This window comes from Pseudomonas sp. CAM1A (assembly GCF_047501685.1).
Classification (GTDB): Bacteria; Pseudomonadota; Gammaproteobacteria; order Pseudomonadales; family Pseudomonadaceae; genus Aquipseudomonas.
In genome coordinates this window covers 339,737-568,810 of sequence record NZ_JBFNXP010000003.1, presented here as the reverse complement: position 1 = coordinate 568,810, position 229,074 = coordinate 339,737, and the positions used below count along the sequence as shown (strand labels likewise).

At 63.8% G+C, this 229,074-nt stretch carries 203 protein-coding genes, 3 tRNA genes and 4 pseudogenes (2 of these 210 only partly in view); 100 read left to right on the top strand and 110 right to left on the bottom strand.

Translation table 11 applies throughout. The features are described 5' to 3' along the window. The 6 genes from ABZO33_RS11035 to ABZO33_RS11010 form a co-directional block, all read left to right on the top strand. Nucleotides 1-1,741: the final stretch of a molybdopterin-dependent oxidoreductase gene (locus ABZO33_RS11035; protein ID WP_414536053.1), read on the top strand. 2,237 nt of this gene lie to the left of the window's left edge; the window shows 1,741 of its 3,978 coding nt (coding positions 2,238-3,978); its start codon lies off the left edge, out of view; its stop codon occupies nt 1,739-1,741. Between the two features lie 272 nt (nt 1,742-2,013). After that, nucleotides 2,014-4,566 carry a nitrite reductase large subunit NirB gene (nirB, locus tag ABZO33_RS11030; RefSeq protein WP_414536052.1) on the top strand — a complete coding sequence of 851 codons (2,553 nt, stop codon included), beginning with the start codon at nt 2,014-2,016 and terminating at the stop codon, nt 4,564-4,566. Next, the gene (nirD, locus tag ABZO33_RS11025; RefSeq protein WP_414536051.1) at nt 4,566-4,928 is read left to right on the top strand and encodes a nitrite reductase small subunit NirD; all 363 of its coding nucleotides are present in this window, start codon (nt 4,566-4,568) and stop codon (nt 4,926-4,928) included. Before nirB ends, nirD begins: the two co-directional genes overlap by 1 nt. 58 nt (nt 4,929-4,986) lie before the next feature. Beyond that, complete coding sequence (gene pcaQ, locus ABZO33_RS11020; RefSeq protein WP_414536050.1) at nt 4,987-5,919, top strand: pca operon transcription factor PcaQ; 933 nt, start codon at nt 4,987-4,989, stop codon at nt 5,917-5,919. A gap of 63 nt (nt 5,920-5,982) precedes the next feature. Next, nucleotides 5,983-6,675 (top strand): DUF1266 domain-containing protein, encoded by a 693-nt coding sequence (locus ABZO33_RS11015; protein ID WP_038705546.1) that lies wholly within the window; start codon nt 5,983-5,985, stop codon nt 6,673-6,675. Beyond that, the gene (locus tag ABZO33_RS11010) at nt 6,672-9,317 is read left to right on the top strand and encodes a molecular chaperone DnaJ (RefSeq protein WP_414536049.1); all 2,646 of its coding nucleotides are present in this window, start codon (nt 6,672-6,674) and stop codon (nt 9,315-9,317) included. Before ABZO33_RS11015 ends, ABZO33_RS11010 begins: the two co-directional genes overlap by 4 nt. On the opposite strand, the gene ABZO33_RS11005 is transcribed toward ABZO33_RS11010, so the two are convergent. From ABZO33_RS11005 to ABZO33_RS10995, 3 genes are all read right to left on the bottom strand, one after another. After that, nucleotides 9,311-11,017 (bottom strand): molecular chaperone HscC, encoded by a 1,707-nt coding sequence (locus tag ABZO33_RS11005; protein WP_414536048.1) that lies wholly within the window; start codon nt 11,015-11,017, stop codon nt 9,311-9,313. The genes ABZO33_RS11010 and ABZO33_RS11005 overlap by 7 nt on opposite strands. A gap of 156 nt (nt 11,018-11,173) precedes the next feature. After that, a tRNA-Asp gene (locus ABZO33_RS11000) sits at nt 11,174-11,250 on the bottom strand. Nucleotides 11,251-11,263: 13 nt separating this feature from the next. After that, nucleotides 11,264-11,339: transfer RNA gene (locus ABZO33_RS10995), tRNA-Val, on the bottom strand. A gap of 216 nt (nt 11,340-11,555) precedes the next feature. Here ABZO33_RS10995 and rdgC point away from each other — a divergent pair. After that, nucleotides 11,556-12,476, top strand: coding sequence for a recombination-associated protein RdgC (gene rdgC / locus ABZO33_RS10990; protein WP_414536047.1), 921 nt, complete (start codon nt 11,556-11,558; stop codon nt 12,474-12,476). 4 nt (nt 12,477-12,480) lie between these two features. Here the strand turns inward: rdgC and ABZO33_RS10985 are convergent, their stop codons facing one another. Together ABZO33_RS10985 and ABZO33_RS10980 are read right to left on the bottom strand one after the other, a co-directional pair. Further along, nucleotides 12,481-12,933 (bottom strand): protein YgfX, encoded by a 453-nt coding sequence (locus ABZO33_RS10985; RefSeq protein ID WP_414536046.1) that lies wholly within the window; start codon nt 12,931-12,933, stop codon nt 12,481-12,483. Next, entirely contained in the window at nt 12,917-13,171 is a 255-nt protein-coding gene (locus tag ABZO33_RS10980; RefSeq protein WP_414536045.1) for a succinate dehydrogenase assembly factor 2, read from the bottom strand. The genes ABZO33_RS10985 and ABZO33_RS10980 overlap by 17 nt, the downstream gene beginning before the upstream one ends. Nucleotides 13,172-13,304: 133 nt before the next feature. Between ABZO33_RS10980 and ABZO33_RS10975 the strand changes: the two genes are divergently transcribed. Together ABZO33_RS10975 and ABZO33_RS10970 are read left to right on the top strand one after the other, a co-directional pair. Further along, nucleotides 13,305-14,246, top strand: coding sequence for a YgfZ/GcvT domain-containing protein (locus ABZO33_RS10975; protein WP_414536044.1), 942 nt, complete (start codon nt 13,305-13,307; stop codon nt 14,244-14,246). Nucleotides 14,247-14,301: 55 nt separating this feature from the next. Beyond that, nucleotides 14,302-15,108 (top strand): HDOD domain-containing protein, encoded by an 807-nt coding sequence (locus tag ABZO33_RS10970; protein WP_023632685.1) that lies wholly within the window; start codon nt 14,302-14,304, stop codon nt 15,106-15,108. 43 nt (nt 15,109-15,151) lie between these two features. Here the strand turns inward: ABZO33_RS10970 and ABZO33_RS10965 are convergent, their stop codons facing one another. Then, the gene (locus ABZO33_RS10965; protein WP_414536043.1) at nt 15,152-16,531 is read right to left on the bottom strand and encodes a sensor histidine kinase; all 1,380 of its coding nucleotides are present in this window, start codon (nt 16,529-16,531) and stop codon (nt 15,152-15,154) included. Further along, nucleotides 16,524-17,195, bottom strand: a complete 672-nt coding sequence (locus tag ABZO33_RS10960) for a response regulator (protein ID WP_038705540.1) — start codon at nt 17,193-17,195, stop codon at nt 16,524-16,526. The genes ABZO33_RS10965 and ABZO33_RS10960 overlap by 8 nt, the downstream gene beginning before the upstream one ends. Before the next feature lie 200 nt (nt 17,196-17,395). Here ABZO33_RS10960 and ABZO33_RS10955 point away from each other — a divergent pair, with 200 nt between their 5' ends. The 5 genes from ABZO33_RS10955 (at nt 17,396) to ABZO33_RS10935 (ending at nt 22,797) form a co-directional block, all read left to right on the top strand. Then, nucleotides 17,396-18,685: an OprD family porin gene (locus ABZO33_RS10955; RefSeq protein ID WP_414536042.1), complete on the top strand. Its 1,290-nt coding sequence runs from the start codon at nt 17,396-17,398 to the stop codon at nt 18,683-18,685. Between the two features lie 31 nt (nt 18,686-18,716). Then, nucleotides 18,717-19,697 carry a Bug family tripartite tricarboxylate transporter substrate binding protein gene (locus ABZO33_RS10950; RefSeq protein ID WP_414536041.1) on the top strand — a complete coding sequence of 327 codons (981 nt, stop codon included), beginning with the start codon at nt 18,717-18,719 and terminating at the stop codon, nt 19,695-19,697. Nucleotides 19,698-19,802: 105 nt separating this feature from the next. Beyond that, nucleotides 19,803-20,261, top strand: a complete 459-nt coding sequence (locus ABZO33_RS10945; RefSeq protein ID WP_414536040.1) for a tripartite tricarboxylate transporter TctB family protein — start codon at nt 19,803-19,805, stop codon at nt 20,259-20,261. A gap of 3 nt (nt 20,262-20,264) precedes the next feature. After that, nucleotides 20,265-21,779 (top strand): tripartite tricarboxylate transporter permease, encoded by a 1,515-nt coding sequence (locus tag ABZO33_RS10940; RefSeq protein ID WP_414536039.1) that lies wholly within the window; start codon nt 20,265-20,267, stop codon nt 21,777-21,779. Next, entirely contained in the window at nt 21,772-22,797 is a 1,026-nt protein-coding gene (locus tag ABZO33_RS10935; RefSeq protein WP_414536038.1) for an AbrB family transcriptional regulator, read from the top strand. Before ABZO33_RS10940 ends, ABZO33_RS10935 begins: the two co-directional genes overlap by 8 nt. A 35-nt stretch (nt 22,798-22,832) precedes the next feature. On the opposite strand, the gene ung is transcribed toward ABZO33_RS10935, so the two are convergent. Continuing rightward, on the bottom strand, nt 22,833-23,525 hold the full coding sequence (ung, locus tag ABZO33_RS10930; RefSeq protein ID WP_414536037.1) for a uracil-DNA glycosylase: 693 nt from the start codon (nt 23,523-23,525) through the stop codon (nt 22,833-22,835). 128 nt (nt 23,526-23,653) lie between these two features. Here ung and ABZO33_RS10925 point away from each other — a divergent pair, with 128 nt between their 5' ends. Further along, on the top strand, nt 23,654-24,760 hold the full coding sequence (locus tag ABZO33_RS10925; protein ID WP_414536036.1) for an enoyl-CoA hydratase/isomerase family protein: 1,107 nt from the start codon (nt 23,654-23,656) through the stop codon (nt 24,758-24,760). A gap of 27 nt (nt 24,761-24,787) precedes the next feature. On the opposite strand, the gene ABZO33_RS10920 is transcribed toward ABZO33_RS10925, so the two are convergent. Continuing rightward, nucleotides 24,788-25,225 carry a hypothetical protein gene (locus ABZO33_RS10920; RefSeq protein ID WP_414536035.1) on the bottom strand — a complete coding sequence of 146 codons (438 nt, stop codon included), beginning with the start codon at nt 25,223-25,225 and terminating at the stop codon, nt 24,788-24,790. Between the two features lie 212 nt (nt 25,226-25,437). Between ABZO33_RS10920 and ABZO33_RS10915 the strand changes: the two genes are divergently transcribed. The 7 genes from ABZO33_RS10915 to ABZO33_RS10885 all read left to right on the top strand — a co-directional run bounded on the left by ABZO33_RS10915 (nt 25,438) and on the right by ABZO33_RS10885 (nt 31,543). Continuing rightward, on the top strand, nt 25,438-26,928 hold the full coding sequence (locus tag ABZO33_RS10915; protein WP_414536034.1) for a diguanylate cyclase: 1,491 nt from the start codon (nt 25,438-25,440) through the stop codon (nt 26,926-26,928). Next, nucleotides 26,921-27,142 (top strand): cysteine-rich CWC family protein, encoded by a 222-nt coding sequence (locus tag ABZO33_RS10910; RefSeq protein ID WP_414536033.1) that lies wholly within the window; start codon nt 26,921-26,923, stop codon nt 27,140-27,142. The genes ABZO33_RS10915 and ABZO33_RS10910 overlap by 8 nt, the downstream gene beginning before the upstream one ends. A gap of 32 nt (nt 27,143-27,174) precedes the next feature. After that, a complete protein-coding gene (locus tag ABZO33_RS10905; protein WP_414536032.1) occupies nt 27,175-27,867 on the top strand; it encodes a pseudouridine synthase in 693 nt (230 codons plus the stop codon). 378 nt (nt 27,868-28,245) lie between these two features. Then, nucleotides 28,246-29,130, top strand: coding sequence for an alpha/beta fold hydrolase (locus tag ABZO33_RS10900; RefSeq protein ID WP_414536031.1), 885 nt, complete (start codon nt 28,246-28,248; stop codon nt 29,128-29,130). A 115-nt stretch (nt 29,131-29,245) separates the two neighbouring features. Beyond that, nucleotides 29,246-29,319, top strand: a tRNA-Gly gene (locus ABZO33_RS10895). A 670-nt stretch (nt 29,320-29,989) separates the two neighbouring features. Further along, nucleotides 29,990-30,808 carry a hypothetical protein gene (locus ABZO33_RS10890; protein ID WP_414536030.1) on the top strand — a complete coding sequence of 273 codons (819 nt, stop codon included), beginning with the start codon at nt 29,990-29,992 and terminating at the stop codon, nt 30,806-30,808. Nucleotides 30,809-30,916: 108 nt separating this feature from the next. Continuing rightward, nucleotides 30,917-31,543: a hypothetical protein gene (locus ABZO33_RS10885; protein ID WP_414536029.1), complete on the top strand. Its 627-nt coding sequence runs from the start codon at nt 30,917-30,919 to the stop codon at nt 31,541-31,543. A gap of 166 nt (nt 31,544-31,709) precedes the next feature. Here ABZO33_RS10885 and ABZO33_RS10880 read toward each other — a convergent pair whose 3' ends face one another. The 3 genes and pseudogenes from ABZO33_RS10880 to ABZO33_RS10870 form a co-directional block, all read right to left on the bottom strand. Next, a complete protein-coding gene (locus ABZO33_RS10880; RefSeq protein WP_414536028.1) occupies nt 31,710-32,381 on the bottom strand; it encodes a hypothetical protein in 672 nt (223 codons plus the stop codon). A gap of 917 nt (nt 32,382-33,298) precedes the next feature. Further along, nucleotides 33,299-35,503, bottom strand: coding sequence for an AAA family ATPase (locus tag ABZO33_RS10875; RefSeq protein WP_414536027.1), 2,205 nt, complete (start codon nt 35,501-35,503; stop codon nt 33,299-33,301). Nucleotides 35,504-35,824: 321 nt separating this feature from the next. Then, nucleotides 35,825-36,094, bottom strand: a pseudogene (locus ABZO33_RS10870) (cell filamentation protein Fic); the annotation flags it as partial. 659 nt (nt 36,095-36,753) lie between these two features. On the opposite strand from ABZO33_RS10870, the gene ABZO33_RS10865 reads away from it, so the two are divergent. Continuing rightward, the gene (locus ABZO33_RS10865) at nt 36,754-38,454 is read left to right on the top strand and encodes a SulP family inorganic anion transporter (protein ID WP_414536026.1); all 1,701 of its coding nucleotides are present in this window, start codon (nt 36,754-36,756) and stop codon (nt 38,452-38,454) included. Nucleotides 38,455-38,589: 135 nt separating this feature from the next. Here the strand turns inward: ABZO33_RS10865 and ABZO33_RS10860 are convergent, their stop codons facing one another. The 5 genes from ABZO33_RS10860 to ABZO33_RS10840 form a co-directional block, all read right to left on the bottom strand. Further along, the gene (locus ABZO33_RS10860) at nt 38,590-40,017 is read right to left on the bottom strand and encodes an alpha/beta hydrolase-fold protein (RefSeq protein WP_414536025.1); all 1,428 of its coding nucleotides are present in this window, start codon (nt 40,015-40,017) and stop codon (nt 38,590-38,592) included. 172 nt (nt 40,018-40,189) lie between these two features. Further along, nucleotides 40,190-42,553 (bottom strand): TonB-dependent siderophore receptor, encoded by a 2,364-nt coding sequence (locus tag ABZO33_RS10855; RefSeq protein ID WP_414536024.1) that lies wholly within the window; start codon nt 42,551-42,553, stop codon nt 40,190-40,192. 78 nt (nt 42,554-42,631) lie between these two features. Beyond that, nucleotides 42,632-43,594, bottom strand: a complete 963-nt coding sequence (locus tag ABZO33_RS10850) for a FecR family protein (RefSeq protein WP_414536023.1) — start codon at nt 43,592-43,594, stop codon at nt 42,632-42,634. After that, nucleotides 43,587-44,120 (bottom strand): RNA polymerase sigma factor, encoded by a 534-nt coding sequence (locus ABZO33_RS10845; RefSeq protein WP_414536022.1) that lies wholly within the window; start codon nt 44,118-44,120, stop codon nt 43,587-43,589. Before ABZO33_RS10845 ends, ABZO33_RS10850 begins: the two co-directional genes overlap by 8 nt. An 83-nt stretch (nt 44,121-44,203) precedes the next feature. Next, nucleotides 44,204-45,262, bottom strand: coding sequence for a glycerophosphodiester phosphodiesterase family protein (locus ABZO33_RS10840; RefSeq protein WP_414536021.1), 1,059 nt, complete (start codon nt 45,260-45,262; stop codon nt 44,204-44,206). 142 nt (nt 45,263-45,404) lie between these two features. Between ABZO33_RS10840 and ABZO33_RS10835 the strand changes: the two genes are divergently transcribed. The 4 genes from ABZO33_RS10835 (at nt 45,405) to ABZO33_RS10820 (ending at nt 50,780) form a co-directional block, all read left to right on the top strand. Next, a complete protein-coding gene (locus tag ABZO33_RS10835) occupies nt 45,405-46,421 on the top strand; it encodes a DUF4917 family protein (RefSeq protein WP_414536020.1) in 1,017 nt (338 codons plus the stop codon). A 77-nt stretch (nt 46,422-46,498) separates the two neighbouring features. Beyond that, entirely contained in the window at nt 46,499-47,020 is a 522-nt protein-coding gene (locus ABZO33_RS10830; protein ID WP_414536019.1) for an RNA polymerase sigma factor, read from the top strand. Then, nucleotides 47,017-47,964, top strand: coding sequence for a FecR family protein (locus ABZO33_RS10825; protein ID WP_414536018.1), 948 nt, complete (start codon nt 47,017-47,019; stop codon nt 47,962-47,964). Before ABZO33_RS10830 ends, ABZO33_RS10825 begins: the two co-directional genes overlap by 4 nt. A gap of 263 nt (nt 47,965-48,227) precedes the next feature. Beyond that, complete coding sequence (locus tag ABZO33_RS10820) at nt 48,228-50,780, top strand: TonB-dependent hemoglobin/transferrin/lactoferrin family receptor (protein WP_414536017.1); 2,553 nt, start codon at nt 48,228-48,230, stop codon at nt 50,778-50,780. Nucleotides 50,781-50,813: 33 nt separating this feature from the next. On the opposite strand, the gene ABZO33_RS10815 is transcribed toward ABZO33_RS10820, so the two are convergent. From ABZO33_RS10815 to ABZO33_RS10800, 4 genes and pseudogenes are all read right to left on the bottom strand, one after another. Continuing rightward, nucleotides 50,814-51,308, bottom strand: a complete 495-nt coding sequence (locus ABZO33_RS10815) for a helix-turn-helix transcriptional regulator (protein ID WP_414536016.1) — start codon at nt 51,306-51,308, stop codon at nt 50,814-50,816. Further along, nucleotides 51,308-51,580, bottom strand: a pseudogene (locus tag ABZO33_RS10810) (hypothetical protein). Before ABZO33_RS10810 ends, ABZO33_RS10815 begins: the two are co-directional and overlap by 1 nt. A gap of 177 nt (nt 51,581-51,757) precedes the next feature. Further along, on the bottom strand, nt 51,758-52,978 hold the full coding sequence (locus tag ABZO33_RS10805) for a class I SAM-dependent methyltransferase (protein WP_414536015.1): 1,221 nt from the start codon (nt 52,976-52,978) through the stop codon (nt 51,758-51,760). A gap of 98 nt (nt 52,979-53,076) precedes the next feature. Beyond that, the gene (locus ABZO33_RS10800) at nt 53,077-53,685 is read right to left on the bottom strand and encodes a TPM domain-containing protein (protein WP_046856900.1); all 609 of its coding nucleotides are present in this window, start codon (nt 53,683-53,685) and stop codon (nt 53,077-53,079) included. A gap of 202 nt (nt 53,686-53,887) precedes the next feature. On the opposite strand from ABZO33_RS10800, the gene bglX reads away from it, so the two are divergent. The 7 genes from bglX to ABZO33_RS10765 all read left to right on the top strand — a co-directional run bounded on the left by bglX (nt 53,888) and on the right by ABZO33_RS10765 (nt 63,648). After that, nucleotides 53,888-56,179, top strand: coding sequence for a beta-glucosidase BglX (bglX, locus tag ABZO33_RS10795; protein WP_414536014.1), 2,292 nt, complete (start codon nt 53,888-53,890; stop codon nt 56,177-56,179). A 111-nt stretch (nt 56,180-56,290) separates the two neighbouring features. Then, nucleotides 56,291-58,048 (top strand): ATP-binding protein, encoded by a 1,758-nt coding sequence (locus tag ABZO33_RS10790; RefSeq protein WP_414536013.1) that lies wholly within the window; start codon nt 56,291-56,293, stop codon nt 58,046-58,048. Next, nucleotides 58,042-59,376, top strand: coding sequence for a sigma-54-dependent transcriptional regulator (locus ABZO33_RS10785; protein ID WP_414536012.1), 1,335 nt, complete (start codon nt 58,042-58,044; stop codon nt 59,374-59,376). Before ABZO33_RS10790 ends, ABZO33_RS10785 begins: the two co-directional genes overlap by 7 nt. A gap of 279 nt (nt 59,377-59,655) precedes the next feature. Further along, the gene (locus ABZO33_RS10780; RefSeq protein ID WP_110697667.1) at nt 59,656-60,975 is read left to right on the top strand and encodes an MFS transporter; all 1,320 of its coding nucleotides are present in this window, start codon (nt 59,656-59,658) and stop codon (nt 60,973-60,975) included. A gap of 143 nt (nt 60,976-61,118) precedes the next feature. After that, nucleotides 61,119-62,252, top strand: coding sequence for a Fic family protein (locus tag ABZO33_RS10775; protein ID WP_414536011.1), 1,134 nt, complete (start codon nt 61,119-61,121; stop codon nt 62,250-62,252). 345 nt (nt 62,253-62,597) lie between these two features. After that, nucleotides 62,598-62,924 carry a hypothetical protein gene (locus tag ABZO33_RS10770; protein WP_414536010.1) on the top strand — a complete coding sequence of 109 codons (327 nt, stop codon included), beginning with the start codon at nt 62,598-62,600 and terminating at the stop codon, nt 62,922-62,924. A gap of 118 nt (nt 62,925-63,042) precedes the next feature. After that, the gene (locus ABZO33_RS10765; protein ID WP_414536009.1) at nt 63,043-63,648 is read left to right on the top strand and encodes a flavin reductase family protein; all 606 of its coding nucleotides are present in this window, start codon (nt 63,043-63,045) and stop codon (nt 63,646-63,648) included. On the opposite strand, the gene ABZO33_RS10760 is transcribed toward ABZO33_RS10765, so the two are convergent. Both ABZO33_RS10760 and ABZO33_RS10755 read right to left on the bottom strand, forming a co-directional pair. Beyond that, nucleotides 63,649-63,882 (bottom strand): hypothetical protein, encoded by a 234-nt coding sequence (locus tag ABZO33_RS10760; RefSeq protein ID WP_414536008.1) that lies wholly within the window; start codon nt 63,880-63,882, stop codon nt 63,649-63,651. 42 nt (nt 63,883-63,924) lie between these two features. Further along, entirely contained in the window at nt 63,925-64,218 is a 294-nt protein-coding gene (locus ABZO33_RS10755; protein ID WP_023630181.1) for a putative quinol monooxygenase, read from the bottom strand. Between the two features lie 201 nt (nt 64,219-64,419). On the opposite strand from ABZO33_RS10755, the gene ABZO33_RS10750 reads away from it, so the two are divergent. Beyond that, complete coding sequence (locus ABZO33_RS10750; RefSeq protein ID WP_414536007.1) at nt 64,420-65,340, top strand: AraC family transcriptional regulator; 921 nt, start codon at nt 64,420-64,422, stop codon at nt 65,338-65,340. A 58-nt stretch (nt 65,341-65,398) separates the two neighbouring features. On the opposite strand, the gene ABZO33_RS10745 is transcribed toward ABZO33_RS10750, so the two are convergent. Next, nucleotides 65,399-67,036: a 5-guanidino-2-oxopentanoate decarboxylase gene (locus ABZO33_RS10745; protein ID WP_414536340.1), complete on the bottom strand. Its 1,638-nt coding sequence runs from the start codon at nt 67,034-67,036 to the stop codon at nt 65,399-65,401. Between the two features lie 112 nt (nt 67,037-67,148). Between ABZO33_RS10745 and ABZO33_RS10740 the strand changes: the two genes are divergently transcribed. Next, nucleotides 67,149-68,015: a LysR substrate-binding domain-containing protein gene (locus ABZO33_RS10740; protein WP_414536006.1), complete on the top strand. Its 867-nt coding sequence runs from the start codon at nt 67,149-67,151 to the stop codon at nt 68,013-68,015. 5 nt (nt 68,016-68,020) lie between these two features. Here the strand turns inward: ABZO33_RS10740 and ABZO33_RS10735 are convergent, their stop codons facing one another. Together ABZO33_RS10735 and ABZO33_RS10730 are read right to left on the bottom strand one after the other, a co-directional pair. Then, complete coding sequence (locus ABZO33_RS10735; protein ID WP_414536005.1) at nt 68,021-68,635, bottom strand: NAD(P)-dependent oxidoreductase; 615 nt, start codon at nt 68,633-68,635, stop codon at nt 68,021-68,023. 28 nt (nt 68,636-68,663) lie between these two features. Further along, nucleotides 68,664-69,539: an MBL fold metallo-hydrolase gene (locus tag ABZO33_RS10730; protein ID WP_414536004.1), complete on the bottom strand. Its 876-nt coding sequence runs from the start codon at nt 69,537-69,539 to the stop codon at nt 68,664-68,666. Between the two features lie 103 nt (nt 69,540-69,642). Here ABZO33_RS10730 and ABZO33_RS10725 point away from each other — a divergent pair, with 103 nt between their 5' ends. Beyond that, the gene (locus tag ABZO33_RS10725) at nt 69,643-70,551 is read left to right on the top strand and encodes a LysR family transcriptional regulator (RefSeq protein WP_414536003.1); all 909 of its coding nucleotides are present in this window, start codon (nt 69,643-69,645) and stop codon (nt 70,549-70,551) included. 76 nt (nt 70,552-70,627) lie between these two features. Continuing rightward, on the top strand, nt 70,628-70,801 hold the full coding sequence (locus tag ABZO33_RS10720; RefSeq protein WP_414536002.1) for a hypothetical protein: 174 nt from the start codon (nt 70,628-70,630) through the stop codon (nt 70,799-70,801). 6 nt (nt 70,802-70,807) lie between these two features. On the opposite strand, the gene ABZO33_RS10715 is transcribed toward ABZO33_RS10720, so the two are convergent. Beyond that, nucleotides 70,808-71,677 (bottom strand): isocitrate lyase/PEP mutase family protein, encoded by an 870-nt coding sequence (locus ABZO33_RS10715; protein WP_414536001.1) that lies wholly within the window; start codon nt 71,675-71,677, stop codon nt 70,808-70,810. Between the two features lie 409 nt (nt 71,678-72,086). Here ABZO33_RS10715 and ABZO33_RS10710 point away from each other — a divergent pair, with 409 nt between their 5' ends. After that, nucleotides 72,087-73,538, top strand: coding sequence for an MDR family MFS transporter (locus ABZO33_RS10710; protein WP_414536000.1), 1,452 nt, complete (start codon nt 72,087-72,089; stop codon nt 73,536-73,538). Between the two features lie 151 nt (nt 73,539-73,689). On the opposite strand, the gene ttgR is transcribed toward ABZO33_RS10710, so the two are convergent. Next, nucleotides 73,690-74,322: an efflux transport transcriptional regulator TtgR gene (gene ttgR / locus ABZO33_RS10705; protein WP_023630222.1), complete on the bottom strand. Its 633-nt coding sequence runs from the start codon at nt 74,320-74,322 to the stop codon at nt 73,690-73,692. Between the two features lie 258 nt (nt 74,323-74,580). Between ttgR and ttgA the strand changes: the two genes are divergently transcribed. The 5 genes and pseudogenes from ttgA to ABZO33_RS10680 all read left to right on the top strand — a co-directional run bounded on the left by ttgA (nt 74,581) and on the right by ABZO33_RS10680 (nt 82,972). Then, nucleotides 74,581-75,735, top strand: a complete 1,155-nt coding sequence (ttgA, locus tag ABZO33_RS10700; RefSeq protein ID WP_414535999.1) for a toluene efflux RND transporter periplasmic adaptor subunit TtgA — start codon at nt 74,581-74,583, stop codon at nt 75,733-75,735. Nucleotides 75,736-75,738: 3 nt separating this feature from the next. After that, nucleotides 75,739-78,891: a multidrug efflux RND transporter permease subunit TtgB gene (ttgB, locus tag ABZO33_RS10695; RefSeq protein WP_414535998.1), complete on the top strand. Its 3,153-nt coding sequence runs from the start codon at nt 75,739-75,741 to the stop codon at nt 78,889-78,891. Continuing rightward, nucleotides 78,888-80,333 carry an AdeC/AdeK/OprM family multidrug efflux complex outer membrane factor gene (locus ABZO33_RS10690; protein WP_414535997.1) on the top strand — a complete coding sequence of 482 codons (1,446 nt, stop codon included), beginning with the start codon at nt 78,888-78,890 and terminating at the stop codon, nt 80,331-80,333. Before ttgB ends, ABZO33_RS10690 begins: the two co-directional genes overlap by 4 nt. Nucleotides 80,334-80,561: 228 nt before the next feature. Further along, a pseudogene (locus ABZO33_RS10685) lies at nt 80,562-81,785 on the top strand (OprD family porin); the annotation flags it as partial. A gap of 203 nt (nt 81,786-81,988) precedes the next feature. Beyond that, on the top strand, nt 81,989-82,972 hold the full coding sequence (locus tag ABZO33_RS10680) for a LysR family transcriptional regulator (protein ID WP_414535996.1): 984 nt from the start codon (nt 81,989-81,991) through the stop codon (nt 82,970-82,972). Here ABZO33_RS10680 and ABZO33_RS10675 read toward each other — a convergent pair. Further along, a complete protein-coding gene (locus tag ABZO33_RS10675) occupies nt 82,872-83,558 on the bottom strand; it encodes a Crp/Fnr family transcriptional regulator (RefSeq protein ID WP_414535995.1) in 687 nt (228 codons plus the stop codon). The two genes, ABZO33_RS10680 and ABZO33_RS10675, sit on opposite strands and share 101 nt — an antisense overlap. A 92-nt stretch (nt 83,559-83,650) precedes the next feature. On the opposite strand from ABZO33_RS10675, the gene ABZO33_RS10670 reads away from it, so the two are divergent. After that, a complete protein-coding gene (locus tag ABZO33_RS10670; RefSeq protein WP_414535994.1) occupies nt 83,651-84,175 on the top strand; it encodes a DUF962 domain-containing protein in 525 nt (174 codons plus the stop codon). A 110-nt stretch (nt 84,176-84,285) separates the two neighbouring features. Here the strand turns inward: ABZO33_RS10670 and pcaC are convergent, their stop codons facing one another. From pcaC to pcaR, 9 genes are all read right to left on the bottom strand, one after another. Continuing rightward, entirely contained in the window at nt 84,286-84,678 is a 393-nt protein-coding gene (pcaC, locus tag ABZO33_RS10665) for a 4-carboxymuconolactone decarboxylase (protein WP_070093782.1), read from the bottom strand. Between the two features lie 10 nt (nt 84,679-84,688). Continuing rightward, a complete protein-coding gene (gene pcaD / locus ABZO33_RS10660) occupies nt 84,689-85,480 on the bottom strand; it encodes a 3-oxoadipate enol-lactonase (protein ID WP_414535993.1) in 792 nt (263 codons plus the stop codon). Nucleotides 85,481-85,492: 12 nt separating this feature from the next. Further along, entirely contained in the window at nt 85,493-86,845 is a 1,353-nt protein-coding gene (locus tag ABZO33_RS10655; protein ID WP_414535992.1) for a 3-carboxy-cis,cis-muconate cycloisomerase, read from the bottom strand. Between the two features lie 9 nt (nt 86,846-86,854). Next, entirely contained in the window at nt 86,855-88,144 is a 1,290-nt protein-coding gene (locus ABZO33_RS10650; RefSeq protein WP_414535991.1) for an MFS family transporter, read from the bottom strand. Between the two features lie 161 nt (nt 88,145-88,305). Then, a complete protein-coding gene (pcaF, locus tag ABZO33_RS10645; protein ID WP_414536339.1) occupies nt 88,306-89,511 on the bottom strand; it encodes a 3-oxoadipyl-CoA thiolase in 1,206 nt (401 codons plus the stop codon). Further along, nucleotides 89,508-90,287, bottom strand: coding sequence for a CoA-transferase subunit beta (locus ABZO33_RS10640; protein ID WP_367856971.1), 780 nt, complete (start codon nt 90,285-90,287; stop codon nt 89,508-89,510). The genes pcaF and ABZO33_RS10640 overlap by 4 nt, the downstream gene beginning before the upstream one ends. Further along, entirely contained in the window at nt 90,284-91,144 is an 861-nt protein-coding gene (locus tag ABZO33_RS10635; protein ID WP_094010170.1) for a CoA transferase subunit A, read from the bottom strand. Before ABZO33_RS10635 ends, ABZO33_RS10640 begins: the two co-directional genes overlap by 4 nt. A 182-nt stretch (nt 91,145-91,326) precedes the next feature. Continuing rightward, nucleotides 91,327-92,673 carry an MFS transporter gene (locus tag ABZO33_RS10630; RefSeq protein ID WP_414535990.1) on the bottom strand — a complete coding sequence of 449 codons (1,347 nt, stop codon included), beginning with the start codon at nt 92,671-92,673 and terminating at the stop codon, nt 91,327-91,329. 319 nt (nt 92,674-92,992) lie between these two features. Beyond that, entirely contained in the window at nt 92,993-93,862 is an 870-nt protein-coding gene (gene pcaR / locus ABZO33_RS10625) for a pca regulon transcriptional regulator PcaR (RefSeq protein WP_414535989.1), read from the bottom strand. 568 nt (nt 93,863-94,430) lie between these two features. Between pcaR and ABZO33_RS10620 the strand changes: the two genes are divergently transcribed. Further along, entirely contained in the window at nt 94,431-94,631 is a 201-nt protein-coding gene (locus tag ABZO33_RS10620) for a hypothetical protein (protein WP_023629966.1), read from the top strand. Nucleotides 94,632-94,942: 311 nt separating this feature from the next. Then, nucleotides 94,943-96,415, top strand: coding sequence for an inorganic phosphate transporter (locus ABZO33_RS10615; protein ID WP_414535988.1), 1,473 nt, complete (start codon nt 94,943-94,945; stop codon nt 96,413-96,415). A gap of 91 nt (nt 96,416-96,506) precedes the next feature. Here ABZO33_RS10615 and ABZO33_RS10610 read toward each other — a convergent pair whose 3' ends face one another. Beyond that, entirely contained in the window at nt 96,507-97,982 is a 1,476-nt protein-coding gene (locus ABZO33_RS10610; protein WP_414535987.1) for a helicase HerA-like domain-containing protein, read from the bottom strand. A 172-nt stretch (nt 97,983-98,154) separates the two neighbouring features. Between ABZO33_RS10610 and ABZO33_RS10605 the strand changes: the two are divergent. The 5 genes and pseudogenes from ABZO33_RS10605 to ABZO33_RS10585 all read left to right on the top strand — a co-directional run. Further along, nucleotides 98,155-99,171, top strand: a pseudogene (locus ABZO33_RS10605) (cache domain-containing protein); the annotation flags it as partial. 93 nt (nt 99,172-99,264) lie between these two features. After that, the gene (locus ABZO33_RS10600; RefSeq protein WP_371041571.1) at nt 99,265-100,029 is read left to right on the top strand and encodes a methyl-accepting chemotaxis protein; all 765 of its coding nucleotides are present in this window, start codon (nt 99,265-99,267) and stop codon (nt 100,027-100,029) included. 153 nt (nt 100,030-100,182) lie between these two features. Next, nucleotides 100,183-101,295: a glycosyltransferase family 4 protein gene (locus ABZO33_RS10595; protein ID WP_414536338.1), complete on the top strand. Its 1,113-nt coding sequence runs from the start codon at nt 100,183-100,185 to the stop codon at nt 101,293-101,295. Then, the gene (locus tag ABZO33_RS10590) at nt 101,288-102,052 is read left to right on the top strand and encodes a DUF2334 domain-containing protein (RefSeq protein ID WP_414535986.1); all 765 of its coding nucleotides are present in this window, start codon (nt 101,288-101,290) and stop codon (nt 102,050-102,052) included. Before ABZO33_RS10595 ends, ABZO33_RS10590 begins: the two co-directional genes overlap by 8 nt. Continuing rightward, on the top strand, nt 102,049-103,041 hold the full coding sequence (locus ABZO33_RS10585) for a lysylphosphatidylglycerol synthase transmembrane domain-containing protein (protein ID WP_414535985.1): 993 nt from the start codon (nt 102,049-102,051) through the stop codon (nt 103,039-103,041). The genes ABZO33_RS10590 and ABZO33_RS10585 overlap by 4 nt, the downstream gene beginning before the upstream one ends. A 154-nt stretch (nt 103,042-103,195) precedes the next feature. Here the strand turns inward: ABZO33_RS10585 and purU are convergent, their stop codons facing one another. After that, nucleotides 103,196-104,047 (bottom strand): formyltetrahydrofolate deformylase, encoded by an 852-nt coding sequence (gene purU / locus ABZO33_RS10580; RefSeq protein WP_046856933.1) that lies wholly within the window; start codon nt 104,045-104,047, stop codon nt 103,196-103,198. A 299-nt stretch (nt 104,048-104,346) separates the two neighbouring features. On the opposite strand from purU, the gene mvaT reads away from it, so the two are divergent. Further along, entirely contained in the window at nt 104,347-104,724 is a 378-nt protein-coding gene (gene mvaT, locus ABZO33_RS10575) for a histone-like nucleoid-structuring protein MvaT (RefSeq protein WP_414535984.1), read from the top strand. 72 nt (nt 104,725-104,796) lie between these two features. Here the strand turns inward: mvaT and sbcB are convergent, their stop codons facing one another. The 3 genes from sbcB to ABZO33_RS10560 all read right to left on the bottom strand — a co-directional run bounded on the left by sbcB (nt 104,797) and on the right by ABZO33_RS10560 (nt 107,158). Beyond that, a complete protein-coding gene (gene sbcB, locus ABZO33_RS10570; protein WP_414535983.1) occupies nt 104,797-106,227 on the bottom strand; it encodes an exodeoxyribonuclease I in 1,431 nt (476 codons plus the stop codon). Nucleotides 106,228-106,288: 61 nt separating this feature from the next. Then, nucleotides 106,289-106,648: a PilZ domain-containing protein gene (locus ABZO33_RS10565; protein ID WP_046856935.1), complete on the bottom strand. Its 360-nt coding sequence runs from the start codon at nt 106,646-106,648 to the stop codon at nt 106,289-106,291. 123 nt (nt 106,649-106,771) lie between these two features. Beyond that, nucleotides 106,772-107,158 (bottom strand): tetratricopeptide repeat protein, encoded by a 387-nt coding sequence (locus ABZO33_RS10560; RefSeq protein WP_414535982.1) that lies wholly within the window; start codon nt 107,156-107,158, stop codon nt 106,772-106,774. A gap of 181 nt (nt 107,159-107,339) precedes the next feature. On the opposite strand from ABZO33_RS10560, the gene pyk reads away from it, so the two are divergent. Next, nucleotides 107,340-108,794, top strand: coding sequence for a pyruvate kinase (gene pyk / locus ABZO33_RS10555; protein ID WP_023631128.1), 1,455 nt, complete (start codon nt 107,340-107,342; stop codon nt 108,792-108,794). A gap of 93 nt (nt 108,795-108,887) precedes the next feature. Here pyk and ABZO33_RS10550 read toward each other — a convergent pair whose 3' ends face one another. Then, complete coding sequence (locus ABZO33_RS10550) at nt 108,888-109,808, bottom strand: iron-sulfur-binding ferredoxin reductase (protein WP_414535981.1); 921 nt, start codon at nt 109,806-109,808, stop codon at nt 108,888-108,890. Nucleotides 109,809-110,144: 336 nt separating this feature from the next. On the opposite strand from ABZO33_RS10550, the gene ABZO33_RS10545 reads away from it, so the two are divergent. Then, entirely contained in the window at nt 110,145-111,668 is a 1,524-nt protein-coding gene (locus tag ABZO33_RS10545) for a fumarate hydratase (RefSeq protein WP_186713142.1), read from the top strand. A 113-nt stretch (nt 111,669-111,781) separates the two neighbouring features. On the opposite strand, the gene ABZO33_RS10540 is transcribed toward ABZO33_RS10545, so the two are convergent. The 7 genes from ABZO33_RS10540 to ABZO33_RS10510 all read right to left on the bottom strand — a co-directional run bounded on the left by ABZO33_RS10540 (nt 111,782) and on the right by ABZO33_RS10510 (nt 117,360). After that, the gene (locus ABZO33_RS10540) at nt 111,782-112,372 is read right to left on the bottom strand and encodes a GNAT family acetyltransferase (protein WP_414535980.1); all 591 of its coding nucleotides are present in this window, start codon (nt 112,370-112,372) and stop codon (nt 111,782-111,784) included. A gap of 147 nt (nt 112,373-112,519) precedes the next feature. Beyond that, nucleotides 112,520-113,098, bottom strand: a complete 579-nt coding sequence (locus ABZO33_RS10535; RefSeq protein WP_414535979.1) for a DJ-1/PfpI family protein — start codon at nt 113,096-113,098, stop codon at nt 112,520-112,522. A gap of 74 nt (nt 113,099-113,172) precedes the next feature. Continuing rightward, nucleotides 113,173-114,330, bottom strand: coding sequence for a phospholipase D-like domain-containing protein (locus tag ABZO33_RS10530; protein ID WP_414535978.1), 1,158 nt, complete (start codon nt 114,328-114,330; stop codon nt 113,173-113,175). A gap of 1 nt (nt 114,331) precedes the next feature. Next, nucleotides 114,332-114,913, bottom strand: a complete 582-nt coding sequence (locus ABZO33_RS10525; RefSeq protein ID WP_023632820.1) for a YceI family protein — start codon at nt 114,911-114,913, stop codon at nt 114,332-114,334. A gap of 44 nt (nt 114,914-114,957) precedes the next feature. After that, nucleotides 114,958-115,254 (bottom strand): amidase, encoded by a 297-nt coding sequence (locus ABZO33_RS10520; protein WP_414535977.1) that lies wholly within the window; start codon nt 115,252-115,254, stop codon nt 114,958-114,960. Then, the gene (locus ABZO33_RS10515; RefSeq protein ID WP_414535976.1) at nt 115,251-116,327 is read right to left on the bottom strand and encodes a serine hydrolase domain-containing protein; all 1,077 of its coding nucleotides are present in this window, start codon (nt 116,325-116,327) and stop codon (nt 115,251-115,253) included. The genes ABZO33_RS10520 and ABZO33_RS10515 overlap by 4 nt, the downstream gene beginning before the upstream one ends. A gap of 145 nt (nt 116,328-116,472) precedes the next feature. Then, nucleotides 116,473-117,360, bottom strand: a complete 888-nt coding sequence (locus ABZO33_RS10510; protein ID WP_414535975.1) for an acyl-CoA dehydrogenase — start codon at nt 117,358-117,360, stop codon at nt 116,473-116,475. A gap of 133 nt (nt 117,361-117,493) precedes the next feature. On the opposite strand from ABZO33_RS10510, the gene olsB reads away from it, so the two are divergent. Further along, entirely contained in the window at nt 117,494-118,249 is a 756-nt protein-coding gene (olsB, locus tag ABZO33_RS10505) for an L-ornithine N(alpha)-acyltransferase (RefSeq protein WP_038705508.1), read from the top strand. Continuing rightward, nucleotides 118,249-119,037 (top strand): lysophospholipid acyltransferase family protein, encoded by a 789-nt coding sequence (locus ABZO33_RS10500; RefSeq protein ID WP_414535974.1) that lies wholly within the window; start codon nt 118,249-118,251, stop codon nt 119,035-119,037. The genes olsB and ABZO33_RS10500 overlap by 1 nt, the downstream gene beginning before the upstream one ends. Before the next feature lie 16 nt (nt 119,038-119,053). On the opposite strand, the gene ABZO33_RS10495 is transcribed toward ABZO33_RS10500, so the two are convergent. Continuing rightward, on the bottom strand, nt 119,054-119,632 hold the full coding sequence (locus ABZO33_RS10495) for an ACP phosphodiesterase (protein WP_414535973.1): 579 nt from the start codon (nt 119,630-119,632) through the stop codon (nt 119,054-119,056). A 151-nt stretch (nt 119,633-119,783) separates the two neighbouring features. On the opposite strand from ABZO33_RS10495, the gene ABZO33_RS10490 reads away from it, so the two are divergent. Together ABZO33_RS10490 and ABZO33_RS10485 are read left to right on the top strand one after the other, a co-directional pair. Then, nucleotides 119,784-120,086, top strand: a complete 303-nt coding sequence (locus ABZO33_RS10490) for an ArsR/SmtB family transcription factor (protein WP_414535972.1) — start codon at nt 119,784-119,786, stop codon at nt 120,084-120,086. A 24-nt stretch (nt 120,087-120,110) separates the two neighbouring features. Continuing rightward, nucleotides 120,111-121,160, top strand: coding sequence for an alkene reductase (locus ABZO33_RS10485; RefSeq protein WP_414535971.1), 1,050 nt, complete (start codon nt 120,111-120,113; stop codon nt 121,158-121,160). Between the two features lie 38 nt (nt 121,161-121,198). Here the strand turns inward: ABZO33_RS10485 and ABZO33_RS10480 are convergent, their stop codons facing one another. From ABZO33_RS10480 to ABZO33_RS10455, 6 genes are all read right to left on the bottom strand, one after another. Continuing rightward, nucleotides 121,199-123,388, bottom strand: a complete 2,190-nt coding sequence (locus ABZO33_RS10480; protein WP_414535970.1) for an autotransporter outer membrane beta-barrel domain-containing protein — start codon at nt 123,386-123,388, stop codon at nt 121,199-121,201. 197 nt (nt 123,389-123,585) lie between these two features. Beyond that, the gene (locus ABZO33_RS10475; protein WP_414535968.1) at nt 123,586-125,682 is read right to left on the bottom strand and encodes a hypothetical protein; all 2,097 of its coding nucleotides are present in this window, start codon (nt 125,680-125,682) and stop codon (nt 123,586-123,588) included. Nucleotides 125,683-125,739: 57 nt separating this feature from the next. Next, a complete protein-coding gene (locus ABZO33_RS10470) occupies nt 125,740-127,743 on the bottom strand; it encodes a hypothetical protein (RefSeq protein WP_414535967.1) in 2,004 nt (667 codons plus the stop codon). 400 nt (nt 127,744-128,143) lie between these two features. Continuing rightward, complete coding sequence (locus ABZO33_RS10465; RefSeq protein WP_414535966.1) at nt 128,144-128,965, bottom strand: ATPase; 822 nt, start codon at nt 128,963-128,965, stop codon at nt 128,144-128,146. 87 nt (nt 128,966-129,052) lie between these two features. Further along, complete coding sequence (locus ABZO33_RS10460) at nt 129,053-130,048, bottom strand: NAD-dependent epimerase/dehydratase family protein (RefSeq protein WP_414535965.1); 996 nt, start codon at nt 130,046-130,048, stop codon at nt 129,053-129,055. Nucleotides 130,049-130,097: 49 nt separating this feature from the next. Then, nucleotides 130,098-130,988 (bottom strand): LysR family transcriptional regulator ArgP, encoded by an 891-nt coding sequence (locus ABZO33_RS10455; protein ID WP_414535964.1) that lies wholly within the window; start codon nt 130,986-130,988, stop codon nt 130,098-130,100. A 124-nt stretch (nt 130,989-131,112) separates the two neighbouring features. Here ABZO33_RS10455 and ABZO33_RS10450 point away from each other — a divergent pair, with 124 nt between their 5' ends. The 9 genes from ABZO33_RS10450 to ABZO33_RS10410 all read left to right on the top strand — a co-directional run bounded on the left by ABZO33_RS10450 (nt 131,113) and on the right by ABZO33_RS10410 (nt 144,645). Then, entirely contained in the window at nt 131,113-131,712 is a 600-nt protein-coding gene (locus ABZO33_RS10450; RefSeq protein WP_038705505.1) for a LysE/ArgO family amino acid transporter, read from the top strand. 238 nt (nt 131,713-131,950) lie between these two features. Beyond that, nucleotides 131,951-132,547, top strand: a complete 597-nt coding sequence (locus ABZO33_RS10445; protein ID WP_046856954.1) for a superoxide dismutase — start codon at nt 131,951-131,953, stop codon at nt 132,545-132,547. A 334-nt stretch (nt 132,548-132,881) separates the two neighbouring features. Continuing rightward, nucleotides 132,882-134,933 carry a putative bifunctional diguanylate cyclase/phosphodiesterase gene (locus ABZO33_RS10440; RefSeq protein ID WP_046856955.1) on the top strand — a complete coding sequence of 684 codons (2,052 nt, stop codon included), beginning with the start codon at nt 132,882-132,884 and terminating at the stop codon, nt 134,931-134,933. Nucleotides 134,934-135,092: 159 nt separating this feature from the next. Beyond that, nucleotides 135,093-136,430: an imelysin family protein gene (locus tag ABZO33_RS10435; protein ID WP_414535963.1), complete on the top strand. Its 1,338-nt coding sequence runs from the start codon at nt 135,093-135,095 to the stop codon at nt 136,428-136,430. Nucleotides 136,431-136,628: 198 nt separating this feature from the next. After that, nucleotides 136,629-138,050, top strand: coding sequence for a di-heme oxidoredictase family protein (locus tag ABZO33_RS10430; RefSeq protein WP_414535962.1), 1,422 nt, complete (start codon nt 136,629-136,631; stop codon nt 138,048-138,050). An 18-nt stretch (nt 138,051-138,068) separates the two neighbouring features. Beyond that, nucleotides 138,069-139,133 (top strand): imelysin family protein, encoded by a 1,065-nt coding sequence (locus ABZO33_RS10425; RefSeq protein ID WP_198755793.1) that lies wholly within the window; start codon nt 138,069-138,071, stop codon nt 139,131-139,133. Between the two features lie 2 nt (nt 139,134-139,135). Next, on the top strand, nt 139,136-140,233 hold the full coding sequence (locus tag ABZO33_RS10420) for a DUF1513 domain-containing protein (RefSeq protein WP_414535961.1): 1,098 nt from the start codon (nt 139,136-139,138) through the stop codon (nt 140,231-140,233). A gap of 217 nt (nt 140,234-140,450) precedes the next feature. Then, nucleotides 140,451-141,593 (top strand): efflux RND transporter periplasmic adaptor subunit, encoded by a 1,143-nt coding sequence (locus tag ABZO33_RS10415; RefSeq protein ID WP_414535960.1) that lies wholly within the window; start codon nt 140,451-140,453, stop codon nt 141,591-141,593. A 13-nt stretch (nt 141,594-141,606) separates the two neighbouring features. Continuing rightward, nucleotides 141,607-144,645 (top strand): multidrug efflux RND transporter permease subunit, encoded by a 3,039-nt coding sequence (locus tag ABZO33_RS10410; RefSeq protein WP_414535959.1) that lies wholly within the window; start codon nt 141,607-141,609, stop codon nt 144,643-144,645. Between the two features lie 902 nt (nt 144,646-145,547). On the opposite strand, the gene hisC is transcribed toward ABZO33_RS10410, so the two are convergent. The 10 genes from hisC to ABZO33_RS10360 all read right to left on the bottom strand — a co-directional run bounded on the left by hisC (nt 145,548) and on the right by ABZO33_RS10360 (nt 153,478). Continuing rightward, entirely contained in the window at nt 145,548-146,597 is a 1,050-nt protein-coding gene (gene hisC, locus ABZO33_RS10405) for a histidinol-phosphate transaminase (protein ID WP_414535958.1), read from the bottom strand. Between the two features lie 2 nt (nt 146,598-146,599). Next, nucleotides 146,600-147,922: a histidinol dehydrogenase gene (gene hisD, locus ABZO33_RS10400; RefSeq protein ID WP_414535957.1), complete on the bottom strand. Its 1,323-nt coding sequence runs from the start codon at nt 147,920-147,922 to the stop codon at nt 146,600-146,602. Nucleotides 147,923-148,048: 126 nt separating this feature from the next. Then, the gene (gene hisG / locus ABZO33_RS10395; protein WP_023630427.1) at nt 148,049-148,684 is read right to left on the bottom strand and encodes an ATP phosphoribosyltransferase; all 636 of its coding nucleotides are present in this window, start codon (nt 148,682-148,684) and stop codon (nt 148,049-148,051) included. A 93-nt stretch (nt 148,685-148,777) separates the two neighbouring features. After that, nucleotides 148,778-150,043, bottom strand: a complete 1,266-nt coding sequence (gene murA, locus ABZO33_RS10390; protein WP_414535956.1) for a UDP-N-acetylglucosamine 1-carboxyvinyltransferase — start codon at nt 150,041-150,043, stop codon at nt 148,778-148,780. A gap of 23 nt (nt 150,044-150,066) precedes the next feature. Next, nucleotides 150,067-150,306, bottom strand: a complete 240-nt coding sequence (locus ABZO33_RS10385; protein WP_023630425.1) for a BolA family protein — start codon at nt 150,304-150,306, stop codon at nt 150,067-150,069. 118 nt (nt 150,307-150,424) lie between these two features. Further along, nucleotides 150,425-150,727: a lipid asymmetry maintenance protein MlaB gene (locus tag ABZO33_RS10380; RefSeq protein ID WP_414535955.1), complete on the bottom strand. Its 303-nt coding sequence runs from the start codon at nt 150,725-150,727 to the stop codon at nt 150,425-150,427. Then, nucleotides 150,724-151,377 (bottom strand): phospholipid-binding protein MlaC, encoded by a 654-nt coding sequence (locus tag ABZO33_RS10375; protein WP_046856965.1) that lies wholly within the window; start codon nt 151,375-151,377, stop codon nt 150,724-150,726. Before ABZO33_RS10375 ends, ABZO33_RS10380 begins: the two co-directional genes overlap by 4 nt. A gap of 9 nt (nt 151,378-151,386) precedes the next feature. Continuing rightward, nucleotides 151,387-151,872: an outer membrane lipid asymmetry maintenance protein MlaD gene (mlaD, locus tag ABZO33_RS10370; protein ID WP_023630422.1), complete on the bottom strand. Its 486-nt coding sequence runs from the start codon at nt 151,870-151,872 to the stop codon at nt 151,387-151,389. Further along, nucleotides 151,872-152,669, bottom strand: a complete 798-nt coding sequence (gene mlaE / locus ABZO33_RS10365) for a lipid asymmetry maintenance ABC transporter permease subunit MlaE (RefSeq protein WP_414535954.1) — start codon at nt 152,667-152,669, stop codon at nt 151,872-151,874. Before mlaE ends, mlaD begins: the two co-directional genes overlap by 1 nt. Beyond that, complete coding sequence (locus ABZO33_RS10360) at nt 152,669-153,478, bottom strand: ATP-binding cassette domain-containing protein (RefSeq protein WP_023630420.1); 810 nt, start codon at nt 153,476-153,478, stop codon at nt 152,669-152,671. Before ABZO33_RS10360 ends, mlaE begins: the two co-directional genes overlap by 1 nt. Before the next feature lie 245 nt (nt 153,479-153,723). Between ABZO33_RS10360 and ABZO33_RS10355 the strand changes: the two genes are divergently transcribed. The 10 genes from ABZO33_RS10355 (at nt 153,724) to ABZO33_RS10310 (ending at nt 160,725) form a co-directional block, all read left to right on the top strand. Then, nucleotides 153,724-154,698, top strand: coding sequence for a KpsF/GutQ family sugar-phosphate isomerase (locus ABZO33_RS10355; RefSeq protein ID WP_217868486.1), 975 nt, complete (start codon nt 153,724-153,726; stop codon nt 154,696-154,698). Further along, complete coding sequence (locus ABZO33_RS10350; RefSeq protein ID WP_414535953.1) at nt 154,699-155,223, top strand: KdsC family phosphatase; 525 nt, start codon at nt 154,699-154,701, stop codon at nt 155,221-155,223. 8 nt (nt 155,224-155,231) lie between these two features. Then, a complete protein-coding gene (gene lptC, locus ABZO33_RS10345) occupies nt 155,232-155,804 on the top strand; it encodes an LPS export ABC transporter periplasmic protein LptC (RefSeq protein WP_046856968.1) in 573 nt (190 codons plus the stop codon). After that, a complete protein-coding gene (lptA, locus tag ABZO33_RS10340) occupies nt 155,791-156,315 on the top strand; it encodes a lipopolysaccharide transport periplasmic protein LptA (RefSeq protein ID WP_023629083.1) in 525 nt (174 codons plus the stop codon). The genes lptC and lptA overlap by 14 nt, the downstream gene beginning before the upstream one ends. Further along, a complete protein-coding gene (gene lptB / locus ABZO33_RS10335; RefSeq protein WP_023629084.1) occupies nt 156,316-157,041 on the top strand; it encodes an LPS export ABC transporter ATP-binding protein in 726 nt (241 codons plus the stop codon). It begins immediately after the preceding gene. Nucleotides 157,042-157,215: 174 nt separating this feature from the next. Continuing rightward, nucleotides 157,216-158,712, top strand: coding sequence for an RNA polymerase factor sigma-54 (locus ABZO33_RS10330; RefSeq protein ID WP_414535952.1), 1,497 nt, complete (start codon nt 157,216-157,218; stop codon nt 158,710-158,712). 78 nt (nt 158,713-158,790) lie between these two features. Next, nucleotides 158,791-159,099, top strand: coding sequence for a ribosome hibernation-promoting factor, HPF/YfiA family (gene hpf / locus ABZO33_RS10325; protein WP_023629086.1), 309 nt, complete (start codon nt 158,791-158,793; stop codon nt 159,097-159,099). Between the two features lie 12 nt (nt 159,100-159,111). Further along, nucleotides 159,112-159,576, top strand: a complete 465-nt coding sequence (gene ptsN / locus ABZO33_RS10320; RefSeq protein ID WP_046856969.1) for a PTS IIA-like nitrogen regulatory protein PtsN — start codon at nt 159,112-159,114, stop codon at nt 159,574-159,576. A gap of 2 nt (nt 159,577-159,578) precedes the next feature. Continuing rightward, nucleotides 159,579-160,433, top strand: coding sequence for an RNase adapter RapZ (gene rapZ / locus ABZO33_RS10315; protein ID WP_023629088.1), 855 nt, complete (start codon nt 159,579-159,581; stop codon nt 160,431-160,433). 19 nt (nt 160,434-160,452) lie between these two features. Continuing rightward, a complete protein-coding gene (locus tag ABZO33_RS10310; RefSeq protein ID WP_414535951.1) occupies nt 160,453-160,725 on the top strand; it encodes an HPr family phosphocarrier protein in 273 nt (90 codons plus the stop codon). A 46-nt stretch (nt 160,726-160,771) separates the two neighbouring features. Here the strand turns inward: ABZO33_RS10310 and ABZO33_RS10305 are convergent, their stop codons facing one another. From ABZO33_RS10305 to pmbA, 6 genes are all read right to left on the bottom strand, one after another. After that, nucleotides 160,772-161,665, bottom strand: a complete 894-nt coding sequence (locus ABZO33_RS10305) for a ZIP family metal transporter (RefSeq protein ID WP_046857899.1) — start codon at nt 161,663-161,665, stop codon at nt 160,772-160,774. Nucleotides 161,666-161,676: 11 nt separating this feature from the next. Continuing rightward, entirely contained in the window at nt 161,677-162,288 is a 612-nt protein-coding gene (locus tag ABZO33_RS10300) for a superoxide dismutase (RefSeq protein WP_414535950.1), read from the bottom strand. Between the two features lies 1 nt (nt 162,289). Next, nucleotides 162,290-162,751, bottom strand: coding sequence for a hypothetical protein (locus ABZO33_RS10295; RefSeq protein WP_414535949.1), 462 nt, complete (start codon nt 162,749-162,751; stop codon nt 162,290-162,292). Nucleotides 162,752-162,775: 24 nt separating this feature from the next. Beyond that, nucleotides 162,776-164,152: a class II fumarate hydratase gene (locus tag ABZO33_RS10290; RefSeq protein ID WP_414535948.1), complete on the bottom strand. Its 1,377-nt coding sequence runs from the start codon at nt 164,150-164,152 to the stop codon at nt 162,776-162,778. After that, nucleotides 164,145-164,546 carry a hypothetical protein gene (locus ABZO33_RS10285; RefSeq protein WP_046856974.1) on the bottom strand — a complete coding sequence of 134 codons (402 nt, stop codon included), beginning with the start codon at nt 164,544-164,546 and terminating at the stop codon, nt 164,145-164,147. The genes ABZO33_RS10290 and ABZO33_RS10285 overlap by 8 nt, the downstream gene beginning before the upstream one ends. 207 nt (nt 164,547-164,753) lie before the next feature. Beyond that, a complete protein-coding gene (gene pmbA, locus ABZO33_RS10280; protein WP_414535947.1) occupies nt 164,754-166,100 on the bottom strand; it encodes a metalloprotease PmbA in 1,347 nt (448 codons plus the stop codon). A 109-nt stretch (nt 166,101-166,209) separates the two neighbouring features. On the opposite strand from pmbA, the gene yjgA reads away from it, so the two are divergent. Continuing rightward, nucleotides 166,210-166,731: a ribosome biogenesis factor YjgA gene (yjgA, locus tag ABZO33_RS10275; protein ID WP_023632090.1), complete on the top strand. Its 522-nt coding sequence runs from the start codon at nt 166,210-166,212 to the stop codon at nt 166,729-166,731. A gap of 99 nt (nt 166,732-166,830) precedes the next feature. Here the strand turns inward: yjgA and tldD are convergent, their stop codons facing one another. The 8 genes from tldD to mreB form a co-directional block, all read right to left on the bottom strand. Next, nucleotides 166,831-168,270, bottom strand: a complete 1,440-nt coding sequence (gene tldD / locus ABZO33_RS10270; RefSeq protein ID WP_414535946.1) for a metalloprotease TldD — start codon at nt 168,268-168,270, stop codon at nt 166,831-166,833. 2 nt (nt 168,271-168,272) lie between these two features. Further along, entirely contained in the window at nt 168,273-169,124 is an 852-nt protein-coding gene (locus tag ABZO33_RS10265) for a carbon-nitrogen hydrolase family protein (RefSeq protein ID WP_414535945.1), read from the bottom strand. Between the two features lie 13 nt (nt 169,125-169,137). Further along, complete coding sequence (locus tag ABZO33_RS10260) at nt 169,138-172,947, bottom strand: YhdP family protein (protein ID WP_414535944.1); 3,810 nt, start codon at nt 172,945-172,947, stop codon at nt 169,138-169,140. A gap of 88 nt (nt 172,948-173,035) precedes the next feature. Continuing rightward, entirely contained in the window at nt 173,036-174,493 is a 1,458-nt protein-coding gene (gene rng, locus ABZO33_RS10255) for a ribonuclease G (RefSeq protein ID WP_046856978.1), read from the bottom strand. A gap of 54 nt (nt 174,494-174,547) precedes the next feature. Beyond that, entirely contained in the window at nt 174,548-175,147 is a 600-nt protein-coding gene (locus ABZO33_RS10250; RefSeq protein WP_414535943.1) for a Maf family protein, read from the bottom strand. A 29-nt stretch (nt 175,148-175,176) separates the two neighbouring features. Further along, nucleotides 175,177-175,665, bottom strand: coding sequence for a rod shape-determining protein MreD (gene mreD / locus ABZO33_RS10245; protein ID WP_046856980.1), 489 nt, complete (start codon nt 175,663-175,665; stop codon nt 175,177-175,179). Further along, nucleotides 175,665-176,657, bottom strand: coding sequence for a rod shape-determining protein MreC (gene mreC / locus ABZO33_RS10240; RefSeq protein WP_414536337.1), 993 nt, complete (start codon nt 176,655-176,657; stop codon nt 175,665-175,667). Before mreC ends, mreD begins: the two co-directional genes overlap by 1 nt. 194 nt (nt 176,658-176,851) lie before the next feature. Continuing rightward, nucleotides 176,852-177,889, bottom strand: coding sequence for a rod shape-determining protein MreB (gene mreB / locus ABZO33_RS10235; RefSeq protein WP_003255163.1), 1,038 nt, complete (start codon nt 177,887-177,889; stop codon nt 176,852-176,854). 203 nt (nt 177,890-178,092) lie between these two features. Here mreB and gatC point away from each other — a divergent pair, with 203 nt between their 5' ends. From gatC to ABZO33_RS10205, 6 genes are all read left to right on the top strand, one after another. Further along, nucleotides 178,093-178,380, top strand: coding sequence for an Asp-tRNA(Asn)/Glu-tRNA(Gln) amidotransferase subunit GatC (gene gatC / locus ABZO33_RS10230; protein ID WP_023631156.1), 288 nt, complete (start codon nt 178,093-178,095; stop codon nt 178,378-178,380). Between the two features lie 15 nt (nt 178,381-178,395). Beyond that, the gene (gatA, locus tag ABZO33_RS10225) at nt 178,396-179,847 is read left to right on the top strand and encodes an Asp-tRNA(Asn)/Glu-tRNA(Gln) amidotransferase subunit GatA (protein WP_414535942.1); all 1,452 of its coding nucleotides are present in this window, start codon (nt 178,396-178,398) and stop codon (nt 179,845-179,847) included. A gap of 11 nt (nt 179,848-179,858) precedes the next feature. After that, the gene (gene gatB, locus ABZO33_RS10220; protein ID WP_414535941.1) at nt 179,859-181,304 is read left to right on the top strand and encodes an Asp-tRNA(Asn)/Glu-tRNA(Gln) amidotransferase subunit GatB; all 1,446 of its coding nucleotides are present in this window, start codon (nt 179,859-179,861) and stop codon (nt 181,302-181,304) included. A 120-nt stretch (nt 181,305-181,424) separates the two neighbouring features. Further along, a complete protein-coding gene (locus ABZO33_RS10215) occupies nt 181,425-181,799 on the top strand; it encodes a septal ring lytic transglycosylase RlpA family protein (RefSeq protein ID WP_214501035.1) in 375 nt (124 codons plus the stop codon). Between the two features lie 61 nt (nt 181,800-181,860). Then, on the top strand, nt 181,861-182,904 hold the full coding sequence (locus ABZO33_RS10210) for a calcium/sodium antiporter (RefSeq protein WP_414536336.1): 1,044 nt from the start codon (nt 181,861-181,863) through the stop codon (nt 182,902-182,904). 10 nt (nt 182,905-182,914) lie between these two features. Further along, complete coding sequence (locus ABZO33_RS10205) at nt 182,915-183,301, top strand: carboxymuconolactone decarboxylase family protein (protein WP_414535940.1); 387 nt, start codon at nt 182,915-182,917, stop codon at nt 183,299-183,301. 57 nt (nt 183,302-183,358) lie between these two features. Here ABZO33_RS10205 and ABZO33_RS10200 read toward each other — a convergent pair whose 3' ends face one another. The 5 genes from ABZO33_RS10200 to colR all read right to left on the bottom strand — a co-directional run bounded on the left by ABZO33_RS10200 (nt 183,359) and on the right by colR (nt 187,083). Then, nucleotides 183,359-183,589 carry a hypothetical protein gene (locus ABZO33_RS10200; RefSeq protein ID WP_102682697.1) on the bottom strand — a complete coding sequence of 77 codons (231 nt, stop codon included), beginning with the start codon at nt 183,587-183,589 and terminating at the stop codon, nt 183,359-183,361. Further along, the gene (locus ABZO33_RS10195; RefSeq protein ID WP_414535939.1) at nt 183,586-184,287 is read right to left on the bottom strand and encodes a lipopolysaccharide kinase InaA family protein; all 702 of its coding nucleotides are present in this window, start codon (nt 184,285-184,287) and stop codon (nt 183,586-183,588) included. Before ABZO33_RS10195 ends, ABZO33_RS10200 begins: the two co-directional genes overlap by 4 nt. A gap of 6 nt (nt 184,288-184,293) precedes the next feature. Continuing rightward, on the bottom strand, nt 184,294-184,974 hold the full coding sequence (locus tag ABZO33_RS10190) for a class I SAM-dependent methyltransferase (RefSeq protein WP_414535938.1): 681 nt from the start codon (nt 184,972-184,974) through the stop codon (nt 184,294-184,296). 107 nt (nt 184,975-185,081) lie between these two features. Further along, complete coding sequence (locus ABZO33_RS10185; protein WP_414535937.1) at nt 185,082-186,410, bottom strand: sensor histidine kinase; 1,329 nt, start codon at nt 186,408-186,410, stop codon at nt 185,082-185,084. Next, complete coding sequence (gene colR, locus ABZO33_RS10180; protein WP_046856987.1) at nt 186,400-187,083, bottom strand: two-component system response regulator ColR; 684 nt, start codon at nt 187,081-187,083, stop codon at nt 186,400-186,402. Before colR ends, ABZO33_RS10185 begins: the two co-directional genes overlap by 11 nt. Nucleotides 187,084-187,263: 180 nt before the next feature. Between colR and ABZO33_RS10175 the strand changes: the two genes are divergently transcribed. Next, on the top strand, nt 187,264-187,992 hold the full coding sequence (locus ABZO33_RS10175; protein ID WP_414535936.1) for a phosphatase PAP2 family protein: 729 nt from the start codon (nt 187,264-187,266) through the stop codon (nt 187,990-187,992). 82 nt (nt 187,993-188,074) lie between these two features. Here ABZO33_RS10175 and groL read toward each other — a convergent pair whose 3' ends face one another. The 5 genes from groL to ABZO33_RS10150 form a co-directional block, all read right to left on the bottom strand. After that, on the bottom strand, nt 188,075-189,715 hold the full coding sequence (gene groL, locus ABZO33_RS10170; RefSeq protein WP_110739827.1) for a chaperonin GroEL: 1,641 nt from the start codon (nt 189,713-189,715) through the stop codon (nt 188,075-188,077). Between the two features lie 50 nt (nt 189,716-189,765). Continuing rightward, on the bottom strand, nt 189,766-190,059 hold the full coding sequence (locus ABZO33_RS10165; RefSeq protein WP_003260750.1) for a co-chaperone GroES: 294 nt from the start codon (nt 190,057-190,059) through the stop codon (nt 189,766-189,768). 294 nt (nt 190,060-190,353) lie between these two features. Continuing rightward, nucleotides 190,354-190,815, bottom strand: coding sequence for an FxsA family protein (locus tag ABZO33_RS10160; protein ID WP_414535935.1), 462 nt, complete (start codon nt 190,813-190,815; stop codon nt 190,354-190,356). 66 nt (nt 190,816-190,881) lie between these two features. After that, nucleotides 190,882-191,613: a HugZ family protein gene (locus ABZO33_RS10155; protein ID WP_414535934.1), complete on the bottom strand. Its 732-nt coding sequence runs from the start codon at nt 191,611-191,613 to the stop codon at nt 190,882-190,884. A 133-nt stretch (nt 191,614-191,746) separates the two neighbouring features. Beyond that, a complete protein-coding gene (locus ABZO33_RS10150) occupies nt 191,747-192,754 on the bottom strand; it encodes a DUF481 domain-containing protein (protein ID WP_414535933.1) in 1,008 nt (335 codons plus the stop codon). Between the two features lie 154 nt (nt 192,755-192,908). Here ABZO33_RS10150 and ABZO33_RS10145 point away from each other — a divergent pair, with 154 nt between their 5' ends. Further along, nucleotides 192,909-193,262, top strand: coding sequence for an MGMT family protein (locus tag ABZO33_RS10145; protein ID WP_414535932.1), 354 nt, complete (start codon nt 192,909-192,911; stop codon nt 193,260-193,262). Nucleotides 193,263-193,306: 44 nt separating this feature from the next. Then, nucleotides 193,307-194,854 (top strand): AmpG family muropeptide MFS transporter, encoded by a 1,548-nt coding sequence (locus tag ABZO33_RS10140; RefSeq protein ID WP_414535931.1) that lies wholly within the window; start codon nt 193,307-193,309, stop codon nt 194,852-194,854. A gap of 92 nt (nt 194,855-194,946) precedes the next feature. Here ABZO33_RS10140 and ABZO33_RS10135 read toward each other — a convergent pair whose 3' ends face one another. The 3 genes from ABZO33_RS10135 to ABZO33_RS10125 form a co-directional block, all read right to left on the bottom strand. Then, the gene (locus tag ABZO33_RS10135) at nt 194,947-196,191 is read right to left on the bottom strand and encodes an MFS transporter (protein ID WP_414535930.1); all 1,245 of its coding nucleotides are present in this window, start codon (nt 196,189-196,191) and stop codon (nt 194,947-194,949) included. Between the two features lie 174 nt (nt 196,192-196,365). Beyond that, nucleotides 196,366-197,205 carry a mechanosensitive ion channel family protein gene (locus ABZO33_RS10130; RefSeq protein ID WP_414535929.1) on the bottom strand — a complete coding sequence of 280 codons (840 nt, stop codon included), beginning with the start codon at nt 197,203-197,205 and terminating at the stop codon, nt 196,366-196,368. Between the two features lie 111 nt (nt 197,206-197,316). Then, nucleotides 197,317-197,802 (bottom strand): YajQ family cyclic di-GMP-binding protein, encoded by a 486-nt coding sequence (locus ABZO33_RS10125; RefSeq protein ID WP_414535928.1) that lies wholly within the window; start codon nt 197,800-197,802, stop codon nt 197,317-197,319. 100 nt (nt 197,803-197,902) lie between these two features. On the opposite strand from ABZO33_RS10125, the gene ABZO33_RS10120 reads away from it, so the two are divergent. The 3 genes from ABZO33_RS10120 to ABZO33_RS10110 are packed head-to-tail and all read left to right on the top strand — an operon-like array spanning nt 197,903 to nt 201,450. Continuing rightward, nucleotides 197,903-198,820 (top strand): putative 2-dehydropantoate 2-reductase, encoded by a 918-nt coding sequence (locus ABZO33_RS10120; protein ID WP_414535927.1) that lies wholly within the window; start codon nt 197,903-197,905, stop codon nt 198,818-198,820. Between the two features lie 37 nt (nt 198,821-198,857). Then, nucleotides 198,858-200,885, top strand: a complete 2,028-nt coding sequence (locus ABZO33_RS10115; protein ID WP_414535926.1) for an ATP-binding protein — start codon at nt 198,858-198,860, stop codon at nt 200,883-200,885. Between the two features lies 1 nt (nt 200,886). Next, nucleotides 200,887-201,450, top strand: coding sequence for a cob(I)yrinic acid a,c-diamide adenosyltransferase (locus ABZO33_RS10110; RefSeq protein WP_414535925.1), 564 nt, complete (start codon nt 200,887-200,889; stop codon nt 201,448-201,450). A gap of 68 nt (nt 201,451-201,518) precedes the next feature. Here the strand turns inward: ABZO33_RS10110 and ABZO33_RS10105 are convergent, their stop codons facing one another. The 4 genes from ABZO33_RS10105 to secA form a co-directional block, all read right to left on the bottom strand. After that, the gene (locus ABZO33_RS10105) at nt 201,519-202,463 is read right to left on the bottom strand and encodes a Nudix family hydrolase (RefSeq protein WP_414535924.1); all 945 of its coding nucleotides are present in this window, start codon (nt 202,461-202,463) and stop codon (nt 201,519-201,521) included. Continuing rightward, nucleotides 202,460-203,092: a glutathione S-transferase family protein gene (locus ABZO33_RS10100; RefSeq protein WP_414535923.1), complete on the bottom strand. Its 633-nt coding sequence runs from the start codon at nt 203,090-203,092 to the stop codon at nt 202,460-202,462. Before ABZO33_RS10100 ends, ABZO33_RS10105 begins: the two co-directional genes overlap by 4 nt. A 54-nt stretch (nt 203,093-203,146) precedes the next feature. Further along, nucleotides 203,147-204,364, bottom strand: a complete 1,218-nt coding sequence (gene argJ / locus ABZO33_RS10095) for a bifunctional glutamate N-acetyltransferase/amino-acid acetyltransferase ArgJ (RefSeq protein WP_414535922.1) — start codon at nt 204,362-204,364, stop codon at nt 203,147-203,149. A gap of 88 nt (nt 204,365-204,452) precedes the next feature. After that, nucleotides 204,453-207,188: a preprotein translocase subunit SecA gene (gene secA / locus ABZO33_RS10090; RefSeq protein ID WP_414535921.1), complete on the bottom strand. Its 2,736-nt coding sequence runs from the start codon at nt 207,186-207,188 to the stop codon at nt 204,453-204,455. Nucleotides 207,189-207,522: 334 nt separating this feature from the next. On the opposite strand from secA, the gene ABZO33_RS10085 reads away from it, so the two are divergent. The 9 genes from ABZO33_RS10085 to ABZO33_RS10045 all read left to right on the top strand — a co-directional run bounded on the left by ABZO33_RS10085 (nt 207,523) and on the right by ABZO33_RS10045 (nt 217,140). Continuing rightward, on the top strand, nt 207,523-207,987 hold the full coding sequence (locus tag ABZO33_RS10085; protein WP_414535920.1) for a DUF721 domain-containing protein: 465 nt from the start codon (nt 207,523-207,525) through the stop codon (nt 207,985-207,987). Between the two features lie 685 nt (nt 207,988-208,672). Then, entirely contained in the window at nt 208,673-209,419 is a 747-nt protein-coding gene (locus ABZO33_RS10080) for a methyltransferase domain-containing protein (RefSeq protein WP_414535919.1), read from the top strand. A gap of 13 nt (nt 209,420-209,432) precedes the next feature. Next, nucleotides 209,433-210,350 carry a class I SAM-dependent methyltransferase gene (locus ABZO33_RS10075; RefSeq protein ID WP_414535918.1) on the top strand — a complete coding sequence of 306 codons (918 nt, stop codon included), beginning with the start codon at nt 209,433-209,435 and terminating at the stop codon, nt 210,348-210,350. Next, nucleotides 210,347-211,486 carry a M50 family metallopeptidase gene (locus ABZO33_RS10070; RefSeq protein WP_414535917.1) on the top strand — a complete coding sequence of 380 codons (1,140 nt, stop codon included), beginning with the start codon at nt 210,347-210,349 and terminating at the stop codon, nt 211,484-211,486. Before ABZO33_RS10075 ends, ABZO33_RS10070 begins: the two co-directional genes overlap by 4 nt. 10 nt (nt 211,487-211,496) lie before the next feature. Then, nucleotides 211,497-211,652, top strand: coding sequence for a TglA family RiPP precursor (locus ABZO33_RS10065; RefSeq protein WP_414535916.1), 156 nt, complete (start codon nt 211,497-211,499; stop codon nt 211,650-211,652). A gap of 58 nt (nt 211,653-211,710) precedes the next feature. Then, nucleotides 211,711-212,625: a DUF692 domain-containing protein gene (locus tag ABZO33_RS10060; RefSeq protein ID WP_414535915.1), complete on the top strand. Its 915-nt coding sequence runs from the start codon at nt 211,711-211,713 to the stop codon at nt 212,623-212,625. Then, complete coding sequence (locus ABZO33_RS10055; RefSeq protein ID WP_414535914.1) at nt 212,615-213,421, top strand: hypothetical protein; 807 nt, start codon at nt 212,615-212,617, stop codon at nt 213,419-213,421. Before ABZO33_RS10060 ends, ABZO33_RS10055 begins: the two co-directional genes overlap by 11 nt. Nucleotides 213,422-213,424: 3 nt before the next feature. Beyond that, nucleotides 213,425-215,869 carry a lantibiotic dehydratase gene (locus ABZO33_RS10050; RefSeq protein WP_414535913.1) on the top strand — a complete coding sequence of 815 codons (2,445 nt, stop codon included), beginning with the start codon at nt 213,425-213,427 and terminating at the stop codon, nt 215,867-215,869. After that, entirely contained in the window at nt 215,866-217,140 is a 1,275-nt protein-coding gene (locus ABZO33_RS10045; RefSeq protein WP_414535912.1) for an MFS transporter, read from the top strand. Before ABZO33_RS10050 ends, ABZO33_RS10045 begins: the two co-directional genes overlap by 4 nt. 84 nt (nt 217,141-217,224) lie before the next feature. Here the strand turns inward: ABZO33_RS10045 and lpxC are convergent, their stop codons facing one another. The 11 genes from lpxC to ABZO33_RS09990 all read right to left on the bottom strand — a co-directional run. Continuing rightward, nucleotides 217,225-218,136, bottom strand: coding sequence for a UDP-3-O-acyl-N-acetylglucosamine deacetylase (lpxC, locus tag ABZO33_RS10040; protein ID WP_046857004.1), 912 nt, complete (start codon nt 218,134-218,136; stop codon nt 217,225-217,227). A 112-nt stretch (nt 218,137-218,248) separates the two neighbouring features. Then, nucleotides 218,249-219,445, bottom strand: a complete 1,197-nt coding sequence (gene ftsZ, locus ABZO33_RS10035; protein WP_414535911.1) for a cell division protein FtsZ — start codon at nt 219,443-219,445, stop codon at nt 218,249-218,251. 55 nt (nt 219,446-219,500) lie between these two features. Further along, a complete protein-coding gene (gene ftsA / locus ABZO33_RS10030) occupies nt 219,501-220,769 on the bottom strand; it encodes a cell division protein FtsA (RefSeq protein ID WP_414535910.1) in 1,269 nt (422 codons plus the stop codon). A 14-nt stretch (nt 220,770-220,783) separates the two neighbouring features. Then, a complete protein-coding gene (locus ABZO33_RS10025) occupies nt 220,784-221,653 on the bottom strand; it encodes a cell division protein FtsQ/DivIB (protein ID WP_217867138.1) in 870 nt (289 codons plus the stop codon). A 5-nt stretch (nt 221,654-221,658) separates the two neighbouring features. Further along, entirely contained in the window at nt 221,659-222,615 is a 957-nt protein-coding gene (locus ABZO33_RS10020) for a D-alanine--D-alanine ligase (protein WP_046857006.1), read from the bottom strand. Continuing rightward, nucleotides 222,612-224,060 carry a UDP-N-acetylmuramate--L-alanine ligase gene (murC, locus tag ABZO33_RS10015; RefSeq protein WP_414535909.1) on the bottom strand — a complete coding sequence of 483 codons (1,449 nt, stop codon included), beginning with the start codon at nt 224,058-224,060 and terminating at the stop codon, nt 222,612-222,614. The genes ABZO33_RS10020 and murC overlap by 4 nt, the downstream gene beginning before the upstream one ends. Beyond that, nucleotides 224,053-225,132, bottom strand: coding sequence for an undecaprenyldiphospho-muramoylpentapeptide beta-N-acetylglucosaminyltransferase (murG, locus tag ABZO33_RS10010; RefSeq protein ID WP_414535908.1), 1,080 nt, complete (start codon nt 225,130-225,132; stop codon nt 224,053-224,055). The genes murC and murG overlap by 8 nt, the downstream gene beginning before the upstream one ends. Further along, nucleotides 225,122-226,336, bottom strand: a complete 1,215-nt coding sequence (gene ftsW / locus ABZO33_RS10005) for a putative lipid II flippase FtsW (RefSeq protein WP_414535907.1) — start codon at nt 226,334-226,336, stop codon at nt 225,122-225,124. Before ftsW ends, murG begins: the two co-directional genes overlap by 11 nt. Beyond that, entirely contained in the window at nt 226,333-227,679 is a 1,347-nt protein-coding gene (murD, locus tag ABZO33_RS10000) for a UDP-N-acetylmuramoyl-L-alanine--D-glutamate ligase (RefSeq protein ID WP_414535906.1), read from the bottom strand. Before murD ends, ftsW begins: the two co-directional genes overlap by 4 nt. A gap of 6 nt (nt 227,680-227,685) precedes the next feature. After that, entirely contained in the window at nt 227,686-228,768 is a 1,083-nt protein-coding gene (mraY, locus tag ABZO33_RS09995; protein WP_414535905.1) for a phospho-N-acetylmuramoyl-pentapeptide-transferase, read from the bottom strand. Beyond that, nucleotides 228,768-229,074, bottom strand: partial view of a UDP-N-acetylmuramoyl-tripeptide--D-alanyl-D-alanine ligase gene (locus tag ABZO33_RS09990; protein WP_414535904.1) — the final stretch only. 1,061 nt of this gene lie beyond the right edge of the window; only the last 307 of its 1,368 coding nucleotides appear in the window; its start codon lies beyond the right edge, outside the window; it ends in the stop codon at nt 228,768-228,770. Before ABZO33_RS09990 ends, mraY begins: the two co-directional genes overlap by 1 nt.

The window sequence follows — 229,074 nt, the reverse complement described above, 5'->3', positions numbered from 1 at the left end:
GCGCCATTACCTGCAAGGTTTCCTGCTCGGCCTGAGCCAGGCCAGCACCGATAACGTGCCTTGCCTGCCGCCCGCTGCGCCCCTGGCGCCGGAGCGACGCCTGTTCGTCGACGGCCTGCTGGCCGGCCTGTTCGCCCGGCCCGCGCCGGCACCGCAAGCAGCGCTGGAAAGCCCTCGCCACCATGTGCTGTGGGCCTCACAGACCGGCAATGGCGAGCACCTCGCCGAACGCTGCGCCCAACGCCTGCGCGACGCGGGGCTGGTAGTCGCGCTCAGTTGCATGGAGGCGGTCCGCCCATCCCAACTGCGAGGCGCCGCCAGCCTGCTGCTGATCGCCAGCACCTTCGGCGACGGCGATGCGCCGGACAGCGGCACCGCGTTCTGGCGGGCGCTGCAGGACGACGAAGGCGCCAGTTGCGCCACCCTGCCCTACGCCGTGCTGGCCCTGGGCGATTCAAGCTACGACCAGTTCTGCGGCTTCGGCCGCAAGCTCGATCAACGCCTGGCCGACCTGGGCGCCCGGCGCCTGCTGGCCAGGGTCGACTGCGAGCCGGATTGCGAAGCGGCCTTCGGCGCCTGGCTCGAGGCCCTGCTGCCCGAGCTTGGCAGTGCCCCGGCGGCCACCGCCGCAGCACCAGTCACCGTCCGTGGCAAACACCAGCCCTGGCCCGCCACCTTGCGGGAAAACCGCCTGCTCAGCGGCCCGGGTTCCACCAAGGAGACTCGCCAACTGGTCTTCGACCTGTCCGGCAACGGCCTGTGCTATCAACCTGGCGATGCCCTGGGCGTATGGCCACGCAATTGCCCGGACCTGGTCGACGAGCTGCTGGCGCTGATGCAGCTGGAAGGCCAAGCCGAGATCGAACTCAAGGGCCATGCCCCAATGTCCCTGCAAACCGCGCTGGAGCGGCACCTGGACATCACCCAGGTCAGCCGCCAGCAGCTCGAAACCTTCAGCCAGCACGCTCCCGACCTGCAACGCCTGCTGTTGCCGGCATGCAAGGACGAACTCAAGGAATGGCTGTGGGGCCGCCAGCTGGCCGATGTGCTGCGCGAACACCCACAGGCCTTGCCGCTGGGCACCTGGTTGTCGCTGCTCAAACCCTTGCAGCCGCGCCTGTACTCGATCAGCTCCAGCCCCCGGGCTCATCCCGGCCAGGTGCACCTGACCGTGTCCATCGTGCGCCATGGCGAGCGCAAGGGCGTTTGTTCGAGCTTCCTCGCGGACCGGGCAGCGGCGCTGGAGGTGGGGATATTTGCGCAGCCATCGAAGCATTTCCGCCTGCCCGAGGACGACGGGGTGCCCATCGTCATGATCGGCCCCGGTACCGGTATCGCCCCCTTCCGCGCCTTCCTTGAAGAGCGTGAGGTACGCGAGGCAAAGGGGCGCAACTGGCTGTTCTTCGGCGAACAGCATGCCGCCTGCGACTTCTATTACCGCGAACAATTGCAGGCCTGGGAGGCCAGCGGGCATGTGCGCCTGAGCACCGCGTTCTCCCGTGACCAGGCGGAAAAGGTCTATGTGCAGCACCGCCTGCTGGAGCACGGCGCCGAGCTGTGGCACTGGTTGCAGGACGGCGCGCATGTGTATGTCTGTGGCGATGCCCGGCATATGGCCCGGGATGTGGACGCGGCCTTGCGCCAGCTCGTGGCGGAGCACGGTGGCCTGGACGAGACCATGGCAGCGGCATTCGTCGAGAGGTTGGCGCAGGACAAGCGCTACCGGCGGGATGTGTATTGATGCACCACGGTGGTGAGGCTGCACCCTACTTGTGCGACCGCATCACCTGGCCAACTCATGCCCAAAGGTGTCGTGGCATGCTGCAACCCTCGTGGGAGCGGGCTTGCCCCGCGATGGCCGCGAGCCTGGCACATTCCCTGCTTCAACCGATGCACAACAGCCCCAACGACCAACGGCGGTCGACAGGGGCCTCACACTGATGAGTACAGGCAAAGGCGCCTGGAGCTTCGGCTCCAGGCGCCTTTTTCGTTTTCCGTGATCGAGGATCGGCTATGCAGGCAACAGCGAACGAAGCACAACGAGCGCGACTGGTCATCGTCGGCAACGGCATGGTCGGCCATCACTGCGTCGAGCAGTTGATCGAACGCGGCGCCACGGCACACTTCGAGCTGCACGTGTTCGCAGAGGAGCGCCAGCGCGCCTACGACCGGGTGCACCTCTCGGAATACTTCACCGGCAGTTGCGCCGAAACCCTGGCCCTGTGCGACCGCAACTACTATGCGAGCAACGGCGTGCAGCTGCACCTGGGCGAGGCGGTACTGAACATCGATCGCGAACGCCAGGAAGTCATCACCGCCGAAGGCCGCCTCGGCTACGACCAGTTGATCCTGGCCACCGGTTCCTATCCGTTCGTGCCGCCTATCGAAGGCTCCAGCGACAATGCGCGCCTGGTCTATCGCACCCTCGAAGACCTCGACGCGATCCGCGCCGCTGCCGGCAACGCCCGTCGTGGCGTGGTGGTCGGCGGCGGCCTGCTCGGCCTCGAAGCCGCCAACGCCCTCAAGTCGCTAGGCCTGCAAGCGCATGTGGTGGAGTTCGCGCCGCGGCTGATGCCGGTCCAGCTGGATGGCGAGGGCGGCGCGGCGCTCAAGGCGCGCATCGAGGCGCTGGGCGTGGGCGTGCACCTGGCCCGCGCCACCCAATCAATCAGCGCGGGCGAACACTACCGCTACCGCATGAACTTCGATGGCGGCGAACACCTGGAAACCGACCTGATCGTATTCTCCGCCGGCATTCGCCCGCAGGATATCCTGGGCCGCGCCTGCGGCCTGGAGATCGCCCCGCGCGGCGGCGTGGTGATCGACGGTCAATGCCGCTCCAGCGACCCACGCATCTTCGCCATTGGCGAATGCGCTTCGTGGAACGGCAGTGTGTTCGGCCTGGTCGCCCCGGGCTACGCCATGGCGCGTAATCTGGCGGCCCTGGTGATGGGCGAGTCAGCGAGCGAATTCAGCGGCGCCGACATGTCGACCAAGCTCAAGCTGCTGGGTGTGGACGTCGGCTCCATCGGCGATGCCCAGGGCGTCACGCCGGGCGCGCGCAGCTACCGCTTCATCGACGAAGCCACCGCCTCGTACCGGCGCCTGGTGGTCGATGCCAGCGGCAAGCGCGTGCTTGGCGCGGTGCTGGTGGGCGACAACAGCTACTACGACACCCTGCTGCAATACGCCCAGAACGGCATCAAGCTACCGGCCGACCCGGCCGCGCTGATTCTGCCCCAGGGCAGCGGCGCACCGACGCTGGGCGCCGATGCCTTGCCCGACAGCGCGACCATCTGCTCGTGCCACAACGTCAGCAAGGGCGCGGTATGCGCCGCCATCGACAGTGGCTGCAGCGACCTCGCCGCCGTCAAGTCCTGTACCAGGGCGGCCAGCGGTTGCGGCGGTTGCGCGGCGCTGCTCAAGCAAGTGTTCGAGCACGAACTGACTGCCCGCGGCGTGACCGTCGACAAGAGCCTGTGCGAACACTTCGCCTACACCCGCCAGGAGCTCTATGGGCTGGTGCGGGTGGAGGGCATCCGCACCTTCAGCGAGCTGCTCGAACGCCATGGCAAAGGCCACGTGGGTTGCGCCATCTGCAAGCCGGCGGTGGGCAACATCCTCGCCTCGTGCTGGAACCAGCCGATCATGGACCCGGCGCTGGTGCCGCTGCAGGACACCAACGACACCTTCATGGCCAATATGCAGAAGAATGGCACCTACTCGGTGGTGCCGCGCATTCCCGGCGGCGAGATCACCCCGGAAAAACTGATCGTGATCGGCCAGGTGGCAAAGAAGTACGACCTCTATACCAAGATCACCGGCGGCCAGCGCATCGACCTGTTCGGTGCCCAGTTGCACGAGCTGCCGCAGATCTGGGGCGAGCTGATCGCCGCCGGCTTCGAGACCGGGCATGCCTATGGCAAGTCGACGCGCACGGTGAAGTCCTGCGTCGGCAGCACCTGGTGCCGCTATGGCGTGCAGGACAGCGTGGCCATGGCGCTGCGCCTGGAGGACCGCTACAAGGGCCTGCGCGCGCCGCACAAGCTCAAGTTCGCGGTGTCTGGCTGCACCCGCGAATGCGCCGAGGCGCAAAGCAAGGACATCGGTGTGATCGCCACCGACAAGGGCTGGAACCTGTACGTGTGCGGCAACGGCGGCATGCGCCCGCGCCACGCCGAACTGTTCGCCACCGACCTGGACGACGAGACCCTGGTGCGCCTGATCGACCGCGTGCTGATGTTCTACATCCGCACCGCCGACAAACTGCAGCGCACCTCGGTGTGGCGCGAGGGCCTCGAAGGCGGGCTCGACTACCTCAAGCAGGTGGTGATCGACGACAGCCTGGGCCTGGCCCGCGAACTCGAGACGCAGATGCAGCAGGTGGTCGACCGTTACGAATGCGAATGGGCCAACGCCTTGGGCGATCCGGAAAAGCTCAAGCGCTTCCGTACCTTCGTCAATGACCAACGCGCCGATCCGGATGTGCACTTCGTGCGCGAACGTGGCCAACGCCGGCCGGCGGCGCCCCTGCAGCTGATTCCCACCCATGAGGAGGCAATGTGATGAACCTGTCCAACACGGCTGTAGCAACTGAAACCCGCTGGCAGGCGGTGTGCCGGGCCAGCGACCTGGTCGCCGACTCCGGCGTGGTGGTGTGGCATGAGGGCGAGCAGGTCGCGCTGTTCTACCTGCCGGGGCGGGATCGACAGGTCTACGCGCTGGAAAACCGCGATCCGCGCTCCGGCGCCAATATCATCGGACGCGGGCTGGTGGCCAGCCTGCAGGGCGAACTGGTAGTTGCGGCGCCACTCTACAAGCAGCATTTTTGCCTGCACGACGGGCGCTGCCTGGAGGACCCGACACAGGCTTTGCGAGTGTGGACCGCGCGCCTGAGCGGCGCCGAAGTCGAACTGGCCCGTAGCTGATGCTGGAACGGAGCAACCAGACGTTGCAGGTCTGGCCCGCACGGATACACTGCCGGGCATGAACCTCGATACCCGCATCAAGTTCCGGCACCTGCTGTGCTTCCTGGAGATTGCCCGACAAGGCAGCCTGGCCAGGGCCGCCGATGTGCTGGCGATCAGCCAGCCAGCGATCTCCAAGACGCTCAAGGAGCTGGAGGATCTGCTGGAAGCTCGCCTGTTCGAGCGCAGCCACCAGGGCGTCGCCCTGACCCCGGCCGGTACCCGTTTCATGCGCTATGCCGGCCCCAGCGTCCAAGCGCTGCGTGACGGGGTCGGCAGCGTCCGGGGCGAGGCGCGGGCGCCTTCCCAGGTACGCATCGGCGTGCTGTCGACAGTCGAAGGGCTGCTGATGCCCGAGGTGCTGTGCCGCCTGCACCAGCAGCACGAGGCATTGGTAATCAGCGTGGTGACCGGGGCCAGCGCCCAGCTGCTTGGGCAGTTGCACCTTGGCGAACTGGAACTGGTGATCGGTCGCATGACCGACAGCCCGCAGATCCAGGGATTGTCGTTCGAGCACCTGTACAGCGAGTCGATGACCCTGGTGGTGCGGCCTGGGCATCCGCTGCTGGCGGCCCAGCCCATTGACCACAGGCAGGTCGGTGCCTATCCATTGGTGCTGCCACCGCCCGGCACGACCATTCGCCAGCACGCTGACAGCTTGTTCGTGCAATGCGCCATCCCGCTGCCGGCACAACGCCTTGAAACCCTGTCGCTAGCCCTGAGCAGGCGCTACGTGCTGGGCAGCGAGGCGGTCTGGGTGGCCCCGCGCGACGCCGTGCTGATCGACCTGGGGCGGGGAGAACTGGCCGAACTCGACCTGGGCGTGCGCGAACCGGGCGGCTCGGTGGGGATCTGCCGCAATGCCGCCTTGGCACAGAGCCTGCCGGCGCAGTGGGTGTGCGAGGTACTCCGGGAGGTGGCCGAAGCTTACCGGCTTGGGACATACCCCTGACAACCCAGCCCGCGGATTCCTATACAATCCACGCCAGTTCCCAGCGCCCCCAGGACCCCTTTCATGGACGAAACCGCGCAGCACTGGCTGCATGCCCTCTCCGCCCCCATGGCCGCCCTCAACGGCGCCAGCTACACCGCCCCCGACTATTTCGAAGGGGAAGACCAGACCGATCTGGAACGCTGGTGGGGGATCAGCGACCGCGCCCAGTTGCTGGACATGCTGAACATGGCCGACAACGGCCACGCCACCGAAATGAGCGAAGCCTACTGGCAGTACCAGCGCTGCCTGCCCAGCCAGTGGCAGGCCCTGCTCGACACCCTGCCGCCACGCGAACGCATCCGCCACGAATACGCCGCCCGCACCTTCCCCGACTGTGGCCCGGGCGGCACCCGGGCCTGGGACCTGGGGCGCATGAGCTTCCTGCTGCGCGCCGGGGTCAAGAAAGGCCTGATCGATCGTGACGAAAGCCTCTACCTGCACTACCGCCTGGCGCTGCGCGCCCGCCACTACTACAACCGCTGGGACTGCTACCTGGCCGGCTACCTGTTCGGCAAGGCGCTGTGGAATGTCAGCGACAGCAGTGACGAGACCCTGGCCGCCGATCTCGAGCGCCAGGGCAGCGAGCACTGGAACCGCTGCATCTTGCTTAACCTGCGTCTCGGCGCCCATGAGTTGCTGGCCGGGCTGCCCTGGGACATGGACCTGCCGGAGCCGGCGCGCCCCGCCACCCTGGAAGAGGACTGCTGGTCATGAGTTGCTGGATTCGCCTGGGGATCGAACCGACCCAGGACCTGGACGCCATCCGCCTGGCCTACCGCGGCCGCCTGCCCGCGCACCACCCGGAAACCGACCCGGAAGGTTTCCAGGCCCTGCGTGCAGCCTACGAAGAAGCGCTGCGCCTGGCCCGCGAGGAGGAAACCCGCGAGGCCGAGCCAAGGAGCGCCGAGGACACTCCCCATCCGGCGCTGCAGCACTTCCATCGCCTGCTCGAGGAGCCGTCCCTGCGCTTCGACCCGCAAGCCTGGCAGGGCTACATCGCCGAGCTGGACGAACTGCCACTGGACGAACTGGACGACCTCGGCTGGCAGCTGCTGCACACCCTGCGCGACTGCGGGCCGCTGTCCCATCACTGCGCGGGCCTGCTGGCCCGGCGCCTGGGCTGGGCCGAGCAGTTGCTGCGCCGGGACAACCCCCACGAGCTGGAAGCCTTCCTCGACCGTCTCGCGCAGCCGGATCCCTTCGATACCGCCTGCATGCGCGACTGGCCAGCCCCGGCGCAGATGGAGAGCCTGTGGTATTTCCGCAGCCTCGAATATTGCTACCAGCACCGCCCATTGTTCGAGTACGAGCAGTTCGCCAGCGTGCATACCTGCCTGGCGATCCCGGACGATCCGGCGCTGATTCAGCGCCTGCTGGTGCAGTTCAGCCAGGCCGGCATCGCCAGCCGCACCTTCCATGGTCTCCTCCAGGCACAACAGGGGCAAACCCCGGACGATGCCGACCTGCTCTACCTGCTGGCCCGCCAGGCCGATGCCCTGGGGGCCGAGCAACAAGCCCTGGACTGCTGGTTGCGGCTGTACCGCCAACACCAGCATCCACAGGCCGAGCGCTGGCTGATCGACCTCTGTGCCCGCCATCAGCCCCAGCGCCTGCCCTTGCTGATCCAGGCCTTCGACCGCCTGCACACGCCAGCCGGCTGGCCTCAAGACCTTGGCGACCCGGCCCAGGCATGGGGTAGCCCGGGGCAGTCCCCACAGACCTTGGCGCGCTGGTCCGAAGCCTCGCGCCTGGGGCTGGACGGCATCGCCAGCACCTTCGTCGACTGGCAACTGGACGGCGACGACGAACTGCCGCTGCTGGCCTGGCTGCTGCAGGAGCAGCCGGAGCAAAATCTGCACCGCTTGTATTGGCATGCCTGGGCCCTGCAGCGCGGCGAGGCCGGTTTGCTGCGCCTGGTCCTCGCCCAGCCACCGGCCGAGGACGCCCTCGACGCGCTGATCCTCGAGGGCTTCCAGCGCCAGGCGAGCCAGCAGCTGCATTGGCTCGATCAGGCTCCTGTGGTCCAGGCGCTGACACAGCTCAGCGCCAGCGATGATCCGGCGGCTACCTTGCCCGAGGTGTTGACCGAGGATGCCATTCGCCCGGTCTGCCGCGAATGGCTGCGGCGCATGCGGGTCTACCCGGCCCATGCCCTGCACACGCTCAACCGGCAGTTCGACATGCGCCGCCTGTTCACCACGCCGTTCGGCCTGCAACTGCAGGACCGCCTGGCCGAGGCCGGAATACTCCTGCCCCCAATGCCCGAGGGCGAGGCACTGTGGCAGTGGCACCGCCAGCAGCTGTTCATGCTGGCCATGCTGGAGCAACCTTCACGTTGGCTGGCACTGATCGAGCCGGCCTTGCCCGGGCAGTTGCACTACCCGACCGAACACCCGTTCGCTCCGACACACGTCCTGCTCTGTCAACTGCTGACCAGCCCCGAAGGCGCCAGTGGGCTGCTCGGCAGCCTGGATATCCGCGACCCGGTACAAGCCCTGATCTCGGCACGCCTGCTGACCTTGCAGCAGGCGCTCAACAGCACGCGCCTGCCCAACGCCGCGCAACTGCTGGCTTGCCTGGACAACGACGACGGCGGGCTGCGTACCGATTATCCGCTGGGCTACCTGCTGTTCTGCGCAGTGCTGCACCACGATCCGTCGCTGGACGAGCCACAGCGCTGCGCGTTGCGCGACCGCATGCAGGCGCTGGACCTGCACGACGACTGGTTCGAGGCACTGCGCCGTGGGCTACTGGACGGCCAGGCCAAGCACCCGCCGGCTGCCGCGGTACGCGCGCAAGGCCTCGACAGTCGCACGGTCGACGAAGTGCTGGATGCGCTGCACAGCCTGCTGAACACTTGCACCCCGCCCAAGACCCGGGTGCTGCGCGCCCTGCAAAAGGTCAAGGACGACCCGGAACAGGACCCCGGCCTGCGCTGCGCGATCATGGCCGTGCTGGTATGGAGCGAACGCCTGCTGCTGGACATGATCGAGGAGCCGCCGGCGCCGATGTGGGCGTTCTGGAAGCTCAAGAGTCGACTGAACCGCACGGGCCTGGCCGTGCACGTGGCAATCATCGCCTTGGGCGCCAGCCTGATGCTGCATATTCCGGCGATGATGGTGGCGATCAGCGTCCTGTCGATCAGCGGCTTCCTGCGTCGCCTGCGCGACCTCGGCCACGGCGTGCCGGCACTGCTGCTGGTGATGGTGCTGACCCGCGTGCTGCCGTTCTCGTCACTGGTGCTGCTGGGCCTGCCCGGCGACAAGCTGCCAAACCGTTACGGCCCGGTACCGGGCAAAGGGCAGCCGCTGGAGGGTGGCCTGCAGGCCACCCTGCGCCGGCTCAACGCTCAGTAACGCAGCTCGTCGAGCGCCTGGCTCAATGCCTGGCGCTCACGGCTGATCTCGCCGGCCTGCTGCCCGGCCAGCACGGCATTGAAGGCGTCCAGCCAGCTGCCGATCAGCTCGCGCTCATCGCCCAGGCTCTGCATCCAGGCTCGCTCCAGGCGGGCGAGCAAGGTGCGGTTGGGCAGCGTGTCACGTGGGTGGATCTTCAATTTTGCCAGGCGCTCCTCACTGGCCTGGCGTGCCTGCGCATCCAGCCCGGTGGGGCTGCGGTCGATACTGTGGCTGTGCTTCTGGCCGCTCTCGAGGAAGGTCACGTCCACTTCCAGCAGGCCATTGATGTCGTAGCTGAAGCGCACGTCCAGCGACTGGATCTCGCCGGTCGGCTGCAACGGAATTTCGAAACTGTCCACCAGGATGTTGTCCCGCACCCAGGGCCGCTCGCCCTGGTACACGGCGATACGCACGAACTTCTGTTCCGGGTGGCTGCTGTAGAAACGCTGCACCTTGGACGTGGGGATGATCGTATTGCGCTCGATGATCGGCGAGAAGGCGCCGGTGACATCCTCGCCACGGGACGAGGCCACGCCGAGGGTGTAGGGGCAGACATCGGTCAGGATCAGTTCGTCGATGGCCGCGTCGCGGGCCTTGCACGCCGCCTGGCTGGCGGCGCCGAGGGCGACGATGGTATCCGGGTCCAGGTGCCGGTACGGCAGGCGGCCAAACAGCTTGGCCACCAGTTGCTGCACCTGCGGCATGCGCGTGGCGCCGCCGACCAGCACCAGGCTGTCCAGCTCGCGCGGGCTCAAGCGGGCATCGCGCAGGGCCTGTTCGATGGGAGTGCGTACCCGGGCCAGCAAGGGTGCCCAGATCGCCTGCAGCTTCTGGTCGTCCAACTGCCACTCGCGGGGCTGGCCATCCATGCTCCAGGCAAAGGTGCGACTGCCCTCGCCCACTTCGCACTTGAGCTGCTCGATGGCGTCGTGCAGGCTGGCCAGGGCCTGGGGTTCCAGATCTTCGGCCTTGAGGTTCCAGTCACGCAGGCAGGCCTGCAGCAGCGCCTCGGTGAAATCCTCACCGCCCAGGTAGTTGTCTCCGGTAGAGGCATGCACCTCGATCAACGGCAGGGCGTACTCCAGCACCGTAACGTCGAAAGTGCCGCCGCCCAGGTCGAACACCAGGGTGCGCTCGAACTTCTGCTCATGCAGGCCGTAGGCCATCGCGGCGGCGGTGGGTTCGTTGATCAGCCGCTGGACCTTGAGCCCGGCCAGTTCGGCCGCGAATACCGTGCGTTTGCGCTGCTCGTCGCTGAAATAGGCCGGCACCGAGATCACCGCCTCGCTCACCGGGCAGCCCAGATAGGCCTCTGCATCCTGCTTGAGCGAACCCAGCACCAGCGCCGACAGCTCTTCAGGGGTGAAACGGTGTTCGCCCAAGGCGTAACGCTTGTCGCTGCCCATGAAACGCTTGAACGCCGCGGCGCTACGTTGCGGGTGCGTGGTCAGGCGCGCCCGGGCGGCCTGGCCGACGAGGATGCTGCCATCGTCATCGACGCTGACCACCGATGGCGTCAGCACCTCGCCCAGGGCATTGGCGATCAGCCGCGCTTCGCCATCCTGCCAGACGGCGATCAGGCTGTTGGTGGTACCCAGGTCGATTCCCAGCAAGGGAGTGGCGTGTGTCGGAGCGGGAGAGAGGCTGGCATCCTGCATGGTCGGTCTCTTGCTTGCGGTAGGAACCGACGCAAGGCCTGCTGGCCACTTGCGGCGGACAGGGGATTCTGACGCAATGCCAGAAACAAAAAAAGCGACCCTAAGGTCGCTTTCTCTGTTGCTTCCGGGTGTTCAGTGGGCCCTGGAAGCTTAATATGGCGCGGCGGACGGGACTCGAACCCGCGACCCCCGGCGTGACAGGCCGGTATTCTAACCGACTGAACTACCGCCGCGCTATACATCGAGTGGTGGGTGATGACGGGATCGAACCGCCGACCCTCTGCTTGTAAGGCAGATGCTCTCCCGGCTGAGCTAATCACCCTTCGTCTCGGTGTGGCGCGCATTCTACGGAGGACCTCCTACCCTGGCAAGCACTTTTTTCAAAAAATTTGAAAAAAATTTCCAGGCCTTTCAAAGACCTAGCCGCGCCGCGATTTTCTTCCTCTATATAGGACTGCTGGCCCTCTGACAGGGTTGGCCTGGAACCGCTGCTCGGAGAATAATGCCCGCCTTATGTATTAAGGAGAGATTCCCCCTCATGTGGTTCAAGAACCTGCTGTCCTATCGCCTGACCCAGGAAGTACCGTTCGAGGCCGAGGCCCTGGAGGCCGCCCTGGCCAGCAAGCCGGCCCGCCCCTGCGCCAGCCAGGAACTGACCACCTACGGTTTCGTCGCACCGTTCGGCAAGGGCGAGGATGCCCCCCTGGTTCACGTCAGTGGCGAATTCATGCTGATCGCCGCACGTAAAGAAGAGCGCATCCTGCCCAGCAGCGTGGTCAACGACGCGGTCAAGGAGAAAGTCGAAGAGATCGAGGCCGAGCAGATGCGCAAGGTCTACAAGAAGGAACGCGACCAGATCAAGGACGAGATCATCCAGGCCTTCCTGCCGCGCGCGTTCATTCGTCGCTCGATGATCTTCGCCGCCATCGCCCCGCGCCTGGGCATGATCCTGGTCAACTCGGCCAGCGCCAAGCGCGCCGAAGACCTGCTGTCGACCCTGCGTGAAGTGATCGGCTCGCTGCCGGTACGCCCGGCCACCGTGAAAATCGCGCCAAGCGCGACCATGACCGACTGGGTCAAGTCGCAACAGGCCGCCGAAGGCTTCTATGTGCTCGACGAGTGCGAACTGCGCGACACCGCCGAAGACGGCGGCATCGTGCGCTGCAAGCGTCAGGACCTGACCGGCGAGGAAATCCAGCTGCACCTGAGTACCGGCAAGGTGGTCACCCAGCTGGCCCTGGCCTGGCAGGACAAACTGTCGTTCGTGCTCGACGACAAGATGGTGATCAAGCGCCTGAAGTTCGAGGAGCTGCTGCAAGAGCAGGCCGAGCAGGATGGTGGCGACGAAGCCCAGCAACAGTTCGACGCCAGCTTCCTGCTGATGATGATGACCTTCAGCGAGTTCCTGCCGGTGCTGTTCGAAGCACTCGGCGGCGAAGAGATCCCGCAGGGGGTCTGACCCTTCAGGCCGGCGCGGCCCAGCGGCGCCGGCTGAACTTCAGCCGCACCCGCAGCCTTCGATGCTGTTCCTGCGCCAGGGCGTCCTTGGGGATGCACTGGCTCTGGCTGAACCATTGCCCCTTGCGCACGAAGCGCAGCACTACCACCGCAGGCAAGGCAACGCTGTCACGGCACAGGCGCGCCGGCTGCCAGCCCCGGGCACGACTGTATATATGCCAGCCACGCGGCTCACGACGCAGGCCGGTGACGGCACCAGGGTGGGACAGCAGAATCCGGCGGGGGATGGCCCAGCAGGCGTGGGCAAGGCAGGCAATGACCAGCAGGCCCTTTAGCCAACCGGGCAACGCGACCACAACGCCAGCGATGAGCGCCAGCGTCAGGCAGGCGAGGTAGGCCGCCAGCAGCAGGCGTGAGCCCTGCCAACGGCACTCGAAACAATCACTTGGGCTGGACACGGTCCAGGATGATGCGGACCATGCGCTGCAGCTCCGGATCTTCGGACTCGTTGCGCTCCATGAACCAGCCGAACATGTCCTGGTCCTCGCAGGTCAGCAGGCGACGGTACAGCTCGCGGTCCGCTTCGCTCAGGCTCGGGTAGACTTCCTGGGTGAACGGTACCAGCAGCACGTCCAGTTCCAGCATGCCGCGACGGCTGTGCCAGAAAAGCCGATTGAGTTCAGTTTGTTCGACCATGGGGCCCTCCTCGAATGGTCGCGCAGTATACCGCGCAGCGAATGAAGCGGCACAAGGCGTTGGTCTACTCACCTACCTATTTTGTTACCGGCGTTCTATGATGGCCGCCAGTCTTTAGCTACCGCGATGACCCATGGCCGATTCCGCTTTCTTCTGTTCCCTCTCCCATGAGGGCATCCTCGCCGTCCGCGGCTCCGACGCCGGCAAGTTCCTGCAGGGTCAACTGACCTGCAACATCAGCTACCTCAGCGAAGCCCATGCGAGCCTTGGTGCTCGCTGCATGGTCAAGGGCCGTATGCAGTCGAGCTTCCGTATCCTGCCCGAGGGCAACGGCTACCTGCTGGCCATGGCCAGCGAGCTGCTCGAGGCGCAGTTGGCCGACTTGAAGAAGTACGCGGTGTTCTCCAAGGCCACGCTGAGCGACGACAGCGCCGCCTGGACGCGCTTCGGCCTGCAGCACGGCGACGCGGCCCTGCAGGCACTGAGCCTGAGTGTGGCGGACGAGGCCGGCGCGACCGCGCGTCATGATGGCCTGATCGCCGTCCGCGCCTCGACCGGCCGGGTCGAACTGTGGGTGCCTGCCGACCAGGCTGGCGCGGTTCGCGAGAAGCTGGCCGCGACGCTGCCCGAGGGCACACTCAACGACTGGCTGCTTGGCCAGGTGCGCGCCGGCATCGGCCAGGTCATGGGCCCGACCCGCGAGCTGTTCATTCCGCAGATGATCAACCTGCAGGCCGTCGATGGCGTGAGCTTCAAGAAGGGCTGCTACACCGGCCAGGAGATCGTCGCCCGCATGCAGTACCTGGGCAAGCTCAAACGCCGCCAGTATCGCCTGGCGCTGGCCGAGACAGCGGTACCCGAGCCTGGCGCCGAGATCTTCTCGCCAACCCATGGCTCGTCGGTCGGCGAGGTGGTGATCGCTGCCAGCAGCGGCAGCGCCGTCGAACTGCTGGCCGTGCTCAGCGCCGATGCGGTGACGGACGACAACCTGCACCTGGGCAGCCTCGAAGGCCCGCGCCTGACGCTGCTCGACCTGCCTTACGAACTGGACCGCGACCGGGAAATCCAGCGCTGACCAGCCCGCCCCGGCTTCACGCCGGGGCTGCACCACCTTTGCCGTAGAGAAGTCCATGAACAAGCTGGCCGAGAAGGTCCAAGCGCAATTGCTCGCCGCCATCGACCGGGACGACCTGGTCCTGCCGACGCTTCCGGAAGTTGCCCTGAGCATTCGCGAAGCCGCCGAAGACAGCGAGATCAGCGTGTCCGCCTTGAGCAAGGTGATCGGCCGCGACGCCGCCCTGTCGGCGCGCCTGATCAAGGTGGTCAACAGCCCGCTGCTGCGCGCCGCCGTCGAAGTCACCGACCTGCATACCGCGATCACCCGCCTGGGCATCAACTACAGCTGCAACCTGGCCATCGGCCTGGTGATCGAGCAGATCTTCCATGCCCGCGCCCCGGCGGTCGAACACAAATTGCGCGATATCTGGGCCAACAGCCTGGATGTGGCAGGCATCAGCTATGAACTGTGCCGACGCTACACCCAGCTCAAGCCCGACCAGGCCACCCTCGGCGGCCTGGTGCACCAGATCGGCGCGTTGCCGGTGCTGATCTATGCCGAGGAGCACAACGAGTTGCTCTCCGACCCGATCTGCCTGCATTTCGTGATCGAACAGATCCAGCCGGTGCTGGGCGACAAGATCCTCAGTGCCTGGGAGTTCCCCGAGCAGCTGGTCAACCTGCCCAGCCAGGTGCAGGACCTGGACCGGCGCACCGACCAGATCGACTACATCGACATCGTCCAGATCGCCCGTTGCATCAGCCAGCGCGAGCGCAGCCGGCCACTGGCCGCCCTGCCCGCCTACCGGCACCTGGGGCTGCCCTATGGCACCGAGCTGGATATCGCCGAACTGCTGGATGCGCGGAGCATGTTGCGCTGAATCGACAGGGCTGATCGCGGGGCAAGCCCCGCGACAGCTGACATCAATCCGCAATAAAACTCACCCGCACCTTCAACCCGCCGCGCTCGCCGTCATGCAGGCTGATCTGTGCCAGGTGCGCACGGCAGATCTCGCCGACGATGGCCAGCCCAAGCCCGCTGCCCTGGGCGCTGCGCCGGTAGAAGCGCTCGAACACCCGCTCACGCTCATCCTCGGGAATCCCCGGCCCATCGTCCTCGACTTCGAGTACCGCCGGCGCCAGCACCCGCAGCACAACGTCACCGCCTGGCGGGGTGTGGGCCAGGGCATTGTCCACCAGGTTGCTGAGCAGTTCGTTGAGCAAGGTTGGCTCGCCCTTGAGCCACACCGGCGCCTCGGCCTCCAGCGCCAGGGCAACGCCGCGGGCATGGGCCAGCGGCGCCATGGCCATGCCCAGCTCGCGGGCCAGCTGGCTCAGGTCCAGGCGCTGGGCACCGCCCTCGGCGATGGCTCGGGCGCCGTTCTCCACCCGCGCCAACGACAGCAGCTGGTTGGCCAGGTGGGTGAGTCGGTCCGTGCCCTGGGCTGCCGCCTCCAGGGTCTTGCGCCATTCTTCCGGCTCCCGTGAGCGCAGGCCCAGCTCGACCCGTGCCTTGAGCGCCGCCAACGGCGTGCGCAGCTCGTGGGCGGCATCGGCGATGAACTGCGCCTGGCGCTCGAACTGGCCACGCAGCCGCTCGGTGAAATGGTTGAGGGCACGCACCAGCGGCCCCAGTTCGCGCTGCACCTGCACCACCGGCAAGGCGCGCAGATCGTCCGGCTGGCGCTCCTCCACCGCCGTACGCAAGCGCTCCAACGGGCGCAGGGCGGCGCTCACCGCGAACCACACCATCACCAGCGCGCCGAAGGCCAGCATCCCCAGGCGCAGCAGGGTGTCGGCCATCAGCCCGCGGGCCATGCGCACCCGCGCCTCCTCGGTCTCGGCCACGCGGATCTCGGCCATGCCGTTCATGTTCGGTTCGCTCACCGCCTTGAGCAGGCTGACCACACGCACGTCCTGGCCCAGGTAGGTGGCATTGTAGAAACGCGCCAGCGCCGGGTAGTCGTCGGTGCGCGGCGTGCCCGGCGGTGGCGGCGGCAGGTGCTCGTAGCCGGAGATAAGCTTCTGGTGGATGTCCAGCACTTGGTAGTAGATGCGCCCGGCGCTGTCATAGGCGAAGGTGTCCAGGGCCACGTAGGGCACGTCGGCGCTGAGGGTGCCGTCGCGCTGCGACAGGCCGGCGGCGATGGTCCGCGCCGACGCCAGCAGGGTCCGGTCATAGGCGGTGTCGGCGGCTTCGCGGCCATTCCAGTAAGCGCTCAGGCCGCTGGCCAGCATCAGCACCACCAGCAGCAGCGCCAGGTTGCCCAGCAGGCGCCCGCGCAGGCTGCCGTTGTCACGCATCGCGGTGCTCGAGCAGGTAGCCCAGGCCACGGAAGGTGACGATGGCCACCGGGTGACCGTCGAGCTTCTTGCGCAGGCGGTGGATGTAGATCTCGATGGCGTCGGGGCTGGCCTCCTCGTCGAGGCCGAACACCTGGGCCGCCAGCTGCTCCTTGCTCATCACCCGGCCGGGGCGGGCAATCAGTGCCTCGAGCACGCTCTGTTCGCGCTGGGTCAAGGTCAGCGGCTCGCCGTCCAGGCCGAAGCGCCGGGTATCCAGGTCATAGACCAGCGGGCCACAACGCTGCTGACGCTCGCCGCCGAGCACGCTGCGCCGCAACAGGGCCTTGACCCGCGCCTCCAGCTCGGTCAGCTCGAAGGGTTTGGCCAGGTAGTCATCGGCGCCGAGGTTCAGCCCATGCACCCGATCTTTCACATCGCTGCGGGCGGTGAGCATCAGCACCGGCAGGGTCTTGCCGCGCCCGCGCAGGCGCGCCAGCACTTCGAAGCCGTCCATGCGCGGCAGGCCGACATCCAGCACCGCCACGGCATAGTCCTCGCTGGCCAGGGCCAGGTCGGCGGCCACGCCGTCATGCAGCACGTCCACGGTCAGGCCCTGGCTCTTGAGGGCCTGGGCCACGCTTTCGGCCAGTTGCAGATGGTCTTCGACCAGCAGCACACGCATCGGATTCTCCCTGTTCGGCTGGGCTTTTTGCGCGGAGTGTAACCCCGTGGCGAGTGCTGTGAAGCCCTCGCAACAAACCTTTCACGCTGAAAGGTTAGCGAAAGGTTGGTTGCCTAGCATCGCACCACGGCTGCCCCGCGCGCCGCAAAAAGCACCAGCAAGGTGCAAACACATAAGAACAATAAATGGAGTCACCGACGATGCTGTCCATGCAGCCGCAGGCGCACGCGCCTATCCGTTCCCTCGCCGCCCGACCTTCCGCACTCGCCAGCGCCTTCGCCCTTGCCGGTGTCGCGCCCATGAGCCAGGCCGCCTTTTTCGAAGACAGCACGGCCACCTTCGAAACCCGCAACATGTACTTCAACCGCGACTTCCGCGACGGCACCAGCGCGCAGCAATCCAAGCGCGACGAATGGGCCCAGGGTTTCATGCTCAACTTCGAGTCCGGCTATACCGAAGGCACCGTGGGCTTCGGCCTGGATGCGCTGGGCATGCTCGGGGTCAAGCTCGACTCCAGCAAGGACCGCACCGACACCGGCCTGCTGCCGACCCACGACAACGGCAAGGCTGCCGACGAATACTCCAAGCTCGGCCTGACCGGCAAGGTCAAGGTCTCGCAGACCGAACTGAAGGTCGGCACGCTGATTCCCGAACTGCCCACCTTGCAGCCCAACGACGGGCGCATCCTGCCGCAGACCTTCGAAGGCGGCCTGGTCACCTCGAAGGAGATCAAAGGCCTGACCTTCACCGGCGCCCGTCTGGAAAAAGCCAAGGACCGCAACGACACCAACTGGGAAGACCTGGCCCTCAACAACAAGAACAGTCGCTTCGGCGGCACCTTCAGCGCCGACCATTTCGACACCGGCGGCCTGGACTACCAGTTCACCGACCGCATCACCGGCAGCTACCACTTCGCCCAACTCGACGACATCTATCGCCAGCACTTCATCGGCCTGCTCGCCACCCAGCCATGGGGCCCGGGCACCTTCGGCGCCGACCTGCGCCTGGCGATCAGCGACGATGCTGGCGCGGCCAAGGCCGGCAAGATCGACAACACCACCTTCAACGGCATGCTCAGCTACACCCTGGGCGGGCACAAGGTCAGCGGCGCCTGGCAGCAGCTCTCCGGCGACAGCGCGTTCCCTTATGTCGATGGCGCCGACCCCTACCTGGTCAACTTCGTCCAGATCAACGACTTCGCAGGCGCCGACGAGCGCTCCTGGCAGGCGCGCTACGACTACAACTTCGCCGCCCTCGGCATCCCCGGCCTGACCTTCATGACCCGCTACATCAGCGGCGACAACGTCAGCCGCGCCGCCGGAGGCGAGGGCAAGGAGTGGGAACGCAACACCGAACTGAAGTACGTGGTACAAAGCGGCCCGTTGAAAAACGTCGCCGTGCGCCTGCGCAACGCCACCTTCCGCTCCAACTTCGCCCGCGACGCGGACGAGGTGCGGCTGCTGGTGAGCTACAGCGTGGCTCTGTGGTAACCCATAACAACAACGCTCACGGAGATAGACGATGACTTTTTCACTGCGCCGCCTCGTCCTGGCCACCGGCTGCCTGCTGCTGGCCGGCAACGCCCTGGCCGCCGAACCGAAACGCCCCGAATGCATCGCCCCGGCCTCGCCCGGCGGCGGTTTCGACCTGACCTGCAAGCTGGTGCAAAGCGCCCTGGTCAACGAGAAGATCCTCAGCAAGCCCATGCGCGTGACCTACATGCCCGGCGGCGTCGGCGCGGTAGCCTACAACGCCGTAGTTGCCCAGCGCCCGGCCGACGCTGGCACGCTGGTGGCCTGGTCCAGCGGCTCGCTGCTGAACCTGGCCCAGGGCAAGTTCGGCCGCTTCGACGAGAACGCAGTGAAATGGCTGGCGGCGGTCGGCACCAGCTATGGTGCCATCGCGGTGAAGAGCGACTCGCCCTACAAGACCCTCGATGACCTGGTCGCGGCCCTGAAGAAGGACCCGAGCAAGGTGGTGATCGGCTCGGGTGGCACCGTCGGCAGCCAGGACTGGATGCAGACCGCGCTGATCGCCAAGGCCGCCGGCATCAACCCACGCGACCTGCGCTACGTGGCCCTGGAAGGCGGCGGCGAGATCGCCACCGCGCTGCTCGGCGGGCATATCCAGGTGGGCTCCACCGATATTTCCGACTCCATGCCGCACATCCAGAGCGGCAACATGCGCATCCTCGCGGTGTTCTCCGAGAACCGCCTGGACGAGCCGGAGATGAAAGACATCCCCACCGCCAAGGAGCAGGGCTACGACATCGTCTGGCCGGTGGTGCGCGGTTTCTACCTCGGGCCGAAGGTCAGCGACGAGGACTACGCCTGGTGGAAGGCCTCGCTCGACAAGCTGCTGGCCTCCGAGGAGTTCGCCAAGCTGCGTGACCAGCGCGAACTGTTCCCGTTCGCCATGACCGGCGAAGAGCTGGACGGCTATGTGAAGAAGCAGGTGGCGGACTACAAGGCACTGGCCCGCGAATTCGGGCTGATCCAGTAAGCCACCCTGGCATCGTTCTCGTGGGAGCGGGCTTGCCCCGCGATAAGGCAATCGCGGGGCAAGCCCGCTCCCACGGGATCACGCATACCTCAAGAGGATTCCCCGATGATCCTGCAACGCCTCTTCGCCCTCGTCCTGCTGGCGCTGTGCGCCGTGCTGGCGGTGATGGCCTGGCCCTACCAGGCCGCCTTCTCCTACGAACCGGTGGGCCCACGCGCCTACCCGTTGCTGATGCTCGGCCTGATGGGCCTGGGCCTGTTGTACCTGGCCATCCGTCCCACGCCCATCGTGCGCAAGGACGATGAACCGGAGCTGGACCGCGAGACCCTGATCAAGATCGCCGCCTGCGTCGGCCTGCTGATCGTCTTCGCCGCCACCTTCGAGGCGCTGGGCTTCATCCTCAGCGCCATCCTGGTCGGCCTGCCCATGGCCCGCCTGTACGGTGGCCGCTGGCTGCACAGCGCCATCGTGGTGGTGGGCATGAGCCTCTTCCTCTACTGGCTGTTCGACCGGGTGATGGACGTCCCCCTGCCCCTCGGCCTGCTCGACGTACTGGAGAACTGACACATGGATACCTTGAGCTACCTGGGCCAGGGCTTCGGCGTCGCCCTGAGCCCGTACAACCTGGTCACCGCCCTGACCGGCACCCTGATCGGCACCGTGGTCGGCCTGCTGCCGGGCCTGGGCCCGATCAACGGCGTGGCCCTGCTGATCCCCATCGCCTTCGCCCTCGGCCTGCCGCCGGAGTCGGCGCTGATCCTGCTGGCGGCCGTGTACCTGGGCTGCGAGTACGGCGGGCGGATCAGCTCGATCCTGCTGAACATTCCCGGTGAAGCCTCCACCGTGATGACCACCCTCGACGGTTACCCCATGGCCCGCCAGGGCCTGGCTGGCGTGGCCCTGTCGCTGTCGGCCTGGAGCTCGTTCATCGGTGCCTTCATCGCCACCTGCGGCATGGTGCTGTTCGCCCCGCTGCTGGCGAAATGGGCAATCGCCTTCGGCCCGGCGGAATACTTCGTGCTGATGGTGTTCGCCATCGTCGCCCTCGGCGGCATGGCCGGCGACAAACCGCTGAAGACGTTCATTGCCGCGCTGATCGGCCTGTTCCTCTCGGCGGTGGGCATCGACGCCAACAGCGGCGTGTACCGCTTCACCGGTGACAGCGTGCACCTGGCCGACGGCATCCAGTTCGTGGTGCTGGTGCTGGGGCTGTTCTCGATCAGCGAGATCCTCCTGCTGCTGGAGAAGACCCACCATGGCCATGTAGCGGTCAAGGCCACCGGGCGCATGCTGTTCAACTTCAAGGAAGCGGCATCGGTATTCTTCGTCAACATTCGTTGCGGCCTGCTCGGCTTCTTCATGGGCGTATTGCCGGGCGCCGGCGCGACCCTGGCCAGTGCCGTGGCCTACATGACCGAGAAACGCATCGCCGGCGACAAAGGCAAGTTCGGCAAGGGTGACGCTCGTGGTCTGGCGGCCCCGGAAACCGCCATCGGTGCCTCCTGCTGCGGCGCCCTGGTACCGATGCTGACCCTCGGCGTGCCGGGCTCCGGCACCACCGCGGTGATGATCGGCGCACTGACGCTGTACAACATCACCCCGGGTCCGCTGCTGTTCGAACAACAACCGGACATCGTCTGGGGCCTGATCGCCTCGTTGTTCATCGCCAACATCATGCTGGTGATCCTGAACATCCCGATGATCCGCATCTTCACCCGCATCCTCGCCGTGCCGAACTGGGCACTGGTACCGGTGATCGCGATCATCACCGCGATCGGCGTGTACGCGGTGCATGCCACCACCTTCGACCTGTTCCTGATGGTCGGCATCGGCATCATGGGCTACATCCTGCGCAAGCTGGACTTCCCGCTGTCGCCGATCCTGCTGGGCTTCATCCTCGGCGGGCTGATGGAGCAGAACCTGCGCCGTGCGCTGTCGATCTCCAACGGCGAACTGGGCATCCTCTGGTCGAGCCCGATCAGCATGGGCGTGTGGGTGCTGGTGGCCTGCATGCTGAGCCTGCCGCTGCTGCGCATCTGGCGCAAACGTGCCCTGCAGCGCCGGGCCGTGGCCGATGCCTGAGCGGTCGTTGCCACTGTTCTGGGCCACCGGGCTGGTCGGCCTTGCTGGCGGTTTTGCCGCCAGCAAGGTCGGCTGGCCCTTGCCGTGGATGGTCGGCTCGTTGCTGGCGATCATCCTGGTGCGCTGCCTGACACCCTGGCAGCTCAGTGAAATCCCCAATGGCCGCAAATGCGGGCAATGGATCATCGGCATCGGTATCGGCCTGCACTTCACCCCCGCGGTGATCGAACAGGTGGCCAGCCACTTCGCGCTGATCTTCTTCGGCGCGCTGTTTACCACGCTGTCCAGCGTGATCAGTGTCTGGCTGCTGCGGCGCACCGGTGAAGACCGGGCGACGGCGTTCTTCGCCAGCATGCCCGGCGGCTCGGGCGAGATGGTCAACCTCGGCGCGCGCAATGGCGCGGTGCTCAGCCAGGTGGCCGCGGCGCAGAGCCTGCGGGTGCTGGCGGTGGTGCTGTGCGTGCCAGCGCTGTTCAAGCTGCTGCTGGGCGATGGCGTACCGCTGAACCATGCGGGCAGCGTGAGCTGGGGTTGGCTGGCGTTGATCGCGCCGTTGGGCGTGCTGGTTGCGCTGCTCTGGCAACGCCTGCGCCAGCCCAATCCTTGGCTGTTCGGGCCTTTGCTGGTGGCTGCCAGCGTGAGCCTGGCGGGCAACCTGCAGATCGGCCTGCCCAACGGCGCCAGCCAGATCGGCCAGTGGTTGATCGGCAGCGGCCTGGCCTGTCACTTCAACCGCGCGTTCTTCCGCCGGGCACCGTCGTTCCTTGGCCGGACCCTGCTGGCCACCGCGCTGTGCATGCTGATCGCCGCGGGCGCCGCCTGGGCGCTGAGCCTGCTGACGCACCTGGACCTGCGCTCGCTGACGCTGGGCATGATGCCCGGAGGGATCGCCGAGATGAGCCTGACGGCCGAGACCCTGCAACTGTCGGTGCCGCTGGTGACGGCGTTGCAGGTGATGCGCTTGCTGTTCGTGCTGTTCCTGGCCGAGCCATTGTTCCGGCAGTGGGCCAGGCACTGAGCAAGAAGGGCCGCTTCGCGGCCCTCTTGTTCAGGTCACAACGGCGGCAACGCCCAATCGATCGGCGCCATGCCGCGCTGCTCGAGGAAGCTGTTGGTGCGGCTGAAATGCCCGCAACCAAAGAACCCACGATAGGCCGACAACGGCGATGGGTGCACCGACTTGAGCACCAGGTGCTTGCTGGCATCGATCAGCTTCTGCTTGCTCTGCGCATGCGCGCCCCACAGCAGGAACACCACGTTCGGGCACTGCTCGCTGACCACCTGGATGATCCGGTCGGTGAAGAGTTCCCAGCCCTTCTTCGCATGCGAAGCCGCATTGGCCCGCTCCACGGTCATGGTGGTGTTGAGCAGCAACACGCCCTGCTCCGCCCAGCTCTGCAGGTAGCCGTGGCTGGGGATCGGCAGGTTGAGGTCGCGCTGCAGCTCCTTGTAGATATTGACCAGCGACGGCGGCGTGGCGATGCCCGGTTGTACCGAGAAACACAGGCCATGGGCCTGGCCCGGGCCGTGGTACGGGTCCTGGCCGAGGATGACCACCTTGACCTGCCCCAGCGGCGTGGAGTTCAGGGCGTTGAAGATCAGCGGCCCGGGCGGATAGATTTCCTTGCCGGCGGCGTATTCGCCGCGCAGGAACTCGCGTAGCTGATGCATATAGGGCTGGTCGAACTCGGCACGCAGCGCGGCTTTCCAGCTGGGCTCGAGTTTGATGCGATCGTCGTCGGTCATGGGGGCATCCAAAAGCAAAGTGCCGCGACACTAGGAAAGCCGGGCCGGCTTGTCAATCGATCCGACCGACGACCGGCAGCTTCGGCGCGGCAGGCCATACTGAGGGGATGTTTTGCGCGAGGTAGCCCATGTCCATTCAATGCGAGGTACTGACCGGCGCCGACGGCGCCCGTATCGGCATCGCCACCCTTGACGCGCCCAAGGCGCTCAACGCCCTGACGTTGCCCATGATCGAAGTGCTCGACGAACGGCTGCGCGCCTGGGCCAGCGACCCCGGGATCGTCTGCGTGCTGCTGCGCGGCAACGGGGCGAAGGCCTTCTGCGCTGGCGGCGATGTGCGGGCGCTGGTCCAGGCGTGCCGTGAACACCCCGGTAGCGTACCGCCGCTGGCCGCCACCTTCTTCGCCAGCGAGTACCGCCTCGACCATCACCTGCATACCTATCCCAAGCCTCTGCTGTGCTGGGGCCATGGCCACGTGCTGGGCGGCGGCATGGGCCTGCTGCAAGGCGCCGCAGTGCGCATCGTCACCCCCAGCAGTCGCCTGGCCATGCCCGAGATCAGCATCGGCCTGTATCCCGACGTCGGCGCCAGCTGGTTCCTGGCCCGTTTGCCCGGCAAGCTTGGCCTGTTCCTGGGGCTGACCGGCGCGCCCCTCAATGCCCGCGACGCGCTGGACCTGGGCCTGGCCGACCGCTTCCTGGGCGAGCACCAGCAGGAGGCGCTGATCGAAGAGCTGCTGCAGTTGAACTGGCAGGAGCAGACCGCCCTGCAGCTCAACAGCCTGCTCAAGGCCGAACAGCACCGTGCCTGCGTAGAGCTGCCCGAAGGGCAATGGCTGGCACGTCGAGCCGTGATCGACGAAGTGCTCGACGTGGCCGACCCCGTCGCGGCCTGGCGGGCATTGGCCGGCCTGGCCCGGCATGCCGATCCGTTGCTGGCGGCGGCGGGTCAGCGCCTGCATGAGGGCTGCCCGCTGACGGCGCACCTGGTCTGGGAACAGATCCGCCGGGCACGGCACCTTTCGCTGGCCCAGGTGTTCCAGATGGAGTACACGATGAGCCTGAACTGCTGCCGTCACCCGGAGTTCAGCGAAGGGGTGCGCGCCCGCCTGCTGGACAAGGACAACACTCCGCACTGGCACTGGCCGGATGTGGCGCAGGTGCCAGCGGCGGTGGTGGAGGCGCATTTCAGCAAGGTCTGGGAGGGGCGGCACCCGCTGGCGGAACTGGGATGACACATCGCGGTGCCGGTCCGCACTTGATCAACGCGACCAGCCCCGGTCGCCACCTCGCCCGCCGTCTGGTCGACGATCGCGATTGCCCTGCCCGTTCGAGTGCCAGCGATCACCTCGGCGATCGTCATTGCGATAGTCGTGGCGGTCGCGATCGCGCCCATAGTCGTAGCGCTGGCGGTTGCCATAGTCGTAGCGCGGGTTGCCTTGCCAGCGCGGCTGCACGCCGGGCGCTGGATACGGCCGGTACTGCGGCACCGGCGCTGGGTGGTAGTAACGCGGCGCGGGCTGGTAGTAGTAGCGTGGCTGCGGCGCCACATAGTAGCGATCCTGACGGTAGTAGCCAGGGTAAACGTAGCGATCGCTGGTGTAGTAGTCACGGCGGTAGTAGCCGTTGTCCGCGTAGTAAGGGGCGCAGGCGGATGTCAGCAGCCCGAGCAGGACGATGAGCAGAATTCGTGGGTACATGGCGGCCTCCTGGACCGCAGGGGTGCCCGGCACAGCGGCGCTGGCGGGCGTCGACGGCAATGCGTTGATCGACACTGGATAAGACAGTCGCGCCAGGGTTCGGTGCCATTTCCGCAACAAATTGAAACAGGTCGTATAACCCTGAAAAACATGCAGTCATTTTTCGGTCATCTCACTAGAATGTGGCCACCGGCACACTTCACGAGAAGATCATGCCTTCGCCCTCCGCCCTGTTCTCGCAACGCTCGCTGATCCTTGCCCTGCTGCTGTTGCTGGCCTGCGGTTTCCTGGCCACTTCGCTGCTGAGCTATTACGCCTCGCGCGGCGCGATCCGCGACGCCATCGTCAACACCGAACTGCCGCTGACCTCCGACACGGTCTACTCGGAAATCCAGAAAGACCTGATCCGCCCGGTGCTGATCTCATCGATGATGGCCCAGGACACCTTCCTGCGGGATTGGGTACTGGCCGGCGAGCAGGACACCACGCGCGTCACCCGCTACCTCGGCGAAGTGATGGGCAGCCAGGTCACCTGCACCAGCTTTTTCGTGTCCGACCGCAGCCTCACCTACTACCAGGCCAAGGGCGTGCTCAAGCAGGTAAGCCCCGATGCCTGGCGCGACGCCTGGTACTTCCGCCTGCGCCAGTCGAACAAACCCTACGAGATCAATGTCGACCTGGACATGGCCAACCAGGACAAGCTCACCGTTTTCATCAACCACCGCGTGCTCGACTACCAGCAACGCTTCATCGGCGCCGCCGGGGTGGGCCTGAGCGTGGAGTCGGTGGTGCGCCTGATCGACGACTATCAACGCAGGTACCAGCGTTCGGTGCTGTTCACCGATGCCCAGGGCAAGGTCCTGCTGACCGGCTCCGACGGTGGCCCCCACGGCTTGCGCGCCGGCCAGCAACTGGCCGACAGCAATCAGTGGCAGGCTTTGCTGGCGCGCATGCCGACACCCGCCACCGGCAGCCATGAGTACACCGACAACGACGGCCACAGCCACTTCCTCAACGTGCGCCTGCTGCCGGAGCTGGGCTGGTACCTGCTGGTGGACAAACGCGAGACCGGCGCCCTGGAGCGCATCCGCCAGTCGCTGTACCTGAACCTGGCGATCTGCGCGATGATCACCCTGGTCGTGCTGTCGCTGCTCAACGCCATGGTCAAGCGCCACCAGGACAACGCCGAGGCGCTGGCCACCCTCGACAGCCTCACCGGCCTGCCCAACCGCCGCAGCTTCGACCTGCTAGCCGGCCAGGCGCTGGTCGAGGCCCAGCGCGACAGCGCGCCGCTGGTCGCCCTGCTCATCGACCTCGATCATTTCAAGGCCCTCAACGACACCCACGGCCACCTGGCCGGCGACGAAGTGCTGCGCCAGTTCGCCAATGTGCTGCAGGGCAGCCTGCGCCAGTCCGATATACTTTGCCGCTGGGGCGGCGAGGAGTTCATCGTGCTGCTGCGTGAAGCCGAAGGCCGCCAGGCCATCGAAGTGGCGGAGAAGATCCGTCGACGCACCGAGCAGCTGACCTTCAGCTATGCCGACCAGCCACTGCGCCTGACCGCGAGCATCGGCCTGTCCGCCCTGCAGCGCGGCGACAGCCTGCACAATCTGCTGACCCGCGCCGACCACGCCCTCTATCGTGCCAAACAAGGTGGACGCAACCGCGTCTGCAGCGAGATGCCCGGAACCGACCATGCCTGACCCCCAACGCTGCCCCGCCTGCGGCGCCCTCAACCAATGCGGCCTGGCCGATCCGCGCAACGCCACGCAAGGCTGCTGGTGCTTCGAGGTGGTCATCGACCCGGCAGTCATCGAAGCCCTGCCCGCCGAACTGCGCGACAAGGCCTGCCTGTGCCCACGCTGCGCAAAGGTGGACGCGCAGCTCAAGGCAGCGCAGGCGCGCACTATCCGTTAGACTGCGCGCCGATTTCCCGCAAACGACCCACCATGCGCCTCGATCGATTCCTCGGCAACCTGCCCTGCTACAACCGCCAGCAAGTGCGCCTGCTGCTGGCGCAAGGGCGTGTGCGCGTGGACGGCATGGCGACCGCCGACCCGCTGCTGGAGGTGCGTGAATTCAGCCGCGTCGAAGTGGACGAACAGGTACACCAGGCCGGGCGCCCGGCACGCTACCTGATGCTGCACAAGCCCAGCGGTTGCGTCAGCGCCACCCAGGACCCGCAGCACCGCACCGTGCTTGACCTGCTGCCTGCAGCGCTGCGCGATGACCTGCACATCGCCGGGCGCCTGGACTACAACACCACCGGGCTGATGATCCTGACCAACGATGGCCAGTGGTCGCGACGCCTGACCCAGCCACGGACCAAGCAGCCCAAGACTTATCTGGTGCACACCGAGGACGAGATGGGTGAGCACTACATCGACAAGTTCCGTGAAGGGTTCTACTTCGCCTTCGAAGACCTCACCACCCTGCCCGCGCAGCTGGATATTCTCGGCCCACGCAGCGCACGCCTGAGCATCGTCGAGGGCCGCTATCACCAGGTGAAGCGGATGTTCGGACACTTCCAGAACAAGGTGGTGGCGCTGCATCGGGAAAGCATGGGGTCGATCACACTGGACCCGATCTTGCTTCCTGGAGCGTTCAGGGCGCTGACCGACGAGGAAATCGCCTCGGTCTGAGCCGATCACCATTCGGCGGTTTCCCACGAAAGATTGTCCCAACGGCACTTGCGCGATCCTGGCCGCGCTGCTTGACTGCTAACTCGTCGGTCTGCATGTGACCAATCAGTCACAACCGTAGTCCAAGACGCCCTTTACCGGCCACCCGGGGTCTCGATGCCCTGGGGCACGGTAATCGCCCGCCACAACAATACCGTCGACACCAGCGTCAAGGATCGACACAAGGGCCCACCGGTTTTCAGTTCCAGGCGAATGCCTACCTGTCATAAAGCACGTGCACCCTGATGGCCATTCCGGTCGGTTCGGCGCCAGCCCGCCAAGCGACCATGCAGGCCACGAGGTGACGCGAATACCCTTTTTGCGCCAGGAGTCGATGACATGAGGCCAGAAATCGCTGTACTTGATATCCAAGGGCAGTACCGGGTTTACACGGAGTTCCATCGCGCGCAGGGCGCCGAGAAGACGATCATCCTGATCAATGGCTCGTTGGCCACCACGGCGTCCTTTGCCCAGACAGTGCGCAACCTGCACCCGCAGTTCAACGTGGTGCTGTACGACCAGCCGTACGCCGGCAAGTCGAAACCGCACAACCGCCATGAACGGTTGCTGACCAAGGAGACCGAGGCGCACATCCTGCTCGAGTTGATCGAGCACTTCCGTGCCGACCATGTCCTGTCATTCTCCTGGGGCGGCGCCTGCACCCTGCTGGCGCTGGCGCACCAGCCGCAGCTGGTGAAAAAGGCCATCGTCAGCTCGTTCTCGCCGCTGATCAACGAACCGATGCGCGACTACCTGGACCGCGGTTGCCAGTACCTGGCCGCCTGCGACCGCTACCAGGTCGGCAACCTGGTCAACGACACCATCGGCAAGTACCTGCCGTCGTTGTTCAAGCGCTTCAACTACCGCCACGTCAGCAGCCTGGACAGCCATGAGTACGCGCAGATGCATTTCCACATCAACCAGGTGCTTGACCATGACCTGGAGCGGGCACTGAAGGCCGCGCGCAACATCGACATTCCGGTGCTGTTCATCAACGGCGACCGCGACGAGTACACCACCGTCGAGGATGCCCGCCAGTTCAGCCGCCATGTAGGGCGCAGCCAGTTCAGCGTGATCCGCGGGGCCGGCCACTTCCTAGACATGGAACACAAAAGCGCCTGCGAGGATACCCGCGATGCCATGCTCGGTTTCCTCAAGCCGGCCTTGCGTGAATCCCGCCAACGCTACGCACAGGAACCGGGGCAGCATGCACTGGCGATCTGAACGCATCGGCGTCCTGTAGCCCTCGCCACCCGCAGGCTACGGGCCGCCGACAGGATTTTTGCAACCTTGGGGCTTCTCATTCGAGGAGGGTTCTGGTAAAAAGTCGTCCTTCGAAGCGGGTATAGTTTATTGGTAAAACTATAGCTTCCCAAGCTATTGAGGAGGGTTCGATTCCCTCTACCCGCTCCACATTCCCTGACCTAGAGCACCTCCAGGCTTTCTGCCTAGTGCTTTAAGCGCCTCGAAACTCCCTCTCCTTCCCTAGAAATTCTAGAACGGCCTCACTCACAAACGTGATGACTTGCACACCCATGCCCATTGGGTACCGTACAACACTGCATGCCGATGCCTGAGCCTCCGAAAAAGCTCAACCTGCAGGTAGCGATCAGCCCAGCCTCCTCCCCTACGAAAAGTCGATTTTCAAGACAATTGGATCGTGTTGAATCGAAAAGGGCCGGCCAGAAATTGCTTCAGGCCAGCTACTGGATCGGCAGCGGAATTCCTCTAAAAGGCTGCGCTCGCGATGACTGAACACTACAGCAGGCTTGAGACTCTCACAGGCTTTTATGAAGGCTCCGCGATCTAGCATTGCAATGGCTGAACCGACAGTAGAAATGGACGCACACTCAACGATCTGGGTTGATATCGCGGCCAACGCCGTCGTAAGCACCTCAAGGTGAGCTTCGATTCGCAAGTAACTCATCACTTCCATTTGAGGCAGGCCCTGTGAGGCAACCGAACCGGATGCAGCATAGATCAGCGGTAATTTTCGATGCCAATAGCTTACCTTAAACGCTAGGCATCTCTGGCTACAGCTTGACCAGCTTCAGGGGGAGAACACACACTTGTGGTTCCCCTTTTGGCTGTGCTGAAAAACATGCTTCGAATGGTTGGCAGTTTTCTAGATATCACATCGGCGCTTAACGATTTTAAGCAGTCCTATCATCAGGACTTCGCCAACGTTCAGCCGGTAGCACGTCGATATCTCAATGCACCATCGGGCAGCGCAAATGCAGTCCTACTCGCCCAGGCGCTATCCACAGCGCTGCGCAACTGGGGGGCATGCAAACGCAGAAGCCCAATTCTCCGTCCTGTCTCACAAATCGAAAGCGCTCTAAAGGAAAAGCGGCTTCATGACCCCCTACTCAAACTGCGCCAGCAAAGCCTTTCGGCATTCAACCTCGATCAGCAGGAGAATCGCCTCCTGGAAAACAATGCTCCGTTCAACGAGGCAGGCGCTTTCGACAAAGAAATTCTGGCTATCTTGAATACGCTGGCGGATGTGCTGTTTTTCAACAACACCAGCGTCACTTATCCTATGAAAGCCCTGCTTCTCATCACCGGACTGATGCCGGCGCTGGATAGCCAGGTAAGGGGTGGACTAACCCGAGCAGGGAAAGCCGGGTTCACCGGACAGCAGATACTTCCTAGGAACGCACAGCAAACCGCAGGCCGAAGGATCTGCGAGCTCCCTTTTTACTTAGGCCACTGCTGGAGCTCTAACCGGGAAGTATTCATGAAGGGGATCTTGGGCAGTAATCACCAAGGTCTGCAAGACACACCTGGCAGGGTTTTCGACATCCTGCTGTTCATGCAAAACCGACCTAACCGGAAGCGGATCTTGGCCTTCGATGTCGGGCCGGGAATGGCGGTAGCAGCCACCTTCACTCCATCGTGATATCACTCTTTTTAGTAGCCCAACCCAAAGAACCATTTACTGGTTGCCGGCAGTCAACACGGATTAGTAAAGTCCTAATCCATGGACTGCCTAACGTGAGATCATGATATGGATGACGAATCGCTACCGAAGCTTGACCCGCAGCTTGAGGCCATCCAGTGGCCGGCAGACTTCTCCGGCCAGCAGCTGTTTATCCAGGGTGAGGATTGGCAGTACAACGCGATGCTGAACTGGTCTCACTTTCGTGCCGACCTCTATGCTTTTGCATACAAAGATGCCGCTGACGGTCTCGTGGAGGCGATGGCGAATAGTCAGGTGCCCTTGGATAGCGGCATTTATCCTTTGCTTTTTCTGTACCGCCACTCCTTGGAGCTGCAGTTTAAGCTGATGTTAAATAGTGCTCGCGCTCTGACAGGGAAAGAGCCCAAGAACTATGACAAGCATCCGTTGATGCCTCTGTGGTCGGAGTTGCGCCATCTGCTCAAGGACTTGGGTCTAGAGCGCTCTGACGCCAACGCTATCGCTGTTCACGAGTTCATTCGCCAGTTGGACAACATTGACCCAGACTCGATGGCATTTCGGTATGCGACGACCAACAGTGGCAAAGACCATCTTCCAGACGTTACGCGCATTAACATCCGGCACTTGCGCGAGGTGCTCAACAGCGTCTTCGTTTGGCTAAACGGCACATACAGCTGGATTGGGGAGATGGAGCAAGGTCGACCTGGTTACTGACCAGGCGGGCGGGTACCGCCTAGGTTTGATCGGCTCGTGCAACAGTTGTAGGCAACCGAACCCGGCTAACTCTCGAATTCAGGCCTCACGCAATCGTTAGACCCTCCTCTTGCTAGACAATGCTCAGCCTAAGGCCTTCAAGAGCTAACCTGAAAATAAAGGACTCTTAATGTTGCACGACGGTGACTTTAGACATACCCAGCTCTGTAAGCCTGGAATCCATCTTGCGAAGAATGATCACGTAATTGATCTCGTAATTCTCCATCAGTGCGCGAACACTGTTTTCAATTTCAGACTGACGGTGAATGGTGTTAGCAACATGATCAGTTTCACTTTCACCTTCCATCCTGTCAAACTTAATCGTGGAAAATCGAATGTAGCAACTAAGCTGTACTGCAATTTTATGCATGTCTCCACTGTCCTTATCTCCAGGCGCAGAGCAGGGGTTAGGAGAGTCCAGATTATTCACTGGACTGATATCAATCTCGTCCAAATGCATCAGCATATCTGCCGTATCCTTACCGAAATAGCGAATAACCTTGAACTGATTTTCAATCAGGTGCTGCCGCCACCCCTGATAAAATTTTTCATAATTTTCTTCCGGCCCGCTCATAAACTCCTTGGAGCTTTTTCCTTCAGCTTCTTCTCGCAGTTTCCCGAGTTCACGATAGCCATCAGCCAACAGCTTACTGGTTTCTTGAGCAGTTGCTTGCGCCCCATCCAAGAATTTAGCTTGCTGAGCAACACCAATCTGTTGATTTTGCAAATGCAATGCTCCAAACAGCGTCAGCGCTGAGGCAATAACCGCGGCACAAATCGTTCCAACTGTATCAGACATCCGCATCCTCACATTAACCATATCGGCTTATTTGACCTAGATAAATCGAGCCAGAAGTAAAAGCTGAAGCCTGAGGAAGATGTCCTCAACCCTGCTAGGCAGGCATTAATACCGAAAAACCAAACTCAGTCAATCGACAAACAACTAAGCTTAGTAGCAATTGGCCGCGCATCTTTCACACTAGCTAAAATATACACTTGAAAAACCCTGTATTTACAGACCTCTCAGAATGCCGTGTGCAGCTCTACGACTTCAGTCTAATGGACATTGAATCGATGGTTATCACGGCCTTATGAGGGGGAGGGATGAGAGCAGGACGATTAGTAGAAAGGCTGCTAGTGATTGATGCATTGACCCATGAGAGTCATTCAGGGCAGTGAATCGGCATCAGTTGGCTGAGGTTGGCTGCTCGTGTGGGCTTGAAGAGAGGCTTGCTAGTTACCCAGAGCTATCATGAGGTAAAGGGTTACCTGAGGGACTTGGGTATCGAGATTGTTGATCAAACTCGCTGGATGAAGTGCGAGAGGAATCTAGGCCCCCTACAGGCCAATGGGTGATGCCGGCTGTAGAAGGGGGAGAAAAATAGTGCAGCTACCACCAAACTCATCCATTACCGCCGAGGCAGGGAACGACGGTGCTTACGCACCTGCTCCCAACGACCAAAGCGGAAACGTTCGTATTGCCGTACAGGTACGACTTTCTCATGATTTCTCATGGTAGAACCCTCCATATCTTCTCAGCATTGCTTGCTGATAGCCTTTGCGCCCCTTGCGCAAAGCTCATGCGGTTTGGAGGGTCAGGCAGGATGGAAAGGAGTCGTTGGTGGTAGCTGCAGGGCTATCCTAGCAGCCGCCTATTGGGATTGGAAGCGATGGGTGGCACATTGCCGTCACCCAGTCATTGATCGGCAGGCAGCCTTAAGCGTGAAGACCTTCTTGCTCTACCGGTGCCTCGTTCATCATCACGGTGTAGTGCTCGGGATATCCAGATTTGGCGAAAACGCCTTTGAATTTTTCAATCATTTGGTCGGCATCCCAGCCACCGAAATCAGTGACATTGATCGCGTCGCCATGCGACTGTCGATTGATGTACCGGTACAATGGCTTGAACTCTAAGTCATCCTTTTCCAGGGCAGCAAGGGCATCCAACAGGTCATCATTCTTATGAATAAAACCAAAGTAATGCTCTAGAATATTACGCATCATATTGGGCAGGACGGCAGCATGGACTTTGGAGCCACGAGCGTCTCTGAGGACTTGCCAATAGGTTTCGTAATCGTTTTTGATCTCTTCATGACCCAGTTCGGTAATCGCGCTATGAGCGCCCTTCGACACCCTGAAGCACGCATATTTCTTGGTTATGCTCTTAGGTGCATTTCTCAGTAATTCGTGGAAGAAAAACAGATTGTGCGTGAGCACTAAGACTTGCTTGAACCCTGCAGAGGCACACAGCACGCGATGATAGATATGAGTCGCAACCTCATAGACATAATTATGTGAGAGACTGGAAATAGGGTCATCAATAATAATTACCCGATCACTGAGCACCACAGGTTTGTCAGCCTCGACACTGCCGCTGCAAAGCTCCAGGAAATACAAGAACGTGATCAGGGTTTTTTCACCCTCGCTCAGAGACTTGTATACATCATTGGAATTTTTCTCACGAACTAGGCGATAGCTAGTTCCTTCCCCATCAGTTTTCTTGAGCGTAAATCCACTAATGCCGATACTCGCAATGGCGGAGTTGATTTTCTTAACCGACTCTTCCACATTAGTCATCTGATTCTGGCATTCAGCAATTGACTCCAGATCGCTGTCTTTTTGATCAGTTAACTCTTTTTGCTTCGCACCCAGTTCTGCAACAGCTTTCAAATATGATTTGTCGGCGTTTTTTTGAGTAGTGACAATCTGATCAGCCTGCTTGCGCATCAGTTGCCAGACTTCCGAGGTAACCTCAGCAAACAACTGATCTTTCTTACTTAACCTGATATTGTAGTCATCATCCTTGGCTTTCTGGGCCTTGATTGAAGCGTTTAACCGATTGACTGCCTCGTTTGTCGACTCCAATGCAACAGACTTAGAAACAGACGAAAGCTTATCAGCCAGCCTTGCACGGTTAACGGTCAGCAACCGCTTGAGCTCACCCTTAGCTTTTACGAAGTCGGCATCTGACTGGATAGCTGATGTGAGATAAGCGGGCGACTCCAGGTCAAGCTCCAATGCTTCAGCCGCCTTAGAATACCGGCTATGGAGCTGGGCAACCTTCGACACTTCCTCGTCATAGCTTTTGTCGAACAGTGACCTAACATGGCTCTGAAAGTCAGTAGGAAGATCCTGTTGGCATAGTGGACATGCATCGTCGGAGTGTTCCAAATAAGGCAATGCATTCTTGACCCAATCAGAGTTACCCAGCTTTTGGATCAGGCCAGCCAAATAAGAGTCGCCTGAAGGCGTAATAACTTTCGCGAGAATCTTATCGCTTTCAAATTCTTCAGCACTGAAACTGATGTAGGGCAGCGCCGGCAATGGCTGCTCATCGGATGAACTTAGTGATTTTGCCGCTTCCGAGAGTTCCTTTTGTGAACGTATCGTGCCTGTGGGCAGTGGTAGTTTCTCAAGCTGATCCTTGAAAAATTCTTTCTGTCTAGGCCCTTTAATGCAAGCACTTAGATCGGCCTTCTCGAAATCTAACCTTATATTCCAAAGCGCCTCCTTATAGTTCGAAGCGGCTTTAGTGTGACCCTCATCTATTAGCGCGCGTTTTTTGGTGATTCGCTCGATGTCACTGACAGCTGCGTCATAGCTTGCTTGCAGTTCAGTAATTTTTTCTTTCGCTTCGATATTGCCTTCGTTTAACGTGAAAATCCCAGGATGACTCTCTTGGTGAAAGTTTTTCTCAACGAAACGTTGATTGTAAACAAAAATTTGTTCTTGCTTGATTGGCGGATCAATCTGACACTTCTGATAACGGTTGCCCGTTATATCCTGCAAATAGTTCCCAACCGTTGATTTACCAGAACCATTCAGGCCATAAATAAGGTTAATGCGTTTCAACGGGCCTAGATCGGTAAACTTATCTTCGGGATAGCTGGTGACGCCTTTTATGGAAATTTTGTTAATCATCTAGCAGTCCATTGGCAGGTGAGTGTCAATTCGCCATCAGACTATAATCAGCGTGCCGGCCATTTCATAGCCCTTCCCTACGGGCGGTAGTTTGGGCGGGTGCGGTAGGTTGCCGGAGGGCTCTGGTGAGGGGGCTATCGCGCCGGGGAGAACAGGTCTTTGCTCTACAGGTGAGTGATGGTGGATTTGGTGAGTGATGGCCGCAGGGGCATTCCCCGCACGACGTTCCAGTAACGTCGTCGCTGTCAAAAGGAGCCTCGGCTCCTTTTTTCGTTTCTGCGCTTGAAATTCAAAGCACGCTGAAAATACCAAGGTCACTGCTCATTGCCCTTCTCGGTCTTCAAACGCCGACCGAACGGCCTCCACGATCCGCGCTGCGAGGCGCTCGGCGTCGAGCTGCGGATATTGCTTCTTGAGCTTGCCTGAAACATTCCAGCCATTCTCCTTGACCGCGCGAATGATGCGGCTTGCATCCTGGTCTGGCATCTCCACCACGTCTTTTAAACGCTCTTGGGCGAGCTGGAAGATGACAAGGATCCTGGCTTCTTCCGCCATCTGCGTTCGAATCGTGTGTTCGACGACGCGCGCGGTATCAAAAGGGGAACGCCGGCACCAAGCTTCGACTGGCTCGGGTCCTACGACGGCAAACAGCCGGGCGAAGAACTCAAGGTGAATCTCCTCGTATTTGAGCCCGAATTCGAAGTGGCCTGCAAAATCGTCGTCGGGCCGATAGTTGGGCGGAAACCTTTTTTCTACTTGACTACCGGTATCGCGGCTTGCTCGCACGGTGCCGATGGCCGAATCGACGCGCAGGGGTTGTACCGGATTAACTCCATACCGAATGGCTAACGCCTAGTAACCGACCTGCATGGAAAGTAACTCTACCGGAAGCCCAAAAACGCTAATATTTTTTGACTATCACCGCAAAACAATACCGCCAGCCGTCAGATGCAAAAAATACCGATCCAGATGGTTTACTCAAAAACGATAATGAAAGCGCTCCTCGCGAATTTCTTAGCCGCTCATCTCCCCTGCCCGAAATTTGTCCTATAACCGTTCGATTCACTCTCCCGCTCCAACTCGTATTCCGTCACGTCGTCTCTGTCAAAAGGCGCGTCGACTGCTTTTTCGTTTCCAGCGTACCTTTGTTGATCTGGCCCATAGCCACCGCCGCGCCAATTGGCTTGAATACCCAGCCGTTCGCGGCGCCTGACCGCTACGCTTTCTGAAACATCTCCAAAGGACTGCGCATGTTTCTCTCCCGCTGGCTACCGGGCCTGGCCAACCTGTTGCACTACCGCCGCGAGTGGTTCCACGCTGACCTGCAGGCCGGCCTGTCGGTGGCCGCGATCCAGATCCCCATCGCCATCGCCTATGCGCAGATCGTCGGCCTGCCGCCACAGTACGGCCTGTACGCCTGCGTGCTGCCGATGATGGTCTATGCCCTGGTCGGCAGCTCACGGCAATTGATGGTCGGCCCGGATGCCGCCACCTGCGCCATGATCGGCGGCGCCGTGGCACCGCTGGCCATGGGCGACCCGCAACGCATCGCCGAGCTGTCGGTGATCGTCACCGTGCTGGTGGGCGTCATGCTCATCGCCGCCGGGGTGGCGCGGGCCGGCTTTATCGCCAGCTTCTTCTCGCGGCCGATCCTCATCGGCTACCTCAACGGCATCGGCCTGAGCCTGCTCGCCGGGCAGTTGTCGAAGGTGGTGGGCTTCAAGATCGAAGGTGACGGTTTCATCCTCAGCCTGATCAACTTCTTCCAGCGCCTGGGCGAGATCCACTGGCTGACGCTGGCCATTGGCCTGGCCGGCCTGGGCTTGCTGATCTGGCTGCCACGGCGCTATCCGCGGCTGCCGGCGGCGCTGGTGACCGTGGTGGTATTCACCGCCCTGGCCGGATTGTTCGGCCTGGATCGTTTCGGCGTGGCGATCCTCGGCCCGGTACCGGCGGGCATTCCCGAGTTGGCCTGGCCGCAGAGCTCCCTGGCGGAAACCAAGAGCCTACTGCGCGACGCCTTGGGTATCGCCACCATCAGTTTTTGCAGCGCCATGCTCACCGCCCGCAGCTTCGCCGCCCGCCACGGCTACGCGATCAACGCCAATCATGAGTTCCTCGCGCTGGGCGTGAGCAACCTGGCCGCCGGTATCTCCCAGGGCTTCGCCATCAGCGGCGCCGACTCGCGCACGGCGGTCAACGACATGGTCGGCGGCAAGAGTCAGCTGGTGGGCATTATCGCCGCTCTGGTGATCGCCTTGATCCTGCTGTTCTTCACCGCGCCCATGGCCTGGATTCCCCAGGCCGCGCTAGGCGCGGTGCTGCTGATGGCCGGCTGGGGGCTGATCGACGTGAAGTCGCTCAAGACCATCCGCAAACTCAGCCGCTTCGAGTTCTGGCTGTGCCTGCTGACCACGGTCGGCGTGCTCGGCCTGGGCGTATTGCCGGGCATCGTGTTTGCCGTGACCCTGGCCATCCTGCGCCTGCTCTACAGCATCTACCAGCCCACCGACGCTGTGCTTGGCTGGGTGCCGGGCATCGAGGGTCAGGTGGACGTGCGCCAGCACAAGGACGCCCGTACCGTGCCGGGCCTGCTGGTGTACCGCTTCGACGACGCGATCCTGTTCTTCAATGCCGACTACTTCAAGATGCGCCTGCTCGAAGCCGTGCAGAACGTGGAGAAAACCCAGGTGGTGCTGTTCGATGCAGAAGCGGTGACCAGCATCGACGTCAGCGGCATCGCCGCCCTGCGCGAGGTGCGCGACACCCTCGCCGCCCAGGGTATCCATTTCGCCATCGCCCGCGCCCGCGGCACCTTCCTACGCATGCTGGTGCGCTCCGGGATGGCGCGGGAGATGGAGGAGAAACTGCTGTTCGGCTCGGTACGGGCGGGGATTCGGGCGTATCGGGTATGGCGCAACAGGGCTCGGCGGGAGGGGGAGGCGGATTGAGGGAGAGGGGTGGCTTGCGATCCCATTTGAGCGGGCGGGTGCCAGCCGATGGTCTTGCAGCGCTCTCAAGATCGAGCGCCGCACGGGCGGCGCTCGATCTCCTAGGCGCAAACGATCTATCGGCGAACACATGCGTTACGGCACACAAGCCCGCGCAACAGCCTGTGTCCCCTGCCCAAGCAAGCTGATCAACCCACAGGGCAGGCTCCCGCGCCACTGCAGATAGTCATGCCCAGCCGGAAACTCCACCTGTTCCACCCGGTACCCCTTGGCCAGCAACACATCGCGCAGATGGCGATTGGTGTCGAGGATTTTCGGCCCTTCGAACAGACCCGACTGCAAGTAGAACCGCAACGGCTGGCGCGGCGCCTTGACGTACTCGCGGGTCAACCAGCCAGATTCGTCACCGGCCATCGGCCACCAGTAGGAACCGGACATGCTCAGCACATTACCGAACAACTCCGGGTGCATGAGGCCCAGGTAGGCCGACGCCAGGCCGCCGTAGCTGGAGCCTGCCACCACGGTGCGCGAAGCCGGCGCCGTTAACCCCTGGCGACTGGCCCAGGGCATCAGCTCTTCGGCCATGAACCGTGCAAACAGCGGATTGGGCGGTAACTCCCGCTCGCGGCTCTCGCTGCTGGGGTTGGCAATAATCAACGCCGCAGTGGGCGGGATCAGGCCGTCGGCAATCAGGTTGTCGAGTATCGTCGGTGTCGGCACCTGACGGGTGTAGGCATGGGCATCGAACAGCACCAGCAAGGCCTGGTCGGCCTTGCCCGGGCGCCAGCCCGCCGGGCGGTAGAGGTGGACGTCGCGCTCGTTACCCAGCACCTGGCTGGCCAGGCGCTTGCGCTCCAGGCTGCCACGGGCCACCCCGGCACGCTCGGCCACCCACGGCTGGGGCGGCGCATCCGCAAGTTCCAGCCGTGAGCGCGACAACCAGGCGTCGCCGCTGCCGTCGGCGAAGGTATTCGGGTTCAACGGATCGCGCCGGGTACTGGCCAGGATCACCCGGCGGTCGTCGGACACCGGCACATCCGGTGCCATCTGATAACTCAGGCGGGTCGTCGCAGGGACCTCGAAACTGTGAAACCAGACATCGCTCGCGCCCAGCCGGGCCAGCGGTTCGTGATTACCTGTGGGGGCGCCGAACATCCTCACGTTGTCCCGTGCCCCGCGCCAGAGGAAGGTGACCAGGCGCTTGCCGGGTTGCCCAGCAATGGCCTCGACCAATGGCGTTCCCTCACTGGCACGGGCCTGCCAGAAGGCCTCGCTGGCGCCACCCGTTGCCAGGTGCTGCTGCAGGGCGCGCAGGGTCGGGCTGAGCAGCGCTGCCGGCGTATGACGTTGCTCGCCGACAGGCAGGACCTGCTCCAGGCTCAGGCTGAAACGCGCCGCCGGGCGGATCGCCAGGGGTTCGGCGCGCACCGCGTAACGCCCGTCCTGCGCCGCGACGAACAGGAATTCGCGGGGCTGGTCCAGGCCGTCGATCAGCAGGCGCAACGGACGCCCGTCGGTGTCCAGCAGGCGCAGGCTGACGTCACCGTCGAGCCGACCACGCACCAGGTCCCCGACCTTGAGGGCCAACTGCCAGACTGGCGGATGCGCAGCATCAACCTGGCCGGCTACCGGTTTTCCAACCTCAAGATCGGCGTGCGCGGCAAGGGCCACATTCGAGCAGAGTGCAGCCAGCAGCCATGCACCCCTCAAGCGTCTGAATCGATGCATGCCCACCTCAGAAGTCGACACTGGCGGAAAGCTTGAGCGTGCGCGGTTCGCTGACAGTCGCATAACCATCGTTGAACACACCGGCCCAGTAGGCGCGGTTCTCGACGTTCTCCAGGCTGGCGCGCAGGGTCACCTCCTTGCTCAGCACCTTGGTCGCATAGCGTGCGCCCAGGTCGTAGCGGGTCCACTGCGGGATCTTCAGCTGGTTGGCGGAATCGAGGTACTGGGAACTGCTGTGGATGCCCAGGGCGGTCAGGGTCAGGCCCTCGATCCCCGGCAGGTCCCACTCGGCGCCGAGGTTGGCCGACCATGCCGGCACGCCGCGGGCGGTGTTGCCGTCCATGGCGCCATTGGCGGTCTTGCTCAGCACCGCGCGGGTGTAGGTCACGCCACCGAGCAGGCGCACGCTGGGAACGACTTCGCCGAACATCGTCCACTCCACGCCACGGTTGCGCTGCTCGCCGTCGTCGTTGTAGCGATTGCTGGGTTTGTCGTAGATCATGCTGGGCTTGTCGATCTGGAACACCGCCAGTGTGTGGGTGAAGTCGCCCAGGTCCCACTTCACCCCGGCCTCCATCTGCTTGGCGACATAGGGCGCGAACTGCTCGCCGTAGTTGGCGGCCTTCTGGTCGGTAACCATGCCACCCTGGGTCAGGCCCTCGATGTAGTTGGCATACAGCGATACCGGCGCCTCCCAGGGCTTGAGCACGATACCCACGGCAGGGGTCAGCTTGCGCTCGTCGTACGAAGGGTTGCTCATCTTCTGCCGCACGCGCTGGGAACGCACCCCGAGAGTGAGCAGCACACGCTCGTCCATGAAGCCCAGGGTATCGGCCACGGCAAAGCTCGACAGGGTGTTGTCGCCGGTCTTGCTGCTGCTGCCGTGGTCACCCGCGATGATCGCCTTGCCCGGGTGGTAGATGTTGGTGGGGTACTTGGCGCCGGTGACCGTCGGCGCACGGCCGATGTCCTGGTGCAGCAAGGTGGTGCTGAGCACCAGTTGGTGGCTGACCGGACCGGTCATGAAGTTGCCGCGCACGCCGGCCTCGGTGGAAAGACTGTGGGTGTAGCCGGCCTGATTGTAGGTTTCCCCCGTGGCCGTGCCGTCGGCCTTGTTCACCACCACCCGGGTGCCGTTGAGGAAGCCGTCGTAGCGGGTGCGGGCACCACCGACGCTGGCGTAGGCGGTCCAGCTGTCATCGAGCTGGTACTCGCCACGCACCACCACGGCCTTGCTGATCTGCCGGGCGTGGATATCTTCGAGGATGTTGGTATCCGGTTTGGGTGCGCGGGTCACGTGGTTCAGGCCGCTGAAGCCGGCCATCATCGGGCTGCCGTTCTCCAGTTTCTCGTGGCTTTCGTAGGCATCCAGTTCGAGCTTGAAGTCGTCCCCTCGGTAATCCAGTGCCAACGCCGCCAAGGTGCGGTCCTTGGACTGCTCGTCGACGCCAGTGTCGCCGCTGCCGTAGACCCCATTGAAGCGAATGCCGAAGCGCCCCTCGGCAAAGCGCCGGCCGACATCGATATGCTCGGCGACATAGCCATCGGACACGTAGCTGCTGGTCAGCCGGGTCAGCGGCGTGTCGCCGGCGCGCTTGGGCACCAGGTTGACCACCCCACCCACGCCACCGTTGGGCGCCATGCCATTGAGCAGCGCGCCCGGCCCCTTGAGTACCTCGACGCGCTCGAGGAATTCGGTCGGCACATGGCCATCGGGCGCCAGGCCGTAGAGGCCACCCAGCGCCAGCTCGGTGGAGTCCAGCGCATAACCGCGGATCATGAAGTTCTCGTAGGCATGCCCTTCGCCGGTGCTGAAGCGGATCGACGGGTCGTTGCGCAGCACTGCGCCGACCGTGCCGCTTTGCTGATTCTCGATGGTCTTGGCGGTGTAGGCGGTGACGCTGAAGGGGGTGTCCATCAGGTCGCGATTGCCCAGCATGCCAATGCGCGCGCCGCGGGCCACCTGGCCGCCACTGTAGCTTTCCGGCAGGTCACTGTTGAAGCCCGAGGCGTTGACCGTGGTCGCCCCCAAGGTCAGGGCACCTTGGTCGGTCGGGCCGCGCAGGATGATCACGCCGTTTTCCTCCACCGCCACCAGGTCGCTGCCGGCCAGCAGCTGGCGCAGTGCCTGCAGCACGGTGTAGCGCCCCTGCAAGGCAGGCGTGCTGCGCCCGGCCAATACACGGCTGTCGGCGGCGATCGCCACTCCCGAGGCATGGGCCAGGGCATGCACCGTGGCCTCCAGCGACTGGCCCGGCAAGTCGAGGTTCAGCGGCTGGCTATCGGCCAGGGCCAGGCCGCTGCCACCCAGGGCGCAGGCCAATGCCAGGCGCCGCAGGGTGCCAGGGAAGCGGGAGGTGAAAAGCGACATGATCAGTCCTTGCAGGAGGTGGGTTCACAGCTGATGACGCGGCAGCGGCGGTTTACCCCTCAAACGTTTTTCAGAAGATCAGCGCGGCACGATCAGACGTTGCCCACCCAACTCCTGCACGCTGACCGGCAGGATTCCCGGCAAGGCATCGAGCAATACCTCAGGCCGGTCACTGGGGAAACTCCCGGTCAATCGCAGGTTGACCAGCCCGGGATCGACCTTCACGGCCTGCGCGGCATAGGCGTTCAGCTCGCCGATCACCTCGACCAGCGGCTGGTCGGTGAACGACCACCAACCACGCTGCCAATGCGCCTGGTCTGGCCCGTACTGGCCACCGGCGCGCAGGCTGCCCAACCGCCCTTCGCCCTCCAGGCAGATACGCTCGCCAGCCTGCAACACCTGTTCGCCGCCCTGCAGGTCGCGTACCTGTACCCGCCCCCTGGCCACCGCGACCTGGACCTGGCCACCACGGTCGCTGACCGTAAATGCAGTGCCCAGCACCTGTACCACGCCCAGGCGCGTGCTGATCAGGAACGGTCGCCACAGCTCATGAGCCACATCGAAATAGACATTGCCGTGCAGCAGCAGGACCTGGCGCTGGCCATGATCGAAGCGCACGCGCAGGTTGCTTTCGGCCGCCACCAGCAGCTGGCTGCCATCGGGCAATGCCAAGGCCTGCGGCGCTTGCGCGTGGGCCGTCTGCAGGTCCTGCCGGAACGGCGCGGTGCGCTTGTACATCCAGCCCAGCCAGCCGCCTACGGCGAGCAGCAAGGCCAGCGCGCCGCCCTGGCGCAGCACCCGCCGACGCCCCACATCACAGGCCTGCGGTTGCAAGGCGCCACGCAGTTGCGGGGCAAGGCGGTGAACCAGTTGCCAGCGCTGTTCGGCCTCCAGCCAGGCGCGCTCATGCTCGGCGCTGCGACCGCGCCAGCGCTGCGCCAGGCCATGGGTCTTGCGCACGCGTTCGGGATCATCCCCTTGCAGCGCCGCCAGGTAGACCAGCGCCTGCTGCACCTTGCGTGGCGCGGCCGGCTCAGTCATGACGGCTCGCCAGGCGCAGCTCGGACAGGTCGAAGACCGCCCGGGCGATATGCAACTCGACCGACTTGGCCGACAGCCCCAGGGCCTCGCACACTTCACGGTGACTGTGGCCGTGCAGACGTACGCGCACGAACACTTCGCGGCGCAGCTTGGGCATGCGTTCGATGCGTGCGATCAGGTGCTGCAACTGTTCGCGCGCGATCATGATTTCTTCAACGCTGGGGCTGAGCCGGTCGGCCCGTGCCAGCCAGTCCTCCAGCGTCGCCAGTTCGGTGCTGCGCCGGCGGTACTGGTCTATGCACAGGTTGCGCGCAGCCTGGAACAGCAAGGCCCGGGCATTGATCACCGGTGCATTGAGGGCATGGGCGTAGGCCTGGGCGAAGCTGGATTGGGCGATATCAGCGGCGTCGTCAGGATTGCGCAGCCGCCCGCAGAGGTAGCGGCGCAGATCACTGTAATGGGCAAGCAGGTCGTCGACGGCCGCCTGGAGGGCTGGCCGGGCCTGCCAACTGGAAAGGGAGGTCATTGCGGATGTGGCGAGGGCCGTTAATAGGAATTCCTATCATTCTCACACATGTCATTCGGCCATCGCCAGCATCATGTTGCCGATCAGTAACCCAGCGTGCGCAGCAACTGGCCTTCGTTCTGTGGCATCGGTCGTTTATAGAAACGCATCAGCTCACCGGCACGGTTGGTGAAGATGCCGTCGACGCCGGCTTTCATCGCCTTGTCGAAATCCACCGCCTCGTCGAGGGTGTATACGTGCACCAGCAATCCCTTGTCGTGGCTGGCCTGGTTCATCCACGGCTGGATCAGGTCGGAGTAGCTCTGCTCGCCGAGGTGGGTGCGGACAGCCGAAGGGCCGGTACCCATGGCGCCGCCGGCCTTGGCATAGTCGAGCCAGCGCTGGAACTCGGCACGGTCCTTGGGTTGCTGACGAGCATAGAAGGCCGATTTATCCTGCTCGCCGGATTCGGCGAAGTCCTGCCCCGAAGCCGGCTCGATGCTGCCCTTGGCCACCCACAGCAAGAGGATCTTCGGCACCTGCGGCATGGCCTCGTGCAGCAGCTTGAGGCTGTTGCGATCAAAGGTCTGCAAGATCACCTTGCCCGGCTTGTCGAGCCAGCCACGGGCCTCGAGGCGCTTTTTCAGGTCCTGCTCGATACCGGGAAACTGCGCCGGCTCCTTGGTCTCGATATACAGGCCCGGGTGACGCTCGGGGTTGCCTTCGGCGATATCGATCACTTCGTCCAGGGTCAGGATACGCTGGCCCTTGAACGCTTCGCGGGCACGCTCGGGATAGGCCTTGTTGAACCAGCTGCCGGCGTCCAGCGCCTTGAGTTCGGCCAGGGTGAAGGCGCTGACCGGGCTCGCCTTGCGCTCGGGGTAATGTTCGGCGACGTCGCTGGTGCGTGCCAGCACATCGTCGTGGACCACCACCAGCACGCCATCGCGGGTGCGCTGCAAGTCCATCTCCAGGTAGTCGGCGCCCAGTTCGCGGGCCAGCAGGTAGGCAGGTGTGGTGGACTCGGGCGCGTCGAACGAGGCGCCACGGTGGGCGATCACGGCCGGATGCGGGATGTCCTGGGCCTTGGCGAGGGCCTTGCCGTCGGTGGCATGGGCCGCAGTACTCGCCAGCAAGGTGGCCAGGAGAAGGGTCTTGTACATGGGTAGTCCTTTGCAGATCGGGGCCGGCCTCTGGAAGACGCCGGCAAGGTCAACGGTGCAGTCCTTGAGGGCGCAAGCCTCGCACACTCTGCATGACATGCTAAAGTCCCCGGCGTTTTCCGCCACACCCAATGGACCGCCCATGCCCGCACTCGACGCCCACTTGCCCACCTGGGCCGACCTCAACCAGCGCCACCCGAGCACCGCCCTGCTGCTGGGCAATGGTGCCAGCCGCGCGCTGTGGAAACCGTTCGGCTACTTCTCGCTGTTCGAGGAGGCCCAGCGGGTGCGGCACAAGGCGCTGGGGGTGAGCGACCAGGCGCTGTTCAAGGCCCTGGGCAGTGAGCTGTTCGAGCCGCTGCTCAGCACCCTGAACACCACCGTGCGGGCCAACGCCGCGCTGGCGATCAACTCCACCGCACCGCTGAACCGCTACTACTCGATCAAGGAAGCGCTGATCCACGCGGTGCGCGCCGTGCACCTGCCCTGGCCGCGCTTCCCCAGCGCGACGCGTTCGGCCATCAACCAGGCGCTGCGCCAGTACCGCAGCGTCTACACCAGCAACTACGACCTGATCCTGCCCTGGGCCGTGGCCGAGGATACGCAAGGTTTCGCCAACCTGTTCGACGAACAGGGCTTCTTCGACGTGCGCCGCAGCCAGGCCGACGGTATCCGCATCCTCCACCTGCACGGCGGCATGCACCTGCTCAAGCTGCCCGACGGCAGTACCCGCCGACGCAGCGCGGAACAGGCCGAACTGCTCGAAGGCTTCGCCGTGAACATTCCCGGCGAAGTACCGCTGTTCGTCAACGAAAGCCGCAGCGAAGACAAGCTGCGCGCCATCCGCAACTCCGACTACCTGTCCTGGAGCCTGGGACAGCTGGCCTGCGAACACGACGGATTGTGCTTGTTCGGCCAGCACCTGGATGCCAGCGACCAGCACCTGCGCGACGCCATTCGCCAGGCGCGACCCAAGCACCTGGCCATCGCGATCCGACCGCTGAGCGAGGCATCGGTGATCAACCAGAAGCAGCACTTCATTGATCGCTTTGGCGATCTTTCGCAGGTTCCGCTGCACTTTTTCGATGCTTCCAGCCACCCCCTGGGCTTGGCTGAACTGGCCATCGCGGTTCCGACCGCACAGGATCGACGGCGCTGAACAGCACACTTTGCAAATGTAAATAATTCTCGATAAGATCCGCACCCTTTCCTCCCCGCCAGCCCCGGAAAGCGTGCATGCAGCGCCCCAAACCCGACCCCGTCGCCCATGGTTTCTATGCCGACATCCTGCATTTCCTGCGCAAGCGCATGGACAATGCCAGCGATGCCGCGGACATGACCCAGGATGTGTTCGCCCAATGGCTGGGCTACCGGGACCGGGCCAAGGTGGAGCAGCCGCGCGCATTCCTGTTCCAGGTGGCGCGCAACCTGCTGAGCGACCACTGGCGACGGCAGAAAGTCCGCCACGCGGTGCTGGCCGACGACACCCTGCCCGAGGAGCAAAACCCGCCAGCCAACGACCCCCTGGAGCATGCCCAGCAGCAGCAACGGCTGAATCAATTGCGCCAGGTGCTCGCAGAACTCTCGCCGCGACGCCGCGAAGCCCTTATGCTGCACCGTTTCGAAGGCCTGACCCAGGCCCAGATCGCCGAACGCATGAACATTTCCGTCAGCATGGTCGAAAAGCACATCGCCGCCGCCCTGCTGCAATGCAAGCAACGCCTGGACAGTGACAACGGCACGGAGCAGTTCCCATGACCCCCACCGACGAGCTCGACCCGCGCCCGATCGACGCCCAGGCGGCGAGCTGGTTCAGCCGCAACCGCAACCAGCCTTCACGGCAAGACCGCAAGGCGTTCGCCCGGTGGATGCAGACGCCCGAGCACACCCGCGCCTATCGCCAGTTCGAACAGCTGTGGGATGACCTTGCCGCACTCAAGCAAGCCAACCGCCCCGTGCCCTTGCCGGTACGCCGGGCATCGCGCTGGCGTCCGGCCCTGGCAACGGCGGCGGCGCTGCTGTGCGCCATACTGGCCGGCAACCTGGGCGCGGGCAGCGAAGCCTTCAGCCAACGCATCAGCGCCAGCCAGGCCCAGCAGGTGCTGCAACTGCCCGATGGCAGCCAGCTGCACGTCAACGCCCAGACCCGCCTGCGCCTGGACTTCAGCGCCGAACAGCGGCTGATCCAGCTCGAACATGGCCAGCTGTATATCGAGGTGGCACCCGACAAGGAGCGACCGCTGTTTGTCGATGCTGGCAGCGGCCGCGTGCGCGTGGTCGGCACTGGTTTCGATGTGCGCCGGGGCGACCGCGAACTGGTGGTGGCGGTCGCCCACGGCCAGGTGGCGTTCGACACCCCCGGCGAACGACAACCGCCGTTGTTGCTCGGTGCCCGCCAAGGCGCCACCTACGACCTGGCACGCGGCACCCTGACCCGCCGTGAACTGGGCGAACAACAGGTGGCCGACTGGCGCGAGGGCCATGTGAGCTTTCGCAACCGCGAACTGGCCAGCCTGATCGACGAGCTCGGCCTGTATCGCCAGCAGCCGGTGGTGCTGGCCGACCCGACGCTTGGCCGCTACAAGGTGTCCGGCAACCTCGATGTCCATGATCCGGACGCCCTGCTCAATGCCCTGCCCGCCCTGCTGCCAGTCAAGACCACCTTGCTGGCCGACGGCCGCCTGCGCATCGAGCGACGCTAGGCTCTGTACGAAATGTATCTGCACTCGCCCATACTGCGTTGAAACGGGGCTCGGAATGCTCATGTACTCCAGTACACTCCGCTTCCTTCCCCCGTTTCGCCTTGTCTGGCCTTCGCGCAGACACATTTCGTACAGACCCTAAAAAAAATAATTTGAGAATTTTTATCATTCGCAGGTGAGGTTTTGTCGCAACATCGCGTCTTCCTCCCCGCCTGCCGCGTGATGGCGGGCTTTTTCCGGCCTTTTGCCGTTTGGGGGAAACCATGTTGTCCGCGTTGCGTCCATTGCACTGCCTGCCTGTCCGACCCACATTGCTGGCCCTGTGCCTGGCCATGAGCCTGGCCGCCGAAGCCGCACCGGTACCGTTCGACCTGCCGGCGCAACCGCTGGCGCGCTCGCTGAGCCAACTGGCCCAACAGGCCAAGGTCCAACTGCTGTTCGACGAGGCCCTGCTCGGCAGTGCCCAGGCGCCGGCGCTCAAGGGCGACTTCGAAGCCGAAGCGGCCATCAGCCGCCTGCTGGTGGGCAGCCGCTTCAACGTGGTGCGCTTGGGCAACACCTATGTGGTACGCCTGCGCGAAGACGACCCGACTGCCGACAACAGCCTGCAACTCGGTGCCGTGAGCATCGTTGGTGACGGCCAGCAGGTCGATGCTGGCAACGTCGGGCGCTCGACGCTCGACCAGGAGCAGATCGACCGGTACCAGCCCAGCAACATTCCCAGCGTGCTGGCGACCCTGCCGGGGGTGAACATGGGCGGCTCGTCCAAGCCCGGCGGCCAGACCATCAACATCTGGGGCTTCGGCGACGCCGAGGACGTGCCAATGACCCTCGACGGAGCCCCCAAGAGCGGCTTCGAGCGCTATCAGCAAGGCACCATCTTCATCGAGCCCGAGCTGATCAAGCACATCGAGGTCGAAAAAGGCCCGCACTCGGTCAAGACCGGCAACGGCGGTTTCGGCGGCAGCGTCAACATGGAGACCAAGGACGCCGGCGACTTGCTGCAGGAGGGCCGCAACAGCGGTGCGATGCTCAAGTACGGCTATGGCAGCAACGACCACCAGCAGATCTACAGCTCGGCATTGTTCGGCCGTACCGACGACGGTCGCATCGACGGCCTGGTGTATTACACCAAGCGCGACGGCGGCAACCTGAAGATGGCCGACAGCCTGCCCGACCCCACCGGCAAATGGCCGATCAACCCCCAGCGCATCCCCTACAGCGCCCTGGACCTGGACGGCGCCCTGCTCAAGACCAACATCCATTTCACCGACGAGCACAGCCTGGGGCTGTCCTGGGCACAATCGGAAAGCCAGCGCTGGACCACCTTCTCATCGACCGCCTTCAGCACGCCACCCACTGCGGCGGATATCCAGAAGTACGGCTACGAAGCCGCCCTCAAGCGCTTCCTCGCCAACCGCCGCACCATCGACACCACCTGGTCGGCCACCTACAAGTACCAACCGATCGAGAACCCGTGGGTGGACCTGCAGGTGAAGTACTCCGAATCGGACACCAAGCAGACCGATGAGCGCGACGCCACGGCGTTCTTCCAGCCCGCCACCGGTGGACGCAAGATGGACACCGAGTACAAGGACCGTATGCTTGATGTGAAGAACACTAGCACCTTCCTCACCGGTCCCCTGGAACATGCGCTCACCGCAGGCGTGCAGGTGCGCCGCCATGACCGCGACACGCAGATGTGGATGCCCGGCAAGACCTACGAAGTACCCAAGTACAACTATGGTCACTACCAGCCGTACTTCATGCCCAGCGGCAAGGTCGACAGCCAGGGCTACTACCTGCAGGACGCCATCACCCTGGGCGACCTGACCATCACCCCATCGTTGCGCTACGACCACGTGACCAACGAGGGCAAGCCCAACCAGGCGCCGTACTACAACAACCCGACTGCTGGCCACGACTACAGCGACAAGACCTACAGCGGCTGGTCGCCACGCCTGTCGCTGTTCTGGAAGATGAACGAACAGACCGCGCTGTTCGCCGACTACAGCAAGACCTGGCGCGCCCCGGTGCTGGATGAGCAGTATGAGGTGCAGGGTGTCGGCAGCCGCACCGCCACCAGCCGCAACCTCGACCCCGAGCGCATCACCGGTGTACGGGTGGGCAGCATCAGCACCTTCACCAACGTGTTCAGCCAGGGCGACAGTGCGCAAATTCGCACCATGGCATTCCGCAACAAGGTCACTGACGAGATCTTCAAGGCCACCGGCATCGGCTGCCAGGAACAACTGGCAAGCGGCGGCACCATCGCCAACACCTGCGGCGACGGGCTGATGGGCAACTACCGCAATATCGGCGACGTGACCTACAAGGGCTTCGAAATCGAGACCTTCTACGACGCCACCTATTGGTTCGGCGCGGTGTCGTACTCGTGGATGGAAGGTCGCCACGAGGGTGCGTACACCAACCCCTGGGGGCCGGATGTCTGGGCCAAGGATGTACCGGCACCGAAATGGATCACCACCCTTGGCGTGAAGATCCCGGCCTGGGACGCCCGGGTCGGCTGGACCGCGCAGTTCGTCGGCGCCACCCACCACCTGCCCAGCGACAAGTACTTCGAGGGCCCCGCGAGTGCGCTCGGTGATCGTTACTACGACAACTTCGGCAACGAGAAGTACCAGATCCACGGCCTGTTCGCCAACTGGAAACCGCAGCAACCCTACCTCAAGGGCACCGAGGTCAACCTGACCGTGGACAACCTGTTCAACAAGGCCATCCGGCCGGAGCTGTCGGGCGAGAACGCCTATACCCAGGGACGCAATGCCAAGATCAGCGTGACCCGGTTCTTCTGAACCCGCTGGCAGGCAATGATGCAACGGAGTGCATCACCTGCCGTTCGCCACCCGTTCCTGGGCCCTGGCAACATTTACCTGCATTGCCACGATGGCCAGCTCGTGGACTGCCTGGGCAACCGCATGCGTACCGCGTGCCTGCATCCACGAGAGGATATCGGCGAGGTGCCAGAGCGAGAGCGTGCCGTCGTGCACCGGGGCCGGAAAGCTGCGGTGATGGGTGAGCATGAGCTTGCGCATGTTCTGCCGGGAAACCCCTACCAGCTCCGCCACATCGGTCAGGCCGACCAGGTCGGGACTGGCCTCGATCAGCCGGGCATCCGGCAGCACTTGCCGCACATCCGCCAGGGCGCTGTGCAGCGCCTCCCGCGCCGTGTCGCCCTCGCGGGCGAAGGCCAGGGCCAGACGGCCCGGTTGGCCGCTACCGACCACTGCATCATCGCAACCGGCCTCCCCCAGGCGCTCGATCAGCGCATCGACGTCCATGTCCTCGGTCAATTGGTATTTGAGGGTGAACTCGTACTCCATCACTTTCGCTCCACTGACTGATTGGCTTTCGCGCTTGTCGACGTACAGTTGTCCACAATCCGGCGTAACTGACGAGCGAAAGTGCCCAGGCTTCTGGGCGTGCTCCACACGCTGGTGATGCAGAACTCGCCGCAGCGGCACTCGCGGTCGTTGTTAGGGCATTAAATCCGCCCCCAGCAATGGCCACCTCGCACCGTGACTTTCCAGCCCCGCGCTTCGGCGTGCTTCAGGGACTGCTCGACTTCCTTGTTTGGATGGAGGGGACGGACCATCGTTCGAGCTCCAGTATGGACATAAAAAAATGGTTGTCAAGTGACAACCAGACGGCGCTGACGGGCGCCATCACAAGCCAGACTAGGTGCCGAGAGGGATGCAAAAGGCTCAAAAAGGTCGTTTCGGAAACGACCTAACCGAGATTGCGAAAGTACTGTAGGTTCAGACGAGGTCGATCACCCAGCGATCAGGCCATCCGCCTGCAGCAGGGTCTCCAGGCAATGCTCGCGCACCCCATAGAACGCCTTGAGCTCGGCGATTTTCTCCAGCAGACCCGCATTGTCCTGGGGCTGGCGGCGCTTGACCGCAAGGATCATCTTGTTCTTGTTGGTGTGCTCGAGCGAGATGAACTCGAACACCTTGGTCTCGTAGCCGCAAGCCTCCAGGTAAAGCGCGCGCAGGCTGTCGGTGAGCATCTCGGCCTGCTGGCCCAGGTGCAGCCCGTACTGCAGCATTGGTTGCAACAACCCCGGGCTGTGCAACTGCGGGCGGATCTGCTTGTGGCAGCACGGCGAGCACATGATGATCGCGGCGTTGCAGCGAATACCGGTGTGGATGGCATAGTCGGTGGCGATGTCGCAGGCATGCAAGGCGATCATCACATCGATGGCCGCAGGCACCACGCTGCGCACATCGCCGCATTCGAACACCAGGCCCGGGTGCTCCAGGCGCGCGGCGGCGGCATTGCACAACTCGACCATGTCCGGACGCAGCTCGACGCCGGTGACCTGAGCGTCACGGGCAAGGGTGTTGCGCAGATAGTCGTGCATGGCGAAAGTCAGGTAACCCTTGCCCGAACCGAAGTCGGCGACCTTCAGGCTCTGCTGGGCGTCCACGGGCGCGTCGCTCAAGGCATGGTCGAAGACCTCGATGAACTTGTTGATCTGCTTCCATTTGCGCGACATGGACGGGATCAGCGCGCCCTGCGCATCGGTTACCCCCAGGTCGCGCAGGAACGGCCGCGACAGCTCCAGGTAACGCTTCTTCTGCCGATCATGCCCAACCGCGCCCGCCTCACGAGGCGCCTGCTGGGCCAGGTGCCGGCGCAGCATCGGCTTGCCCTTCTTGCTGAACTCCAGTTGCACCTCGCCGGCAGCGGTGAACAGGTGTGCGTTGCGAAAACCCTCGGGCAGCAGTTCGGCCACCAGGACCTGAGCCTCGTCCAACCCCAGGTTTCGGGTGATGTCGCGAGTCTGGTGACGGTAGACCAACGACAGGCAGGCCTGGCCCTTGATCTGCACCGGCTTGGCGATGATCCGCTGCAGGGTCTGGTCGGCGCCGACATGGCGGGCCAGCACCAGCTTGCTCAGGCTGCCGTCGCCCAGCGCATCGGCGAGCAGGCTCAGGAACTGGGCGCGCGCGTCCGGCGCGCCAGGGGCGGAGGAAGGGGAAGACATGGGAACGGGTGCCTCGAAATGCGGGGAGCGCGATGCGCAATGCCGGGCATTCTACGTCGATGGTGCCCCTGGCGAAACATACCCTTGCTCGCCAACGGTCAGTCGAGAATCACCAGGCGGTTGGGCAGTTCGTTGCGCGCATGGGTGGGCGGTACATGTTCGCTGAGCAGCTCGCCGCAGGCCTCGATGCATTCGACGAAGCCCTGCAAGGTATGGCCCTGGCGCACCTGGTCGGTGAAACGGGCGACGATCGCCTCGCGCGCCTGCTCGGGCAGGTGCCGGGCGATGCCCTCGTCGACCAGGATCTCGACATGGCGCTCGGCTTCGCTGACGAAGATCAGCACGCCCGTGGCACCGGCGGTACGCTGCAGGTTGAGTTCGAGAAACTGCTGGCGGGCCAGGCCCGAAGCGCGCCGGCGGCGCAACATCGACGGCACCACCCAGGCAGCCAGGCGCGGGTGGCGCAACACCAGGCACAGGCTGATGAAGGTCAGCATCTGCGCCAGCAACAGGCCATTGACGCCGATACCACCCAGCCACAGGTGCAACACGCCGGGTACCAGCAACGCCAGCAAGGCGGCCCAGAGCAACGGCAGATAGGGGAAGTCATCGGCGCGGCGGGCCAGCACGGTCACAAGCTCCGCATCGGTGCGCCGCTCGGCGCGTGCGATCGCCTCGGCGATCTGGCGCTGTTCGTATTCGGTCATGCCATCGTCTCTCGAGCGTTCTTATCGTTGTTATCCCGGCAATCGGGTGGGCGAGAGTGTATCTCAACAAGTGCTTCATATAGGGCATAATCCGCGACTGCGTCGGATCATGGATGAATGATCCACAAAACGGCCAGCGGACACGACAACAACAGGCGTACGAAACGTCTCGGCCCACCGCTATCACTCGACAACGGAATTGATGATGAAACTGTCTTTGCTGGGCCTGGCCATGGGCCTTGCCAGTCAGGCGGCCCTTGCCGCCCCTATCGCCCCGCCCCTGCAGGACAAGCAGGCGTTCGTCGACCATCTGATCAGCCAGATGACCGAGGCCGAGAAGATCGGCCAACTACGCCTGATCAGCATCGGCCCCGAAATGCCCCACGCGAAGATCCGCGAGGAAATCGCCGCCGGACGCATCGGCGGCACCTTCAACTCGCGCACCGCCCCGGAGAACCGGCCGATGCAGGACGCGGCCATGCGCAGCCGCCTGAAGATCCCGATGTTCTTCGCCTACGACACCATCCATGGCGAGCGCACCATCTTCCCGATCGGCCTGGGCCTGGCCTCGTCCTGGGACATGGACGCCATCGCCAAGGTCGGCCGCACCTCGGCCATCGAAGCGGCCGCCGATTCGCTGGACATGACCTTCGCGCCGATGGTCGACATTGCCCGCGATCCGCGCTGGGGCCGCACCAGCGAAGGCTTTGGCGAGGACACCTACCTGACCTCGAAGATCGGCCAGGTGATGGTCAAGTCGTTCCAGGGCTCGAGCCCGGCCAATGCCGACAGCATCATGGCCATCGTCAAGCACTTCGCCCTGTACGGCGCGGTGGAAGGCGGGCGCGACTACAACACGGTCGATATGAGCCTGCCGAAGATGTACAACGACTACCTGCCGCCCTACCGCGCCGCGCTCGACGCCGGTGCCGGCGGGGTGATGGTGGCGCTGAACTCGATCAACGGCGTGCCGGCCACCTCCAACACCTGGCTGATGAACGACCTGCTGCGCAAGGAGTGGGGCTTCAAGGGCGTGACCATCAGCGACCACGGCGCCATCCAGGAGCTGATCCGCCATGGCGTCGCCCGTGACGGCCGCGAAGCCGCCAAGCTGGCAATCAAGGCCGGCATCGACATGAGCATGAACGACACCCTCTACGGCGAAGAACTGCCCGGGTTGTTGAAGTCCGGCGAGGTCAGCCAGGCCGAACTGGACCAGGCGGTGCGTGAAGTACTGGGCGCCAAGTACGACATGGGATTGTTCAAAGACCCCTACGTGCGCATTCCCAAGCCTGAAACCGACCTTAAGGACTACTACGCCGAGGGCCGCCTGCACCGCGAAGCCGCGCGTGATGTGGCGCGTCGCGGCCTGGTGCTGCTGGAAAACCGCGAGCAGACCCTGCCGCTGAAAAAGGCCGGCACCATCGCCCTGGTCGGCCCACTGGCCGATGCGCCGATCGACATGATGGGCAGCTGGGCCGCCGACGGCAAACCGCAGCACTCGGTCACCGTGCGCGAAGGCCTGCGCCGCGCCGTGGAAGGCAAGGCCAAGCTGGTGTATGCCAAAGGTTCGAACGTCACTGGCGACAAGGCGATGTTCGACTACCTGAACTTCCTCAACTTCGACGCGCCGGAAATCGTCGACGACCCACGCCCCGCCGCCGTACTGATCGACGAAGCGGTCAAGGCCGCCAGGCAGTCGGACGTGGTGGTCGCCGTGGTCGGCGAATCCCGTGGCATGTCCCACGAATCGTCGAGCCGCACCACCCTTGAGATCCCGGCGGTGCAACGCGACCTGATCAAGGCGCTGAAAGCCACTGGCAAACCCCTGGTGCTGGTGCTGATGAACGGCCGGCCGCTGTCGATCGCCTGGGAGCGCGAGCAGGCCGACGCCATCCTCGAAACCTGGTTCAGCGGCACCGAAGGCGGCAACGCCATCGCCGACGTGCTGTTCGGCGACTACAACCCGTCCGGTCGCCTCGCCATCACCTTCCCCCGCTCGGTCGGGCAGATCCCGATGTACTACAACCACATGCGCATTGGTCGCCCGTTCACCCCAGGCAAGCCGGGCAACTACACCTCGCAGTACTTCGAGGAGCCCAACGGCCCGCTGTATCCGTTTGGCTACGGCCTGAGCTACACCAGCTTCGAACTGTCGGACCTGACCTTGTCGCAGACCGAGCTGAAGCGTGGCGCGACCCTCAAGGCCAAGGTCGTCGTGAAGAATACCGGCAAGCGTGACGGCGAGACCGTGGTGCAGCTGTACATCCAGGACCAGAGCGCGTCGATGAGCCGCCCGGTCAAGGAATTGAAAAACTTCCAGAAGCTGATGCTCAAGGCCGGCGAGTCGCGAACCTTGACCTTCGACATCAGTGAGCAGGACCTGAAGTTCTACAATGGCCAACTGCAGCACGTTTCCGAAGCTGGCCAGTTCAACGTGCAGGTCGGCCTCGACTCCGAGGCGGTGCAGCAGCAGAGCTTCGAGCTGCTGTAAGCCAGACCCGGCCCCATCGCAGGGCAAGCCCGTTGCCACACATCACGCTGTGGAAGCGGGCTTGCCCCGCGATGAGGTCGGCACAGACAACCGCAACCCCGGATCCGCCCCATGCCCTCATCCTTCCGCACCCTGCGCCTGGGTTTGATCATCCTGCTGATCCTGGTCGGCACCACTCTCAGCGCTGGCTGGGCCATGCACCAGGCCAAGCGCGAGGCGATGGCAACCGACGCCCGCCGGGCTGGCCAGCAGCTGGGCCTGTATGCCAACGCCCTGCATACCCTGATCGAGCGCTACCGTGCATTGCCTGCGGTACTGGCACTGGACCCGGAGCTGATCGCCGCCCTGCGCGGCCCGGTTACCGAACAGGTGCAGGACGCCCTGAACCGCAAGCTCGAACGCATCAACGGCGCCGCCAACTCCTCCACTTTGGAGCTGCTGGACCGCACTGGCCTGGCCATCGCCGCCAGCAACTGGCGCCTGCCGACCACCTATGTGGGTTCCAACTACGGTTTTCGCCCCTATTTCAAACAGACCCGCAGCCAGGGCAGTGGCCGCTTCTACGCCGTCGGCGTGACCAGCGGCGTGCCAGGCTACTTCCTGGCGAGCGCGGTGAACGATGAACACGGCCGCTTCCTCGGCGCCATGGTGGTCAAGCTGGAGTTCCCGGAGCTTGAGCGCGAGTGGCGCCAGGGCAGCGATATCCTGCTGGTCAGCGATGCCCGTGGCATCACCTTCATTGCCAACCAGGACGGCTGGCGGTACCGCGAGCTGCAACCGCTGTCCGGCGCCGACCGCGCCGAACTGGCCGAAACCCGCCAGTACGACAAGCAACCGCTGGTACCCCTGCAGCACCAGGCCCTGACCCGCTTCACCGACACCAGTCACCTGACCCGCGTGCAAGGCCCGGATGGCACCGCCGAGTACCTGTGGGAGCGCCTGCCCCTGGAGGCCGAAGGCTGGACCCTGCACCTGCTGCGCAAGCCGCAGGTCGCCGAGGACGGCCGCAACGCCGCCCTCGCCGCCGCGGCAATCTGGCTAAGCCTGGTGTTCGCCGCGCTGTTCGTCAGCCAGCGCCTGCGCCTGGCCCGGTTGCGCCAACGCAGCCGCGAGGAGCTCAAACGCCAGGTCGAGGAACGTACCCGCGAGCTGCGCACGGCGCAGGAAGGCCTGGTGCAATCAGCCAAACTGGCGGCGCTGGGGCAGATGTCGGCCGCGCTGGCCCACGAGATCAACCAGCCGCTGACCACCCAGCGCATGCAACTGGAAACCTTGCGCCTGCTGCTTGATCATGGCCGTCATGACGAAGCCCGCCAGGCCCTGGAACCGCTCGAGCAGATGCTGACCCGCATGGCCGCGCTCACCGGCCACCTGAAGACCTTCGCCCGCAACAGCCCCGGAGGCCTGCGCGAACGCCTGGACCTGGCCACCGTGGTCGACCAGGCATTGCACCTGCTGGACACCCGCATACGCGCCGAAAGCGTCGAGGTGGCGCTGTACCTGGCGCGCCCGGCCTGGGTCCGTGGCGATGCCATCCGCCTGGAGCAGGTGCTGATCAACCTGCTGCGCAACGCCCTCGACGCCATGGCCGACAAGCGCTACAAACGCCTGGAGATCCGTATCGAGGTGGACGCTGCACAGTGGCGCCTGAGCGTGCTCGACTCCGGTGGGGGCATCCTCGACACCGATCTTTGCCGGGTCTTCGACCCGTTCTTCACCACCAAGCCGGTCGGTGAAGGGCTGGGCCTGGGCCTGGCGATCTCCTACGGCATCGTCATCGATGCCGGCGGCCACCTGCAGGTCGAGAACCTGCCGGGGGGCGCGCGCTTCAGCCTCACCCTGCCCAGCGACCTGGAGACGGTATGTTGAATTCAGTGATCGTCGTCGATGACGAAGCCAGCATCCGCGCGGCGGTGGAACAATGGCTGAGTCTGTCAGGCTTCAAGGTGCAACTGTTCGAGCGTGCCGAAGAGTGCCTGGCGCAACTTCCGGCGCACTTTCCCGGCGTGATCCTCAGTGATGTGCGCATGCCCGGCATGTCCGGCCTGCAGTTGCTCGACCGGTTACAACAGGCCGACCCGGATCTACCGGTGATCCTGCTCACCGGCCATGGCGATGTACCCATGGCGGTGGAGGCGATGCGCAACGGTGCCTACGATTTCCTGGAAAAGCCCTTTACCCCGCAGCACTTGATGGGCAGCCTGCGCCGGGCCCTGGAAAAACGCCAGCTGGTCCTGGAAAACCGCCGCCTGCATGAGCAGGCCGACCTCAAGGCACAACTGGAGAACACCTTGCTGGGCATGTCCCAGGGGCTGCAGCAGTTGCGTCGCCAGGTACTCGAGCTGGCCAGCCTGCCGGTCAACGTGCTGATCCGCGGTGAAACCGGCAGTGGCAAGGAGCGCGTGGCGCGCTGCCTGCACGACTTCGGCCCGCGCGCCGACAAACCCTTCGTCGCGCTCAACTGCGCGGCCATTCCAGAAACACTGTTCGAGGCCGAGCTGTTCGGCCATGAGAGCGGCGCCTTCACTGGCGCTCAGGGCAAGCGCATCGGCAAGCTGGAGTACGCCAATGGCGGTACGGTGTTCCTCGACGAGATCGAGAGCATGCCCCTGGCCCAGCAAGCCAAGCTGCTGCGGGTGATACAGGAACAGAAGCTCGAGCGCCTGGGGGCCAACCAGAGCATCGCCGTCGACCTGCGCATCATCGCCGCGACCAAACCGGACCTGCTCGAAGAGGCCCGTGCAGGGCGTTTTCGCGAAGACCTGGCGTACCGCCTCAACGTTGCCGAGCTGCGCCTGGCACCGCTGCGCGAGCGCCGTGAAGATATCCCGCTGCTGTTCGAACACTTCGCTCGCACCGCCGCCGAACGCCTGGGCCGCCACGCCCCAGCGGTCAGCGGGGGACGACTGGCGCAGTTGTTGGCCCACGAATGGCCGGGCAATGTGCGTGAGTTGGCCAATGCTGCCGAACGTCATGCCTTGGGGCTGGACTCGCCGAACCTTGAGAGCCTGCCAGGCGGGCGGTCGTTGAGCGAACAGGTGGAGGCGTTCGAAGCCCAATGTCTGCGTGCGGCGCTGCGCCAGTACAACGGCGAGATCAAGGGAGTGATGGAGGCGCTGCAACTGCCGCGGCGTACGCTCAATGAAAAAATGCAGCGGCACGGGTTGGTCCGGGAGGACTTTCTCGGCGGCGAGTGAGCGGATTTCCGCCGATCAACCTGCATGAATGAGCGGGAAACCGCTTATCTATCTCTGCATCCAAGGGGCTGCTTTGCAGCCCTTCGCTGGCAAGCCAGCTCCCACAGGATGCCGTGCACGCCAAGCAGGACGCGGTCTTTATGCGAGCTGGCTTGCCAGCGATGGGCGCCAGGCGCCCGCAAATGGATCACCACGCACTCATCTGGCACACCTCCTGCAAAACCCTTCTCAAGCTGCGCCTTGAGCGCGCTCCACAAAAACAACGAGAAGGTATCCCTGATGGATAACGCCAGCACTCTGCCCACCGGGGCGGCCGTTGCGCCCGCCGCGGAAAAGTCCACCGCCAGCCGCCTCAAATCGATCTTCAGTGGTTCCATCGGCAACATGGTCGAATGGTACGACTGGTACGTCTACGCCGCATTCTCGCTGTACTTCGCCAAGGCCTTCTTCCCCGCCGGCGACACCACCGCCCAACTGCTCAACACCGCCGCAATCTTTGCCGTGGGCTTCCTCATGCGCCCGATCGGTGGCTGGCTGATGGGCCTGTACGCCGACCGCAAGGGCCGCAAGGCGGCGCTGATGGCCTCGGTGCTGCTGATGTGCGCGGGCTCCCTGGTCATCGCGCTGACGCCGGGTTACGAGACCATCGGCGTCGCCGCACCGGTCCTGCTGGTCATCGCCCGCCTGATGCAGGGCCTCTCGGTAGGGGGTGAATACGGCACCTCAGCCACCTACCTGAGCGAGATGGCCAGCAAGGAGCGCCGTGGCTTCTTCTCCAGCTTCCAGTACGTCACCCTGATCTCCGGCCAGCTCATCGCCCTGGCGGTACTGATTGTCCTGCAGAACACGCTGACCACCGAAGAGCTGTATGCCTGGGGCTGGCGTGTGCCGTTCGTGATCGGCGCGCTGTGCGCGGTGGTCGCCCTGTACCTGCGCCGTGGCATGGAAGAGACCGCCTCCTTCACCAAGAAGGAAAAGTCCAAAGAGAACCTGATGCGCACCCTGATGCGTCACCCCAAGGAACTGATGACCGTGGTCGGCCTGACCATGGGCGGTACCCTGGCCTTCTACACCTACACCACCTACATGCAGAAGTACCTGGTCAACACGGTGGGCATGAGCATCAGCGATTCGACCACCATCTCGGCGGCCACGCTGTTCCTGTTCATGTGCCTGCAGCCGGTGATCGGCGGCCTGTCCGACAAGATCGGCCGACGCCCGATCCTGATCGCCTTCGGCGTGCTCGGCACCCTTTTCACCGTGCCGATCCTCAGCACCCTGCACACCATCCAGACCTGGTGGGGCGCGTTCTTCCTGATCATGGCCGCGCTGATCATCGTCAGTGGCTACACCTCGATCAACGCCGTAGTCAAAGCCGAGCTGTTCCCCACCGAAATCCGCGCCCTGGGCGTCGGCCTGCCTTACGCACTGACCGTGTCGATTTTCGGTGGCACCGCCGAGTACGTGGCCCTGTGGTTCAAGAGCAACGGCATGGAGACCGGTTTCTACTGGTATGTCACCGCTTGCATCGCCTGTTCGCTGCTGGTGTATGCAACCATGAAGGACACCAAGCAGCATTCGCGGATCACCACTGACTGATCCCTGCTCGCCGAACGTGAAAAGGGGCGCTCCGGATGACGGGCGCCCCTTTTTAATGAGTCGTGAGCTGAATAGCAGCTCCATTCGGCTCACCCTACGAGCCGAATAGCGCTATTATTCGGCTCATGAACCCAAAAAAACACATGGCTGCAGACGCCTTCTGGGTCTGGCAGCAGGCAGACTGGCCCGACTTTCGTTGGGACGCGTCGCAACTCGCACACTTGCTCAGAGACTGCGTCCAGGCGCAGGGCTGTCTGCTGGGCAGAGCGGGGGCGGTGACCGAGGCCAATGCCAACCTGGACACGCTCGATACCCTGCTGCAGAACATCGTCACGTCCTCGGCCATCGAGGGTGAACAACTCAATGTGGAGTCCGTTCGCTCTTCCCTGGCCCGACGGCTTGGCATTGTCGAGCCGGGGACGACCACGACACGCAGCGAGGGCCTGGCCGAGCTTATGGTGGATGCGACCATGGGCTATGTTCGCCCACTGGATCAGCAGCGCCTGTTCCTTTGGCACCGCTGGCTGTTCCCGGAAAATGGCGATTCGCTCGCACCGGACATGCCCATTGGCCAATGGCGCGACAGTGCACCCATGCAGGTGATATCGGGGCGTATCGACAAACCCAGGGTGCATTTCGAAGCACCGCCACGTGCAGGCCTCGAGCAGCAAGTGCAGCAGTTTCTCGCCTGGTTCGAGAGCAGCCGCCATGATCGGCAACTCGATCCCTTGCTGCGTGCGGGCCTGGCCCATTTCTGGTTCGTCACCCTGCACCCCTTCGCCGACGGCAATGGCCGCCTGACCCGCGCCATCACAGACCTGGCATTGGCCCAGGGCGAGCAGCGAGCGGTGCGTTTCTACGCCATGTCCAGCAGCATCCTGGAAGATCGCGCCGGCTACTACGCAGCCCTTGAAAACAGCCAGCGCGGCGGCCTGGACATCACCCACTGGCTGGCCTGGTTCCTTGCCACCTTGCTGCGCAGCCTTCAGCAAGCACTGATGCGCATTGACCGGGTGCTGGCCAAGTCGCGCTTCTGGCTGATCCATCGGGGCGATGGTTTGCTGGCCGAACAGGTCAAGGTGCTCAATCGACTGCTCGATGGTGGGCCTCGCGGCTTCGAGGACGGCATCAGCGCCAGCCAGTACCAGGCCGTGGCCAAGGTCTCCAAGGCCACGGCCACCCGGCACCTTGCCGACCTGCTGGAGAAACACTGCCTGGTTCGTTTGCCCGGCGGCGGACGAAGCACCCGCTACAGGGTGAATACCCAGCCGACATGATCGGGGCTGGTCAGCGAGCGCCCTGAAAAGCCCGACCGCTGGTTGCACCTCGCGTCACCGGTAACAGTCACCCTCTCGTGAAAAACCGCCTCTTCCCTTAATTCCCAATTAACTGCCTGGGCCCATTCTGAAATGGCCCTGCCACCGGCCCGCCCGCGAAAACTGCTGGAAACGGCGTTGGGCGGTGGCTGGGGCGCCAAAGGCCATTGCTGACATTACCCACGCCACAAACAATCGATTTAATCGATTTTAATACGTGATTTTTTGCGCTTTTTAATCAAATTAACAGGCATAGAATTGAACCCATAGAAACAACAACCCAAGCAATCCACCGGAGCAACGACCATGAAAAACCAACTGATCCTTACCCTCGCCCTCTCTGTTCTGGCCACGGGTGCCTTCGCCGAAGATGGTTTCGACCGCACCGGCGCCCACACCTTCGCTGCCGTGCAGAGCCAGTCGGCTACCTACGCAGAAGATGGCTTTGATCGCACCAACGGCCAGCGCTTTGCCGAAGACGGCTTCGACCGCACCGGTGGCCAGCGCTTCGCCGAAGATGGCTTCGACCGCACCGGTGGCCAGCGCTTCGCCGAAGACGGCTTCGAGCGCACCGGCGGCCAGCGCTTCGCCGAAGATGGCTTCGACCGCACCAACGGCCACCGCATCAGTTGATCCTTGATGCGCGCTACCAGCCCGGCCTCGGCCGGGCTTGATCATTTGCAGTTGAGCCAAGCCTTGGCACACTAGGCGCCTCGTCCCCCACCAGGAAGGGCCTCACGGCCTTGCGCAGATGTACTACTACGAACCCGCCAAAGGCCACGGCCTGCCCCACGACCCGTTCAACGCCATCGTCGGCCCACGGCCCATCGGCTGGATCTCCAGCCACGATAGCGAAGGCCGCCTGAACCTGGCGCCCTACAGCTTCTTCAACGCCTTCAACTACATCCCACCGATCATCGGTTTCTGCAGCGTCGGGCGCAAAGACAGCCTGAACAACATCGAGCAGACAGGTGAGTTCGTCTGGAACCTCGCTACCCGGCCGCTGGCCGAGCAGATGAACCAGAGCTGTGCCGCGGTGGCGGCAGATATCGACGAGTTCGCCCTCAGTGGCCTGACCCCGGCCATGTCCAACGTGGTCAAGGTGCCGCGCGTGGGCGAGAGCCCGGTGAGCTTCGAATGCAAGGTCAGCCAGATCGTCCAGCTCAAGCGCGCCGACCAGGAACCTGTCCCCAGCTGGCTGATCCTGGGAGAGGTAGTGGCGGTGCACATTGCCGAGCACCTGCTCAAGGACGGCATCTACGACACCGCCGCCGCCGAGCCGATCCTGCGTGGCGGCGGCCCGGCCGACTACTTTGCGCTGGGCGAGCTGTTCAAGATGGCCCGTCCACAGGTCTGATCAGAAGACCAGTTCGCCTTCCTCGCCCACACCCTGCAGGCGTTCGAGCTCGGCACAAGCGGCCTCGTCGGCCGCGATCGCCGACTGGAACACCTGCCCGTCGAGCACTTTGTGAAAGCGCGGCGCACCGCCCATGCGCAGGGCCTTCACGGCGATCGCCGCGTGGTAGCCGCCGCCTTGCACCGGGACCATCGCCGAGACTGCTTCGAAGTGGGGAAATTCTCTACGTGCCATGCTGCACTCCGCCTGAATGATGTAGGGGCGGCATTCTACACATCAGGCGAAGGTATGCAGGTCCAGGCTGCTGACCACCTGCGCCTGGACCAGCTCGCCAAACACTTCCAGCGTGGGCGAGGCAAAATAGCCGCTCATCGCCTGCTGGTCGCTCCAGCTGCCGCTGAGCAGCCACAGATCGGCGTCGACCTGCGAACGCTGCACACTGAAACTCAGGCAGCCGGGCGCCCGCAGCGACGGCTCCAGCAGGTCGCGCAGACGCATGCCGAGTTCCGCCGAACGACCGTTGCTGGCGCGAATGAAAGCCAGGTGAGTGACCGGTTGGGGCTGGGTCATGAACGATCTCCTTGAAGCGCTACGGACGGGGAAACAGGCTGCCAAGAGTAGGGCTGCTCCCACGCGTGACGTTAGGTCATTACTGCCGAGCGATTGCCTGATCCTGCCGCGCGACAGGATCAGGCAATCGAACGACAGCATTCGACTAGCGCCCGACCTTGCCCATACCTATGCTGGCCCGGACCGTAGAGGAACCACGCCATGACCACGCTCCCGCCACCCGACTCGACCCTTGAGCTGCAGCGCCAGGAACTGGCCGCGCTGATCCAGCGCCACGCCGGCCAGCCCCATGGCCCGGCGTCGGCCATCGAAGATCTTTACCTCACGCGCTACGAAGAGGAGATCCGCGGCATGCCCGCGCTGGCCCAGCCGGCGTTGTGTATTCTTGCCCAAGGCAGCAAGACCCTGATCCTCGGCGACGAACATTACGCCTACGATCCGCTGCACTACATGGTGGTGTCGGTCACCTTGCCGATCAGCGGCGCCCTGCTCAAGGCCAGCCCCGAGCATCCCGCGTTGGGCTTGCGCCTGGACATCGACCCGGCGCAACTGAGCCAGCTGATCGCCGAAAGCAGCCCGATGGTGGTGCCCAACCGGCCATCAGGCCTGGGCCTGTACGTGGAGAAAAGCGATCCGCAGCTTCTCGACGCGTTGATCCGCCTGATCAAACTGCTGGATTCGCCCCGCGACATCGCCATCCTCGCGCCGATGATCCGCCGGGAAATCTTCTACCGCCTGTTGCGCGGCCCCCAGGGCTACCGGCTGTACGAAATCGCCCTGGCCAACAGCCAGACCCATCGGGTTTGCCAGGCGATTACCTGGCTCAACAACCATTACCAGCAGCCGCTGCGTATCGAAGACCTCGCCCGAGAAGTGAACCTCAGCGTCTCCACCTTGCATCACCGCTTCAAGTCGGTGACGTCGATGAGCCCCTTGCAGTACCAGAAGCAACTGCGCCTGCAGGAGGCCAGACGCCTGATGTTCAACGAGGGGTTGGAGGCTGCCGTGGCCGGCTACCGGGTGGGCTACGAGAGCCCATCCCAGTTCAGCCGCGAATACAGCCGGCTGTACGGCGCGCCGCCGATCCGTGACGTGGCAAGGTTACGCGCCAGCGCCAGTTGACCGACCCGCCACCCCCGCTGTTTGCCGGCGAATCGAAGGCACAGCCCCCGTGGCGCAGTCAGCCTTGCACAGCCAACTGCCATTGCCCCTGATCCACCTGGATCAACGTCGGCCCCGCGCGCTCCACCGCCCGGCCCAGCGCCGCCTGCAACTGCGCCACGTCAGCCACCGACTCGGCATCGGCCCCCAACGCTCGTGCCACGCCAATGAAGTCCGGGGTGTGGATGTCCACGCCGACCGGCTCGATCGCCCGGTTGACCATGTACTTCTTGATTTCCTCGTACCCCTGGTTGTTCCACAGCAGCACGATCAGCGGCACCTGCGCCTCGACGGCACTGGCCAGTTCCGGCAGGGTGAATTGCAATCCGCCATCACCGATCAGGCATACCGTGGGCGCACGTGCGGCGCGCATTTCGGCGCTGCCGAGCCAGGCCCCCATGGCCGCCGGCAATGCATAGCCCAGCGTGCCGTAGCCGGTCGAGGCATTGAACCAGCGGCGCGGTCGGGCCATGTCCAGGGTCAGGTTGCCGGTGTAGACCGGCTGGGTCGAATCGCCCACCAGCACGGCGTCCGGCAGGGTTTCCAGGATGCCATGCAGCAAACGGGTCTGACTCAAGGTCGGCTGATCCCAGGTGGCGGCGTTGTCCTGGCGCAGCCGGGCGGCCCGAGCAGCGCCCCAGTGACCATCACGCGGTGGTTGCGCCTGCATGTGCAAGGCCACCAGCAGGGCTTCGGTTGCCTGTGCGGCATCGGCCACCAGGGCCAGCTCGGGCGGGTAGTTGCGCACCGTCTGGTCCGGGTCGATATCGATCCGCAGCAGGCTGCCGGGGATCTCGAAACCACCCTTGAACGTCACGTCGTAATCGGTCTCGGCCAGCTCGGTACCGATGGCCAGCACCACGTCGGCCTCGGCCACCAGTGCACGGGTGGCCGGCAAAGTCTGGGTCGAGCCGATCTGCAGCGGGTGATCGGCGGGCAGCAGCCCCTTGGCATTGATGGTCAGCGCCACTGGCGCCTGCAGGTGCTCGGCCAGCCTGGCCAGCCCGGAGCCGGCTGCCAGGGCACCACCGCCGGCGAGGATCAACGGCCGGCGCGCCTTGGCCAGGCGCACCGCCATCTGCTGCACGGTCTGCGGCGCCGCACCCGCCCGCGCGGTGCGCACCGGGCGGCCGGGCAGCAGGTGATCGGCGGGCTCCACCAGCACATCCAGCGGGATCTCGATATGCACCGGGCGCGGGCGACCACCGTCGAACACGGCGAAAGCGCGAGCCAGCACCTCGGGCAGGTCGTCGGCACTCATCAGGGTATGCGAAAACGCCGCCACCCCCGCCACCAGCCCGGCCTGGTTGGGCAGTTCGTGCAACTTGCCGCGCCCGCCACCCAGCTGGCTGCGCGACTGCACGCTGGAAATCACCAGCATCGGAATCGAGTCGGCGTAGGCCTGGCCCATGGCGGTGGTGATGTTGGTCATGCCTGGGCCGGTGATGATGAAGCACACCCCGGGCTTGCCCCGGGTACGCGAGTAGCCATCAGCCATGAATCCAGCGCCCTGCTCGTGGCGCGGGGTGATGTGGCGGATCGAGGACGCAGCCAGGCCGCGGTAGAGTTCCACGGTATGCACGCCGGGAATGCCGAAGACATGATCGACACCATAGCCTTCGAGGAGTTTGACCAGCACTTCACCACAGGTTGCCATCATCGAGTACCCGATTCTTGTTGAGACTTGTGCTCATGGAACCAAGGGCCGACTACCGCCACAATGCAAAAAAACACATACTAGCCATGACCTCATATCATGGCTTATCACAATGAAACGCCTGCCGCCCCTTCCCGCCCTGCACACCTTCCTGGTGACCGCCCAGCACTGCAACTTCACCCGTGCCGCGCAACAGCTGCATATCACCCAGGGCGCGGTCAGCCGACAGATCGCCGGGCTCGAGGAACATCTGGGCTATGCGCTGTTCCAGCGCCAGGCCCGTGGCCTGGCCCTGACCCGCGAAGGACAGGACTGGCTGCCCCGGGTGCAGCAGGTCTTCGCCCTGATCGAGCAAGGCGTGCGCGAAGTCGGCGGGCGCAGCACGACGCTGCAGCTCAAGGCGCCGACTTGTGTGATGCGTTGGCTGCTGCCACGCTTGCTGGAGTGGCAGGCACTGCGCCCGGACGTGCCGGTGGAATTGACCACCACGGTGCAGCATGGCGTGGATTTTCGCCGCGAGGGCTTCGATGCAGCCGTTGTGTATGGCGCGGTGCCGAACCATGGGTTGCAGGTACGCAAGCTGTTCGATGAGCAACTGACACCGGTCTGCGCCCCCTCGGTAGCGAGCGGCCCCTTGCAGTTGCAGGACCTGGCGCGGCAGATGCTGCTGCACCCCTCTCGGGACGAGCATGACTGGCGGTTGTGGTTGCAGGCGGCCAATGCCGGGTTCGAGCCCCAGGGGCCAAAGCAGCACTTCGAGACACTGGACATGGCAATGGCCATGGCCTCCCAGGGCACAGGGATCGCCATCGGCGATTTCTCGCTGATCGGCGACGACCTGTGTGCTGGTCGGTTGTGCATGCCATTCGAGCTGAAGGTAACGACCGGCAAGGGCTATTACCTGGTGAGCCCGTCGAAGACCATGCCCCCGGGGTTGGTCGAGTTGATGGAGTGGCTGCAAGCGCGAGCCCGGCTGTAGACGACTCAGTAGCCGACCGTGAACCGCGCCCGCGAGTGCGCCGGTTTCTCCAGCTCGTCGAGCATGGCGATGGCGTAGTCGGCAAAGGTGATCCAGCTCTTGCCTTCAGCCCCGATCAGCAGGTGATCCTTGCCCAGGGTGTAGTGCCCGCTGCGCTCACCTTCGACGAACTCCGCCGACGGCGACAGGAAAGTCCAGTCCAGGCTCGGCTCACGGCGCAACGCTTCGAGAAAGCGCACCCCGGCACTGGCCTCGGCCTTGTAGGCTTCCGGGAAATCCGGGCTGTCGATCACCCGGTGTCCGGACGGCAGCAGCAGGCTACCGGCCCCGCCCACCACCAGCAGGCGCTTGACCCCGGCACGCTTGACCGGCTCGATGATCGCGTCAGGCTCGATGGTCGAGAAATGCGCCGCGCTCAACACCGCGTCGCAGCCTGTCACGGCCGCCTGCAGGGCGGCACTGTCCTTGGCATCCAGCGCCTTGACCGTGACGCCGTCACGGCCTTGCAGCGTACTCGGATTGCGGGCGATGGCCACCACACTGTGACCCCGACGCAAGGCCTCTTCCAGCAACTGGCTGCCGGCACGCCCAGTGGCGCCGATGATTGCGATCTTGCTCATGGGAAACACTCCAACAGGTTGAAAAGGGTTACCACTTCATCTCGCCCTTGGCGACCTTGGCACCCAACTCAAGGGAACTCTCGTCACCCAGGTTCGGATAGCGCTGCTTCATCGCTGCGATCAGCGCGGCGGCGTTGGCAGCCTTGGCGGCCTCGGTATCGAAGTCACGAATGTAGCCGGCGGTGAAGCGCACCGCGTCCAGCGAACGGCTGCTGTCGCCCAGGTAGTGCCCCGGGATTACCGTGCGCGGGGTGAGCTGCTCGATCTTCGCCAAGGTCTTCAGCCAGTCGGAGTGGGATTGCGCGGTCTGGGTGTCGGCCATCCACACATGGATGCCCTCGGAAACCACCACGCCACCGACAACTGCCTTGATCGAGGGAATCCACACGAAGCTACGGTCCGGCTGCGGACCATCCAGGCCGACAACTTCCAGTGCCTGGCCTTCCAGCTCCAGGCGATTGCCCTTGAGGACCTGCGGCACCACCAGGCGTGCCGGCTTGTCCGCGCCCATCTGCGGGCCCCAGTAGGCCAGCTTGGCGTCCATGGTCTTGCGGATGTGCTCGACAGTGGCGGCCGAAGCGACCACCCGTGCCTTGGGAAACGCCTGGGTGATGGTGTCCAGGCCGAAGTAGTAGTCCGGGTCGCCATGGCTGACGTAGATGGTGGTCAGCTGCTTGCCGCTGGCACGCAGGCGCTCGACCACCTGCTCGGCCTGGGCCTTGCCGAACTGGGCGTCGACCAGGATGGCATCGTGGGCACCGCTGACGATCACCGAGCTGACCGGGAAGATCGCCGCGTGACCGGGGTTGTAGGCGTCCAGTTTGAGTGGTTCGCCAGCCATGGCCTGGCCACCGAGGGTAAGGCAGGCCAGCAGCAGGCCGCGAAGGGGCGTGAAGAGAGACATTGCAAGATCCTGTGAGTGGGACGATGGGTGCAAGCTTAGTTGCCCGATCCAATACAAAAAATGCGATGCTTCGACATAGTTTGTTTCTGAAATCGGACAGATCATGGATCGGCTCAACGCCATGCGCGTATTCGTCACCGTCGTCGACCTGGGCAGCCAGTCGGCCGCCGCAGACCACCTGGAACTCTCCAGGCCTGTGGTATCCCGCTACCTGGCGGAGCTGGAGGACTGGGTCGGGGCCCGCCTGATGCAACGCACCACCCGCAAGCTCAGCTTGACGGCAGCGGGCCTCGAGACCCTGCCACGTTGTCGGCAGATGCTGGAGCTGGCCGGCGACCTGCAAAGCGCCGTGCGCCAGCCGGACGACGCGCCCCGTGGCGAGCTGCGCATCAGCGTCAGCACCTCGTTCGGCCAGGCCCAGCTGGTGGATGCACTGGCGGCCTACGTCAAACGCTACCCCGGGGTGAAGGTTGAGCTGCAGATGCTCGACCGCACCGTCAACCTGGTGGACGAGCGCATCGACCTGGCGATCCGCACCAGCAACGACGTCGACCCCAACCTCATTGCCCGGCGCCTGAGCGTGTGCCGCTCAGTGGTCTGCGCCAGCCCCGCCTACCTGCGCGAGCACGGTACGCCGGACCGGGTCGAGGCGTTGAGCCAGCACAACTGCCTGACCCACGCCTACTTTGGCCACAACCTGTGGCATTTCGAGGTGGACGGGCAGAACGTCGCCGTGCCGGTGCAGGGCAATATCAGCGCCAACGAGGCCATGACCCTGCAGAAGGCCGCCCTGGCCCATGCCGGCATCGCCATGCTGCCCACCTACCAGGCGGCCGCCGCGCTGCGCAGTGGCGAGCTGGTGCGATTGCTGCCGCAAGCCAAGCCGCGGGAACTGACCCTGAATGCGGTGTACACCTCGCGCAAGCACATGCCGGCGACGTTGCGCAGCATGCTGGACTTTCTCGCGCAGCGGTTTGCCGACGAACCGGAGTGGGACAAGGGATTGAGTTGAGTCAAGACGGTGCAGTTACGCGCATTGGGCCTATGCTTGTAGGTATCACCTGTTGCATCAACAGGAGGTCCGCACCATGAGTATCAAATCCAGGCGTTGCGCCCTCGTCTTCGCCCTGGTCGCGGTGGCCGGGCTCTACGGCTCGGCCTGCTGGCGGGTGGAGCTGCTGCGCAGCCAGCCCAACACGGCCAACAGTTGCGTACATGAGCATTGCGTGCCCCACAGCGCCACGCTGAGCGCCATCAGGTAGGTCGGATCACTCCTCGACGCTCATGTACTCTTTCGCCCAGCGGATGTAGTCCTCAGGCTGGGTGTAGGTGTGCGAAAGCTCGGTGGCGCCGAGGCTGTCCGACTTGTGCTGCAGGCCACGCTGCTGGCGCAGGCAATCGTAGGTGGCCTTGATCGCGGCGAAGTAGGCGGCATGGCCGTCGACCACGATACGCACGCCCAGGCGCGCCAGGCGCTCGTCGTCGCGCAGGTTGGGGTTGGCGTAGGTCACCAGCATCAACGGCACGCTCAGGTGCTCGGCAATCTGTTCAAGCTGCTCGAAGTCCTTGACCCCCACCATGCAGATGCCATCGGCGCCGGCCTTCTGGTAGCTCTGGGTGCGCACGATGATTTCCTCGGTGGTGAGCACCCCGGCATTGGTCCGGGCGATGATCGCCAGGGCCGAATCGACACGCGCCTCCAGCGCCGCGCGGATCTTGCCCACGCCCTCGTCCACCGAAATCAGGTCGGTGGACTTGCGGCCGAACTGGGCCGGCAGCAAGGTGTCCTCGATGGTCAGCGCGGCTACGCCAGCACGTTCCAGTTCGATGACCGTGCGCATCACGTTGAGCGCATTGCCGTAGCCGTGGTCGGCATCGGCGAGTACCGGCAACTGGGCGACACGGCCGATGCGGGTGGCCTGCTCGACGAACTCGCTGAGGGTGATCAGGGCGAAATCCGGCGCGGCCAGGACCTGCAGCGAGGCGACCGAACCACCGAGAATGCCGACTTCAAAACCAAGGTCGGCGGCAATACGGGCTGACATCGGGTCGAACACCGACGCGGTGTGATAGCACGAACCTGAAGCAAGCAGTTCGCGGAAGGCAAAACGCAGATCGTGGTGGGAAGCCTTGGGCATGATCACTCCGCTTGTAATGAGAAATTGTGAACGGCTGACAACCGACCCCTGTATCGGGTCTACCTGACTGTTCCAACCGTCGCCATCAGGGCGCAGGGCGGTCATGCTCGACATGCAGGCAGAGGAATAGAAGGTGTGGACATACAGCAACGCGAAATCCTCTGGAATATACTTGCACCAAGCTGGTGCAGGCCCCGGATTTCAGCCTCTGCGGCCAAGCCACGATATCACGCGGCCATGCAGCACTGGATGAATGCGCCAATGCCGATCTTGCATAGGGGATGCACGGAGTACATAGGTAGCTATGTAACTCAGCGTACAATGCCCACCATGAATGAGCCCATCGCGGGGCAAGCCCGCTCCCGCGATGCCTCGCGATCGCGCCAGCGCTGACCACAAGGTACCCACCGTGACCGCCGCCCTGCCCCCCACTGTTCTGCGCAGCGTCCTCACCGCCCTGATGCTGGCGATCTTCCTCGGCGCCCTCGACCAGACCATCGTCGCCGTGTCCATGCCGGCAATCTCCGCGCAGTTCAACGATGTCGGCCTGCTGGCCTGGGTCATCTCCGGCTACATGGTGGCCATGACCATCGCCGTGCCGATCTACGGCAAGCTCGGCGACCTGTATGGCCGCCGGCGCATGATCCTCACCGGCACCGCCCTGTTCACCCTGGCCTCGGTGGCCTGCGGCCTGGCCCAGGACATGCCACAGCTGGTGCTGGCCCGAGTGCTTCAGGGCATCGGCGCTGGCGGCATGGTGTCAGTCAGCCAGGCGATCATCGGCGACTTCGTGCCGCCCCGCGAGCGCGGCCGCTACCAGGGCTATTTCAGCAGCATGTATGCCCTGGCCAGTGTCGCCGGGCCGGTGCTCGGCGGCTGGCTGACCGAGTACCTGTCCTGGCGCTGGGTGTTCTGGATCAACCTGCCACTGGGACTGGTCGCCCTTTGGGTGATCCATCGGGCGCTGGACGGCTTGCCGGTCAAGCACCGCGAAGCCCAGGTCGATTACCTTGGCGCGGTGCTGATGATCATCGGCCTGGGCAGCCTGCTGCTGGGCATTACCCTGGTCGGCCAAGGGCACCCCTGGCAGTCGCCGCAGGTGCTGGCGCTGCTGGGCTGCGCACTGCTCGGGCTGCTGACGTTCATCGCCCACGAGCGCCGTTGCCGCGAGCCGCTGCTGCCGTTGAGCCTGTTCGGCAACCGGGTCGCGGTGCTGTGCTGGTGCGTGATCTTCTTCGCCAGCTTCCAGTCGATCTCGTTGACCATGCTGATGCCCCTGCGCTACCAGGGCATCACCGGTGCCGGTGCCGACAGCGCGGCGCTGCACCTGCTGCCGCTGGCAATGGGGTTGCCCATCGGCGCCTTCACCGGCGGGCGCATGACCAGCCGCACCGGCCGCTTCAAGCCGCAGATCCTGACCGGCGCACTGCTGATGCCGCTGGCCATCGCCGCCATGGCGCTGACGCCACCGCAATCGGGGTTGCTCGGCGCGCTGTTCATGCTGCTGACCGGCATCGCCTGCGGCTTGCAATTCCCCACCTCGCTGGTAGGCACGCAAAGCGCTGTGGACAGCAAGGACATTGGCGTCGCGACCAGCACCACCAACCTGTTCCGCTCGCTCGGCGGAGCGATGGGGGTGGCGTGCATGTCCAGCCTGTTGCTGGCGTTGTTGCACCAGGGCGGCTTCGAGATGCTGGGCAACCCATTGCTGGGCAGCCTCAAGGCGGGCGAGGCGGATCCGCAGACCCAGGCGCGCTTGCTGGAAACCTTCCGCGACCTGTTGCTGGTCAGTGCCGGGGCATCGCTGATCGGCCTGCTGGCGGCGCTGGCCTTGCCGGACAGACAGTTGCGCGGGCGCTGACAGCCGTGGGAGCGGGCTTGCCCCGCGATGGCGTCCGCCCAGGCGACATCATGGCCTGAAGGTTGTCATCGCCGGGCAAGCCCGCTCCCACTCTATTAATCCTGCGTTAACCGAAAAGAGATAACACTTCCTCACAATCGTTAACAAAGTGTCATTTGCGCAAGCCAGGGCTCAAGCGCAGCATATCCAGCCCGGTGTCGACCCATTTCTCGACATCGCCCAACAGGTCGAAGCTCTCGGGGAGCAGCAGCCAGCGGCCGATCAGGCCATCCACATAGGCAAACATGGCCACCGCAGCCCGGTCGATCTCGAGCTCGGCAGGCAACTGGCCACGGCGTACTGCATTGCCCAAGGCCAGGGCAATGCTTTGATGGCAGTCCAGCACAGCGCCTTGACGCTGCTGGCGAATCTCACACATGTCGTCGGTGAACTCGCACTTGTGATGCAGGATTTCGTTGATACGCCGGGTTCGGGCATCAAGCACCAACTCGTTGAACACTTGCAGCAACAGCTTGCGCATGCAGCCGAGCGGGTCGAGCTCGTCCTCGCTTTCACTGGCGCGAGCCAGGTGGTCATGGGTCTCGTGCAGGCTGTCGAGCAGCGCCTGAACCAGCTCGGCCTTGTTGCTGAAGTGCCAGTAGATCGCACCACGAGTAACGCCGGCCAGTTCAGCGATGTCGGCCAGGGTGGTACGCGCTACCCCACGCTTGTAGAAAGCCTTCTCCGCCGCCTCGATGATCTGGGCGCGGGTTTCCTGGGCTTCTTCTTTGGTTCGACGGACCATGGCAGTACAACCTCATCAGGCCCCGCGCGCTCGATCTGGCGAGCGGGAATCAGGCCGGGGCAGGCTCTTTCAAGGCCGCTCCCGGGTGGATTTGGGCGATCGGCGGTGGTCACTCACGACGCACCGGCACTATTTACAAACAACCATGAATGTAAGTATATTCCTTAGCAAGCTATTTATCCACCGGATAGCGTTTTTCTGACAAAGCACTTCCACTATATTCTTGAGCTCCCCTGCTCCTGCGACCCGAGGATCCTCATGCAATTCAAGCCAGCCGTAACCGCCCTGGTTTCCGCCGTGGCCCTGGCAACCCTGCTCAGTGGCTGTAAGAAAGAGGAAGCAGCGCCTGCGCCGCAGGCTCCTCAGGTCGGCGTCGTGACCGTACAACCGCAAGCCTTCACCCTGACCTCGGAACTGCCGGGGCGCACCAGCGCCTACCGCGTGGCCGAGGTCCGCCCACAGGTGAACGGCATCATTCTCAAGCGCCTGTTCAAGGAAGGCAGCGACGTCAAGGAAGGGCAACAGCTCTACCAGATCGACCCAGCCGTCTACGAGGCGAACCTGGCCAACGCCCAGGCCAACCTGCAGGCTACCCGCTCGCTGGCCGAGCGCTACAAGCAACTGATCGACGAGCAGGCCGTTTCCAAGCAGGAATACGATGACGCCAATGCCAAACGATTGCAGGCCGAGGCGTCGCTCAAGAGCGCCCAGATCGACCTGCGCTACACCAAGGTGCTGGCCCCGATCAGTGGCCGCGTCGGTCGTTCCTCGGTCACCGAAGGCGCCCTGGTGAACAACGGCCAGACCAACGCCATGGCCACCATCCAGCAGCTCGACCCGATCTACGTCGACGTCACCCAGTCCACCGCCGAGCTGCTCAAGCTGCGCCGTGACCTGGAAGGCGGCCAGCTGCAGAAGGCCGGCGACAATGCCGCCCAGGTTCAGCTGGTGCTGGAAGACGGCAGCCTGTTCAAGCAACAGGGCCGCCTGGAGTTCTCCGAAGTCGCGGTCGACGAAACCACCGGCTCCGTCACCCTGCGCGCAATCTTCCCCAACCCCGACCACACCCTGCTGCCCGGCATGTTCGTGCATGCGCGGCTCAAGGCCGGGGTCAACGCCAACGCCATCCTGGCCCCGCAACAGGGCGTGACCCGCGACCTCAAGGGCGCGCCAACCGCGCTGGTGGTCAACCAGGAGAACAAGGTCGAACTGCGCCAACTCAAGGCCAGCCGTACCCTGGGCAGCGACTGGCTGATCGAGGAAGGCCTGAACCCGGGCGACCGCCTGATCACCGAAGGCCTGCAGTTCGTGCGACCAGGCGTCGAGGTCAAGGTCAGCGAAGCCACCAACGTCAAGAAGCCGGCCGGCCCTGCTCAGGCCAACACGGCCAAAGCTGACGCCAAAGCGGAGTAAACCATGTCGAAGTTCTTTATCGATCGCCCGATCTTCGCCTGGGTGATCGCCCTGGTGATCATGCTGGTCGGCGCCTTGTCGATCCTGAAGCTGCCGATCAACCAGTACCCGAGCATCGCCCCACCGGCCATCGCCATCTCCGTGACCTACCCGGGCGCCTCGGCGCAGACGGTGCAGGACACCGTGGTGCAGGTGATCGAGCAGCAGCTCAACGGTATCGACAACCTGCGTTATGTGTCGTCGGAAAGTAACTCCGACGGCAGCATGACCATCACTGCCACCTTCGAGCAGGGCACCAACTCGGACACCGCGCAGGTCCAGGTACAGAACAAGCTGAACCTGGCCACCCCGTTGTTGCCGCAGGAAGTGCAGCAGCAAGGTATCCGCGTCACCAAGGCAGTGAAGAACTTCCTGCTGGTGATCGGCCTGGTGTCCGAAGACGGCAGCATGACCAAGGACGACCTGGCCAACTACATCGTCTCCAACATGCAGGACCCGATCTCGCGGACCGCAGGCGTGGGTGACTTCCAGGTGTTCGGTGCGCAGTACGCCATGCGTATCTGGCTGGATCCGGCCAAGCTGAACAAGTTCCAGCTGACCCCGGTCGACGTGCGCACCGCGGTCGCCGCGCAAAACGTTCAGGTATCCTCCGGCCAGCTCGGCGGCCTGCCGGCACTGCCAGGTACCCAGCTCAACGCCACCATCATCGGCAAGACCCGTCTGCAGACCGCCGAGCAGTTCGAGAAGATCCTGCTCAAGGTCAATGCCGACGGTTCCCAGGTGCGCCTGGGCGACGTGGCCCAGGTTGGCCTGGGCGGCGAAAACTACGCCATCAGCGCCCAGTTCAACGGCAAGCCGGCCTCGGGCCTGGCGGTCAAGCTGGCCACCGGCGCCAACGCCCTGGATACCGCCAAGGCGCTGCGCACGACCATCAGCGGCCTGGAGCCGTTCTTCCCGCCGGGGGTGAAGGCCGTATTCCCGTATGACACCACCCCAGTGGTCACCGAATCGATCAGCGGGGTGATCCACACCCTGATCGAAGCCGTGGTCCTGGTGTTCCTGGTGATGTACCTGTTCCTGCAGAACTTCCGCGCCACCATCATCACCACCATGACCGTACCGGTGGTATTGCTGGGTACGTTCGGCATCCTCGCCGCCGCCGGCTTCAGCATCAACACCCTGACCATGTTCGCCATGGTCCTGGCCATCGGCCTGCTGGTGGACGATGCCATCGTCGTGGTGGAGAACGTCGAGCGGGTGATGTCCGAGGAAGGGTTGCCACCCAAGGAAGCGACCAAGCGCTCCATGGAGCAGATCCAGGGTGCCCTGGTGGGTATCGCCCTGGTACTGTCGGCGGTACTGCTACCGATGGCCTTCTTCGGCGGTTCCACCGGTGTGATCTATCGCCAGTTCTCCATCACCATCGTCTCGGCCATGGGCCTGTCGGTGCTGGTGGCGCTGATCTTCACCCCGGCCCTGTGCGCCACCATGCTCAAGCCGCTGAAGAAGGGCGAGCACCATGTGGCCAAGCGCGGCTTCTTCGGCTGGTTCAACCGCAACTTCGACCGCAGCGTCGTCGGCTATGAGCGTAGCGTCGGCACCATCCTGCGCAACAAGATCCCGTTCCTGCTGGCCTACGCGCTGATCGTGGTCGGCATGATCTGGCTGTTCGCGCGCATCCCGACCGCTTTCCTGCCGGAAGAAGACCAGGGCGTGCTGTTCGCCCAGGTACAGACCCCGGCCGGCTCCAGTGCCGAGCGCACCCAGGTGGTGGTCGACCAGATGCGTGAGTACCTGCTCGACAAGGAAGCCGATACCGTGGCGTCCGTGTTCACCGTCAACGGCTTCAACTTCGCCGGCCGCGGCCAGAGCTCGGGCATGGCATTCATCATGCTCAAGCCTTGGGGCGAGCGCTCGAAGGAGAACAGTGTGTTCGCCCTCGCCCAGCGCGCGCAGATGCACTTCTTCAGCTTCCGCGACGCGATGGTGTTCGCCTTCGCCCCGCCAGCGGTACTCGAACTGGGTAACGCCACCGGCTTCGACGTGTTCCTCCAGGACCGCGCCGGGGTCGGCCACGAGAAGCTGATGGAAGCGCGCAACCAGTTCCTGGCCAAGGCCGCGCAGAGCAAGATCCTCAGCGCCGTGCGTCCAAACGGCCTGAACGACGAGCCGCAGTACCAGTTGACCATCGACGACGAACGCGCCAGCGCCCTGGGCGTGACCATCGCCGATATCAACAACACCCTGTCGATTGCCCTCGGCGGTAGCTACGTCAACGACTTCATCGACCGTGGCCGGGTCAAGAAGGTCTACATCCAGGGTGCGCCAAACGCCCGGATGAGCCCGGAAGACCTGCAGAAGTGGTACGTGCGCAACGGCAAGGGCGAGATGGTGCCGTTCTCCTCCTTCGCCAAGGGCGAGTGGAGCTATGGCTCGCCGAAACTGTCGCGCTACAACGGCGTGGAAGCGGTCGAGATCCTCGGTACCCCGGCGCCGGGCTACAGTACCGGTGAGGCCATGGCCGAAGTCGAGCGCATCGCCGGCGAACTGCCAACCGGCATCGGCTACTCCTGGACCGGCATGTCCTACGAGGAAAAACTCTCCGGCTCGCAGATGCCGGCGCTGTTTGCCCTCTCGGTGCTGTTCGTGTTCCTCTGCCTGGCGGCGCTGTACGAAAGCTGGTCGATCCCGATCGCGGTCGTGCTGGTCGTGCCACTGGGTATCATCGGTGCCCTGCTCGCCACCAGCCTGCGCGGCTTGTCCAACGACGTGTACTTCCTGGTCGGCCTGCTGACCACCATCGGCCTGGCAGCGAAGAACGCGATCCTGATCGTCGAGTTCGCCAAGGAACTGCACGAGCAGGGCAAAAGCCTGTACGACGCAGCCATCGAGGCCTGCCGCATGCGTCTGCGCCCGATCATCATGACCTCGCTGGCGTTCATCCTCGGCGTGGTACCGTTGACCATCGCCAGCGGCGCTGGCGCCGGCAGCCAGCACGCCATCGGCACCGGTGTGATCGGCGGCATGATCAGTGCGACCATACTGGCCATCTTCTGGGTACCGCTATTCTTCGTCGCAGTGTCGTCGCTGTTCGGCAGCAAAGAGCCGAAAGAACACGCCACCCCTGAAACTCCACGTTATGAGGCTGGGCAATGACCAAGTCTTTGTTGTCCCTGGCGGTAACCGCCTTCATCCTCGGCGGTTGCTCGCTGATCCCCGACTACCAGACGCCAGAGGCGCCGGTGGCCGCGCAGTGGCCGCAAGGCCCTGCGTACTCGCCGACCCAATCGGCCGACGTCGCCGCGGCCGAACAGGGCTGGCGCCAGTTCTTCCACGACCCGGCGCTGCAGCAACTGATCCAGACGTCACTGGAAAACAACCGCGACCTGCGGGTCGCGGCGTTGAACATCGACGCCTACCGCGCGCAGTACCGCATCCAGCGCGCCGACCTGCTGCCAGCGGTTTCCGCCAATGGCAGCGGCAGCCGCCAACGGATGCCGGGGAATATGTCGCAGACCGGCGAGGCGAACATCACCAGCCAGTACTCGGCCACCCTCGGTGTCAGCGCCTATGAGCTGGACCTGTTCGGCCGGGTGCGCAGCCTGACCCAGCAGGCCCTGGAAACCTACCTGTCCAGTGAACAGGCGCGCCGCTCCACGCAGATCAGCCTGGTGGCCAGCGTGGCCAACGCCTACTACACCTGGCAGGCCGACCAGGCGCTGCTGAAGCTGACCGAGGAAACGCTCAAGACGTACGAAGAGAGCTACAACCTCACCCGCCGCAGCAATGAGGTGGGCGTGGCCTCGGCTCTCGACCTGAGCCAGGCACGCACTGCCGTCGAAGGCGCGCGCGTCAAGCTGTCGCAGTACCAGCGCCTGGTCGCCCAGGACCTCAACAGCCTCACCGTGCTGGTAGGTACCGGCGTGCCGGCCACCCTGCCCAAGCCGCTGGAGCTCAATGCCGACCAACTGGCCGAAGTGCCGGCCGGCCTGCCGTCCGACATCCTGCAGCGCCGTCCGGACATCCAGGAGGCAGAGCACCTGCTCAAGGCCGCCAACGCCAACATCGGCGCGGCCCGGGCAGCGTTCTTCCCGAGCATCAGCCTGACCGCCAACGCCGGTACCCTGAGCCCGGACATGGGCGGGCTGTTCAAGGGGGGCTCGGGCACCTGGCTGTTCCAGCCGCAGATCAACCTGCCGATCTTCAACGCCGGCAGCCTGCGGGCCAGCCTGGACTACTCGAAGATCCAGAAAGACATCAACGTCGCCAAGTACGAAAAGACCATCCAGACCGCCTTCCAGGAAGTCGCCGATGGCCTGGCCGCACGCAAGACCTTCGAAGAGCAGCTGCAGGCGCAACGCGATCTGGTCGCCGCCAACCAGGACTACTACCGCCTGGCCGAGCGCCGCTATCGCATCGGTATCGACAGCAACCTGACCTTCCTCGATGCCCAGCGCAACCTGTTCAGCGCCCAGCAGTCGCTGATCGGTGATCGCCTGTCGCAGCTGGTCAGCGAGGTCAACCTGTACAAGGCCCTCGGCGGCGGCTGGTACGAGCAGACCCAGCAGCAAGCCTCGATCCAGACACCGAAAGGCTGACTGGACCGCTGACAGCATCAAGCCCACCCTTGCGGTGGGCTTTTTGTTGCGCGGTCACATTGCGTTCGATAACCGCCCCGTTCCGCGTTCCACGAATTGCCTCGCCCCCACCCTCCCCCGCACCATCGCCCACGCAACGTTGCACACGTTCTCTCTAAAGACGCCCAACCCTGCGACCACAACCGCAGCGAACCGGCTCGCCCAATAAAAACAAGAGATCCACGACAGATGAGCACTTTGCAACCCGCACGCCAGCTGCTGCCCGGCCTGTTGGCCCTGTCCTGCGCCCTGCCCGGCGTGGCCGCCGAAGGTGGCTTCCTGGAAGACGCCAAGGCCAGCCTCAACCTGCGCAACTTCTACATCAACCGCAACTTCGTCGACCCGGCCAACCCCCAGGGCAAGGCTGAAGAATGGACCCAGAGCTTCATCCTCGACGCCCGTTCCGGCTTCACCCAGGGCACCGTCGGTTTCGGCATCGATGTGCTGGGGCTGTACTCGGTCAAACTCGATGGCGGCAAGGGCACGGCCGGCACCCACCTGCTGCCGGTGCATGACGATGGCCGCCCGGCCGATGATTTCGGCCGCCTGGGCGTGGCGCTGAAGACGCGCCTGTCGCAGACCGAGCTCAAAGTCGGCGAGTGGATGCCGGTGCTGCCGATCCTGCGTTCGGACGATGGTCGTTCCTTGCCGCAGACGTTCCGCGGCGGTCAGCTCACCTCGAAGGAGATCGACGGCCTGACCCTCTATGCCGGCCAGTTCCGCGGCAACAGCCCGCGCAACGATGCGAGCATGGAGGACATGTTCATGCAGGGGCGCGCCGGTATCACCTCAGACCGCTTCAACTTCGCCGGCGGCGAATACAGCTTCAACGACAAACGCACGCTGGTCGGCCTGTGGGATGCCCGGCTAAAAGACATTTATCGCCAGCAGTATCTGAACCTGGTGCACAGCCAGCCGTTGGGCGACTGGACCTTGGGCGCCAACCTGGGCTACTTCCTCGGCAAGGAGGATGGCAGCGCCCGCGCCGGCGACCTGGACAACCGCACCGCCTCGGCCATGCTCTCGGCGCGCTACCAGGGCCACACCTTCTACATCGGCCTGCAGAAGGTCAGTGGCGACGACGCCTGGATGCGCGTCAACGGCACCAGCGGTGGCACGCTGGCCAACGACAGTTACAACGCCAGCTTCGACAATGCCAAGGAGCGCTCCTGGCAACTGCGTCATGACTTCAATTTCGTCACCGTCGGCATCCCCGGCCTGACCTTGATGAACCGCTACATCAAAGGCAACAACGTGCATGTCGGCACTGTCAACGATGGCAAGGAATGGGCCCGGGAGACCGAACTGGCCTACGTGGTGCAGGCCGGGACATTCAAGGACCTGTCGGTGAAGTGGCGCAATTCGACCATGCGCAGGGATTTCAGCAGCAACGCATTCGATGAGAACCGGTTGGGCCGCCGCACCGCCGCTCCCCCGCCGCCCGCACAACATAGGAACGGCGTGGGAGCGGCGATGCGGCGACCCGACTTGCCCCGCGATTGGACCTGCCGTCCGGCAAATAACCAGAAGACATATTCAAATCAAATAACATTCTTTGACGCTATATGTAACAAGCCGCTAAAACCAAGCTCCTATCCCCGCACCAGAGCCCGAGCATGGACCTCCGCCAACTGCGCTATTTCATCGCCCTCATCGAATACCGCAGTTTCGTCCGCGCCGCCGACGCCATGGGTATCACCCAACCCGCCTTCAGCCGAGCAATCCAGAATCTCGAACATACCTTTGGTTGCGCCCTGGTCGATCGCGCCAGCAAGGCATTGCCCCCCACCCCCGAGGGCCAAGTGGTGTTGCAACATGCCCGTCGCCTGGTCCAGGGTGCCTCGCAACTGAACAACGACATCCTGCAGATGACCAAGCTCGATGCCGGAGAGCTGCAATTCGGCAGCGGCCCGGCCCTCGCCGTGCGCTTGGTGCCTCAGGCCCTGCAACATTTCATCGGCGCTCATCCCGGCATCCGCACTGACTTGCGGGTGGATAACGCCGAGCGCCTGGGCCAGGCACTGCGTCGCGAACAAATCGAGTTTTTCGTCGATGACGTGCGGCCCTTCGAGGCCGATCCCAACTTCCACACAGAGGCACTGTCCCCGCGCCCTGGCCTGTTCTTCTGCCGCCCCGGGCACCCGTTGCTGGCCAAGGACAGCCTGTCGACCAACGACCTGTTCGCCTATCCCCTGGCCAGCGCCCTGCTGGCCCCCGGCGTGCGCAAACGTCTGGCCAACCTCAGCGGACGCACCGACTTCACCCCGCACCTGCAGACCGAGCACCTGGCGGTGCTGCGCAGCGTGGTGCTCGCTAGCGACGCCATTGGCACGGCCAGCGAGGAGGCGATGGTCGAGGACCTGGCCGCCGGCCGTCTGGTGCGTCTGCACTGGCGCAACCTGCCACCAGGCCTGGAAGTGCTCAGCGTGCGCTGTGGGGTGATCAGTCGCAGCGGCCAGCGCCTGTCACCGGCTGCGCGGGCGATGATCGATATCCTGGTCAGCCTTGATGCTGCCCCATCGACCGCAGACGTGGCGCATCGACAATCTCCACCTCGCCATAGCCCAGGCGCACCACGCCGGACTGTTCGAGGCTCCTGAGGATCTGGTTGATGGTCTGGCGCGACAGCGACAGCATCAAGGCCAACTGTTCCTGGGACACCTGCAACCGCCATTGGGCGACATCACGCTCACCGTAGCCTTCGGCCATCTGCAACAGCCGCTGCGCCACCCGCGGCGCGGCGGCCAGCAGGCTCTGCTGCTCGAGGGCGACGAACACCCAGCGCAACTTGTGGCTCATCAGCAGGGCCAGGTCGCGCCAGTGCTCTGGCTGGCAGGCCAACCATTCCAGCAACGGCGCCTGGGGAATCCACAGCAGGCGTGTCGGCCCCTCGGCATAGGCGTCGTGGGTGCGCGGCTGGCCGTCGAACAGGCTGATCTCGCCGAACCAGTGGGGCGACTCGACCAGCGTCAGCAACGCTTCCTTGCCTTCGCTGCTGACCGCCCCGACCCGCATCGCCCCTTCGAGTACCGCATACAGGCCACACGGCGCATCGCCGCGCTGGAACAGACGCTGCCCCGCTGCCAGCTCACGCGAACGGCCCAGGGCCAGCAGACTATCCTGAACGGTAGCGGGCAATTGCCGGAACCACTGGCCATGCAGCAGCTGAGTACGCGGATCGTGCATGGCACCTCGCAAAGCGAACTCTGTCGGCCAGGCGACAGACGACGATGAATGAACAGGGGCAAGCTGTGCTCACCCCTGATGGAGGAACAACAATGAAAAACCTCGTCGAGCACCTGAGTCAATACGCGGCCTACCACCGCGATCCACGCAACATCGCCACCCACTTCATTGGTATCCCGCTGATCGTGCTGGCCGTGGCCGTGCTGCTGTCCCGCCCAGGCTGGGACGTGGCGGGCCTCTGGCTGTCGCCGGCACTGCTGCTGGCGGGCTGGTCTGTGTGGTTCTACCTGCGCCTGGACCTGCGCTTCGGCCTGCTGATGGGCCTGCTGCTGGGCTTGTGCCTGTGGGCCGGCCAGGCGCTGGCCGTGCAGAGTACCGGGCTGTGGTTGAGTGCCGGGCTGGGTGCGTTCGTGGTGGGCTGGATCATCCAGTTCGTCGGACATGCCTACGAAGGGCGCAAGCCGGCATTCGTCGATGACTTGAGCGGGCTGATCATCGGGCCGCTGTTCGTGGTGGCGGAGCTGGCGTTCATGGCTGGGCTGTGCGGCGAGCTGAAAAAGGCCGTGGAGGCCAATGCCGGGCCTGTCGCCGTTCGCCAGAAGAAAGCCGCAGCATGACGGTGGCATTGCGTATTCCTCATCGCTGGCAAGCCAGCTCCCACAAGAGCAGCTGATGCCGGTCCCTGTGGGAGCTGGCTTGCCAGCGATTAAGGCGACACCAATTCACCTCACTGCCGCGACTCAACCCCCAACTCATCCCACACCGACTCGGCCAGGTGAAATGTGGCATTGGCTGCCGGGATCCCGCAGTAGATCGCGCTCTGCATGATCACTTCCTTGATTTCCTCCCGCGTCACACCATTGTTGGCGGCCGCGCGCAGGTGCAGCTTGAGTTCGTCGTTGCGGTTCATGCCGATCAGCATGGCGATGGTGATCAGGCTGCGGGTGTGCCGGGGCAGGCCGGGGCGGGTCCAGATATCGCCCCAGGCGTGCCGGGTGATCATCTCCTGGAACTCGCCGTTGAAATCATTGAGCTTTTCCAGGCTACGGTCCACGTGGGCATCACCGAGCACCGCGCGACGCACCTGCATGCCGGCATCGTAACGTTGTTTCTCATCCATGGCAGGTTCCTCAGCGGGCCAGCAGGAAGTCGAGCACCCGGGCGGTGAAGGCCGCGCCGATCTCGACGTTGGACAGGTGCGCCGCCGGGAACTCGGCATAGGTCGCGTTGACGATGCGGCGCTGCATGAAGCGGCCATGCTCAGGCGTGGTGACCACGTCCGCAGTGCCCGCCACCACCAGCGTCGGCACCTGGATGCGCCCCAGCTGTTCACGGTAATCGGCATCACGTACCGCCGCGCAATTGGCGGCATAGCCTTCTGGGCTGGTGTACGCGAGCATCTGGCAGATGCGCTGGGCCTCGGCCGGCTGCGCCAAGGCGAAGGCCGGGGTGAACCAACGGGCGATGGAGCCGTCGCGCAGGTCCGCCATGGCCTGCTGGCCGCCCTTGAGCACCGTGTCGATGCGGGAGTTCCAGACCTCGTCGTTGGCGATCTTCGCCGCGGTGTTGCACAGGGTCAGGCTGTGCAGGCGGTGGCCGGCGTTGATGCCCAGCCATTGGCCGATCAGGCCGCCCATGGACAGGCCGACGAAGTGCGCATGCTCGATGTCCAGCGCATCGAGCAGGGCCAGCACGTCGTCCCCCAGCTGTTCGATGCTGTAGGGGCCTTGAGTGACCAACGAGCCGCCATGGCCACGGGTGTCGTAGCGCAGCACGCGAAAGTGTTCGCTCCAGGCGGGAATCTGCTCATCCCACATGCCCAGGTCGGTGCCCAGGGAGTTGGACAGCACCAGCACCTGCGCATCGGCCGGGCCATCGAGTTGGTAGTTCAGTACGCCATCGGCCAGTTGCAAATGCGCCACAGCGGTCTCCTTTCAGGCAGTGAAACGTTGATGTTCGGCCACGGCGCGCGCCACCCATACGCGGGCCTGGCCCAGGTAATGGGTGGGGTCGAGCAGGCGATCGAGCTCGTCGCCGGACAACTCGGCGTTGACCTGCGGTTCATCACCGAGCACTGCACGCAGATGGCGCCCTTCGGCCACGGCGCGCTGGCAGCACTGCTCCAGCAAATGATGGGCACGGTCGCGGCCCAGGCGCTGGGCGAGGACGATACTAACCGCCTCGGCCAGCACCAGGCCCTGGGTAAGGTCGAGGTTGCGGCGCATGCGTTCGACGTCCACCTCCATGCCTTCAGCGATCACCTGGGCCTGGCGCAGGGCGCCGGAGACCAGGCAGCAGATCTCCGGCAGGGTTTCCCACTCGGCGTGCCACAGGCCGAGGCTGCGCTCGTGCTCCTGGGGCATCGCGCTGAACAGGGTCGAAAGCAGCCCGGGCACACGGGTGGCGGCGCCGATCAGCACCGCCGCCCCGACCGGATTGCGCTTGTGCGGCATGGTCGAGGAACCGCCCTTGCCCGGCGCGGCGGGTTCGAACAACTCGCCCGCCTCGGTCTGCATCAGCAGGCTGACGTCACGGCCGAACTTGCCCAGGCTGCCGGCGACCAGGCCCAGCACCGAGGCGAACTCCACCAGGCGGTCGCGCTGGGTGTGCCACGGCTGTTCGGGCAAGGACAGCTTCAGTTGCGCGGCCAGGGCCTCGGCCACCGGCAGCGCTTTGCTGCCCAGCGCCGCCAGGCTGCCGGAAGCGCCACCGAACTGCAGCACCAGCAGGCGCGGGCGCAGTTCCTTGAGGCGTTGCCGATGGCGAGTCAGGGCGCCGAGCACACCGGCCAACTTCATGCCCAGCGTCACCGGCGTGGCATGCTGCAGCCAGGTACGCCCCACCAGCGGTGTGTCGGCATGCCGCAATGCCTGATGCGCCAGGGTGTCGGCCAGCTTGCCGAGATCGTTTTCGAGCAACCCCAGGGCCTCGCGCAGTTGCAGCACCAGGCCGCTGTCCATCGCATCCTGGCTGGTGGCGCCCAGATGCACGTAGCGCTCGGCCTCGGGTACGCCAGTGGCGACCACCTTACCCAAGGCCTTGACCAGCGGGATCGCCGAATTGCCGGCCACCGCTATGGCGTCGGCCAGCGCCCGGACATCGTAGCGCTCGGCCTTGCAGGCCGCCTCGATGGCAGTCACCGCCGTGTGCGGCACCAGCCCGGCGGCCGCTTCGGCGCGAGCCAGGGCCGCCTCGAAGTCGAGCATGCCCTGTAACCGGCCCCGGTCGGAGAAAACCTCGCGCATGGCCGGGGCGGTGAAGTAGGCGTCGAACAGTTGGTTGCTCATGCAACGTCCTTAGTGATCGTGGTGCAGGTACGCCGCCTGCTTCGGCAGGCGCAGGCTGAACAGGAAAGCCACCGCCATCATGGCGGTCACGTACCAGTAGAAGGTGTTCTCCATCCCCAAGGTTTTCAAGCCCAGTGCCACGTATTCGGCCGAGCCGCCGAACACCGCGTTGGCCACGGCGTAGGCCAGCCCCACGCCCAATGCGCGAACCTGTGGCGGGAACATCTCGGCCTTCACCAGGCCGCTGATGGAGGTGTAGAAGCTGACGATGCACAAGGCCAGGGTCACCAGCACGAAGGCCATGAACGGGCTGGTCACGGTCTTCAGCGCCATCAGCAAGGGGACGGTGAAGAGCGTCCCCAGGGCGCCGAACAGCAGCATCGAATTACGCCGACCGATGCGGTCGGAGAGCATGCCGAACAGCGGCTGCAGGATCATGAACAGGAACAGTGCGCCGGTCATGACGAAACTGGCGCTCTTGGCATTCATGCCGGCGGTATTGACCAGGTACTTCTGCATGTAGGTGGTGAAGGTATAGAAGATCAGCGAACCACCGGCGGTATAACCCAGCACGGTGATGAACGCGGCGGCGTGATTACGGAATAACCCGCTGATGCTGCCGGCATCCTTGTCCTGGCGAGTCTCGGCGCTGCTGGTCTCGTGCAGCGAACGGCGCAGCATCAGCGAGATCAGCGCGGCGATGGCACCGACCACGAACGGGATGCGCCAGCCCCAGGCACGCAGTTCGTCTTCAGTAAGCAACTGCTGCAGGATCACCACCACCAGTACCGCCAGCAATTGACCGCCGATCAGGGTCACGTACTGGAACGAGGCGAAGAAGCCGCGCTGGCCGCGCAGCGCCACCTCGCTCATGTAGGTCGCGGTGGTGCCATATTCGCCGCCCACCGACAGGCCCTGGATCAGCCGCGCCAGCAACAGCAGCGCCGGAGCCAGGGTGCCAATGCTCGAGTAAGTCGGCAGGCAGGCGATCATCAGGGAGCCGAAACACATCATCAGCACCGAGATCATCAGCGAGTTCTTGCGCCCGTGGCGGTCGGCCAGGCGGCCGAAGATCCAGCCACCGATCGGGCGCATCAAAAAGCCTGCGGCAAATACACCGGCGGTGTTGAGCAACTGCACGGTGGGGTCGTCGGAGGGGAAGAAGGCCGGGGCGAAGTAGATGGCGCAGAAGGCGTAGACATAGAAGTCGAACCATTCCACCAGGTTGCCCGACGAGGCGCCGACGATGGCGAAGATACGCTTGCTGCGTTCTTCGCCGGTGTAATAGGTTGAGGTCATGGTGCGTTTGCTCCTGGAGGGTCACAGGTAATTCTAGACATACCTGGTTACACACTCGTTCCGCCTTGCCCGTGCGTCATGGCTAGCGGCCTCATCGCGGGGCAAGCCCGCTCCCACGCAGCCTCGCAGGCATTCTCGTGGGAGCGATGGGTTTTAAAGGATCAGATCCTTTCAATAGCCAACGCCAACCCCTGGCCAACGCCCACACACATGGTCGCCAGACCCTTGCGCCCGCCGCTCTTCTCCAACTGGTGCAGCGCCGTCAGCACCAGCCGCGCACCGCTCATGCCCAGCGGGTGGCCCAGAGCGATGGCGCCGCCATTGGGGTTCACCTGCGGTGCATCGTCTGCCACGCCCAGCTCGCGCAACACCGCCAGGCCCTGGCTGGCAAAGGCTTCATTGAGCTCGAGGACATCAAAGTCGGCCACGGCAATACCAAGCCGCTCGGTCAGCTTGCGCACCGCGGGTACCGGGCCGATGCCCATCACCCGTGGCGCCACACCAGCGCTGGCCATGCCCAGCACCCGGGCGCGCGGGGTCAGGCCATGTGCCTTCACCGCCTCGGCCGACGCCAGAATCAGCGCGGCGGCACCGTCGTTGACACCCGAGGCGTTGCCAGCGGTAACGGTCTTGTGCGGGCCGTTGACCGGCTTGAGCTTGGCCAGCGCCTCCAGCGTGGTCTGCGGGCGCAGATGTTCGTCGTGCTCGACCACCGTCTCACCCTTGCGGTGCTGGATACGCACCGGCACGATTTCCTCGGCGAAAAAGCCGGCGGCCTGTGCGGCGGCGGCCTTCTGCTGGCTGCGCAGGGCGAAGGCATCCTGGTCGGCACGCGACACCTGGTAATCATCGGCGACGTTGTCGGCGGTCTCGGGCATCGAGTCCACACCGAACTGGGCACTCATCAACGGATTGACGAAGCGCCAGCCGATGGTGGTGTCCTCGAGCTTCATGTTGCGCGAGTAGCCGCTCTCGGCCTTGCCCATCACGAACGGTGCGCGGGACATCGACTCGACACCACCGGCAATGGCCAGCTCCATCTCGCCGCTGGCGATGGCCCGGAAGGCGCTGCCGACGGCGTCCATGCCCGAGGCGCACAGGCGGTTGAGGGTCACGCCTGGGACGCTGTGTGGCAAGCCGGCCAGCAACAGCGCCATGCGCGCCACGTTACGGTTGTCCTCGCCAGCCTGGTTGGCACAACCGAAGAACACTTCGTCGAGCCGCTCCCATTGCACACCCGGGTTACGCTCGATCAACGCCTTGAGCGGCACCGCCGCCAGGTCGTCGGCGCGCACGCCGGCCAGGGCCCCACCGAAACGACCGATAGGGGTACGAACAGCGTCGCAGATGAAGACGTCACGCATCAGGCTTCTCCTGCCGTCTGGCCATGGGCGGCGGCGGTACGCGCTTCGAGGTCGCGCAAGGCGGACAGCTCTACCTCGCTTGGTGCCGCGGTTTGCTGCACGTCCTCGGCAAAGCGGATCGCCCAGCCAGTGGCTTTGATGATCTGCTCGCGGGTCACGCCAGGGTGGATCGAGGTGACTACGAACTCGTGGGTACCCGCCTCCGGCTCCATGATGCACAGGTCGGTAATGATGCCGACCGGCCCCTCACCCGGCAGACCCAGGCGCTGGCGCGAATCGCCGCCTTCGCCATGGCCCACCGAGGTGATGAAGTCGAGTTTGTCGACGAAGGCCCGCGGCGACTGCTTGAGGATGATCAACACCTGCTTGGCGGAGCCGGCGATCTCCGGCGCGCCGCCAGCTCCCGGCAGACGGGTCTTCGGTGCGTGGTAGTCGCCGACCACGGTGGTGTTGATATTGCCGAAGCGGTCAACCTGGGCGGCGCCGAGAAAGCCGACGTCGATGCGCCCGCCCTGCAGCCAGTAGCGGAAGATCTCGCCGGTCGGCACCACGGTGTCGGCGGTCTCGGCCAGCTCGCCGTCACCGATGGACAACGGCAGCACACTCGGTTTGGCACCGATCGGGCCGGACTCGTAGATCAGTACTACGTCGGGCGACGAGGTCAGGCGCGCCAGGTTGGCGGCCTTCGACGGCAGGCCGATGCCGACGAAGCAGACGGCGCCATTGCGCAGGCGACGGGCGGCGGCGACAGTCATCATTTCGGAAGTGGAGTAGCTCATTGCGCGGCCTCCGCGGTGCTGGCCAGCCTGGCCTGGAATTCGGTGAAGTCGGCGGTGCCACGGATATAGGTGTCGATCCAGGCAGTGAACGATTCACGGTTGCGGGCAATCGGGTCCCAGGCCTGGTAGAAACGGTTGTCGCGCTCGTAGTAGCCGTGGGCGTAGGACGGATGGGCGCCACCGGGCACCAGGCACACCGCGCTGAGGGCCCAGGTCGGCAGGACGCAGGCATTCATCGGCGCCTGCAGGTCATCGACAATTTCCTCGACGGTGACGATGCAGCGCTTGGCTGCCAGCGCCGCTTCCTTCTGCACGCCGAGGATGCCCCACAGCAGCACGTTGCCCTTGCGGTCAGCCTTCTGCGCATGGATCACGGTGACGTCCGGGCGCACCGACGGCACGGCGGCGAGCACTTCTCCGGTAAACGGGCAGGTGACGCTCTTGATCAGCGGGTTGACCTTCGGCAGGTCGGAGCCGGCGTAGGCGCGCAGCACCGCGAACGGCAGGCCGGAGGCACCGGCGACATAGGCATTGGCCAGGTCGGCGTGGCTGTGCTCCTCGATCTCGATGGCGTGGGGCCACTGTTTCTCCACCGCATCGCGCAGGCGGTGCAGCGAACCGACGCCGGGGTTGCCGCCCCAGGAGAAGATCAGCTTGCGCGCGCAGCCGGCGCCGATCAGCTGGTCGTAGATCAGGTCAGGGGTCATGCGCACCAGGGTCAGGTCGCGCTTGCCCTGGCGGATGATCTCGTGGCCGGCGGCGGTCGGGATCAGGTGGGTGAAACCTTCGAGGGCGACGCTGTCGCCATCCTGGATGAACTGCTTCACGGCCTCGTGAAGCGAGAGGATTGCTGCCATTGGAGACTCCTGGTCAGGTCGAGTCGGGTCAGTGAGCAGCGGGCCGATGCAGCGCTGCGATGGGCCCAGATTAAGGAGACTGAGGGGTGTATCTCAATCCGATAATCGCACTTTCGTGCGATTATCGAACCATTTGTTACCCTGCTATTTATACGGTCCTGAAGGGGCGAGCCACCCAGACTTCAGGTCGCATCCGCGTGGCTGACCAACCCTTTCACCACGACACCCACCGCGGCCAATGCCGCCGGCACCAGCAGCGCCGTCAGCACCTGCTCGAAATTCCACCCCAACCCCAGCAGCGTAGCCCCGCTCCAGGCGCCGAGAATCGCGCCGAAGCGACCGATCCCGAGCATCCAGGAAACGCCCGTGGCACGGCCTTGGGTCGGATAGAAGCGCGCCGCCAGCGAGGGCATGGCCGATTGCGCGCCGTTCACGCACATGCCGGCAACCAGCACCAGGGTCGCCAGCAAGGTGATGTTGCCCAGGCTCTGTCCAACGGCGTAGGCAAACACACCTGCCAGCAAATAGAAGATGCCGATTACCTTGTGCGGGTTGAAGCGGTCCATGGCCCACCCCACTGCCACCGCGCTCAGCACCCCGCCAAACTGGAACAATGCGCCGATGAAGGCCGCCTGCTCCATGCTTGCGCCGCTGTCGCGCATCAGTGTCGGCAGCCAGCTGGTCAGCAAATAGACGATCACCAGGCCCATGAAGTAGGTCAGCCACAGCAAGACGGTGCCCAGGCCATAGGTACCCGAGAAGATCACCGCAAACACGTTGCGCGCCGCCACCGCCTTCTGTTCCGGCACACTGAAGCTCGATGCCTGGGCTACCTGTTCAGGATTGATCGGCGCCAAGGTCTTGCGCACCTTGTCGGCGCCGCGATTGCGCACCACCAGAAAGCGCGCCGACTCCGGCAACCAGGCCAACAGCACCACTGCCAGCAGCAGCGGCAGCACGCCCCCGATCACCAGCAGGCTGTGCCAGCCGTAGGCCGGGATCAGCTTGGCCGAGATGAAACCACCGCCGGCCATGCCCAGGTTGAAACCACAGAACATGCTGGTCACCAGCAACGACTTGAGGCGCTCCGGGGTGTATTCCGACAACAAGGTAGTGGCGTTGGGCATGCCAGCCCCCAGGCCCAGACCGGTCAGAAAGCGCAATACCAGCAATTGGTCGACATTGGTCGCGTAGGCCGAGGCTAGGCTGAAGCCACCGAACACCAGTACCGCGCCCACCAGCACGCCCTTGCGTCCGAAGCGGTCGGCCAGCGGGCCGGAGCCGAGGGCGCCGAATACCATACCGATCAGCGCGGCGCTCATCACCGGGCCGAGACTGGCCCGGTCGATGCCCCATTCCTGGGACAGCGCCGGCGCGATGAAGCCCATGGCGGCGGTGTCCAGGCCGTCGAGAAAGACGATCAGGAAGCACAGGATCACCACCCGCCATTGAAAACGGGACAGCGGCTGAGCATTGATGAAGGACTGGACGTCGAGGCAGTTGCCGACAGCGGATTGCGGTTTGTTCATTATTGTTATCCGGGAGTTGGGCACAGGCAGGCTACCGCGCAGGGCGGATGCACTGGAACAGGAAACAGCGGATACGACGGCCGAGGCTCAGCCGGAGTGCAGCAGCACCGTGCGCGGGTGCGGCCGCGACAGCGAAGGGACAGTGGTCATGGGGATGCCCTCGGGCCTGTTGTTATTATCCGGTCGGCGCAGCCGACACGTGCGACAGACATTAATCAGCGGGCGTGGGCGGCGCAATTCGTCGAGAGCGACACTGTGCGTTTATCGAACAGGAAACAGTAGCTGGCCGGCGCTGGGGCGCAATGCGCCCCAGCATGCCTCAGCCAAACAGCTGATGGCACAAGTCCCTGCTGGCCGCCAGCAGGATCGGCAGGAACCGTTGCTCCAGCTCTCCACGGCTGACGCGGCCGACATGGGTGCTGACATTCAACGCCGCAAGCACCTGGCCGGAGGCGTCGTAGATCGGCACGGCAATCGAACGCAAGCCCTGCTCCAGCTCCTGGTCGACCACGCACCAGCCCTGCTCTCGCACCTGCTGGATACACGCGAACAACGAGGCCGGGTCGTGCAGGGTACGGCTGGTACGGGCCTTGAGGTCGGCGCGCTCCAGGTATTCGTGCAGGCTGGCATCGTCCAGCGCTGCCAGGAGGATGCGGCCCATCGAAGTGCAATAGGCCGGCAACCGCCCGCCGACCGAGAGGTCCACCGAGATCAGCCGTTCGACCGTGGCGGAGCGCGCAATATAAAGGATGTCATCGCCTTCCAATGTGGCCATGTTGGCCGCTTCATGAAGCTGGTCGCTGATGCGATCCAGGTAAGGCTGGGCCGACACCGCCAATGGCGTGGACGACAGGTAGGCATGGCCAAGGGTCAACACTTTGGGCAACAGCGAATAGGTACGCCCGTCAGTGGTCGCGTAACCCAGCTTCATCAGGGTATGCAGGCAGCGCCGCACCGCAGCGCGCGGGATCTCCGTTCGATGGCTGATCTGGGCGATGGTCAGGTGGCGCTTGCGCTCCTGGAAAGCCTGGATCACGGCCAGGCCACGGGCCAGGGAGGTCATGAAGTCAGGGTCGCCAGTGAACGCCTGGATACGCTTGGCCGCCGATGCCACGATCGGCGGGGCCAGGGTGGGGTTGGTACTGCGTGCGGGCTCGTTGGCTGACTGGCCGCTGGTTTCTTCGCTCATGGACATGCCTCAAAAAAATCGCTACCTCGTGCGATTATCGAACGAACGGCCGATAATCGCAATTGACCGCTGACACTTTTGCTTATACCTTTCCCCTGCCACATGTGGCTTCTTTGGAGAGACTGGTCAGGTACCCACCGTAGAAGTCCCAGGCAACGGCCTCGCCTCTCAGCGAGGCCGTTTTCATTTATGACACTAGCCGGCGAACTTGCCTGGCACATCGGCTTGAACCTTTTGAATGCCTGCACGACAAAGGGTTTATAGGCTGCACAACAAACTTCAGATCTATTGTCAGTTGCAGGTAAAGAACGATAGCCTTCAACCGGGCGATTGCTATAATCGCCCGTGTTGATTGCAAGCACCGTTTAACGGATCCAATCGACGCACTTTCGTTGCCTTGCGACTGCCAGCCCCTGCCTTTGCAGCGGCTCGCCGTGCGCTGCACCGCAGCTTGCCAACTCACGCATTGCCATTTCGGTGCAATGAATTGTTCGGTTTGTCGACATATCCGCATGCTGCGTGTGTATTTAAAGGCTGACGCCCAACTTCAACCTATTCAGGTATTACTGTGACGAAAGAAGAACTGCGCGCGGAACTCGAGCGCCAGGCTGAACGTTACAAGGATGTTTACGGTGGTGAAGTCACCACCTATGCCGCGCAACCCGATCCGGAACGCAAGCCTTGGCGTAAACGTGCCAGCGTTCTCGACCAGGCGTTCGCCCAGGAAATCGAGAAGATCGAAAAGGAACTGCGCAGCGACGACAACTGAAGCCGATCGATGCCAATGCGCTATCACCCAGTAAGGGTTAAGGCCAGTCGGGCAGGCAAAAACCTGTGATATGAAATGGAATCACACAAATTTCATACAATCGTTTTAATTGCGCAAGACCAGTAAAAATCACCTCAAATAGCTGATTTTTCTGAACTTTATCGATTTTTTACGGCTTTTTTTTGCGTTTACCCGGCACCAGGCTGCTTGTGCCATGCCGGCATTTGCCTGCCATCGGTCAGCGGCAGGTGCATCGATTGCCATGGTTTTCTGGCATAATCCGCCCCCCCTAAGACCGCCAGACAACCTTCATGATCGATTTATTCAGCGGACTGGATGCCTGGGTTATCGTGAGCCTGACGCTCGCGCTGACCTTCGTGCTCGCCTTCGAGTTCATCAATGGCTTTCATGACACCGCCAACGCGGTAGCCACCGTCATCTATACCAAAGCCATGCCACCGCACCTCGCCGTGTTCTTCTCTGGCGTGTTCAACTTCCTTGGCGTTCTGCTCGGTGGTGTCGGGGTGGCCTATGCCATCGTCCACCTGCTGCCGGTCGAGCTGCTGATCAATGTGAACACCGGCCACGGCCTGGCCATGGTCTTCTCGTTGCTGGCCGCAGCCATCACCTGGAACCTGGGCACCTGGTACTTCGGCATTCCGGCTTCCAGCTCGCACACCCTGATCGGCTCGATCCTCGGCGTCGGCCTGGCCAACGCCCTGCTCAGCGACATCCCGCTGGGTGACGGGGTCAACTGGCAGAAGGCCATTGATATCGGCATGTCCCTGGTGCTCTCGCCAATGGCCGGCTTCGCTGTCGCCGCCCTGGTGCTGATCGGCCTGAAATGGTGGCGTCCGCTGTCGAAGATGCACAAGACCCCTGACCAGCGCCGCAAGCTCGACGACAAGAAGCACCCGCCGTTCTGGAACCGCCTGGTGCTGGTGATCTCGGCCATGGGCGTGAGCTTCGTGCACGGCTCCAACGATGGCCAGAAAGGCATCGGCCTGATCATGCTGGTACTGATCGGTATCGTCCCGGCCAAGTTCGTCCTCGACCTGAACAGCACCACCTACCAGATCGAGCGCACCCGTGACGCCACCTTGCACCTGAGCCAGTTCTACCAGCGCAACGCCGCCACCCTGGGCGAGTTCCTGGCACTGGGCAAGGCCCAGGCAAGCGACCTGCCGGAGCAGTTCAGCTGCAATCCGCAGCAGACCGAGCCGACCATCGCCGCGCTGCAATCGTCGCTCTCCGGCGTGACCGACTATCGCGCCCTGAGCGCCGAGAAGCGCGTCGAAGTGCGCCGCTACCTGCTGTGCCTGGACGACACGGCGAAGAAGGTCGGCAAGCTGCCAGGCCTGGAGCCTCGTGAAAAGGCTGACCTGGACAAACTGCGCAAGGACCTGACCGCCACCACCGAATACGCACCGTTCTGGGTGATCGTCGCTGTCGCCCTGGCCCTGGGCCTGGGCACCATGGTCGGCTGGAAGCGCGTGGTGCTGACCGTTGGCGAGAAGATCGGCAAGCAGGGCATGACCTATGCCCAGGGCATGTCGGCGCAAATCACCGCGGCCTGCGCCATCGGCATGGCCAACGTGTTCAGCCTGCCGGTGTCCACCACACACGTACTGTCGTCCGGCGTGGCCGGCACCATGGTCGCCAACAAGAGCGGCCTGCAGGGCGGCACCGTGAAGACCATCCTGCTGGCCTGGGTGCTCACCCTGCCGGCAACAATGGGCCTGGCGGCCGGCCTGTTCTGGCTGGCCACCAAGGCCATTAGCTGAGTGCTGATGCAGTACTGAAAAAGGCGCCCCTTGCAGGGCGCCTTTTTCGTGGGAACGGCGGTGCGCCGATGCCGCGATAGGCCCAGTAGGTTTAACGTTTCTTCCCGCCCAGCAGCGACCCCATCAACCCTCGCACCAACTGGCGCCCCAACTGATTGGCCGCCTGGCGCACCGCCGACTTGATCGCCTGCCCCGCTGCGCTCTGCAGGAACTCGCCGGCCTTGTCGGCGAAGCTGTCTTCCCCGGCCTTGGCCTGGGGTACCGGTTCCACCGGCGCGCCCTTGCGCTGCGTGAGCATTTCATAGGCCGACTCACGGTCGATCGGCTTGTCATAACGCCCTGCCAACGGCGACGCCGCGATCAGCGCACTGCGCTCAGCCGCGCTCAAGGGCCCGATCCGCGATTGTGGCGGCGCGATCAACACCCGCTGAACCATGGCTGGCGTGCCCTTCTCTTCCAGGGTGCCGACCAGGGCTTCGCCTATACCGAGCTCAGTAAGCACCGCCAGGCTGTCGAACGCCGGGTTCGGCCGGAAGCCATCAGCCACCGCACGCAATGATTTCTGCTCCTTGGCGGTGAAGGCGCGCAGGCCATGCTGGATGCGCAAGCCCAACTGGGCCAACACCGCATCCGGCAGATCCCCCGGCGACTGGGTGACGAAATACACCCCCACGCCCTTGGAGCGGATCAGCCGCACCACTTGCTCCAGGCGGTCCTGCAACGCTTTGGGCGTGCCATTGAACAGCAGATGCGCCTCATCGAAGAACAACGCCAGCACAGGTTTGTCGGCATCGCCGCGCTCTGGTAGCTGCTCGAACAATTCAGCCAGCAGCCACAGCAGGAACGTCGCATAGACTTTGGGGGCATCATGTACCAGCCGGCTGGCATCGAGCAGGTGGATGCGGCCGCGCCCGTCGCCCTCGGGGCGCAGCAGGTCTTCGAGCTGCAGCGCCGGTTCGCCGAACAATGCCTCGGCCCCTTGTTGCTCCAGGGTCGCCAGCCGGCGCAAGAGCGCCTGCGTGGAAGCGCTGGTCATCAACGCGCTGTCGTCACCCAGTAATTGCGGGTTGTCCTTGAGGTGCGCAAGCAACGCCTTGAGGTCCTTCAGGTCAAGCAGCAGCAGGCCCTCACGATCGGCCACCTTGAATGCCGCATACAAGGCAGCCTGCTGACTGTCGGTAAGCTCCAGCAGGTTGCCCAGCAGCAGCGGGCCCATTTCACTCATCGTGGTGCGCAGGGGATGCCCCGATTGCCCCGCGACATCCCACAGGCTTACCGGATAGCCCCGGGGCGTGTGATTCAGCCACGGCATGCCGGCGATCCGCTCGGCCACCTTGCCCTGCGGCGCGCCCGCCGCACCGAGGCCACACAGGTCGCCCTTCACATCCGCCGCGAATACCGCCACCCCGGCGTCACTGAACAGCTCGGCGAGGTGCTGCAGGGTAACCGTCTTGCCGGTGCCCGTGGCCCCGGCCACCAGGCCGTGCCGGTTGGCCAGGCGCATGGCCTGGGATATCGGTTGACCATCCGGCCCTGCTCCTACAACCATTCGTAAGGAATCTGACATCTTCTTTCATCCCCTGCTCAAGTTCTGCCGCGTGACAGCCGATATTTCAAAATGATTCTAACCAGAAAGACAGTAACAACCCGAAAAGGACCCACGGGCATTGTTGCACTGTTTTCCAGCCGTGCTTTGTGCGAACGACCCGATAAAAAACCTTAGCGGACACGATCACGTTATGAATAAAAGCCTTCGTTTCAGCCACAAGATTCTTCTGGCGGCATCACTGATCGTGATCCTCGCCTTCAGTCTGTTCACCCTGTACAACGACTACCTCCAGCGTAACGCCATTCGCGAAGACCTGGAGAACTACCTGGCCGAGATGGGCGAGTCCACCTCCACCAACATCCGCAACCTGTTCGAAGGGCGCATCAAGCTGGTCGACAACGTTGCCCAGAACCTCGCCCAATACCCGCAGAACACCGGCACCCTGCTGGGCCAGAACGCCCTCACCTCGAGTTTCCTGACCATCTACCTGGGCCAGCCCGACGGTACCTTCACCGTGCGCCCGGATACCAAGATGCCTGACGGCTACGACCCGCGCGTGCGCCCCTGGTACAAGGACGGCCTGAATGCCAGCGGCCCGATCCTCACCGAGCCCTACATCGACATGGCCACCAACAAGATGGTCATTTCGATCATCAGCACCGCCTCGCGCTCGGTTGGCGTGGTCGGCGGCGACCTGGCCCTCGACGGCCTGGTGGAGATCATCAACTCGCTGAACTTCGGCGGCATGGGCTACGCCTTCCTGGTCAATGACCAGGGCAAGATCCTGATCCACCCGGACAAGAACCTGGTGATGAAGTCGCTGTCGGACCTGTTCCCGCAGAACACCCCTCGTCTGTCCAGCGACCTGACCGAAGTCACCCTCAACGGCGAAACCCGCCTGCTGACCTTCACCCCGGTCAAAGGCCTGCCGTCGGCCAACTGGTACATCGGCCTGTCGGTGGACAAGGACAAGGCCTTCTCGATGCTCAGCACCTTCCGCACCTCGGCGGTGATCGCCACAGTGGTGGCGGTGGTGATCATCATCGCCCTGCTCGGCTTGCTGATCCGCGTGCTGATGCAGCCGCTACACACCATGACCCGTGCCATGTCGAACATCGCCGAGGGCGAAGGCGACCTGACCCGCCGCCTGGAAATCCACAACCACGACGAATTCGGCACCCTGGGCACCGCCTTCAACCGCTTCGTCGAACGCATCCATGGTTCGATCCGCGAGGTGTCATCGGCCACCGAGCAGGTCAACGAAGTGGCATTGCGGGTGATCAGCGCCTCGAACTCGTCGATGGCCAACTCCGACGAGCAGTCCAACCGCACCAACAGCGTCGCCGCCGCCATCAACCAGCTCGGCGCCGCCGCCCAGGAAATCGCCGGCAATGCCGCCCAGGCCTCGCAACATGCCAGCTCCGCGCGACTGCTGGCCGAGGAAGGCCAGCAGGTGGTGCAGCGCAACATCGATGCGATGAACCGCCTGTCGGACCTGATCGTCACCTCCAGCGAGCATATCGAGACGCTGAACAACAAGACCGTGAACATTGGCCAGATCCTAGAGGTGATCACCAGCATTTCCCAGCAGACCAACCTGCTTGCCCTCAACGCCGCCATCGAGGCGGCCCGCGCTGGCGAGGCCGGCCGTGGCTTCGCCGTGGTCGCCGACGAGGTGCGCAACCTGGCGCACCGCACCCAGGAATCGGCGCAACAGGTGCAGACCATGATCGAAGAGCTGCAGGTCGGCGCCCGCGAGTCGGTCGACACCATGGGCCAGAGCCAGCGCCACAGCCAGGACAGCATGGACATCGCCAACCAGGCCGGCGAGCGCCTGGGCAGCGTCACCCAGCGCATCGGCGAGATCGACGGCATGAACCAGTCGGTGGCCACCGCCACCGAAGAACAGACTGCCGTGGTCGACTCGATCAACATGGACATCAACGAAATCAACATGCTCAACCAGGAAGGCGTCGAAAACCTGCAGGCCACCCTGCGCGCCTGCTCGGACCTGGAACAGCAGGCCGGTCGCCTCAAGCATCTGGTCGGCAGCTTCCGCATCTGACCCACACCCGCTCCCACCTCTGCGTGGGAGCGGGCCCCGCCAAACCCTGATCGAACAAACTATCCTTCAACAAGGTCAACCCTAAGGCGCGTCATCGCCGGCTCATTACCGCCTGATGACACACCCGAGGACGATCCCGGAGGGATGCTGATCGTGCACATCGCCGACATCACCATGTTCTATGCCCCGGCCAGCGGCGGCGTACGAACCTATCTTGATGCCAAACACCGCCGCCTCGACGCCATGCCCGGCGTTCGCCACAGCCTGCTGATTCCCGGCGCCAGTGCCAGCCAAGTCAACGGCGTCCATCATGTTCCCGCACCGCCACTGCCCTTCGGCAACGGCTACCGTTTCCCGGTGCGCCTGGCCCCCTGGTGCAAGGAGCTGCGCCGCCTGCAACCCGACCTGATCGAGGTCGGCGACCCCTATCTCACCGCCTGGGCGGCCCTGGAAGCGCGGCGCAAGCTCGATGTGCCGGTGATCGGCTTCTATCACTCCGACCTGCCGCTGCTGGTGAGCAATCGCATGGGCAATTGGTTCACCCCCAATGTCGAGGCCTATGTCAGCAAGCTCTACGGGCACTTCGACCGGGTCCTGGCGCCGAGCCAGGTGATGGCCGACAAGCTGCGCAGGCTGGGGGTCGAGAATGTGCACGTGCAACGCCTGGGCGTGGACCTGGTGCAGTTTCACCCCGACAAGCGCGACCCCGGCCTGCGTCGCGAACTGGGCATCGCCGATACCAGCCGACTGCTGGTATTCGCCGGCCGCGGCTCGCGGGAGAAGAACCTGCCGGTACTGCTCGACTGCATGCAGGCACTCGGACAGCCCTATCACCTGCTTCTGGTCGGATCGAACATGCCGACCGGCGTGCCGGACAACGTCAGCGTGATCGACCACTTCTGCCCCCCCCAGGAGGTCGCCCGGCTACTGGCCAGCGCCGACCTGCTGGTGCATGCCGGCGACCAGGAAACCTTCGGTCTGGTCATTCTCGAGGCGATGGCCAGCGCCACGCCCGTGGTGGCCGTACACGCTGGCGCCTTCGGCGAAATCGTCAACGACCAGTGCGGTCGCCTCTGCCCACCTAACGATGGCCGCGCCATGGCCGCCGCCGTGCGCGAAGTCTTCGACCACGGCATACGCCAGCTTGGCAGCCAGGCACGTCGTCACGTGGAACGCCATTACAGCTGGGACAACGTGGTCAGCGGCCTGCTCCAGCATTACCAGGCGGTGCTGGGTCGCTCGTTGCCGGTGCGCGCCCATGGCTGAACCCGCACCCACCCGACGCAGCCTGATGCTGGTGCTGCACGATGTCGCGCCAGAGACCTGGGCGGACTACCAACCCTTCGTCCAGGCAATTGACGACATGGGTGGCGTGCCCATGACCTGGCTGGTGGTGCCGGACTTTCACCATCGCAATCCACTCACGCGTTCGCCCACCTTCTGCCGCCTGCTCGAACGGCGCCTGGCCCGTGGCGATGAATTGGCCCTGCACGGCTACTACCATGCCGATGACGGCCCCCCACCACGCGGGCCGAGCGAATATTTCATGCGCCGAATCTACACCCACGAAGGCGAGTTCCACGGCCTGGACCAGGCCAGCGCGCTGCAGCGCCTGCGCGCAGGGCTGGCGATGTTCGGGCAACAGGGCTGGCCAGTGGCGGGTTTCGTCGCCCCCGCCTGGCTGATGAGCGCAGGCACGCGCCAGGCGCTGCGCCAACTGCCGCTGCGCTACACCAGCACACCGCAGCACCTGTACCGGCTGCCGGACTTCACTGCCTTCGATGCCCCTGGGCTGGTGTGGAGCGCCCGCAGCGCATGGCGCCGCGGGCTGTCGAGAGTGGTCAGCGACTGGCAGTGCCGACGCTGGCGCGAGGCCGACACCCTGCGCCTGGGCCTGCATCCGGTGGACATGCGCCACGCCAGCGCACGCAACTACTGGCTCCAGACCCTGCAGCAACTGCTGGCGCAAGGCCGCGAGCCCCTGACCAAGTCGGCCTGGCTGGAGCGCCAGGCCGCGCCATGAATCGCCTGGGCTGGCTGGGCCTGGCATTGCTGCTGGCAGTGTCGGTGCCTGGCCTGCTTGGCGGCCACGATTTGCTCCCACGCCTGCAATCCTTCGCCCCCGGCCTGATGGCGCTGCTGCTGGGCATGATCCTGCTGTGCTGGACGCTCAATGCCCTGCGCCTGCGCCTGCTGCTCGGCGACCAAGGCGCTCGGTTGGGCCGTATCCGCAGCCTGGGAGTGGTCATGGCTACCGAGTTCGCCATCTGTACCACCCCAGGCGGCACGGGCGGCCCGCTGACGCTGATGACCCTGCTGGCACGCGAGCGTATCGCGCCTTCGCGCAGCGGCGCGGTGTTCGCCATGGATCAGCTGAACGACCTGTTGTTCTTCTTCTGCGCGATGCTGGCGATCGCCGCGTACGCCTTGTTCCACCGGCTCGGCCACAGCCAGGCGCAGATGTTGCTGGGCAGCGCCTTGCTGTTGTGCACCGTGCTGGCGGGAATCTTCCTACTGCTACGTTATCGACGCGGAGTGATGCGCGGCAATGGCCGGCTGCTGCGGCACCTGGGCATGTCACCGGCACGGCGGCGACGCTGGGCACGCAAAGTGCTGAGCTTCGTCCATGCCCTGGCCGATACCTGGCGCATGCCACGGCGTACATTGGCGCTGGTGTTCATCCTGACCTGCGCGCACTGGTGCCTGCGCTACAGCGTGCTGTACCTGGTGCTGCGCGGGTTGGGCGTCGACCTGGCGTGGATTCCAAGCTTCCTGGTGCAGATGCTGTCGCTCAGTGCGGGGCAGTTCAGCCTGCTGCCAGGCGGCGCGGGTGCGGCGGAGCTGACCTCGGCGGCCCTGCTGTCACCGCTGGTGGGGAGTTCGACGGCAGCCGCGGCGATCCTGATATGGCGCGCGGTTACCTACTACTTCTATCTGCTGGCCGGAGGGCCGGTGTTCCTTTATCTGCTGGCGCGTCCATTGCTGGAACGTCGGCGTCGACAGACGGGTTGAGCCGCCCCCAGAGTTCAGCGGCACCCGCAAACTCGGTGCCGTCATCATCGCTCAACGCATCGGGGTCGAAACGGGCCAGGCAGCCCTCGCCCAAGGTCGGTGGCGCCGAAGCGCCGGCCTTGTCACGTGGATCCGCCATATGCCGGCCCTCGACTCAGTTGAACACCACGGTCTTGTTGCCGTGCACCAGCACACGGTCTTCCAGGTGATAGCGCAGGCCACGGGCCAGGACCATCTTCTCCACGTCACGACCAAAGCGGACCATGTCCTCGATGCTGTCGGCATGGCTGACACGCACCACGTCCTGCTCGATGATGGGGCCGGCGTCCAGCTCCTCGGTCACGTAGTGGCAGGTCGCGCCGATCAGTTTCACGCCACGCAGCGCCGCCTGGTGATAAGGCTTGGCGCCCACGAACGACGGCAGGAAGCTGTGGTGGATGTTGATGACCTTTTCCGCGTATGCCTGGCACAGCTGCGGCGGCAGGATCTGCATGTAGCGCGCCAGTACCACGGCGTCGGCACCGCACTCCTCGACCAGACGCGAGACTTCGGCAAACGCCGGCTGCTTGTCCTTCGGATCGACCGGCACGTGGTGGAACGGAATACCGTGCCATTCGACCATGCTGCGCAGGTCGTTGTGGTTGGAGATCACGCACGGGATCTCGCAGTCCAGCTCGTCGGTGTGCCAACGGTGCAGCAGGTCTGCCAGGCAGTGCGACTCGCGGCTGGCCATCAACACCACACGCTTCTTCTGTGCCGAATCGGTGATCCGCCAGGTCATGGAGAACTCTTCGGCGATCGGCGCGAACGCCTCGCGGAAAGCCTCGATACCGAACGGCAGGGACTCGGCACGGATCTCATGACGCATGAAGAACCAACCGCTCTGCTCGTCGGAATGGTGGCTGGCTTCGTTGATCCAGCCATTGTAGAGGGCCAGGAAATTACTGACTTTCGCCACGATGCCGACACGGTCGGGGCAGGCAATCACCAGTCGATAGGTGCGCATGAGAGAGACTCCAGAACTTCGCAAAGGCGCATATTCTAGCGGCCTGCCGGGGAAAACGCAGTAATCATCTTTACCAGAACGCCTTGCCTGGCGGGCTCGATCGCACAGGTCCATAGCCTTTTTCCCAAGGGGGTAATCGGCATTGCCCCAAGAAATTTGTAAATTTTTCTTAACCTAATGACCGTGAAGTCATGCCCTACTATTAATTGAGTCTTCAATTTTAAATTGTTTACTTGAGAGTATCGTCTGTCTATTATTGCCCCACTGTCTCTCTCTGAACATGCACTAAGGAACACACCATGTCCCTGATCAACGAGTACCGCGCCACCGAAGAAGCTATCAAGGAACTTCAGGCCCGTCTGGCCAACCTGTCGCAAGACGGCAAACTGCAACAAGAGCTGGAGTTCGAAAAGAAGCTGCGCGAGCTGATGGCCGAAAACGGCAAGTCGCTGCGTGACGTGATCGCCCTGCTCGATCCGGAAAGCAAACTGAGCAAAGCCCCGCGCGGCGCAGTCAAGACCACCGGCACCAAGCGTGCACGCAAGGTCAAGCAATACAAGAACCCGCACAACGGCGAGGTTATTGAAACCAAAGGTGGCAACCACAAGACCCTGAAAGAGTGGAAAGCCAAGTGGGGCGGCGACGTCGTCGAAAGCTGGGCCACCCTGCTGGACTGATACGCTTAACGGGCGATTGGTTTCAACATGAAAACGCCGGCACTTGCCGGCGTTTTTGTTTATCTGCACATTTCAAAGCTGGTATTGCACTTTCAGTTTTCGAATATGGCCCTGCCAGGCTTCCAGTACCTGGCGCCCCGCCTCGCTGGCGTCTAGCAGGCTGTTCTGGCATGCCAGCTCGAAATTGGCCAGGGTGTTCGGCGCACCAAAGGCAGGGTCTGTAAGACGTTGCTGACAGAACGCATGCCAACGTGCGCGCTCTTGTTCATCAAGGGTGTCGAAAAAGTTTCGCGCCCGATAGCGGAACAACAATTCCGGCATGCGCGGATCATCGAACATCCACTGCCCCTTGGCCAATTGCGCCGGATCGGTACAGCGCACTTGCTCGCTCAAGCGTTTGTCGCGGTCACCGAGGAAACCGTCATACAACTGCTGCTCCGGATCTTCGCTGGGAGCAAAGCCCTCTTCCTGATAGATGATGTCCAGCTTGTCTCGCCAGATCATCTGCTGATTGGCCAACTGCTCCGCCTGTGCCTGCAGTACCGGCAACTCGAGCCCCAACCGTTGTTGATCGGCTGGACGCAGTACCGATAGCGGCGCCAACACCGGGCACCGATTGATATGCACCAACTTCAGCGGCACCGGTAGTTCGCCCTGGGCCATGTCTTCATGCCGCGTGTACAAACGCTGACGCAACGCTTGCGCACTCTCCTGCAGCAGAGGCGAATTATCCTGTTGCAAGTCGCAGACTATCAGCGCGTTGCGATTACGCGGGTGCCAGGCCAGTGGCAACACCACACCGATATAATTGCGCTGGGCCGAGAAACGTCCGGATACATGTACCAGAGGCTGTAACAGGCGGATCTGCTCCATGACCTTGTGCTTGCTGCGCAACTGGAACAACCAGTCATAGAGCCTGGGTTGCCGGTCACGGATCAATCGGGCTAGGGCAATGGTCGCCCGCACGTCGGAAAGCGCTTCGTGGGCATGGCCATGGTCGATGCCATTGGCTTTGCTCAATAGCTCCAGACGCAAGCTGGTGCGTCCATCCTGCTGTGGCCAGACGATGCCCTCCGGGCGCAGCGCATAGGCCGTACGCACCACATCGATCAAGTCCCAGCGGCTGTTGCCACCCTGCCATTCACGAGCATAGGGGTCGAAGAAGTTGCGGTAGAGGCTGTAGCGGGTGACCTCATCGTCGAAGCGCAAGGTGTTGTAGCCGGCGCCACAGGTGCCGGGCCGGGCCAGCTGCTCATGGATCCGCGTCATGAACTCGGCCTCGCACAGCCCCTGGCTGGCCAGCTGCTGCGGGGTGATGCCGGTCACCAGGCAGGCCGCCGGGTGCGGCAGGATGTCGTCGGAGGGGCGGCAATAGAGGCTGATAGGCACTTCGATCTCATTGAGATCGAGGTCGGTGCGCACGCCGGCCACCTGCAGGGGGCGGTCGCAGCGTGGATTGATGCCGGTGGTTTCGTAGTCGTGCCAGAAGATGCTGGAGCTCACGGGGTCTTCCTGTAACAAGGTCGACCAGAGTCTAACGGCACGCGTGAGGGCTGGGCCAGCCTCACGCAGAGGCGTTCATGGGCCGGAAACTGAAGAAATCGCGCAGCGAGCGAACAAAGCCGTCGTATTCCTGCGGCGCCTGCAACAACATGAAACCGGCATCGAAATGCCCGGGCGTCTCATCTTCGCGGCACCACAGGCAACTGGCGGTCAGGTTGATGAACTGCAGGCCGCCGCCGGCAAGGGGAACGCGCAGCTGCAGCTCGAAGTCGGGCCCCACCAGCACCGGCAACTGGCTGATCAGCATCAGGCCGTCTTCGGAAGCATTGCCCAGATAGCCGATCTGTTGGTCGGTGCAGCGGTTGAAGACCTTGAGCACGCAAGGCAGTTGGTGACGCTCTATATGTCGCTCGATAAACATGATCGCAGTGAAGTCCTGTACCTGGAGCCAGGAAGACAAGGTACTGGCGATGATCGTTACAACTCTCCATCAGATTAGCCCAGTCCGACGGACGGACTACATGAAATCATCGACACCTTGGGATTAACGCCAAGGTGTAGTGTTCACCGGGCTGGCCACTGCCGCATCGCGGCCGCGCAAGTGGCCAAGCTTCTCCAGCGTCTGCAGGCGTGCCTGGGCGCGGTAGGCGTACTCGTTGCGCGGGTACTGCTGGATCAGGTACTGGTAGGTCTGCGCCGCATCGACGTAAAGCTTCTGGCGCTCAAGGCACTGGCCACGCAGCAGCGACACTTCCGGGTGGATGAACGGCCGGGCACGGCTGGTGCGGTCGACCTGCGACAGCTCCAGCATCACCTTTGCACAGTCGCCACGGTCATAGGCGCGATAGGCATTGTTCAGGTGGTGGTCCATGGACCAGCGGGTGCAGCCGACGACACTGGCCGCCATGGTCAAAACGATCAGGGTGCGCATGGGAATTCTCCTTTGATGGGCACTGTATCGGCCTTTCACGACAAATCTTCACAGCCTTTTGCAAGCATACCGCGACCGTTCAAACGCCACCCTCGCGACCGTGCAGGTAGTGCAACGGAACAATGACTACAGCGCAATTGAGGAGTAGCCTTTCGCTGCGCTTCACTATAGGAGTCTGTGCATGACCATCCGCCGTACCAAAATCGTCGCCACCCTTGGCCCCGCCAGCAATTCGCCGGAAGTGATCGAACAGCTGATCCTCGCCGGCCTGGACGTGGCACGCCTGAACTTTTCCCACGGCACCCCGGACGAGCACAAGGCCCGCGCCCGCCTGATCCGTGACATCGCCGCCAAGAACGGCCGCCATGTCGCGCTGCTGGGCGACCTGCAGGGTCCGAAGATTCGCATCGCCAAGTTCGCCAACAAGCGCATCGAACTGAAAGTCGGTGACAAGTTCACCTTCTCCACCGCCCACCCGCTGACCGAAGGCAACCAGGATATCGTCGGCATTGACTACCCCGACCTGGTCAAGGACTGCGGCGTCGGTGACGAACTGCTGCTCGACGACGGCCGCGTGGTCATGCGCGTCGAAACTGCCACCGCAGATGCCCTGCACTGCGTGGTGATCATCGGCGGCCCGCTGTCGGACCACAAAGGCATCAACCGCAAAGGTGGCGGCCTGACCGCACCGGCCCTGACCGAGAAGGACAAGGCCGACATCAAGCTGGCCGCGGAAATGGACCTGGACTACCTGGCCGTGTCGTTCCCGCGTGATGCCAGCGACATGGAATACGCCCGCAAGCTCCGTGACGAAGCCGGCGGCAGCGCCTGGCTGGTGGCCAAGATCGAACGCGCCGAAGCAGTGGCCGACGACGAGACCCTCGACCAGCTGATTCTCGCCTCCGACGCTGTCATGGTGGCCCGTGGCGACCTGGGCGTTGAAATCGGCGACGCCGAACTGATCGCGATCCAGAAGAAGATCATTCAGCACGCCCGCCGCAACAACAAAGCGGTGATCGTGGCGACCCAGATGATGGAGTCGATGATCCAGAACCCGATGCCGACCCGCGCCGAAGTGTCCGACGTGGCCAACGCCGTGCTCGACAACACCGATGCGGTGATGCTTTCGGCTGAGAGCGCCGCCGGCAGCTACCCGATCGAAGCGGTCCAGGCCATGGCCCGCATCTGCTCGGGCGCCGAGAAGCACCCGACCAGCCAGAAGTCCAGCCACCGCCTGCACACTACCTTCGAACGCTGCGACGAGAGCATCGCCCTGGCGGCCATGTATACCGCCAACCACTTCCCCGGCGTCAAGGCGATCATCGCCCTCACCGAAAGTGGCTATACCCCGCTGATCATGTCGCGCCTGCGTTCGCACGTGCCGATCTTCGCCCTGTCGCCGCACCGCGCCACCCAGGCCCGCGCCAACATGTTCCGCGGCGTCTACCCGATCGCCTTCGACCCGGCTTCGCTGCCGGCCGACAAAGTCAGCCAGGCAGCCGTCGACGAGCTGCTCAAGCGCGGCCTGGTGGAGCAAGGAGACTGGGTCATCCTGACCAAGGGTGACAGCTACCACACCATCGGTGGCACCAACGGCATGAAGATCCTGCATGTCGGTGATCCGCTGGTCGGTTGATTGACGCGCTGTAATTATTGCGGGGCAAGCCCGCTCCCACGCATCAGGCATTACCTGCGTGGGAGCGGGCTTGCCCCGCGATCTTTTTAACGCCTAGGCATGCTCGGTAAACACATCCGCCAGCACCTGATTACGCGGCACCCCGGCAATGAACAACCGCCGGGCAAAGCGCTCGACACTCCCCGGCGCCCCGCACAACAAGGCCATGGTCTGGCGCGACGCCAGGTGCAAACCGGCCAGCGCCTCATCCAACTGTTCGGCCAGCAGCAACTCCACGCTCACCCCTTCCAGCGCCTGCAACGCCTCGGCCAGGTAGTGCCCGTCTGGTGTGCGCGCCACGTGCAGCAGCCGAATCTCGCCCTGATGCCCCTGGCGCAGCGCCTCGCGCAGAATGCCCCACAAGGGTGCCAGCCCGGTGCCCGCCGCCAGCAGCCACAATGGCCGCGCCTGCCAGTCAGGGTCGTAGTGCAGCGCCCCGCCGCGCAGCTCGCCCAGCCTCAACGCATCGCCTACGTGCAACTGCCGGGCCCTGTCGCAAAACGCGCCGGGGCGGCTGCAATCCAGATGAAACTCCAACGCCTCACCCTCTCCCGGCAGGCTCGCCAGCGAGTAGGGACGGGCCACGTCGCCGCACCACAGCACCAGGTGCTGGCCGGCCTGGTAGCGCAGCGTCCGGCCTGGACGCAGGCGCAGGCGCAGCACGTCGCCGAACCAATCCAGTGCAACCACCGTGGCCGACAGGCCATCCTGCAGCGGGTCGAACAGCGCCACCCGCAGATCGCCGGCCACCGAGCACTGGCAGGCCAGGCGCCAGCCCTCATCGCGTTGGGCCGCACTCAGGGCCTCGGGTCTGGCATCCACGGGCAGGCCATCGAGGCAACGCACCAGGCAGGCATGGCAGCTGCCGGCGCGGCAGCTGTAGGGCACATTCAGGCCTGCCTCGTTGAGGGCATCCAGCAGATTGCTGCCGCTTGGTACTGCCCATTGGCGCTCGCCCACGCAAAGTTCGGGCATGGTCAGGTTTCTCATTCGATTCAAGGTTTTCCGGGGGCGCTTTGCGCCCCATCGCCGGCAAGCCGGCTTGCACAGGGCCTATGCATTGCCGGCGATGGAGCGCGAAGCGCTGCCGATGCCACAGCATCGCATGTCATCAGCAAAAAGGATGCCCCTTCCCTGCCGACCTTGGTCCAGACCACGTGCAGGTGTTTCCGCAGGCAGGGCACGGTATACTGCCGCGCCTTTTTTGTGCCGGCCCGACCAGCCGGCGCCTTGCCAGGCATGCCCGACATACCGGTGTGCGTTGTCGGTGTGCCTTTACGAATGTTCCCGTCTTTAAGAGGAGCGCGCTGCATGACCGTGATCAAGCAAGACGACCTGATTCAGAGCGTCGCCGACGCCCTGCAATTCATTTCGTACTACCACCCCGTCGACTTCATCCAGGCGATGCACGAGGCCTACCTGCGTGAAGAGTCGCCTGCCGCGCGTGACTCGATCGCCCAGATCCTGATCAACTCGCGCATGTGCGCCACCGGCCACCGCCCGATCTGCCAGGACACCGGTATCGTCACCGTGTTCATCCGCGTCGGCATGGACGTACGCTGGGACGGCGCCACCCTGAGCGTCGACGACATGATCAACGAAGGTGTACGCCGCGCCTACAACCTGCCCGAGAACGTCCTGCGCGCCTCGATCCTGGCCGACCCGGCCGGTGCCCGCAAGAACACCAAAGACAACACCCCGGCTGTGATCCACTACTCCATCGTCCCCGGCGACAAGGTCGAGGTGGATGTCGCGGCCAAGGGCGGCGGTTCGGAAAACAAGTCGAAGATGGCCATGCTCAACCCGTCCGACTCGATCGTCGACTGGGTGCTCAAGACCGTCCCGACCATGGGCGCTGGCTGGTGCCCGCCTGGCATGCTCGGCATCGGCATCGGCGGCACCGCCGAGAAGGCCGCGGTGATGGCCAAGGAAGTGTTGATGGAGTCCATCGACATCCATGAGCTCAAGGCCCGTGGCCCGCAGAACCGCCTCGAAGAGATCCGCCTGGAGCTGTTCGACAAGGTCAACCAGCTGGGCATCGGCGCCCAGGGCCTGGGCGGCCTGACCACCGTCCTCGACGTCAAGATCATGGACTACCCGACCCACGCCGCCTCGCTGCCGGTGTGCATGATCCCCAACTGCGCCGCCACCCGTCACGCCCACTTCGTGCTCGACGGTTCCGGCCCTGCCGAGCTGGAAGCGCCGTCGCTGGACGCCTACCCGGAAATCGTCTGGGAAGCAGGCCCGAGCGCCCGCCGCGTGAACCTGGACGACATCACCCCGGAAGAAGTCGCCAGCTGGAAGCCGGGCGAGACCATCCTGCTCAACGGCAAGATGCTTACCGGTCGCGACGCCGCGCACAAGCGCATGGTCGAGATGCTCAACCGCGGTGAAGAACTGCCGGTCGACCTCAAAGGCCGCTTCATCTATTACGTTGGCCCGGTCGACCCGGTCGGTGACGAAGTGGTGGGCCCGGCCGGTCCGACCACCGCCACCCGCATGGACAAGTTCACCCGCCAGATCCTTGAGCAGACCGGCCTGCTGGGCATGATCGGCAAGTCCGAGCGTGGCCCTACCGCCATCGAGGCGATCAAGGACAACAAGGCCGTGTACCTGATGGCCGTCGGCGGCGCCGCCTACCTGGTGGCCCAGGCCATCCGCAAATCGAAGGTCCTGGCCTTCGCCGAGCTGGGCATGGAAGCGATCTACGAGTTCGACGTGAAGGACATGCCGGTCACCGTCGCGGTGGACAGCAAGGGCGAGTCGGTGCATATCACAGGCCCCGCGCTGTGGCAGGGCAAGATCGCCGAGAGCCTGGCGGTGGAAGTGAAGTAAGCCTCCACCTGTAACAGCAGCGGCCCCCTCGCGGAGCAAGCCCTCTCCCACAATCTCACGTGGGAGCGGGTTTGCCCCGCGAGGGGGCCGCTGTCGTTTCACAGCCCCGAAAACTAAGCAGGCAGCGCCTTGAGCCAGAACGACATGATCTTGGCCGACTGCGCCTGCTCGTCGAGATCCCGCCAACGGTAGGCAGTACGCAACGACGGTTCATGCAGAAAGCCACGGTTGCGCCAGAAACCTTGCAACGGCTTGTAGTCCGCCGGGCGCCGCGGGTGCCCGGAAGGGCGCTCCACCGCACAGAACGCGCAGCAGTCGAACTCGGCCAGCTTGTGCGCATAGGACTCGCGCTCGATGAAAAAGCGCACGCCGAGCCCCTGTCCACGATAGGCCGGCAGCAGTACCGACTCGCCGAAGTAGTAGACCGAAGCCGGGTCACGCCCCTGGGCAAGGAACGGTTGCTGCAACTCGGGATCTACATCCACCAGCGGCAGGCCGGTGGCGGCGCCCACCACCTGATTGCCGTCCAGCGCCAGTACCACCAGGCTGCGCCCGGACTCGGCGTAGCTGGCCAGGTAATCGGCCTGGTGATCCAGGGAGCTGTCCAGCAGGTAGGGAAACTCGCGAAACAGCGTCAGCCGCAGATGCGCGAGGTCATCGATGTAAGGCGCGATGGCGGCGCCATGGAGCAAGCGGATTTCCATGCGGGGCGGTCGTCCTGTCGATGGCTATGACTGAGGTCCACCCTAGCACCCACCCTGCCCTGCGGCCTTTCCCCTGCGCGACAGGTATTTCTCCATGACCGCTACCGAGTGGCCGATAGGTACACGCCCCCTGTGGGAGCGTGCCGGTCAGGCGATCCGGGTTCCCAGCACTTTCAAAAACGCCGCCAGCCACGCCGGATGCGCAGGCCATGCCGGCGCCGTCACCAGGTTGCCGTCCACATGCGCCTGATCTACCGCGATATCGATGAACTTGCCACCGGCCAGACGTACTTCCGGCGCGCAAGCCGGGTAGGCGCTGCATTCGCGCCCTTCCAGCACTCCAGCCGCCGCCAGCAACTGGGCCCCATGGCACACCGCGGCAATGGGCTTGCCAGCCAGGTCGAAGGCCTTGACCAGCTCCAGCACCCTGTCGTTCAGCCGCAGGTACTCCGGCGCGCGGCCACCGGGAATCAACAATGCGTCGTAACGCTCGGCGCGCACCTGGACGAAGTCGTAGTTCAGGGCGAAATTGTGCCCGGGCTTCTCGCTGTAGGTCTGCTCACCCTCGAAATCGTGGATCGCCGTGCGCACCGTCTGCCCGGCAATCTTCTCCGGGCACACGGCATGGACGGTATGACCGACCATGGCCAGGGCCTGGAACGGCACCATCACCTCGTAGTCCTCCACATAGTCGCCCACCAGCATGAGAATCTTCTTCGCCGTCATCGCATCCACTCCTTCGGTTGTCTGGGAACAATCCCAGCACGATAGTCTGCTTTGTGTAGCGGCGATATACGCCGCTAGTCGCGGCGATTCAGCAGGTTGGCCACCAGCCGGTCCAGCCAGCCCCACAGCCGCTGCTGCACCCGCCGCCACAGCGGCCGGGCATGCCAGCGCGCCAGATCGACCTCCTGGCTAAGGGCAAAGTCGCGCTCGAAGCTCGCGGCCACGGCGGCGCTCAGCGGAGGGTCGATGGCCTCGACGTTGGCCTCGAGGTTGAAACGCAGGTTCCAGTGGTCGAAGTTGCACGAACCGACGCTGACCCAGTCGTCCACCAGCACCATTTTCAGATGCAGGAAACAGGGCTGGTACTCGAAGATCCGCACTCCGGCGCGCAGCAGCCGGGGGTAGTAGCGATGCCCGGCATAGCGCACCGCCGGGTGGTCGGTGCGCGGGCCGGTGAGCAGCAGGCGCACGTCGATGCCGTTCTGCGCGGCCCGGCGCAGCGAGCGGCGCACGCTGAAGGTGGGCAGAAAGTACGGCGTGGCCAGCCAGATACGCCGCTGGCCGCTGTTCAGCGCGCGCACCAGCGCATGCAGGATGTCCTTGTGCTGACGGGCGTCGGCATAGGCTACCCGGCCCATGCCCTGCCCCTGCGCCGGCACCTGGGGCAGGCGCGGCAGGCCGAAGCCCTCGGGCGGGCGCCAGGCGGTACGGCGCTGGTTGGCGTGCCACTGGCGGTCGAACAAGAGTTGCCAGTCGGTGACGATCGGCCCCTCCATGCGCACCATGACTTCGTGCCACTCGCTGGTGTCGGCATCGGGTGTCCAGAACTCGTCGGTGACCCCGGTACCACCAACCACCGCCCAGCGCTCGTCCACCAACAACAGCTTGCGATGATCGCGGTAGAGGTTGCGCAAGCCCCGGCGCCAGCGCAGGCGGTTGTACCAGCGCAGCTGGACACCCGCCGCCTGCAGGCGCTCACGCAAGGGGGAGGTAAAAGCCAGTGAGCCATAGTCGTCGAACAGGCAACGCACCCGCACGCCACGCTGCGCGGCCTGCTCCAGGGCCTCGACCACCGCCTCGGCGCACGCCCCGGCCTCGACCAGGTAAAGCTCCAGATCGACCTGGTACTCGGCACGCACGATCGCCAGCAGCATGCGCGGGAAGAACTCAGGGCCGTCGATCAGCAGTTCGAACTGGTTGCCATCCCGCCACGGGAAGACCGGCCCCGGCATGTCAGCGGGCGGTGAAGATCAGCACCGCGCTCACCGGCACCGAGGGGTTGATCGACTTGAGCCCGGCCAGCTTGCGCAGGTTCTCCAGGCCCGGCAGCAGGCCGAACTCCGAGGCGCGCAGGATCAGCGGCTCCAGCGTCACCACCTGGAAGCGCCGTTCGTCCAGGCGCGTTGCCAGCAGCAGGGTGTTGTAGCTGCGGGTCTGGCCATGCAGGGTCACGCTGACCGGTAGGCGCAGCTCCAGCTGCGCGCCGTTGGCCAGGTCGTTGATCGGGCGCAGGTCGATCTGCGCCTGCACCGTGGCCTCGGGGAACTGCTCGAAGGCGAACAGACCATCGCGCATGCGCTCGTCACGCAGTGGGATGCCGCTGCTGATCGAGTCCATCTCGATGCTGACCTCGGCCGCGCCCTTGCGGTCGACCTTGCCATGCAACACCAGGAAACGGTTGACCTCGGCGATATTGCCATTCTTGCCGGTGACGAAGGACAGGCGCGAGGATTCGCCATCCAGGTGCCAGTTGGCATGGGCGGGCAGGCACAAGGCGAGCAGGAGGGCGGGCAGCAGACGGGACGGCTTGAACATGTGAAATCCTGTGAATCAAGGCCGTCAACCTTACCCGCACGGTTTCATGGCAGCAAGCGGCAGCCTTCGCGGTTGCCGTGCCAGGCCGCCTGGTTGCGCCGACCTAGCCCCTCGGCGGTGACCAGGCGCCGGGGGCTGTCCTCTTCCAGCAGGCCCAAGGGCAGGTACTGGCGCACATAGCCCCGGCAATAGGCCTCAGGGAACCCCATCACGAACCGGCACGAACAGTACTCTTTAGCCGAGTAGGCCGAAAGGATACCCGGGAAGTCCGCCAACGCCTGGCGCTCGTGCCAGACCCAGACCGACAGGGCCAGAAGCAGCAGGAGCACGATCCGCTTCATGCGCCCTCCCTGGCCACGGCTGCCAGCACCCGCTTGAGCAGTTCGTTGTGGCTGAAGCTGCCATCGCGGTCATCGGCGTAGCGCACGATCACCAGTTTTTGCGCGGGCAGTACGTAGAGCGCCTGGCCCCAGTGGCCGAGGGCGGCGAACGTGTTGCTCGGCGCATCCGGCCACGGCACCGGCTGGCCGGGCAATGGCTGGTTGAGCCACCAGTGCCCGCCGGGGTTGGCTTCGCCCGGCACAGGCTGCGCGGCGCTGAACAAGGTGCGGTTGAACGCCACCCACTCGGCCGGCAGCAACTGTTGCTCGTGCCAGCGCCCGTCACGCTGCATCAACAGGCCGATGCGCGCCAGATCGCGAGCACTGAGATAGAGGTACGAGGAGCCTACATAAGTGCCCGCGCCATCACGCTCCCAGACAGCGCTGTCGATCCCCAGCGGGGTGAACAGGGCTTGCCAGGGATAGTCGGCATAGCGCTCAGGCGCGAGCATGCCGCGCAGGCTGGCGGCCAGCAGGTTGCTGTCGCCGCTGGAGTAGACGAACTGCGTGCCGGGCGCACTGGCGGCGGGCCTGGACGCCGTGTAGGCGGCCATGTCGGTGCGGCCACGGGTGTAGAGCATGGCCACCACCGACGACTTCAGCGGCGCGTATTCGTATTCTTCCTGCCAGGCCAGGCCGCTGGCCCAATGCAGCAGGTCGGCCAGGCGCAACCTTGGGTGCGCCTGCAAGGCCGGATAATAACGGGCAGGCGGATCTTCGAGCTGGAAGCGCCCTTCGCCGTAGGCCGCGCCCATGACCGTGGCCAGCACGCTTTTGCTCACCGACCAGGTCAGGTGCGCAGTGTCGGCACGGGTTGGCTCGGCGTAGCGTTCATGGAGAATGCGCCCGTCGCGGATGATCAACAACGCATCGGTGCGAATGCCGCCGCGCTCGGTATCGCGTGGCGCGAAGGCGTAGGTGTCCACGGCTTGCCAGTCGATGACGGCGTTATCGACTGGCCACTGCGCCGAGGGCCAGTCTTCGGCCAAGGCCGAGGCAGCGGTCATGGCCAGGACAAGCATCACTGCCTTCATGGGGAGTCCTGCAAGGGGCTGCTTTGCAGCCCATCGCGGCTGAAGCCGCTCCTACGGAGGTTGCGCATGACCTGTAGGAGCGGCTTCAGCCGCGATGGGGCGCACAGCGGTCCAGGTTCAAAGGTTCCCCCAGCCTCTCAGGCTTTCATGACAATCCAGCGGCAGCCCAGGCCTTGGCCAGGCGTTTGTCACGGGCCGCGCCGGCCAGCGCCAGCACGCCCTGGTCGCGTTGCCACAACTGCGCCCAGTGCTCCGGCCCTGCGGCCAATGCCTGGTCGATCTCGCCCCGCAAGCCCTGGAACTGGGCAAACAGGCCACCCAGCAGCAAATGGCAGGCCACGCTGTCCGGGCATTGCCGACTGCCCTCGGCGCACCCGGCGAGCAGGCCGATCAGCTTCAGGCGCAGCGTCTGCGGCCAAGCGCACTCCTGGGCAACGCCATGCAGCCAGGCCACCAGCGCGGCGAGCACATACAGGTCTTCGAGGGAACGGAACGGCTTGACGTAGGCGTCCCAACCATCACCGGCGAGCAACTCACACGCCGCCGCCTTGAGCAGCAGCCGGCCATGGCCGACTTCGGGCATCAACGGCAGGGTCGGCAAGGCCTCGAGGCTTACACCGGGCTCCCCCGGATAGACCACCGCCAGTTGCAACCGCGGCGCCTCGCCCGGTCCTTCGTGGCGCGCCGCCACCAACAGCCATTCAGCGTCCAGCCCGGCGGTGACGAAGTCCTTGTTGCCGGTCAGGCGCAGGCCGTCCAGGCGGGTATGCATGTCTGCCGGGCGCACGCTGCGCCGCTCTGTGGCACACAACGCGCCCAGGCTGGCCGGCGCGCTGGGCCACAGCACCCGCAGTGCCGCCTGGTAGCCGAGCAGGAACGCCAGCCCGGGCGTGGCCATGGCACGGCCGCCCAGGACCGCCAGCTCGAACGGTGCCACCGCGCCCAGACGCTCTAGCACCGCCGCATAGGTTTCACTAAGGGTCGCCGCCAACGGGTGGCGCAGGGGATCGTTGAGTCGTTGCAACCAGGCCATCACAAGCTCCTTTCAGGGGTGTCACGCAAGCATCACCAAAGATTCACGGGGGTGACACCGGGCGTACCTAGGCTGACTTTGCACAACAAAGCCGACCGGCCGCAACCCTTTGGCTGGCTTATGGAGACTCACGATGACCCGGATCGCTCGCTCTGGCGACACCAGCACTGAACGCCGTCTGCAAGCCGAACGCCTGGTCGGCGCCGCGGCCCTGCAGGAAGCACAGGCCCTGCGTTTCAAGGTGTTCAGCGCCGAATTCAAGGCCAAGCTCAAGGGCGCCGAACACGGCCTGGACATGGACGACTACGACATCCACTGCCGCCACATCGGCGTGCGCGACCTGGCCACCGGTCAGCTGGTCGCCACCACCCGCCTGCTCGACCACCAGGCCGCCAGCAGCCTCGGCCGCTTCTACAGCGAAGAGGAGTTCAGCCTGCACGGCTTGTTGCAGCTGCAGGGCCCGATCCTCGAACTGGGCCGCACCTGCGTCGACCCGGCCTACCGCAACGGCGGCACCATCGCCGTGCTCTGGAGCGAACTGGCCGAAGTGCTCAACGAAGGCCGCTACAGCTACCTGATGGGCTGCGCCAGCATCCCCATGCAGGACGGCGGCGTGCAGGCCCACGCAATCATGCAACGCCTGCGCGAACGCTACCTGTGCACCGAGCACCTGCGTGCCGAGCCGAAGAACCCGCTGCCCAGCCTGCCACTGCCGAACAACGTCATCGCCGAAATGCCGCCGCTGCTCAAGGCCTACATGCGCCTGGGCGCGAAGATCTGCGGCGAGCCGTGCTGGGACGAGGACTTCCAGGTTGCCGACGTGTTCATCCTGCTCAAGCGCGACGACCTCTGCCCGCGTTACGCCCGTCACTTCAAGGCAGCAGTCTGATGCCGCGCCTGCGGGCCGGCGCCCGCCTGCTGCGGCTGTTCCTGGTGCTGACCCTGGGGCTGGCCATGGCCAGTGTCATCGCCCTGGGCGAGCGTCTGGGGCTGAACGCCTCGATAGAACAGCGCCAGCGCTGGACTCGGATGTTCATGGGGCGTCTGGTCGCCGCCCTGCCCTTCGAAGTCCAGATCAGGGGCGAGCTGCCGCAACAGCCAATGCTGTGGGTCTGCAACCATGTGTCGTGGACTGACATCCCGCTGCTCGGCATGCTTACCCCATTGTCGTTCCTGTCCAAGGCCGAGGTGCGCCACTGGCCGCTGGCCGGCTGGCTGGCCGAGAAAGCCGGTACCCTGTTCATCCGCCGTGGCGGTGGCGATGCCCAGCGCCTGCGCGAGCAAATCAGCGAGCAACTGGGCGAACAACGCCCCCTGTTGATCTTCCCCGAAGGCACCACCACGGACGGTCGCAGCCTGCGTACCTTCCATGGGCGCCTGCTGGCCGGGGCGATCGACCAGAACACGCCACTGCAGCCGGTGGCAATCCAGTACCTGCGCGCGGGCCAGACCGATCCTATCGCGCCGTTCATTGGCGAGGACGACCTGGTTTCCCACTTGATGCGGCTGTTCGCGCAGGACCGCGGGCAAGTGCTGATCCACCTGTTGCCGCCAATCGGCAGCGCGGGCAAGGAACGTGCGGTACTGGCTTTCGAAGCGCAACAGGCGGTGCATCTGGCGCTGTTCGGCGCAGAGAACGTCGAGGTGGCGCCGAGGCGACAGGCTCGGGCAGCCTGAGTCGGCGATTGCCGACTCAGGCCGATTGCTGTGCCCGGGCAAATGCCTGCAATTGCGGATAGAACTCGCGAAAGTCCACCAGCAACGGTTCGTACAATCGCTCCAGTTCCACCATCACCCCTGCCATCCCCTCAGGTCGCGACAGGCGCCGGGCAATCCCGGCGAACACCTGCTCCAGGGTGGCGAAATCGCCATACGCTCCCAGCCAGTCATCCGCTGCCATCAACGGCGCGATCCGCGCCAGCCGGCCCGGCAGCTGCGGTTCGGCCAGCAGCACCTTGTAGAAGTCGCCGGTGAACTGCGCCAACGGCTGCTCTGCGTACTCCCCCCAGTGCCTGGCCAGGCAATGATCGAAAAACACATCCAGCACGATCCCGGCGAAACGGCGGCGCTCGCGCGGGAAACGCGCCAGCGCCGCCAGCACCAGCGGGTGGCTGTCGGTGTAGCTGTCGATGTACCTGTGCAGCCGGATCGAAGCTTCCAGCGCCGGTGGGAAACGCCCCTCGAGCGTGCCCTTGACGAAATCGCCATACAGGCTGCCGAGCAGTTGTTGCGGCGCGGGACCGCCTAGGTGAAGGTGCGCGAGGTAGTTCATGGCGCCAGTCTAGCACCGCCAGCGCCTATATCGTCATGAGCCGATATAGCCATTGACGCTTGCCTCAGAACCCTTTCATATTTGTATATCGCGATACAGCGATTTATATTTCGCTCCATCGCGATATACCGCTACATACCACGAGCCACGCATGCCCCTCGATCTCGACGAAATCATAAAAGCCCTGGCCCACCCGGTCCGACGAGACATCCTTAACTGGCTGAAAAACCCGGCCGCGCAGTTTCCCGAGCAGCACCACAGCACCGAACACGGTGTGTGTGCCGGGCAGATCGACCAGCGCTGCGGCCTGTCGCAGTCGACCGTGTCCGCTCACCTGGCCACCCTGCAACGCGCCGGCCTGATCAGCAGCCAGAAGATCGGCCAGTGGCATTTCTTCAAACGCAACGAGGCGACCATCAAAGCGTTCCTCGAGCAAATGAGCCAAGAGCTCTGACCTGATCCAAGCGAGGCTTTGCACATGACTACGCTGTTCGACCCGATCACCCTGGGCGACCTGGACCTGCCCAACCGCATCATCATGGCCCCGCTGACCCGCTGCCGCGCCGACGAAGGTCGCGTGCCCAACGCGCTGATGGCCGAGTACTACGTGCAACGCGCCAGCGCCGGCCTGATCCTCAGCGAAGCGACCTCGGTCACGCCGATGGGCGTCGGCTATCCGGATACTCCAGGCATCTGGAACGACCAGCAAGTGCGTGGCTGGCACAACGTGACCAAGGCCATCCACGGCGCGGGCGGGCGCATCTTCCTGCAACTGTGGCACGTCGGGCGCATCTCCCACCCGTCGCACCTAAATGGCGAACTGCCAGTGGCCCCCAGCGCGATCCAGCCCAAAGGCCATGTCAGTCTGGTGCGCCCGCTCAGTGACTACCCGACCCCGCGGGCGCTGGAAACCGAGGAGATCGCCGATATCGTCGAGGCCTACCGCAGCGGCGCCGAGAACGCCAAGGCCGCCGGCTTCGACGGTGTGGAGATCCACGGCGCCAACGGCTACCTGCTCGACCAGTTCCTGCAGAGCAGCACCAACCAGCGAACAGACCATTATGGCGGCTCGCTGGAGAACCGCGCACGGCTGCTGCTGGAAGTGACCGATGCCGCCATCGAGGTGTGGGGCCCAGGCCGTGTGGGCGTGCATTTGGCGCCACGCGCCGATGCCCACGACATGGGCGACGCCGACCGTGCCGAGACCTTCACCTACGTGGCACGGGAGCTGGGCAAGCGTGGTATCGCCTTCATCTGCTCGCGGGAGAAGGAAGCCGATGACAGCATCGGCCCGCTGATCAAGGCCGCGTTCGGCGGCCCGTACATCGTCAACGAGCGCTTCGACAAGGCCAGCGCCAACGCGGCCCTGGCCAGCGGCAAGGCCGATGCGGTGGCCTTCGGCATCCCGTTCATCGCCAACCCCGACCTGCCCGCGCGCCTGGCCGCCGATGCGCCGCTCAATGCGCCGCGTCCGGAGATGTTCTACGCTAGGGGGCCTGTAGGGTATATCGATTACCCGCGGATGTAGTCTGTTACAGGACCAGCAGGAGCGGGCTTGCCAGGCAGTCAGAAGTTGTAGCGCAGGCCCAGGTTGACCCCATACGGCTGTTCGAAGTGCTTGCCGTTGCTGTACTGGAACTCGCCATGCAGCTGCAGCACCTCGGACACCTGTGCGGCCAACCCCACGGCCACCTCGCCACGCGTGCCGGACAGGTCATTGGTAAAGTGGTTATCGTTGACCTTCACCTTGTTGCTGTTGATGAACTCGTGAGCCGCCGCGACTTTCAGGTAGGGCTGCAGGATACTGCCGTTGTCCAGCGCCAGGCTGCGCCCGACCTGGGCACCGACCTTGCCGAGCACCGAGTTGGCGCCATCGCTTTGGGCACGCATACCATTGTCCAGCGTGTAGCTGTCATCATCGACCCAGAGCGTGGACAGCTGGGTGAACGGCTCGACATACCAACCATTATCCAGCTTGAAGTGCCGGCCAACCTCCACAGAGGCACCCAGGCCGTCATTGTGGTATTCGCCCTTGGTCTTGCGACCATCGCTCATCACCACGTCGTTGCTGTTACGGAAGCGGTTGTACTTGAGCACCGCGTCGACGTAGTAGCCGCTGTCGGCCATCCAGGTGCTGTAGACACCGACATAGTAGCTCTTGACCTTGCCGGATGAACCGAGGCTGAAATCCAGGTCGGACTCGCTGTAACCGCCCATCACCCCGAGCAGCCAGCGCCCGTCGTGGCCCGGCAGCGCGCCGTCGGCACCGAAGCTCACGCCGTTCTGATCCTGCTGGTAGGCCACGGCGTTGCCCGCCGAGAGGTTGTAGCGGTTACCGTAGCTGCGCATCCAGATGCCCTGGCCATGCCCCAGGCGCAATTCGCCCATGCGGCTGCGCAACGAGGACAGCTCGCCATACCAGACGGTGGGCGCGGCGCTGAACATCCCCAGCACCGCACGGGCGCCCGGCGTCACGATCGGGTTGCCGCTGTCGTCGAATTTCTGTACCAGGTACCAGTTGTCCTCGCCCTCGCCTTTTTCCAGGGTGTAGGTGTAGGTACCGAAATCGATATCGTGCAACAGGCCGAAGGTTGCATCGCCGCCGCCGGTTTCGACGATCCGGTGCGGCGCCTGCCCTTCGACAGGGTCGGCGCCGGTACTGGCGATGCTCAACTGGTGGTTGCCCTCGGCGGCGCCGGTAACCTTCAACAGATCACCCGTGCCACTGGCCAGGTCGACGTCCATCACGAAAATACCCGAGCCCTTGAGGCTGTCGACGGTCAGGGTCTTGAAGCCCGCCACCGTGTCCCGGTCAGTGAAGTCGACCGTGCCGTCGTCCAGCGACAAGTCGCCCACCTGCGCATCCTGGGTCATGGTCCAGCGCCCGCCGCTCTCCAGCGTCAGGCTCTGCACATTCACCAGGTTGCCCCTGAGCGACGCCCCATTGCGAAACAGCAGGTTGGCCGTACTGGTGTCGTCGACAACCACGTCCCCGGACAACCGGCTGTTGTCTGCCGTGAAGTCGGCGGTCATGCCACGGGTGACCTCGAGGATGTTGCCGTTGCCACCGATGAGCTGGCTGTTGTTGCCCACCAGAATGTTCACCGTGCCCTTGTTGCCGTCCGCGGAATCGCGCACGAGGATGGCGCTCCCCGTCTTGCCTTCGACGGTCGAGCCGTCCAGTGTCATGCGCGTGTCACCACCACCCGTGGCCGTGGTGCCCTGACGCATTTGCACCCCCTCGGTCTGGCCAGTGATGACCGAGCCTTGCGAGGCGTTCAATGTGGCACCGAGCATGAAGGCACCGACCCCTGTCCTGGCGGTAACGGCCGCACCAGAGAGGCTCAGCGTACTGCCCCCCGTGAACGAGGCGCCATTGTTGCCGATGATGGTGCCGCCTTGCACCTGCATGCTCGACTGGGTGTTGCCCGACACGCCGAACGTTCCGCCAGATACGGTCGCATCGATCAGAGTCGCAGTGCTTTCGCCAGACAGGGCGACCCCTACCTGGGCGCCCTGCCCGGCTACTTCCCCGCCATTGACGATGAGTGTCGAGCGGCTGCGCACATCGATGCCTTCGGTACTCCCCGTGGCGGTGACTTCCAAGGCTCCACGGTTTTGCACGACATAGTTGTCCGCGACCGGACCGCTGACCACCTCGGAACGGTTGTCGATCACCTGCACCGCCTCGACCAGCCCGGCGCTTCCCATCATCGCCAGGCCGACGGCGATGCTCAGGGGGACTCTTGCATGCATTACCTTCATGTTGTTCTCCCGCTCTCATTTCTTACCAGAGCTACCGAAAGGCCAGTTGAAATCGGTCGCCAGACTGCAGCCAATTGGCCGCAGTCTCGGCAAAAGAAGCAAAAACTTATGTAGGAGAATTCTTACCAATCCATAGGTAAACACTGCTCCTTGCGCAAAGACCCAGCGCATCGCCGACGAGGCCAAGGTCACACAGGTTGAAATGATGTCACTTGGGAATACAGCGTTGAACCGTCCACTTGGATGGAGTAGTTGACGAACACATTCTTGCGCCTGTCGTCCTGGGACCAGGTTGGATTTACCTCGACCAGATAGTATTGCCCGTCCTTGTACACATCGAGCGTGGCCTCGCGCAGGGTAGATTCAAGTGCCGGATCCACCTGCCAGCGAATCAAGACTTTGTCCCCGTCCTTGATATCGGGATATCGGAGGATGAACCTTGGATTGACTCCCCCGAAGGACATGTACCGGGGGGCCGCAAGCTCCAGCTTCTGGGCAAGCACGGTCAACGCCAGTGGCTCCGACGTTACCTCGGACGGCTCACCACCACGCATGACGAGGTACTTGACTTCGACCGTTGTTCCGATCGCGTCCAGCAACACCACCCGTGGCAACGGGAACACCACTTCCCCAGGGGCGGTGATCGTCTGCCACGGCATTTGGTAGGGGAAGTTCGGGCCGGTCCAGACCACTGCTACCTTGTCGTTAGTTGTCATGCCGGAGTATCGCGGAACCGTAACGTTCACATGCGACGCATCGGCAAAATCCCGATGGAAATCGAGCTGGTCGTTATCGTCCCCGAACGCCTTCTCCACAGCAGGGCGTCGCAAATCGACCGGCACCACCAGTTCGCACCTGGCAGACTCGGACTTTGCGCCCCCTTTACTTGTCAGCTTGTAGAACAACTCCAGCGTCCCACCCACCAACGCCAGCACCAGGTCCTTCTCGACGAGGTGCTTGATTTCGCCGACGCTCGTCACAGGCAAAGTCCAATTTTTTTCGTGAGGCGCGCCATCCGCATCAGTGCCTTGCCACCACAACGACACTTCGTCACCCACGGCCATATGCGCGTAGGCGGCGATGCGAACGGTTACACCGTCGTCCGGCACATCATGCGGGTCGAGCATCCCGCCACTGGCTTCATCCACGCTGGGCGCGTCGAGGTCAAGGCTGCCCGAGACGGTGATTTCCAGTACCTGCGACTTGCGCCCCAGCTGATCGTTGACCTGGTACTCCAGCAGCCCACCACCTTGCAATGCCGCGGCTGCCAAGTCATTCCCCACCTCAAGCACAATGCCGTCAATGACTTCCTGCTGAGTCACGGTATGGGTTTGGTCTACAGGGTCCAGGCGTTCCTGGTTGGCGTTGACACCCGTCCAGGTCAGCTTCAACTGATCGCCGTCCTCAATATCGCGGTAAGGTTCGATCCTGACCTTGAGCGGTGCCCCCTCCAAAGCGTTGAAATCGATGTCGCCGTTCTCGTCGGCGTCCAAGGCCACCGGCGCGTCCAGCGTACGCTCGGAGAGATCGACCTCGGCGTTGGCCTCAGGCGACCACAGCGAGCGGTTGTTGACCTCGTCGCGAATCTCATAGCGCACGATCAGTTTTTCGACACTGCCGACCTTTTCGATGATGTCCTTTCCGACCGTGACAGTGAAATCATCCGAACCTGGAGGCACCGCCCCCTTGATGGATTCGCCATGCCATTGGAGCTCGTAGCGATCATTCGGCCCACGGTTGGGGTAGCCGCCCATGATGATGGCCTCCACTCCCTTGGCAGCCTGGTCAGCGTCGATGAAAGGCGGGATGCCTCTCGGCATATCCAGGTTGTCGTTGAAGGGGGTGCTGGGGTCGGGGTCGACACCGCCAGGCAAGCTGCGCTTGACCATGACTTCAAGCTTTAACGACTCATCTTCCTGCCCCCCGACATCGTCTTTCCACTTGTACCAGACCTCACCAGCATCCTCGGGGATCTTCGACGGCGGTACGTCGAAATCAAGATAGGTACTGGATTCGATACCAAGTGCCTGTGCCTTGCGCACTCGCTTGATCACCGACGAGCTGACCGTCTTGCGTTCTATTTCATCGTCGTTCCAATACAGCGTGACGAGGTCGTTCGGTTGCATGTGGATCGCCAGCACCTGGACCTTCAGTGGCGACTGTTCATCATCCAGCAAGCGCAAGCCAATCCCCCTGCCCTCAAAAGCCGCAGGGATCACAGGTTCGGGGGGTGGCGCGGCGTGTTTACCGACAGCGGCGCGATTGCGCGGCAGTTCTGCGGACATGGCATCCTTCTCCTAGGTAAAGCCCCTGGCGAGCGGGCGCTCGCCAGGGGGGTGGCCTCAGTAGCGTTGGGTGGGAATGGGGCAGCTATCCTCACCAGCCTCACGCACGGAGACGGGTGTGGGTTGATGCGTCGCAGGCACCGAACCGTAAGCGTTGCTGGCGGTGTAGCTCACATGCAGGTGACCTCGGCAAACCATGTAGGCATATTGGCGCTTGAGCGCTAGTACCACCTCACCCTCGTCGATATGGTGCTGCTCGATGCGGAACGACGGCTCGATCGCCGGGAAGCCGGGAATCGGATCGTCTGGCATCCCAAGGCCGCGCTTGCCATCGACCGTGATAACGATCACATCGCCGAGCGCCATACCTTTGTACGCGGCGATACGCACCGGCAGCTCGCGTTGTGCCTCATCCCGGCCAATGGCACCGTTGCCGTTCAGTTTGGTGAACTCCAACGAAGGCAGTGGGTCCCCTTGCCCCGGCAACTCGTCGGCACGCAGGACCTTGACCAGCTTGGGCGGTGAAAACGAGGTGTTTTTCGGCCCCCCCGGCTCGGTTTCCCGGGTGACGGCATAGACCATTTTTACATCACCGCTGGGCTCGGTACCCAACAGCGTGGCAGGAACATCACGGATGATAGGGTCCTTCGCGGCGGCTTCAGCCGCACTGACCAGAGGGGGTAGCGGGTGAAGCGACTGCCCCCCCCACAGCAGCCCGAGCTCGTCCCCCTCGGCTAGGACTTCCTTGGCACTGACCCCCATCCAGGCAATGGTCACCTTGGCGCCTGCCGCGATGTCCTCGGGGTCCAACTTGTCGTCCTGCCCTGTGCTATTACCCTTGATCGTGGCGGGCACCAGGTCGTCATGCTCGGGCGTTTCCGGATCTGGGTCGGGGCCGCCGGGCACCCGCAGATCGACCTGTACAGTCGCAGCGCCATCCGATGTACCGATCAACGAATCGGCTCGCCACAGTTCATAGGTGACAGCTACCGGGCCATGCTCTGTTTCCGCGCTGGTCAGTGGGTAGGGCAGCTTGAGCACCATCAGTGGATCCGGCGGTGCTGGAATTCGCTCGACCCGCTGCGGGGCGTCACGTTGCACGCCCCACAGCACGACAATCTCGTCCCCCAGTGCGACATCGTTGATCTGGGGAATATTCACCTCCACCCCCGCCCGGGCATCCTCCTCTAGAATGGGTGGGTCGCCCACATCATCGAAACCGGGCACTTCGGGAACCGGCAGCAGGTCCGGGATATCCTTCAACAGCAACTCGAGCGTGTCGTGCGGGACCGAAACCAGCGACACGTTCCCCGCCCGGTCAGTCGACTGGTAGGTGAAGGTGATGGGTTTTCGGCCGGCCAGCTTCTGCAACTCGACCAACGGTAATGGCACGCGAGTGGGATCAGTTGCGCTAGCTACGATAATCGGCCCGATCGGAACACTCGTAGTGCCGTCGGTCATGGTGACCATGATCTGGTCACCCACCTGCTGCGACACATACCCCTTGATCTCGGTGTCCAGCAGGCCGGAGGTGAAGTCGGTCACCAGAATGCGCCGCCTCTCCTCCACTACCTTGGGAAACTGCAGTTTGGCCAACGCACCATCGCTGCCACCCGGAGCCTCCCGGTCGATGCGCACAAAACGACGGGGCCCTACGTCCCAGGAGTCATCCGGGAACGGTTGGACGTCATAGCCCAGACGAAACCGCACATCCTGCCCGCCTGCCACCGAGTCCCAATAGGTGGCAGGCACGCTGAGCTCGAACTGGAAATTAGGGTCCGCCTGTTCTACCGCAGTTATTTGGTGGAAAGCACCAGGAATGCTATCGAGACGCACATCGTCCCAAGTCAACGCGATGATGAAGTCTTCCACGGACTCTGGCCAGTTCGGTACCTTTACCTTTAGTGCGTCTCCTTGCTTGGCTTTAGGCAGCAATTCAACTTTTCCGGTACCGTCATCGATCAGATCTTCAACGATGGCATCGCCCATCGCGAACTTCGGAAAGACCAGCGTCGAAGTCGCTTTTGCGCGGCTGATCAACGGGTGAGCAGGCGTATTCATGACAACCTCCCCTTGCATTTGGCGTGTGCAGGTGTGTGCTGTTGCGAGCGTGAATTGCGCGGTACCTGAATGCAGGCACCACCACCTTGTCATTGGCCCGGATGATGTTCAGCCCCGGATGACAGGGTGCCGAAATCGTGGTCGCGACTGATTGGCCGCCACCGTCAGGGTGAAGCAGTAATAACAAAGTCCATCCAGGCCCACACCTGACAGAAATGCTAGTTGCGCAAGGTCCCAGGCCTGAACGCAGACGCGGTTGCACCCAGGTTCACGAGTACCTGTGGAGTGCAAGCGCTATCTGAAAACGTTGGCCACCAACAATGAGGGAGCCCCGGGCGTTGGCCACGCACGGGGCTTTGGAGAACGCAGGGGTGCTACGGGCGAGGGCGCAAAAACGCGGTCACGGGCGGGCGTTGATCTGCTGTTGCAGGTTCTGGATCTGGCTCTGCAGTGTGCTGATATTACGGGTCACCTGCCCACGGAAGGCATCGAATTCCTGCACCGAGGCACCACCGGCCGCCGCCGGGCGGTTGTCGACCTGGCTCTTGAGCACGAGCACATCCTGCTCCAGGCTCTCGATGGCCGCGCTCGGATTGCCCTGCTTCTTCAGCGCCGCCACCTCGCTGCTCAGGCTCTTGAGCTGGCCATCCAGCTTGCCACCGTCCACCTGGCCCGACTTGAGCGCCGCAAGCTCGGCATTGACCGCCTTGAGCTGCGCCTGCAACTGCCCCTGCAGCTCGGTTACCGCCTTCTGCTGCTCGCGGGTGTCGGCCAGCACCTGCTCCAGGCGCTTGCCCAGGTCGCCCGCCTGCCCGGCGACGCCCTGCTGCTGCTTGCCCTGCTCGGCCAGCGAGGCCTGCAACTGACGGATCTGCAGCTTCAACGCCTCGCTGCCGGTGCTACTGCTGGACTCGCTAGCATCGACCTTGCCGCTGATCGCCTGCAAACGCCCGGCCGCTTCCTCGCTGATGCGGGCAAAGCTTTCCTGGGTCGCTACCAGTTGCTGTTCCATCAAGGTGATCTGCTGGAAGCTCCACCAGCCAAGTCCGCCCAAGGCGATGAACGAGGCACCCAGCAGGGCCCACAGCGGGCCGTTGCTGCGCGGGCGCACCGCCTTCTGGCGGCTGCGGGCCACATGGGCGGGCAACAGTTCGTCGTCATCGGGGGTGCCGGCACGCAGGGTGGGCACATCGTCGAAATCATCGTGGGCGTCGTTACGCATGGGTGCATTCAACCGCAGTGGTAGCAAAGAGGCATGAGTATAAACCGCCTGGGCGGCGCACTGATGACCATCATCCCGCGCACAGGTTCAGCGTTGCCCAGGTTGCGCCTGCCACCAACTGCAGAATTCATCCAGTGCGGCCCACACATCGGTCGCCGGCCGATAGTCCAGGTACTGGCGCGCGCGGCTGATGTCGAGGGTGAAATTCGTGCTCATCACCTGCACCGCCGTGCGGCTCAGGGTCGGCTGCGGGCGCCCGGGCCAAAGCAGGCAGGCACCTTCGTTGAGCGCCGCAAGGGTGTAGGCCAAGCCGGGTGAGCGATAGCGGGTGACCTGGGGCAACTGCATGCGGCGCATCACGTAGTTGACCACATCCCACAGCGGCAGTGGCTGGCCGTTGCTGATGTTGTAGGCCTGGCCCAAGGCCTGGTCCTCGGCGAACAGCGCGCTCAGCAGTGCCTCGTTGAGGTTGTGCACACTGGTGAAATCGACCTTGTTCAAGCCATTGCCGATGATCGCCACGCGCCCCTTGGCCTGCATGCGCATCAGTCGTGGGAAGATGCTCGCATCGCCGGCACCGGTGACGAAGCGCGGGCGTAGCGCCAGCACCTCCAGGCCGAACTCCTGGGCGCCGAACACCTTCTGCTCGGCCAGGTGCTTGGTCAGCGCGTAGTGGTCGTGGAAGCGGCGCGGGACCTGGTCTTCGCGGATATCCAGGCGTGAACGGCCGTTGAAGTAGATCGACGGCGACGACAGGTGTACCAGGCGCCGCACATGCTCCTTGATGCAGCCCTCGACCACATTCTCGGTGAGCATCACGTTGCCCTGGTGGAAATCCTGGTAGCGGCCCCAGGTGCCCACGGCCCCCGCGCAATGCACCACCGCGTCCATGCCCTGGCACAGGCGCCGGGCCAGTTCGGCATCGCCCAGGTCGCCCGGGATGAACTGCGCCCCACGCTTGACCAGATGCTCCACACCCTCTGCCCGCCGGCCATTGACCCGCACCTCCAGGCCCTGCTCCAGGGCGAAACGCGCAAAGCGCCCGCCGATGAAGCCGCTCGCCCCGGTGACCAGAATTCGCATGTAAGACTCCGCCTTGCCAGATTTCGGATGCAGCTGACGCTTGAAGTGCCTACAAGGGCACCAGCCAGTCCCGCGTTGAATGGCGCAGGTGCTCGGTCAACTGAGCGAGCAACTGCCCGCCGTTGCGCCAATGATGCCAGTACAGCGGCACATCGATGGGGGTATCGGCACAGATTTCCACCAGCTCGCCACGTGCCAGTTGCTTGGCCACCTGCCGCTCCGGCACCAACCCCCAGCCGAGGCCGGCTTCGGTCATGCGCATGAAACCTTCGGACGAGGGGCACAGGTGATGCAGGAAACCCTCCTGTACACCCAACGACGCCAGGTAGCGGTGCTGCAGGAAATCGTCCGGCCCGAACACGATTGCCGGGGCACGGGCCAGGCGCTCGACCGCGAACCCGTTGGGAAAGTAACGCGCCATGAACGCGGGACTGGCCAGCGCCCGATAGCGCATCGAGCCCAAGGGCAAGCTGCGCGCTCCGGCCACCGGCCGTTCGCTGCCACACAGGCAGGCCGCCACTTCGCCGGCGCGCATGCGCTTGAGGCCGACGTCCTGATCCTCGACCACCAGATCGAGCAGCACCTGCTGCTCGGCGCAGAACGGCCCCACCGCCCCGGCCCACCAGGTTGCCAGGCTGTCGGCGTTGAGGGCGATGCGCAGGCGCTCGGGCATGCCCTCCTCGTCCAGTGCCGGCACCTGGCGTTGCAGGTCACGCTCGAGCAGGCGCACCTGTTGCACATGGTTGAGCAACTGGCGCCCGACTTCCGTCGGGCTCGGTGGCGTGGCGCGCACCAGCACCGGCTGGCCCACCCGCGCCTCTAGCAGCTTGATGCGTTGCGAGATGGCCGATTGCGACAACCCCAGTACCTGGGCCGCGCGCTCGAAACCACCTTGCTCGATCACTGCGGCGAGGGCAGCGAGCAATTTGTAATCGAACATCGATTTCTCTAATGACTGATCAGCTCTATTTGTTTTTCTTATACAGCCGCAACCGTCAGAATGGCCACATCTTTCTTGGAAACCCGCGCCGATCCCGCATCGGCGCCCGTGGAGTGTTCCCGCTATGTGGCAAAGCTATCTCAACGGCATGCTGGTGGCCTTCGGCCTGATCATGGCCATCGGCGCGCAGAACGCCTTCGTCCTGGCACAAAGTCTGCGCCGTGAACACCACCTGCCGGTGGCGGCACTGTGCATCGTCTGCGATGCGCTGCTGGTCGCCGCCGGAGTGTTCGGCCTGGCCACGGTGCTGGCGCACAACCCTACCTTGCTGGCCGTGGCCCGCTGGGGCGGTGCACTGTTCCTGATCTGGTACGGCGCCAAGGCGTTGCGCAGCGCCTGTTCGAAACAGAGCCTGCAGCATCAGGAAGGCCAGGGCATGCGGTCGCGCCGCGCGGTACTGCTCAGCGCCCTGGCGGTGACCCTGCTCAACCCGCACGTCTACCTCGATACCGTGTTGCTGATCGGCTCCCTCGGCGCCCAGCAGACCGTGCCCGGCGCCTACGTGGCCGGCGCTGCCAGCGCCTCGCTGGTGTGGTTTTCGACCCTGGCGATCGGCGCCGCCTGGCTGGCGCCATGGCTGGCACGCCCGGCGACCTGGCGCATGCTCGACCTGATGGTGGCGGTGATGATGTTCGCGGTGGCGGCGCAGTTGATCTTCAACTGACGCTGCGCAATAACCGGGTATCCCACGCTGAGCCGCGACAGTCACGCAGCCCACCTGTCGGCCCCAGCCAACCGCTCTGGAACCTCTATTCCCTATAGATGTTGCGTGGTTAAGCGCCGAGGCCGGTGCTATGATCCAGCCCTTGCGTCGCAAAGAGTACAAACTCGCCGACGCTCACCGGGCCGCCCGTGATCGGCCTTGCGCATACCGCGAACAGACCTGAATCAGGAGATCCACCATGGCTTTTGAATTGCCGCCGCTGCCATACGCCCACGATGCCCTGCAGCCGCACATCTCCAAGGAAACCCTGGAGTATCACCACGACAAGCACCACAACACCTATGTCGTGAACCTGAACAACCTGGTCCCAGGCACCGAATTCGAAGGCAAGACCCTGGAAGAGATCGTCAAGAGCTCTTCGGGCGGCATCTTCAACAACGCCGCGCAAATCTGGAACCACTCCTTCTACTGGGAATGCCTGTCGCCAAACGGCGGCGGCCAACCAACCGGTGCCCTGGCTGATGCCATCACCGCTGCTTTCGGTTCCTTCGACAAGTTCAAGGAAGAGTTCACCAAGACTTCGGTCGGCACCTTCGGTTCCGGCTGGGGCTGGCTGGTGAAGAAGGCTGACGGCTCCCTGGCCCTGGCCAGCACCATCGGCGCCGGCTGCCCGCTGACCAGCGGCGACACCCCGCTGCTGACCTGCGACGTCTGGGAACACGCCTACTACATCGACTACCGCAACCTGCGTCCGAAGTACGTCGAGGCGTTCTGGAACCTGGTCAACTGGAAGTTCGTTGCAGAGCAGTTCGAAGGCAAGGTCTTCACGGCCTGAGTGTTCGCCAAGCCTGCAAAAAGACCCGGCCTCGTGCCGGGTTTTTTGTTGCCTGGCATGACGCTATCGCCAAGCAAGCCCGCTGCCACCAGGGCCAACCTGACAGAATTGCTTGCAACCCATCCGCGCGCTCTTGCTCAGCCCGCATAGCGCGCTAACATCAACCTTCTGGAAAGTTGACGCAGCGCACTCAAGTCGCATGACCGCTCAACCGATATAGAAGCCAAGGGCAGATCCGTCGACGGGCGTGTTGCCTGCCGGGGCATTCGGTCGATAGTCTGTCGCCATGGTTGATGGCAAAATAATGGCATGCGCATGGATTAAGGAAACCCCATTGAAGCTGGAATTCCGAAACAGCTTATCGGTCAAGTTGCTGCGGGTCGTACTGCTCTCGGCATTGGCTGTCGGCGTCGTACTCAGCTGTGCGCAGATCGTCTATGACGCCTACAAGACCCGCCAGTCCGTGAACAATGATGCCCAGCGCATCCTCGACATGTTCCGCGACCCCTCGACGCAGGCGGTGTACAGCCTCGACCGGGAAATGGGCATGCAGGTGATGGAAGGCCTGTTCCAGGACGGCTCGGTACGCATGGCCTCCATCGGCCACCCCAACGAAACCATGCTCGCGGAAAAATCCCGGCCACTGCAGGACATGTCCATGCGCTGGCTGACCGACCTGATCCTCGGCCAGGAGCGCACCTACACCACGCAACTGGTCGGCCGCGGCCCCTACAGCGAGTACTACGGCGACCTGAGCATCACCCTCGACACCTCCGCCTATGGCGAGGGTTTCCTGGTCAACGCAGTGATCATCTTCATCTCCGGCGTGCTGCGTGCCCTGGCCATGGGCCTGGTGCTGTACCTGGTGTACCACTGGCTGCTGACCAAGCCGCTGTCGAAGATCATCGAGCACCTGACGCAAATCAACCCCGACCGCCCCAGCCAGCACCAGATCCCCCTGCTCAAGGGGCACGAGCGCAACGAGCTGGGCATCTGGGTCAACACCGCCAACCAGTTGCTGGCCTCCATCGAGCGCAACACTCACCTGCGCCACGAGGCCGAGAACAGCCTGCAGCGCATGGCCCAGTACGACTTCCTCACCGGCCTGCCCAACCGCCAGCAACTGCAACAGCAGCTGGACAAGATCCTCGTCGACGGCGGCCGCCTGCAACGCCGGGTCGCCGTACTGTGCGTGGGCCTGGATGACTTCAAGGGCATCAACGAGCAGTTCAGCTACCAGGTCGGCGACCAGTTGCTACTGGCCCTGGCCGACCGCCTGCGTGCCCACAGCGGCCGCCTCGGTGCCCTGGCTCGATTGGGCGGCGACCAGTTCGCCCTGGTGCAGGCCAACATCGAACAGCCCTACGAAGCCGCCGAGTTGGCCCAGAGCATCCTCGACGACCTCGAGGCGCCCTTCGACCTCGACCACCAGCAGATCCGCCTGCGCGCCACTATCGGCATCACCTTGTTCCCCGAGGACGGCGACAGCACCGAGAAGCTGCTGCAAAAGGCCGAACAGACCATGACCCTGGCCAAGGCCCGCTCGCGCAACCGCTATCAGTTCTACATCGCCAGTGTCGACAGCGAGATGCGCCGCCGCCGCGAGCTGGAAAAGGACCTGCGCGAAGCCCTGCCGCGCAACCAGCTGTACCTGGTGTACCAACCGCAGATCAGCTACCGCGACCACCGCGTGGTCGGCGTCGAAGCCTTGCTGCGCTGGCAGCACCCGGAGCTGGGCATGGTCCCGCCCGACCAGTTCATCCCCCTGGCCGAGCAGAACGGCAGCATCATCAGCATCGGCGAGTGGGTGCTCGACCAGGCTTGCCGGCAGTTGCGCGAATGGCACGACCAGGGCTTCAGCGAACTGCGCATGGCGGTCAACCTGTCCACCGTGCAACTGCACCACAACGAGCTGCCGCGGGTGGTCAACAATCTGCTGCAGGCCTACCGCCTGCCACCGCGCAGCCTGGAGCTGGAAGTCACCGAGACCGGCCTGATGGAAGACATCAGCACCGCCGCCCAGCACCTGCTGAGCCTGCGCCGTTCCGGTGCCTTGATCGCCATCGACGACTTCGGCACCGGTTACTCCTCGCTCAGCTACCTGAAGTCGCTGCCACTGGACAAGATCAAGATCGACAAGAGTTTCGTCCAGGACCTGCTCGACGATGATGACGACGCCACCATCGTTCGCGCCATCATCCAGTTGGGCAAGAGCCTGGGCATGCAGGTGATCGCCGAAGGCGTGGAAACCGCCGAACAGGAGACCTACATCATCGCCCAGGGCTGCCATGAAGGGCAGGGCTACCACTACAGCAAACCGTTGTCCGCGCGCGAACTGACCAACTTCCTCAAGCAGGCGCAACGCAACCAGGTTTCCGCGTTGTAACCCCACGCAACCTTGGCCAAGCAGCGCAAACGGGCGTTTGCATGAAATGCGCGCCCGCCCCTTTACAGCAAATGCAAATCTTTCGCATGATGTTGCGGTTTCGCGTGCCACGGCGCACGGTCCACCCATGGTCCAACCACACGACGCAGGAAACCAACAATGATTCGAATGCCTCTGGCCTCCGCCAGTCTGCTGGCCATCGCCATCGCCCTCGCCGGTTGCGGCGAAGGCAAGGACGACAAGGCCGCCGCACCGCAAGCCCAGGCACCTGCCGCTGCCAGCACCACCACTGCGGCACCAGGGGCTGTCGATGAAGCCGCCGCCAAGGCCGTGGTCAAGCACTACGCCGAGATGGTCCATGCCGTGTACAGCGACTCGCTGAGCACCGCCAAGCAACTGCAGACCGCCGTCGACGCGTTCCTCGCCAAGCCCGACGACCAGACGCTCAAAGCCGCCCGGGACGCCTGGGTCGCCTCGCGCGTGCCTTACCTGCAAAGCGAAGTGTTCCGCTTCGGCAACACCATCATCGACGACTGGGAAGGCCAGGTGAACGCCTGGCCCCTGGACGAAGGCCTGATCGACTACGTCGACAAGAGCTACGAGCACGCCCTGGGCAACCCGGCGGCCAGCGCCAACATCATCGCCAACACCGAGATCCAGGTTGGCGAAGACAAGATCGACGTCAAGGACATCACCCCCGAGAAGCTGGCCAGCCTCAACGAACTGGGCGGCTCCGAGGCCAACGTCGCCACCGGCTACCACGCCATTGAGTTCCTGCTCTGGGGCCAGGACCTCAACGGCACCGGCCCAGGCGCGGGCAACCGCCCGGCCTCCGACTACCTCGAAGGCAAGGGTGCCACCGGCGGGCACAACGATCGTCGCCGTGCCTACCTGAAGGCAGCCACCGACCTGCTGGTCAAGGACCTCGAGGAGATGGTCGGTAACTGGGCGCCGAACGTCGCCGACAACTACCGCGCCAGCCTGGAAAAAGAGCCGGCCAACGATGGCCTGCGCAAGATGCTGTTCGGCATGGGCAGCCTGTCGCTGGGCGAACTGGCGGGCGAGCGCATGAAGGTCTCGCTGGAGGCCAACTCGCCGGAAGACGAACACGACTGCTTCAGCGACAACACCCACTACTCGCACTTCTACGACGCCAAGGGCATCCGCAACGTCTACCTGGGCGAGTACACCCGTGTCGACGGCAGCAAGCTGAGCGGCCCGAGCCTGTCGTCGCTGGTGGCCAAGGCCGACCCGGCCACCGACACCACCCTCAAGGCCGATCTGGAAGCCACCGAAGCCAAGATCCAGGTGATCGTCGATCACGCGCTCAAGGGCGAGCACTACGACCAGCTGATCGCCGCCGACAACGCCGCCGGCAACCAGATCGTGCGTGACGCCATCGCCTCGCTGGTCAAACAGACCGGCGCGATCGAGCAGGCCGCGGGCAAGCTGGGCATCGACAACCTGAACCCGGACACCGCCGATCACGAATTCTGATCAGAGTTGCGGTTCAGCAGAGGCGGCCTTCGGGCCGCCTTTTTCATTTCCGTGTCATGCCTCCGGGAGCGCAATGGGTGGGCGTGGACCTTTCCAGGTAAAGCTGATTTCATCTGGCAATTGCAAATTGCTCTTATTCAATCACCCCCAGCCTGATAAGCTTGCACGCCGGTTTTTCGCCCATGCCCAGGATCCTCGATGTCCTTGCTCCGCCTAAGCCCCCTGCTGCTGGCCTTCGCCCTCCCCGCCTGTGACGACGCCCCGCGTTTCACCCAGGCCGAGCCCGGCGAGGCGCTCTCCGGCGGCAAGGCGACGGTGCAGCGCAGCGATCGCAACGCCTACTCGCTGCCGTCGGCCAACCTCACGCCCGAGCGACGCCTGGACTTCGCCGTGGGCAACAGCTTCTTCCGCAACCCCTGGGTGATCGCCCCCTCCACCACCACCGCCCGCGATGGCCTCGGCCCGCTGTTCAACACCAACGCCTGCCAGAACTGCCACGTGCGTGACGGTCGCGGCCATCCGCCGGAGCCCGATGACAGCAACGCGGTGTCGATGCTGGTGCGCCTGTCGATCCCCGACCAGCCGTACTACGCCCAGGTGATCGAGCGCCTTGGCGTGGTCCCCGAGCCGGTCTACGGCACCCAGCTGCAGGACATGGCCATCCCCGGCGTGGCCCCGGAAGGCAAGGTCCGCGTGACCTACGACAGCCACAGCGTCACCTTCGCGGACGGCCACCAGGTCGAGCTGCGCCGCCCGACCCTGCAAATCAGTCAGCTCGGCTACGGCCCGCTGCACCCGGACACCCGCTTCTCAGCCCGGGTCGCTCCACCGATGATCGGCCTGGGTCTGCTCGAGGCCATCCCCGAAGCCGACCTGCTGGCCAACGAGGACCCGGACGACCACAACCGCGACGGCATCCGTGGCCGCGCCAACCGAGTGTGGGACGATGCCCAGGGCAGGACCGTGGTCGGCCGCTTCGGCTGGAAGGCCGGGCAGCCCAACGTCAACCAGCAGAACGTGCACGCCTTCGCCGGCGACATGGGCCTGACCACCACCCTGTTGCCCAAGGACGACTGCACCGCAGCGCAGGTAGATTGCCTGGCCGCGCCCAATGGCGATGGCCAGGGCGGCGAGAAGGAGGTCAGTGACAATATCCTGCGCCTGGTCACCTTCTACACCCGCAACCTTGCCGTGCCGGCCCGGCGCAACGTCGATGCGCCGCAGGTACTGGCCGGCAAGAACCTGTTCTTCCAGGCCGGTTGCCAGGGCTGCCACACCCCACAATTCACCACCGCTGCCAATGCGACCGAGCCGGAACTGGCCAACCAGGTGATCCGCCCTTATAGCGATCTGTTGCTGCACGACATGGGCCCGGGCCTGAGTGACGAGCGCACCGAATTTTCCGCCAACGGCCAGGACTGGCGCACCCCACCGCTGTGGGGCATCGGCCTGAGCGAAACCGTCAGCGGCCACAGCCAGTTCCTGCATGACGGCCGCGCCCGCAATCTGCTCGAGGCTGTGCTCTGGCACGGCGGCGAAGCCCAGGCGGCGCGCGACCATGTACTGACCTTCAATGCCGAGCAGCGCGCCGCGCTGCTGGCGTTCCTGAATTCACTTTAAACGCACAAGGAGCCGGGCATGTTCCGACCCAAACTGTTGTTCACCAGCCTCGCCGCCCTCGCCCTCGGTGCCTGCTCGCCGCAGGACCCGCAGGCCGTGACCTCCGCGGCCATCGCCAAGCAGGTGATCCTGCCGACCTACAGCCGCTGGGTCGAAGCCGACCGGCAGCTGGCTGCCAGTGCCCTGGCCTACTGTGAGGGCAAACAGGACCTCGAGACCGCCCGTGCCGACTTCCTCAACGCGCAAAAAGCCTGGGCCGAGTTGCAACCCTTGCTGGTCGGCCCGCTGGCTGAAGGCAACCGTGCCTGGCAGGTGCAGTTCTGGCCGGACAAGAAAAACCTGGTCGGCCGCCAGGTCGAGCAACTGGTCAACGGCGAGCAGGCGGTCACCGTCGAATCGCTGGGCAAGGCCAGCGTCGTGGTCCGTGGCCTGTCCGCCTACGAATACATCCTGTTCGACAGCAAGCCGGACATCGCCAGCGCCGAACAGAAGGCCCGCTACTGCCCGCTGCTGGTGGCCATCGGCGAACACCAGAAGGCCCTGGCTGAAGAGATCCTCAAGGGCTGGAACAGCACCGATGGCATGCTGTCGCAGATGACCAAGTTCCCCAACCAGCGCTACGCCGACTCCCACGAGGCGATCGCCGACGTGCTGCGTGCCCAGGTCACCGCCCTGGATAGCCTGAAGAAAAAGCTCGGCGCGCCGATGGGCCGGCAGAGCAAGGGCATTGCGCAACCGCTGCAGGCCGAGGCCTGGCGCAGCCACTCCTCGATCAAGAGCCTGGAAGCCTCGCTCAAGGCCGCCCAGACGGTCTGGGTCGGGGTCGACAACCAAGGCCTGCGCGGACTGCTGGGCAAGGACCAGGCGGCACTGGCACAGAAGATCGACGACGCCTATGCTGCTGCGCTCAAGCTGCTGGCCGACAACCAGAAGACCCTCGGCGAGCTGCTGGCCGATGACGCTGGCAAGCAGACCCTCAATCAGATCTACGATGCCCTCAACGTCGTCCACCGCCTGCACGAAGGCGAGCTGGCCAAGGCGCTGAACATCCAGCTGGGCTTCAACGCCAACGACGGTGACTGATCATGCTGCGACGCCAGGCCCTGAAACTCGGTAGCGTTCTGCTCAGCGCCCTCACCCTGGGTGGCTGGAGCCTGTTCCGTGGCAAAGGCAGCGAACCGTTGCTGCTGTCTGCCCGCGACGACGGCGACGGCAAGCACTATGCCGTCGGGTTTCGCCTGGACGGCAACCAGGTATTCAGCACCGAGGTTGCCCAGCGTTGTCATGCGATCGTCAACCACCCGACGCTGCCGGTCGCCTTGTTCGTCGCGCGCCGGCCGGGCACCGAGAGCTACCTGGTCGACCTGCGCGATGGCCGGCTGCTGCAGACCCTCGTCTCGCAGCCGAACCGCCATTTCTATGGCCACGCGGTGATCCACAAGGATGGCGAGTGGCTGTATGCCACCGAGAACGACACCACCGATCCGGGCCGCGGTGTACTGGGTGTCTATCGCTTCGAAGGCGAGCGCCTGGTGCACAGCGGCGAACTCTCCACCCATGGCATCGGCCCCCATGAAGTGGCCTGGCTACCCGATGGCGAGACGCTGGTGGTGGCCAACGGCGGCATCCGCACCGAGGCCGAAAGCCGGGTGGAGATGAACCTCGACGCCATGCAGCCGAGCCTGGTGCTGATGCAGCGTGACGGCACGCTGCTGAGCAAGGAGACCCTGGCCCAGCAGATGAACAGCGTGCGCCACCTGGCCGTTGGCGATGATGGCACCATCGCCGCCTGCCAGCAGTTCATGGGTGGCTCGGAAGAAACCGCCGAACTGCTGGCGATCAAGCGCCCGGGCGAGCCGTTCCGGGCCTTCCCGGTGCCGGAGCGCCAGCTGCAATCGATGGCCCAGTACACCGCCAGCGTCGCCATCCACAGCGACCTGCGCCTGGTGGCGCTGACCGCGCCGCGGGCCAACCGCCTGTTCATCTGGGACCTGGACAGCGGCGCAGTCAAACTGGATGCGCCGATGCCCGATTGCGCCGGGGTCGGGGCGGTGAAGGATGGTTTCGTCGTCACCTCCGGGCAGGGCCGCTGCCGCTTCTATGATTGCCGCCAGGCGCAGTTGATCGGGCAACCGATGGACCTGCCGTCCGGGTTCTGGGACAACCACCTGCATCTGGTCTGATTTCTGCCAGGACCTACCGGCGCTATCGCGGGACAAGCCCGCTCCCACAGCTGATGCACAATACCTGTGAGAGCGGACTTGTCCCGCGATAGCGCCGGCACAAGTCAACTCCCTCTCCCCTTTTCCAGAAAACCGACAATACTTGCCCCATCGCACGTGGGCCGGATCGCCCGTGGTCGTGCCCGATAAATAAAACCAACCTCCAGGGAACCGGACCATGTTGCGCCGCCGCATGCTGATCATGTTGGCCGTCGTCCTGCTGATCGTGTTGATCCTGGGGGGCATCAAGGCCTTTTCCATCTACCAGCAGGTGCAGATGTTCTCGCAGCCCAGGCCTGCGGTCAGCGTGGCCGCGGCCCAGGCCGAGCTACGCCAGTGGCAGGAGCGCCTGCCTGCGGTCGGCAGCCTCAAGGCCTACCAGGGCGTTGAGTTGAGCCTGGAAGTGGCCGGTACAGTGAAGTCACTGCATTTCGAGTCCGGGCAGCAGGTCAAGGCTGGCCAGTTGCTGCTGCAACTGGACAGCGACCAGGAAACCGCCCTGCTCGGCACCGCCCAGGCCGACCTGGGGCTGGCCAAGGTCGACTTCGGCCGGGGTAGCCAACTGGTCGGTGACTCGGCGATTTCCCGCGGCGAGTACGACCGCCTGACCAGCCAGTACCGACGCAACCAGGCCGTAGTCGAGCAGCTCAAGGCATCGCTGGCGAAAAAGAGCATCAGCGCCCCGTTCAGCGGCACCATCGGCATCCGCCAGGTGGACGTCGGCGCCTACCTGCCCAGCGGCACGGTCATCGCCACCCTGCAGGATCTGTCCAGCCTGTATGTCGACTTCAATGTGCCCGAGCAGGCACTGCCCCGCCTGAGCCTCGGCCAGCGGGTGCTGGCCCAGGTGGCCGCCTACCCGCAGCAGACCTTCCCCGCCAGCCTCAGCGCGATCAACCCCAAGGTCGAGGAAAGCACGCGCAACCTGCTGGTCCGTGCCACGCTGGCCAACCCCGAAGGCAAGCTGCTGCCGGGCATGTTCGCCAGCCTGCAACTGCTGCTGCCCGACCCGCAACCGCAAGTCGTGGTGCCGGAAAACGCCATCACCTACACCCTCTACGGCAACTCGGTGTATCGCGTCGCCCCGAAAAAGGGTGAGGACGGCCAGCCGCTGCGCGATGCCAACGATCAACCGCAACTGATCGCCGAACAGCTCACCGTACAGACCGGCGAACGTCGCGAGGGTTGGGTCGTGGTGCTCAAGGGCCTGCAGGCCGGCGACCAGGTCGTCACCGCCGGCCAGCTCAAGCTGAGCCCGGGCGCGGCGATCCGTATCAGTGCTGATTCGGCCCTGAAGCCCGCCGCGCCTGGCGCGCAGTGAACGGGAGGCGCCTATGGCATTCACTGACCCGTTCATCCGCCGCCCGGTGCTGGCCTGCGTGGTCAGCCTGCTGATCCTGCTGCTGGGCCTGCAGGCCTGGAGCAAGCTGCAGATCCGCCAATACCCGCAGATGGAAAACGCCCTGATCACCGTGACCACCGCTTACCCCGGGGCCAACGCCGAGACCATCCAGGGCTACATCACCCAGCCGCTGCAGCAGAGCCTGGCCAGCGCCGACGGCATCGACTACATGACCTCGGTGAGCCGGCAGAACTTCTCGATCATCTCGGTCTACGCGCGGATCGGCGCAGACACCGACCGCCTGTTCACCCAGTTGCTGGCCAAGGCCAACGAGGTGCGCAACAAGCTGCCCCAGGACTCCGAGGATCCGGTACTGAGCAAGGAGGCCGCCGACGCCTCGGCGCTGATGTATATCAGTTTCTACAGCAAGGAAATGAGCAACCCGCAGATCACCGACTACCTGTCACGGGTCATCCAGCCCAAGCTGGCCACGTTGCCGGGCATGGCCGAGGCCGAGATCCTCGGCAACCAGGTGTTCGCCATGCGCATCTGGATCGACCCGGTGAAGCTGGCCGGCTTCGGCCTGTCGGCGGTGGATGTGACCAACGCCGTGCGCCGCTACAACTTCCTCTCCGCCGCCGGCGAGGTGAAGGGCGAGTATGTGGTCACCAGCATTAACGCCACCACCGAGCTCAAGTCTGCCGAGGCCTTCGCCGCCCTGCCGGTGAAGACCAGCGGCGACAGCCGGGTGTTGCTGGGTGACGTGGCCCGGGTGGAAATGGGTGCGGAGAACTACGACACGGTCAGCTCGTTCGACGGCACGCCCTCGGTGTACATCGGCATCAAGGCCACGCCGGCAGCCAACCCGCTGGAGGTGATCAAGGAGGTGCGGCGAATCATGCCGCAGCTCGAGGAAGCACTGCCCTCCGGCCTCAAAGTGTCTATCGCCTACGACGCCACCTTGTTCATCCAGGCCTCCATCGACGAGGTGATCAAGACCCTCGGCGAAGCGGTGCTGATCGTCATCGTCGTGGTGTTTTTGTTCCTCGGCGCCCTGCGCTCGGTGGTGATCCCGGTGATAACCATCCCGTTGTCGATGATCGGCGTGCTGTTCTTCATGCAGATGATGGGCTATTCGCTGAATCTGCTGACCCTGCTGGCGATGGTACTGGCCATCGGTCTGGTGGTGGATGACGCCATCGTCGTGGTGGAAAACATCCACCGCCATATCGAAGAAGGCAAGACACCCTTCGACGCCGCCCTGGAAGGTGCCCGCGAAATCGCCCTGCCGGTGGTGTCGATGACCATCACCCTGGCCGCGGTGTACGCCCCCATTGGTTTTCTTACCGGGCTGTCCGGCGCCCTGTTCAAGGAGTTCGCCCTGACCTTGGCCGGTGCAGTGGTCATCTCCGGCATCGTCGCCCTCACCCTCTCCCCCATGATGTGCGCCGTACTGCTGCGCCATGAACAAAACCCCAGCGGCCTTGCCCACCGCCTGGACCTGATCTTCGAATCGCTCAAGGTACGCTACCAGCGCCTGCTGCACGGCACGCTGAACAGCCGCCCGGTGGTGCTGGTGTTCGCCGTGCTCATCCTGTGCCTGATCCCGGTGTTGCTGATGTTCACCCGCAACGAGCTGGCCCCGGAGGAGGACCAGGGGGTGATCTTCATGATGAGCAGTTCGCCGCAAACCGCCAACCTGGACTACCTCAACGCCTACACCGACCAGTTCACCCCGATCTTCAAGGGCTTCCCCGAGTACTACTCGTCATTCCAGATCAATGGTTTCAACGGCGTGCAGAGCGGTATCGGCGGCTTCCTGCTCAAACCCTGGAACGAACGCGAGCGCACGCAGATGCAGCTGCTGCCGTTGGTGCAGGCCGAACTCGAACAGATCGGCGGCCTGCAGATCTTCGGCTTCAACCTGCCATCGCTGCCCGGCACTGGCGAGGGCCTGCCGTTCCAGCTGGTGATCAACACCGCCGGTGATTACCCGGCGCTGCTGGAGGTGGCGCAACGGGTCAAGGAGCGCGCCCAGGCCTCGGGCAAGTTCGCCTTCCTCGACATCGACCTGGCCTTCGACAAACCCGAGGTGGTGATCGACATCGACCGTGCCAAGGCGGCGCAGATGGGCGTGTCGATGGACACCCTGGGCAGCACCCTGGCGACCTTGCTGGGCGAGGCCGAGATCAACCGGTTCACGCTGGAGGGTCGCAGCTACAAGGTCATCGCCCAGGTCGAACGGCCCTACCGCGCCAACCCCGGCTGGCTGAACAGCTACTACGTGAAGAACGAGCAAGGCCAGCTGTTGCCATTATCGACCTTGATCACCCTGAGCGACCGGGCGCGGCCACGACAGCTCAACCAATTCCAGCAATTGAACTCGGCGATCATCCAGGGGGTGCCACTGGTGAGCATGGGCGAGGCCCTGGAAACCGTGCGCGCCATCGCTCGCGAGGAGGCGCCCGAGGGGTTCTCGTTGGACTATGCCGGGACGGCGCGGCAGTTCGTCCAGGAGGGTAGCGCGTTGTGGGTGACCTTCGGCCTGGCGCTGGCGATCATCTTCCTGGTGCTGGCGGCGCAGTTCGAGAGTTTCCGCGATCCGCTGGTGATTCTGGTGACCGTGCCGTTGTCCATCTGCGGGGCGCTCTTACCGCTGTTCCTCGGGGTTTCGAGCATGAACATCTATACCCAGGTGGGGTTGGTGACACTGATCGGGCTGATTACCAAGCATGGGATTCTCATTGTCGAGTTTGCCAATCAGCTACGGGACGAGCGGGGGCTTGGGGTACGCGAGGCGATCGAAGAGGCCGCCGCGATTCGCCTGCGGCCGGTGCTGATGACCACGGCGGCCATGGTGTTTGGCATGGTGCCCCTGATTTTGGCAACCGGGGCCGGGGCGGTCAGCCGGTTTGATATCGGGATGGTGATTGCTACCGGGATGTCGGTGGGGACGTTGTTTACGTTGTTTGTTTTGCCTTGTATTTATAGTGTTTTGGCGCATAAGGAAGGGATTGGTATTCGTGGGTGATTGTTTTTGATTTTGTATGCGCATTCGTAGACGATATCGACATTTAGTCACCTTTCCGCCCTTACGGCGGGTTACTTTGGACGGCCAAAGTAACCAAAGCCGCCCCGCTCCGTTCATCCGGCCCCTACGCTTCGCTCCGGGGTTCCCTCGCTCCGTTCTTGCTCCCGTGGGTACCGCGCTGAACGCCCCCTCCTGGGGCGCAGCGCTCGACGGCCATCCATGGCCGTCGCCCCACTACGCAAGAACTCCGCTCGGCCTCCTGAAGTCGCAATTGGTGGCGCCTGAACTATCGCGCGCTTAGAAGCAAGAGCAAGAGCAAGAGCAAGAGCAAGAGCAAGAGCAAGAGATGGAAATGCGAGCCTAGTTATTTGACAGCTATTTATATGTTGGCTGTTCCGGCCTATCGCGGGGCAAGCCCGCTCCCACGTTAATTCCACGTCAAGCAGTGTTGTCTCTGTGGGAGCGGGCTTGCCCCGCGAAACAATCGAGAGATTAATCAAGTTCCAACTAGCGACAGCTGCGTCATCCCAGGCGCCGCCCGTAACTTCGCGACTTCAGGAGGCCGAACGCAGGTCTTGCGGAGGGAGGTGACGGGCATGGATGCCCGTCAAGCGCTGCGCCCCAGGATGGGGCGTTCAGCGCGGTCCTCCCGGGAGCAAGACCGGAGTGAGGGAACCCGGAGCGAAGCGGAGGGCCGGATGAATGGAGCGCCACGGCTTTGCTTACTTTGGCCACGACCAAAGTAAGCCGCCGTAAGGGCGGAAAGGTGATTAAGCGTCGCCATCACAAATGAATGCGCATACAACTTCCAAAACCACCAAACAACAACAACAACAACAACAAGGGGCGAATCAGAAGTCAAAATAACCAACCCCAACTCGCCCCTTGTCAAACCCCTGAAATCAATTCAAAGCATCAAGCAAAGCCTGATTCATCTCCGGCGTCCCAATCGTAATCCGCAGGAACTGCGCAATCCGCTCCTGCTTGAAATGCCGAACAATCACCCCCTGCTCACGAAGCCGCGCCGCGATCCCGGCAGCATCCTGCCCGGGATGCCGGGCAAAGATGAAGTTCGCCGCCGAAGGCAAAACCTCGAACCCACGCGCCACCAATTCGGCAACCAACACATCCCGGCTGTCGATAACCTTGCGACAGGTCTCATCGAAATACTCACGGTCGTCGAACGCCGCCGCCGCCCCGACAATCGCCATACGATCCAACGGGTAGGAGTTGAAGCTGTTCTTGATCCGCTCCAACGCCTCGATCAAATCCGGATGCCCCACCGCCAGCCCGACTCGCAGCCCGGCGAGCGAACGCGACTTGGACAGGGTCTGGGTCACCAGCAGGTTGTCGTAGCGATCAACCAGGCTGATGGCCGTTTCGCCACCGAAATCGATGTAGGCCTCATCGACCACCACCACCGAATCCCGGTTGGCCTGCAGCAGTTGCTCGACCGCCTCAAGCGGCAACAAGCAACCGGTCGGCGCATTGGGATTGGGGAAGATGACCCCGGCATTGGGCTTGCTGTAGTCCGAGACGCGGATCTGGAACTGCTCATCCAGCGCCACCTGCTCGAACGCAATACCGTACAAGCCGCAATACACCGGATAGAAACTGTAACTGACGTCCGGGAACAGCAGCGGCCCACGGTCATGCTGGAACAGGCCGTGGAAGATGTGCGCCAGCACCTCATCCGAGCCGTTACCGACGAACACCTGCGCCGGCGTCACGCCGTAATACTCGGCCACCGCCTGCTTGAGCCGGTCACCGTTGGGGTCCGGATACAAGCGCAGGTTGTCGTTGAGCTCGCCGCGCATGGCTTCCAGCGCCTTGGGCGACGGGCCATAGGGGTTCTCGTTGGTGTTCAGCTTGACCAGCCGCGTCAGCTTTGGCTGCTCACCCGGCACGTAAGGCACCAGGTCCTTGACGAAGGGACTCCAGAATCGATTCATGCTCAGTTCCCCTTCTCGTTGAGAATGCGGTATTCGGCGCTGCGCGCGTGGGCGGTCAGCGATTCGCCCCGGGCCAGCACGGAGGCGGTGTGCCCCAGCTCGGACGCGCCCTGCTCGGAGCAGAAGATGATCGACGAACGCTTCTGGAAGTCATACACGCCCAGTGGCGAAGAGAAGCGCGCGGTACCGGAAGTCGGCAGCACGTGATTGGGACCGGCGCAGTAGTCGCCCAGCGCCTCGCTGGTGTGGCGGCCCATGAAGATCGCGCCGGCATGGCGGATCTGCGGCAACCAGGCCTGCGGGTCAGCCACCGACAGCTCCAGGTGCTCGGGGGCGATGCGGTTGGCCACCTCGATGGCCTGCTGCATGTCACGCACCTGGATCAGCGCGCCACGGCCATTGATCGACTTCTCGATGATCCCGGCACGCTCCATGGTCGGCAGCAGCTTGTCGATGCTGGCAGCCACGCGATCGAGGAACGCGGCGTCCGGGCTGACCAGGATCGCCTGGGCATCCTCGTCGTGCTCGGCCTGGGAGAACAGGTCCATGGCAATCCAGTCCGGATCGGTCTGGCCGTCGCAGACCACCAGAATTTCCGAAGGGCCGGCGATCATGTCGATGCCAACCTGGCCGAACACATGGCGCTTGGCGGTAGCCACATAGATGTTGCCCGGGCCGACGATCTTGTCCACCTGCGGCACGCTCTCGGTACCGTAGGCCAAGGCTGCCACGGCCTGGGCGCCACCGACAGTGAACACGCGGTCGACCCCGGCGATGCAGGCTGCGGCGAGTACCAGTTCGTTGACCTCACCACGCGGGGTCGGCACAACCATCACCACTTCGCTGACGCCCGCGACCTTGGCCGGAATGGCATTCATCAGCACCGACGAGGGGTACGACGCCTTGCCACCAGGCACATACAGCCCGGCGCGGTCCAGCGGCGTGACTTTCTGGCCGAGGACAGTGCCGTCAGCCTCGGTGTACTGCCACGAGTCCTGCTTCTGCCGCTCATGGTAGATACGCACGCGGTTGGCGGCCTTTTCCAGGGCCTCGCGCTGTACCGGGGTAATGCGCGTAAGCGCCAGCTCCAGGCGCTCGCGATCGAGGATCAGGTCTTCGATCGTCTTGGCATCAACACCATCGAAACGCTGGGTGAACTCCACCAGTGCCTGGTCACCGCGCTCACGCACGGCCTTGATGATGTCGAGCACGCGCTGGTTGACCGCGTCATCGGACACACTTTCCCAGCTCAGCAGATGATCCAGATGTCGGGCGAAATCCTGGTCAGCGGCGTTGAGACGGGCAATTGCAGTGGACACGGTCATGGCGAGGGCCTCGTTATTAGCGGATGTTCAGGCGCCCTAAAGCTACCACTCCATCCGCGCGGGCACCTGAGAAAGAAGGCTATGACGCGGATAGACGGGCGCGACAGCGGAGGTCGCGCGCAGAGGTCAGCCGCGGTGTCGCGATTCGACGGCGTTGCGCAGGGTGTCGATCAGGCTCTGGATACGGGCGTGCTGCATCTTCATGGAGGCCTTGTTGACCACCAGGCGCGAGCTGATCGTGGCGATCAGGTCCTGGGGCTCGAGGCCGTTGGCACGCAGGGTATTGCCGGTGTCGACCACGTCGATGATCTTGTCGGCAAGGTTGATCAGCGGAGCCAGCTCCATGGAGCCGTACAGCTTGATGATGTCGACCTGGCGACCCTGTTCGGCATAGTAGCGCTTGGCTACATTGACGAACTTGGTAGCCACGCGCAGGCGGCCTTTGGGCTCTGGTGCGCCGGTTACGCCAGCGGTCATCAGCTTGCACTGGGCGATCTGCAGGTCCAGGGGTTCGTACAGGCCCTGGCCACCGTATTCCATCAGCACGTCCTTGCCGGCCACACCGAGGTCGGCGGCGCCATGCTCGACATAGGTCGGCACATCGGTGGCACGCACGATGAGCAGGCGCACATCATCCTGCGTGGTGGGGATGATCAGCTTGCGGCTCTTGTCCGGGTTCTCGGTCGGGACGATACCGGCCTCGGCCAGCAGTGGCAGGGTATCGTCGAGAATACGGCCTTTGGATAGCGCGATGGTCAACATTGGAACGTCGGTCCTTAAGCGTCTACTGCCGGCCGGGCCCTGGAGCCCGACCGCATAGGATTCGGCTGGCGCGTCCCTGCGCCCTAATGACTGCTAGCCCGGTACGCGACGGATTTTCGCGCCCAGCATCTGCAGTTTCTCCTCGATGCACTCGTAGCCACGGTCGATGTGGTAGATGCGATCGATCAGGGTGTCGCCTTCGGCGACCAGTGCCGACAGCACCAGGCTGGCGGAAGCACGCAGGTCGGTGGCCATTACCGGCGCACCTTTGAGCGCCTTGACGCCAGTGACGATGGCAGTGTTGCCCTCGACCTGGATCTGCGCACCCATGCGGTGCATTTCATACACGTGCATGAAGCGGTTTTCGAAGATGGTCTCGATCACAGCGCCAGTGCCTTCGGCGATGGCATTGAGCGAGATGAACTGCGCCTGCATGTCGGTCGGGAACGCCGGGTACGGAGCAGTACGCAGGTTCACCGCCTTCGGACGCTTGCCGTGCATGTTCAGCTCGATCCAGTCTTCGCCGGTGGTGATGTCGGCGCCGGCTTCCTTGAGCTTCTCGAGGACAGCTTCGAGGATGGTCGGGTCGGTATCCTTGACCTTGACGCGGCCACCGGTCACGGCGGCGGCGACCAGGTAGGTGCCGGTCTCGATACGGTCGGGCATGACACGGTAGTTGGCCGAGTGCAGGCGCTCGACGCCATCGATGGTGATGGTGTCGGTACCGGCGCCCTGGATCTTCGCTCCCATGGCGATCAGGAAGTTGGCCAGGTCGACCACCTCCGGCTCACGGGCGGCGTTCTGCAGCACGCTGCGGCCCTTGGCCAGGGCGGCGGCCATCATGATGTTCTCGGTGCCGGTGACGCTGACGGTGTCGAAGAAGAAATGCGCGCCGCGCAGGCCGCCTTCGGGAGCCTTGGCCTTAATGTAGCCGCCTTCGACGTCGATCTTCGCGCCCATGGCCTCGAGGCCGCGGATGTGCAGGTCGACCGGGCGCGAACCGATGGCGCAGCCACCCGGCAGGGCCACCTCGGCCTCACCGAAGCGGGCTACCATGGGGCCGAGCACCAGGATCGAGGCGCGCATGGTCTTGACCAGCTCGTAGGGAGCGACCAGGGTCTTGATGGTACGCGGGTCGATCTCCACCGAGAGCTTTTCGTCGATCACGGGCTCGATGCCCATGCGCCCGAACAGCTCGATCATGGTGGTGATGTCGTGCAGGTGCGGCAGGTTGCCGACCGTGACCGGGCCATCGCACAGCAGGGTAGCCGAAAGGATCGGCAGGGCGGAGTTCTTTGCGCCGGAAATGCGGATCTCGCCATCGAGACGCGCGCCACCAGTGATAATCAGTTTGTCCATACGTATCTCGCCGCCAAGTAGGCTCAGGTGCGCTCAGCCCAGGCTGCGCTGCTGAAGAATTTCATGGTTACCGCGTGAATGCTGCCGTTGGCGATCCATGGATTGAGGTGAGCATAGATCGCCTGCTGACGCTTGACCGGGCTCTGGCCGGCCAGCTCGTCGCTGATCACGTTCAACTGGAAGTTGCAGCCTTCGCCTTCAACTTCGACCTGGGTTCCCGGCAATTTCTCTTCCAGAAAGCTTTTAACTTCTACGGCCTGCATGCTCAACCTCGATCGGCGCCCAACGCGCGCGGGTCGGCCATCATACAAAAAAGCCCCTCGCCTGCGAAGCCCATGACGGGGCGCACTGACCGAGGGGCCCTTCCCGAACGGCAGGGCATCAGCCCGCCAATACCTCATCGAGGTCATAGACCCCGGCAATTTCCTGCATGTTCTCGGGGATACCGCGCAACTCCCAGGTTTTTCCAGCCGCCTGGGCATCGCGCATGAACCCCAGCAGCAACGACAAGCCGACGCTGCTCGATTTGACCACCGCAGTGCAATCGAACACCAGGCGTGCCTCGCCACTGGCGGCGATCAACGCCTTGCCCTGTTTGCGCAGGGCCGGGCCGCTGCGGTAATCCAGCACGCCGGCCAGGGCGATAACGCCCGGTGCGGCCATGCTCACGGCGGCGTCGCTCATTTGACTTCCTTATCCGGCGAGCTGTCGGCTGTTTCCTTGGCCTTGGCCACTTCACCCGCCCAACCGTCGATGGTCTTGTCCAGGTTGTTGCCGTTACGCTGCATGGCATCCTGGAACTGGTCGCGGAACAGCTTGCCGATGTTGATGCCGTTGACGATGACGTTACGCACCTTCCACTCGCCGTCCAGCTTGACCATGGTGTACTGCACCGGATAGACCGCGCCGTTGGTGCCGGTGATCTTCATGCCGACGCTGGTGCGATCGTCACCCTCGGCCTTGGCCGGATCGACAGTGATGCCCTGGTTGTTGTACTCCAGCAGTGCGTTGCCATAGAACTGCATCAGGCTGCGCTTGAAGTTCTCCTGGAAGCGCTGCATCTGCTCGGGCGAGGCCTTGCGCGAATACTTGACCGTCATGATGCTCTTGGAGATGCCGTCGGCATCGACCACCGGGCCAAGGTTGGCGTTGAGCGCGTTGTAGAACGCATTGGGGTCGGCCTTGTACTGCTCCTTGTTGCTCTTCAGGTCGCTGAGCAACTGGGTGGTGGTGCCCTGGATCACATCACGGGCAGACTGCCCCGGCGCCGCCAGGGCCAGCAGGGGAAAGGCCGCCAGCAGAACCAGCAGGCCACGTCGCAGGATCGAAATCATGGAAACTCCTTAATTAGCCGGTTGAGCTTCTTTCGGTTCCTTGCCCACCGAGTTGAGCAGGAACTTGCCGATCAGATCTTCCAGCACCAGCGCCGACTGGGTGTCGTGGATGGTGCTGCCATCCTTGAGAACCACGTCCTCGCCACCCACGCTGATGCCGATGTACTTCTCGCCCAGCAGGCCGGCGGTCAGGATCGAGGCAGTGGAGTCGGTCGGCAGGTTGTCGACGTGCTTGTCCAGCTGCAGCGTGACCCGACCGGTGTACGAATCGCGGTCCAGATCGATGGCGGTGACCTTGCCGATGGTCACACCAGCCATGGTCACTTTAGCTCTGACCGTCAAACCGGCGATATTGTCGAAGTACGCATAAACTTTATAGGTGTCGCTGCTCGGGCTGGCCGACAGCCCGCTGACACGCAGGGCCAGCAGCAGCAGCGCCAGGATCCCGGCCAGGAGGAACAGGCCGACACCGATTTCCAGGGTGCGGTTTTGCATCAGAAATCTCCAAACATCAAGGCGGTCAGAATAAAGTCCAGACCCAGGACTGCCAACGAGGCATAGACCACGGTCTTGGTGGTGGCACGGCTGATCCCTTCTGAAGTGGGCTCACAGTCGTACCCCTGGAATACGGCGATCCAGGTGACGACGAAGGCGAACACCAGGCTCTTTATCAGCCCGTTGAGCACGTCGTCGCTGAACGAGACACTGTTCTGCATGTTGCCCCAGAACGAGCCTTCGTAGACGCCCAGCCAGTCCACGGCGACCCACGAGCCGCCCCAGATGCCCACCACGCTGAAGATCAGCGCCAGCAGCGGCAGCGAAATGAAGCCGGCCCACAGGCGTGGCGCCACGATGTACTTGAGCGGGTCGACACCGATCATTTCCAGGCTCGACAGCTGCTCGGTGGATTTCATGTTGCCAATTTCGGCGGTCAGCGCGGAACCCGCGCGGCCAGCGAACAGCAACGCGGTGACCACCGGCCCCAGCTCGCGCAGCAAGGTCAGGGCGACCATCTGCCCCACCGCCTGTTCCGAGCCGTATTTGTTAAGGATGCTGTAGCCCTGCAGGGCCAGCACCATGCCGATGAACACGCCGGACACGACGATGATCGCCAGCGACAGCACGCCCACCGAATACAGTTGCTTGACCAGCAGCTGGAAACCGCCGCCGATACCACTGCGCCCGCCCAGCGAATTGCCGAGAAACAGGCACGAGCGTCCCAGTACGGCCAGTACATCGATGGCCGAACGGCCGAACAGACGGATACGTTCGAGTAAGGATTTTCTGCGCATCATCGCGTCCCCAGCAGATCGGCGCGGTAGTCAGGCGCAGGGAAGTGGAAAGGTACCGGGCCATCCGGGTCGCCTTTCATGAACTGGCGGATGCGCGGGTTGTCCGAGCCCATCAGTTCGTCCGGCGTGCCCTGCCCCAGCACCTGGCCATCACCGACCACATAGATGTAGTCGGCAATGCTCGCGGTTTCCGCAAGGTCATGGGACACCACGATGCTGGTGATGCCCAGGGCATCGTTGAGCAGGCGGATCAGACGCACCAGCACGCCCATGGCGATCGGGTCCTGGCCGACGAACGGTTCGTCGTACATGAGGATCTGCGGGTCGAGGGCGATCGCCCGGGCCAGTGCCACGCGGCGCTTCATGCCGCCGGACAACTCGTCGGGCATCAGGTCGATGGCGCCGCGCAGGCCCACGGCCTGCAGCTTCATCAGCACGATGTCGCGGATCATCTCGTCCGACAGCTGCGTATGCACCCGCAGCGGGAAGGCCACGTTCTCGAACACATCCAGGTCGGTGAACAGCGCGCCGCTCTGGAACAGCACGCCCATCTGCTTGCGCGCATCGAACAGGTCGCCCCGCGACAGCGCGGGCAGGTTCTGCCCATTGACCCAGACTTCGCCGCCAGCCGGGCGCAACTGTGCGCCCATCAGGCGCAGCAAGGTGGTCTTACCGCACCCCGAAGGCCCCATGATGCCGGTGACCTTGCCGCGGGGAATGCGTATGTCCACGTTGCTGAAAATGCTGCGCGAACCGCGCTTGAAGGTGACGCCCTTCAACTCGACCGCGTAGGCGCTATCCACACTCATCTAGACTCCTTGCTAGTGCAGCCTCGTCATAGTGGACGCCTGCCTTCATCTTGAAGGCACACAGGTCCCCGGCGGGCCGAATAGCGGCGAACTATAGCACCGCTGATAGGCCCGCCCCAAGGCCGTCACCCCACTCGTTCAGGGCACAGACAGGCAGGCGCGGCATTCATATGACATTCGAAGGATGAGCCTTTCACACATTGCGGCTATAATCGCCGCCTTTTCATCAGGCATTGCGTTTCGACATGACCCAATCCAGCGAGCTGATCCAATCCGCCCAGCGCACCCTGCGCCTCGAACTCGAGGCCGTGGAGGCACTGCTGGCCCGCATCGACGGGGACTTCGTCAAGGCCTGCGAACTGATCCTGGCCAGCAAGGGACGGGTCGTAGTGGTCGGCATGGGCAAGTCGGGGCACATCGGCAACAAGATCGCCGCCACCCTGGCCAGCACCGGCACCCCGGCGTTCTTCGTGCACCCGGCCGAGGCCAGCCATGGCGACATGGGCATGATCACCCGTGACGATGTCATTCTTGCCCTGTCCAACTCCGGCAGCACCGCCGAGATCGTCACCCTGCTGCCTTTGATCAAGCGCCTGGGCATCCAGATGATCAGCCTCACCGGCAAGCCCGACTCGCCCCTGGCCCAGGCCGCCGAGGTCAACCTCGACGCCAGCGTCGCCCAGGAAGCCTGCCCGCTCAACCTGGCACCGACCTCCTCCACCACCGCGGCGCTGGCACTGGGCGACGCCCTGGCCATTGCCCTGTTGGAGGCTCGCGGCTTCACCGCCGAAGATTTCGCCTTCTCCCACCCGGGCGGCGCGCTGGGCCGTCGCCTGCTGCTGAAAGTCGAGAACGTCATGCATGCCGGCGAAGAGCTGCCCGTGGTAAAGAGCGGCACCCTGCTCAAGGACGCGCTGCTTGAAATGTCTCGCAAAGGCTTGGGCATGACCGTGGTGTTGGGTAACGACGGCAAGCTGGCCGGAGTCTTCACCGACGGTGACCTGCGCCGCAGCCTGGACCGCAACATCGACGTGCACAAGACGCTCATCGACGAAGTCATGACCGTGCACGGCAAGACCGCCCGCGCCGAGATGCTCGCCGCCGAGGCACTGAAAATCATGGAAGACCACAAGATCAGCGCGCTGGTGGTTGTCGACCAGGACGACCGCCCGACCGGCGCCCTGAACATGCACGACCTGCTGCGCGCCGGAGTGATGTAAATGAACCAGGACCTGATCCAACGCGCCAAGGCCATCAAGCTGGCGGTGTTCGACGTTGACGGCGTGCTCACCGATGGCCGCCTGTACTTCCTCGAGGACGGCAGCGAGTTCAAGACCTTCAACACCCTCGACGGCCACGGCATCAAGATGCTCATGGCCTCGGGCGTGACCACCGCGATCATCAGCGGGCGCAAGACCCCGGTGGTCGAACGCCGGGCGAAGAACCTCGGCATCCCGCACCTGTTCCAGGGCCGCGAGGACAAACTGGTGGTGCTGGACGGCCTGCTCGCCGAACTCAATCTAAGCTATGAGCAGGTCGCCTACCTCGGCGACGATCTGCCCGACCTGCCGGTGATCCGCCGCGTCGGCCTGGGCATGGCGGTGCACAATGCCGCGGCCTTCGTTCGCCAGCACGCCCACGGCGTTACCCAGGCCCGCGGCGGCGAAGGCGCCGCCCGCGAGTTCTGTGAACTGATCATGCAGGCCCAGGGTACCCTGGACGCTGCCAACGCCCATTACCTGTAAGGCTGCCCATGCTCAGCAAGAAGATCAGAAATGTCGCGCTGCTAGGCGGGATCGCCGCCGTGCTGGTTGCGGTAGGCTATTGGAACATCAGCCCGGAAAGCTTCCTCGAGCAGCCCCAGGCCCAGGTCGACCAAAGCGCCATCGATTACTACGCGATCAATGCCCACAGCCTGCAGTTCCTGCCCGACGGCAAGCTGCAGTACGAAATGACCGCCGCCAAGGTCGAGCACCTCAAGGCCAGCGAGGTCACCCTGGTGACCACGCCCGACCTGCACATGTACCGGGGCACCGAGTACCCCTGGCATGTGCAGAGCAAGCGCGCCGAGGTCAACCCGGACGGCACCGAGGTGGAGCTGATCGACGAGGTGCGCGTGGCGCGCACCGACGAAAAGCAACGCGAAACCATCATCACCAGCACACGCATGACCGTGTTCCCGCAGAAGCAATATGCGCAGACCGAGCAAGCCGTTAGAATCGACGGCGCCGGTGGCACGACTACGGGCAAAGGAATGAAAGCGTATTTGAAAGAAGGCAGGATGGACCTGCTCTCTAACGTAAGAGGACAGTATGAGGCTCGTTAAAACCATCCCCCTTCTGCTCAGCCTGGGCGTAGCACTGGGAAGCGCGAGCGCCTTCGCCCTGCCGAACGACCGTGACCAGCCGATCCGCATCCAGGCGGACAACGCCCACCTGGACGACAAGCAAGGCGTCGCCACCTACACAGGCGATGTGATCATCACTCAGGGCTCGATGATGATCAAAGGCAACACCGTGACCATGACCCGCGCCGCCAACGGCGATATCGACGTGGTCACCTCGGTGGGCAACCTGGCCTACTTCGAGCAGCAGCAGAGCGCCGCCAAGCCCGACAAGATGAAAGGCTGGGCCGTGACCATCCAGTACCAGGCGCAGAAAGACGTGGTGATCCTCACCGACCGCGCCAAGGTCGAGAACGAAGGCAACACCACCGAAGGCGAGAAGATCGTCTACAACACCAAGACCCAGGTGGCTACCGCCGGGCGCGGTGGCAACGTGACTGCACCGCGTCAGCGTATCGACATGGTCATTCAACCGAAGAAAAAGGCCGAGTAAATGGCAACCCTCAAAGCCCAGCACCTGGCCAAGAGCTACAAGGGCAGGCAAGTCGTGCGCGACGTCAGCCTGTCCATCGACAGCGGCCAGATCGTCGGCCTGCTCGGCCCCAACGGCGCCGGCAAGACCACTTGTTTCTACATGATCGTCGGCCTGGTCCAGGCCGACCAGGGTCGTGTACTGATCGATAGCCTCGACGTCAGCCACCAGCCGATGCACGGGCGTGCCCAGGCCGGTATCGGCTACCTGCCGCAGGAAGCCTCGATCTTCCGCAAGCTGTCGGTGGCCGACAACATCATGGCCATCCTCGAGACCCGCAAGGACCTCGACCGCGAAGGCCGGCGCAAGGAACTGGAAAGCCTGCTGCAGGAATTCCACATCAGCCACATCCGCGACAACCTGGGCATGAGCCTGTCCGGTGGCGAACGTCGCCGGGTCGAGATCGCCCGCGCCCTGGCCACCGCACCCAAGTTCATCCTGCTGGACGAGCCGTTCGCCGGTGTCGACCCGATTTCCGTCGGCGACATCAAGCAGATCATCCACCACCTCAAGAACAAGGGCATCGGCGTACTGATCACCGACCACAACGTTCGCGAGACCCTGGACATCTGCGAGACAGCCTACATCGTCAACGATGGCCAACTGATCGCCGAAGGCGATGCCGAGACCATCCTGGCCAACCAGTTGGTCAAGGAAGTTTACCTGGGGCACGAGTTCCGACTCTGACCGCAGGCCTGCCCGGAGCACTGGCGAATGCGCCTGATCGGGGCTTAAGTTGTTACAGTGCTCTAGGCAAACGCTACAATTTCAGGCATATAACTTGCTTAAAGTCGGCGCCCAAGCGCCCTACGTGTAGTGGATGGCGCATGCGCGCCGGCAACAAGGTATTAAGCCCCAGCCATGAAACCATCGCTCGTCCTAAAAATGGGCCAGCAACTGACGATGACACCTCAGTTGCAACAGGCCATCCGCCTGCTTCAGCTCTCCACCCTGGACCTCCAGCAGGAAATCCAGGAAGCGCTGGAGTCCAACCCGATGCTCGAACGTCAGGAAGACGGCGAGGACTTCGACAACAGCGACCCCATGGCGGACAACGCCGAGAACAAGCCGGTCGCCGAAGCCCAGGACAACAGTTTCCAGGAAACCTCCAGCAGCACCACGGAAAACCTCGAGGACGGCGAGTGGGCCGAGCGGATCCCCAACGAATTGCCGGTCGACACCGCCTGGGAAGACATCTACCAGACCAGCGCCAGCAGCCTGCCGAGCAACGATGACGACGAATGGGACTTCACCACTCGCACATCGGTGGGCGAGAGCCTGCAAGGCCACCTGCTGTGGCAGCTCAACCTGGCACCGATGTCCGACACCGACCGCCTGATCGCCGTCACCCTGATCGACAGCATCAACGCCCAGGGCTACCTGGAAGACACCCTCGAAGAAATCTGCGCAGGCTTCGACCCAGAGCTGGATATCGAGCTGGACGAGGTCGAGGCGGTTCTGCACCGCATCCAGCAGTTCGAGCCGGCCGGCATCGGCGCCCGCACCCTCGGCGAATGCCTCCTGCTGCAACTGCGCCAGCTGCCGGCCTCGACACCCTGGATGAACGAGGCGCAGCGCCTGGTCACCGACTTCATCGACCTGCTCGGCAGCCGCGACTACAGCCAGCTGATGCGCCGCATGAAGCTCAAGGAAGACGAGCTGCGCCAGATCATCGAACTGGTGCAGAGCCTCAACCCGCGCCCAGGCTCGCAGATCGAATCCAGTGAACCCGAGTACGTCGTGCCCGACGTCATCGTGCGCAAGGACAGCGAGCGCTGGCTGGTCGAGCTCAACCAGGAGGCAGTGCCGAAGCTGCGCGTCAATCCGCAGTACGCCGGTTTCGTCCGTCGTGCCGACACCAGCGCCGACAACACCTTCATGCGCAACCAGTTGCAGGAAGCGCGCTGGTTCATCAAGAGCCTGCAGAGCCGCAACGAAACGCTGATGAAGGTAGCGACGCAGATCGTCGAACACCAGCGTGGCTTCCTCGACCATGGCGACGAGGCCATGAAGCCGCTGGTCCTGCATGACATCGCCGAGGCGGTGGGCATGCACGAATCGACCATTTCCCGGGTGACCACGCAGAAATACATGCACACCCCGCGCGGCATCTACGAACTGAAATACTTTTTCTCGAGCCACGTGAGCACCGCCGAAGGCGGCGAATGCTCGTCCACGGCAATCCGCGCGATCATCAAGAAACTGGTGGCTGCGGAAAATCAGAAAAAGCCATTGAGTGACAGCAAGATCGCTGGTTTACTGGAGGCACAAGGCATCCAGGTAGCCCGTCGCACCGTCGCCAAGTATCGCGAGTCATTGGGGATCGCCCCTTCGAGCGAGCGCAAGCGGCTGATGTAGCCCCCGGATGTGCCACAGCGTTTCAGTGGCAGGTGCAACACCTGCCTCTTTATGCACGGGCAACAAAGGAGAAGCTGTATGCAAGTCAACATCAGTGGACAGCATGTAGAAGTCACCCAACCACTGCGCGATTACGTGCTCGAGAAGCTCGCCCGGGTGGAGGGTCATTTCGACAAGATCACCAACGTGACGGTGATCATGAAAGTCGAGAAGCTTCAGCAGAAGATCGAAGCCACGCTCCAGATTCCCGGCGGTGAGGTGGTTGCCAACGCCGAACACCAAGACATGTATGCAGCCATCGATGCCCTGGCCGACAAGCTCGACCGCCAACTGAAAAAACACAAGGAAAAACAGCAAAGCCTGCTGCAAGGCGCAGCCGCCCGCTGATCCCCCTCATCCATGATCCGACTTGAAACCATCCTGACCCCCGGCCGTTCCCTCGTGAACGTGCCGGGCGGCAGTAAGAAGCGCGCCCTGGAAAAGGTCGCCAACCTGATCGCCGAGCAAGTACCCGAGCTGGAGATGCAAGACGTCTTCGACAGCCTGTGGGCTCGCGAAAAACTGGGCTCCACCGGTTTTGGCAATGGCATCGCCATTCCCCACTGCCGCCTGGCAGGTTGCAGCGCGCCTGTCAGCGCCCTGCTACACTTGGACGCCCCCATCGATTACGATGCCATCGATGGCGCCCCGGTCGACCTGCTGTTTGTCCTGCTGGTCCCGGAAGCCGCCACCGACGCCCACCTTGAACTGCTGCGCCAGATCGCCAGCATGCTCGATCGCAAGGAGGTCCGCGATCGCCTGCGTGCCGCCGACAGCAGCGAGACCCTCTACCAGGTCGTCCTGGACGTACAGAACGAGCACTGAACATGCGCCTGATCATCGTCAGCGGTCGCTCCGGCTCCGGTAAGAGCACCGCCCTCGACGTGCTGGAAGACAACGGCTACTACTGCATCGACAACCTGCCCGCCGGGCTGTTGCCGCAGCTGGCCGAAAACGCCTTGATCAATACGGAGCTGCTGCAGCCCAAGGTTGCGGTCTCGATCGATGCACGCAACCTGCCCAGCCATCTTTCGCGCTTCCCGCAGCTGCTGGAGGAGGCACGTTCCCGGCATATCCAGTGTGACGTGCTGTATCTGGATGCCGACGAAGACACGCTGCTCAAGCGTTTCTCGGAAACCCGCCGCCGCCACCCGCTGACCAACGACAGCCGTTCGCTGGCTGAGGCAATTCGGGTGGAGAGCGAGCTGCTGGGGCCGATTGCCGACCTTGCCGACCTGAAGATCGACACCACCAACCTGAACCTGTACCAGTTGCGTGACTCGATCAAGCTGCGCCTGCTCAACCAGCCCGAGCCCGGCACCGCGTTTCTCGTCGAGTCATTCGGTTTCAAGCGTGGCATGCCGGTGGACGCCGACCTGGTGTTCGATGTGCGCTGCCTGCCCAATCCGTACTGGAAACCGGAACTTCGCGAACATTCCGGCCTCGAACAGCCGGTGATCGACTACCTGGCCGCGCAGCCGGACGTCGAGGAGATGTTCCAGGACATTTCCAGCTACCTGCTCAAATGGTTGCCGCGCTTCGCCGCCAGCAACCGTGCCTATGTCACCATCGCCATCGGCTGTACCGGCGGCCACCACCGCTCGGTGTACATTACCGAACGGCTTGGCCAACTGCTCCAGCAATCCCTGAAAAACGTCCAGGTCCGCCACCGCGACCTCTAGCCACAGGACCCGCCCCACGATGCCCGCCCGCGAAATCACCATCATCAACAAGCTGGGCCTGCATGCGCGGGCGGCCGCCAAGTTCGTCGGCGTGGCCGGGCGCTTCCCCTGCCAGGTACGGGTCGGGCGCGCACCGGACAAGCTGGTGGACGGCAAGAGCATCATGGCGGTGATGATGCTCGCCGCCGGCAAGGGTACCCAGGTGCACCTGAACACCGAGGGCGAGCAGGACAACGACGCCATGGAAGCGTTGGTCGCGTTGATCGAGAACTTCTTCGACGAAGGCGAGTGAAACCGGGCAGCAACTGCGTACACCTCCTGACAGGAGGTGTGGTTGCTCAGGACATCGCAGTATCCATCACCATCATCAGACAGAACCCGACACACAAACCCAGGCTCGCCAGGCGGTGATGCCCGTTGCTGCGTGACTCCGGAATGATCTCCTGGGTCACCACCAGCAGCATCGCCCCCGCCGCACAGGCCAGGCCTAGCGGCAGCAACAGTTCGGCGATGTTCACCAGCCAGGCGCAGATCACCGCGGCCAGCGGCTCGACCAGCCCCGATGCCGCACCGATCAGGAACGCCTTGAAGCGCGGCATGCCCGCCCCTGCCAGCACCAGCGCGATCACCAGGCCCTCCGGCACATCCTGCAGCGCGATGCCCATGGCCAGGCTATCGGCATCAGGCATCCCACCACCGGCGGAAACCCCGATAGCCATGCCTTCAGGGATGTTGTGGGCAATGATGGCAATGACGAACAGCCAGATCCGCGCGGCGATAACCGGTTGTTGCTCACTGCCGACCAGGGCCTCGGGCGAAGCGCCGGAGACCTTGAGATCGACCAGGAACAGGCACAACGCGCCGAACAACAGGCCGCTGCTGATCACACCACCGGCGCCCCATGGGCTGAAGCCGATGGCCTGGGCCGCATCCAGACCGGGAATGATCAGCGAGAACGCGGTGGCCGCCAACATCACCCCAGCACCAAAACCGAGCAAGGTGTCGGCCACGGCCACTGGCATGTTGCGGATTACCAGCACCGGCACCGCGCCCAAGGCCGTCCCCAATGCGCACAATGCACCGCCCTCCAGGGCTCGCAACATGCGCGGTTCCAGGTCCAACCAGGCGATGCCACGCGACACCAGCAATGCGGTGCCGACGAGCAACAGCACGGTCCCAAGCGCCAGGCGGAACAGGCGCACACTGCTGACAGACATCACCTCGGAGCGCATACCGGTCAGACTCACTTCAGGGCATCAAGGTAGCGGCGTTCCACTTCGGTCCAGTCGACCACGTTGTAGAAGGCGCCAATGTACTCAGGACGGCGGTTCTGGTACTTCAGGTAATAGGCGTGCTCCCAGACATCCAGGCCGAGGATCGGCGTGTTGCCGTGCATCAGCGGGCTGTCCTGGTTACCGCTGCTCTCCACCACCAACGTTTTCTGCGGGGTCACGCTGAGCCAGGCCCAGCCACTGCCGAACCGGGTCAGCGCGGCCTTGGTGAAGGCCTCCTTGAACGCCTCGAAACCACCAAGCTGCTCGTCAATGGCCTTGGCTACCTGACCCTCGGGTTGGCCACCGCCCTTGGGCGACATGACGGTCCAGAACAACGTGTGGTTGGCATGCCCGCCGCCCTGATTGACCACCGCCCCTTGCAGTTTCTCGGGCAGTTGCTTGACTGCGCCCACCAGCCGCTCCACCGGCCATTCGGCCCACTCGGTGCCCTCGATGGCGGCGTTGAGGTTGTTGATGTAAGTCTGGTGATGCTTGCTGTGGTGGATCTCCATGGTCTGGGTGTCGATGTGCGGTTCCAGCGCATCGTAGGCATAGGGCAACGCAGGCAAGGTATGCGGCATGTCAGTGGATTCCATAGGCAGGTGTGCGGTCAGTGATGTCCGTATGGGCGACCAGCTCGCTGGCCACCGGCGCCTGTCGGCTGAGCAGGCGCTCGGTTCGCGGGTATTGGCCGTATTCGGCGATGAAGCTCAGCAACTCGGTGTAGGTGCGCCCGCTGTGGCGCAAGGCGGCATCGCGCAGGGCCTGGGGCAGGCGCGGATCCTGGCTGGCCTGGAGCAGCCGCTGGTGCGCCGCGCACAGGTAGTCGGCGCTTTCGTGCGGCTGGTTCAGGCGCAGGTGCAGGTCGGCCAGGTTGTGGTGGGCGATGACCAGTGCGGCCACCGCCTCGTCGACGTCATGCCAGCGCTCGAACAGCACCTGGGCCAAGGCCAGTGCTTGCAGGTAGTGTTCCCGGGCGTCGACCAGCTCGCCCTGCTCGAACAGGCGGTTTGCATCTTGGGCGGTGCGTTTCCAATGCTGCATGACGTGCCTCCTGGGCGGCCCGATTCAGATGCCGCCAGCGGTAAGTTTTTCCGGGTCCAGCAGCGCTTCGAGCTGGTCACGCGACAGGTCGGTATGCTCCAGCGCCACATCGATGATCGGACGCCCTTGCTTGTAGGCGGTCTTGGCGATCTCGGCGGCCTTCAGGTAGCCGATGATCGGATTCAACGCGGTGACCAGGATCGGGTTGCGCGACAGCGCCTCCTTGAGCTTGGCCTCGTTGACCTTGAAGCTGGCAATCGCCTTGTCGGCCAGCAAACGGCTGACGTTGGCCATCAGCTCGATGCTCTCCAGCAGGTTGCGGGCGATTACCGGCAACATCACGTTGAGCTCGAAGTTGCCCGACTGGCCAGCCACGGCGATGGTCGCGTCGTTGCCGATCACCTGGGCGGCGACCATGGCAGTGGCCTCCGGGATCACCGGATTGACCTTGCCCGGCATGATCGAAGAGCCTGGCTGCAGGCCCTGCAGCTCGATTTCACCAAGGCCGGCGAGCGGGCCGGAGTTCATCCAGCGCAGGTCGTTGGCGATCTTCATCAGCGCCACTGCAGCCGTCTTGAGCTGGCCGGACAGCGCCACAGCGGTGTCCTGGGAGCCGATCAGGGCGAACAGGTTCTCGCCGGGCGTGAACTTGACCTGGGTCAGGCCGCTCAACTGGCGGGCAAAGCCTGCGGCGAACTGCGGGTGAGCATTGATTCCGGTACCCACGGCCGTGCCGCCCTGGGCCAGCGCTTGCAGGCTCGGCAACGTGGCCTCGATATGCGCCTGGGCCCCCTTGATCTGGGCGGCCCAGCCACCGAGCACCTGGCTCATGCGGACCGGCATCGCGTCCATCAAATGGGTGCGGCCAGTCTTCACGTGCTTGTGCACTTCAACTGCCTTGGCCTCGATCACCTGGGTGAGGTGACGCAAGGCCGGCAGCAGCTGTTCGTGCAGGGCCAGGGCGGCGCTGACGTGAATGGTGGTGGGGATGATGTCGTTGCTGCTCTGGCCACAGTTGACATGGTCGTTGGCATTGACCGGCTCGCCCAGCACATGGCTGGCCAAGGTCGCGATGACCTCGTTGGCGTTCATGTTCGAGCTGGTGCCGGAGCCGGTCTGGAACACGTCCACCGGGAAGTGCTGGATGAAATCCTCGGCCAGCAGCTGTTCCACCGCCTTGACGATGGCCGCGCCCTGCCCTGCGCTGAGCTGTTCCAGCTCGACGTTGGCCTTGGCCGCAGCGGCTTTGGCCAGCAGCAAGGCACGGATGAACTGGGCCGGCATCGGCTTGCCGCTGACCGGGAAGTTGTCGACCGCGCGCTGGGTCTGGGCACCGTACAGGGCCTGGGCCGGCACCTGCAGTTCACCCATGCTGTCGCGCTCGATACGGGTATCACTCATCTTCAAGTCCTTGCATCAGTTCTTCGGGAGAAATCGACGGCAGCAGCACGCAATTGGCGAGCTGCATCGCGTAGGGCTGCCAACGCTGGTTCTGTTCGAGGCGGTCGAGATTGCGCAGGTCGAGCAGCGGGCGCCAGGCCTGGTCCAGGCACAGGCAGCGCCAGTGCCAGGGCAACATGCGATCGTTGGCGGTATCGAGCAGCAGACGCAAGGCGGTCAAGGCCACCGTCCACGGCGAGGTCTCGGTGCAGCACACCAGATAGCGGCCTTCGGCGAGATAGTGCTCGATCAGGCGTGGCTCGTCGGGTTCCAGCGCGCAACGGATGCGCCGGCTGAGCCAGCGCCAGTTTTCCAGGTAGGGCAGTTCGTGGAGGACGGTTTTCATGAACATCATCGCCGGGTTACTGGATAATGATATTCATTATTAAGTGATAAATAGAATCAGTTCAAGCTAGACGATAGGCAAAATGAACCCGGCGCGATGGCCGGGTCCTTTACGAGACGTGAGCGCGGCAGCGTGGGAGCGGGCTTGCCCCGCGATTGCACGTGAGATTATCGCGGGGCAAGCCCGCTTCCACGCCCTCTCCCCACAGTGCGTCGATCAGCTGCCAGCCACCGTCATGCGCTCGATCAGCACCGAGCCGCTGTGGATATTGCTACGCGTCTCGATATCGCTGCCAATGGCGACGATCTGCTGGAACATGTCCTTCATGTTGCCGGCGATGGTGACCTCCTGGACCGGGAACTGGATCTCGCCGTTCTCTACCCAGAAGCCCGCCGCGCCACGGGAATAGTCACCTGTGACCATGTTCAGGCCATGCCCCATCAGTTCGGTGACGAGCAGGCCACGGCCCATGCGGCGGATCAGTGCGGCCTGGTCCTCGACGCCATGGGTGACGAACAGATTGTGCACACCCCCTGAGTTGGCGGTGCTCGGCAAACTAAGCTTGCGCCCCGAATAGGTGCCCAGGATGTACGACACCAGCTCGCCTTTGTCGACGAACGGCTTGGCGTAGGTGGCCAGGCCATCGCCATCGAACGCTGCACTGCCCAGCGCACGCGGGATATGTGGCCGCTCGTCGAGGGTCAGCCAGGTGGGGAACAGCCGCTGGCCAAGGGTACCCTCGAGGAACGACGACTTGCGGTACAGGTTGCCGCCGGAAATGGCCGACAGGAAGCTGCCGAACAGACCGCCGGCAAGCTCGGCCGAGAACAGCACCGGCACCTCGCAGGTGGGTACCGGGCGGGCACCCAGGCGGCTTGCCGCGCGCTGCGCGGCACGCAGGCCGATGCTACGCGGGTCGGCCAGTAACTGGCCCTGGCGATTGACGTCGTACCAATAGTCACGCTGCATCTGCCCATCGGCTTCGGCGATCATCACGCAACTCAGGCTGTGACGGGTGGACGCGTAGCCACCGACAAAGCCATGGCTGTTGCCGTACACCCGCACCCCCTGATGGGTATTGAGCGTGGTGCCGTCGGCGTTGCTGATGCGCTTGTCGGCATCGAACGCCGCCGCCTCGCAGGCCAGCGCCATCTCGATGGCTTTCTCAGGCTCGATGTCCCAGTCATGGTAGAGGTCCAGGTCGGGGATCTCACGGGCCATCAACGCGGCATCGGCCAGCCCCGAGCAAGTGTCCTCGGAGGTATGTTTCGCGATTGCCAGCGCGGCTGCGACCGTCTCGCGGATCGCCTCAGGGCCGCTGGCCGAGGTGCTGGCCGAACCCTTGCGCTGGCCTACGTAAAGGGTGATGCCGAACCCCTGGTCGCGATTGAACTCGACCGTCTCGACTTCGCGCTGGCGCACCGTGGTGGACAGGCCTTGCTCCAGCGACACCGCCACTTCGCAGGCGCTGGCGCCCTGGCGGCGCGCCTCGGCGACGATCGCCTCGACCTGCTCCTGCAACGCCGGCAGGTCCTTGGGACCTACGCTCTGGACTGCACTCATGGTTTTCTCCACTGAAAATTCTGCGTACGGCTTGGGTCATTCTACGACCGGGCCGGACAAGCGGCCCCCGACTGGTTATCATGGCGGCGATTTCTTGCGGACGGCCCCCATGGTTGATTCTTACGACGACGCCTTCGATGGCGAAAAAAGCAAAACCCAGATCAAGCGCGAGCTGCATGCGCTGGTCGAACTCGGTGAACGCCTCACCACCCTCAAGGCCGACACCCTGGCCCGCCTGCCGCTGACCGACGAGCTGCGCAAGGCGCTGGACGAGGCCAGCAAGCACACCGCCCACGGCGCCCGCAAACGCCACATGTCGTTCGTCGGCAAGCTGATGCGTGTGCAGGACCTGGACGCCATCCATGCCGTGCTCGAGCAGATCGACAGCTCCAGCCGCCAGTACAATGAGCGTTTCCACGGCCTCGAGCGCTGGCGCGATCGGCTGATCGACGGTAACGACGAAGACCTCGAGCGCTTCGTCAACGAGTTCCCCGACACCGATCGCCAGCACCTGCGTTCGCTGATCCGTCATGCCCAGCATGAAAAGGCGCGGAACAAGCCGCCTGCCGCTGCGCGTAAAGTGTTCAAGTACATCCGCGACCTCGACGAAACCCAGCGCGGTTTGCGCTGAGGCCATCGCGGGACAGGTCGCATCGGCGCACCGCCGCTCCCACGCAGCCTTCGCAGGCATCTGTGGGAGCAGCGGTGCGACTTGCCCCGCGATCATTGATCAAGCCCCTGTACCACCGACAGTGATCGCATCCAGCTTCAGGGTCGGCTGGCCAACGCCCACCGGCACCGACTGCCCATCCTTGCCGCACGTACCCACGCCGCTGTCCAGCGCCAGGTCGTTGCCGACCATCGACACACCGCGCATCGCTTCCGGACCATTGCCGATCAAGGTCGCGCCCTTTACCGGCGCGGTGATCTTGCCGTCCTCGATCAGGTAGGCCTCGCTGGTGGAGAACACGAACTTGCCGCTGGTGATGTCCACCTGGCCACCGCCAAGGTTGGCGCAGTAGATGCCCTTCTTCACCGAGGCGATGATTTCCTGCGGGTCGCTGTCGCCGGCGCGCATGTAGGTGTTGGTCATGCGCGGCATCGGCAGGTGCGCGTAGGATTCGCGCCGGCCGTTGCCAGTTACCGCCATGCCCATCAGGCGGGCATTGAGCTTGTCCTGCATGTAGCCCTTCAGGATGCCGTTCTCGATCAACGTGGTGCACTCGGTCGGCGTACCTTCGTCATCGACGCTGAGCGAACCGCGACGGCCTTCAAGGGTGCCGTCGTCGACGATGGTGCACAGGCTCGAAGCCACCTTTTCGCCAATGCGCCCGCTGAACGCCGAGCTGCCCTTGCGGTTGAAGTCGCCTTCCAGGCCGTGGCCGACCGCCTCGTGCAGCAACACGCCGGACCAACCCGGGCCGAGCACCACCGGCAGCGTGCCGGCAGGGGCGGGAATCGCCTCGAGGTTGACCAGCGCCTGGCGCAGCGCCTCACGGGCGTAGCCCATCACCCGCTCTTCAGTGAAATAGCGATAGTCGGTGCGCCCGCCGCCACCCTGCCCGCCGCGCTCGCGACGGCCATTGTGCTCGACGATCACGCTGACGTTGAAGCGCACCAGTGGACGCACGTCGGCGGCCAGGCTGCCATCGGCGGCGGCCACCAGGATGCGCTCCCACACCCCAGCCATGCTCACGCTGACCTGCTGGATGCGCGGATCAAGCGCACGGGTGGCGGCATCGACGCGCTTGAGCAGCTCGACCTTCTCGGCGCGGGTCAGTACATCCAGGGGGTTGTCAGGCGCGTACAGGGCGGTCACGTCCTGGCTGCGGAAGGCTTGCACAGTGCCGTTCTGCCCGGCGCGGGAGATCGAGCGGGCGGCACGCGCCGCCGAAGTCAGGGCTTCGAGGTTGATCGCATTGCTGTAGGCAAAGCCGGTCTTCTCGCCGGACTGGGCACGCACGCCCACGCCCTGGTCGAGGTTGAAGCTGCCTTCTTTGACGATGCCGTCCTCCAGTGCCCAGGTTTCCGAGATCTGGCCCTGGAAATACAGGTCGGCGGCATCGATGCCAGGGCCGGCCAACTCGCCCAGCACCGTCTGCAGGCTGTCGAGGGTCAACCCGCCTGGGGCCAGGAGCTGCTCACTGACGGTGGATAACATCTGGCTCATAGTCACTCCGAGGTATGCGCAGGCCGCAAGGCGTCCTGCGAGAAAAAGCGCCGGTGCGTAGTTACCGGCATGCGCGCCCGGATGGACGCCTGTTCTTCGATATCACGCGTGGCGAGCAACACCGCCTCGCCCCGCGCCTGTTGCGCGACGATCCGCCCCCAGGGGTCGACAATCGCCGCCTGGCCGTGGGTTTCCCGCGGCCCCGGATGCAGGCCGCCCTGGGCAGCCGCCAGTACATAGCACTGGGTCTCGATGGCCCGTGCGCGAATCAGCACTTCCCAGTGCGCCGCGCCGGTCACCGCGGTGAACGCCGCCGGCGCGCTGATCAGTTCGGCCCCGGCGGCGCGCAAGGCGCTGTAAAGCTCGGGGAAGCGCAGGTCATAGCACACCGAAAGGCCCAGGCGACCCACGGGTGTGTCGGCCACTACCACCCGGCTACCGTGGGCATAATCGTCCGACTCGCGATAGCGGCCACGGTTGTCGGCCACGTCCACATCGAACAGGTGCAGCTTGTCGTAGCGGGCGGCGATCTCGCCGCGCTCGTCAACCAGCAACGTGCAGGCGTGGGCCTTGGCTTGCGGCTGGCCGACCGGCGGCAGCGGCAGGGTACCTGCGACTATCCATAACCTGAGGTCGCGGGCGGTGCGTTTCAACCATGGCAGGATCGGCCCCTCGCCGAGCGCCTCTGCCCTGCCGATGGCGGCGGCATCGCGCCGGCCCATGGCAGCGAAGTTTTCCGGCAGAACCGCCAGGCGCGCGCCTCCGGCGGCGGCCTGCTCAAGCAGCGCCGTGGCACGTTGCAGGTTGGCCAGCACATCGTCCTGGCTGACCATCTGGATCACTGCTGACGTCATGACCACCCCGGGATTATTTGTCGAAAGGTTTCACAAAGGTGATTTTAGGCTCTTTGACCGGACCCTCGACGCGATAGTGCACGCTGGCGAAGCGCGCCACCCGGTCACCGATCAGGCGATCGACGAGGAACAGCGCGCCCCCGACCGCCGGCGCGCCGACAATCAAGGCGGCCAATGGCAGGTTGTTGGTGACCGGCAACGTCACCAGCAGCTTGGCGTCGACCCGGTCACGGACGAAGTCCATGGTGCCGTCGAGTTCGAAATTGCTCGACGGGCCGGTGACGGTGATCGGCTCCCGCGTCACGTAGACCCCTTCGCTGGCCACCAACAGGCCTTTGACCCGATCGTAGGCCAGGCCCTTGCTGAACAGGTCGGAGAAGTCCAGGCGCAGGCGCCGGCCAATGGAGTTGAAGTTGAGCAGCCCGAACACCCGCAAGGCCTGGGCGCTGCCTTCGACCTCGACGAACTGGCCACTGCGCAGCGCCGCGTCGAGGCTACCGGAGTACCGGTTGAGGCTGACCCATGCCGGCGAGCCCGGCCAGCGGCCATCCACGTCCATGCGGAAGTCGCGACTGGTGACGGTGGGGGCAAAACCCCAGGCCTTGAGCACATTGCCCAGGTCCTTGCCGTCCACGCGGCCTTTGTACCAACTGGACGTGCTGCCTGGCTCGCCTTCCCAGCCACCGCTGCCGTCGATATGCAGCCCTTTGAGGTCCAGGTCGATATCGCTCATGGCCATGCCGCGAGGCGTCTGGCGCAGCTTCAGGGTGGCGCTGCCGAACAGGTCGTCGCCGCGGTACAGCTTGTCGATGGTCAGGTCCAGCGGCGGCGCCTTGCGCGGGTCAAACCCGGCCAATGGATCCGGCGCGTTCTCGGCCTGGGCCTCATTCGGGTCGGCGGGTGGCAGGCGCAGGCTCTGCAAGCGGACGGTCATGGGTGTGGCCTTGGCATCGGGAATGCGCGCATTGCCGATCACTTCCTGGCTGTCCAGGCGCAGGTCCCAGGCCGGGCCACCACGCATCAGGCGGATCACCGCCTGATTGAGGTCCATGCCGAACGCCTTGAGCTGGCCGATGCTGAGGTCAACACTCTGCAGGTTCTGCCGGGCACTGCCGCCCGGATCCTTGCCGGCCAAGCGCTCCATCTGTTGCTGCCACGGGGCCAGGTCCAGCGTCTCCAGCCGGCCACGTACCCGCAGGCCCTGGCCTGGCGGCACACTGGCCTCGCCCGTGCCCAGCAACAGCTCGCCACGCCCTTGGGCCAGCTTGTCGGCAGGCGCGGCATAAGCGAAGCGAGCCAGGTCCGCGTAGCTGCCATCGATGCGCCGTTCCGGACCCTGCAGGGTCAGGCCGAAGCGGCTGTCGCGGGTCTCTGCGGCAGCCTTGCCAAAAGGCGCCGGCAGATCGATGGCCAGGCCCTTGAGCGACGAATTGACGGTCAAGCGGTTGTCGCGGCTGCCCAGTGTCACTTGCAGCTGATACGGCAGCTCACCCGAAGCAGGCAGCGGCTGCGTGAACTGCAACCAGTCGGTCAGGGCCTTGAGGCCGATCTGGCCATTGGCATTGATCCGGGTCTGGATCTGCCCACCCTGCCCTTCGGCGCTGATCTGCGCACTGACCGGCTTGCCAAAGGCGCGCAGGCTGATGTCCTTGCCGCTCAGACCCTTGTCGAGATCGAAAGTGAAGTCGCCCTTCAACTGGCTCAGTTCCAGGGTCGGGGGCGCCACTTTCAAGGTAGCGTCGGCGGTCGCGAAGTTCACCAGCACCTTGGGCCGCTGCCCGTGGGCCAGGGGTACGTCGAGCTTGACCTTGCCCTTGAGCGGCCCCTCGCCTTCCCAACCGGCGAAGATTTCCCCCGTGCCGATGGGCGCTTCCTTGAGGATCTTCAAGCCATCGCCGAGGCTACCGTCGAAATCACCGTCGAGGATCAGGTGGCTGTGCTGGTCGCCTTCGACATGGGGAATGTCGACGCTGACATCACTGACCTTGGTGTCCAGCAGCAGCCCATGATGGGCAAGGATGCGCACACCGGTGTCTTCGATATACACATTGCCATCGACCTGCTGCACCTGCGGCCAGCCTGGCTGGAAATCCAGTGCGGCGTCATGCACCTTGAAGAACAGGCTGATATCGCGGGCATGGGGCGGCGCGTCGTGATGCAACGACCCCTGGTACTGGAAATAGCCCTCGTCGACATTGCCCTTGACGATGGCGCTGCGCAGCCATTCATCCAGGGCAGGGCTGAGCACCTCGGGCAGGTACTTGGCGGTGTAGCGCCCGTCGCCTTCGGTAAGGCCGACGCGCAGGTCCATGTAGTCTTCGTGGCCCGGCTGCAGGTGGATGCGAATAAGGAAGTCCGCCGCGATCTTGCCCTCGTCGCCCAATACCTTGATGTAGGGGGCGACCAGGGTGAAAGCCTCTTTGTCCAGAGTCCAGGTCAGCCGCGCATTGGCTTTCGGGTAATGCCAGGGTTTGCCGAAGATCGGGTACAGGTGCAGCATGAACGCCTGGGTATCCAGGCGCAGCTCGCCGCGCCCAAGGTCACCGCTGATCGCCCCGGTGACATTGCCCGCCGCCGGCGCGCCGTGATAGGCATCGAAGCCGACCTTCTCCAGATTGGCGGCGAACTGCAGCCGTTGGTCGCCCTCGGCCTTGGGTCGGATGTCCAGGCGCACGTTGCGCAGGGCGCCGGTGACCTTGAGCGCATCGAGCACGGTCATCAGCTTGTCCGGCAATGGCGCCAGGGCGTCGATCAAGGGCGTCAGCGGGGTCAGGTCAAGGCGGTCTGCCTGCACCTGCCAGCTTTCCTCGGCCGGGTTCTGGCCCGGACGCTGCGCCAGTTGCAGGTGCGATTCCCAACGAGCCTTGCCGAGGCTCATGGCCAGGGAGTCGACGACGACGTCGAAGCCCTGGTCCTGGCGCTGGAACCAGGCCGACACCGCCAGGTTGTCCACGGTAATGGCCTTGCGTCCGGTATAGGAGCCTTTGAGCTGCGGGGCATTGAGACGAACCATGGCCCGTTGCAGTTGCCCATGACTCCAGTCGATCCAGAACTCGCCACCGGCACGCAAGGCACTGGCCTGCCACTGGCCCAGCAATCGCGGCGGCAACCAGTGCGCCCAGTCGCTTTGCGGCAGGCTGAGATAGGCTTGCACACGTCCGTCGCGCCAGGTCTTGGCGGTGGCCCGGCTGTTCAGGTTCAAGGCCAGGGGCTGGCCGTCGGGCAGTGTGGCGCGCAAGTCGAGGCTCTGGCGCGAGGCGCCCGCCTGCACGCCGAGGCTGACGTAGGTGAGGGTCAGGGGGTCGCGTTGCCAGGGATGCAGGGTGACCTGGCTGTCGAAGACATCGACCCGCCCAAGTTGGCGCAGGCGCTTGAGCGCCTGAGCCGGATCAAGCGCTGCGTCATCCTGCTGCGGCAGGCCTTCAAGGGCCCAGGCACCCTGCTCGCTTTCACGCAGGATCAATTGCAGGCCACTGAGCTGGATCCGCGCCAGGCGCACTTCACGCGCCTTGAGACTGGCCCACAAGTCAGGTACCAGCTTGACGTCGTCCAGGCGCAGCGCCGAGGCGCCTTCGCCCAGTTGCAGGTCACGTACACGCAGTACCGGCGCCAAGCCGCTCCAGCGCCCTTCGAGCGCCCCGACGTGCACGGGCATGCCCAAGGCCTGTTCGGCCTTGAGTTCGGCGTCTGCACGGTATTCGGCGACCAGAGGCACCAGTTGCCGACCGAGGCTGACATACAGCGCCACCAGCACCGCCAACAGGGCGCAGATAACCAGCCCCCAGCGGGTCAAGGCGCTCAGAACGCGGGTCAGACGTTCCATGGCCGAGGCCCTCCAAGTCGTCCCTTAACTATGGCCGGTGTATAGCGCTTTGCCAGCCCGTCCATGGGGCAACCGCTGTTAGAAGGGGTCAGAGCAGCACCACATCGTATTGTTCCTGGGAATACATGGACTCCACCTGGAAGCGGATGGTTCGTCCAATGAAGGCTTCAAGTTCGGCGACGTTGCCCGACTCTTCATCGAGCAACCGATCCACCACCTTCTGGTTGGCCAGGACGCGATAGCCCTCGGCCTGGTAGGCCCGGGCTTCACGAAGGATCTCGCGGAAAATTTCGTAACAGATCGTCTCGGGGGTCTTCAGCTTGCCGCGGCCCTGGCACGCTGCACAGGGCTCGCACAGCACCTGCTCGAGGCTTTCACGGGTGCGCTTGCGGGTCATCTGCACCAGGCCCAGCTCGGTGATGCCGATGATGTTGGTCTTGGCGTGATCGCGCTCGAGCTGCTTCTCCAGGGTACGCAGGACCTGGCGCTGGTGCTCCTCGTCCTCCATGTCGATGAAGTCGATGATGATGATCCCACCGATGTTGCGCAGGCGCAGTTGCCGGGCAATGGCGGTGGCCGCCTCGAGGTTGGTCTTGAAGATGGTCTCTTCAAGGTTGCGATGGCCGACGAACGCACCGGTGTTGACGTCGATGGTGGTCATCGCCTCGGCCGGGTCGACCACCAGGTAGCCGCCGGACTTGAGCGGCACCTTGCGCTCCAGGGCGCGCTGGATTTCGTCCTCCACCCCATACAGGTCGAAGATCGGCCGCTCGCCAGGGTAGTGCTCCAGGCGATCGGCGATCTCCGGCATCAATTCGGCCACGAACTGGGTGGTCTTCTGGAAAGTCTCCCGCGAGTCGATGCGGATCTTCTCGATCTTGGGGTTGACCAGGTCGCGCAAGGTCCGCAGCGCCAGGCCGAGGTCCTCGTAGATCACCACAGGCGCTCCGCAAGTCTTGATCTGCGAGCCGATCTGCTCCCACAGGCGGCGCAGGTAGCGGATGTCCTGGAGGATATCCTCCGCGCGGGCGCCCTCGGCGGCGGTGCGCAGGATGAACCCCCCGGCATCCTTCATGTCTTCCTGGGCCATGCAGTCGGTGACCACCTGCTTGAGGCGATCACGCTCGGCTTCTTCCTCGATCTTGAGCGAGATGCCGACATGGCTGCTGCGCGGCATGTACACCAGGTAACGCGACGGGATCGACAGCTGGGTGGTCAGGCGTGCGCCTTTGCTGCCGATGGGATCCTTGGTGACCTGGACCACCAATGCCTGGCCTTCGTGGACCAGCGCGGTGATGGTCTCCACGGCCGAGCCTTCGCGCTGGGAAATTTCCGAGGCATGGATGAACGCCGCCCGCTCCAGGCCGATATCGACGAATGCCGCCTGCATGCCCGGCAATACCCGCACCACCTTGCCTTTGTAGATGTTGCCGACGATGCCACGGCGCTGGGTGCGCTCTACATGCACCTCCTGCAGGACTCCGTTCTCCACCACCGCCACGCGTGATTCCATCGGGGTGATGTTGATCAGGATCTCTTCACTCATGGCGCGCTCTCGTCAGGGGTCTGGGGTAATGATGGATTGCTGCGGCGTGGCTGGCTAGCGCTGTGCGGAACCCTCTTGCAGTTGCCAACATGGCACACCGAATTGCTCGAGCAGTTCGGCGGTTTCACTCAGGGGCAGCCCGACCACAGCCGAGTAGCTGCCCTCGATGCCGCTGACGAACACCGCGCCCAAGCCTTGGATGGCATAGCCACCGGCCTTGTCGGCAGGCTCGCCGCTGTCCCAGTAGCGCAGCGCTTCCTCGAAGGAGATGGTACGAAAACGCACGGTGGTGCTGACGCAGCGGCTGATACTGCGCTGGCCATCGGTCAGCGCCACGGCGGTAAGCACCTGGTGTTCGCGCTTGGACAGGTCACCGAGCATGGCCAACGCCTGCTCGCGATTCTCCGGCTTGCCAAGGATCTGGCCATCGAGCACCACAGTAGTGTCGGCGCCCAGCACCACCCCTGCGCCATCGGTCTGGGCGAAGCCCGCAACCGCCTTGGCCTGGGCCAGGCGCTCGACGTACGCCGCCGGCGCTTCGCCCGGCAACGGGGTTTCATCGATGGGGGCGCTGACGACGGTGAACGGCACACCGATCTGGGTCAGCAGTTCACGGCGGCGTGGCGAGCCGGAGGCCAGGTACAGCTGGGTCATGTGGACATCTCCCTGTCAGTGGCGGCGCGTCAGTGGATATGCAGGCGACGGCGCAGGCCGCGCAGGGCAAAGCTGACCCACGGCCAGAGCAAGGCGCTGATCACCGCCGACCAGACCAGGGCCAGGGTCGGCAGGCGATTGCCGGTCAGCGCACTGAGCCACAGCTGGATCAGTTGGGCGATACCGAAGATCACCAGGATCACCAGGCTCTGCTGCCACATCGGGAACATGCGCAAGCGCTGCTGCAAGGACAGCACCAGGAAAGTGATCAGGGTGAGAATCAGGGCATTCTGACCCAGCAAGGTGCCATACAGCACGTCCTCGGCCAGACCAAGCAGGAACGCGGTGGTCATGCCGACCTTGCCCGGCACCGCCAGGGTCCAGAAGGCCAGCAGCAGGGCCAGCCACATGGGCCGGAACACTTCCATGAACTGCGGCATGGGCGAGACGCTGAGCAACAGGCCGATGGCGAAGGTCAGCCAGATGGCCCAGCCGTTTCTGCTACGGGTGCTGGCCATTATTGTCTCCGGGGTTGGGCGGGCGCAGGCGCCGGGGGCACCGCTACCGGGTTTGCCGCTGGCGCTGCCCCGGGCACAGGCTGAACAGCACTGCCCGCTGCCGATGCCGCCGGCGTGGCCGGTGCCTGGCCATGGCCAGCGCCCTGACGGTCGGCCTCTTCCTGGGCAATCGCCGCCTCGGTGGCGCGCTCCTCGGGCGTGCGCCGGTCGCTGAACACCAGCAGCATGTAGCGGCTGCGGTTGAGCGCGGCGGTGGGGATGGCACGGACGATGGCGAACGGCTGGCCGGAGTCATGGATCACTTCGTTGACCGTGGCCACCGGGTAGCCTGCCGGGAAGCGCTGGCCCATGCCCGAGCTGACCAGCAGGTCGCCTTCCTTGATATCGGCGGTGTCGGCCACGTGGCGCAGCTCCAGGCGCTCCGGGTTGCCCGTGCCGCTGGCAATGGCGCGCAGGCCGTTGCGATTGACCTGCACCGGAATGCTGTGGGTAGTGTCGGTAAGCAGCAGTACCCGTGCGGTGTACGGCATCAGCTCGACCACCTGGCCCATCAGGCCGCGGGCATCGAGCACAGGTTGGCCGAGAAACACGCCATCGCGCTCACCCTTGTTGATCAGGATACGGTGCGTGAACGGATTGGGATCGACCCCGATCAGCTCGGCGACCTCGACCTTCTCGTTGACCAGCGCCGAAGAGTTGAGCAACTCACGCAGGCGCACGTTCTGCTCGGTCAGGGCGGCCAGCTTCTGCAGGCGCCCCTGCAGCAGCAGGGCCTCGGTCTTGAGTTTCTCGTTCTCGGCGATCAGTTCGGTGCGGCTGCCGAACTGGCCGGCCACGCCCTGCCACGTACGCTGCGGCAAGTCGGTGATCCAGTAGGATTCCATCAGCACCAGGCCCATCTGGCTGCGCACCGGCTTGAGCAGGTCGAAGCGCGAGTCGACCACCATCAGGGCGACCGACAGCACGACCAGCACGAGCAGGCGAACGCCCAGCGAGGGGCCCTTGGAGAAAAGCGGTTTAATGGGCCGTTCCTCGTGGACGACTCAGGAGGTCATTGGACATGGGGCAATGCACCGGCCTGCTGCGGATTGACGGAAACGGCGCCCGGGCGGGCGCCAGCACAGCGCTTACAGGTAGCACTGTGCGTGCCACCTGTAAACCTGGACATACACTACTGCATCAGCGATCACTCGCTGGAGAGCAGGTCCATGGCGTGCTTGTCCATCATCTCCAGGGCACGGCCACCGCCGCGGGCGACGCAGGTCAGCGGGTCTTCGGCGACGATCACCGGCAGGCCGGTTTCCTGGGCCAGCAGCTTGTCCAGGTCGCGCAGCAGCGCGCCACCACCGGTCAGCACCAGGCCGCGCTCGGCGATGTCCGAGGCCAGTTCCGGCGGCGACTGCTCCAGGGCGCTCTTGACCGCCTGGACGATGGTCGCCAGCGATTCCTGCAGCGCCTCGAGCACCTCGTTGGAGTTCAGGGTGAAGGCACGCGGCACGCCTTCGGCCAGGTTGCGGCCACGGACGTCGACTTCGCGCACTTCGCCGCCCGGGTAGGCGGTACCGATTTCCTGCTTGATGCGCTCGGCGGTGGATTCGCCGATCAGGCTGCCGTAGTTGCGGCGCACGTAGGTGACGATGGCTTCGTCGAAGCGGTCGCCGCCGACGCGCACGGACTCGGCGTAGACCACGCCGTTGAGCGAGATCAGGGCGATCTCGGTGGTACCGCCACCGATATCGACGACCATCGAGCCGCGGGCCTCTTCGACCGGCAGGCCGGCACCGATGGCGGCGGCCATGGGTTCTTCGATCAGGAACACTTCACGGGCACCGGCACCAAGGGCCGATTCACGGATGGCGCGGCGCTCGACCTGAGTCGACTTGCACGGCACGCAGATCAGCACGCGTGGGCTGGGCTGCAGGAAGCTGTTCTCATGCACCTTGTTGATGAAGTACTGCAGCATTTTTTCGCAAACGCTGAAGTCGGCGATCACGCCGTCCTTCATCGGACGAATGGCAGCAATGTTGCCGGGGGTGCGGCCCAGCATGCGCTTGGCTTCGGTACCGACGGCGACGACGCTTTTCTGGTTGCCGTGGGTACGGATGGCAACTACCGAGGGCTCATTCAGGACGATACCGCGCTCACGCACGTAGATAAGGGTGTTGGCAGTACCCAGGTCGATGGACAGATCGCTGGAAAACATGCCACGCAGTTTCTTGAACATGGGAAAGTGACCCTGGGGAAAGCGTGGGTAAAAAAGTGCGGCAAACTCTAACAATGGCAGGGATTTTGGGCAAGGAGCCAATATGTTAAATTGGTTGTTTTTCCGAGCATGCCTGCCGATGTTCGCGGCCCTTTGACCGCCAGAATGCCGGCATGTTCCTCATCTGCGGACCCATTCCGTTTTTCGTTTCCCTGGAGATCCCCATGGCGCTTCAACGCTCCGACGTGGAAAAGATCGCCCATCTGGCCCGCCTGGGCCTGAATGAAGGCGAATTGCCACGCATCACCGATGCCTTGAACAGTATTCTCGGGCTGGTCGACCAGATGCAAGCCGTCGACACCTCTGGCATCGAGCCCCTCGCCCACCCGCTGGAAGCCACCCAGCGCCTGCGCCCCGACCAGGTTACCGAGAGCAACCAGCGCGACCGCTACCAGGCCGTCGCCCCGTCGACCGAGAACGGTCTGTACCTGGTTCCGAAAGTCATCGATTAAGGGATAGCGCCTGCCATGCATCAACTCACTCTGGCCGAAATCGCCCGCGGCCTCGCCGACAAGTCGTTCTCCTCGGAAGAACTGACCGGTGCCCTGCTGTCGCGCATCAAGCAGCTCGACCCGCAGCTCAACAGCTTCATCACCGTCACCGAAGCACAGGCCCTGGAGCAGGCGCGCGCCGCCGACGCCCGCCGCGCCGCCGGTGAGACCGGCGCGCTGCTGGGTGCGCCGATCGCCCACAAAGACCTGTTCTGCACCAACGGCGTACGCACCAGCTGCGGCTCGAAGATGCTCGACAACTTCACCGCCCCGTACGACGCCACCGTGGTCGCCAAGCTGGCCGAAGCCGGCATGGTCACCCTGGGCAAGACCAACATGGACGAATTCGCCATGGGCTCGGCCAACGAGTCCAGCCACTACGGCGCGGTGAAGAACCCGTGGAACCTCGAGCACGTGCCCGGCGGTTCGTCCGGCGGCTCGGCCGCCGCCGTGGCCGCACGCCTGCTGCCGGCCACCACCGGCACCGACACCGGCGGTTCGATCCGCCAGCCGGCGGCGCTGACCAACCTCACCGGCCTGAAGCCGACCTATGGCCGCGTATCGCGCTGGGGCATGATCGCCTACGCCTCGAGCCTCGACCAGGGCGGCCCGCTGGCCCGCACCGCCGAAGACTGCGCCCTGCTGCTGCAAGGCATGGCCGGCTTCGACGCCAAGGACTCGACCTCGGTCGACGAGCCGGTGCCGGACTTCAGCGCCAACCTGAACGCCTCGCTGCAGGGCCTGCGCATCGGCCTGCCCAAGGAATACTTCGGCGCCGGCCTCGACCCGCGCATCGCCGACCTGGTCCAGGCCAGTGTCAAGGAGCTGGAAAAGCTCGGCGCGGTGGTCAAGGAAATCAGCCTGCCGAACATGCAGCACGCCATCCCGGCGTACTACGTGATCGCACCGGCGGAAGCCTCCTCCAACCTGTCGCGCTTCGACGGCGTGCGCTTCGGTCATCGCTGTGAAGACCCGAAAGACTTGACCGACCTGTACAAGCGCTCCCGTGGCGAAGGCTTCGGCGCGGAAGTGCAACGCCGCATCATGGTCGGCACCTACGCCCTGTCGGCCGGCTACTACGACGCCTACTACGTCAAGGCGCAGCAGGTCCGCCGCCTGATCAAGAACGACTTCGTCGCCGCATTCAAAGACGTCGACGTGATTCTCGGCCCGACCACGCCGAACCCGGCCTGGAAACTGGGCGCCAAGAGCAGCGACCCGGTTGCCGCCTACCTCGAAGACGTCTACACCATCACCGCCAACCTGGCCGGCCTGCCGGGCCTGTCGATGCCGGCCGGCTTCGTCGACGGCCTGCCGGTGGGCGTGCAACTGCTGGCCCCGTACTTCCAGGAAGGCCGCCTGCTCAACATCGCGCACCGTTACCAGCAAGTCACCGACTGGCACACCCGCGCCCCCAACGGCTTCTGAGGAGTTCACACATGCAATGGGAAGTTGTGATCGGGCTGGAGATTCATACCCAGCTCGCCACCCAGTCGAAGATCTTCTCCGGCAGCGCCACCACTTTCGGCTCCGAGCCGAACACCCAGGCCAGCCTGGTCGACCTGGGCATGCCCGGCGTGCTGCCGGTGCTCAACCAGGAGGCAGTGCGCATGGCGTGCATGTTCGGCCTGGCGATCGATGCCGAGATCGGGCCGCGCAACGTTTTCGCGCGCAAGAACTACTTCTACCCCGACCTGCCCAAGGGCTACCAGATCAGCCAGATGGACCTGCCGATCGTCGGCAAGGGCCACCTGGACATCGCCCTGGAAGACGGCACCATCAAGCGCATCGGCGTGACCCGCGCGCACCTTGAAGAAGATGCCGGCAAGAGCCTGCACGAAGACTTCAACGGCGCCACCGGCATCGACCTGAACCGCGCTGGCACCCCGCTGCTGGAGATTGTTTCCGAGCCGGACATGCGCAGCGCCAAGGAAGCCGTGGCCTACGTCAAGGCCATCCACGCCCTGGTGCGCTACCTGGGCATCTGCGACGGCAACATGGCCGAAGGTTCGCTGCGCTGCGACTGCAACGTGTCGATCCGCCCAAAGGGCCAGACCGAGTTCGGCACCCGCTGCGAGATCAAGAACGTCAACTCGTTCCGCTTCATCGAACGTGCGATCAACAGCGAGATCCAGCGCCAGATCGATCTGATCGAGGACGGCGGCAAGGTGGTGCAGGAAACCCGCCTGTACGACCCGAACAAGGACGAGACCCGCTCCATGCGCAGCAAGGAGGAAGCCAACGACTACCGTTACTTCCCCGACCCGGACCTGCTGCCGGTGGTCATCGAGCAGAGCTTCCTCGACAGCGTGCGCGCCGCCCTGCCGGAGCTGCCACCACAGAAAGTCGAGCGCTTCCAGAGCCAGTACGGCCTGTCGGCCTATGACGCCAACGTGCTGGCCTCCAGCCGCGAGCAGGCCGACTACTTCGAACAGGTGGTGAAGATCGGCGGCGATGCCAAGCTGGCCGCCAACTGGGTGATGGTGGAACTGGGCAGCCTGTTGAACAAGCTCGGCGTCGAAATCGACCAGTCACCGGTCAGTGCCGAACACCTCGGCGGTATGCTGCTGCGCATCCGTGACAACACCATCAGCGGCAAGATCGCCAAGACCGTGTTCGAGGCCATGGCCGCTGGCGAAGGCGATGCTGACGGCATCATCGAGAGCAAAGGTCTCAAGCAGGTCACCGACACCGGCGCGATCGACAAGATGCTCGACGAGATGCTCGCCGCCAACGCCGAACAAGTCGAACAGTACCGCGCCGCCGATGAAGCCAAGCGCGGCAAGATGTTCGGCTTCTTCGTCGGCCAGGCGATGAAGGCGTCGAAAGGCAAGGCCAACCCGGGGCAAGTGAACCAATTGCTCAAGGCCAAGCTCGAAGGGTGATCTGAAAACGCGGCGAGGGCTTCGCCCTCGATCGCGGATGAATCAGCTCCTGCAGGTATGTGTAGGAGCGGACTCATCCGCGATGGGCCGCACAGCGGCCCCATTTGCGGAGCATCCGAATTGCTCAAACGTTCCCTCACCACCCTAGCCCTCTTCTCTCTCCTGGCCGGCTGCGCCAGCCATGACATCGACCCTCGCGGCTACGACCAGAGCGGCACCGCCTCCTATTACGGCTCACGCCACCATGGCAAACGCACTGCCAGCGGCGAGCCCTTCAACCAGCACGGCCTCACCGCCGCCCACCGCAGCCTGCCCTTTGGCAGCCGTGTGCTGGTCACCAACCTGGCCAACCAGCGCAGCGTGGTGGTACGCATCAACGACCGTGGCCCGCACACCCGCGGCCGGCTGATCGACCTGTCACGCGCCGCCGCAGAAAAAATCGGCATGCTCCGTAGCGGAACCGCGCGAGTCCGGGTACAAGGTCTGAGCGATTGACCTGACTGGAGCCCTCGCCATTTTCGACCTGGCCACCCTCCCCGCCTTCAGCCTGCTGCAACTGGGCCTGGGCTTGCTGCTGATGATCTTCGGTGCCGAGCTGCTGGTACGCGCCGCCCTGCGCCTGGCCAGCCGCCTGCATGTGCGCCCGCTGATCATCGGCCTGAGCCTGGTCGCCTTCGGCAGCACCGCGCCACAGCTGACCGTGAGCCTGCAAGCCGCCTATCAGGGCGCGCCGGATGTCGCGGTGGGCAGCGTCGTGGGCAGCAACATCTTCAACGTGCTGGTGATCCTCGGCCTTGCCGCCCTGATCATTCCGCTGCGAGTGTCACGCCAGCTGGTGCGCCTGGATATCCCACTGATGATCCTCGCCAGCGCCTTGGTCTACCTGCTCGCGTTCAACGGCGAACTGGGGCGCCTGGAAGGCGGCCTGCTGTTGCTCGGCCTGGTCGGTTACCTGGCCATGCTCTGGCATCAGTCGCGCCATTATGCCCGCACCTACCCGGCGCCACGCACCGAGCACGCCTGCCCGCTGCGCTTCTGGAGCGGGGCGCTGCTGCAGATTCTCATGGGCCTGGGGCTGCTGAGCCTGGCGGGTCACCTGGTACTGGAGGCAGCCGTCGAGGTGGCGACCGACCTGGGCCTGTCCGAACGCATCATCGGCCTGACCGTGGTCGCGGTATGCACTTCGCTGCCGGAACTGGCCGCCGCGCTGATCGCGGCCCTGCGCGGCGAACGGGAGATCGCCGTGGGCACGGTGATCGGCAGCAACCTGTTCAACCTGCTGGCGGTGCTGGGGCTGACGGCAGTGACCACCCCCACCCCCTTGTCGATTTCACCCAATGCACTGGACTTCGACCTGCCGGTGATGCTCGGCGTCGCCGCTTTGTGCCTGCCGGTCTTCTATTCCGGTTACCGGGTGACCCGCGCCGAAGGCCTGGTTTTCCTGTGTCTTTACTTGGCCTACGGTCTGCATGTAGTGACCTTCACCACCGGCCTGCCATTGGCCGGACGCCTCGAACAACTGATGCTGTTCTATGTAATGCCAGTGCTCGGGGTCGTGCTGCTGTACACGACAGTGCGCGCCTGGCGCCGCCAACACTAAGGAAAACAACATGGCTGACAAGAAAAAGACCGGCGAAAGCATTCGTCGCCAGGTAATGGGCGATGCCTTCGTCGATCGCGCCCTGGGCAATGCAACGGCGTTCACCCAACCGCTGCAGGACTTCGTCAACGAGCATGCCTGGGGCAGCGTCTGGGCCCGCGACGGGTTGCCGCTGAAGACCCGCAGCCTGATCACATTGGCCACCCTGACCGCGCTCAAGTGCCCGCAGGAACTCAAGGGCCACGTACGCGGGGCGTTGAACAATGGCTGCACGGTCGAGGAGATTCGCGAGGCGCTGCTGCATTGCGCGGTGTATGCCGGGGTGCCGGCGGCGATCGATGCGTTTCGCGCGGCGCAGGAAGTGATCGACAGCTATCAGGCGAGTGCCGCGGATTAAACGGCAAAGCGCCAGAAGCTCATGGAGATCCCCTGGCGCCCGTCAAGACGACCTGCCTCAACCAACCGGCCGCAGGCCCTGACTCATCCCGAACAGAAACAATAAAAGATCATGATCCGGCTGAGCCTGCGCCTGGTCAGCCTTCACCACGCGAGGCAACGGGCACTGCCCGCCCTCCCCGGCCTTGCTGAACACCGTGGGCCGCGGCTGCTCCCAGGCTGCCGCCGCAGCGGTGGTCACCGCCAACGCCGCAACCAGGAACAAAGCTCGAGCGATTTCTAGTTTCATTGCTCTAAACCTTTGACAGCGCTGCCAAACGCCATTTGGTAAAAGTAGAGCAAGGTCTGCCACTCCGCCTCGTTGAACGACGAGTGGCGGCGCAATTGGCGCAGGTCGTTGTATGCCGCCCGCTGGCAACTGATCCGTCGCCGACATTTCTCCAAGTCCAGCAACGCGACCTCCACCCGCGCTTGCTCCCCCTCGCCAAGCACCTTGACGAACACATGCTTGCCGTACAGGCAGCCATGCTGCCAATGCCCAAGATGCATGCGCGCCAGGTTGTCGGCCAGATCCTTGAGCATGCGCTCGTGCACCGCCTGCGGATAATGCTCGCGAGCTCCCGAGGCATGCCAGGCATCGAGATCGACAAAGCCATCTAGGGCCTCGCTGACCAGCAACGCACGCCACTGGTGATCGGCGTCACGCTCGGCACCGGCATAGACGATACGCGGCACCCGCACGCCCAACTGCTCGAAACTGTGCAATGCATCGAGTTCGCGCAACACCGTGGGGCGCCCGAACGGATGCCGGAGGCTGCGGTAGATATGCCCGACCTGGCGTTTGGCATACAGCATATGGCCATGGTCATCGCTCAGCCGCTGCACACCGCTTTCGCCGCCACGCCGCTGGTTGGGCTCCTCGACCCATTCCCCTTGCTGCTGCCAGTAATAATCGAACTGCCTGGAATGATGCTGGGCTACCGCCATGTCTCTTTACCCCTTGCGCAATACGTACACTCGCCACATGGCATAGAACGGCAGAAAGTCGAGACGTTCCTGAATTCTGAAGCCTGCTGAGGAAAATTCTTCTTCCACTGTAGCCGCAGGTAACACAAATCGGTTCTGGTAGCTGTCCTGCGTGGCCTTGGCACTGCGCCGCACTTCGAGCTTGCGCCGGCGCCAGGCCTTGAAATTGCCATCCACCCACAGCGACAGAATCACGCTGTCACGGCTAACCCTTTGAAATTCCGAGAGAATTGTCTTGCGATGCGCAGGGTCGCCAATGTGATGGAACAAACGCATGCAGAAAATGCTGTCCACCGAATTGTCCGGCAGGTCAATGGCAAAGGCGGAGGTCTGCAAGGGCCGTACCCGTGCGACGACTTCTGGCGGTTGTGCCGCACAGGCTGTCTCGATCATCGCTGCGGAATTGTCTGCTCCGATGATCACCCGGTTGGCCTTTTCCGCCAGCAACGGCCAGAAACGCCCCGCGCCACAAGGCAGGTCCAGCACCAGCCCTGGCTCACCGGCCAACGCCAGGGCGCGCCGGGCCAGCTGCTCGTCGCGCTGGTGGGACAGGCGTCGAGCCAGGCCATCCTGGTGCTTGAGGAAGTACTGGCGGGCATGATCCCGATCGTACTTGTCCGAGAATTCGAGTTTGATGGGGCTACGCATTGAGCATCTCCTGACTCCAGTGCGCCCACCTTAGGCAGGTGGGCGTTGGCGTCAGGTCATGCCGATGTGAAAAATCTGTAGGAAGTTTCCGCAGGTGTTACTGGAAGTTAATCCGGATCCAAAATTCCGCCACGCCCTTCGCCATGCTGCGCCGACGGGTTGCCCTGGCTCAGATCGACCTGGAAACGACAGCCGTGGGGCAGCGTCGCCGTGAGGGTCACGCGCCAGCCCTGGTCGTCACAGATGCGTTGGACCAGCGACAGGCCCAACCCCAACCCCTCGCCCCGACGCTCGTCACCGCGCACGAATGGCCGGAACATCGCCTCGCGCTGTTCTTCGGGAATCCCCACGCCACTGTCTTCAACACTGAAGCCATTGGCCTCCAGGCTGAGGCGGATGTAGCCACTGTCGGTGTAGTGGGCGGCATTGCGCAGCAGGTTGCCCATCACCGATTGCAGGAAGGTGGCGTTGTACAGCACCGGGCTGGCACTGACCTGGCCATCGTAGTAAAGCGCCAGGCCTTTCTGCTCGACGGTATCGCGCCATACCCCGATCAAGTCGTCGCCCACCTCGCGCAGGGTCGCCCGCGAAGCGATTGCACCTTCATCGCGCTGGGCCCGGGCAAGCATCAGGAAGGTTTTCACCAACTCGCGCATCTCCTCGGTCGCCCGGGCGATACGTTCGACCTGGCTGCGAGCGCGGCGCTCGAGGTTGGGGTTTTCCATCAGCAGCTCGCACGAGGTGGCCAGGACCATCAGTGGCGTACGCAGCTCGTGGCTGACATCGCTGGTGAACAAGCGCTCACGGGTCAAGGCATCACGCAGGCGCCCCAAGGTATCGTCGAAGGCGACAGCCAACTGGCCGACCTCATCCGCCGCATAATCCGGTGCCAATGGCGGTGCCAAGCCCAACAGCTGGTCACGGTGACGGACCTGGCGCGCCAGGCGGATCACCGGCGCCATCACCCGTCGCGCCAGCAACCAGCCGAGAATCACCGCAAGGGCCAGGCTGAGCACGAAGCCGACCACGACAACGGCGAACAGCACCCGCTCGCGCTCCTCGAAATCGCTCTGATCCTGCAACAGCACATAACGTCGGCCGTCGACGATCTCGACCATGGCGTGGTACGAGAGCTGGTCGCGAAACACTTCGTGAAAACCGGCGTCCAGGTGGCGCAGGTCCTTGGGCAGCTCGAAGTCGTCGCGCCCGCCACTGAAGTAGAACAACTGGTCGGGGCGTGGTCGGTGGCTCCAGTCGCTGACGCTGTCCATGCGCAACAGGCGCTGCAAATCACCGCCGAGTACCGAAGAGATCAACCGCTCTTCGACCAGGTGCACCGTGGCGACAATGCCAAAGGCAAAGGCCCCGGCCACCAGCGCGCTCATCAGCGCAAAGGCGATGATGATGCGCTGGGCAAGGCTCTGCTTAAACTCCATCGCGGCCCTCGGCGAGGCGATAGCCGACGCCATGGACGGTATGCAACAGCGGTCTTTCGAAGGGTTTGTCGATGACCTGGCGCAACTGGTGGACATGGCTGCGCAGGCTGTCGCTGTCCGGGCAGTCGTCGCCCCACAGCGCCTCTTCCAGCACCTCGCGGCGCAGGACGTGGGGGCTCTTCTGCATCAGCACGGCCAGCAGTTTCAGGCCGACGGGGTTGAGCTTGAGCAGGCGGCCCTGACGGGTCACCTCCAGGGTGTCGAGATCGTAGCTCAGGTCGGCGACCTGCAACGAACGCCGGCCGCCCCCCTGGGCACGCCGCAGCACCGCCTCGATGCGCGCGGCCAACTCCGACAGCGCGAACGGCTTGAGCAGGTAGTCGTCGGCCCCCGAGCGGAAGCCTTGCAGGCGGTCGTCCAGCTGGTCACGGGCGGTCAGCATGATTACCGGTGTGTCGCGGCGGGCATCCTCGCGTAGGCGCTTGCACAGCGTGTAGCCGTCGATGCCCGGCAACATGATGTCGAGCACGATCAGGTCGTAATGCTCGGTCGCGGCCAGGTGCAGGCCGGACAGGCCATCCTGGGCACAATCGACGGTGTAGCCCTTCATGCCGAGGTAGTCGGCCAGGTTGGCCAGAATATCGCGGTTGTCTTCAACCAAAAGAATGCGCATCGAGATCTCCTGTGCGGCGCTTCGCCGGGCGCGGCAGGCGCAGCTTACGGCCATTTGCCCGCATGGTGCCATGCCTTGGGTCGAAATCACCGGACTTGACAGTTTTTTCACCGATCATTCACGAACACAGGATAGCGGCCCAACGACAATGCCTCGTCTCTTACACCTTCTGGAGTCACCATGCAGGCTAGCGTCCCCCCTCGCCCGATCAATTTGTGGCTGTACCTGGGCATCCCATTCATCACTGTCGTGACCCTGGTCCTGCTGGAATGGACCTCGCTGGACATGGACCTGGCCAACCTGTTCTACGACCCGGCCGCCGGCGGGTTCATCGGCCGCCATAGCTATGTGCTGGAAAATATCCTGCATGACCGCGTCAAGCAGGGTGTGATCCTGTTCGGGCTACTGGCAGTGGCCGGGTTCGCCCTGAGCTTCTTCTGGAACCGGCTGCTGGGCTGGCGCCGCGAGTTGGGTTGCCTGGTACTGGCGCTGGCGCTGTCGACGGCATTCGTCACGCCGCTGAAGAAGGTGACCCAGGTGCAATGCCCGTGGAGCCTGACGCAGTTCGGTGGCAAGGAAACCTACAGCAAGTTGCTCGAACCCCGCCCGGCTACCGACAAGCCCGGCCTGTGCTGGCCCGGTGGGCATGCGGCGACCGGTTTCTGCCTGTTCGGCCTGTTCTTCATGCTGCGTGACCGCAAGCCACGTCTGGCCCGGGTGGCGCTGGCAGTGGCCTTCGTGGCCGGCTCGGTGCTGTCGCTCGGGCGGATGATGCAGGGCGCGCACTTCCTGTCGCACAACGTATGGACGGCGGTGTTCTGCTGGCTGATCGGGCTGGGGTCGTACTACCTGATTCTGTATCGCCACGCGACGGCCAAGCTACCTGCCGTCGAGCGCAGCGCAGCCTGATCCCGGGCAGGGACAGGGAAAACGAAGAAGCCCCGGTTCTCACGAACCGGGGCTTCTTCTTGGTACCGGGGGTAAGGCTGGCTTACATCATGCCGCCCATGCCACCCATGCCGCCCATGTCAGGCATGCCAGCAGCTGGCTTGTCTTCCGGCAGGTCGGCAACCATGGCTTCGGTGGTGATCATCAGACCGCCGATCGAAGCTGCGGCTTGCAGGGCCGAACGGGTGACCTTGGCTGGGTCCAGGATGCCCATCTCGATCATGTCGCCGTACTCGCCGGTAGCGGCGTTGTAACCGAAGTTACCCGAACCTTGCTTGACCTTGTCAGCGACAACGCTTGGCTCGTCGCCGGCGTTGGCAGTGATCTGGCGCAGCGGCGCTTCGACAGCGCGACGCAGCAGGGCGATACCGACGTTCTGGTCTTCGTTGTCGCCTTTGAGGTCAACGATGGCCGCCAGGGCACGCACCAGGGCAACACCACCGCCAGGCACCACGCCTTCTTCAACGGCTGCACGGGTAGCGTGCAGGGCGTCTTCGACACGGGCTTTCTTCTCTTTCATCTCGACTTCGGTGCCTGCACCGACCTTGATCACGGCAACACCGCCAGCCAGCTTGGCCAGACGCTCTTGCAGCTTCTCACGGTCGTAGTCCGAAGTGGTGTCGGCAACCTGGGCGCGGATCTGGGTGACGCGAGCCTGGATGTCGGCCTCTTCGCCAGCACCGTCGATGATGGTGGTGTTTTCCTTGGACAGGATGACGCGCTTGGCGTTACCCAGGTGCTCCAGGGTGGCGGTTTCCAGGGACAGGCCGATCTCTTCGGAGATCACGGTGCCGCCGGTCAGGACAGCGATGTCCTGCAGCATGGCCTTGCGGCGATCGCCGAAGCCTGGAGCCTTGACTGCGGCGACCTTGACGATGCCGCGCATGTTGTTGACCACCAGGGTAGCCAGGGCTTCGCCTTCGACGTCCTCGGCAACGATCAGCAGTGGACGGCCGGCCTTGGCAACGGCTTCCAGCACTGGCAGCAGCTCACGGATGTTGGAGATTTTCTTGTCTACCAGCAGCAGCAGCGCGCCTTCCAGCTCGGCAACCATGGTGTCCGGCTTGTTGACGAAGTACGGCGACAGGTAGCCACGGTCGAACTGCATGCCTTCTACGACGGACAGTTCGTTTTCCAGGCCCGAGCCTTCTTCAACGGTGATCACGCCTTCCTTACCGACTTTTTCCATGGCTTCGGCGATGATTTCACCGATGGAGTTGTCGGAGTTGGCGGAGATGGTGCCTACCTGGGCGATGGCCTTGGAGTCGGCGCATGGCTTGGACAGGTTCTTCAGCTCGGCGACAACGGCGGCGGTGGCCTTGTCGATGCCGCGCTTCAGGTCCATCGGGTTCATGCCGGCAGCGACGGCTTTCAGGCCTTCGTTGACGATGGCCTGAGCCAGAACGGTAGCGGTGGTGGTGCCGTCACCGGCAGCGTCGTTGGCCTTGGAAGCGACTTCCTTGACCAGCTGGGCGCCCATGTTTTCGAAGGCGTCTTTCAGCTCGATTTCTTTGGCGACGGAAACGCCGTCCTTGGTGATGGTCGGAGCGCCGAAGCTCTTGGCCAGCACTACGTTACGGCCTTTCGGGCCGAGGGTCGCTTTTACCGCGTCAGCCAGAACGTTGACACCAACCAGCATTTTCTTACGGGCGGAATCGCCGAATTTTACGTCTTTAGCAGCCATGATCGTTTAATCCTTGGAAATTCTTTGGAGTAACGGGAAGTCGGGGGAAATCAGCCTTCGATAACGGCGAGGATTTCGTTCTCGGCCATGACCAGCAGGTCTTCGCCATCGACTTTCACGGTGTTGCTGCCCGAGTAAGGGCCGAAAACCACTTTGTCACCCACTTTCACGGCCAGCGCACGTACTTCGCCGTTGTCCAGGATACGACCGGTACCGACGGCAACGACTTCACCGCGGTTTGGTTTTTCAGCGGCCGAACCCGGCAGGACGATACCGCCAGCGGTTTTCGATTCTTCTTCGCTGCGACGGATGACGACGCGGTCATGCAGAGGACGAAGCTTCATTGTCGATCTCTCCCAAATTGTGGTTTTCATCGGCCGGTGTCAGCACCGGCGGGTTGATTCGATCCGGCGTTGCCGGGGGGTGGCCCGCAATGGGCGAACCACCTGTGTCATGTCTGGTGTCGCCACCAGAAACCTTGCGGTGACCACATACATGAGGCCGGGATATTCGATTACAAGGCTTGCTACAGAAAAATTTTCATAAGGTGTGAGCGTCATCGTGCGAGCGGGCTGGCCCTGCGCTCAGGGCGACCGGCCCCATCGCGGGGCAAGCCCGCTCCCACGCATAACCACGCCTTACTTGTCGCGACGCTCGTACTCGCCCTCGATCACGTTCGGGCGGTGCCCGGCGTCACGCGGCTGGGCCTGGAACGGATCATCCTGGAACGCCCGCTGGCGCAGGGCCTGCTCTTCGGCGCGGCGGCGCAGGCGGCCGGCCACCAGGCGACGGGTGAACGGCAGCAGGCACAGCAGGCCCAGCACATCACTGATGAAACCCGGCAGCAGCAACAGGCCGCCACCGACGGTGAGCATCAAGCCCTGGAACATGTCCTCGGCCGGCAGTTCGCCGCGCTGCAGGCTCTCCCGGGCACGCAGGGCGGTGGCCAGGCCGGCCACGCGCATCACCAGCACACCCAGGGCGGAGCCGGCGATGATCAGCAGCAGCGCCGGAAAGAAACCGATGGCCGCGCTGACCTTGACGAAGACGAACAGCTCCAGCACGGGGAAAAGCAGCAACAACAGTAGAAAAGCACGCATCAAGGGTTCCTCGACGGAAGAGAATCTTCCTGTAAGACCATCAGATGGATGCCTCTACGCCGGTTTTCAACCCTCGACGCTTTCCACAACCGGCCACTGGTCAGCGCGAGCCAGCAATACCAAGGCTTCACGGACTTGTGTCGGCGTATTGCAAATACTCGGGAAGGCCAGCCAGTACACCCCCTGGCCAATACGCAGGTGCATGCCTTCGCTGTCGATGCCGACCAGCTCGGCGGGCGCGCCGCGCGGCAGCCCGGTCAGTTCGACGTAGTGGGCGATGGCGTTGGCATGGTCGCTGTTCATGTGCTCGATCATGCTGGTCTCGGCCTTGCCCGCGAAGGGGTTGGCCAGCGTGACCTGATCGAGCCAGTGGATCGCGCCGAAGCCGCCTATGTAGCGGTGGCGTACCGGTTCGAGTACCCAGAAGTCGAAATCGTGGGCCTTGTGGTAGTTGGCTGACTCGGGGAAGTACCGGTAGTAACGGCTCGCGGCGGCTTCGATGGCTGCTTCGTCCGTAAGCTTGCGGGCCTCGGCCATTACCGTCAGCCGGCCCACCGCCTGGACATCCTCGGCCTCGCGCTCGCCAACCAGCATCGAGCACTTGGGATCCTTCTGCAGATTATGGGTGTGCTGGGCGATGCGGCTGATGAGGATCAGCGGATGGCCTTCGGCGTCGAGGCAGTACGGCACCACCGAGCCGAAGGGGAAACCGGGCATCGACTTGGAATGGGTGGAGAGGACGCCGCGGTACTCCTTGAGCAGCAGTTCCCGGGCGGGGCGAAGGGCGTTGGTACTCACTGGAGAGGCTCCTGAAAAAATCAGCTGCAAGCTATAAGCTACAAGCGACAAGAAAAAGCAAGGCGGCACCGCCTGTTGGGAGTGCACACACGGCTCTTGCTTGCCGCTTGTAGCTTACCGCTAACGACTGTTTTTACCAGGTAACGCCGAACCCGGCGGTATAGCGGGTTTTGTCCAGATCGCTGTCGCGGGTGCCCTTGATCAGGTCCTTCTCCGCCTTGAGGTTGAGCGAAGCCCACTCGGTCACCTTGTAGCGCAGGCCCATCTCGGCATCCAGCGAGTAGTCGGCCACGCCGCCCAGCGGCTTGCCGAACTCGCCATTGGTGAAGAACTCGACCTTCTTGCCGATCAGGTAACGGTTGTAGTCCCACTTCACCGCGGCGGAATAGAAGTTGTCCTTGCCACCGTCGCGGTACTCGAAATCGGTGCGGTTGATCAGCGAACCCAGCGAGAACGCGCCGAGTTCGTCATCCCAGAACTGGTAGCCCGGGCCGGTACCGACGGTACGCTGGCGGGCCAGATCCTCGATGTGGTCACGCTTGTATTCCAGGCGCCCCTGCCAGAACCACTTCTCGGTGATGAAGCGGTCCAGCGCGTACTCGGCGCTCCAGTTGTTGGTGGTGGTGACGTCGTCCTTGGTCTCGCGGTTGTATTCGCCCTCGGCGTTGTGCCGCCAGCGGCCATGGCGGGCGGTGGTCTTGAAGCTGATGTCATAGTCGTCGGTGTTGTTCTCGGCGCGCTTGTAGTCCATCGCCACATCGACGTTGCCCTTCCACAGAAAATCCTCGAGCAGGGGGCGTGGCTTCATGATCTGCTCGATGCTGGCCAGCTCAACGGTCTTCGGCGCCTCGCCGTTGGCCAAGGTCACCTTGCCGGGTTCGGCGGCCTTCAGCGCCTTGGCCTTCTCGCCGCTGTAGGCATCTTGCTTGACCAGCAGTTCCTGATCGCTTTCCAGCGTCTTCACCTGCTTCCAGTCCAGGGCTATCGACCCGCCATAGGGGGTTTCCAGCAGCAGCTTGCCGCCGTCGAAGACCTTGATCTTACCGCTCAGGCGGTCACCGTTCTTCATCCACACGGTGTCGGCGAGCACAGGGGTGCACAGGGACGCGGCAACAAGGCACAACAGGGTTCTAGAATACATAAGCGCTGTGTAAAGGTTCGATTAGACGAAAAAGCCGGGCATTATCCAGATACCGACAACCTGAGCAAGGACAGACCCAGCCCATGCCGATGAGTTCCACTCGCATTTGCCGTAACCTTCTGTCCGGTTTCATCTGCAGCAAAGGGATCCTCTGATGTCCGCCCTCGATCCGCCCGCTGAGCAAGATGCACAAGCCCGACGAATGGCGCTGTATTCCGTCCTCGGCCAGGTACCGCCGGGGAAGGTCGTCAGCTACGGGCAACTGGCCGAGCTTGCAGGCCTTGGCCGCGCGGCGCGGTGGGTCGGGCGCACACTTTCGCAGCTCCCCCAGGACACCCGCCTGCCCTGGCACCGGGTCCTGGGCGCGGGTGGCAGGCTGAGCCTGGCCCTGGGCACCCCTTCGGGCGACGAACAACGCGCCCGGCTGCGCGCAGAAGGCGTGAATGTGGCCAATAATCGTGTGGATATGGCGCGCCATGGCTGGCGTCCGATGGAGCACAGCGGTTAGAGTGCGCGCTTTGTTTTCGCAAACCTTGAGGCAGATGTTGGCCCATGCCCCGTAAAACCTGGCGCGCTGCGCTCGCTGCCTATGCCAGCCCGTCAACTCTGGTGCTTTTGCTGCTCGGATTCGCCGCCGGCCTGCCGTACATGCTGGTGTTCTCGACGCTGTCGGTGTGGCTGCGCGAAGCCGGCGTGGCCCGCGAGACCATCGGCTATGCCAGCCTGATCGGCCTCGCCTACGCGTTCAAATGGGTCTGGTCGCCGCTGCTCGACCAGTGGCGCCTGCCGCTGCTCGGCGGCATGGGCCGGCGCCGTTCCTGGCTGCTGCTGTCGCAGTTGCTGGTGGTGCTCGGGCTGGTCGGCATGGGCTTCTGCGACCCGCAGAAACACCTGTCGTGGCTGGTCGCTTTGGCGGTACTGGTGGCCTTCGCCTCGGCGACCCAGGACATCGCCGTTGACGCCTACCGCCTGGAGATCGCCGACGACCAGCGCCAGGCCGCCCTGGCCGCCAGCTACATGGCCGGCTATCGGGTCGCCGCCCTGCTCGCCACCGCCGGTGCGCTGTTCTTCGCCGAGTGGTTCGGCTCCACCGGCTTCAGCTACCTGCACGAAGCCTGGACCGGCACCTACGTGCTGTTCGGCGTGCTGATGCTGCCTGCGGTGTTCACCACCCTGGTGATGCGTGAGCCACCGGTCCCCCTGCGCACCCAGCTGTCGGCGGCGCGCTATGGCTTGATGCACCAGCTGGCGTCGGTGTTCGTGCTGATCATCCTGCTGGTCTCGGTGCCGGCCAGTTTCACCCAGATGTTCAACACCGACTGGGGCAGCGTGGCGTTCGGCGACGCGACCATGCTCGACCTGCTGCTCGAAGACCGCGCCTTCCTGCGCCTGATCCTCTATGTGCTGCTGACCTGGGCGTGCCTGTCGTCCCTCGGCCGTCGTGGCCTGGCGCCGGTTCTCACGCCGGTCAACGACTTCATCGTGCGCTATCGCTGGCAGGCCCTGTTGCTGCTCGGGCTGATCGCCACCTATCGCATGTCCGATACGGTGATGGGCGTGATGGCCAACGTGTTCTACATCGACATGGGTTTCACCAAGGACCAGATCGCCAGCGTCAGCAAGATCTTCGGCCTGATCATGACCCTGGTGGGCGCTGGTGCCGGTGGCCTGCTGATCGTGCGCTTCGGCATCCTGCCGATCCTGTTCATCGGCGGCGCGGCCTCGGCAGCCACCAACATCCTGTTCCTGATGCTGGCCGACATGGGCCCGAACCTGGAAATGCTGGTGGTCACCATCTCGCTGGACAACTTCAGCTCGGGGCTTGCCACCTCGGCCTTCGTCGCCTACCTGTCGAGCCTGACCAACCTGAAGTTCTCGGCCACCCAGTACGCCCTGCTCAGCTCGATCATGCTGTTGCTGCCGCGCCTGATCGGCGGCTATTCCGGGGTCATGGTGGAGAAGTTCGGTTATCACGACTTCTTCCTGATCACCGCCCTGCTGGGCGTGCCGACGCTGGTGCTGATCGCCCTGCACTGGCGCCAGGAGGTCGGTAGGGGAAAGCCGGCGCCGGTGGAGAGCCCGGCGGCTGAGCAGAACTAGGCCTTCACCGGCCTTATCGCGGGGCAAGCCCGCTCCCACGCAGTCAGTCATTTTGTCTGAATACGTGGGAGCGGGCTTGCCCCGCGATGTTTCTACTGCGTCACAGCGCCTTCCCCGGAGCGCCCGCCCACCACGAACCACAACGGCCACAGCGCCAACGCTCCCGCTACGCCCGCGGCCAGGGCGAAGTGCATCAGGCTGGCACCGGCCCCCAGCATCGCCAACACCGCACCGCCCAGGCCCAGCAAGGCGATGGTGATCATCCCCAGCATCGCCGACACCAGGCCCTTGCTCTGCTCGCTGGAGAACAGCGTCATGCGGTACAGCACCGCGTTGGCCACGCCCAGGCCCAGCGCGTACAGCGACATGCCGGCCACCACACTGGTCACCGTCGGCCACAGCCAAGTGGCCACGACCATCAGCGACAGGCCGGCCAGGTAAGGCCCCAGGGCGCCACGCACCAAGGCCGGGAGCGGGTAGCGATCGGCGATGCGGTTGATGATCAGGTTGCCCAGGATCAACCCACCGAACACCGGCAATTGCCACAGCGCGTATTCCATCGTGCTCAAGCCTTCGTCATGGATCAGCAGCACAGGTGACAACCCGATCCAGCCGATCAGCGGCAGCCCCACCAGCCCAAGCGCCGCGCTACCGGCGACGAAACGACGGTTGCCCAGCAACTGCCCGTAGCCCGCCAGCAATGGCAGCAGGTGAATGGGCGTGAACGACAGGCGCGAACCATCGCGGCGCTCCACACCCAGGGTTTCCGGCATCAGCCGGTAGAGCAGCAGCCAGCACAGCACCGCGCCTGCGGCGAAGGCCACGAACAGCCAGCGCCAGTCCAGCCATTGCAGCATCAGGGTGCCAACCAGCGGGCCGAGTAGCGGCGACAGCAGGGCGATATTGGCCAGCAGGGCCATCATGCGTACTGCGTCGGCCTCGCTGAATGCCTCGTTGAGCGCTGGGTAGCTGACCGTGACCACGAAGCCCAGGCCGATGCCCTGCAGCAGACGCAACAGGTTGAACATACCGATGTCCTGCACCCAGAAGGTCGCCAGGCACGCCACCCCAAAGAACACACAACCCCCCAGCAAAAGCGGGCGCCGGCCATAGCGGTCGGCCAACGGGCCGATCAGCCATTGCAGCAGCACGCCACCCAGCAGGTAGAGGTTGAGAGCATGGGGAATGTATTCGGGGCTCGCCTGAAGATCGCCAACCACCACTGGCATGGCGGGCATGACCGCGTCGCTGGCCAGGTAGGTCAACAGTTCGAACAGCGCCAGGGTCAGGCCGAACAGCAAGGCGCGCAGAGGGGTGATGTACAGCAATGGTTTCATGATCGGTATCGGGTGGGAACAGATGGGGGTCAGGCTGTATGCCAGAAATCATCCGCTGTGGCTGTGAACAAGTGTAAGGCGCTGGAAAGCATCGCGGGGCAAGCCCGCTCCCACAAGCGCTTTAGCGGCCTTGTGGGAGCGGGCTTGCCCCGCGACGGGAGGTGTGACGCAGTGTTACTGTACCGCCGCTTCCTGCACCACGCGAATCACTCGCTGCGGAAACGGAATATCGATCCCTTCGGCCTTGAGCCGGTCGCGGGCATGTTCGTTGAGCATGAACATCACGTCCCAGTAGTCGGCGGTCTTGGTCCAGATGCGCAGCGACACGGTGATCGAGCTGTCGCCCAGGGTCGAAATCACCGCCTGCGGCGCCGGGTCCTGCAGTACACGCGGATCCTGCGCCAGTTCCAGCAACACATTGCGCGCCTTCTGCAGGTCGGCGTCGTAGTCCACGCCCACGTCGAACACCACCTTGCGGGTCGGCTGGCGGTTGGTGTTGGTGATGATGCCGTTGGACAGCGTGCCGTTGGGCATGATCACCGTCTTGTTGTCGCCGGTACGCAGCACGGTGTGGAAGATCTGGATGCTGTCCACGGTGCCGCTTACACCCTGGGCCTCGATCCAGTCACCGATACGGAATGGGCGGAACAGCAGAATCAACACGCCACCGGCGAAGTTGGCCAGGCTGCCTTGCAAGGCCAGGCCGATGGCCAGCGTGGCGCCACCAATGGCGGCGACGAACGAGGTGGTTTCGATGCCGATCATCGACGCCACGCTGACCATCAGCAGAATCTTCAGCACGATGTTGGCCAGGGTGCTGATGAAGCTTTGCAGCGCCGCATCGGCCCGCATGCCTACCAGCTTGCCCAGGCGATCACTGAGCTTGTTGATGATCCACCAACCAATGGCCAGCGTCAGCAGCGCCAGCAACAGGCGGCTGCCGTACTCCATGATCAAGGGGACCCAGGTCTGCGATTGGCGAACCAGCTGATCGACTTCAGCGTTCAAATCCATGTTCATCTCCTGATGCCGAACGGCAAGTACACAGTAAAGCGGGCCGCTGACAGGTCAGCGGCCACGGGACCTCATGGACATCACTAGGCCATCAAGGTTCCAATACCGCGATCAGTCGCGGAAGTTGTTGAACTGCAGCGGCATGTCGAATTCCTTGGCGCGCAGGGCGGCAATGGCCTCTTGCAAGTCGTCGCGCTTCTTGCCGGTAACACGCACCTGCTCGCCTTGAATGGCGGCCTGGACCTTGAGCTTGGCATCCTTGATATGGGCGACGATCTTCTTCGCCAGCTCCTTGTCGATGCCCTCACGGAACTTGGCTTCCTGCTTCATTTCCTTGCCGGAGGCATAGGCGTCCTTGGTTTCCAGGCATTTGACGTCGATCTTGCGCTTGACCAGCGCCAAGCGCAGGATCTCGATCATCGCCTCGAGCTGGAACTCGGCCTCGGCGGTCAGCATTACGGTCTGCTCCTTGTCCTTGAACTCGAAGCTGCCCTTGCCTTTGAGGTCGTAACGGCGGTCGAGCTCCTTGATGGCGTTTTCGACGGCGTTCTGCACTTCGTGCTTGTCCAGTTCCGATACCACGTCGAACGAAGGCATGGTTGTTCTCCATAAAAAAAAGCGCGCTCGGCCTGAAGATGGAGCGCGTCGGGTTTGATGGTTAAAATGCGGACTCATTATAACGGGTTGCGAAACGCAGATGAGCAGCACCTGGCATATTCTCGGCGCCGGCAGCCTCGGCAGCCTCTGGGCCTGCCGCCTGGCCCGCGCTGGCAAGGCGGTCCGCCTGATCCTGCGCGACCAGCAGCGCCTGGCCGCCTATGAGCACTGCGGCAGGCTGACCCTGGTCGAACAGGACGGCGCCCGGCACTACGCGATCCCCGCTGAAACCTGCGACGCACCCGGCCCGATCCATCGCCTGCTGGTCGCCTGCAAGGCCTACGACGCCGCGCCTGCCGTGGCGCGCCTGGCCCCCAGATTGGCCCATGGCGCCGAGCTGGTACTGCTGCAGAACGGCCTGGGCAGCCAGGACGAGGTCGCCGACCAGGTGCCCCACGCCCGCTGTATCTTCGCCTCCAGCACCGAGGGCGCGTTCCGCGAAGCCGACTGGCAGGTGCGCTTCGCCGGCCACGGCTTCAACTGGCTGGGTGACCCGGCCAATCCCAACGTCCCATCCTGGTTCGCAGACCTGCACGACGCCGGCATCCCGGCCCAGTGGGCACTCGACATCCCTACCCGCCTGTGGCGCAAGCTGGCCCTCAACTGCGCGATCAACCCGCTCAGCGTGCTGCACGACTGCCAGAACGGCGGCCTGCTCGGCCACCTGACCGAAGTCGACCAACTGTGCGAAGAACTGGCCGACCTGCTGCGCCGCTGCGGCCAGCCCGAGGCCGCCAGCGACCTGCACGAGGAAGTGCAGCGGGTGATCATCGCCACCGCGGCCAACTACTCTTCCATGTACCAGGATGTTCGCCACGGCCGGCGCACCGAGGTCCACTACCTGCTCGGCCACGCCTGCCGCGCCGCTGGCCGACACGGCCTGGCAGTGCCGCAACTGGAACACCTGCACCGGCGCCTGGTCGATAACCTGCAGGCGCGTGGCCTGCGCAGCGACTGATCCTGCCCATTCATCGGAAACGGACACCCTCAGACCCATGACCCTGCGTCAACGCCTGGAAAACCTCCCGGTCGGGCAGAAACTGCTGGCGGCCCTGCTGGTGCTGCTGGTGACCATCCTGCTGGTGGCCAACCTGGCGTTCATCAGCGCCGCCTACTGGATCACCCAGGAGAGCATGGCGCCCCAGGCCTTGCAGACCATCGGCAAGCTGGTGTCCAACCCGCAGCTGTCCTCGCGGGCCGGCGACTCGCCGGAAGCCGCCACCGCGCTGCTCAAGGAACTCGACAGCTACTCGCCACTGCGCGCCGCCGCGATCTACGGCGGCGACGGGCAGATGCTGGCGCAACTGCAGCACGGCGAACCGCTGACCCTGCCCAAGCGCTACCGCAACATCGACGGCTGGCGCCTGATGGAGTTTCGCAGCACCCAGCTGATCCGCCTGCCGCGCAGCGCCGCCCCGCCCGCGCACCTGCTGCTGGTCGCCAGCAGCGAGCTGCCCACGGCGTTCTACACCGGCACCCTCTCCGCCAGCCTGGCGATCCTGGTGTTCAGCGTGCTGCTGTGGCTGCTTATCGCCCGGCAGATCAAGCGCCTGATCACCCTGCCGATCAACCGCCTCGAAGAGCTGACCCGCCAGGTCACCCGCGAGGAGAGCTACGCCCTGCGCGCCCAGCGCGGCAACGATGACGAGATCGGCGGCCTGGCCGAGGCGTTCAACACCATGCTGTCGCGCATCGAAGCCCGCGAGCAGCAGCTCAAGCGCACCCGTGACGAGTTCCAGGACGCCTACGACCAGGCCCAGGGCCTGGCCGAGGAAACCCGCCATACCAACCGCAAGCTGGAGCTGGAAGTCCAGGTGCGCAGCAAGATCGAGAAAAAGCTCACCGGTTTCCAGAACTACCTCAATAGCATCATCGACTCGATGCCCTCGGCGCTGATCGCCCTCGACGAACAGCTCTACGTCACCCAATGGAACCATGAGGCCACGGTGCTCTCCGGTACCCCGCTGGACGAAGCGCTGAACCAGCCGATCTTCCTCGCCTTCGAGCCGCTCAAACCGTTCCTGCCGCAACTCAAGGAGAGCGTGGAGAAGCACCGGGTAGCCAAGATCGAACGCGTCACCTGGCCCAAGGGCGAAGACCTGCGCCACTACGCGCTGACCTTCTACCCGCTGATGGGCGGTGGCGGACGCGGAGTGGTGATCCGTATCGATGACATCACCCAACGGCTGTCACTGGAAGAAATGATGGTGCAGTCCGAGAAGATGCTCTCGGTCGGCGGCCTGGCCGCCGGCATGGCGCACGAGATCAACAACCCGCTGGGCGCAATCCTGCACAACGTGCAGAACATCCGCCGCCGCCTGTCGCCGGACCTGCCGCGCAACCAGGAGCAAGCCAGCGAGCTGGGCATCGACTTGCCGGCCGTCAATCGCTACCTGGACAGCCGCGAGCTGCCTCAGTTGCTCGACGGCATCCAGCAAGCCGGCGCACGGGCCGCGAAGATCGTCACCCACATGCTCAGCTTCAGCCGCCGCAGCAACCGTCAGCTCGCCCCTTGCGACCTGCCGGCGTTGATCGACCAGGCGGTGGAGATCGCCGGCAACGACTTCGACCTGGCCATCGGCTTCGACTTCAAGGGCCAGGCCATCATCCGCCAGTTCGACCCACAGCTGGGGCCGGTGCCCTGCACCGCCAACGAACTGGAGCAGGTGCTGCTGAACCTGCTGAAGAACGCCGCCCAGGCCATCCACCAGCGCCCGCAACCCAGCGAGCCCGGGCGTATCACCTTGCGCACCCGGCTCAACCCGCCCTGGGCGGAAATCCAGGTCGAGGACAACGGCGTCGGCATGCCCGAGACGGTGCGCAAGCGCACGTTCGAGCCGTTCTTCACCACCAAGGAGATCGGCCAGGGCACCGGCCTGGGCCTGTCGGTGTCGTACTTCATCATCACCAACAACCACAAGGGGCAGATGGAAGTACAGTCCACCCCTGGCCAGGGCACCTGCTTCACCCTGCGCCTGCCCCTGAACCAGGCCCAACCGGCCCCCCTGAACACGGAGACATGACATGGGCTATCGCCTGTCGAAGATCTATACACGCACCGGCGACAAAGGTGAAACCGGCCTGGGCGATGGGCGCCGGGTGCCCAAGGACCATCCGCGCGTCGAGGCGATCGGCGAGGTCGACAGCCTCAACAGCCAGCTCGGGGTGTTGCTGGCAGGTCTGGCCGAGGCAGGATTGGGCGAGCTGATCGAGGTACTGGCGCCTTGTCAGCATCGGCTGTTCGACCTGGGGGGCGAGTTGGCGATGCCCACTTACCAGGCGCTGAACAGCGTTGAAGTGGAGCGCCTGGAGGCTGCGATAGACCGCTGGAACGACGAGTTGGGGCCACTGAAGAACTTCATCCTGCCCGGGGGCTCGACGCTGGTGGCCCAGGCCCATGTATGTCGCAGCGCGGCACGCGCGGCTGAGCGGCGCTGCCAGCAGTTGAACACGCTGGAACCGCTGGAGGGAGTGGGGCTGGCCTACATCAACCGGCTGTCGGACCTGCTGTTTGTCGCAGCGCGGATCATTGGGCGACGCCAGGGTGTTGACGAAGTGCTGTGGCAGGCGGCCGAGAAGCCCGTCTGAAAGCATCGCGGGGCAAGTCGGGTCGCCGCATCGCTGCTCCCCGACTTACCCCGCGATTGGCGGATGGCTCAAGCCTCAGGCCAGAACGCCCTGATTCCGGCAACGCCCTGGGCACCAGCCTCCCAGGCCCGCTCCCGCTCACCCGGCCCGATCCCACCCAGCAGAAACACCGGATGGTTGATCCCGGCGATCAAGCGCTGTGCTTCATCCCAGCCCAACGGCTCTGCCTCGGGATGAGTCTGGGTCGCCTGCACCGGCGACAAGGTGACGAAGTCCACCCCCATCTGCTCGGCCAATGCGAGCTCCTCGGCACTGTGGCAGGACGCCGCCAGCCAGCGCTCCGTCGGGAACGGCCGGCCCTTGGCTGCGTACTTGCGCAACTGCGCGGCGGTCAGGTGCCAGCCGGCCGACGGGAAGTCGCCCAGCCACTCCAGCGGTCCTTTAAGCATCAATTGCGCCTTGCCCGCGCACAAGCCGACCGCGTCCACCGCCACATCGCGGTACTTGGGGTCGTACATGTCCGGCGCGCGCAGCTGGATCAGCTTGATGCCGCTGGCCACGGCCTTCTGGATGCCTTTGAGCAGCTCAGGCACCTCCAGTTCGTCTGGAGTGATCAGGTACTGATCTGGCAGACGCGCCGCAGCGACGATCGGCTTGTTGGCCTCGGGGAATTCATACTGGCCAAGGTCACGCGGCGCCACCCAGGCCAGGGGCTGGCCTTCGGCGCCATGGGGCTCACCGGTAAAGGCGCGCACTTCACGCACATCCAACAACACCTGCTTGTCCGGGTAATCGTGGCTGACCTTGATCAGCGGGCGCGAGCCCGTGACCTCGATACCCAGCTCCTCACGCAGCTCACGGGCCAGCGCCGCTTCGACGCCCTCCCCGTCTTCCACCTTGCCACCCGGGAACTCCCACAAGCCGCCTTGATGCTGGGTATCCGCACGACGGGCGATCAGGATGCGACCATCGGCACCGCAGATGACCGCAGCCACTACATGAATCCGTTTCACCCTTCACGCTCCGCCAGGCCAGACTGCTGCCATGCCCGGAAAGCCGGCCACTGGTAGATGGTTTCGATATAGGCGGCGGCCTCGGCCGGCACCTCGACACGGTAGGAGCGCAGACGCACCGCCACCGGGGCGAAGAACGCATCGGCCAAGGTCGGTCGGCCGAACAGGAACGGGCCGCTGTCCTTGGCAACCAATCGGCATTCTGACCACAGGGCGACGATGCGGTCGATGTCGACCTGCACATCCAGCGGCACGCTTTCCAGCGCCTCGTCACGGGACAGGTCGAACGGCATGGCGCCGCGCAGGGCGAAGAAGCCGCTGTGCATCTGGGCACAGGCTGAACGCGCCTGGGCACGGGCGGCGATGTCCTCAGGCCACAGGCGTGCCTCGGGGTGGCGTTCGTTGAGGTATTCGGCGATGGCCAGGGAGTCGGCAATCACACCATGCTCGCTCTGGAGCAGGGGCACTTTGGCGGTGGCCGAGAAGGCCAGCAGGCGCTGGCGGGTGTCAGGCTGGTTGAGCTTGACCAGGGTTTCTTCGTAGGGGACGCCAGCCAGGTCGAGGGCCAGGGCGCCGCGTAGCGACCAGGAGGAATACAGCTTGTCGCCGATGATCAGGTGATAGCTCATGGTTCGGCTCCATAGAATTCGGGATATTGGGGCCGCATTGCGGCCCCAGTTACATCAAGTGCGGTATTCAGCGTTGATCTTCACGTACTCGTGGGACAGGTCGGTGGTCCAGATGGTTTCGCTGCACTGGCCACGGCCCAGTTCGATGCGGATGGTGATCTCTTCCTGGGCCATCACTGCCGAGCCTTGCGCCTCGGTGTAGCTCGGGCTGCGCCCGCCTTTGCTGGCGATGCACACGCTGTCCAGATACACGTCGATCAGGCCGACATCCAACTCGGGTACACCGGCACGGCCGACAGCTGCGAGAATGCGGCCCCAGTTCGGATCAGAGGCGAACAGCGCGGTCTTGATCAACGGCGAGTGTGCCACGGCGTAGCCGACGTCCAGGCATTCCTGGTGGTTGCCACCACCGTTGACCTGCACGGTGACGAACTTGGTGGCGCCTTCGCCGTCACGGACGATGGCCTGCGCCACCTCCATGCACACTTCGAACACCGCTTGCTTCAGTGCTTCGAACAGCGCGCCGCTGGCCTCGGTCACTTCCGGCACATCGGCCTTGCCGGTGGCGATCAGCATGCAGCAGTCGTTGGTCGAGGTGTCGCCGTCGATGGTGATGCGGTTGAACGACTTGTTGGCGCCGTCGAGCATCAGGTCCTTCAACACCGCCGGGGCGACCTTGGCGTCGGTGGCGATGTAGCCGAGCATGGTGGCCATGTTCGGGCGGATCATCCCCGCGCCCTTGCTGATACCGGTGACGGTGATGGTCTTGCCGTCGAACTGGAACTGACGGCTGGCGCCCTTGGGCAGGGTGTCAGTGGTCATGATGCCGGTGGCGGCTTCGGCCCAGTTGTTTTCCGACAGGTTGTCCAGGGCGGCCTGCAGCGCGCCCTCGATCTTCTCGACCGGCAGCGGCTCGCCAATCACGCCGGTGGAGAACGGCAGTACCGACTCGGCCGGCACGCCGGCCAGTTCGGCCAGTCTGGCGCAGGTGCGCTCAGCAGCAGCCAGGCCCGGTGCGCCGGTGCCGGCGTTGGCGTTGCCGGTGTTGGTCAGCAGGTAACGCACGGTGCCCTGCACGCGCTGCTTGGAGAGGATCACCGGTGCCGCGCAGAAGGCGTTGAGGGTGAACACGCCGGCGACACTGGAGCCTTCGGCGCAGCGCATCACCACCACATCCTTGCGCCCCGGGCGCTTGATGCCCGCCGAGGCAATACCGAGTTCGAAACCGGGAACCGGGTGCAGGGTGGGCAGGGGACCAAGACCAACAGCCATTAGAGCGCTCCTAGATAAATCGGTTGAGAACAAAAAGCGGGGCCGCAAAGCGGCCCCGGATGTATCACGTTACTGCAGGTGGTTCAGATCATTCAATCTGACCATGGCAATGCTTGAATTTCTTGCCCGAACCACACCAGCAAGGCTCGTTGCGGCCCAGCTTCATGTCGTTGCGCACAGGGGCCGATGCGACGGCGACTTCAGCGCCCTCCTCGGCCAGTTGCTCGCCTTCCAGGCCTGGTGCGGCGGCGTGCTGGAATTGCATGCGGCTGGCCAGTTCCTCGGCCTCGCGGCGCAGACGGGCTTCTTCCTCGACCGGGTCTTCGCGACGGACCTGGACGTGCGACAGCACGCGGATGGTGTCGCGCTTGATCGACTCGAGCAGCTCCTGGAACAGGGTGAAGGATTCGCGCTTGTACTCCTGCTTGGGGTTCTTCTGCGCATAGCCGCGCAGGTGGATACCGTGGCGCAGGTGGTCCATGGTCGACAGGTGGTCTTTCCACAGGTCGTCCAGCACGCGCAGCAGGATCTGCTTCTCGAAGGTACGCAGGGCGTCGATGCCGGCCTGGTCTTCCTTCTCGTTGTAGGCGTCGGTGATTTCCTTGATCAGCTTCTCGCGCAGGGTTTCCTCGTAGAGGTGATCGTCCTCGTCGAGCCACTGCTGAATCGGCAGCTTCATGGCGAAGTCGCTGGACAGCGAGGCTTCCAGGCCGGCCACGTCCCACTGCTCGGGCAGCGATTGCGGCGGGATGTGCTGGCTGACGGTGGCATCGAGCACTTCCTGGCGGAACTCGGCGATGGTGTCGCCGATGTTCTCGGCGGCCAGCAGGCTGTTGCGCATGTGGTAGATCACCTTGCGCTGTTCGTTGGCCACGTCATCGTATTCGAGCAGCTGCTTGCGGATATCGAAGTTGCGACCCTCGACCTTGCGCTGCGCCTTCTCGATGGCGTTGGTCACCATGCGGTGCTCGATGGCCTCGCCGGACTGCATGCCCAGGGCCTTCATGAAGTTCTTCACCCGGTCGGAGGCGAAGATGCGCATCAGGCTGTCTTCCAGCGACAGGTAGAAGCGGCTCGAGCCGGCATCGCCCTGGCGGCCGGCACGGCCCCGCAGCTGGTTGTCGATACGCCGCGATTCGTGGCGCTCGGAGGCGATCACGTGCAGGCCACCGGCCTCCAGCACCTGCTGGTGACGCTTCTGCCAGTCGGCCTTGATCTGGGCGATCTGCTCGGCGGTCGGGTTGTCCAGGGCGGCGACTTCGGCCTCCCAGTTACCGCCCAGCAGGATGTCGGTACCACGGCCGGCCATGTTTGTGGCGATGGTCAGAGCGCCCGGCGCACCGGCTTGCGCGATGATCTCGGCTTCTTTCTCGTGGTACTTGGCGTTCAGGACCTTGTGGTCGATACCTTCCTTCTTGAGCAGGTTGGACATGTGCTCGGAGGTTTCGATGGTCGCGGTACCCACCAGCACCGGACGGCCCTGGGTCATGCTTTCCTTGATGTCGGCAATGATCGCGGCGTATTTCTCGTCGGCGGTCAGGTACACCAGGTCGTTGAAGTCCTTGCGCGCCAGCGGCTTGTTCGGCGGGATCACCATCACGTTGAGGGCGTAGATCGACTGGAACTCGAACGCCTCGGTGTCGGCGGTACCGGTCATGCCGGACAGCTTGGTATACAGGCGGAAGTAGTTCTGGAAGGTGGTCGAAGCCAGGGTCTGGCTCTCGGCCTGGATATTCAGGTTCTCTTTCGCTTCGATGGCCTGGTGCAGACCCTCGGAGAGGCGACGGCCCGGCATGGTGCGGCCGGTGTGCTCGTCGATCAGCAGGATCTGGCCTTCCTGGACGATGTACTCGACGTTGCGGTGGAACAGCTTGTGCGCACGCAGGCCGGCGTAGACGTGGGTCAGCAGGCCCAGGTTGTGCGCCGAGTACAGGCTCTCGCCTTCGGCCAGCAGGCCGGACTGGGTGAGCATGTCCTCGATGAACTGGTGACCGGCCTCGTTCAGTTCGACCTGGCGGGACTTCTCGTCGATGCTGTAGTGGCCCTCTTGGGTCACCTGGCCTTCGACTTCCTCGATGTGCTGGGTCAGACGCGGGATCAGGCGGTTGATCTCGATGTACAGCTTGGAGCTGTCCTCGGCCTGGCCGGAAATGATCAGCGGGGTACGCGCTTCGTCGATGAGGATCGAGTCGACTTCGTCGATCACCGCGAAGTTCAGTTCACGCTGGAACTTCTCGTCCTGGCTGAACGCCATGTTGTCGCGCAGGTAGTCGAAACCGAATTCGTTGTTGGTGCCGTAGGTGATGTCGGCGGCATAGGCAGCGCGCTTTTCTTCCGGCGGCTGGAAGGCCGAAACGATGCCGACGTTGAGGCCGAGGAACTCGTACAGCGGGCGCATCCAGTTGGCGTCGCGGCGGGCCAGGTAGTCGTTCACCGTGACCACGTGCACGCCCTTGCCGGACAGCGCGTTGAGGTAGACGGCCAGGGTACCGACCAAGGTCTTGCCTTCACCGGTACGCATTTCTGCGATCATGCCTTCGTGCAAGGTCATGCCGCCGATCAGCTGGACATCGAAGTGCCGCATGCCCATCACGCGCTTGCCGGCCTCGCGGGCCACGGCGAAGGCTTCGGGCAGCAGTTGATCAAGCGTTTCGCCTTTGGCCAGGCGTTCCTTGAACTCTGCGGTCTTGCCCCGCAGCTGCTCGTCGGAGAGGGCCACCATCTTCTCTTCGAAGGCATTGACGGTGCTCACCGTCTTGAGCATGCGTTTGATTTCACGCTCGTTCTTGCTTCCAAAAAGTTTTTTTAACAAAGGCGCAAACATATCGGCAGGATCTTCCACACGTAGGGATGGAGGGCGGCCCCATGAGTCGCCCGTGCAGCCCAGAGGCCGCATGCGAACGAGCATTCTACCCGGAAACGATGGTGAGGAAAGTGGTGGATTTCCACGATGCTGGCACAGCGCTTTTAGGGGGGCCTGACTAACATAGGGGCTTTTTTCGCAAGTTCAAGGTGCGCACAGATGAAACGTATCGCGAATGACTTGCATCAAAATTCCAGCCAGCATGGTCTTTGCGCAGGCTGCGCGGGAGCGGGCTTGCCCCGCGATCAGGCGGCGCCTGTTAAACTGAGGGCCTAGCTAGCTGCCGCGAACCGCCATGGCCTACAAACCCTCCTCCGCCCACCTGCCCTCGGCCTTGCTGCGCAAGGCACGCCCGCTGCGCCTGCTGCTGAACCAGGCCGAACGCCTGGAGCATCTGCAACGCCTGCTGGAAAGCCAGTTGCAGCCGGCTGCTCGTGAGCACTGCCACGTGGCGTCATGGAAGGAAGGCACCTTGTTACTGGTGGTGACCGATGGCCATTGGGCCACCCGTTTGCGCTACCAGCAAAAGCGTCTGCAACGTCAGTTGCAGGCCATGGAGGCTTTCGCCAACCTGAGCCGCATCCTGTTCAAGGTGCAGCCCCCCCTGGTTCCAGTGACACGCACCGGCCAGGGCATCGAGCTATCGAGCCGTGCCGCCAGCAACATCCGCGATTCAGCCGAAAGCATCAGCGATCCGAAGTTGCGCGCCGCACTTGAGCGCCTGGCCAACCATGCACAAGACAAGGAAGACCGCAGCTGATCGGTGACAGTCATCCCCCTCGCCGCTGGCTCGCAACGAACGAAACAGCAAGGACCGTGCGAGCACCTATTTGAAGGCCACAGCGCAGACGGCTTGCGCTACGCCCTCTTGATACTCCGACTGGCAAAATGGTTGAGAATCGGCAGCGATGCTTAACTAAAAATCAATAAAATCAACAAGCTGAACTCAACCCCACGACCTTCGAGTGAAGCACCCGCCATAACGCCTGACGTTTTGACACGCGCCTTATTGCAGCCTGCCAACCTTTGACCCTATACTCGAGCGAATGTAAGTTCAGAGCGCTATAAGCGCTCTCAACGAGACCGTACAAATGGATCATTTGATAAGGACTTCACATGAGCACCGTTTTACTACTTCCTGAATCGCGCTCCCTCAGCGCAGACACTTCCTACACTCGTTCGAGAAATCATCTTATTTGCGCCAGGGCCTGAATCTATTTTCGCCCTATCTCGGTGCGCCACCGCCTATCCAGGCGATATTTAGCACCTAATGTGCTCACCGAGTGGCAAGCGAACATTTATTGCCTGACGCCATTACCGATATTTCTATCGTAGCCATCCCGGCGACACATGGAATTTGTGTGTCCTGCGCCGCGCATTGATGTGCTTCAAATTCACGGTACACCCCAAACGAACGCTCTATCATTACGCAAGGACGTGATCATATGCCTAGTTCTACCCAGTCGGCTGTTAACCTGCAGGATACCGTTGGCGATGGTGTGGCGGCGGGGAACGCCGCCTGGACTTTTGGCGGCACGACCCCCTTGCATTTCGACTCGCATGTTTCCAAGTCTGTCCCCCGGTATAAGGACGGTCATGAAATCATCTTGTCGCTTAGCGACTTTTTCGTGAAACCGGACAGTATCTGTTACGAACTAGGCAGCTCGACCGGGGCGTTGACCCGGCAACTTGCGCAACGCCATTGCGCATCAGTGCAATGGGTAGGCATCGACGTCGAAGATGCGATGACGCGCCAAGCCAAGGCATTGCAAGAAACTTCTCCACAGCAGAATCTGAATTTCGTCACCGACGACATACTGACTTACGATTACCAAAAAAGTGATCTGATCGTCGCTTACTACACGATCCAGTTTGTCCACCCTCGTGTTCGCCAAGCCCTGTTCGACCGAATCTATGAGTCCTTGAACTGGGGCGGTGCTTTCATCATGTTCGAAAAAGTACGCGGCCCGGACGCACGCTTCCAGGATATTCTCAGCAACCTGTATGTCGATTACAAACGCGACCAAGGTTATACCGCCGAAGAAATTCTGGCTAAAACCAGAAGTTTGAAAGGGGTGCTCGAGCCGTTCTCCACTGCCGGAAACATCGACATGCTCTCGCGGGCCGGATTCACAGACATCACCAGCATATTCAAACATATCTGTTTCGAAGGATTTTTCTGCATCAAGTAAGCGAGAGGCCGTCATGGACGACACTATAAAAATAAAATATCTTCAGCTACTGAAGATGCCTGAACACTATCGTGCACAATCAATGGACTGCGAACTGTGCGGCGCTCATGCGCACTGGGAGTTGCTCAGCGAAATTCAAGGCCCCTGCGATACCTCGGTGCCCTTGCCGGTACTGGGCTGTCAGGCGTGCGGGCATATTTATCAGAAATACCGTTTCGAACCCGCGTTCTACCAGGCTTACTACGACAAGTTTTATCGACTCAGCCTGTTCGGCGACTCCGAACCAGAGCGTGCTTTCTTTCTGGACCAGGTGCGTCGTGGCGAGCACCTGCGTCGCTATCTGGCAGACTTGCTACCGGACAAGGGCAAATTGCTGGATGTCGGCTGCTCGGCGGGTGGCCTGATGCTCCCCTTCGCCAAGCACGGCTGGACCGTGAAAGGCAATGATCCGGACCACGCCTATGTGGAGTACGGCAAGAAAGTAGGCCTGCCCATCGACCGGGTCGACGCGGAGAACATGAATACCTCCGGCGACTACGATCTGACCATCATCAACGGATCGCTCGAACATGTGCACGATGTCAATGTGGTGCTGCAAAAGTGCCGCCAGGCCTGCGCCGAGAACGGGCTGTTACTGATCGAAGGCCGAGCGCTCGGCCATGGCCTGCTTCAAGGCTATTTGACCCATAACCACCGGCGCTACCTGAGTGCCAGCAGCATCGAGTACCTGATGCGCATGCATGGCTGGGAACCCATCCTCGCCACTGAGCAACCCGTGTGTGGCCCTACCCGCCCAGGCGCGGTGTTCGTTCTGGGCCGTGCCTGTGCACCCGCTGATGACGCCGCACTCGCGCAAACCATGGCGGCGGGTCGCAAGGCACTGTCGGAGCGTTTCAGGCCAGGCCTTCAAGCGCTGCAGGCAAGCGCATGAGCAGCACTGTCTACAGTGGCGTTGCAACGCAGGCAACGCGCACTTCCCGCTTCAGAGAAGACCTCGTGATTACCCTTGCGGACGAGGGAAGCTCGACATCGCGTTATTGTGTGCACGACCCCGTCTCCGACATCAGCTTTGAGCTAGGCAAGGCAGAGTACCGCCTGGCCATGCTCTTCGACGGCAAGCGCAGCCTGCCCGAGGTCGCCATTACCGCACTCGAACAACTACGGATGAAAGTCAGCGAAGACAAGCTCGCTCAGTTCGAACGCAAACTGTTGCATCTCAAGCTGCTCAGCCAAGGAGATGGTGCACACAAGAAAGACCTGCAGGACCCCGCCACGGGTATCACTTATGGTCCGCTCAAGACGTATCTGCTGGTCAATCTGATAAAGATGAATCCGCAACCGTTGCTGGACACGCTGTACCGGCTTGCCCCCTGGTGTTGCAGCCGTGGTTTCGTCGCGCCTTTGTTACTACTGGCGCTGTGCAGCTTCGGCTACCTGGGCATGCACCTGGAGGCGTTCATCGACGATGCCGTGGTGGTCTATGCCCAAAGCTATCGCTGGTTGCTTTGGCACTTCCCGGTCATCTTGACCTCCATCGCCCTGCACGAACTGGGTCATGCAATGGCGTGCCGACATTACGGGGTCAAGGTTACCGACTTCGGCATCGGCGTCTATCTCTTGCTCGCCACCGGCTGGGTTCGGCCAGAGCAACGCACCTGGACGAAACTCCCGCTTGGACAGCGTGTGACCACTATCCTGGCCGGCCCTTTTGTCAGCTTGCTCTACGCGGGTGTGGGTATCGTCTTGTGGGCAGTGTGGGGCGGCTCGGGACCATTCGGCGCGCTCTTTGTCGTCATGATCGTGGCATCGTTCATCTCCCTGGTGCCGACATTGCTGCCCATCTTCAATGGCGACACCTACCTGGCAATTACCGAATGGCTCGGGCAACCCCGCCTTCGCCAACGCGCATTCAATTACGTAAAGGGGCGACATCGTGCGTCCGCACAACCTGTTTCGCCCGCCATGCACCGCCTCTACTGGGGCACCGTGCTGCTGACCGGCCTGGGCTGGATCGCGGCCTGGGGCTTTACCGCCAATACCCTGATGCACCTGTTCAACCACCCCTGAGGAGACTGTCATGACCAACAACCCCGCCGCTCAACCTTTGCCGGAAACGGCGCAAACGCACACCGACGCCCCTGCGCCAGCGCTTCCTGAAGTCGATGAAGGTGCCTTGTTCGAAGAGTTCGATCTCGACGATATCGAAATCATCGAAAGCAAAGTGTTCGCTTGATCGCCAAGTAATGCCCCGGTCCAGACCGGGGTTCTCCGACACTCAAATGGATAAGTGCATGGCCCGGTTCTCCAAGCCTGAGCCTATAGGCGTGGGCATTCAGTACAACCCTGAAATTCTCGACTGGTTTCCCTTCGAGGCTATCGAAGTCGATATTCTGGAAGTACTTCTGGACAACATCATGGCTCCGATCGACGGACCGCAGATCATCAAGCCTGGCGCCCGTGAGGTGATGGAGCGGCTGTCGCAAAACTTCACCTTGCTGGCCCACTCCAACTACGGTTGCGACTTTGGCTTCAGCCCATTGGAAGAGACCGCTGCGGTGCAGCGCCATGTGCCACTGGCGAAGATGTTGAACAGTCCCTGGGTCGCCAATCATTGCTTCTACGGTGACAACTCCTGGCTGGATATCTGGAGCAGCCCACTCCAGTTCTCCAATGCCGAGGTGCGCCGTTGCGCGCAACGGGCCACTTCATTGCAGGCCAGCTACGGCATGCCGCTGGCACACGAAAATGCCGCCTACTACCTGCCATGCCCTGGCGCCGAGATGCGTGAGGCGGAGTTCCTCGCCAGGCTGGTGGAAGCCTCCGGAACATTCCTGCATCTGGATCTGCACAATATCTATACCAACCACCTGAACCTCAAACAGTTCGACCTGCGTGACTACCTCGACACCTTGCCCCTGGAGAAGGTGATTTCGGTACATCTGGCGGGCGGCAGCTGGCATGACGGTCTCTACCACGATTGGCACGACTCCGCCGTTCCGGAACCCGTCTGGGATCTCTACCAGGAGCTGCTGTCACGAGCACGTCCTGCCGCAGTGATACTCGAATATCAAGGGCAAGCCCACCATGCCATGACCCGAGTGATGAATGCCGATGACGAACACATGATCGTCAGCGATGTTCGCCGTGCGCAACAGATCTGGAATCATTACCTCACTCGGCCACAGGAACGCGCCCATGGACGCTGAACAGGTATGGAAACTATGGCGACGCCTGCTGCGTGACGAGGCATTGCAAGAAAAGTTGTTCCAGGCTCGCGGCGCAAGCGAGTGGCTGGCGGACTTCGCAGAAAACGAACGGGCGATCCTGCAGGCGTATGGGGATCAATTCGAGCGCGTGAAATGGTTTGTCGAAAACTATCAGTTTCGCTTGGTCAATTCGTTCATCAATGCCCTTGAGACGGGTGCGCCACTGACATTGCGCGCCTTGCTCAACCTGGGATTCGATCTCGCCGAATTGTCCAGGTCGTTCCTGCGGGAAAAACAATGGTTCGATTACGGGCCGAAGGTTTACGGTTACTGTGATGCCGCCCTGGAGTTTCTGCTCGGTCGCGCAGAATTGCAGGAGCACCCATGCTTGCGCGACCTGATCGGTCTGGAGCGAGAATGTGTCGCCCTCTACAGGGGCTTGCTTGCTCCGCAAACGAACACGCCGGATCACTATCAGCGAACCTGCAGCGCGCGGCTTTACCAAAGCACCTACGCCCTGTCCACCTGGCTGCGCGACAAAGGCCAGTTGGGATTGAGCCAGCTGGCAGCTCAACCCGAGCATATCCTGGTGTATCTACCCACACCTCAGGCGCGGCACAAGTTCACCTTGATCAGCAAGCGCACTGCGCATCTCTATCAGTTCCTCGATGAGCCGCTACAGGCACCGGCCTTGGCCCGGTTGTTGAACGCGAACGATGACGACCAACCTTGCGCCGCAGACATGGCATTGCTGAGCAAGCTCAAGCAACTCAACGCAATCAGGACGCCCTGCTAGAGAATGGAAAGCTCACAGTATTTCTGGCTACGCTCCACCGGTTTTCCGATCCACCACCTGACGGCCCTGGGCGAACTTTCGGCGCTTCCAGGCTGCGCAGCCTTCGAGCGAACCTACCGTGCGCTTGAAAACATGCGTGTCGCTTTGCTGGCGCATGCCAACGCCCACCCCATGCCGCAAGCGTGCCGCAAGCTGATTCGCAAGCTCAACGAGCGCACTGCGTTGCAACCGGCGGACTTGCCGGAAGACTTGCGCCTGCCACTGGCTCAGGCATTGGCGGAGCGCAATCGGCTATTGACCGAACTGCAGGCACGGGAAGAGGCGGATGCGCAATATGCCGCGTACCTGGAGCGTGCCCGACAGGGACTGATTGACATACTCGATGACGACGCGATCGCCGAGGCGCTGTTCATCTCCAATCCTGCGGCACGTGCACGTATCGATGAATTGATCCGTGACCGTCACAGCAGTACCGACAGCCGTAAGAAGCAGAAGCTGCGCCTGGGCTGGGCCTACCTGCAGCGATTTTGCGCGAAGAACGATACCGCGAGCTTCTTCGGCCCACTGGCCTGGGGGCAGTTCGACCAGCAACTCGAGGCCAATGTCCACTGCCGGCGAAGCGAAGGACCATGGCTGAGGCAACGCCACACATTCTTCGAAAACTGGGTGGTGCAGCGCCTGGTCGCACAGCTCAACCAGCACTGCCCAAACACCGACGTCCTGCCGTTGAGGCTGAACGAAGGCTGCTACCTGGATGGGCATACCTTGCACCTGCCGATCGGCAAGCGTCGCCAGGTGGATGCGCAAACCACACGGATCCTGCACCACATCGCCAGCCAGCAACACGCGTTGGCAACGCTTTGCCAACTGCTGCAAGCAAGCCCTGCGCAGACGCATGGCAGCATCAGAGCACTCGTCGAACATCTTGTCCGCCAGCGCGTGGTGCGCCGAGGCTGGCGGGTTTCGCCGCGTGAACGCGACCCGATGGCACAACTGCAAGCCTGGGTAAGTTCGCCCGGCATTGATGAAACCTTCAGCCAAGCATGGCAGGCACGCCTTGATGCCCTGCAAGCCGCAAGGGCGCAATACGCTGACGGCAACCTGCAACAACGGGAACAAGCGCTGCTGCTCATGAATACGTTGTTGGCAGAGGCTGGCGTCGACTTGAGCAGAGAGACCGGCGCCATGTACGTCGGTCGCTACCCCGTATATGAAGACTGCTCCAGAAACCTTGAAATCAGCTTCGGCCGGCACCTGTTTACCGAGATGAAGGCACAATTGACGCCGTTGCTGAACATTCATCGGTGGATGACAAAAGCGATCGGCTATCGCCTTCATCAAGCCTACCTCCAGGCCTGGGAACAATGCGCACAAGTGGACAGCGAAGGCGTCCCGTTCCTGGCGCTCCTCGATAAGCTGGCGCCATTGCTTCCCACGATAGAGGCGGACATTGCCAACGCCCTCGAACAGCGATTGGGCGCGGCCTGGGATAACGTGTTGCAAGGCTTCGTCGGACAACACGAAGTGCATCTAGGCAACAAACAGATTGAAGCGTTGCTCGATGCGCTGGATAGCGATCTTCGAGTGAATGACTTCCAGGTGTTCGGCAGTGATTTCCACTCGCCGGACTTCATGCTCTCCAGTGCTTCGATCGAGGCCCTCAATCAAGGCGATTACCAGATCGTCGTCGGCGAGGTACATCCGGCGGTGCATACGCTCAGCCAGCCGGTTGCGGCCCCGTTCAGCCCATTCAATACGCAGATCAACGAGCAAGTGGCGCAGCTTTTTGAACGCCCACGCCTGATCCTGGCGGATTCACCCGACAGTTATCAGCGCTCGCATATCGACTGGCCTTTGCAATCGCGTTACTTGCAGTTGGTGCTGCCATCCGGTGGCGGCTGCGTACCGCCCCAGCAGCAATTCGCGGCGGGCCGAGCGCAAGTACGCCTGGTGAATGGGCGCCTGCACGTAGTGGATGTGTTCGGGCAGTTCGAAGAAGACCTTCTGTGTGTCTTCTCCACGCCCATGCACCGGCTGGGTTTCGCCTTGGCCGGTGCCGCCATCGCCAAGCACGATAACCGCCGTGTCTGGCTAGGCCGCACATTGTACAAAAGGGCTTCATGGTTGTTCGCCGTCGACGAACTGCCTCAGCCCAAGGGCTCCATCGATGCCTTGGACTATCCCATCGCATGGCGTGCCTGGGCCAGCCAGCAGGGCCTGCCGCGCTATGTCTTCGTCAAGATCGATACGGAGCCCAAACCTCAGTTCATCGACTTCGAGAACCCGTTATCCCTCGATGGCATCATCAACGCGCTGAAAGACGCCAGGCAGGTGAAGTTTTCAGAAATGCGTCCAGACCCCGAACAACTTTGGCTCGAAGAGGCGCGCGGGCGCTTCTGCTGCGAAATTCGCACGACCTTTTCCTGTAATGAGGACTCTACCCAATGAGCAGTGAACATCCAACTTCGCTACTCAAGGCCGATCAGGAAGTGAAGCGCTCATTCCTGTATCTGTTCCTGACGATCTTCGTGCCATTCGGCCTCGGGCATTTCGTGTCCTACCTGTTTCGCACCGTGAACGCCTTGATCTATGGCGATCTGACTCAAGAGCTGCACTTGCCTGCCAGTAGCCTGGGCCTGCTGACAGGGGTGTATTTCCTGACGTTTGCCGCCGCACAGCTTCCCCTTGGCGTGTTACTCGATCGCTACGGCCCACGCAGCGTACAGGTGCCCATGCTGATCTTTGCCGTACTGGGCTCATTGATCTTCAGCGCCGCGCACTCCCAATGGGGGCTGATCATTGGTCGCGGCCTGATTGGCCTCGGCGTTGCGGGCTCCTTGATGAGTGCGATCAAGGCCTGCTCGATCTGGCTCCCCCCCGAACGCTTGCCATTGAGTACCGCCTGCCTGCTGTCGGTAGGAGGCTTGGGCGCCATGGCATCAACCACGCCATTGCATGAGTTGCTCAAGTGGATCAGCTGGCGGGAAGCCTTCTTGATTCTGGCCGTTCTGACGCTGTGCGTATGCGCCATCATTCACCTCAGTGTCCCCCGTGCCTATACGGCCAAGAACACCACCCTCGCGCAGATGGCCACAGCGGTGGCCACCCTCTACCGCTCCTGGACCTTCTGGCGCCTGGTGCTGTACTCCGTGTTTGCCCACGCGATCTACATGTCGGTACTGTCGCTCTGGATGGGACCGTGGTTACGGGATGTGGCGAAACTGAGCGAAGCGAGCATGGCCAACACGCTGCTATGGGGAACGGTGGCAATGGTCGCGGGCTCGCTGACATTTGGCTCGATTACCGATTACCTGCGACGCTTTGGCGTCCAGCCCATCATGGTGTGCGGGACGGGGGTCGCTGTATTCATTGGATTCCAGGTCCTGATGATCAGTGGCCTTGCGATCCCACCGCTGCTTATTGCCATGGGTTTCAGTTTCTTCGGCACAGCGACCACCATGAACTATGCCATCGTCGCCCAATCCGTGCCTGCTGAGCTCGCCGGACGGGTGAGCTCGTCGTTCAACCTGGTGGTGTTTGTACTGGCCTTCATTCTGCAATGGCTGATGGGCGCGCTGCTGAATCTATGGCCTGCCACATCCTCAGGGCATCCCATGATTGCCTACCAGTGGTCGTTGGGGACGATGATCGGATTGCAGATACCAGGCATATTGCTCTGGCTGACATTCCGCCCCTGGAAGCGTGAGCGCCCGGCCTGAGGCCATAGGAGCGCCACTGCCTGCAATGCCCCATAAAAAAGGCCACCCGAAGGTGGCCTTAATCACTAGAGAGAGTGTTCGAACTTACACAGCCGCAACAGGGCGCATGTACGAGATCGGTGCCGTGCTGGCATCTTCGAAGGTGACCACTTCCCAGGCGTCGGTTTCTGCGATCAGCTTGCGCAGCAGCTGGTTGTTCAGCGCGTGTCCGGACTTGTAGCCCTTGAACTCGCCGATCAGGCTGTTGCCCAGCAGGTACAGATCGCCGATGGCGTCGAGGATCTTGTGCTTGACGAATTCGTCATCGGAACGAAGGCCGTCTTCGTTGAGCACACCGGTTTCGTCGACGACGATGGCGTTCTCGACACTGCCACCCAGCGCAAGGTTGTGCTTGCGCAGGTACTCGATGTCACGCATGAAACCGAAGGTACGGGCCCGGCTGACTTCCTTCACGAACGAGGTGCTCGAGAAGTCGACGACCGCGCTCTGGGTCTGGCCCTTGAGGACCGGGTGATCGAAGTCGATCTCGAAGCTCACCTTGAACCCGTCGAAGGGCAGGAAAGTGGCGCGCTTGTCGCCCTCTTCCACTGTCACTTCACGCAGGATGCGGATGAACTTCTTCGGTGCGTCCTGTTCTTCCAGGCCGGCCGATTGGATCAGGAATACGAAGGGTCCGGCGCTGCCATCCATGATCGGCACTTCCGAGGCGGAGAGCTCGACGTAGGCGTTATCGATGCCCAGGCCCGCCATGGCGGAGAGCAGGTGCTCGACCGTATCGACTTTGACGTCACCGTTGACCAGCGTGGTGGACATGGTGGTCTCGCCGACGTTGGCCGCGCGCGCCGGGATTTCGACCACAGGGTCGAGGTCGGCGCGACGGAAGACGATGCCGCTGTCGACAGGCGCAGGCTTGAGGGTCAGGTAGACCTTCTCCCCGGAGTGCAGGCCGACGCCTGTGGCACGGATGGTATTCTTCAGGGTGCGTTGTCTAATCATGGCATTGGCCGCTTCAGCGCAAATTGCGAACAGGTATCAACAAAGGCTGGGGATGATAACAGACCCGGCCTTTGCTGAACACCAATCACCCTTATACCCCTGATAAATTCCATTAATCGGCCTGACGACGCAGGAACGCCGGGATATCCAGGTAGTCCAGATCATCCTGAGGGTTGAGTTTAGCGGCTGCCGCGGCACCTGCATGGGCCTGGTTGCGCATCACGGTCGGACGCTCCAGGTCACGGTAGTTGACGGCCGACTGCTCCTGGCGAACCGGGGCCGGGTTGGAGGCCTCGTACGCCTGTTGAGCGGTCTGCAGGGTGTTGTCGACCACCTTGACCGGCTTCTCGATGCGCGCGCCCAGGCCAGTGGCCACGACGGTGACGTGCAGCTCGTCGCGCATGTCCGGGTCGATCACGGTGCCGACCTTGACCATCGCGTGGTCGGAGGCGAAGGCTTCGATGATGCTACCCACGTCGGAGTATTCACCCAGCGACAGGTCCGGGCCTGCGGTGATGTTCACCAGGATGCCGCGGGCGCCCTGCAGGTTGACGTCTTCGAGCAGCGGGTTGCGGATCGCCGCCTCGGTGGCTTCGCGTGCACGGTTCGGGCCGCTGGCGCAACCGGTCCCCATCATCGCCATGCCCATTTCGCTCATCACGGTGCGCACGTCGGCAAAGTCGACGTTGATCATGCCCGGGCGCTTGATGATGTCGGAGATACCGCGAACGGCACCGGCCAGTACATCGTCGGCCTTGGCGAAGGCGGACAGCAGGCTTGCATCCTTGCCCAGGATGGTCAGCAGCTTCTCGTTGGGGATGGTGATCAGCGAGTCGACGCTGTCAGCCAGCATGCGGATGCCTTCGTCGGCGATCTGCATGCGCTTGCGGCCTTCGAACGGGAACGGACGGGTCACCACCGCAACGGTGAGGATGCCCATTTCCTTGGCCACTTCGGCGATGATCGGCGCAGCACCGGTACCGGTACCGCCGCCCATGCCGGTGGTGATGAACACCATGTTGGTGCCTTGCAGCACTTCGGCGATGCGCTCACGGTCTTCCAGCGCGGCCTGACGGCCGACTTCCGGATTCGCGCCTGCGCCCAGGCCTTTGGTCACGCCGGTACCCAGCTGCAGAATGGTGCGTGCACCAATGTTCTTCAGCGCCTGGGCATCGGTGTTGGCGCAGATGAACTCGACGCCTTCGATGTTGCTTTTGACCATGTGGTTGACGGCGTTGCCGCCACCACCGCCGACACCGATCACCTTGATGACCGGGCTTTGCGGGACGTTGTCTACGAGCTCGAACATTTTCCCTCTCCTTACAGTTCTCTAGTTGTCGCGCCTACCACTACTGCTTTGAAACTCAGAAGTTGCTCTGGACCCAACGCTTGAGTCGTTCAAGCACTGGCCCCTTGGGTTCATCGCCATAGCTGTTGTTGCTGTTGCTGCTGTTGCTGATACCGGTCATGGACAGGTCCTCGGACTGCTTCTGCAGGCCGTAGGTGAGCAAGCCCACGCCAGTGGAATAGATCGGATTGCGGACCACGTCGCTCAGCCCGCGAACGCTGTGCGGCACGCCCAGGCGTACCGGCATGTGGAAGATTTCCTCGGCCAGTTCCACGGCGCCTTCCATCTTCGCGGTGCCGCCGGTGAGGACGATGCCGGCCGGCACCAGGTCCTCGTAGCCGCTGCGGCGCAGCTCGGCCTGGATCAGGGTGAAGAGCTCGTCGTAACGCGGCTCCACCACTTCGGCCAGGGCCTGGCGCGACAGCTCGCGCGGCGGGCGATCGCCCACGCTCGGCACCTTGATGGTCTCGCCGGCGCCGGCCAGCTTGGCCAGGGCACAGGCGTAGCGGATCTTGATTTCCTCGGCGTACTGCGTAGGCGTACGCAGGGCCATGGCGATGTCGTTGGTGACCTGGTCGCCGGCAATCGGGATCACCGCGGTGTGGCGGATCGCGCCTTCGGTGAAGATGGCGATGTCGGTGGTGCCGCCACCGATATCCACCAGGCACACGCCCAGCTCTTTCTCGTCGTCGGTCAGCACCGAGTAGGCCGAGGCCAGTTGCTCGAGGATGATGTCGTCGATTTCCAGACCGCAGCGGCGCACGCATTTTTCGATGTTCTGCGCCGCGTTGACCGCGCAGGTAACCACGTGGACCTTGGCTTCCAGGCGCACCCCCGACATGCCCAGGGGCTCGCGCACGCCTTCCTGGTTGTCGATCACGTAGTCCTGCGGCAGGGTGTGCAGCACCCGCTGGTCGGCTGGGATGGCCACGGCCTGGGCGGCATCGAGCACGCGCTCGAGGTCGGCGGTGCTGACTTCGCGGTCGCGGATGGCGACGATGCCGTGGGAGTTCAGGCTGCGGATGTGGTTGCCGGCAACACCGACGAACGCCGAATGGATGCGGCAGCCGGCCATCAGCTGGGCCTCTTCGACGGCGCGCTGGATCGACTGCACGGTCGATTCGATGTTCACCACCACGCCCTTCTTCAGGCCGCGTGACGGATGGGTGCCGATCCCGACGATCTCCAGGGTGCCGTCCTCGCCGACTTCACCCACCAGCGCCACCACCTTGGAGGTGCCGATGTCCAGCCCGACGATCATTTTGCCGCTATGCGCGTTTGCCATGGTCCTGCCTCTCTCTAATTCTTCGCAACGGCGGGTTGGGCCGTCGTCGGTGCATTCGGTTCCCGCCAACCAACGGCAAGTCCGTTGGAATAACGCAGATCGATGCGGGCGATATTGGTGATCTGGTCTTTAAGCGATTTGTCGTAAATGGCAATGAAACGGCGCATCTTCTCCACCAGGTGGTCGCGCCCCAGCAGCAGCTCGATGCCTGGGCCGGCGCTACCCGCGCCGGTGGTCAGGAACCAGCTGCCGCGCTCGCGCAACTCCAGGCGAGCGATGGAAAAGCCCATGGGGCGCAGCATCTGGCTCAATACCTGATACTGCTGCATGACTTGTTGCTGAGCGCGCTGCGGCCCGAACAGCTGCGGCAGGTGCTCGTAGTTGGCCAGTTCGCGCGGGGTGAAGGCCTGGCCCTGGTTGTTGAGCAAGGCCTCGTCGCCCCAGCGCGCCACCGGCAACTGCTCTTCCAGGCGGATCACCACCTCGTCCGGCCACACCCGGCGCACTTCGGCGTGGGCGATCCAGGGCATCTGCTCGAGCTCGACGCGCATCGCCGCCAGATCGACGGTGAAGAAGCTCGCCGCCACATAGGGCGCGATCCGCTGCTGCACCGACTGCTGGCTGATGTAGCTGAGGTCGCCCTGCACGTCGATCTTGGTGATTGGCCGGTCGGCGTACGGCATCAGGCGAATGGCACCCTCATAGGCGCCAAAACCGGCGGCCACCAGCAATACCGGCCACAGCAGGCGCTTGAGGCCGCCGAAGCTTGGCCGCGGCAGGCGCGCCGATACGGGCTCGTCGGCCACCAGTCGGCTGGCACCACGCGGCACCGGCTTGCTACGGCCGGTAACGGGTGGCTGCTGACGTATCATCGCGCCTTGCATGGCTATTAACCTCTCGTCGCTACGCTGTCGGCCAGGATCGCCAGCACCAGCTGCTGGAAGTCCAGGCCGGCGGCACGGGCCGCCATGGGCACCAGGCTATGGTCGGTCATGCCCGGTGCGGTGTTGACCTCAAGCAGCCAGAAACGGCCCTGCTCGTCCTGCATTACGTCCAGACGGCCCCAGCCCTCGATGCCAACGGCATCGCAGGCGCGCGCGGTAAGGTCGATCAGCTCCTGCTCCTTGACGCTGTCCAGGCCGCACGGGATGCGGTACTGGGTGTCATTGGCGATGTACTTGGCGTCGTAGTCGTAGAACACGTGCGGCGTGCCCAGCGCGATCGGCGGCAGCACCTGGCCACGCAGCACGGCGATGGTGAATTCCGGGCCGTGGATCCATTGCTCGACCAGAACTTGCGAATCGTAGTTGGCGGCGTCTTTCCAGGCGGCGACCAGCTCTTGCTCGCTGTTCACCTTGGCCATGCCGATGCTTGAACCTTCATGGGCGGGTTTGACGATCAACGGGAAGCCCAGTTCCGCGCTGGCGGCCACGCAATCCTGCTCGCTGGCCAGCACGGCGTGACGCGGCGTAGGGATGCCCAGGCTCTGCCACACCTGCTTGGTGCGCAGCTTGTCCATCGCCAGCGCCGAGGCGAGGATGCCACTGCCGGTGTAGGGAATCCCCAGGCACTCGAGCAGGCCCTGCATGCTGCCGTCCTCACCGCCGCGGCCGTGGAGGATGATGAAGGCGCGGTCGATCTTCTCGCTCTGCAGGCGGGTCAGCAGGTCGTCGCCGACGTCGATGGCGACTACGTCGACACCAGCGTTGGTCAGCGCCTCGATCACTGCCTTGCCCGACTTCAGGGAAACCTCACGCTCGGCACTCTTGCCACCGTACAGCACGGCGACGCGGCCAAAGGCCTTGACGTCCAGGGTCGAGTGCAACTTGTCGTAGGCGCTGGTCATTTCGACTTCTCCTGCTTGGCGCCTGCGAACAGCGGGCTTTTCATCAATTGCGGGGCCAAGCCGCCGACATCACCGGCACCCTGGCAGATCAGGATGTCGCCGGCGCGCAGCAGCGGCTTGACCAGCGGCGCGAGCTCGGCGCCGCGTTCGATGTAGATCGGGTCGAGCTTGCCGCGCTGTCGGATGCTGTGGCACAGCTGGCGGCTGTCGGCGCCGGGGATCGGCTCTTCGCCGGCCGGGTAGACCTCCATCAGCAGCAGCACGTTGGCATCGCCGAGCACCTGGACGAAATCGTCGTACAGGTCGCGGGTGCGGCTATAGCGGTGCGGTTGGTAGACGATCACCAGGCGGCGGCTCGGCCAACCACCACGCACGGCCTTGATCACCGCGGCGACCTCGGTCGGGTGGTGACCGTAGTCGTCTACCAGCATCACGCTGCCACCGTCGACCGGCAGCTCGCCATAGACCTGGAAGCGTCGACCGACGCCCTGGAAGCCCGACAGGCCCTGGACGATGGCCTCGTCGCTGATGCCTTCGTCGGTGGCGATGGCGATGGTCGCCAAAGCGTTGAGCACGTTGTGGTTGCCCGGCATGTTCACCGACACGTCCAGCGGCTCGCAGTCACGGCGCAGCACGGTGAAGTGGGTCTGCATGCCCTGCTGACGCACATTGATGGCGCGGATGTCGGCCTCTTCGCTGAAGCCGTAGGTGACCGTCGGGCGCTTGACCTGCGGCAGGATCTCGCGCACCACCGGGTCGTCCAGGCACATCACCGCCAGCCCATAGAACGGCAGGTTGTGCAGGAACTCGACGAAGGTCTTCTTCAGCTTGTTGAAGTCGCCTTCGTAGGTAGCCATGTGGTCGGCGTCGATGTTGGTGACCACGGCGACCATGGGCTGCAGGTGCAGGAAGCTGGCGTCGCTCTCGTCGGCTTCGGCGATCAGGTAGCGGCTGGTGCCCAACTGCGCGTTGGTCCCGGCCGCGGTCAGGCGACCACCGATGACGAAGGTCGGGTCCAGGCCACCGGCGGCGAACACCGAGGCCAGCAGGCTGGTGGTGGTGGTCTTGCCATGGGTGCCGGCCACCGCCACGCCATGGCGATAGCGCATCAGCTCGGCGAGCATCTCGGCACGCGGCACCACGGGGATGCGGCGCTCCAGTGCGGTGGCGACTTCCGGGTTGGCCGGATTGATCGCGCTGGACACCACCAGCACATCGGCGTTGGCGGCGTTCTCGGCGCGGTGGCCGACGAAGATCTCGGCGCCGAACGACTCAAGGCGCTCGGTGACCGGCGACACCTTGAGGTCGGAGCCGGACACTTCATAGCCGAGATTCAGCAGCACTTCGGCGATGCCGCACATGCCCACGCCGCCGATACCGACGAAGTGGATACGACGGATGCGGCCCATCTTCGGATGCGGCATGGCTTTCTGGCTCTCAACCATGGGCCACCTCCAGGCAGATATCCACCACGGTGCTGGTTGCGGCAGGTTTGGCCAGGCGGCGGGCGGTGCCGGCCATGGCGTTGAGTTTCTCGGGTTGCATCAGCACCTCGTTCAGGCGTTCAGCGAGCTGCGCTGCGCCAGTAGTCGCTTGTGGCATCAGGAAGGCGGCGCCTTCACGTGCCAGGTATTGGGCGTTGTGGGTCTGGTGGTCGTCGATGGCGTGGGGCAAGGGCACCAGCATCGAGGGCAGGCCTGCCGCCGCGAGTTCGCTGACGGTCAGGGCGCCGGCCCGGCACACCACCATATCGGCCCAGCCATAGGCATGGGCCATGTCCTTGATGAACGGTTCGACCTGGGCCTCGACACCCGCCTCGTGATAACGCTCGGCGGTGACGGGGGCATGGTTCTTTCCAGCCTGGTGGAACACCTCGGGGCGCAGGTTTTCCGGCACTTCGGACAGGGCCTTAGGCAACAATTTGTTCAATGGTTCCGCACCGAGGCTACCGCCCATGACCAGCAGGCGCGCACGGCGCTCGACCAGGGGCGTGCGCGCCGCGTCCATGAACAGCTCCGAGCGCACCGGATTGCCGGTGGTGCGCAGCTTGTCGCTGGCGGCAAAGGTGTCCGGGAAGGCTTCGCAGACACGCTCGGCCAGCGGCAACAGCAAACGATTGGTGGTACCGGCGCGGGCGTTCTGCTCGTGGATCACCAGTGGCACGCCACACAACCGCGCGGCTACGCCACCGGGGCCGGTCACATAGCCACCGAAGCCGACCACGCAGACCGGCTTGAGCTCACGGACGATGCGCCGCGCCTGCAGCACGGCCTTGACCAGGGTGAACGGCGCCTTGAGCAGCGACAGCTTGCCCTTGCCGCGCAGGCCGGTGACCTGGATCAGGTGCAGCGGCAGGCCGGCCTGGGGCACCAGTTCGTTCTCGATGCCACGCGGGGTCCCCAGCCAGTGCACGCTGTAGCCACGGGCCTGGAACTCACGGGCGCAGGCCAGGGCCGGGAACACGTGGCCCCCGGTGCCACCGGCCATGATCAGGACATTCTTGCCGTCAGCGGCCATGGCTGGGCTCCTCGGCAAAATCGCTCTCCTTGAATTCGTGTTCCTCGCTGCCCAGATGGGTACGGCTCTCCCACTCGATGCGTAAAAGCAGCCCGACACAGGCGCAACAGATCACCAGCGAACTACCCCCGTAGCTGAGGAACGGCAGGGTCAGGCCCTTGGTCGGCAACAGGCCGACGTTCACGCCGATGTTGATCAGGAACTGGCCGATCCACAGGAACGACAGGCCAAAGGCCATGTAGGCGGCGAAGAACTGCTTGGCCTTCTCGGCCCACAGGCCGATGTACAGGGCACGCACGGTGATGAACACGAACAGTGCAATGGTCAGCAGCGAACCGACCACCCCCAGCTCTTCGGCCAGCACCGAGAACACGAAGTCGGTGTGCGCCTCGGGCAGGTAGAACTGCTTCTGCACACTGTTGCCCAGGCCCACGCCCAACCATTCGCCACGACCGAAGGCGATCAACGCCTGGGTCAGCTGGTAGCCGGAGCCGAATTGGTCGCTCCAGGGGTCGGTGAAGGTGATCAAACGCGCCATCCGATAGGGCTGGGCCTGGACCAGCACCACCACCGATATGACCGCCAGCACCACCATCAGCGAGAAGCGGAACAACCCCACCCCGCCGAGGAACAGCATGGCCGCCGCGGCGCCCATCATCACCACCGTAGCGCCGAAGTCCGGCTCCATCAGCAGCAGGCCGGCCATCGGCAACAGCACGATGAACGGCTTGAAGAAGCCCATCCAGCTCTCGCGCACCTCAGTCTGCCGGCGCACCAGGTAACCGGCGAGGTAGATCACCACGAAGACCTTGGCGATCTCCGACGGCTGCACGTTGAAGAAGCTGAAGCCGATCCAGCGCATCGAGCCGTTCACCTCGCGGCCAATGCCCGGCACCAGTACCAGCACCAGCAGGCCGAAGGCACCGATCAGCATGAGGAAGCCCATGCGCTGCCAGGTGGCGATCGGCACCAGCATGGTCATCAACCCGGCGCCCAGGCCGAGGGTGACGTACACCAGGTGGCGGAACATGTGGTACAGCGGGTTGCCCGACTGCACCGCAGCCACTTCGGAGGAGGCCGAGGTGATCATCACCAGGCCCAGGCCGAGCAGCGCCAGGCAGCCAGCCAGCAGCGGGAAGTCAAGGTCGATGCCACGGCCGCTGATCAGCGGCGACGGGTACGGCTTGAGGATGCCGAAGATCATGCCAGCCCCTCCGCTGCCTGGGCGAACAGGCGCCCGCGTTCTTCGAAGTTCTTGAACATGTCGAGGCTGGCGCAGGCCGGCGACAGCAGCACCGCGTCACCCGGCTGGGCCAGTTCGGCGCAGCGGTGCACGGCTTCGTCCAGGGTCTTGACCCGGACTTGCCGCACGCCATCGCCCAAGGTTGCGGCCAGACGCTCGGCGTCACGGCCAAGCAGCACCACGGCGCGGCAGTGTTGAGCTACCGGCTCGCGCAAGGCAGCGAAGTCGGCGCCCTTGCCATCGCCACCGGCGATCAGCACCAGCTTGCCTTCGATATCGGCGCCCAGGCCTTCGATGGCGGCCAGCGCTGCACCGACGTTGGTGGCCTTGGAATCGTCGTACCAGTTCACCCCGTTGCGCTCGCGCACCCACTGGCAGCGATGGGCCAGACCCTTGAACTCACGCAGGGCCTCGAGCATTGGCTCGAATGGCAGGCCGACGGCATGGCCGAGGGCCAGCGCGGCCAGGGCGTTGCTCTGGTTATGGGCGCCACGGACCTTCAGCTCACGCACCGGCATGAGGGCCTGGAATTCGAACGCCAGGTACTTCTCGCCATCGACCTCGCGCAGCCCAAAGGCTTTGAAGTCCGGCGCGTTGAGTCCAAAGCTCCAGCTCGGCCGGCCTTCGACCGGCAACGGACGGCTCAGGGCATCCTGGCGGTTCACCACCACCTGGCGGGCGCCGCGGAAGATCCGGTGCTTGGCCAGGTGATAGGCCGGCAGGCCGCTGTAGCGGTCCATGTGGTCTTCGCTGATGTTCAGCACGGTGGCCACTTCAGCGTTGAGCTGGTCGGTGGTCTCCAACTGGAAGCTCGACAGCTCCAGCACGTACAGCTCGACGTCGTCAGCCAGCAGGTCGAGGGCCGGGGTGCCGAGGTTACCGCCGACCGCCACACGTTTGCCTGCCTTGGCGGCCATCTCACCGACCAGTGTGGTCACGGTGCTCTTGGCGTTGGAGCCGCTGATGGCCACGATCGGTGCCTTGGCGTGGCGGGCGAACAGCTCGATGTCGCCGGACAGCTTGACGCCACGCGCGGCGGCCTGTTGCAGCGCAGGTGTGGCCAGGGCCAGACCGGGGCTGACATACAGCTCGCTGGCCCGGCACAGGAAGTCCACGTCCAGCTCGCCACAGCGCACTTCCACCTGCGGGTATTCACGGCGCAGGGTGTCCAGTTCCGGCGGTTGCTCGCGGGTGTCGGCGACCGCAAAGGCAATGCCCCGGCTCGCCAGGAAGCGAACCAGGGACATGCCGCTCTTGCCGAGGCCGACAACGATGCGGAATTGGTCGGAAGCGATCAGTGACACGCTCGTTTACCTCAGTTTCAGGGTGGCAAGGCCAATCAGCACGAGAATCACGGTGATGATCCAGAAGCGGACGATCACCCGTGGCTCGGGCCAACCCTTGAGTTCAAAGTGGTGATGGATCGGCGCCATGCGGAACACACGCTTGCCGGTGAGCTTGAACGAGGCCACCTGGATGACCACCGACAGGGTTTCCATCACGAACACGCCGCCCATGATGAACAGGACGACTTCCTGGCGCACGATCACCGCGATGGTGCCCAGCGCAGCGCCCAGGGCCAGCGCGCCGACGTCGCCCATGAATACCTGGGCCGGGTAGGTGTTGAACCACAGGAAGCCCAGGCCCGCGCCGATCAGCGCGCCGCAGAACACGATCAGCTCGCCCGCGCCCGGCACGTACGGGATCAGCAGGTATTCGGCGAACTTCACATTGCCCGACAGGTAGCAGAAGATGCCCAGCGCACCGCCGACCATCACCGTCGGCATGATCGCAAGGCCATCGAGCCCGTCGGTCAGGTTGACCGCGTTGCTCGAGCCGACGATGACGAAATAGGTCAGCACGATGAAGCCGGCGCCCAGCGGGATGGCCAGGTCCTTGAGCATCGGGATGATCAGCGTGGTTTCAACGCTGGTCGGCGCGGTCTTGTACAGGAAGATCGCCGCGGCCAGGCCGAACACCGACTGCCAGAAATACTTCCAGCGGCTCGGCAGGCCGCGGGAGTTCTTCTCGATCACCTTGCGGTAGTCGTCGACCCAGCCGATGGCACCGAACGCCAGGGTGACGATCAGCACCACCCACACATAGCGGTTGCTCAGGTCGGCCCACAGCAGGGTGCTGATGGCGATGGCGGAGAGGATCAGCGCCCCGCCCATGGTCGGGGTGCCGGACTTGGACAGGTGCGATTGCGGGCCGTCGTTACGCACGGCCTGACCGATCTGGCGGATCTGCAGGGTACGGATCATCCACGGGCCCAGCCACAGGGCCAGGGACAGCGCGGTCAGTACACCCAGGATCCCGCGCAGGGTCAGGTACTGGAAGACCGCGAAGCCCTTGTGGAACTGTTGCAGATACTCAGCCAACAGCAGCAGCATTAATGTTTCTCCCCGCTGGCGCCGCACAGTGCGGCCACGACGTTTTCCATCGCAGCGCTGCGCGAGCCCTTGATCAAGATAGTGGTGTCGCTGGCGGTCTCGGCCTTGACGGCTTCGATCAGCTCAGCTTGAGTGGCGAAATGGCGGCCATTGGTACCGAATGCCTGAACGGCGTAGGCCATGTTGGTGCCTACCGCGTACAGCGCATCGACCTTGCCACGTGCGTAGTCACCCACCTGGCGGTGACCTTCCTCGGCCCATTGCCCCAGTTCGCCGATATCCCCGAGCACCAGGACGGTGCGGCCG

Excerpts from the sequence above, each read along its gene's own strand:
- nirB (WP_414536052.1), top strand. The coding sequence starts at position 2,014 with ATGCAGGCAACAGCGAACGAAGCACAACGAGCGCGACTGGTCATCGTC.
- nirD (WP_414536051.1), top strand. The coding sequence starts at position 4,566 with ATGAACCTGTCCAACACGGCTGTAGCAACTGAAACCCGCTGGCAGGCG.
- pcaQ (WP_414536050.1), top strand. The coding sequence starts at position 4,987 with ATGAACCTCGATACCCGCATCAAGTTCCGGCACCTGCTGTGCTTCCTG.
- ABZO33_RS11015 (WP_038705546.1), top strand. The coding sequence starts at position 5,983 with ATGGACGAAACCGCGCAGCACTGGCTGCATGCCCTCTCCGCCCCCATG.
- ABZO33_RS11010 (WP_414536049.1), top strand. The coding sequence starts at position 6,672 with ATGAGTTGCTGGATTCGCCTGGGGATCGAACCGACCCAGGACCTGGAC.
- ABZO33_RS11005 (WP_414536048.1), bottom strand. The coding sequence starts at position 11,017 with ATGCAGGATGCCAGCCTCTCTCCCGCTCCGACACACGCCACTCCCTTG.
- rdgC (WP_414536047.1), top strand. The coding sequence starts at position 11,556 with ATGTGGTTCAAGAACCTGCTGTCCTATCGCCTGACCCAGGAAGTACCG.
- ABZO33_RS10980 (WP_414536045.1), bottom strand. The coding sequence starts at position 13,171 with ATGGTCGAACAAACTGAACTCAATCGGCTTTTCTGGCACAGCCGTCGC.
- ABZO33_RS10975 (WP_414536044.1), top strand. The coding sequence starts at position 13,305 with ATGGCCGATTCCGCTTTCTTCTGTTCCCTCTCCCATGAGGGCATCCTC.
- ABZO33_RS10970 (WP_023632685.1), top strand. The coding sequence starts at position 14,302 with ATGAACAAGCTGGCCGAGAAGGTCCAAGCGCAATTGCTCGCCGCCATC.
- ABZO33_RS10965 (WP_414536043.1), bottom strand. The coding sequence starts at position 16,531 with ATGCGTGACAACGGCAGCCTGCGCGGGCGCCTGCTGGGCAACCTGGCG.
- ABZO33_RS10960 (WP_038705540.1), bottom strand. The coding sequence starts at position 17,195 with ATGCGTGTGCTGCTGGTCGAAGACCATCTGCAACTGGCCGAAAGCGTG.
- ABZO33_RS10955 (WP_414536042.1), top strand. The coding sequence starts at position 17,396 with ATGCTGTCCATGCAGCCGCAGGCGCACGCGCCTATCCGTTCCCTCGCC.
- ABZO33_RS10950 (WP_414536041.1), top strand. The coding sequence starts at position 18,717 with ATGACTTTTTCACTGCGCCGCCTCGTCCTGGCCACCGGCTGCCTGCTG.
- ABZO33_RS10945 (WP_414536040.1), top strand. The coding sequence starts at position 19,803 with ATGATCCTGCAACGCCTCTTCGCCCTCGTCCTGCTGGCGCTGTGCGCC.
- ABZO33_RS10940 (WP_414536039.1), top strand. The coding sequence starts at position 20,265 with ATGGATACCTTGAGCTACCTGGGCCAGGGCTTCGGCGTCGCCCTGAGC.
- ABZO33_RS10935 (WP_414536038.1), top strand. The coding sequence starts at position 21,772 with ATGCCTGAGCGGTCGTTGCCACTGTTCTGGGCCACCGGGCTGGTCGGC.
- ung (WP_414536037.1), bottom strand. The coding sequence starts at position 23,525 with ATGACCGACGACGATCGCATCAAACTCGAGCCCAGCTGGAAAGCCGCG.
- ABZO33_RS10925 (WP_414536036.1), top strand. The coding sequence starts at position 23,654 with ATGTCCATTCAATGCGAGGTACTGACCGGCGCCGACGGCGCCCGTATC.
- ABZO33_RS10920 (WP_414536035.1), bottom strand. The coding sequence starts at position 25,225 with ATGTACCCACGAATTCTGCTCATCGTCCTGCTCGGGCTGCTGACATCC.
- ABZO33_RS10915 (WP_414536034.1), top strand. The coding sequence starts at position 25,438 with ATGCCTTCGCCCTCCGCCCTGTTCTCGCAACGCTCGCTGATCCTTGCC.
- ABZO33_RS10910 (WP_414536033.1), top strand. The coding sequence starts at position 26,921 with ATGCCTGACCCCCAACGCTGCCCCGCCTGCGGCGCCCTCAACCAATGC.
- ABZO33_RS10905 (WP_414536032.1), top strand. The coding sequence starts at position 27,175 with ATGCGCCTCGATCGATTCCTCGGCAACCTGCCCTGCTACAACCGCCAG.
- ABZO33_RS10900 (WP_414536031.1), top strand. The coding sequence starts at position 28,246 with ATGAGGCCAGAAATCGCTGTACTTGATATCCAAGGGCAGTACCGGGTT.
- ABZO33_RS10885 (WP_414536029.1), top strand. The coding sequence starts at position 30,917 with ATGGATGACGAATCGCTACCGAAGCTTGACCCGCAGCTTGAGGCCATC.
- ABZO33_RS10880 (WP_414536028.1), bottom strand. The coding sequence starts at position 32,381 with ATGTCTGATACAGTTGGAACGATTTGTGCCGCGGTTATTGCCTCAGCG.
- ABZO33_RS10875 (WP_414536027.1), bottom strand. The coding sequence starts at position 35,503 with ATGATTAACAAAATTTCCATAAAAGGCGTCACCAGCTATCCCGAAGAT.
- ABZO33_RS10865 (WP_414536026.1), top strand. The coding sequence starts at position 36,754 with ATGTTTCTCTCCCGCTGGCTACCGGGCCTGGCCAACCTGTTGCACTAC.
- ABZO33_RS10855 (WP_414536024.1), bottom strand. The coding sequence starts at position 42,553 with ATGTCGCTTTTCACCTCCCGCTTCCCTGGCACCCTGCGGCGCCTGGCA.
- ABZO33_RS10850 (WP_414536023.1), bottom strand. The coding sequence starts at position 43,594 with ATGACTGAGCCGGCCGCGCCACGCAAGGTGCAGCAGGCGCTGGTCTAC.
- ABZO33_RS10845 (WP_414536022.1), bottom strand. The coding sequence starts at position 44,120 with ATGACCTCCCTTTCCAGTTGGCAGGCCCGGCCAGCCCTCCAGGCGGCC.
- ABZO33_RS10840 (WP_414536021.1), bottom strand. The coding sequence starts at position 45,262 with ATGTACAAGACCCTTCTCCTGGCCACCTTGCTGGCGAGTACTGCGGCC.
- ABZO33_RS10835 (WP_414536020.1), top strand. The coding sequence starts at position 45,405 with ATGCCCGCACTCGACGCCCACTTGCCCACCTGGGCCGACCTCAACCAG.
- ABZO33_RS10830 (WP_414536019.1), top strand. The coding sequence starts at position 46,499 with ATGCAGCGCCCCAAACCCGACCCCGTCGCCCATGGTTTCTATGCCGAC.
- ABZO33_RS10825 (WP_414536018.1), top strand. The coding sequence starts at position 47,017 with ATGACCCCCACCGACGAGCTCGACCCGCGCCCGATCGACGCCCAGGCG.
- ABZO33_RS10820 (WP_414536017.1), top strand. The coding sequence starts at position 48,228 with ATGTTGTCCGCGTTGCGTCCATTGCACTGCCTGCCTGTCCGACCCACA.
- ABZO33_RS10815 (WP_414536016.1), bottom strand. The coding sequence starts at position 51,308 with ATGGAGTACGAGTTCACCCTCAAATACCAATTGACCGAGGACATGGAC.
- ABZO33_RS10805 (WP_414536015.1), bottom strand. The coding sequence starts at position 52,978 with ATGTCTTCCCCTTCCTCCGCCCCTGGCGCGCCGGACGCGCGCGCCCAG.
- ABZO33_RS10800 (WP_046856900.1), bottom strand. The coding sequence starts at position 53,685 with ATGACCGAATACGAACAGCGCCAGATCGCCGAGGCGATCGCACGCGCC.
- bglX (WP_414536014.1), top strand. The coding sequence starts at position 53,888 with ATGATGAAACTGTCTTTGCTGGGCCTGGCCATGGGCCTTGCCAGTCAG.
- ABZO33_RS10790 (WP_414536013.1), top strand. The coding sequence starts at position 56,291 with ATGCCCTCATCCTTCCGCACCCTGCGCCTGGGTTTGATCATCCTGCTG.
- ABZO33_RS10785 (WP_414536012.1), top strand. The coding sequence starts at position 58,042 with ATGTTGAATTCAGTGATCGTCGTCGATGACGAAGCCAGCATCCGCGCG.
- ABZO33_RS10780 (WP_110697667.1), top strand. The coding sequence starts at position 59,656 with ATGGATAACGCCAGCACTCTGCCCACCGGGGCGGCCGTTGCGCCCGCC.
- ABZO33_RS10775 (WP_414536011.1), top strand. The coding sequence starts at position 61,119 with ATGGCTGCAGACGCCTTCTGGGTCTGGCAGCAGGCAGACTGGCCCGAC.
- ABZO33_RS10770 (WP_414536010.1), top strand. The coding sequence starts at position 62,598 with ATGAAAAACCAACTGATCCTTACCCTCGCCCTCTCTGTTCTGGCCACG.
- ABZO33_RS10765 (WP_414536009.1), top strand. The coding sequence starts at position 63,043 with ATGTACTACTACGAACCCGCCAAAGGCCACGGCCTGCCCCACGACCCG.
- ABZO33_RS10760 (WP_414536008.1), bottom strand. The coding sequence starts at position 63,882 with ATGGCACGTAGAGAATTTCCCCACTTCGAAGCAGTCTCGGCGATGGTC.
- ABZO33_RS10755 (WP_023630181.1), bottom strand. The coding sequence starts at position 64,218 with ATGACCCAGCCCCAACCGGTCACTCACCTGGCTTTCATTCGCGCCAGC.
- ABZO33_RS10750 (WP_414536007.1), top strand. The coding sequence starts at position 64,420 with ATGACCACGCTCCCGCCACCCGACTCGACCCTTGAGCTGCAGCGCCAG.
- ABZO33_RS10745 (WP_414536340.1), bottom strand. The coding sequence starts at position 67,036 with ATGGCAACCTGTGGTGAAGTGCTGGTCAAACTCCTCGAAGGCTATGGT.
- ABZO33_RS10740 (WP_414536006.1), top strand. The coding sequence starts at position 67,149 with ATGAAACGCCTGCCGCCCCTTCCCGCCCTGCACACCTTCCTGGTGACC.
- ABZO33_RS10735 (WP_414536005.1), bottom strand. The coding sequence starts at position 68,635 with ATGAGCAAGATCGCAATCATCGGCGCCACTGGGCGTGCCGGCAGCCAG.
- ABZO33_RS10730 (WP_414536004.1), bottom strand. The coding sequence starts at position 69,539 with ATGTCTCTCTTCACGCCCCTTCGCGGCCTGCTGCTGGCCTGCCTTACC.
- ABZO33_RS10725 (WP_414536003.1), top strand. The coding sequence starts at position 69,643 with ATGGATCGGCTCAACGCCATGCGCGTATTCGTCACCGTCGTCGACCTG.
- ABZO33_RS10720 (WP_414536002.1), top strand. The coding sequence starts at position 70,628 with ATGAGTATCAAATCCAGGCGTTGCGCCCTCGTCTTCGCCCTGGTCGCG.
- ABZO33_RS10715 (WP_414536001.1), bottom strand. The coding sequence starts at position 71,677 with ATGCCCAAGGCTTCCCACCACGATCTGCGTTTTGCCTTCCGCGAACTG.
- ttgR (WP_023630222.1), bottom strand. The coding sequence starts at position 74,322 with ATGGTCCGTCGAACCAAAGAAGAAGCCCAGGAAACCCGCGCCCAGATC.
- ttgA (WP_414535999.1), top strand. The coding sequence starts at position 74,581 with ATGCAATTCAAGCCAGCCGTAACCGCCCTGGTTTCCGCCGTGGCCCTG.
- ttgB (WP_414535998.1), top strand. The coding sequence starts at position 75,739 with ATGTCGAAGTTCTTTATCGATCGCCCGATCTTCGCCTGGGTGATCGCC.
- ABZO33_RS10690 (WP_414535997.1), top strand. The coding sequence starts at position 78,888 with ATGACCAAGTCTTTGTTGTCCCTGGCGGTAACCGCCTTCATCCTCGGC.
- ABZO33_RS10680 (WP_414535996.1), top strand. The coding sequence starts at position 81,989 with ATGGACCTCCGCCAACTGCGCTATTTCATCGCCCTCATCGAATACCGC.
- ABZO33_RS10675 (WP_414535995.1), bottom strand. The coding sequence starts at position 83,558 with ATGCACGATCCGCGTACTCAGCTGCTGCATGGCCAGTGGTTCCGGCAA.
- ABZO33_RS10670 (WP_414535994.1), top strand. The coding sequence starts at position 83,651 with ATGAAAAACCTCGTCGAGCACCTGAGTCAATACGCGGCCTACCACCGC.
- pcaC (WP_070093782.1), bottom strand. The coding sequence starts at position 84,678 with ATGGATGAGAAACAACGTTACGATGCCGGCATGCAGGTGCGTCGCGCG.
- ABZO33_RS10655 (WP_414535992.1), bottom strand. The coding sequence starts at position 86,845 with ATGAGCAACCAACTGTTCGACGCCTACTTCACCGCCCCGGCCATGCGC.
- ABZO33_RS10650 (WP_414535991.1), bottom strand. The coding sequence starts at position 88,144 with ATGACCTCAACCTATTACACCGGCGAAGAACGCAGCAAGCGTATCTTC.
- ABZO33_RS10640 (WP_367856971.1), bottom strand. The coding sequence starts at position 90,287 with ATGAGCTACTCCACTTCCGAAATGATGACTGTCGCCGCCGCCCGTCGC.
- ABZO33_RS10635 (WP_094010170.1), bottom strand. The coding sequence starts at position 91,144 with ATGGCAGCAATCCTCTCGCTTCACGAGGCCGTGAAGCAGTTCATCCAG.
- ABZO33_RS10630 (WP_414535990.1), bottom strand. The coding sequence starts at position 92,673 with ATGAACAAACCGCAATCCGCTGTCGGCAACTGCCTCGACGTCCAGTCC.
- pcaR (WP_414535989.1), bottom strand. The coding sequence starts at position 93,862 with ATGAGCGAAGAAACCAGCGGCCAGTCAGCCAACGAGCCCGCACGCAGT.
- ABZO33_RS10615 (WP_414535988.1), top strand. The coding sequence starts at position 94,943 with ATGATCGATTTATTCAGCGGACTGGATGCCTGGGTTATCGTGAGCCTG.
- ABZO33_RS10610 (WP_414535987.1), bottom strand. The coding sequence starts at position 97,982 with ATGTCAGATTCCTTACGAATGGTTGTAGGAGCAGGGCCGGATGGTCAA.
- ABZO33_RS10600 (WP_371041571.1), top strand. The coding sequence starts at position 99,265 with ATGGCCAACTCCGACGAGCAGTCCAACCGCACCAACAGCGTCGCCGCC.
- ABZO33_RS10590 (WP_414535986.1), top strand. The coding sequence starts at position 101,288 with ATGGCTGAACCCGCACCCACCCGACGCAGCCTGATGCTGGTGCTGCAC.
- ABZO33_RS10585 (WP_414535985.1), top strand. The coding sequence starts at position 102,049 with ATGAATCGCCTGGGCTGGCTGGGCCTGGCATTGCTGCTGGCAGTGTCG.
- purU (WP_046856933.1), bottom strand. The coding sequence starts at position 104,047 with ATGCGCACCTATCGACTGGTGATTGCCTGCCCCGACCGTGTCGGCATC.
- mvaT (WP_414535984.1), top strand. The coding sequence starts at position 104,347 with ATGTCCCTGATCAACGAGTACCGCGCCACCGAAGAAGCTATCAAGGAA.
- ABZO33_RS10565 (WP_046856935.1), bottom strand. The coding sequence starts at position 106,648 with ATGTTTATCGAGCGACATATAGAGCGTCACCAACTGCCTTGCGTGCTC.
- ABZO33_RS10560 (WP_414535982.1), bottom strand. The coding sequence starts at position 107,158 with ATGCGCACCCTGATCGTTTTGACCATGGCGGCCAGTGTCGTCGGCTGC.
- pyk (WP_023631128.1), top strand. The coding sequence starts at position 107,340 with ATGACCATCCGCCGTACCAAAATCGTCGCCACCCTTGGCCCCGCCAGC.
- ABZO33_RS10550 (WP_414535981.1), bottom strand. The coding sequence starts at position 109,808 with ATGCCCGAACTTTGCGTGGGCGAGCGCCAATGGGCAGTACCAAGCGGC.
- ABZO33_RS10545 (WP_186713142.1), top strand. The coding sequence starts at position 110,145 with ATGACCGTGATCAAGCAAGACGACCTGATTCAGAGCGTCGCCGACGCC.
- ABZO33_RS10540 (WP_414535980.1), bottom strand. The coding sequence starts at position 112,372 with ATGGAAATCCGCTTGCTCCATGGCGCCGCCATCGCGCCTTACATCGAT.
- ABZO33_RS10535 (WP_414535979.1), bottom strand. The coding sequence starts at position 113,098 with ATGACGGCGAAGAAGATTCTCATGCTGGTGGGCGACTATGTGGAGGAC.
- ABZO33_RS10530 (WP_414535978.1), bottom strand. The coding sequence starts at position 114,330 with ATGCCGGGGCCGGTCTTCCCGTGGCGGGATGGCAACCAGTTCGAACTG.
- ABZO33_RS10525 (WP_023632820.1), bottom strand. The coding sequence starts at position 114,913 with ATGTTCAAGCCGTCCCGTCTGCTGCCCGCCCTCCTGCTCGCCTTGTGC.
- ABZO33_RS10520 (WP_414535977.1), bottom strand. The coding sequence starts at position 115,254 with ATGAAGCGGATCGTGCTCCTGCTGCTTCTGGCCCTGTCGGTCTGGGTC.
- ABZO33_RS10515 (WP_414535976.1), bottom strand. The coding sequence starts at position 116,327 with ATGAAGGCAGTGATGCTTGTCCTGGCCATGACCGCTGCCTCGGCCTTG.
- ABZO33_RS10510 (WP_414535975.1), bottom strand. The coding sequence starts at position 117,360 with ATGGCCTGGTTGCAACGACTCAACGATCCCCTGCGCCACCCGTTGGCG.
- olsB (WP_038705508.1), top strand. The coding sequence starts at position 117,494 with ATGACCCGGATCGCTCGCTCTGGCGACACCAGCACTGAACGCCGTCTG.
- ABZO33_RS10500 (WP_414535974.1), top strand. The coding sequence starts at position 118,249 with ATGCCGCGCCTGCGGGCCGGCGCCCGCCTGCTGCGGCTGTTCCTGGTG.
- ABZO33_RS10495 (WP_414535973.1), bottom strand. The coding sequence starts at position 119,632 with ATGAACTACCTCGCGCACCTTCACCTAGGCGGTCCCGCGCCGCAACAA.
- ABZO33_RS10490 (WP_414535972.1), top strand. The coding sequence starts at position 119,784 with ATGCCCCTCGATCTCGACGAAATCATAAAAGCCCTGGCCCACCCGGTC.
- ABZO33_RS10485 (WP_414535971.1), top strand. The coding sequence starts at position 120,111 with ATGACTACGCTGTTCGACCCGATCACCCTGGGCGACCTGGACCTGCCC.
- ABZO33_RS10480 (WP_414535970.1), bottom strand. The coding sequence starts at position 123,388 with ATGCATGCAAGAGTCCCCCTGAGCATCGCCGTCGGCCTGGCGATGATG.
- ABZO33_RS10475 (WP_414535968.1), bottom strand. The coding sequence starts at position 125,682 with ATGTCCGCAGAACTGCCGCGCAATCGCGCCGCTGTCGGTAAACACGCC.
- ABZO33_RS10470 (WP_414535967.1), bottom strand. The coding sequence starts at position 127,743 with ATGAATACGCCTGCTCACCCGTTGATCAGCCGCGCAAAAGCGACTTCG.
- ABZO33_RS10465 (WP_414535966.1), bottom strand. The coding sequence starts at position 128,965 with ATGCGTAACGACGCCCACGATGATTTCGACGATGTGCCCACCCTGCGT.
- ABZO33_RS10460 (WP_414535965.1), bottom strand. The coding sequence starts at position 130,048 with ATGCGAATTCTGGTCACCGGGGCGAGCGGCTTCATCGGCGGGCGCTTT.
- ABZO33_RS10455 (WP_414535964.1), bottom strand. The coding sequence starts at position 130,988 with ATGTTCGATTACAAATTGCTCGCTGCCCTCGCCGCAGTGATCGAGCAA.
- ABZO33_RS10450 (WP_038705505.1), top strand. The coding sequence starts at position 131,113 with ATGTGGCAAAGCTATCTCAACGGCATGCTGGTGGCCTTCGGCCTGATC.
- ABZO33_RS10445 (WP_046856954.1), top strand. The coding sequence starts at position 131,951 with ATGGCTTTTGAATTGCCGCCGCTGCCATACGCCCACGATGCCCTGCAG.
- ABZO33_RS10435 (WP_414535963.1), top strand. The coding sequence starts at position 135,093 with ATGATTCGAATGCCTCTGGCCTCCGCCAGTCTGCTGGCCATCGCCATC.
- ABZO33_RS10430 (WP_414535962.1), top strand. The coding sequence starts at position 136,629 with ATGTCCTTGCTCCGCCTAAGCCCCCTGCTGCTGGCCTTCGCCCTCCCC.
- ABZO33_RS10425 (WP_198755793.1), top strand. The coding sequence starts at position 138,069 with ATGTTCCGACCCAAACTGTTGTTCACCAGCCTCGCCGCCCTCGCCCTC.
- ABZO33_RS10420 (WP_414535961.1), top strand. The coding sequence starts at position 139,136 with ATGCTGCGACGCCAGGCCCTGAAACTCGGTAGCGTTCTGCTCAGCGCC.
- ABZO33_RS10415 (WP_414535960.1), top strand. The coding sequence starts at position 140,451 with ATGTTGCGCCGCCGCATGCTGATCATGTTGGCCGTCGTCCTGCTGATC.
- ABZO33_RS10410 (WP_414535959.1), top strand. The coding sequence starts at position 141,607 with ATGGCATTCACTGACCCGTTCATCCGCCGCCCGGTGCTGGCCTGCGTG.
- hisC (WP_414535958.1), bottom strand. The coding sequence starts at position 146,597 with ATGAATCGATTCTGGAGTCCCTTCGTCAAGGACCTGGTGCCTTACGTG.
- hisD (WP_414535957.1), bottom strand. The coding sequence starts at position 147,922 with ATGACCGTGTCCACTGCAATTGCCCGTCTCAACGCCGCTGACCAGGAT.
- hisG (WP_023630427.1), bottom strand. The coding sequence starts at position 148,684 with ATGTTGACCATCGCGCTATCCAAAGGCCGTATTCTCGACGATACCCTG.
- murA (WP_414535956.1), bottom strand. The coding sequence starts at position 150,043 with ATGGACAAACTGATTATCACTGGTGGCGCGCGTCTCGATGGCGAGATC.
- ABZO33_RS10385 (WP_023630425.1), bottom strand. The coding sequence starts at position 150,306 with ATGCAGGCCGTAGAAGTTAAAAGCTTTCTGGAAGAGAAATTGCCGGGA.
- ABZO33_RS10380 (WP_414535955.1), bottom strand. The coding sequence starts at position 150,727 with ATGAGCGACGCCGCCGTGAGCATGGCCGCACCGGGCGTTATCGCCCTG.
- ABZO33_RS10375 (WP_046856965.1), bottom strand. The coding sequence starts at position 151,377 with ATGATTTCGATCCTGCGACGTGGCCTGCTGGTTCTGCTGGCGGCCTTT.
- mlaD (WP_023630422.1), bottom strand. The coding sequence starts at position 151,872 with ATGCAAAACCGCACCCTGGAAATCGGTGTCGGCCTGTTCCTCCTGGCC.
- mlaE (WP_414535954.1), bottom strand. The coding sequence starts at position 152,669 with ATGCGCAGAAAATCCTTACTCGAACGTATCCGTCTGTTCGGCCGTTCG.
- ABZO33_RS10360 (WP_023630420.1), bottom strand. The coding sequence starts at position 153,478 with ATGAGTGTGGATAGCGCCTACGCGGTCGAGTTGAAGGGCGTCACCTTC.
- ABZO33_RS10355 (WP_217868486.1), top strand. The coding sequence starts at position 153,724 with ATGACCCAATCCAGCGAGCTGATCCAATCCGCCCAGCGCACCCTGCGC.
- ABZO33_RS10350 (WP_414535953.1), top strand. The coding sequence starts at position 154,699 with ATGAACCAGGACCTGATCCAACGCGCCAAGGCCATCAAGCTGGCGGTG.
- lptC (WP_046856968.1), top strand. The coding sequence starts at position 155,232 with ATGCTCAGCAAGAAGATCAGAAATGTCGCGCTGCTAGGCGGGATCGCC.
- lptA (WP_023629083.1), top strand. The coding sequence starts at position 155,791 with ATGAGGCTCGTTAAAACCATCCCCCTTCTGCTCAGCCTGGGCGTAGCA.
- lptB (WP_023629084.1), top strand. The coding sequence starts at position 156,316 with ATGGCAACCCTCAAAGCCCAGCACCTGGCCAAGAGCTACAAGGGCAGG.
- ABZO33_RS10330 (WP_414535952.1), top strand. The coding sequence starts at position 157,216 with ATGAAACCATCGCTCGTCCTAAAAATGGGCCAGCAACTGACGATGACA.
- hpf (WP_023629086.1), top strand. The coding sequence starts at position 158,791 with ATGCAAGTCAACATCAGTGGACAGCATGTAGAAGTCACCCAACCACTG.
- ptsN (WP_046856969.1), top strand. The coding sequence starts at position 159,112 with ATGATCCGACTTGAAACCATCCTGACCCCCGGCCGTTCCCTCGTGAAC.
- rapZ (WP_023629088.1), top strand. The coding sequence starts at position 159,579 with ATGCGCCTGATCATCGTCAGCGGTCGCTCCGGCTCCGGTAAGAGCACC.
- ABZO33_RS10310 (WP_414535951.1), top strand. The coding sequence starts at position 160,453 with ATGCCCGCCCGCGAAATCACCATCATCAACAAGCTGGGCCTGCATGCG.
- ABZO33_RS10305 (WP_046857899.1), bottom strand. The coding sequence starts at position 161,665 with ATGCGCTCCGAGGTGATGTCTGTCAGCAGTGTGCGCCTGTTCCGCCTG.
- ABZO33_RS10300 (WP_414535950.1), bottom strand. The coding sequence starts at position 162,288 with ATGCCGCATACCTTGCCTGCGTTGCCCTATGCCTACGATGCGCTGGAA.
- ABZO33_RS10295 (WP_414535949.1), bottom strand. The coding sequence starts at position 162,751 with ATGCAGCATTGGAAACGCACCGCCCAAGATGCAAACCGCCTGTTCGAG.
- ABZO33_RS10290 (WP_414535948.1), bottom strand. The coding sequence starts at position 164,152 with ATGAGTGATACCCGTATCGAGCGCGACAGCATGGGTGAACTGCAGGTG.
- ABZO33_RS10285 (WP_046856974.1), bottom strand. The coding sequence starts at position 164,546 with ATGATGTTCATGAAAACCGTCCTCCACGAACTGCCCTACCTGGAAAAC.
- pmbA (WP_414535947.1), bottom strand. The coding sequence starts at position 166,100 with ATGAGTGCAGTCCAGAGCGTAGGTCCCAAGGACCTGCCGGCGTTGCAG.
- yjgA (WP_023632090.1), top strand. The coding sequence starts at position 166,210 with ATGGTTGATTCTTACGACGACGCCTTCGATGGCGAAAAAAGCAAAACC.
- tldD (WP_414535946.1), bottom strand. The coding sequence starts at position 168,270 with ATGAGCCAGATGTTATCCACCGTCAGTGAGCAGCTCCTGGCCCCAGGC.
- ABZO33_RS10265 (WP_414535945.1), bottom strand. The coding sequence starts at position 169,124 with ATGACGTCAGCAGTGATCCAGATGGTCAGCCAGGACGATGTGCTGGCC.
- ABZO33_RS10260 (WP_414535944.1), bottom strand. The coding sequence starts at position 172,947 with ATGGAACGTCTGACCCGCGTTCTGAGCGCCTTGACCCGCTGGGGGCTG.
- rng (WP_046856978.1), bottom strand. The coding sequence starts at position 174,493 with ATGAGTGAAGAGATCCTGATCAACATCACCCCGATGGAATCACGCGTG.
- ABZO33_RS10250 (WP_414535943.1), bottom strand. The coding sequence starts at position 175,147 with ATGACCCAGCTGTACCTGGCCTCCGGCTCGCCACGCCGCCGTGAACTG.
- mreD (WP_046856980.1), bottom strand. The coding sequence starts at position 175,665 with ATGGCCAGCACCCGTAGCAGAAACGGCTGGGCCATCTGGCTGACCTTC.
- mreB (WP_003255163.1), bottom strand. The coding sequence starts at position 177,889 with ATGTTCAAGAAACTGCGTGGCATGTTTTCCAGCGATCTGTCCATCGAC.
- gatC (WP_023631156.1), top strand. The coding sequence starts at position 178,093 with ATGGCGCTTCAACGCTCCGACGTGGAAAAGATCGCCCATCTGGCCCGC.
- gatA (WP_414535942.1), top strand. The coding sequence starts at position 178,396 with ATGCATCAACTCACTCTGGCCGAAATCGCCCGCGGCCTCGCCGACAAG.
- gatB (WP_414535941.1), top strand. The coding sequence starts at position 179,859 with ATGCAATGGGAAGTTGTGATCGGGCTGGAGATTCATACCCAGCTCGCC.
- ABZO33_RS10205 (WP_414535940.1), top strand. The coding sequence starts at position 182,915 with ATGGCTGACAAGAAAAAGACCGGCGAAAGCATTCGTCGCCAGGTAATG.
- ABZO33_RS10200 (WP_102682697.1), bottom strand. The coding sequence starts at position 183,589 with ATGAAACTAGAAATCGCTCGAGCTTTGTTCCTGGTTGCGGCGTTGGCG.
- ABZO33_RS10195 (WP_414535939.1), bottom strand. The coding sequence starts at position 184,287 with ATGGCGGTAGCCCAGCATCATTCCAGGCAGTTCGATTATTACTGGCAG.
- ABZO33_RS10190 (WP_414535938.1), bottom strand. The coding sequence starts at position 184,974 with ATGCGTAGCCCCATCAAACTCGAATTCTCGGACAAGTACGATCGGGAT.
- ABZO33_RS10185 (WP_414535937.1), bottom strand. The coding sequence starts at position 186,410 with ATGGAGTTTAAGCAGAGCCTTGCCCAGCGCATCATCATCGCCTTTGCG.
- colR (WP_046856987.1), bottom strand. The coding sequence starts at position 187,083 with ATGCGCATTCTTTTGGTTGAAGACAACCGCGATATTCTGGCCAACCTG.
- ABZO33_RS10175 (WP_414535936.1), top strand. The coding sequence starts at position 187,264 with ATGCAGGCTAGCGTCCCCCCTCGCCCGATCAATTTGTGGCTGTACCTG.
- groL (WP_110739827.1), bottom strand. The coding sequence starts at position 189,715 with ATGGCTGCTAAAGACGTAAAATTCGGCGATTCCGCCCGTAAGAAAATG.
- ABZO33_RS10165 (WP_003260750.1), bottom strand. The coding sequence starts at position 190,059 with ATGAAGCTTCGTCCTCTGCATGACCGCGTCGTCATCCGTCGCAGCGAA.
- ABZO33_RS10160 (WP_414535935.1), bottom strand. The coding sequence starts at position 190,815 with ATGCGTGCTTTTCTACTGTTGTTGCTGCTTTTCCCCGTGCTGGAGCTG.
- ABZO33_RS10150 (WP_414535933.1), bottom strand. The coding sequence starts at position 192,754 with ATGTATTCTAGAACCCTGTTGTGCCTTGTTGCCGCGTCCCTGTGCACC.
- ABZO33_RS10145 (WP_414535932.1), top strand. The coding sequence starts at position 192,909 with ATGTCCGCCCTCGATCCGCCCGCTGAGCAAGATGCACAAGCCCGACGA.
- ABZO33_RS10140 (WP_414535931.1), top strand. The coding sequence starts at position 193,307 with ATGCCCCGTAAAACCTGGCGCGCTGCGCTCGCTGCCTATGCCAGCCCG.
- ABZO33_RS10135 (WP_414535930.1), bottom strand. The coding sequence starts at position 196,191 with ATGAAACCATTGCTGTACATCACCCCTCTGCGCGCCTTGCTGTTCGGC.
- ABZO33_RS10130 (WP_414535929.1), bottom strand. The coding sequence starts at position 197,205 with ATGGATTTGAACGCTGAAGTCGATCAGCTGGTTCGCCAATCGCAGACC.
- ABZO33_RS10125 (WP_414535928.1), bottom strand. The coding sequence starts at position 197,802 with ATGCCTTCGTTCGACGTGGTATCGGAACTGGACAAGCACGAAGTGCAG.
- ABZO33_RS10120 (WP_414535927.1), top strand. The coding sequence starts at position 197,903 with ATGAGCAGCACCTGGCATATTCTCGGCGCCGGCAGCCTCGGCAGCCTC.
- ABZO33_RS10115 (WP_414535926.1), top strand. The coding sequence starts at position 198,858 with ATGACCCTGCGTCAACGCCTGGAAAACCTCCCGGTCGGGCAGAAACTG.
- ABZO33_RS10110 (WP_414535925.1), top strand. The coding sequence starts at position 200,887 with ATGGGCTATCGCCTGTCGAAGATCTATACACGCACCGGCGACAAAGGT.
- ABZO33_RS10100 (WP_414535923.1), bottom strand. The coding sequence starts at position 203,092 with ATGAGCTATCACCTGATCATCGGCGACAAGCTGTATTCCTCCTGGTCG.
- argJ (WP_414535922.1), bottom strand. The coding sequence starts at position 204,364 with ATGGCTGTTGGTCTTGGTCCCCTGCCCACCCTGCACCCGGTTCCCGGT.
- secA (WP_414535921.1), bottom strand. The coding sequence starts at position 207,188 with ATGTTTGCGCCTTTGTTAAAAAAACTTTTTGGAAGCAAGAACGAGCGT.
- ABZO33_RS10085 (WP_414535920.1), top strand. The coding sequence starts at position 207,523 with ATGGCCTACAAACCCTCCTCCGCCCACCTGCCCTCGGCCTTGCTGCGC.
- ABZO33_RS10080 (WP_414535919.1), top strand. The coding sequence starts at position 208,673 with ATGCCTAGTTCTACCCAGTCGGCTGTTAACCTGCAGGATACCGTTGGC.
- ABZO33_RS10075 (WP_414535918.1), top strand. The coding sequence starts at position 209,433 with ATGGACGACACTATAAAAATAAAATATCTTCAGCTACTGAAGATGCCT.
- ABZO33_RS10070 (WP_414535917.1), top strand. The coding sequence starts at position 210,347 with ATGAGCAGCACTGTCTACAGTGGCGTTGCAACGCAGGCAACGCGCACT.
- ABZO33_RS10065 (WP_414535916.1), top strand. The coding sequence starts at position 211,497 with ATGACCAACAACCCCGCCGCTCAACCTTTGCCGGAAACGGCGCAAACG.
- ABZO33_RS10060 (WP_414535915.1), top strand. The coding sequence starts at position 211,711 with ATGGCCCGGTTCTCCAAGCCTGAGCCTATAGGCGTGGGCATTCAGTAC.
- ABZO33_RS10055 (WP_414535914.1), top strand. The coding sequence starts at position 212,615 with ATGGACGCTGAACAGGTATGGAAACTATGGCGACGCCTGCTGCGTGAC.
- ABZO33_RS10050 (WP_414535913.1), top strand. The coding sequence starts at position 213,425 with ATGGAAAGCTCACAGTATTTCTGGCTACGCTCCACCGGTTTTCCGATC.
- ABZO33_RS10045 (WP_414535912.1), top strand. The coding sequence starts at position 215,866 with ATGAGCAGTGAACATCCAACTTCGCTACTCAAGGCCGATCAGGAAGTG.
- lpxC (WP_046857004.1), bottom strand. The coding sequence starts at position 218,136 with ATGATTAGACAACGCACCCTGAAGAATACCATCCGTGCCACAGGCGTC.
- ftsZ (WP_414535911.1), bottom strand. The coding sequence starts at position 219,445 with ATGTTCGAGCTCGTAGACAACGTCCCGCAAAGCCCGGTCATCAAGGTG.
- ftsA (WP_414535910.1), bottom strand. The coding sequence starts at position 220,769 with ATGGCAAACGCGCATAGCGGCAAAATGATCGTCGGGCTGGACATCGGC.
- ABZO33_RS10025 (WP_217867138.1), bottom strand. The coding sequence starts at position 221,653 with ATGCAAGGCGCGATGATACGTCAGCAGCCACCCGTTACCGGCCGTAGC.
- ABZO33_RS10020 (WP_046857006.1), bottom strand. The coding sequence starts at position 222,615 with ATGACCAGCGCCTACGACAAGTTGCACTCGACCCTGGACGTCAAGGCC.
- murC (WP_414535909.1), bottom strand. The coding sequence starts at position 224,060 with ATGGTTGAGAGCCAGAAAGCCATGCCGCATCCGAAGATGGGCCGCATC.
- murG (WP_414535908.1), bottom strand. The coding sequence starts at position 225,132 with ATGGCCGCTGACGGCAAGAATGTCCTGATCATGGCCGGTGGCACCGGG.
- ftsW (WP_414535907.1), bottom strand. The coding sequence starts at position 226,336 with ATGATCTTCGGCATCCTCAAGCCGTACCCGTCGCCGCTGATCAGCGGC.
- mraY (WP_414535905.1), bottom strand. The coding sequence starts at position 228,768 with ATGCTGCTGCTGTTGGCTGAGTATCTGCAACAGTTCCACAAGGGCTTC.